The 230,686-nt window shown below is 53.6% G+C and carries 193 protein-coding genes and 1 pseudogene (1 of these 194 cut by a window edge); 72 read left to right on the plus strand and 122 right to left on the minus strand.

Annotated features, from left to right (window positions below; genetic code table 11):
• Positions 1–268 precede the first annotated feature (268 nt).
• Positions 269–1,522 carry an exonuclease SbcCD subunit D C-terminal domain-containing protein gene (locus J2I47_RS19640; RefSeq protein WP_207366316.1) on the plus strand — a complete coding sequence of 418 codons (1,254 nt, stop codon included), beginning with the start codon at positions 269–271 and terminating at the stop codon, positions 1,520–1,522.
• Positions 1,494–4,565, plus strand: a complete 3,072-nt coding sequence (locus J2I47_RS19645) for an AAA family ATPase (RefSeq protein WP_207366317.1) — start codon at positions 1,494–1,496, stop codon at positions 4,563–4,565. The genes J2I47_RS19640 and J2I47_RS19645 overlap by 29 nt, the downstream gene beginning before the upstream one ends.
• A gap of 87 nt (positions 4,566–4,652) precedes the next feature.
• On the opposite strand, the gene J2I47_RS19650 is transcribed toward J2I47_RS19645, so the two are convergent.
• The 3 genes from J2I47_RS19650 to J2I47_RS19660 all read right to left on the minus strand — a co-directional run bounded on the left by J2I47_RS19650 (position 4,653) and on the right by J2I47_RS19660 (position 7,536).
• A complete protein-coding gene (locus J2I47_RS19650; protein WP_207366318.1) occupies positions 4,653–5,459 on the minus strand; it encodes an enoyl-ACP reductase FabI in 807 nt (268 codons plus the stop codon).
• Positions 5,460–5,562: 103 nt separating this feature from the next.
• Positions 5,563–6,471: a hypothetical protein gene (locus tag J2I47_RS19655; RefSeq protein WP_207366319.1), complete on the minus strand. Its 909-nt coding sequence runs from the start codon at positions 6,469–6,471 to the stop codon at positions 5,563–5,565.
• A gap of 39 nt (positions 6,472–6,510) precedes the next feature.
• The gene (locus J2I47_RS19660; protein ID WP_207366320.1) at positions 6,511–7,536 is read right to left on the minus strand and encodes an alpha/beta hydrolase; all 1,026 of its coding nucleotides are present in this window, start codon (positions 7,534–7,536) and stop codon (positions 6,511–6,513) included.
• Between the two features lie 124 nt (positions 7,537–7,660).
• On the opposite strand from J2I47_RS19660, the gene J2I47_RS19665 reads away from it, so the two are divergent.
• On the plus strand, positions 7,661–8,500 hold the full coding sequence (locus tag J2I47_RS19665) for a M23 family metallopeptidase (RefSeq protein WP_207366321.1): 840 nt from the start codon (positions 7,661–7,663) through the stop codon (positions 8,498–8,500).
• 29 nt (positions 8,501–8,529) lie between these two features.
• On the opposite strand, the gene J2I47_RS19670 is transcribed toward J2I47_RS19665, so the two are convergent.
• Complete coding sequence (locus J2I47_RS19670; protein WP_207366322.1) at positions 8,530–9,936, minus strand: methyltransferase RsmF C-terminal domain-like protein; 1,407 nt, start codon at positions 9,934–9,936, stop codon at positions 8,530–8,532.
• A gap of 121 nt (positions 9,937–10,057) precedes the next feature.
• Here J2I47_RS19670 and J2I47_RS19675 point away from each other — a divergent pair, with 121 nt between their 5' ends.
• Together J2I47_RS19675 and J2I47_RS19680 are read left to right on the plus strand one after the other, a co-directional pair.
• Positions 10,058–10,579, plus strand: a complete 522-nt coding sequence (locus tag J2I47_RS19675; protein WP_207366323.1) for a KdsC family phosphatase — start codon at positions 10,058–10,060, stop codon at positions 10,577–10,579.
• 329 nt (positions 10,580–10,908) lie between these two features.
• Positions 10,909–11,358, plus strand: coding sequence for a DUF4143 domain-containing protein (locus tag J2I47_RS19680; RefSeq protein ID WP_229374802.1), 450 nt, complete (start codon positions 10,909–10,911; stop codon positions 11,356–11,358).
• Here J2I47_RS19680 and J2I47_RS19685 read toward each other — a convergent pair.
• Positions 11,345–12,196, minus strand: coding sequence for an aminotransferase class IV (locus tag J2I47_RS19685; RefSeq protein ID WP_207366324.1), 852 nt, complete (start codon positions 12,194–12,196; stop codon positions 11,345–11,347). The two genes, J2I47_RS19680 and J2I47_RS19685, sit on opposite strands and share 14 nt — an antisense overlap.
• 203 nt (positions 12,197–12,399) lie before the next feature.
• On the opposite strand from J2I47_RS19685, the gene J2I47_RS19690 reads away from it, so the two are divergent.
• On the plus strand, positions 12,400–12,858 hold the full coding sequence (locus J2I47_RS19690; protein WP_229374804.1) for a YsnF/AvaK domain-containing protein: 459 nt from the start codon (positions 12,400–12,402) through the stop codon (positions 12,856–12,858).
• 163 nt (positions 12,859–13,021) lie between these two features.
• Here J2I47_RS19690 and J2I47_RS19695 read toward each other — a convergent pair whose 3' ends face one another.
• Together J2I47_RS19695 and J2I47_RS19700 are read right to left on the minus strand one after the other, a co-directional pair.
• Positions 13,022–13,777: a LytR/AlgR family response regulator transcription factor gene (locus J2I47_RS19695; protein WP_207366325.1), complete on the minus strand. Its 756-nt coding sequence runs from the start codon at positions 13,775–13,777 to the stop codon at positions 13,022–13,024.
• A gap of 43 nt (positions 13,778–13,820) precedes the next feature.
• Positions 13,821–14,888, minus strand: a complete 1,068-nt coding sequence (locus J2I47_RS19700; RefSeq protein WP_207366326.1) for a sensor histidine kinase — start codon at positions 14,886–14,888, stop codon at positions 13,821–13,823.
• A gap of 275 nt (positions 14,889–15,163) precedes the next feature.
• Here J2I47_RS19700 and J2I47_RS19705 point away from each other — a divergent pair, with 275 nt between their 5' ends.
• The 3 genes from J2I47_RS19705 (at position 15,164) to J2I47_RS19715 (ending at position 21,558) form a co-directional block, all read left to right on the plus strand.
• Entirely contained in the window at positions 15,164–17,740 is a 2,577-nt protein-coding gene (locus J2I47_RS19705) for a TonB-dependent receptor (RefSeq protein WP_207366327.1), read from the plus strand.
• 264 nt (positions 17,741–18,004) lie between these two features.
• Positions 18,005–19,033: a hypothetical protein gene (locus J2I47_RS19710; RefSeq protein WP_207366328.1), complete on the plus strand. Its 1,029-nt coding sequence runs from the start codon at positions 18,005–18,007 to the stop codon at positions 19,031–19,033.
• 167 nt (positions 19,034–19,200) lie between these two features.
• Complete coding sequence (locus J2I47_RS19715; RefSeq protein WP_207366329.1) at positions 19,201–21,558, plus strand: T9SS type B sorting domain-containing protein; 2,358 nt, start codon at positions 19,201–19,203, stop codon at positions 21,556–21,558.
• Position 21,559: 1 nt separating this feature from the next.
• On the opposite strand, the gene J2I47_RS19720 is transcribed toward J2I47_RS19715, so the two are convergent.
• The 3 genes from J2I47_RS19720 to J2I47_RS19730 form a co-directional block, all read right to left on the minus strand.
• A complete protein-coding gene (locus J2I47_RS19720) occupies positions 21,560–21,922 on the minus strand; it encodes a DoxX family protein (protein WP_207366330.1) in 363 nt (120 codons plus the stop codon).
• A gap of 82 nt (positions 21,923–22,004) precedes the next feature.
• Positions 22,005–22,571, minus strand: coding sequence for a Crp/Fnr family transcriptional regulator (locus J2I47_RS19725; RefSeq protein ID WP_207366331.1), 567 nt, complete (start codon positions 22,569–22,571; stop codon positions 22,005–22,007).
• A 111-nt stretch (positions 22,572–22,682) separates the two neighbouring features.
• Positions 22,683–24,563, minus strand: coding sequence for an ABC transporter ATP-binding protein (locus J2I47_RS19730; RefSeq protein WP_207366332.1), 1,881 nt, complete (start codon positions 24,561–24,563; stop codon positions 22,683–22,685).
• Between the two features lie 176 nt (positions 24,564–24,739).
• Between J2I47_RS19730 and J2I47_RS19735 the strand changes: the two genes are divergently transcribed.
• From J2I47_RS19735 to J2I47_RS19745, 3 genes are all read left to right on the plus strand, one after another.
• Positions 24,740–25,360 carry a hypothetical protein gene (locus tag J2I47_RS19735; RefSeq protein ID WP_207366333.1) on the plus strand — a complete coding sequence of 207 codons (621 nt, stop codon included), beginning with the start codon at positions 24,740–24,742 and terminating at the stop codon, positions 25,358–25,360.
• An 84-nt stretch (positions 25,361–25,444) separates the two neighbouring features.
• On the plus strand, positions 25,445–26,839 hold the full coding sequence (locus J2I47_RS19740; RefSeq protein ID WP_207366334.1) for a thioredoxin family protein: 1,395 nt from the start codon (positions 25,445–25,447) through the stop codon (positions 26,837–26,839).
• Between the two features lie 156 nt (positions 26,840–26,995).
• On the plus strand, positions 26,996–28,228 hold the full coding sequence (locus tag J2I47_RS19745) for a BamA/TamA family outer membrane protein (protein WP_207366335.1): 1,233 nt from the start codon (positions 26,996–26,998) through the stop codon (positions 28,226–28,228).
• A gap of 98 nt (positions 28,229–28,326) precedes the next feature.
• Here the strand turns inward: J2I47_RS19745 and J2I47_RS19750 are convergent, their stop codons facing one another.
• Positions 28,327–33,579, minus strand: coding sequence for a DUF11 domain-containing protein (locus J2I47_RS19750; protein ID WP_207366336.1), 5,253 nt, complete (start codon positions 33,577–33,579; stop codon positions 28,327–28,329).
• Positions 33,580–33,793: 214 nt separating this feature from the next.
• Here J2I47_RS19750 and J2I47_RS19755 point away from each other — a divergent pair, with 214 nt between their 5' ends.
• From J2I47_RS19755 to J2I47_RS19775, 5 genes are read left to right on the plus strand one after another with little or no spacing between them, the layout of a single operon-like run.
• Positions 33,794–34,309: a Rieske 2Fe-2S domain-containing protein gene (locus J2I47_RS19755; RefSeq protein WP_207366337.1), complete on the plus strand. Its 516-nt coding sequence runs from the start codon at positions 33,794–33,796 to the stop codon at positions 34,307–34,309.
• A gap of 3 nt (positions 34,310–34,312) precedes the next feature.
• Positions 34,313–34,756 carry a thioredoxin family protein gene (locus tag J2I47_RS19760; protein ID WP_207366338.1) on the plus strand — a complete coding sequence of 148 codons (444 nt, stop codon included), beginning with the start codon at positions 34,313–34,315 and terminating at the stop codon, positions 34,754–34,756.
• Positions 34,722–35,702: an FAD:protein FMN transferase gene (locus J2I47_RS19765; RefSeq protein ID WP_207366339.1), complete on the plus strand. Its 981-nt coding sequence runs from the start codon at positions 34,722–34,724 to the stop codon at positions 35,700–35,702. The genes J2I47_RS19760 and J2I47_RS19765 overlap by 35 nt, the downstream gene beginning before the upstream one ends.
• Before the next feature lie 21 nt (positions 35,703–35,723).
• On the plus strand, positions 35,724–35,939 hold the full coding sequence (locus J2I47_RS19770) for a DUF4266 domain-containing protein (RefSeq protein WP_207366340.1): 216 nt from the start codon (positions 35,724–35,726) through the stop codon (positions 35,937–35,939).
• Positions 35,940–35,948: 9 nt separating this feature from the next.
• On the plus strand, positions 35,949–37,157 hold the full coding sequence (locus J2I47_RS19775; RefSeq protein WP_207366341.1) for a DUF3570 domain-containing protein: 1,209 nt from the start codon (positions 35,949–35,951) through the stop codon (positions 37,155–37,157).
• Between the two features lie 40 nt (positions 37,158–37,197).
• Here the strand turns inward: J2I47_RS19775 and J2I47_RS19780 are convergent, their stop codons facing one another.
• Together J2I47_RS19780 and htpG are read right to left on the minus strand one after the other, a co-directional pair.
• The gene (locus J2I47_RS19780) at positions 37,198–38,241 is read right to left on the minus strand and encodes an adenylate/guanylate cyclase domain-containing protein (RefSeq protein WP_207366342.1); all 1,044 of its coding nucleotides are present in this window, start codon (positions 38,239–38,241) and stop codon (positions 37,198–37,200) included.
• 158 nt (positions 38,242–38,399) lie between these two features.
• Positions 38,400–40,277 (minus strand): molecular chaperone HtpG, encoded by a 1,878-nt coding sequence (gene htpG / locus J2I47_RS19785; protein WP_207366343.1) that lies wholly within the window; start codon positions 40,275–40,277, stop codon positions 38,400–38,402.
• Positions 40,278–40,506: 229 nt separating this feature from the next.
• Between htpG and J2I47_RS19790 the strand changes: the two genes are divergently transcribed.
• Both J2I47_RS19790 and J2I47_RS19795 read left to right on the plus strand, forming a co-directional pair.
• Positions 40,507–41,334, plus strand: a complete 828-nt coding sequence (locus tag J2I47_RS19790; RefSeq protein WP_207366344.1) for an alpha/beta fold hydrolase — start codon at positions 40,507–40,509, stop codon at positions 41,332–41,334.
• A gap of 32 nt (positions 41,335–41,366) precedes the next feature.
• Complete coding sequence (locus J2I47_RS19795) at positions 41,367–41,693, plus strand: rhodanese-like domain-containing protein (RefSeq protein ID WP_207366345.1); 327 nt, start codon at positions 41,367–41,369, stop codon at positions 41,691–41,693.
• Here the strand turns inward: J2I47_RS19795 and J2I47_RS19800 are convergent.
• The 3 genes from J2I47_RS19800 to rplS all read right to left on the minus strand — a co-directional run bounded on the left by J2I47_RS19800 (position 41,690) and on the right by rplS (position 44,046).
• Positions 41,690–42,652, minus strand: coding sequence for a bestrophin family protein (locus J2I47_RS19800; RefSeq protein ID WP_229374805.1), 963 nt, complete (start codon positions 42,650–42,652; stop codon positions 41,690–41,692). The two genes, J2I47_RS19795 and J2I47_RS19800, sit on opposite strands and share 4 nt — an antisense overlap.
• A gap of 62 nt (positions 42,653–42,714) precedes the next feature.
• Positions 42,715–43,488, minus strand: a complete 774-nt coding sequence (gene dapF / locus J2I47_RS19805; RefSeq protein ID WP_207366346.1) for a diaminopimelate epimerase — start codon at positions 43,486–43,488, stop codon at positions 42,715–42,717.
• A 174-nt stretch (positions 43,489–43,662) separates the two neighbouring features.
• Entirely contained in the window at positions 43,663–44,046 is a 384-nt protein-coding gene (gene rplS, locus J2I47_RS19810; RefSeq protein ID WP_207366347.1) for a 50S ribosomal protein L19, read from the minus strand.
• 119 nt (positions 44,047–44,165) lie between these two features.
• Between rplS and J2I47_RS19815 the strand changes: the two genes are divergently transcribed.
• A complete protein-coding gene (locus J2I47_RS19815) occupies positions 44,166–45,668 on the plus strand; it encodes an NAD(P)H-hydrate dehydratase (RefSeq protein WP_207366348.1) in 1,503 nt (500 codons plus the stop codon).
• A gap of 618 nt (positions 45,669–46,286) precedes the next feature.
• Here the strand turns inward: J2I47_RS19815 and feoB are convergent.
• From feoB to J2I47_RS19830, 3 genes are all read right to left on the minus strand, one after another.
• On the minus strand, positions 46,287–48,437 hold the full coding sequence (gene feoB / locus J2I47_RS19820) for a ferrous iron transport protein B (RefSeq protein WP_207366349.1): 2,151 nt from the start codon (positions 48,435–48,437) through the stop codon (positions 46,287–46,289).
• A 70-nt stretch (positions 48,438–48,507) separates the two neighbouring features.
• A complete protein-coding gene (locus J2I47_RS19825) occupies positions 48,508–48,738 on the minus strand; it encodes a FeoA family protein (RefSeq protein WP_207366350.1) in 231 nt (76 codons plus the stop codon).
• A 175-nt stretch (positions 48,739–48,913) separates the two neighbouring features.
• On the minus strand, positions 48,914–50,389 hold the full coding sequence (locus J2I47_RS19830) for a hypothetical protein (RefSeq protein ID WP_207366351.1): 1,476 nt from the start codon (positions 50,387–50,389) through the stop codon (positions 48,914–48,916).
• Positions 50,390–51,355: 966 nt separating this feature from the next.
• On the opposite strand from J2I47_RS19830, the gene J2I47_RS19835 reads away from it, so the two are divergent.
• From J2I47_RS19835 to J2I47_RS19850, 4 genes are all read left to right on the plus strand, one after another.
• Positions 51,356–52,291: a glycosyltransferase gene (locus tag J2I47_RS19835; RefSeq protein WP_207366352.1), complete on the plus strand. Its 936-nt coding sequence runs from the start codon at positions 51,356–51,358 to the stop codon at positions 52,289–52,291.
• Positions 52,292–52,299: 8 nt separating this feature from the next.
• Positions 52,300–53,199, plus strand: coding sequence for a glycosyltransferase (locus tag J2I47_RS19840; protein WP_207366353.1), 900 nt, complete (start codon positions 52,300–52,302; stop codon positions 53,197–53,199).
• Positions 53,200–53,334: 135 nt separating this feature from the next.
• Entirely contained in the window at positions 53,335–54,825 is a 1,491-nt protein-coding gene (locus J2I47_RS19845) for a capsule assembly Wzi family protein (RefSeq protein ID WP_207366354.1), read from the plus strand.
• Between the two features lie 6 nt (positions 54,826–54,831).
• Positions 54,832–56,016, plus strand: a complete 1,185-nt coding sequence (locus J2I47_RS19850) for a glycosyltransferase family 4 protein (RefSeq protein ID WP_207366355.1) — start codon at positions 54,832–54,834, stop codon at positions 56,014–56,016.
• A gap of 39 nt (positions 56,017–56,055) precedes the next feature.
• Here J2I47_RS19850 and J2I47_RS19855 read toward each other — a convergent pair whose 3' ends face one another.
• The 9 genes from J2I47_RS19855 to J2I47_RS19895 all read right to left on the minus strand — a co-directional run bounded on the left by J2I47_RS19855 (position 56,056) and on the right by J2I47_RS19895 (position 66,847).
• Positions 56,056–56,910 (minus strand): glycosyltransferase family 2 protein, encoded by an 855-nt coding sequence (locus tag J2I47_RS19855; protein ID WP_207366356.1) that lies wholly within the window; start codon positions 56,908–56,910, stop codon positions 56,056–56,058.
• Positions 56,911–56,927: 17 nt separating this feature from the next.
• The gene (locus J2I47_RS19860) at positions 56,928–57,773 is read right to left on the minus strand and encodes an O-fucosyltransferase family protein (protein WP_207366357.1); all 846 of its coding nucleotides are present in this window, start codon (positions 57,771–57,773) and stop codon (positions 56,928–56,930) included.
• Positions 57,770–59,029, minus strand: a complete 1,260-nt coding sequence (locus J2I47_RS19865; protein WP_207366358.1) for an O-antigen ligase family protein — start codon at positions 59,027–59,029, stop codon at positions 57,770–57,772. The genes J2I47_RS19860 and J2I47_RS19865 overlap by 4 nt, the downstream gene beginning before the upstream one ends.
• A complete protein-coding gene (locus J2I47_RS19870) occupies positions 59,013–60,131 on the minus strand; it encodes a glycosyltransferase family 4 protein (protein ID WP_207366359.1) in 1,119 nt (372 codons plus the stop codon). The genes J2I47_RS19865 and J2I47_RS19870 overlap by 17 nt, the downstream gene beginning before the upstream one ends.
• A gap of 68 nt (positions 60,132–60,199) precedes the next feature.
• Positions 60,200–61,363, minus strand: a complete 1,164-nt coding sequence (locus J2I47_RS19875; RefSeq protein WP_207366360.1) for a glycosyltransferase family 4 protein — start codon at positions 61,361–61,363, stop codon at positions 60,200–60,202.
• Positions 61,364–61,378: 15 nt separating this feature from the next.
• Positions 61,379–62,701 carry a flippase gene (locus J2I47_RS19880; RefSeq protein WP_229374806.1) on the minus strand — a complete coding sequence of 441 codons (1,323 nt, stop codon included), beginning with the start codon at positions 62,699–62,701 and terminating at the stop codon, positions 61,379–61,381.
• Positions 62,702–62,714: 13 nt separating this feature from the next.
• Positions 62,715–63,395, minus strand: a complete 681-nt coding sequence (locus J2I47_RS19885; protein ID WP_207366362.1) for a sugar transferase — start codon at positions 63,393–63,395, stop codon at positions 62,715–62,717.
• 278 nt (positions 63,396–63,673) lie between these two features.
• Entirely contained in the window at positions 63,674–65,992 is a 2,319-nt protein-coding gene (locus J2I47_RS19890) for a GumC family protein (RefSeq protein WP_207366363.1), read from the minus strand.
• Positions 65,993–66,016: 24 nt separating this feature from the next.
• Positions 66,017–66,847 (minus strand): polysaccharide biosynthesis/export family protein, encoded by an 831-nt coding sequence (locus tag J2I47_RS19895; protein ID WP_207366364.1) that lies wholly within the window; start codon positions 66,845–66,847, stop codon positions 66,017–66,019.
• 696 nt (positions 66,848–67,543) lie between these two features.
• Here J2I47_RS19895 and J2I47_RS19900 point away from each other — a divergent pair.
• Positions 67,544–69,166 (plus strand): ArnT family glycosyltransferase, encoded by a 1,623-nt coding sequence (locus J2I47_RS19900; RefSeq protein ID WP_229374807.1) that lies wholly within the window; start codon positions 67,544–67,546, stop codon positions 69,164–69,166.
• Positions 69,167–69,363: 197 nt separating this feature from the next.
• On the opposite strand, the gene J2I47_RS19905 is transcribed toward J2I47_RS19900, so the two are convergent.
• The 4 genes from J2I47_RS19905 to J2I47_RS19920 all read right to left on the minus strand — a co-directional run bounded on the left by J2I47_RS19905 (position 69,364) and on the right by J2I47_RS19920 (position 75,864).
• Positions 69,364–70,839, minus strand: coding sequence for a beta strand repeat-containing protein (locus J2I47_RS19905; protein ID WP_207366365.1), 1,476 nt, complete (start codon positions 70,837–70,839; stop codon positions 69,364–69,366).
• 110 nt (positions 70,840–70,949) lie between these two features.
• On the minus strand, positions 70,950–72,542 hold the full coding sequence (locus tag J2I47_RS19910; protein WP_207366366.1) for a hypothetical protein: 1,593 nt from the start codon (positions 72,540–72,542) through the stop codon (positions 70,950–70,952).
• Positions 72,543–73,451: 909 nt separating this feature from the next.
• On the minus strand, positions 73,452–74,876 hold the full coding sequence (locus J2I47_RS19915; protein WP_207366367.1) for a tetratricopeptide repeat protein: 1,425 nt from the start codon (positions 74,874–74,876) through the stop codon (positions 73,452–73,454).
• A 61-nt stretch (positions 74,877–74,937) separates the two neighbouring features.
• Positions 74,938–75,864 carry a hypothetical protein gene (locus J2I47_RS19920; protein ID WP_207366368.1) on the minus strand — a complete coding sequence of 309 codons (927 nt, stop codon included), beginning with the start codon at positions 75,862–75,864 and terminating at the stop codon, positions 74,938–74,940.
• Between the two features lie 330 nt (positions 75,865–76,194).
• Between J2I47_RS19920 and J2I47_RS19925 the strand changes: the two genes are divergently transcribed.
• Together J2I47_RS19925 and J2I47_RS19930 are read left to right on the plus strand one after the other, a co-directional pair.
• Complete coding sequence (locus J2I47_RS19925; protein WP_229374808.1) at positions 76,195–76,938, plus strand: polysaccharide biosynthesis/export family protein; 744 nt, start codon at positions 76,195–76,197, stop codon at positions 76,936–76,938.
• Positions 76,939–76,997: 59 nt separating this feature from the next.
• Positions 76,998–78,128 carry a glycosyltransferase family 61 protein gene (locus tag J2I47_RS19930; RefSeq protein WP_207366370.1) on the plus strand — a complete coding sequence of 377 codons (1,131 nt, stop codon included), beginning with the start codon at positions 76,998–77,000 and terminating at the stop codon, positions 78,126–78,128.
• Here the strand turns inward: J2I47_RS19930 and J2I47_RS19935 are convergent.
• The 17 genes from J2I47_RS19935 to J2I47_RS20015 form a co-directional block, all read right to left on the minus strand.
• The gene (locus J2I47_RS19935) at positions 78,118–78,348 is read right to left on the minus strand and encodes a PIN domain-containing protein (protein ID WP_207366371.1); all 231 of its coding nucleotides are present in this window, start codon (positions 78,346–78,348) and stop codon (positions 78,118–78,120) included. The two genes, J2I47_RS19930 and J2I47_RS19935, sit on opposite strands and share 11 nt — an antisense overlap.
• Before the next feature lie 24 nt (positions 78,349–78,372).
• Complete coding sequence (locus J2I47_RS19940) at positions 78,373–80,010, minus strand: glycosyltransferase family protein (RefSeq protein WP_207366372.1); 1,638 nt, start codon at positions 80,008–80,010, stop codon at positions 78,373–78,375.
• A 34-nt stretch (positions 80,011–80,044) separates the two neighbouring features.
• A complete protein-coding gene (locus tag J2I47_RS19945) occupies positions 80,045–81,511 on the minus strand; it encodes a right-handed parallel beta-helix repeat-containing protein (RefSeq protein WP_207366373.1) in 1,467 nt (488 codons plus the stop codon).
• Positions 81,512–81,669: 158 nt separating this feature from the next.
• The gene (locus J2I47_RS19950) at positions 81,670–82,575 is read right to left on the minus strand and encodes a glycosyltransferase family protein (protein ID WP_207366374.1); all 906 of its coding nucleotides are present in this window, start codon (positions 82,573–82,575) and stop codon (positions 81,670–81,672) included.
• On the minus strand, positions 82,572–83,345 hold the full coding sequence (locus J2I47_RS19955) for a WecB/TagA/CpsF family glycosyltransferase (protein ID WP_207366375.1): 774 nt from the start codon (positions 83,343–83,345) through the stop codon (positions 82,572–82,574). The genes J2I47_RS19950 and J2I47_RS19955 overlap by 4 nt, the downstream gene beginning before the upstream one ends.
• A 23-nt stretch (positions 83,346–83,368) precedes the next feature.
• Positions 83,369–84,619, minus strand: a complete 1,251-nt coding sequence (locus J2I47_RS19960) for a glycosyltransferase family 4 protein (protein WP_207366376.1) — start codon at positions 84,617–84,619, stop codon at positions 83,369–83,371.
• Positions 84,620–84,719: 100 nt separating this feature from the next.
• The gene (locus J2I47_RS19965; RefSeq protein ID WP_207366377.1) at positions 84,720–85,607 is read right to left on the minus strand and encodes a glycosyltransferase family 2 protein; all 888 of its coding nucleotides are present in this window, start codon (positions 85,605–85,607) and stop codon (positions 84,720–84,722) included.
• A gap of 17 nt (positions 85,608–85,624) precedes the next feature.
• Positions 85,625–86,845 carry an O-antigen ligase family protein gene (locus J2I47_RS19970; protein ID WP_207366378.1) on the minus strand — a complete coding sequence of 407 codons (1,221 nt, stop codon included), beginning with the start codon at positions 86,843–86,845 and terminating at the stop codon, positions 85,625–85,627.
• On the minus strand, positions 86,846–88,003 hold the full coding sequence (locus J2I47_RS19975; RefSeq protein WP_207366379.1) for a glycosyltransferase family 4 protein: 1,158 nt from the start codon (positions 88,001–88,003) through the stop codon (positions 86,846–86,848).
• Entirely contained in the window at positions 88,000–89,154 is a 1,155-nt protein-coding gene (locus J2I47_RS19980; RefSeq protein WP_207366380.1) for a glycosyltransferase family 4 protein, read from the minus strand. The genes J2I47_RS19975 and J2I47_RS19980 overlap by 4 nt, the downstream gene beginning before the upstream one ends.
• 33 nt (positions 89,155–89,187) lie before the next feature.
• On the minus strand, positions 89,188–90,096 hold the full coding sequence (locus J2I47_RS19985; protein WP_207366381.1) for a glycosyltransferase family 2 protein: 909 nt from the start codon (positions 90,094–90,096) through the stop codon (positions 89,188–89,190).
• Between the two features lie 91 nt (positions 90,097–90,187).
• Positions 90,188–91,606: a flippase gene (locus tag J2I47_RS19990; protein ID WP_229374809.1), complete on the minus strand. Its 1,419-nt coding sequence runs from the start codon at positions 91,604–91,606 to the stop codon at positions 90,188–90,190.
• Positions 91,600–92,265 (minus strand): sugar transferase, encoded by a 666-nt coding sequence (locus J2I47_RS19995; RefSeq protein ID WP_207366382.1) that lies wholly within the window; start codon positions 92,263–92,265, stop codon positions 91,600–91,602. Before J2I47_RS19995 ends, J2I47_RS19990 begins: the two co-directional genes overlap by 7 nt.
• 50 nt (positions 92,266–92,315) lie before the next feature.
• The gene (locus J2I47_RS20000) at positions 92,316–94,670 is read right to left on the minus strand and encodes a GumC family protein (protein WP_207366383.1); all 2,355 of its coding nucleotides are present in this window, start codon (positions 94,668–94,670) and stop codon (positions 92,316–92,318) included.
• A gap of 563 nt (positions 94,671–95,233) precedes the next feature.
• Positions 95,234–96,007: a sulfite exporter TauE/SafE family protein gene (locus J2I47_RS20005; RefSeq protein WP_229374810.1), complete on the minus strand. Its 774-nt coding sequence runs from the start codon at positions 96,005–96,007 to the stop codon at positions 95,234–95,236.
• 10 nt (positions 96,008–96,017) lie between these two features.
• Positions 96,018–97,331, minus strand: a complete 1,314-nt coding sequence (locus tag J2I47_RS20010) for an MFS transporter (RefSeq protein WP_207366384.1) — start codon at positions 97,329–97,331, stop codon at positions 96,018–96,020.
• Positions 97,332–97,392: 61 nt separating this feature from the next.
• Positions 97,393–98,058 (minus strand): DNA-3-methyladenine glycosylase, encoded by a 666-nt coding sequence (locus J2I47_RS20015; RefSeq protein WP_207366385.1) that lies wholly within the window; start codon positions 98,056–98,058, stop codon positions 97,393–97,395.
• Positions 98,059–98,081: 23 nt separating this feature from the next.
• Here J2I47_RS20015 and J2I47_RS20020 point away from each other — a divergent pair, with 23 nt between their 5' ends.
• Both J2I47_RS20020 and J2I47_RS20025 read left to right on the plus strand, forming a co-directional pair.
• Positions 98,082–98,453 carry a hypothetical protein gene (locus J2I47_RS20020; protein ID WP_207366386.1) on the plus strand — a complete coding sequence of 124 codons (372 nt, stop codon included), beginning with the start codon at positions 98,082–98,084 and terminating at the stop codon, positions 98,451–98,453.
• An 85-nt stretch (positions 98,454–98,538) separates the two neighbouring features.
• Positions 98,539–98,916, plus strand: coding sequence for a hypothetical protein (locus J2I47_RS20025; protein WP_207366387.1), 378 nt, complete (start codon positions 98,539–98,541; stop codon positions 98,914–98,916).
• Positions 98,917–99,015: 99 nt separating this feature from the next.
• Here J2I47_RS20025 and J2I47_RS20030 read toward each other — a convergent pair whose 3' ends face one another.
• Positions 99,016–99,906, minus strand: a complete 891-nt coding sequence (locus tag J2I47_RS20030; RefSeq protein ID WP_207366388.1) for a YicC/YloC family endoribonuclease — start codon at positions 99,904–99,906, stop codon at positions 99,016–99,018.
• Between the two features lie 107 nt (positions 99,907–100,013).
• Complete coding sequence (gene pdxA, locus J2I47_RS20035; protein ID WP_207366389.1) at positions 100,014–101,930, minus strand: 4-hydroxythreonine-4-phosphate dehydrogenase PdxA; 1,917 nt, start codon at positions 101,928–101,930, stop codon at positions 100,014–100,016.
• Between the two features lie 158 nt (positions 101,931–102,088).
• Between pdxA and J2I47_RS20040 the strand changes: the two genes are divergently transcribed.
• Together J2I47_RS20040 and J2I47_RS20045 are read left to right on the plus strand one after the other, a co-directional pair.
• Positions 102,089–103,045 carry a 2-hydroxyacid dehydrogenase gene (locus J2I47_RS20040; RefSeq protein ID WP_207366390.1) on the plus strand — a complete coding sequence of 319 codons (957 nt, stop codon included), beginning with the start codon at positions 102,089–102,091 and terminating at the stop codon, positions 103,043–103,045.
• A 54-nt stretch (positions 103,046–103,099) separates the two neighbouring features.
• A complete protein-coding gene (locus tag J2I47_RS20045) occupies positions 103,100–103,729 on the plus strand; it encodes an outer membrane beta-barrel protein (RefSeq protein ID WP_207366391.1) in 630 nt (209 codons plus the stop codon).
• Between the two features lie 40 nt (positions 103,730–103,769).
• Here J2I47_RS20045 and J2I47_RS20050 read toward each other — a convergent pair whose 3' ends face one another.
• Together J2I47_RS20050 and J2I47_RS20055 are read right to left on the minus strand one after the other, a co-directional pair.
• Positions 103,770–104,153 carry a DUF423 domain-containing protein gene (locus tag J2I47_RS20050; protein ID WP_207366392.1) on the minus strand — a complete coding sequence of 128 codons (384 nt, stop codon included), beginning with the start codon at positions 104,151–104,153 and terminating at the stop codon, positions 103,770–103,772.
• Between the two features lie 107 nt (positions 104,154–104,260).
• Complete coding sequence (locus tag J2I47_RS20055; protein WP_207366393.1) at positions 104,261–104,923, minus strand: YggS family pyridoxal phosphate-dependent enzyme; 663 nt, start codon at positions 104,921–104,923, stop codon at positions 104,261–104,263.
• Between the two features lie 150 nt (positions 104,924–105,073).
• Between J2I47_RS20055 and J2I47_RS20060 the strand changes: the two genes are divergently transcribed.
• The 7 genes from J2I47_RS20060 (at position 105,074) to J2I47_RS20090 (ending at position 109,945) form a co-directional block, all read left to right on the plus strand.
• On the plus strand, positions 105,074–106,036 hold the full coding sequence (locus J2I47_RS20060) for a DUF8428 domain-containing protein (RefSeq protein WP_207366394.1): 963 nt from the start codon (positions 105,074–105,076) through the stop codon (positions 106,034–106,036).
• A 145-nt stretch (positions 106,037–106,181) separates the two neighbouring features.
• On the plus strand, positions 106,182–106,550 hold the full coding sequence (rpsF, locus tag J2I47_RS20065; protein ID WP_207366395.1) for a 30S ribosomal protein S6: 369 nt from the start codon (positions 106,182–106,184) through the stop codon (positions 106,548–106,550).
• 16 nt (positions 106,551–106,566) lie between these two features.
• Entirely contained in the window at positions 106,567–106,818 is a 252-nt protein-coding gene (gene rpsR, locus J2I47_RS20070; protein WP_207333892.1) for a 30S ribosomal protein S18, read from the plus strand.
• Between the two features lie 89 nt (positions 106,819–106,907).
• Positions 106,908–107,351, plus strand: coding sequence for a 50S ribosomal protein L9 (gene rplI / locus J2I47_RS20075; protein WP_207366396.1), 444 nt, complete (start codon positions 106,908–106,910; stop codon positions 107,349–107,351).
• A gap of 69 nt (positions 107,352–107,420) precedes the next feature.
• Positions 107,421–108,410 carry a GSCFA domain-containing protein gene (locus J2I47_RS20080; protein WP_207366397.1) on the plus strand — a complete coding sequence of 330 codons (990 nt, stop codon included), beginning with the start codon at positions 107,421–107,423 and terminating at the stop codon, positions 108,408–108,410.
• Between the two features lie 110 nt (positions 108,411–108,520).
• Positions 108,521–109,630: an Mrp/NBP35 family ATP-binding protein gene (locus J2I47_RS20085; protein WP_207366398.1), complete on the plus strand. Its 1,110-nt coding sequence runs from the start codon at positions 108,521–108,523 to the stop codon at positions 109,628–109,630.
• Positions 109,631–109,684: 54 nt separating this feature from the next.
• Positions 109,685–109,945: a NifU family protein gene (locus J2I47_RS20090; RefSeq protein ID WP_207366399.1), complete on the plus strand. Its 261-nt coding sequence runs from the start codon at positions 109,685–109,687 to the stop codon at positions 109,943–109,945.
• 145 nt (positions 109,946–110,090) lie between these two features.
• Here J2I47_RS20090 and J2I47_RS20095 read toward each other — a convergent pair whose 3' ends face one another.
• Genes J2I47_RS20095 through tsaD form a run of 3 tightly spaced genes read right to left on the minus strand, consistent with a single transcriptional unit; the run spans position 110,091 to position 112,867 of the window.
• Positions 110,091–110,924, minus strand: coding sequence for a hypothetical protein (locus J2I47_RS20095; RefSeq protein ID WP_207366400.1), 834 nt, complete (start codon positions 110,922–110,924; stop codon positions 110,091–110,093).
• Between the two features lie 42 nt (positions 110,925–110,966).
• Entirely contained in the window at positions 110,967–111,845 is an 879-nt protein-coding gene (locus J2I47_RS20100; protein ID WP_207366401.1) for an MOSC domain-containing protein, read from the minus strand.
• A 5-nt stretch (positions 111,846–111,850) separates the two neighbouring features.
• Positions 111,851–112,867 carry a tRNA (adenosine(37)-N6)-threonylcarbamoyltransferase complex transferase subunit TsaD gene (tsaD, locus tag J2I47_RS20105; protein ID WP_207366402.1) on the minus strand — a complete coding sequence of 339 codons (1,017 nt, stop codon included), beginning with the start codon at positions 112,865–112,867 and terminating at the stop codon, positions 111,851–111,853.
• Between the two features lie 26 nt (positions 112,868–112,893).
• On the opposite strand from tsaD, the gene J2I47_RS20110 reads away from it, so the two are divergent.
• A complete protein-coding gene (locus J2I47_RS20110; RefSeq protein ID WP_207366403.1) occupies positions 112,894–113,283 on the plus strand; it encodes a VOC family protein in 390 nt (129 codons plus the stop codon).
• A 179-nt stretch (positions 113,284–113,462) separates the two neighbouring features.
• Positions 113,463–118,148, plus strand: coding sequence for a translocation/assembly module TamB domain-containing protein (locus J2I47_RS20115; RefSeq protein ID WP_207366404.1), 4,686 nt, complete (start codon positions 113,463–113,465; stop codon positions 118,146–118,148).
• 8 nt (positions 118,149–118,156) lie between these two features.
• Here the strand turns inward: J2I47_RS20115 and J2I47_RS20120 are convergent, their stop codons facing one another.
• From J2I47_RS20120 to J2I47_RS20185, 14 genes are all read right to left on the minus strand, one after another.
• Positions 118,157–119,431, minus strand: a complete 1,275-nt coding sequence (locus tag J2I47_RS20120; protein WP_207366405.1) for a hemolysin family protein — start codon at positions 119,429–119,431, stop codon at positions 118,157–118,159.
• 88 nt (positions 119,432–119,519) lie between these two features.
• Positions 119,520–119,783, minus strand: a complete 264-nt coding sequence (locus tag J2I47_RS20125; protein ID WP_207366406.1) for a hypothetical protein — start codon at positions 119,781–119,783, stop codon at positions 119,520–119,522.
• Positions 119,780–122,398: a cytochrome c biogenesis protein CcsA gene (ccsA, locus tag J2I47_RS20130; RefSeq protein ID WP_207366407.1), complete on the minus strand. Its 2,619-nt coding sequence runs from the start codon at positions 122,396–122,398 to the stop codon at positions 119,780–119,782. The genes J2I47_RS20125 and ccsA (J2I47_RS20130) overlap by 4 nt, the downstream gene beginning before the upstream one ends.
• Before the next feature lie 16 nt (positions 122,399–122,414).
• Positions 122,415–122,612 (minus strand): hypothetical protein, encoded by a 198-nt coding sequence (locus tag J2I47_RS20135; RefSeq protein ID WP_207366408.1) that lies wholly within the window; start codon positions 122,610–122,612, stop codon positions 122,415–122,417.
• 117 nt (positions 122,613–122,729) lie between these two features.
• On the minus strand, positions 122,730–123,170 hold the full coding sequence (locus tag J2I47_RS20140) for a cytochrome c maturation protein CcmE domain-containing protein (RefSeq protein ID WP_207366409.1): 441 nt from the start codon (positions 123,168–123,170) through the stop codon (positions 122,730–122,732).
• A 23-nt stretch (positions 123,171–123,193) separates the two neighbouring features.
• Positions 123,194–123,487 carry a CcmD family protein gene (locus tag J2I47_RS20145; protein WP_262899031.1) on the minus strand — a complete coding sequence of 98 codons (294 nt, stop codon included), beginning with the start codon at positions 123,485–123,487 and terminating at the stop codon, positions 123,194–123,196.
• Between the two features lie 90 nt (positions 123,488–123,577).
• Complete coding sequence (gene ccsA, locus J2I47_RS20150; RefSeq protein WP_207366410.1) at positions 123,578–124,237, minus strand: cytochrome c biogenesis protein CcsA; 660 nt, start codon at positions 124,235–124,237, stop codon at positions 123,578–123,580.
• Positions 124,238–124,331: 94 nt separating this feature from the next.
• Complete coding sequence (locus J2I47_RS20155) at positions 124,332–125,006, minus strand: heme exporter protein CcmB (RefSeq protein WP_207366411.1); 675 nt, start codon at positions 125,004–125,006, stop codon at positions 124,332–124,334.
• A gap of 68 nt (positions 125,007–125,074) precedes the next feature.
• On the minus strand, positions 125,075–125,569 hold the full coding sequence (locus J2I47_RS20160; RefSeq protein WP_207366412.1) for a methylated-DNA--[protein]-cysteine S-methyltransferase: 495 nt from the start codon (positions 125,567–125,569) through the stop codon (positions 125,075–125,077).
• Between the two features lie 61 nt (positions 125,570–125,630).
• On the minus strand, positions 125,631–126,038 hold the full coding sequence (locus J2I47_RS20165; protein ID WP_207366413.1) for a response regulator: 408 nt from the start codon (positions 126,036–126,038) through the stop codon (positions 125,631–125,633).
• Positions 126,039–126,080: 42 nt separating this feature from the next.
• The gene (locus J2I47_RS20170) at positions 126,081–128,222 is read right to left on the minus strand and encodes a S9 family peptidase (RefSeq protein WP_207366414.1); all 2,142 of its coding nucleotides are present in this window, start codon (positions 128,220–128,222) and stop codon (positions 126,081–126,083) included.
• A 110-nt stretch (positions 128,223–128,332) separates the two neighbouring features.
• Positions 128,333–128,827 (minus strand): RDD family protein, encoded by a 495-nt coding sequence (locus tag J2I47_RS20175; protein ID WP_207366415.1) that lies wholly within the window; start codon positions 128,825–128,827, stop codon positions 128,333–128,335.
• 92 nt (positions 128,828–128,919) lie between these two features.
• Complete coding sequence (locus J2I47_RS20180; RefSeq protein WP_207366416.1) at positions 128,920–129,420, minus strand: RDD family protein; 501 nt, start codon at positions 129,418–129,420, stop codon at positions 128,920–128,922.
• Between the two features lie 140 nt (positions 129,421–129,560).
• Complete coding sequence (locus J2I47_RS20185) at positions 129,561–130,769, minus strand: PQQ-dependent sugar dehydrogenase (RefSeq protein ID WP_207366417.1); 1,209 nt, start codon at positions 130,767–130,769, stop codon at positions 129,561–129,563.
• Positions 130,770–130,958: 189 nt separating this feature from the next.
• Here J2I47_RS20185 and epsC point away from each other — a divergent pair, with 189 nt between their 5' ends.
• From epsC to pfkA, 7 genes are all read left to right on the plus strand, one after another.
• A complete protein-coding gene (gene epsC, locus J2I47_RS20190; protein ID WP_207366418.1) occupies positions 130,959–131,774 on the plus strand; it encodes a serine O-acetyltransferase EpsC in 816 nt (271 codons plus the stop codon).
• A 197-nt stretch (positions 131,775–131,971) separates the two neighbouring features.
• A complete protein-coding gene (locus J2I47_RS20195) occupies positions 131,972–133,078 on the plus strand; it encodes an acyltransferase family protein (protein WP_207366419.1) in 1,107 nt (368 codons plus the stop codon).
• Positions 133,075–133,194, plus strand: a complete 120-nt coding sequence (locus tag J2I47_RS20200) for a D-aminoacyl-tRNA deacylase (protein WP_207366420.1) — start codon at positions 133,075–133,077, stop codon at positions 133,192–133,194. The genes J2I47_RS20195 and J2I47_RS20200 overlap by 4 nt, the downstream gene beginning before the upstream one ends.
• A gap of 62 nt (positions 133,195–133,256) precedes the next feature.
• On the plus strand, positions 133,257–134,432 hold the full coding sequence (locus J2I47_RS20205) for an ATP-binding protein (RefSeq protein ID WP_229374811.1): 1,176 nt from the start codon (positions 133,257–133,259) through the stop codon (positions 134,430–134,432).
• A gap of 46 nt (positions 134,433–134,478) precedes the next feature.
• Positions 134,479–134,934 (plus strand): D-aminoacyl-tRNA deacylase, encoded by a 456-nt coding sequence (gene dtd, locus J2I47_RS20210; protein WP_207366422.1) that lies wholly within the window; start codon positions 134,479–134,481, stop codon positions 134,932–134,934.
• A 149-nt stretch (positions 134,935–135,083) separates the two neighbouring features.
• Positions 135,084–139,145 (plus strand): S8 family serine peptidase, encoded by a 4,062-nt coding sequence (locus tag J2I47_RS20215; RefSeq protein WP_207366423.1) that lies wholly within the window; start codon positions 135,084–135,086, stop codon positions 139,143–139,145.
• A gap of 327 nt (positions 139,146–139,472) precedes the next feature.
• A complete protein-coding gene (gene pfkA, locus J2I47_RS20220; protein WP_207366424.1) occupies positions 139,473–140,447 on the plus strand; it encodes a 6-phosphofructokinase in 975 nt (324 codons plus the stop codon).
• A 1-nt stretch (position 140,448) separates the two neighbouring features.
• Here pfkA and J2I47_RS20225 read toward each other — a convergent pair whose 3' ends face one another.
• The 21 genes and pseudogenes from J2I47_RS20225 to J2I47_RS20325 all read right to left on the minus strand — a co-directional run bounded on the left by J2I47_RS20225 (position 140,449) and on the right by J2I47_RS20325 (position 166,926).
• Positions 140,449–141,252: an alpha/beta fold hydrolase gene (locus J2I47_RS20225; RefSeq protein WP_207366425.1), complete on the minus strand. Its 804-nt coding sequence runs from the start codon at positions 141,250–141,252 to the stop codon at positions 140,449–140,451.
• Between the two features lie 62 nt (positions 141,253–141,314).
• On the minus strand, positions 141,315–142,148 hold the full coding sequence (locus tag J2I47_RS20230; RefSeq protein ID WP_229374812.1) for a sugar phosphate isomerase/epimerase family protein: 834 nt from the start codon (positions 142,146–142,148) through the stop codon (positions 141,315–141,317).
• Positions 142,149–142,339: 191 nt separating this feature from the next.
• Positions 142,340–143,194 carry a sugar phosphate isomerase/epimerase family protein gene (locus J2I47_RS20235; protein ID WP_207366426.1) on the minus strand — a complete coding sequence of 285 codons (855 nt, stop codon included), beginning with the start codon at positions 143,192–143,194 and terminating at the stop codon, positions 142,340–142,342.
• A 260-nt stretch (positions 143,195–143,454) separates the two neighbouring features.
• A complete protein-coding gene (locus tag J2I47_RS20240) occupies positions 143,455–146,466 on the minus strand; it encodes a PVC-type heme-binding CxxCH protein (protein WP_374759921.1) in 3,012 nt (1,003 codons plus the stop codon).
• A gap of 266 nt (positions 146,467–146,732) precedes the next feature.
• Positions 146,733–147,599 (minus strand): ThuA domain-containing protein, encoded by an 867-nt coding sequence (locus tag J2I47_RS20245; RefSeq protein WP_207366428.1) that lies wholly within the window; start codon positions 147,597–147,599, stop codon positions 146,733–146,735.
• Between the two features lie 101 nt (positions 147,600–147,700).
• Positions 147,701–148,864 carry a Gfo/Idh/MocA family protein gene (locus J2I47_RS20250; RefSeq protein ID WP_207366429.1) on the minus strand — a complete coding sequence of 388 codons (1,164 nt, stop codon included), beginning with the start codon at positions 148,862–148,864 and terminating at the stop codon, positions 147,701–147,703.
• A 12-nt stretch (positions 148,865–148,876) separates the two neighbouring features.
• Positions 148,877–149,908, minus strand: coding sequence for a sugar phosphate isomerase/epimerase family protein (locus tag J2I47_RS20255; RefSeq protein WP_207366430.1), 1,032 nt, complete (start codon positions 149,906–149,908; stop codon positions 148,877–148,879).
• 160 nt (positions 149,909–150,068) lie between these two features.
• Positions 150,069–151,289, minus strand: a complete 1,221-nt coding sequence (locus tag J2I47_RS20260; protein ID WP_207366431.1) for a cupin domain-containing protein — start codon at positions 151,287–151,289, stop codon at positions 150,069–150,071.
• Positions 151,290–151,408: 119 nt separating this feature from the next.
• Positions 151,409–152,446 (minus strand): aldose 1-epimerase family protein, encoded by a 1,038-nt coding sequence (locus J2I47_RS20265; protein ID WP_207366432.1) that lies wholly within the window; start codon positions 152,444–152,446, stop codon positions 151,409–151,411.
• Between the two features lie 136 nt (positions 152,447–152,582).
• Entirely contained in the window at positions 152,583–153,425 is an 843-nt protein-coding gene (locus J2I47_RS20270) for a 3-keto-disaccharide hydrolase (RefSeq protein ID WP_229374813.1), read from the minus strand.
• Positions 153,426–153,584: 159 nt separating this feature from the next.
• On the minus strand, positions 153,585–156,311 hold the full coding sequence (locus J2I47_RS20275; RefSeq protein ID WP_207366433.1) for a c-type cytochrome: 2,727 nt from the start codon (positions 156,309–156,311) through the stop codon (positions 153,585–153,587).
• A gap of 227 nt (positions 156,312–156,538) precedes the next feature.
• Positions 156,539–158,047 (minus strand): RagB/SusD family nutrient uptake outer membrane protein, encoded by a 1,509-nt coding sequence (locus J2I47_RS20280; protein ID WP_207366434.1) that lies wholly within the window; start codon positions 158,045–158,047, stop codon positions 156,539–156,541.
• 43 nt (positions 158,048–158,090) lie between these two features.
• Entirely contained in the window at positions 158,091–161,282 is a 3,192-nt protein-coding gene (locus tag J2I47_RS20285; protein WP_207366435.1) for a SusC/RagA family TonB-linked outer membrane protein, read from the minus strand.
• A 167-nt stretch (positions 161,283–161,449) separates the two neighbouring features.
• Positions 161,450–162,124, minus strand: a complete 675-nt coding sequence (locus J2I47_RS20290) for a response regulator transcription factor (protein WP_207366436.1) — start codon at positions 162,122–162,124, stop codon at positions 161,450–161,452.
• A gap of 55 nt (positions 162,125–162,179) precedes the next feature.
• Positions 162,180–162,362 (minus strand): annotated as a pseudogene (locus J2I47_RS20295) (nitrite reductase (NAD(P)H) small subunit); the annotation flags it as partial.
• A 505-nt stretch (positions 162,363–162,867) separates the two neighbouring features.
• Positions 162,868–163,167 carry a type VI secretion system tube protein TssD gene (gene tssD / locus J2I47_RS27045; protein WP_207366537.1) on the minus strand — a complete coding sequence of 100 codons (300 nt, stop codon included), beginning with the start codon at positions 163,165–163,167 and terminating at the stop codon, positions 162,868–162,870.
• Between the two features lies 1 nt (position 163,168).
• Positions 163,169–163,432, minus strand: coding sequence for a hypothetical protein (locus J2I47_RS20305; RefSeq protein ID WP_207366437.1), 264 nt, complete (start codon positions 163,430–163,432; stop codon positions 163,169–163,171).
• A 2-nt stretch (positions 163,433–163,434) separates the two neighbouring features.
• The gene (locus tag J2I47_RS20310) at positions 163,435–164,115 is read right to left on the minus strand and encodes a zincin-like metallopeptidase toxin domain-containing protein (protein ID WP_207366438.1); all 681 of its coding nucleotides are present in this window, start codon (positions 164,113–164,115) and stop codon (positions 163,435–163,437) included.
• Between the two features lie 181 nt (positions 164,116–164,296).
• Positions 164,297–164,566 (minus strand): hypothetical protein, encoded by a 270-nt coding sequence (locus J2I47_RS20315; RefSeq protein ID WP_207366439.1) that lies wholly within the window; start codon positions 164,564–164,566, stop codon positions 164,297–164,299.
• 7 nt (positions 164,567–164,573) lie between these two features.
• The gene (tssD, locus tag J2I47_RS20320; protein WP_207366440.1) at positions 164,574–165,725 is read right to left on the minus strand and encodes a type VI secretion system tube protein TssD; all 1,152 of its coding nucleotides are present in this window, start codon (positions 165,723–165,725) and stop codon (positions 164,574–164,576) included.
• A gap of 115 nt (positions 165,726–165,840) precedes the next feature.
• Positions 165,841–166,926, minus strand: coding sequence for a complex I subunit 1/NuoH family protein (locus tag J2I47_RS20325; protein WP_207366441.1), 1,086 nt, complete (start codon positions 166,924–166,926; stop codon positions 165,841–165,843).
• Positions 166,927–167,053: 127 nt separating this feature from the next.
• Between J2I47_RS20325 and J2I47_RS26805 the strand changes: the two genes are divergently transcribed.
• Positions 167,054–167,371 carry a DUF1016 N-terminal domain-containing protein gene (locus tag J2I47_RS26805; protein ID WP_262899032.1) on the plus strand — a complete coding sequence of 106 codons (318 nt, stop codon included), beginning with the start codon at positions 167,054–167,056 and terminating at the stop codon, positions 167,369–167,371.
• Positions 167,368–168,114 (plus strand): PDDEXK nuclease domain-containing protein, encoded by a 747-nt coding sequence (locus tag J2I47_RS26650; RefSeq protein ID WP_262899033.1) that lies wholly within the window; start codon positions 167,368–167,370, stop codon positions 168,112–168,114. The genes J2I47_RS26805 and J2I47_RS26650 overlap by 4 nt, the downstream gene beginning before the upstream one ends.
• An 11-nt stretch (positions 168,115–168,125) precedes the next feature.
• Here the strand turns inward: J2I47_RS26650 and J2I47_RS20335 are convergent, their stop codons facing one another.
• Both J2I47_RS20335 and J2I47_RS20340 read right to left on the minus strand, forming a co-directional pair.
• On the minus strand, positions 168,126–168,959 hold the full coding sequence (locus J2I47_RS20335; protein ID WP_207366442.1) for a hypothetical protein: 834 nt from the start codon (positions 168,957–168,959) through the stop codon (positions 168,126–168,128).
• A 30-nt stretch (positions 168,960–168,989) separates the two neighbouring features.
• Positions 168,990–171,500: a TonB-dependent receptor plug domain-containing protein gene (locus J2I47_RS20340; RefSeq protein ID WP_207366443.1), complete on the minus strand. Its 2,511-nt coding sequence runs from the start codon at positions 171,498–171,500 to the stop codon at positions 168,990–168,992.
• An 84-nt stretch (positions 171,501–171,584) separates the two neighbouring features.
• Between J2I47_RS20340 and J2I47_RS20345 the strand changes: the two genes are divergently transcribed.
• Genes J2I47_RS20345 through J2I47_RS20355 form a run of 3 tightly spaced genes read left to right on the plus strand, consistent with a single transcriptional unit; the run spans position 171,585 to position 172,971 of the window.
• Positions 171,585–172,232, plus strand: a complete 648-nt coding sequence (locus J2I47_RS20345) for an oxidoreductase (RefSeq protein ID WP_207366538.1) — start codon at positions 171,585–171,587, stop codon at positions 172,230–172,232.
• 54 nt (positions 172,233–172,286) lie between these two features.
• Entirely contained in the window at positions 172,287–172,487 is a 201-nt protein-coding gene (locus J2I47_RS20350; RefSeq protein ID WP_207366444.1) for a hypothetical protein, read from the plus strand.
• Positions 172,462–172,971, plus strand: a complete 510-nt coding sequence (locus J2I47_RS20355; protein ID WP_207366445.1) for a DUF6169 family protein — start codon at positions 172,462–172,464, stop codon at positions 172,969–172,971. Before J2I47_RS20350 ends, J2I47_RS20355 begins: the two co-directional genes overlap by 26 nt.
• 59 nt (positions 172,972–173,030) lie before the next feature.
• On the opposite strand, the gene J2I47_RS20360 is transcribed toward J2I47_RS20355, so the two are convergent.
• Together J2I47_RS20360 and J2I47_RS20365 are read right to left on the minus strand one after the other, a co-directional pair.
• Complete coding sequence (locus J2I47_RS20360) at positions 173,031–174,329, minus strand: MFS transporter (RefSeq protein WP_207366446.1); 1,299 nt, start codon at positions 174,327–174,329, stop codon at positions 173,031–173,033.
• A gap of 51 nt (positions 174,330–174,380) precedes the next feature.
• The gene (locus J2I47_RS20365; RefSeq protein WP_207366447.1) at positions 174,381–175,013 is read right to left on the minus strand and encodes an HAD family hydrolase; all 633 of its coding nucleotides are present in this window, start codon (positions 175,011–175,013) and stop codon (positions 174,381–174,383) included.
• A 268-nt stretch (positions 175,014–175,281) separates the two neighbouring features.
• On the opposite strand from J2I47_RS20365, the gene thrA reads away from it, so the two are divergent.
• From thrA to J2I47_RS20380, 3 genes are read left to right on the plus strand one after another with little or no spacing between them, the layout of a single operon-like run.
• On the plus strand, positions 175,282–177,750 hold the full coding sequence (thrA, locus tag J2I47_RS20370; protein WP_207366448.1) for a bifunctional aspartate kinase/homoserine dehydrogenase I: 2,469 nt from the start codon (positions 175,282–175,284) through the stop codon (positions 177,748–177,750).
• A 46-nt stretch (positions 177,751–177,796) separates the two neighbouring features.
• Positions 177,797–178,033, plus strand: coding sequence for a DUF433 domain-containing protein (locus tag J2I47_RS20375; RefSeq protein WP_207366449.1), 237 nt, complete (start codon positions 177,797–177,799; stop codon positions 178,031–178,033).
• Complete coding sequence (locus J2I47_RS20380) at positions 178,030–178,383, plus strand: DUF5615 family PIN-like protein (protein WP_207366450.1); 354 nt, start codon at positions 178,030–178,032, stop codon at positions 178,381–178,383. Before J2I47_RS20375 ends, J2I47_RS20380 begins: the two co-directional genes overlap by 4 nt.
• 192 nt (positions 178,384–178,575) lie before the next feature.
• On the opposite strand, the gene J2I47_RS20385 is transcribed toward J2I47_RS20380, so the two are convergent.
• The 5 genes from J2I47_RS20385 to J2I47_RS20405 all read right to left on the minus strand — a co-directional run bounded on the left by J2I47_RS20385 (position 178,576) and on the right by J2I47_RS20405 (position 183,021).
• Complete coding sequence (locus tag J2I47_RS20385) at positions 178,576–178,761, minus strand: hypothetical protein (RefSeq protein ID WP_207366451.1); 186 nt, start codon at positions 178,759–178,761, stop codon at positions 178,576–178,578.
• Positions 178,762–178,891: 130 nt separating this feature from the next.
• Complete coding sequence (locus tag J2I47_RS20390) at positions 178,892–181,306, minus strand: endonuclease MutS2 (RefSeq protein ID WP_207366452.1); 2,415 nt, start codon at positions 181,304–181,306, stop codon at positions 178,892–178,894.
• A gap of 161 nt (positions 181,307–181,467) precedes the next feature.
• Positions 181,468–181,890: a thioredoxin family protein gene (locus tag J2I47_RS20395; RefSeq protein ID WP_207366453.1), complete on the minus strand. Its 423-nt coding sequence runs from the start codon at positions 181,888–181,890 to the stop codon at positions 181,468–181,470.
• Between the two features lie 162 nt (positions 181,891–182,052).
• Positions 182,053–182,382 carry a hypothetical protein gene (locus J2I47_RS20400; protein ID WP_207366454.1) on the minus strand — a complete coding sequence of 110 codons (330 nt, stop codon included), beginning with the start codon at positions 182,380–182,382 and terminating at the stop codon, positions 182,053–182,055.
• 111 nt (positions 182,383–182,493) lie between these two features.
• Entirely contained in the window at positions 182,494–183,021 is a 528-nt protein-coding gene (locus tag J2I47_RS20405; protein ID WP_207366455.1) for a hypothetical protein, read from the minus strand.
• A gap of 541 nt (positions 183,022–183,562) precedes the next feature.
• On the opposite strand from J2I47_RS20405, the gene J2I47_RS20410 reads away from it, so the two are divergent.
• The 3 genes from J2I47_RS20410 to J2I47_RS20420 are packed head-to-tail and all read left to right on the plus strand — an operon-like array spanning position 183,563 to position 189,070.
• A complete protein-coding gene (locus tag J2I47_RS20410; protein WP_207366456.1) occupies positions 183,563–186,715 on the plus strand; it encodes a SusC/RagA family TonB-linked outer membrane protein in 3,153 nt (1,050 codons plus the stop codon).
• Between the two features lie 22 nt (positions 186,716–186,737).
• Complete coding sequence (locus tag J2I47_RS20415) at positions 186,738–188,213, plus strand: SusD/RagB family nutrient-binding outer membrane lipoprotein (RefSeq protein ID WP_207366457.1); 1,476 nt, start codon at positions 186,738–186,740, stop codon at positions 188,211–188,213.
• Positions 188,214–188,239: 26 nt separating this feature from the next.
• Complete coding sequence (locus J2I47_RS20420; protein ID WP_207366458.1) at positions 188,240–189,070, plus strand: BT_3044 domain-containing protein; 831 nt, start codon at positions 188,240–188,242, stop codon at positions 189,068–189,070.
• A 77-nt stretch (positions 189,071–189,147) separates the two neighbouring features.
• Here the strand turns inward: J2I47_RS20420 and J2I47_RS20425 are convergent, their stop codons facing one another.
• The 6 genes from J2I47_RS20425 to J2I47_RS20450 all read right to left on the minus strand — a co-directional run bounded on the left by J2I47_RS20425 (position 189,148) and on the right by J2I47_RS20450 (position 199,454).
• Positions 189,148–189,663, minus strand: a complete 516-nt coding sequence (locus J2I47_RS20425; protein WP_207366459.1) for a DUF1735 domain-containing protein — start codon at positions 189,661–189,663, stop codon at positions 189,148–189,150.
• Between the two features lie 18 nt (positions 189,664–189,681).
• Positions 189,682–191,166, minus strand: a complete 1,485-nt coding sequence (locus J2I47_RS20430; protein ID WP_207366460.1) for a SusD/RagB family nutrient-binding outer membrane lipoprotein — start codon at positions 191,164–191,166, stop codon at positions 189,682–189,684.
• 18 nt (positions 191,167–191,184) lie between these two features.
• Positions 191,185–194,460 (minus strand): SusC/RagA family TonB-linked outer membrane protein, encoded by a 3,276-nt coding sequence (locus J2I47_RS20435; protein ID WP_207366461.1) that lies wholly within the window; start codon positions 194,458–194,460, stop codon positions 191,185–191,187.
• Between the two features lie 241 nt (positions 194,461–194,701).
• Positions 194,702–196,192, minus strand: coding sequence for a glycoside hydrolase family 130 protein (locus tag J2I47_RS20440; protein ID WP_207366462.1), 1,491 nt, complete (start codon positions 196,190–196,192; stop codon positions 194,702–194,704).
• A gap of 153 nt (positions 196,193–196,345) precedes the next feature.
• Positions 196,346–198,676 (minus strand): glycosyltransferase family 4 protein, encoded by a 2,331-nt coding sequence (locus J2I47_RS20445; protein ID WP_207366463.1) that lies wholly within the window; start codon positions 198,674–198,676, stop codon positions 196,346–196,348.
• Between the two features lie 232 nt (positions 198,677–198,908).
• On the minus strand, positions 198,909–199,454 hold the full coding sequence (locus J2I47_RS20450; RefSeq protein WP_207366464.1) for a T9SS type A sorting domain-containing protein: 546 nt from the start codon (positions 199,452–199,454) through the stop codon (positions 198,909–198,911).
• Between the two features lie 172 nt (positions 199,455–199,626).
• Between J2I47_RS20450 and J2I47_RS20455 the strand changes: the two genes are divergently transcribed.
• Complete coding sequence (locus J2I47_RS20455) at positions 199,627–199,797, plus strand: hypothetical protein (protein ID WP_207366465.1); 171 nt, start codon at positions 199,627–199,629, stop codon at positions 199,795–199,797.
• A gap of 50 nt (positions 199,798–199,847) precedes the next feature.
• On the opposite strand, the gene J2I47_RS20460 is transcribed toward J2I47_RS20455, so the two are convergent.
• The 7 genes from J2I47_RS20460 to J2I47_RS20490 form a co-directional block, all read right to left on the minus strand.
• Positions 199,848–200,426: a DUF3109 family protein gene (locus J2I47_RS20460; RefSeq protein ID WP_207366466.1), complete on the minus strand. Its 579-nt coding sequence runs from the start codon at positions 200,424–200,426 to the stop codon at positions 199,848–199,850.
• Between the two features lie 21 nt (positions 200,427–200,447).
• A complete protein-coding gene (locus tag J2I47_RS20465; protein WP_207366467.1) occupies positions 200,448–202,991 on the minus strand; it encodes a LysM peptidoglycan-binding domain-containing protein in 2,544 nt (847 codons plus the stop codon).
• A gap of 9 nt (positions 202,992–203,000) precedes the next feature.
• A complete protein-coding gene (locus J2I47_RS20470) occupies positions 203,001–203,645 on the minus strand; it encodes an O-methyltransferase (RefSeq protein ID WP_207366468.1) in 645 nt (214 codons plus the stop codon).
• A gap of 408 nt (positions 203,646–204,053) precedes the next feature.
• Positions 204,054–207,155, minus strand: a complete 3,102-nt coding sequence (locus J2I47_RS20475) for a lantibiotic dehydratase (RefSeq protein ID WP_207366469.1) — start codon at positions 207,153–207,155, stop codon at positions 204,054–204,056.
• 461 nt (positions 207,156–207,616) lie between these two features.
• Positions 207,617–207,754 carry a hypothetical protein gene (locus J2I47_RS20480; RefSeq protein WP_207366470.1) on the minus strand — a complete coding sequence of 46 codons (138 nt, stop codon included), beginning with the start codon at positions 207,752–207,754 and terminating at the stop codon, positions 207,617–207,619.
• Between the two features lie 230 nt (positions 207,755–207,984).
• Positions 207,985–209,115 (minus strand): sensor histidine kinase, encoded by a 1,131-nt coding sequence (locus tag J2I47_RS20485; RefSeq protein WP_207366471.1) that lies wholly within the window; start codon positions 209,113–209,115, stop codon positions 207,985–207,987.
• Positions 209,116–209,117: 2 nt separating this feature from the next.
• Complete coding sequence (locus tag J2I47_RS20490; RefSeq protein ID WP_207366472.1) at positions 209,118–209,891, minus strand: LytR/AlgR family response regulator transcription factor; 774 nt, start codon at positions 209,889–209,891, stop codon at positions 209,118–209,120.
• Positions 209,892–210,059: 168 nt separating this feature from the next.
• Here J2I47_RS20490 and hemW point away from each other — a divergent pair, with 168 nt between their 5' ends.
• The 8 genes from hemW (at position 210,060) to J2I47_RS20530 (ending at position 218,433) form a co-directional block, all read left to right on the plus strand.
• A complete protein-coding gene (gene hemW / locus J2I47_RS20495) occupies positions 210,060–211,190 on the plus strand; it encodes a radical SAM family heme chaperone HemW (RefSeq protein ID WP_207366473.1) in 1,131 nt (376 codons plus the stop codon).
• A gap of 11 nt (positions 211,191–211,201) precedes the next feature.
• Entirely contained in the window at positions 211,202–212,122 is a 921-nt protein-coding gene (gene mtgA / locus J2I47_RS20500; protein WP_207366474.1) for a monofunctional biosynthetic peptidoglycan transglycosylase, read from the plus strand.
• Positions 212,123–212,196: 74 nt separating this feature from the next.
• Positions 212,197–213,006, plus strand: a complete 810-nt coding sequence (gene rsmA, locus J2I47_RS20505) for a 16S rRNA (adenine(1518)-N(6)/adenine(1519)-N(6))-dimethyltransferase RsmA (protein WP_207366475.1) — start codon at positions 212,197–212,199, stop codon at positions 213,004–213,006.
• Positions 213,007–213,109: 103 nt separating this feature from the next.
• Entirely contained in the window at positions 213,110–214,210 is a 1,101-nt protein-coding gene (locus J2I47_RS20510) for an acyltransferase family protein (protein WP_207366476.1), read from the plus strand.
• Between the two features lie 93 nt (positions 214,211–214,303).
• Positions 214,304–215,656: a magnesium transporter gene (gene mgtE / locus J2I47_RS20515; RefSeq protein ID WP_207366477.1), complete on the plus strand. Its 1,353-nt coding sequence runs from the start codon at positions 214,304–214,306 to the stop codon at positions 215,654–215,656.
• 209 nt (positions 215,657–215,865) lie between these two features.
• Positions 215,866–216,711 (plus strand): MBL fold metallo-hydrolase, encoded by an 846-nt coding sequence (locus tag J2I47_RS20520; RefSeq protein WP_207366478.1) that lies wholly within the window; start codon positions 215,866–215,868, stop codon positions 216,709–216,711.
• A gap of 34 nt (positions 216,712–216,745) precedes the next feature.
• The gene (locus J2I47_RS20525; protein WP_207366479.1) at positions 216,746–217,063 is read left to right on the plus strand and encodes a YbjQ family protein; all 318 of its coding nucleotides are present in this window, start codon (positions 216,746–216,748) and stop codon (positions 217,061–217,063) included.
• 134 nt (positions 217,064–217,197) lie between these two features.
• A complete protein-coding gene (locus J2I47_RS20530; protein ID WP_229374815.1) occupies positions 217,198–218,433 on the plus strand; it encodes a hypothetical protein in 1,236 nt (411 codons plus the stop codon).
• Between the two features lie 91 nt (positions 218,434–218,524).
• Here the strand turns inward: J2I47_RS20530 and J2I47_RS20535 are convergent, their stop codons facing one another.
• A complete protein-coding gene (locus J2I47_RS20535) occupies positions 218,525–219,121 on the minus strand; it encodes a GDSL-type esterase/lipase family protein (RefSeq protein WP_207366480.1) in 597 nt (198 codons plus the stop codon).
• A 205-nt stretch (positions 219,122–219,326) separates the two neighbouring features.
• Here J2I47_RS20535 and J2I47_RS20540 point away from each other — a divergent pair, with 205 nt between their 5' ends.
• A complete protein-coding gene (locus tag J2I47_RS20540; protein ID WP_207366481.1) occupies positions 219,327–220,682 on the plus strand; it encodes a thioredoxin family protein in 1,356 nt (451 codons plus the stop codon).
• 12 nt (positions 220,683–220,694) lie between these two features.
• Here the strand turns inward: J2I47_RS20540 and J2I47_RS20545 are convergent, their stop codons facing one another.
• On the minus strand, positions 220,695–221,129 hold the full coding sequence (locus J2I47_RS20545) for a YybH family protein (RefSeq protein ID WP_207366482.1): 435 nt from the start codon (positions 221,127–221,129) through the stop codon (positions 220,695–220,697).
• Between the two features lie 144 nt (positions 221,130–221,273).
• Here J2I47_RS20545 and J2I47_RS20550 point away from each other — a divergent pair, with 144 nt between their 5' ends.
• The gene (locus tag J2I47_RS20550) at positions 221,274–223,187 is read left to right on the plus strand and encodes a sensor histidine kinase (protein WP_207366483.1); all 1,914 of its coding nucleotides are present in this window, start codon (positions 221,274–221,276) and stop codon (positions 223,185–223,187) included.
• 14 nt (positions 223,188–223,201) lie between these two features.
• On the opposite strand, the gene J2I47_RS20555 is transcribed toward J2I47_RS20550, so the two are convergent.
• From J2I47_RS20555 to J2I47_RS20580, 6 genes are all read right to left on the minus strand, one after another.
• Positions 223,202–223,465 (minus strand): hypothetical protein, encoded by a 264-nt coding sequence (locus J2I47_RS20555; RefSeq protein ID WP_207366484.1) that lies wholly within the window; start codon positions 223,463–223,465, stop codon positions 223,202–223,204.
• A gap of 46 nt (positions 223,466–223,511) precedes the next feature.
• Positions 223,512–223,685 carry a DUF1059 domain-containing protein gene (locus J2I47_RS20560; protein ID WP_207366485.1) on the minus strand — a complete coding sequence of 58 codons (174 nt, stop codon included), beginning with the start codon at positions 223,683–223,685 and terminating at the stop codon, positions 223,512–223,514.
• Between the two features lie 21 nt (positions 223,686–223,706).
• Positions 223,707–224,066, minus strand: a complete 360-nt coding sequence (locus tag J2I47_RS20565; RefSeq protein WP_207366486.1) for a DsrE family protein — start codon at positions 224,064–224,066, stop codon at positions 223,707–223,709.
• A 130-nt stretch (positions 224,067–224,196) separates the two neighbouring features.
• The gene (locus J2I47_RS20570) at positions 224,197–224,631 is read right to left on the minus strand and encodes a hypothetical protein (RefSeq protein ID WP_207366487.1); all 435 of its coding nucleotides are present in this window, start codon (positions 224,629–224,631) and stop codon (positions 224,197–224,199) included.
• 60 nt (positions 224,632–224,691) lie between these two features.
• Positions 224,692–225,147: a YybH family protein gene (locus J2I47_RS20575; RefSeq protein WP_207366488.1), complete on the minus strand. Its 456-nt coding sequence runs from the start codon at positions 225,145–225,147 to the stop codon at positions 224,692–224,694.
• A gap of 29 nt (positions 225,148–225,176) precedes the next feature.
• Entirely contained in the window at positions 225,177–225,575 is a 399-nt protein-coding gene (locus tag J2I47_RS20580) for a hypothetical protein (protein ID WP_207366489.1), read from the minus strand.
• A gap of 135 nt (positions 225,576–225,710) precedes the next feature.
• Here J2I47_RS20580 and J2I47_RS20585 point away from each other — a divergent pair, with 135 nt between their 5' ends.
• Complete coding sequence (locus J2I47_RS20585) at positions 225,711–227,660, plus strand: tetratricopeptide repeat-containing sensor histidine kinase (protein WP_229374817.1); 1,950 nt, start codon at positions 225,711–225,713, stop codon at positions 227,658–227,660.
• Positions 227,623–228,267, plus strand: coding sequence for a response regulator (locus J2I47_RS20590; RefSeq protein ID WP_207366490.1), 645 nt, complete (start codon positions 227,623–227,625; stop codon positions 228,265–228,267). Before J2I47_RS20585 ends, J2I47_RS20590 begins: the two co-directional genes overlap by 38 nt.
• Positions 228,268–228,314: 47 nt before the next feature.
• Here J2I47_RS20590 and J2I47_RS20595 read toward each other — a convergent pair whose 3' ends face one another.
• A complete protein-coding gene (locus J2I47_RS20595; protein ID WP_207366491.1) occupies positions 228,315–229,847 on the minus strand; it encodes a P-loop NTPase family protein in 1,533 nt (510 codons plus the stop codon).
• A 216-nt stretch (positions 229,848–230,063) separates the two neighbouring features.
• Here J2I47_RS20595 and J2I47_RS20600 point away from each other — a divergent pair, with 216 nt between their 5' ends.
• On the plus strand, positions 230,064–230,686 hold the start of the coding sequence (locus tag J2I47_RS20600; RefSeq protein ID WP_207366492.1) for an IPT/TIG domain-containing protein. Its footprint extends 1,429 nt past the window's final position; 623 of the gene's 2,052 nt are visible here — the first part of the coding sequence; it begins with the start codon at positions 230,064–230,066; the stop codon falls past the right edge of the window.

Genomic DNA, 230,686 nt, shown 5'->3' on the forward strand with positions numbered 1-230,686 from the left:
ACCTTTATCTCCCCATGTCAAGTCCTTGTTTGAAAATAGTTTGATAAATTTCAGAAATAGCCTCTAAACGCCTGATTAGCAGTATTACCAGTGTCAAACTTTTTTTTAAGCACCTTCAGTTCGGCATACAAACAGGATTTTTCGGCGTTAAATAGTACTTTAGCTACGAGTAAACAACAAACAGCGTACCTACTTCTCCTGTGTCAGTCTGCTAACTCACTGTGGACGTGCGAAATAGGATAAAACAAAGTTGGTACACTGGCGCATCATGAAGATTTTACACACGGCAGACTGGCATCTGGGTAAACGATTGTACCGTTCTGATCTTCGGGACGATCACGCTTATTTTCTGAACTGGCTAATTGACACCGTCCAGCAACGGCAGGTTGACGTGCTGCTTATTTCGGGCGATGTGTTCGATACAACAAACCCTAATGATGGGTCGATGCAGTTGTATTACCAGTTTCTAACGCAGTTACTGCCGCTATCGGTAACGATCATCATTACGGGCGGCAACCACGATTCGGCTACCAAGCTCAATGCCCCGAAAGAATTGCTGCGACACCTGAATATTCATGTGGTGGGCTGCACCAGTGGCAACTGCCATGATGAGGTGATTCGGTTAGCCAATGGGTCTGTCGACATATTAGTAGCAGCGGTACCTTATCTGCGCGATGCTGATTTGCGGCAGTCGATCTCCGGTCAGCGCTACGAGGATCGGGTTGAAGCCGTGCGGATGGGTATTCGGAATCACTACGAACGTATTGCCGACCACTGCCATACTGACTTTGCCGGTGTGCCTTCTCTGGCAATGGGGCACCTGTATGTTAACGGTGCTTCAGTTTCAGAGAGCGAGCGTGAGATTCATGCGGTAGGCGGTCAGGCGGCGTTTTCGAGCGAACATTTTCCTGATGGGTTCGCCTACGTAGCCCTGGGTCATATACATGTACCGCAACGGGTGGGCGGTAGTGACTCTGTGCGGTATTGCGGATCGCCGATTCCACTGAGCTTCAGCGAACGTACCAATGCGCATCAACTTCTGGAAATCACGGTCGATAATGGGCTGGTAACGGCTATTGAATCGGTAGCGGTGCCTCAATCGCGGCAGCTACTCCACGTTACGGGGTCTCTGGAAGACGTTAGAGAACAGTTGAACGGGCTGGAGCGTACCCACACCCTCCCTGCACTGGTGGAGGTTCTGGTTGATGAACCTACAGAGAGCCTGAGCACGCGCATGCACTTCGATCAGTTGCAGCGCGATTATAAGGAAGCCCCCTTTATACTGGCTAAAACGCGTCTGCTATTTCGCAACAAACGTAAAAGCCTGGAGTCTTTGTTTGGCGCCGAAACTTACCTGGCTGACCTCACTTATCTGGATGTGTTTGAGCAGCGACTGTCGCAGTCAGACGTTGATGAGCAACAGCGTGAGGGACTTATTCATACCTACCAACAGCTCTACAAGCTGGTTACGGAGCAAGCGGCTCCTGTGAACTATGAAAATTCGCCAAATCCGGTTTCGTAACATAAACTCGTTCTACGGCGAACATGAACCTATTCAGTTTGCCGATGGCCTGCTGGGCGAAACGGGCCTGTTTGTCATTTCCGGCCCAACGGGCGCGGGCAAGTCAACGCTGCTCGATGTAATGACACTGGCCCTGTTCAATCGTCTTCCGCGTCTTAGTGGGGCCATTTCAGGAGCCAATATCAGCGACGATGGACTGATTGTAAACCGGCAGGCGGCGGCGGAACCCAACACGGCGGCTTATGCCGAAGTGGAATATGAGGTAGACGGCAACCGCTACCGGTCGCGGTGGTCGATTCGGAAAAACCGCAACAACAACTGGAATAATTATGACATGGAAGTGGCGCACCTGCCCGACGACAAGCCGGAGGGTAACCTGTTTCCGATTAAAAACCTGCTCGATTTTCCGAAGAAGAACGAAGAACTGATTGGCCTCAGTTACGAACAGTTTATCAAGTCTATTGTGCTGGCGCAGGGGGCGTTCGACCAGTTTTTGAAATCGCGGGCGTCGGAGCGGAGCAAGATGCTGGAGAAACTGACCGGCACCGAAATCTACCGGCAGTTGAGTCGCCGGGCGTTTGAGCACAGCAAATGGCTGGATCAGCAGATCAGCGACAAGCGCATCAGCATTTCGTCGATTCGGATGCTGTCGGATGAAAAAGTGGCTGAACTCACCGACCAGTTGACCAAAGCTGACGAGCGCCTCGATGAGCTAAAGACGCAGTCAAAGCTGCTTGAAGCCGAAAAAAAGGCCGTCGATGATGCCGAAAAAGCCGAGACTGCCTTGGCCCGTTGTGCTAAAGATGATGAAAAGCTACAGGCGCGTTTCGCAGAGTTTGCCACCGACCGCCTGCGCCTGGAACAACACGACCTGGTGACGCCGCTGGCGGGTTTGCTCACTGAACTGGCAGGCAGTGAACGCGCCCTGGCCAACATAAAGCAGAGCCGTACCGCCACCCTGGCTGACAGCGCCCAATTGACCAGCCAACTGGATGAACTGCTGGTGGAAGCAGCAGTTTTTGTAGGCAAAAAAAAACTGACCCAGAAAGACGCTGCCGGGGCCATAGAACTGTTCCGCGACCAGCTAAAGGCGCTGCAGGATCGGGTAAGCAGCGCCCAGAATGCTGCCGCCCCCCTGCTCCAGACCATTCGGCAGCAAGCCCCGGTAGCTCTCGACCTGCGGTATCTGACCCTGGCCGACTCAGTGGCCGCGCAGGAGCGAGTTGCTACCGAGCAGGGAAAGACGCAGCAACAAATCGACCTGCTTCAGCTTACCTATTCTGACGTATCACCAACAACGTTACCGGAACGGTTGCAGCAGGCTATCGACCGCGACAAACTGCTGACTACACTGGCTCTGTTGGAAGAGGAGCAACAGGACCGGATTTTAAAAGGCCAGAAAATAGCCGAGCCTATTGGTGCGTTACTGGCTGATATTGAGGCGAATAAACCATTGCTTGCTGATGCTCAAGCACGTGAACAGCTTGCCAATGAAGCCGTTATGCAGGCTGAAGCAGCGCAGCGCCGCATGAGTGACGAGGTGAACCTAACGGCCCTGCGCGAGGGTCTGACCGACGGTGACCCCTGCCCATTATGTGGGTCATTGGAACACCCCTATGCCACGCATTTTGTGAATCAGTTGGGCACGGTGGCGGCACAATTACTGCTGGCGAAAGAAGATCAGCGGCAGGCGGCGGCCGTTACGAAACAACTGTCTGACACACTCATTAGGCAGGAAGCCCAACTTGGCGAGGCCGAACGTACCCGCAAAGCGTTACAGGATCAGTTCAAAGCAAAACGGAACGAAATCAACGACCTGCGCGAGAAAAACGGGGTCGATGCCGATGCGGGGCCTGAAGCATTCAGAAGTGAACAAAGGGCATTGGGCGTAGTACAAGCCGATCTGAATGTCCTCCGCTCACTTTGGGAGCAGTTACGAACCCTGCAACAGATTACCTATCAACTTGCTGATTTACAAGAGTATGCCAAAACAATTCAGGTTGTAACAGCAGAAAAACAACGACTGTATCCAGGTGACGACTGGGCTGTTCGGGCGGGGACATTGCTGAAATCACTCGCCGATGTGCAGGGCCGCATGGCTACGCAGACGGAGGTACAACGCCGTCTGGACGAAGACGAACGTCGGGTGCTGGCCGATGAACGCCGGGTGGTGACGGCCCTGAAACCGCTGCTGAAAAAGCTGAACATTGAAACGGCCGAAACAGCCCGCGAACGGCTGCTGGACACGGGCACAACGCAAAAGCTGCGCAAACTGCGCGACGAGCTGGACCGTGACCGGATTGAGTTGGATCAACGTATGGCCGACGAACAACGCCGTCTGGAAAACGCCCACAAAGCCCGCAAGACAGATCTCTCTCCTGCCGATGTAAAGGCCTCATTCGATGCTGCGAGGCGGGAACACGACCGAATTTTGTCTGAATCGGGCTATGCCCGGTCGGCGCTGGATGGGAACAAAAAAGTGGTTGGTATTCACCAGAAAAGCATTGCCGAGCTGGGTCAGATGGAAGCCGACGCGATGCCCTGGAAAGAACTGAGTAAGCTGATTGGCAGCGCTAAAGGGGATAACTTCAGCAAGTTTGCGCAGAGCCTGACGCTGGCACAGCTGATTGGTCTGGCCAACCGCCGTTTGAAAGATCTGACCGATCGGTACCTGCTTCTCTCGCCGCGCGATGAACAGGAAGAGCTGTTTGTGGTAGACCTCTATCAGGGGCAGGCCGAACGAACAATCACGAGTTTGTCGGGTGGCGAAACGTTTACGCTGAGCCTGGCCCTGGCCCTGGGGCTGTCTGATCTAGCTTCGCAAAATGTGCAGATCGACAGCCTGTTTATCGACGAAGGATTTGGTACGCTCGACCCCGAATCGCTGGATACCGCCATTGTGATGCTGGAAAAACTGCAACAGGATAGCCAGAAAACCATTGGCATCATCTCACACCGGCATGAGATTAAAGAGCGCATCACCGTGCAAATTCAGGTAGAGCGCGGCATCGATGGCAATAGTCGGTGCTATCTAGTCAGTTGAAGAAGTTTACCGTTTTCAGTTGGCTGACGCGAACGCACGCTGGCGTCAGCCAACTGAAAACGGTAAACAATAAGCTGAAAACTCTTGCTACAGTCCTTCCATTACTTCCTGCGATACGCCCGTTGAGACGAAGCCACCGTCGTGGAAAAGGTTTTGCATGGTTACCATGCGGGTGAAGTCAGAGAAGAGGGTGAGGCAGTAGTCGGCGCACTGGTCGGCGGAGGCGTTGCCGAGGGGGGCAATCTTGTCGGCGAAGTTGTAGAACTTGTCGAAGCCGCCGATGCCCGAACCCGCCGTAGTAACCGTGGGTGATTGCGACACCGTGTTCACGCGCACTTTGCGGAACTTGCCGTAGTGGTAACCAAAGCTGCGGGCTACCGATTCGAGCATGGCTTTGGCTTCAGCCATATCGGTATAGAAAGGGAAGGTACGCTGGGCCGCCATGTAGGTTAGTGCCACCACAGAACCCCATTCGGCCATAGCATCCTGTTTGTAAGCTACCTGCAACATCTTGTGCAGCGACATGGCCGACACGTCGAGGCTTTGTTTGAACCACTCATAGTTCAGGTCGGTGTAGGCGCGACCCTTGCGGATGTTGGGGCTCATGCCGATGCTGTGCAACACAAAGTCGATCTTGCCGCCAAGCACCTCCTGCGATTGGGTGAACAGCTTGTCCATATCCTCGGTTGAGGTAGCGTCGGCGGGAATAATTTGGGCGTCACACTGCTCAGCAAGCTTATTGATTTCGCCCATGCGCATGGCAATGGGGGCGTTAGTCAGCGTAAAAATAGCGCCCTCCTCTTTGGCCTTGAGGGCCACTTTCCAGGCAATTGATTGCTCGTTGAGGGCACCTGAAATGATGCCGCGCTTTCCGTTCAGTAGTCCGTAAGCCATTGGTTGAATGAATAATGTACAATGAATAATGTACAATGAATAATGCAGTTGGTTGCAGCACTTACTCATTGAGGAAAGGCAAAAGTAAGCCTAATAAGCCTGTTCAGGCCAGTTGAGCGGCGGTAAGCCCAAATTCTGTTTGCAAATACTGACGGGCAATAGCCTCCTCGGCCTCGTAGATCGACCGGTCAGACAGAGCACGATGGCCGTTATTGATGGCGTTGACCCAACTGTGGGAGGCGTAAGGGTCGTAGTCGAAGTTGGTGACGGTATAGCCCATGTGGTTAATGTCCTTAAACCACTCACTGGCGGTATCGATGTTGCCGAAAAAGCCAAATGGACGGGCGGCCCCTTCAGGCTGCGTAATAGACCGGGCTTTGGTCATGTCAATCAGACAGGCATACTCGTTCAGGCGACATTCGGGGAGCGGCCAGGCGCCTTGCGCGGCTAGCTGCCGCTTGTAGCCACCTCCACGCGGGTCGCCGTGCTTTGCATAGAGGGATTCTACCTCAGCCACGTCTGGCCGATAGTGCGTATAGCGATCACCGTTGCAAAGCCCTTCCTTGTAGGCCGGGCAGTTCCAGCACTGTCCCACTTTGCCAATGCCGAGGCCGTCGCCGATATGGTCGAGGTAAGCTTTCACCAGATCGTCGGTGTACAGGACATCGTTGTGCGTGATAAACAGGTGGGCTTTATCGGTCTTCTCCCAGGCATATTGATAGCGTACCGACCGCCGGAACAGGGGAATGGGCAACAAATAACGCCGTTTGTCGGTGAGCATGTTCCGGTAGCCATAGTTCATCCAGGGCCGGTAGTAAACCACATTATAGGGCTTCAGGAGGCGTTTCAGGAAAGCCAGACTGGTGCCCTCGGGCTGTTGACGCTCTTCAATAAAATAGATGGTGTCGATCCATTGTCCCGACTGCTTCAGCAGCGAAAGCAGCGTGACCGCCGTTATGTAAGGTTTGCCATAAACACTAACGGCAACGTCGACAGAGTTAGGGGTGGGCATTAACAGCGGAATTGATTGAAGCGCAAAACTACGTCTGCCCTAATGAACCGCCAAGGATGTCTCCTGCGATACGGGCACCAGACCTACGGTTCGGTTCAGGAAAAACTCAGTGGCCCGGTAAACGCCTTCCAGCTCACCCGATGTGAAGTGCGACGCAATGACGTGATCACCCGCCCTGGGGAAAGCCGTCTTCACTTTTTTGTCGGCCGGGGTACCCAACTGGTCAAACATAGTGAGCATAGCCGGCACCGATACGACTTTGTCCTGATGGTCCTCATCTTTATAATAGTAGCCCATAAACAGGGGCTGCTTCACCTGGGCAAACTGGCCAGGCGTCATATACGTGTCTATCATGGTCTGGAGCGTAATGAGGCCATTGGTATGGTATCGCGTGAGCCAGTAGCGGGCACGGTCAGGCTTGTAATGAGTGATATTGACGTGTTCATCGCCCAGGGCGAGGTTCGTGATTTCACGTCCCCAGGGCATCGTGGCTAGTGCCAACGCCGGGTTAGCTACCGCCACGCAGGGAGAATACAGTACTACGGCAGCCAGATCGGGATGATGGGTCGCCAGATACAGCGACAGCATTCCCCCCGCCGACGTGCCCACAACAACTACCCGGTTACCCAGCAACCGCCCAACAGCCAGTGCCTGCTCAGCAGAGGCAGCGTAGGCGGCGGGGGTTAGTTTTTTAAAAGCGTCAGGCGATTTCAGGCCATGTTCATAGGGCCGGGCCAGGTAGAGATTACAGCCGAAATGCTTCGCCAGCCGTTTATGCACCGGGTCACCCTCGGCCCAGGAGGCGCCAAAACCAGGGATATAGACCATGCTGACGGCTGTTTTTTGCTTATGCAGGCTGTCGGCCCAAACAATACGGGCATCGTTGTCGGGTTTCAGGCCTGCCTGTTGCTCGGTAGCTATGATGGATTTCTCCAGGGCAGACAAAGCCGTTTTCAGCACGGGTGCCTCGGCCCGAACCGGCTCGAACTGCGGTCGTGGACCCAGCATATACACGATGACAAGTAGCAGCAGCAAGCCACCGGCGATTTGAAGAGGTCGTTTCATGGTTAATGTAAATGACAGGTAAGGGTTGGGCTCACGAACGGTCCATTGCCTATGAAAAGTTTACTGAGCCTAACCACTACTGCCCAGTCCTGGTTGACTACAGGATTCATTAACGCATCTGACCATGAACCGATTTACACTAGCCGGCTTACTGCTCATTACCGGAACAACCGTTCGGGCACAAACCGCCACACCTTCTCGATCTGTTTCGGCTGCACAGGGAACCGTAGTACGCTGGACGGGCAACTGCCAGCGGTGCAGTTTTGACGACCGCGCCTGGAACCCCGTCAACGGCACCTGCTACTACCCTATTGACATGGAGAAGAAAGCAGGCACCTACACGATTTCACGCCGGACTACGGGAGGTAAACTCGAAAGCGCCCAACTGATCGTAGCCGAGAAACCCTGCAAGCAGGAAGACCTCAAGAACTTCAAAAAAATGGAGTACATCAAGGTCTCAGCAGCCAATCTGGCCCGGCACCGCAAAGAGATGGACGAGCTGAACCCCATTCTGATGTATAAAAATGAAGAGAAACCTGCCGTGTTCGACCTACCCGTAGCCAAACCCGCGGCTAAGCTCGGCAAGGGTGAAGGCTTTGGCAACTGCCGCTCATTTGCCGGACAAAAAGCCGACCGCCATACCGGCACCGACTATCCGGTTGGGGCCGGAGCGCCCGTGCTGAGCGTGGCCAATGGTCGGGTGGTGCTGGCAGCTAACCACTTTTTCAGCGGTAATTCGGTGTACATAGATCATGGTAACGGCCTGCTAACCGAATATTTTCACCTCAAGTCCATCGCGGTAAAGCCAAATCAGACGGTAACGAAGGGGGAAAAAATAGGCGTTGCCGGCGACACTGGGCGCACAACGGGGCCACACCTTCACTTTGGCGTTCGCTGGCATAGCGAAAAGGTCAATCCAGGGTATCTGCTGATGGATCCGTCTGATATGCCTCAGGTACAGTAAGTTACGGGGTACTCTTGTTGTGTTGCCGGCTACGTGTATTCTGGTATGTCCATGCGGATACGCCAGTCTTTGGGCAGGTAGTTGTTGACGCGATTGCCGAGGTTTTTCATCCAGCCCAGCGGCAGTCCCTCATAGCGAGCCAGTAACCAACCACGGGGGGCACCGGGCAACAGAAGGTTTTCCTTTTTGAAATAATGCAGGGATTCCTCGCGGGTAAGGTCAACACCGGGGAGGTCAGGGGCAAGTTCGGTACTGAGCGCTAGGGCATGGTTGGGCAGAAAATCCTGTCCTTTAAACAGGCCCATCTCAATACCAAACCCTTTGCTGCGTAGTGCCCCGTCGAGCATAACGAGTTCTTTTTCGAGCGCAATGGGCACGGCCAGGATCTCGTCGTTGGGCTTTTGCCAGAACGAAAACTGATCGGCATGGCGCAGGAAAGGTTTCAACGCACCCACCTGCTTATGATGCACTAGCCGGGCCGACTTAAACCCGCGCGTTTTGGCCACCGGCGACGCCGCCGAACCCGTTTTGCGGAATAGACTGATGAAGAAGCCTTCGCCCCTGACCCGATGCGGGTAGCACTGGTAACCTACACTATTCCCAAAAACGCGTTCGGTGATCCCCCATGCACTGGCTGAATCGGGGGGGAGGTTGAGGGGATGGTTCTGAAAACCATGGTCGGAGAGCCACTGCACGGCCAGGCCATTCTCGGCGTCGTTGTAGGTACAGGTACTGTAGATAAGCCAGCCATCTTCGGCTACGAGCGGTGCCGAAGCAGCCAGAATGCGTCCCTGCCGGGCCGAACACAACTGCACATGCTCCGGCGACCATTCGCCCACGGCCTTCGGGTCTTTCCGGAATAATCCTTCACCCGAACAGGGCGCGTCGATCATGACGAGGTCGAAAAATCCGGCCAGCGGCGCAAAATCTTCGGGGTCGTGATGACTAACCACTACGTTGGCGTACCCCCACTTGTCGATGTTTTCGCGAAGCACCGGCACCCGCGACCGGATTACTTCATTACACACCAACACACTGTTGGGCGGCAGCGTAGAGGCCATCAATGTACTTTTGCCACCCGGCGCCGCACAAAGGTCCAGCGCTCGAACAGGTGGCCGACCAACATACGCCCTGGTCTGTCCAACCGTTTGCCGAATGGCCTCGGCCAGCAGCATCGACGAGGCTTCCTGCACATAGTAGGCCCCCGCCTGAAAAAGCGGATCGAGGGTAAAAACGGGCCTTTCGGACAGATAGACTCCTGTTTCGCACCAGGGCACAGGTGTCAGGCCAGCCGTATTGAACCCCGGCTTGCGGGGATTGAGGCGAATGCTAACGGGCGGCGGGGTAGCCAGCGCGGCAACAAAAGCAGGATAGTCTGGACCGAGTTGTTGCTGCATCTGCGCCTCGAAAGCCGCAGGCAGGTTGAATACTTGCATAGAGAACAAAGGTAGGAGATGTTGGACGTTGGCTACTGGACATTGGTTACGCACGAGTCTGCTTTCATAAGTAGTATCTAACGTCCAACGTCCAATATCCGCCATCCTCTACCTTTGCTTTATGACAACTACATTGACTGACCGCTTCAAGCAGATTACCACCTTCATTTTTGACGTTGATGGCGTGCTCACTGACGGCACCGTAAACGCGTTGGCTTCCGGCGAAATGTACCGCACCTTTTATATCCGCGACGGTTATGGCATTGAACAGGCTATCAAGGCGGGCTATCGCGTGGCGGTGGTATCGGCGGGCAATCAGGACGGTGTTCGGAAACGGCTGGCCTTTTTGGGCATCAAAGACGTGTTTATGGGTGGCCCCACCGACCAGAAAGTAAACGCCTACCTTGGCTATCTCAACCGCGACAGTATCCCCGAAAACCAGGTGCTCTACATGGGCGACGATCTACCCGATCACGCTATTCTAAGTCGTCAGGCCCTGTTGAGCACTTGTCCCGCCGATGCCGCCGACGAGATTCAGGCCGTTTGCGACTATATCTCGCCTGTGGTGGGTGGACGCGGAGCCGTGCGCGACGTGATCGAGCAGGTCATGAAAGCACAGGGCAACTGGGCAACGTGGCTTTAGCAAGCGTTGTTACCCATCTTCATACAAGGGAGCGTGACTGCTCCTGGCTGTTCACTACCGCAAGCACATCCGCACCAACGACAGTAGCAAGGTGTTATCCTTTTGAGATTCCAGACAGTTTAGGGGGCTATTTTATGTAGATTTAAAGTTCAACTTTAAATCTACATAAAATAGCCCCCCGTGCTGGGTCACTCACAATAGCCGAGAAGGTACTAGATCTAGTCAATAAATTCCCGATTGCGTTTCTGACTAGCCCCGGCAGTTGGGCAAAACAACGCTGCTACAGAACCTGCTGCCCAACTACCAGTACGTCTTTCTCAATCATTTTTTTGCTCCAGCCCTACTACCAAAATTTTAACAAGCGAGTTATTAAAAGTCCAAAACTGTACTTCTACGATACGGGTCTGGCCTGCAGTCTGCTTACAATGACAGAAGCTCAACAGGTAGAGAGCTATTATCAGCGGGGCAGCTTGTTTGAAAACGCGATGGTTGCAGAATTAATGAAAAACAGACTAAATGCCGGGCAGTCTCCCCACTTCTATTTCTGGCAGGACAGCAATCATGTAGAGGTAGACCTGCTGGAAGAGCAGCCGAATGGTTTTACCAGCTATGAAATGAAGTACAGCCAGACTGTCAGCTCGGATCATCTTGAAAACCTGATCCACTTCAGAAAATTAACTGAAACAACCGGCGATGATTATCTGCTTTATGCGGGCAGCGAAGACCAGAAACGCACTGGTGCTACCGTGGTCGGCTGGCAGGGTGTCACGAGTTTGTAAAGCTCCTGAACCGATCCAGCAACTCCCGTGCCACTGGGCCTACATGACCATTTCCGACAGGAAGATCGCCGATCCTAACAATTGGAAGCACTTTTTTGTTGCTGCTGGTGGTGAAGGCCTCGTCGGCGTCGTAGAGGTCTGAAAGTAAAACCGGGCGTTCGTCGATCTGGAAATCGGGGCGGGCCAGGTCCATTACGGTGCGACGAGTAATGCCCCGCAAAATATGTCGGCTGGGGGTGATAAGGCGGTTGCCCTTCACCAGAAACAGGTTACTCCGGCTTAGTTCGCTGAGTTCGCCGTGCAGGTGATACAGTACGTCCTGCGCCCCAGCTTCCCTGATCTTTCCCGACAATAACATCACGTGCCGATAGTCGGTAGTTTTTACTTCGGGCATCGGGCGAACGTATTCATCCAGTATCACGCGGATACCGTGCTCATACTGTTCGGCGGGAACGGGGTGGATAGGCTCACTCAGGATCAGCAGGTTAGGCTTTACAATACTGATACTATCGGGCGAATAACCACCGGTCATCACCAGCCGGAAGGCTACGTCGGCGGTCCCGCCGCTCCGGCGTACCGGTCCGGGCTGGCCGGACCGCCGCAACAAATCCAGCAGAATGGCGTAGGTCTCTTCCCGCGAGAGGGGCAGCGTCAACGTCATTTTCTCCGCCGAATGGCGGAACCGCTCCCAATACCAATCCCACTGAAAGGGCTTCCCGTTGTAGGTCAGGAAATAATCGAACAGGCCAAACCCACGCAACAAACCCAGGTCGGTTACGCCCACGCCGATTTGATCTGTAGGTTGTATAATGCCGTTAAAGTAGCCGTAGTAAGTCATGTAAACTGGTAGTGAGCAACGCGGTTGTGATGCCTAAACAAAAAGCCGGGGATGAAACGCAAAAATTTAACGATAAAACAATGTGTTGACAGTCAATATATTATATAGCAGATAATGACTGTTCGTTCATTAACACACGGTTTTTAATAACCATGTCCATCACTTTTCGCTTATGCCTATAATTCTATAGACCTTGTAGTTATATGAACAATTCTGTGGCTGAACAGCCCGCTTCTGCATCTCCAACTGAGTTGGCCAGTACCTCATCACAGGCAATGCCGGCTGAGTCAACGGTCGTTATTCCCGTGATCGAAGAGCAGGTTCATGTACACAAAGAAACGGATGAAACCGGACGAATTCGTATTAGCAAACAGGTTTTCGACGATGTGCAGCAGGTGAATACCCTGCTCAATCATGAGGAGATCGACGTGCAGCGCATACCGTTTAACGAAGTCGTTCCTGAAGCACCCGCGGCCCGTTACGAAGGTGATACCTACATTATTCCGGTGGTTCGGGAAGAGGTTGTTACCTCTATCCGCTACGTGCTGGTGGAAGAAATCAGGGTCACAAAACGGCAGTTCCAGACGGTAGACAATCAAACGGTTACGCTCCGGCGCGAGGCAGTCACTGTAGAGCGACTCTCGCCTACCGACGACGTATAGAAACTCACTAACAATAGATTAACCGATCTTACATGATCAGCTTACCGTAAAAATGTAGTCGACATTTTCGACACTGCTGCCTGTATCGCATCCAGTTGTATTCCGTGCCCAATACCCAACCGTAGCTCCGGCCAGTCTGCTTTTGCAGGCTGGCTTTTTGCCTTTAGCTCACGCCATAACACCGCTCAAACTCGTCGACGTAACTACTGCCCACAGGAATGACCTGTTTGCCAATGGTGAGGTTGGTTCGCTGAAACGCCGTGATCTTATCCAGGGCCACGATATACGATTTGTGAACCCGGCAAAAGCGCGATTCGGGCAGTTTGGCGTGGATGGATTTTAAGGTCAGGCGGCTGAGAATAGGCCTTTGCTGGCCCGAAACGAAAATTTTGACGTAATCCTTTAACCCTTCCACGTACAGCACTTCGTCGTGGTAAATGCGTATTTCCTGGTATTCGGCGAAGACGAAAAAGAACGTTCGTTCGGCGGGCAGCGTCACTACCGGCGCGGGCGCAACGGGCAGCTCCGTCAGCGTCACCGGCGGGTTCACCGGCTGATTATGTCGAAGCAGAAACAGGTCGTAGGCTTTGGAAACAGCCTTTAGAAAACGCTCGAATGGGATGGGCTTAAGCAGATAGTCGACCACATCGAAGGTATAACCGTCCAGCGCGTATTGATCATAGGCGGTAGTCAGGATGACCATAGGCGGCTGGCTGAGGGTACGCAGAAACTGCAGTCCGGTCAGCGTGGGCATCTGAATGTCCAGAAACAGCAGATCGACCTGCCCGCGCCGAATGGGTTCATAGGCTTCCAGCGGATTGCTGTATTTTCCCACCAGGTCAAGAAACGGTATTTTTTGAATATCGTCGGCCAGCAAATCCAGCGCAAAAGGTTCGTCGTCAATAGCGATGCAGCGCATGTTACAATAGGCAGTAAAAAGCAAGGGGCAGTGGATGATACGCTTACGTTGTCATGGCATACTGCACACTGCTAAGTTGTTCCAGGATTAAGTTAACCCGAAACACACCGTTTTCGGTGCCGTAGTGCAGATTATGCCGACCGGGGTAGTGGAGCAATAACCGCTGAGCTACATTGGCAATGCCAATACCTGAATCTTCGGACGATGCACCTGAGGTGGCGAAATCAGGGTTTTGAACCGAAAAGTGCAGTTCGTCGCCATGCACAGCCAGCCGAATCTGAATATGGCCTGCTTCCTGGCCGTGTAGTCCATATTTGAACGCGTTTTCCACAAACGGAATAAACAGCAACGGCTCGATCTGGAGCCGTTCCACCGGTCCTTCTACGGCGAAATCGACGGTTTGGCGGTCATTCAGCCGCATCTGCTGCAGGTCGATATAATGGTGCAGGTGTTCAATCTCCTGGGTTAGCGGCACATGATCGCGCTGCGCCTGGTAGAGCATGTAGCGTAGTAGCTGCGAAAGCTTCACCACGGCATCTTCTGTTTTTTGCGATTTCTGCCGTGCCAGCCAGCGGATATTGTTGAGCGTGTTGAATAAAAAATGGGGGCTAACCTGCAGCTTCAGCATGGCCAGTTCAGCCGACACTTTGCCCAGCGCCATCTGCTGCTGTTGATCGCGCAGACGGGCATGGTGACGGATGAGGGCAATCAACGAGCTAAGAATCATGGCAAACCCAAACGACAGCGACGCGCTCAATGTGCCGGGCCAGGGCGTGAACTGCCGCCGACGGCCACGGGGCGAGTAATGCACACCCGGCGGGAAGCCGTAAAAGCAGGCAATGCGCACCAACACAACCACCAGCAGCATGCCCAGCAGGGTAAGCACAAAACGATTGAGGTGCTGCGTAGCCAGGAATTCGGGCGTGAGCCGGCGCAGGTTATAATAAAAACAGGTAGCAATGGTGCCTCCCACCAGTAGCTGCGCCATGCCGATGCTTAGCAAATCCTGCTGATTCCAGAGAAACGGCGGTAACGTTAAAAACGGTAGCCCGGCAAAGAGCGCCCAGCCCAGGGCATGTAGCCAACCCTGATAGCGTTCGAGGATTTTCATAACGGAAGTTACAGGTTTCCAGACAGTTCATCATGAACTGTAGACCAAGCAGGCAGGTGTGCCGATGAAGGAGAGGAAAGGGAGGAGGGAAGAAAAGAGGAAGGACATTGCTAACGTTGGTGAAGTGTTTTAGCGTTAGTAACGTCTTTCCTCCATTCTTCCCTCCTCCCTTTCCTCCCCTTCATCGACACATACCTACTACGTCTCTACACTTGTTTTTATTATAATTCATACGGGTCAACCTTTGCCAACGTCAATTATATAACTCGCTGGCTATGAACCGCTTCTTACACACACTTCTTTTCGCCGGACTGCTACTGATCCCGGTTTTGTCACAGGCACAATTTGGTCCCCCCGGCGGGGGCGGTGGTGGTTTTGGTGGACCGGGCGGTCCCGGTGGCTTCGGCGACCGGCGCGGGCAGGAAGAAAAGAAAAAGAAGGAGTTTGTACCGGGTGTCGATACGCCCGAGGGTCCCAAAGGCAATGCCAAACTGGCCGGTGTCCTGACCGATTCACTGACGGGCCAGCCTGTTGAATACGCTACCGTTGCCCTGCTCAGCGTGGCTACGGGCAAGCCCGTAGATGGCAGTGTCAGCGACGGGCGCGGACGGTTTTCGCTTAAAAACCTGCCCGCCGGCGACTACAACATTCAGTACTCGTTTATTGGTTACCAGACGCGCACGTCGGCGCCCATCAAACTGGAAAACAAAACCGACCTCAACCTAGGCTCGGTCATATTGGCCCCCGACGTGCGGCAGCTTGGCGAAGTGACCGTGACGGGCCAGCGGGCCATGATTGAAGAAAAAGTGGACCGGCTGGTGTACAACGCCGAAAAAGACCTGACGGCGCGGGGTGGCGATGCGTCGGATATTCTTAAAAAAGTGCCGCTACTCTCTATTGACCTCGACGGCAACGTGAGTCTGCGGGGTAGCAGCAACATCCGGGTGCTCATCAACAACAAGCCCAGCACCATTGTGGCTGCCAGCGTAGCCGACGCCCTGAAACAGCTACCCGCCGACATGATCAAGAGCGTGGAAGTGATCACCAGCCCTTCGGCCAAATACGACGCCGAAGGTTCGGCGGGGATTATCAACATCATTACCAAGAAGAACACCCTTCATGGCATTACTATTAACGGCGACATTGGCGCTGGCACACGAGGATCGAACCTGGGCCTGAACGGCTCCTACCGGCAGGGTAAACTGGGCCTCACGCTGGGCGCATTCGGGCGGGCCATGTACAACCGGGCAGCCTCGACGCTCAACCAGACCACTCAGACCAGCGCCGGTACGCAACAGAGTTTGCAACAGGCCAGCGCGAGCGACCATCCCTTGTTTGGCACCTACACCCTGGGCGGCGATTACGACCTGAAATCCAACGAATCGATCAGCGCCAACATCCGTTTCGGTAACCGGAATTTTGTGCAGCAACAGCGGCAACTTACTGATTTCTACCTCAATAGTCTCTACACCAGCAGCACCAACCGCGACGTAGCGATCAAAAACCTGTCGAACAGTATCGACGCCAGCATTGACTACCTGCACACCTACAAACCCCAGCAGGAATTAAGCGTATCGGCGCAAATGAGCCGGGCCAACGTCACCAACGATTTCACCGCCAACCTGCTGAATGGCAGCAGTGAGATTCTGCGCAAGCAGCAGAACCTGAACAACAACACCAACCAGGAACTGATCTTCCAGGCCGACTACCAGACGCCGCTGGGTGCCCGGCAATTGATCGAGACCGGCGCCAAGCTGACTATGCGGCAGGTAAACAGCCAGTTCAACTACCTCTATGCCACCGGCAACAGCAGCACGTTTATACTGGACCCCAGCAGCCCATCGGGTTCGCTCGATTACCAGCAGGGTATTCAGGCGGCTTACCTCTCCTATACCTACGCCAGTCGGAGCAAATACACGCTGAAGGTAGGTGCCCGCTATGAACACACAAACATCACCGCCTACGGGACCAACGGCCAGTTGCTACCCATTCCCGACTACGGCAACCTGGTGCCCAGTATCAACCTGTCGAAGCCGATCAGCAAAAACACGACACTGAAAGCGGGGTATAATCGCCGGATTCAGCGGCCCGGTTTGCAGCAACTCAACCCAAACGTGAACGCCTCGAATCCGTTGAACATCAGCCGGGGCAACCCCTCGCTCAGCCCCGAATTAACCGATAACATTGAACTCGGCCTTAGCACGACCATCAAGAAGACATACCTGAATTTCAGCGTCTTCGGGCGGCAAACCAACAACGAAATCACGCAGATACGCACCACCAACGACACTATTTCGGGCGGTATCATCACCACCTTCAGCAACATTGGTTACGAGCGTACGCTGGGGGGCAACGTGTTCGGCAATGTGCAGCTTAGCCAGAAATGGAGCGTCAACGGGGGCATTGATCTGTATTACCGCACCTTGCAGGGGCAGGTAACGGGTCTCGACGGGCGGTCGGTAACGCAGACCAACGCGGGCCTCATCATTGGCGGGCGGTTGATGACGCAACTCACGCTGGGCAAGGGCTGGGGCGCGCAGGCCAACGCCTTCGTGAGTGGGCCACGGGTGCAGTTGCAGGGGCAGCAGGGGGGTATGTATATGTACTCGCTGGGTGTGCGCCGCGACTTTGCCAATAAGGCAGGCAGCATCGGCCTTGCCGCTGAAAACTTTGTTGGGGGTGTAATGATGACGTCGACGTTTGCTTCTCCCACGCTGCAACAAACGGGCGTCAATCATTTATACAATCAGAACATCAAAGTGACGCTCAACTACCGCATTGGCAAGATGACGTTTGAAACCCGCAAGCGGAAGAAAAACAATACTGGCGGCCAGCAGGAAGACGAGCAATAACGCGTTATGCGTCAGTCAGTTGCTTACGATTAAATACAACCTGGATAATATGAAAAGCCGGGTACGCCGTTGGCGTATCCGGCTTTTTGTTGCCTTCCCTCAACTGGCAGACTACTGTATCTGTATTTACAGGATAGGTGAGTAAGAACAAATAAATAAAATCAGTGCATAGTACATACTTGTACCGCCTAATTAATAAATTTTATTCCGCCACTTAACTTCTTGATATATGTTCATTACTTGCACAAAATAGACCTTTTCTCGATGAAGAAGATTTTCCTTTCGGGTACTGCCCTCCTGGCCTTTGCCACTGCTTCGGTGGCGCAGAATACAGTTACACTTACCCAGAGCGGCTCTCACCAGATGGCGATACAGAGCCAGACGGGGGCCAACCAAGCCTCAACGATTACCCAAAACCAGGGCAGTGGCACGAACCAGGGCAACTGGGCCGGCACCTACCAAACCAGCACGGTACTTAACACGGCTACCATCAACCAGAATACCAACAGTATTGGCAATCAGGCCGGTATTAATCAGCGCGACATTAACCAGGTCGCCACTATTGATCAGAGCGGTGGGGCAATGGGCTTCAGCAAAAACAACGAGGCCTATGTGAAACAAACAGACACCAGACAGACGGCCACGGTTAGTCAAACCGACAAAAGCGAAGGCAACTACGCCAATATCATTCAGTCGAATACGCAAAACACGGTGCTTGTGAGGCAGGTTGCCGACGCAACCAACAACGACGCGACTGTAACGCAAACTGGCACAACCGACCTGGCCATTATCATTCAGACAGCCGGTGCTACAGCCGGGCTGGCCGATATCAAGCAGAGTGGCACAGCTAATTTCGGCCAGATTACCCAGGCGGCGGGCAGCGACCTTAATGCCAGTAGCGTGGGCAACGAAGCACACATTGACCAGATGACCGTAGGCAGCAACAACATGGCCACTATCATTCAGGGTAATGTGCAGAATGCATATCCAGCGGGTCCGGCCACATCAAGCGACAACTACGCCATGATCAGGCAGAACGGAAACGCCAACGCGGTGGTGTTGCTACAGCTTGGCGATCTAAACACATTCAACCTCACGCAGACCGGCGATGGCAACGTGGTGCAGGGCCTGCCGGGTAGCGCTTATGGTCAGCCTGGCGTGACCAAACAGGTAGGCAACGGCAACACGCTGACTATCACGCAAACCAGTGCGGCGGGTAGTCTGGGCCAGGTGATCAACATTGAGCAGATTGGCAACGGCAATGCAAACGTAATTACGCAAACCAACAACTAGTTGGGCGTAGTAGAGGCGGTATTATCGCTGTCATCTATACGGTACTGGCGGCTACCTGTATGCGCATAAAAAGGGTTGTCTTGCAGCTTAATAGCCTGTAATACAATCCTTTTCTATCTTTAATCGGGCATTAAAGTAAATCAATCTATAGGCTGACTTACAGGCATATGGCCAAAATGGTATACCGCCTGTTTTTTGTTGTCAGTCTGCTCTTACCCCTCACTGGGTGGGCTACCCACCAGGCAGGTGGGCAGCTGGAGATGCGGGCGGTGGGCGACGTATCGGGGCATTTTAAGGTGACAGTCACGAATTATTTTGAAGATAATGCCCGGGCGGGTACCATCAATTCGGGTCAGCTTGGCATTTACCGCAAGCGCGACAATAGGCTGATGACCACCTTTACGGCCTATGAATCGGGGCAACGGTCGTCTATTATCTATGCCAACTCTTTTTGCTCCACGCAGCGGAATCTGAAGTTCATATCGGTCACGTTTACCGCCGATCTTCAGCTGTCGCCCGCGCAATACACCGACACTCAGGGTTATTATCTGTCTTACCAAACCCGTAATCGCAACGGGGGCATTAACAACCTGACTAATCCGCTGCAAACTGGCTTTACATTCTATCTCGAATTTCCGCCGCTAAACATTACCGGTAAGTTTATCAATAATTCGTCGCCTACGTTCACGCCTGTCAACGGCGAATATGTCTGTCTCGGCGAACCGTTTACCTATTCGTTTGGTGGCACCGACCCCGACGGTGATGAGCTTCGCTACAGCATGGCTACGCCGCTCAACGTGGCCACTACAGGCACCACGGCGCCCGGCCCCTATCCTACTGTAAGCTACGCACCAGGCTATTCGGCTGCAAACTCAGTACCAGGCAGTCCTGCGCTCAACATTGACGCCCGAACGGGCCACCTGTCGGTGACGGCCTCGCAGTTGGGGCTGTTTGTCTTTGCCATACTGATTGAAGAATACCGCAACGGCCAAAAAATAGGCGAAGTACGGCGCGACTTTCAGTTCCTGGTGGTCGATTGCCCACCGGCGCAAACGCCCAACCCAGCCGCACAGATTTTGAATTCAACGGCTACGGCCACCAAAACTACGCTCTGCCCCGGCGAGTCGGCCATTCTCTCGGCCACCCCCGACCCTAACTGGAATTATCAATGGCAGCGCAACGGCATTAACCTAACCAATGCTACCAGCAATAGCCTTACGGTTCGTGATCAGGGCGAATACACGGTGCAGGTTTCGCTCAAAAACGCCTGTGCCAAGGTGGGTAACGCCCAAAGTCTTACGGTTAATTCACTGAATACCAAGCCATCATTAACAGCTACCGGTCAGTTATGCGCCACCGACGGCTCGGCTAGTTTGCACGTATCGGAGACACCCGACGTAACGTACCAGTGGCTTCGTAACGGGCAGGCTGTGACAGGGCAGACAGCTGATTCACTGCAGACCACGCAGCCGGGTCTGTACCGGGTTGTGCTGACGCACCAAACGCTGGGTTGTCAGGTACGAAGCGATTCTATCCTGCTTACCCGCGCCCCCGCCGTGGTGGCCCAGCTGCGCACGGCCAGTGGGTACGCCCGTTTATGCCCGGATACGCCCCTGCTGCTTACCGGCGACGGGGGTATTTTGTACCGCTGGGCACAAAATGCGCAGCCTGTTCCGGCCGAAACCGGCGCACAGTATACGGCCAAAGACGTAGGCATATACAGCCTCACCGTCACCGACGCCAACGGTTGCCGGGCTGTGGCACCCCCCATTACCCTCAGTGCGGTGGCCCCCGTCTCTCCCAGCCTCGATAGTCTGCCGCCCTTTTGTGGCACCAAAGCAGCCCCCTTTACCCTGCTCGGTCACCCCGACAGTGGTACCTATGCCGGGCCGGGTATGTCGGCCAATGTGTTTTCGCCTGCCAGTGCGGGAGTTGGGTCGCATACGCTCACCTACAGCCTTCGGCCCGCCCCCGAATGCGCCGCCGTGGTGGTTCAACAAACAGCCATTGTCTACCCCATTCCCACCATCGGTCTGCCCGACGAACTGCTTACGTTCAGGGGTAATTCGCTCACGCTGGAACCTGTGTTGACGGGTGATCCCATCCGGTTTCAGTGGTCGCCCGGAACGTCGCTGGTAGATAGTCAAACTACTGTGGCTCAGATTGATAATATTCAAAGTTCGATTGTCTACACACTTCGGGTAGAGAATATCGGGCGCTGTACGGCTACCGATTCCATCCATATCGATGTAGTGAGCCGCCTTTTTGCCCCGGATGCGTTTACACCCAATGGCGACGGACAAAACGACCAGTGGGAGGTCACCAATATTGCCGCCTTTCCGGCTGTCGACGTGACAGTGTTTAACCGCTGGGGCACGGCCGTTTTTCATGCCACCGGCCCCGACCAGACTCCATTCGACGGGCGCCATAACGGCACCGAACTACCCGGCGGTGTGTATACGTACCTTATCCGACCCGATCCCAAAATACCGCCCATGCAGGGCCGGTTGTTGTTGATCCGGTAGCTCAGGTCCAGCGCCCGTAGGCCACCAGCAGGCACAGCGCCAGCGTGATCACGTTGATCCAGATGGTTTTGTACTCGCCGCGCTGATAGTGAATTATACCGGCGGGAACCATAATCAGTCCCAGACAAAGCGCAGCCAGTGGCGTGAGTGTGGGGGACTGATGCAACAAGCCCGGCAGCAGCAGACCTGCTACCCCGGCCAGTTCCGACAGACCAATAAACCGGATTAGGGGCAGGGGCAGGTGCTCGACGCCAGTCTGTCCCATCGCTACCAGTTTCGGGGCCGACTGGGTAGCTTTCATAACGCCCGAATAGCCAAATAGGAGGCTCAGCAACACCTGAACCAACCAGAGGATCGTGTTCATAGCAGGTCATTTTCACGGTTTGTTTTATGCCGTGAAAGTCCTGCCCGCCAGGTTATGATCCTTTGACAATTATCAAAAAAAGTCAGACCTGGGCCCGAATCCGGCTCAGCGTTTCGGGAGTCATGCCCAGGTACGACGCCAGCATGCCCAGTGGCACCCGTTGCAGCAACGAAGGCTTATTGGCCAATAAGCCCTGGTATCGTTCCAGGGCAGTAGCCATGTGCAGGGCGTCGAACCGGTGCTGCAACTGCAACAGGCCATGACTCACCAGCAACCGCCCCAGTCGTTCCATGTCGTGGTGCCGGGCATAGAGCATTTCCAGCGACTGATACGATACCGCCCACACCACCGACGGTTCCAGCAGATGAATGATTCGCCCATCGGGTTGGCGACTCAGGAAACTGACGATAGATCCAGCTATTTCGCCGTCAGCGCTGAGCCAGTCGGTCACTTCCCGGCCTTCTTTCAGGTAGTACGTACGTGACAACCCCTGTTCAATAAAGTAGATATAATCGCTGACCTTACCCGCCTGTACCAGCACGTGGCCTTTTTCTAAAACCAACCGCCGCGACACAGCCGCCAAATCCTGCTGACTTACCTCAGACAGCAGAGAGAATTGGGTAAGGGCGGTAACGAAGGGGTTTTGCATGGGTAAGGATTAATGAACAATGCATAATGTACAATGTACAATGGCTTCGCGCTCAGGTATTTTAGCACAAAGCCATTGTACATTGTACATTATGCATTGTTCATTAAAAACCTACTGATACCCGCGCGCCTGGAGGGCAAACAGCTCGGCATAGCGACCGTTTTGGGCCAAAAGCTCTTCGTGCGAACCAATTTCGACCAGGCGTCCGCCTTCCAACACCAGGATGCGGTTGGCCATGCGGACAGTACTGAACCGGTGCGAAATAATCACCGACGATTTACCTTCGGTGAGGGCGTTGAAGCGTTGAAAAACCTCGTATTCGGCGCGGGCGTCGAGCGCGGCGGTGGGTTCATCGAGAATAATCAATTGAGCATCACGCATATACGCCCGACCCAACGCCACTTTCTGCCATTCGCCTCCCGACAGTTCAACGCCTTTGTTGAAGCTCTTGCCCAACTGCTGCTGATAACCGTCGGGCAGCTTGGCAATGACCGTGTCGGCCAGGCTGCGCTGCGCCGAATTCTCAATACGCGGTTGGTTGGTTCGCTCGTCGATGTCGCCCACGGCAATGTTGGTCCCCGCCGACATTTTGAAACGGATATAGTCCTGGAAGATCACGCCGATGTTGCGCCGCAGGTCGTCGAGGCTATAGTCGCGGATGTCGTGCCCGTCGAGGAGGATGCGGCCTTCGGCGGGGTCGTAGAGGCGGGCCAAGAGCTTCACCAGCGTAGTTTTGCCGGCCCCGTTTTCACCCACCAGCGCTAGTTTCTCGCCGGGTTTCAGCGTAAACGACAGCCCGCGTAAGGCCCACCGTTCAGAGTTAGTGTATTTGAAACCGACGTTCTCGAACGTAAACCCCTCCCGCACAGGGCGCGGAAACGGCAGCGGCGTTCTGGGTGAATGAATCAGCGGCTTAATGGCGAAGTAATCAAACAAATCCTGCAAATAGATGGCTTCCTGCGTGAGGCTGCTGAACTGCAACAGAATCCCCTCCAGCGACCCGCGCACCTGCCGGAACGACCCTGCCAGAAATGTCAGATCGCCCAGCGAAATACCGCCCGTCACGGCACGCCGTACAATCCAGACGTAGGCTCCGTAATAGCCCGCCGTACCCAGCACCGTCAGCAGCGTACCCCACCCCGCCCGGCTTACGGCAATAGCCTGATTTTTACCTAAATACTCGTTCGACAACGTCCGAAACCGGTCGACCAGAAAGCCCGACAGGCCAAAGATTTTGACTTCTTTGGCCGTCTCATCGCTCGCACCCACGTAGCGGAGGTAATCCAGTTCGCGGCGTTCGGGGGTCCAGCTTCTCGATAGTGAGTAACTTTTTTTGTTGAAGTAATTGTCGCCGATGAATGAGGGCGTTACGGCCACGGCAATGAGCAGCAACAGCCACGGATTATACACCGCCAGCCCCGCCGCCAAAAAGCCTACCGAGATCAATTGCTGCACCTGCCCGAAAACGCCCGTTAGTAGCACCGTCCGACCTGTGGTTTGGCGGCGGGCACGTTCTAGCTTATCGTAGAAGGTGGCATCTTCGAATTGTTCTAAATCCAGTTCGGCGGCGTGCTCCATCAACCGGATGGAGGTAGCATTGGCGAACTTGTCACCCAGCAAACCGTCCATGAGCGAGATAGCCCGTCCAATGGCTGTGGAGAGGATAGCCAGGGCAAACTCAGCCGCCACCAGTTGCCAGAGCAACGTCGTGTCGGTTAGGCCCCCTGCTTTTGTCAGGCTAACGACCTGATCGATAATGAGTTTACCTATGTAGAGCGAGGCCGCCGGGATGGCCGCCTGTACCAGTCGCAGGAGGGCGTCGCCCAGAAACAGCCCTGGTGAGGTTTCCCAGACAAGCCGGAAAAAAGCGGGTAGGTTGCCCAGCGCGGCAAAGCGGTCGCGCCAGCTGACCTGATCGGTTTGTTCTTCTTTTTGCGCCGCGGCCCTCCCCCCTTTGGGCGGCCCCTGCGTACGTATTGTTGTTGGAGTCATCTATAAAAAAGACAAGTCCTATAGGCGTTTGGTTCTCAACCCGCTGTTTGGGTATACTGGGTTTTAAAGCAGCCATTCCTTTCGCTGACATTCTCGTCTATTTTAATGGTCAATACTTGGATAATTGTTGCGTATAAAAGACCTTTTGACCACACGACTTCTTGACGATCAACGCTATGAACCTGTTCCATTACCAACGGCTGCTGCTAGTGCCAATTTTTATTCTTATTGCTTATGGGACTTATGCTCAACCGATTACGGATCAATATGCATTCGATATCAGTCCGGCAGAGCGGGCTATTGGGCAGCGCATGAGTTATTACGGGCGCACTAAAAACACGGTCAACTACCGCAAGTTGGCCCTGCAGATGGGCGCCAAAGCCATGACCTCGACCGAGGGGCTACGCCAGGCGATTGATGCCGATTTTCAGCAGCCCATTAATTATAAAGACCAGTCTGAAGCAGGCAAGGCTATGGCTGCCCGTCTGGTTGCCGAGCGCACCAAACACATGCGCGATTCGCAGAAGTATGCTCAATGGCTGCACAAATTAGCGGCCGCTTACCTGCTCCTGCACATGACGAATCCTGCTGATCTGAAACAGGCTCTGACCTGGTCGGCACGGTCCGTTGAATTGGTAGCTTCACCCGAGAACCTCGATACCCACGCGCAGTTACTCTACCGGCTGGGCCGCAAAGCGGAGGCTATTGAAACGGAGCGGGAAGCTGTTGCGCAGGCCCTGGGTGCGGGTGTCGACGCCCGCGCCTATGAGCTGACACTGGACAGGCTACAAAAATAAAATAAGAACAACTATATTATTAGTTTTATGCAATCGTTACATAGTCAGCATCTTATCAGTTTATAAACCTTTTACCGAATCAGCATGAAAACCTCTCTCTTTCGCCCCCTGCGGCTTGCTTTGTTGCTGGCCCTTTGGACCACCACGCTCATGACCTATGCCAAGGCGCCAGGCCATGTAGATGACCCCGTTGGCATCCAGTTTTTCAAAGGCTCGTGGTCAGCGGTATTGGCTGAAGCCAAAAAGCAGAACAAGCCCGTGTTTGTCGATATCTACACGACCTGGTGCGGCCCTTGCAAGCTGATGGCCAAGCAGGCCTTTCCCGATCCCAAGGTGGGCGAGAAATTCAACGCCAACTTCATCAGCTACCAGATCGACGCTGAAAAAGGCGAAGGCATCGACGTGGCCAAAAAATATGCCGTAACGGCCTATCCCACCTCACTTTACATATCGGGTGATGGCGAACTACTACACCGTGCGGTTGGCTACGGTGGCATTCCGGGCATGCTCACCGAAGCCGATAAGGCCATTGCGGCGGCCAAAGATCCTAACCCTGTCTCGGTGATGGACAGGCAGTATGAAAGCGGCAAACGCGACGCCGATTTTCTACGGACATACCTGGCTAAACGGGCGCAACTTGGTATGCCTAACCCGGCGGCACTGGAAGCTTTTCTAACTGCGGTACCACAGGTTGAATGGACCAGTCAAGCCAACATCGACGCCGTGGCAGGTAACCTGACTACGGCCAATTCGCGGGCATTTGAACCGTTGCTAAATGAGGTGAAGAGCATCCGTATGGATAGGACACGGATGAAGACAGTGCAAACGGTGATGCAGGCGGTAAGTCAGGCCGTGGGGCGCGACGAGCGGCAGGCTAAAACGGAGGCTGAACTGGAGAGCGCTATTGCTAACACCCTGAAGCTACGCACCGCTTTGTCGCCGAAACCCGTTTCTGCCGCCGACCAACAAACGATGGCTAACGATAGCCGGATGAATTTTTATCTGCGGACTAAGAACATGCCCAAATACCGTGAGTTAGCCACCGTATCGGCGACCAAATTGATGGCGATTTCGACCGACTCGTTGCGGGCCAGAGATGCCGCCACTTACCAGCGGTTTATGAATGAGGCCAAAAACGTACCCGATTCAGTGAAGGCCAGCCCAAACTTCACCCGCTATGCTACCATGATGAAGGCTATCGAAACGCAGCAGGTATCTGGCAAATTAAATAGTCTGGCCTGGGCCTATTTTCAAAACATGACCGACCCTGCCGACCTAAAGCAAGCACTAACCTGGTCGACACGGATGGTTGAACTGGATCCAAAACCGGCCCTGCTGGATACCCACGCGCAACTGCTGGCCAAGCTGGGCCGCAAAGCCGAAGCTGCCGTGGTAGAGCAGGACGCATTGACCAAAGCCAAAGCCGCCGGTGAAGACACCGCCGATTACGAAAAGGCACTGGCCGACATGAAGAAATAGCGGCCCCATGCGCGAAGCCGTACACAGTAGACCACAATGCTACTAAAGGGGACCGAATCAGTTCGGTCCCCTTTGTCCGTTCACATGATTCCTGCAACAGAGCTGAATCATTCAGCGTAGCATATAGTTAACCGAGTTGACTATCTTTTCTATCGAATGATTCATTTTCTACGTCTGACCTTTTTCTGGTTTTTGCTGGCAGGTAGTGGAGCACAGGCGCAAACGCTCCCCGATACCACCCGCCCGGCTCAACTCGACCTGTCGGATTTGGGTCAGCGGTGGTTTCACGTCAAATTAGTGCCGGGTGCCGACTCGCTGCATCCCGACAAACCTCAATGGGCTGTTTTGCCTTCGCTCAATTATAGTCCCGCTACCGGCGTTGCGGTGGGTGGCATTCTCACCACTGCCTTTTACCCGAAACATACACCCCATACCCGCCTGTCGACGGGGCAGCTCTATGTGGGCTATTCTCAATATAATCAGACGTTTGTGTCGGCGTTGAGCAACATCTGGACGCGGGAACACCGGTTCAATATCCAGGGCGACTACCGGTTTCATAATTTTCCGACCACCACTTTCGGCCTCGGCAGCAACACCCAACTAGCCAACGTCAGCGCAATTGATTATAACCACATCCGATTTTATCAAACCATCTACGCTGCTGTTGGCCGCGACTATATGCTTGGGGCAGGCTACCTGCTGGACCACCATTTTTCCATCACCAATGTAGCACCCGACGGCCAGCCGACCGACTTTGACCGTTACGGGCGCACAGCCCAATCTACGTCGTCGGGGGTGGCGGTGGGGCTGCTGCGCGACCGGCGGGGCAATCCCAACAACCCTACGGGCGGATCGTACCTGCTGGTTCAGTACCGCTATTTTGCCAAAGCACTGGGTGGTAGCAGCAACTGGCAGGCCATTTGGTTTGATTACCGCCGGTATGTGTCGCTGGGTGGTCGGCTGGAGAAACAAATGGCCTTCTGGAGCTTCAATTGGGCCACATTTGGGGGCAGAGTCCCTTATCTCGACCTGCCCGCCACGGGCTGGGACAGTTTCGGCAACACCGGTCGCGGCTACACGCTGGGGCGGTTTCGCGGCCCTACCTTCTTCTATGCCGAGGCCGAATACCGCACCCAGCTTACGGCTAATGGTCTGTTTGGCGCGGTACTCTTTGCCAACGCCCAAACTGTGCATAATTGGCTGGGCAGCAACACCCTACTGCCCATCGACTCGTCGGTTCAGGGCTGTCTGGTCAAGGTCTGGCCGGGCTTTGGTGGAGGCATCCGCGTGAAGGTCAATAAAAACGCCCGCACCAATCTGGCCATCGACTATGGCCTTGGTGCGGGCGGCTCAAGCGGACTGTATTTTAACCTGAACGAGGTGTTTTAAAAGAGTTCAACGTTTAATGTCCAAGGTCCAACGTTGCTTCGCGCCCAAAACAGCTATGCGCAAAGCAACGTTGGACCTTGGACATTAGACGTTGAATACTACCTAACCCTGATGCGCGTCTGCACATCGTCTTTTTCGCCCAGTGCGTACCCGTTGCCAGGAATAAAGCCGGTGGTCGGTTCGGTAACCTCAAACACCTGTGCTTTCAAATCACCGGCTGCTGATGGTCGCCAGAACAACTGCAAGGTAGCTGACCCACCCGCCGGAATCGAGTTGAAGTACCCAGCAAGCGTCTGCGTATCGATCACCTGCCAGCCCGACGTGGGCGTTGCCGCACCATTGGGCAGCAGCACCCGAACCACCACACCCGTGGCCGGCACACCACCGCGGTTGCGCACCGTGAGCGTGGCGGTAATCACTTCCTGCTGCGCCACGTTGGCCACCAGTTTGTCGAGGTCCAGTTGCAGACTAAGCTCCACCGCCGATGGGTTCACGGGTGGCTGACTACCCCGTAGCCGAGGCAGCGGTACCTGATTAGGATTCGGCGAGATGACATAGGGTCCGTTTCGATCTGTGGTACGGACATCAACCTGCGCGGCATCGTCCTGCCCATCGCCGGTGCCGGAGTTGGGCTGGCTGTCGGGGTCGGGGGTTTGTGAGGCGGTGATCTGGGCTGCCGTAGCAAACGTACCCGGCTCAGTGATGGTGGCCCGGAACACAAATGAGCTGGTCATGCCCGCCAGCACCGACCCTGCCGCCACGTTCACCACGCCATTACTGTGCGTGATGCCCGGCGATACCCCATCCAGAAACGATACGCCAGTAGGCAACAGGCTTTGAAGCTGCAGTCCGGCCGCGTCTGTCGGCCCGGCGTTGGCCACGTTCAGCGAATAGCTCACCACATCGCCTACCCTGGGCGTGCGGGTGTTGACGGCCATGCCCAATGACACGTCGGCGCTACCAGTACCTACCGTCACCACGGCGTTTCCGCTGGTTGTACCCGTTCCGCAGGCATTGACCACCGACGAAACGGAGTAGGTAGTGGTGGCTGTTGGCGACACGGGCATCATGTACGGGTTCTGCGTAATAGCCGTAGCCGACTGCCCGTTGCTGAGCGTCAATGACCAGGGGGCAGGCCCTGAGAACGAGATGGGCAGGTACGCCGTTTGCCCCGCATTCACTAGTGCATTACCGACAATGGTTGCCGCCGTAGGCTCCCCAATCTTCACATCAACCGGGTCTGACTCAACGGATGTACATCCAGGGTTGGAAAATGAAAAGGTGTAACGCCCCGACTTATTGGGATAATAGTCACCATAGTAATAAGCTGGGTTAGCTATAATTTCCCCATTCCGTTTCCATTGGTATGTTCCATAGATGGTGCTGATGACTGACAGCTTGGCAACACCGTTGACACATTTGTCTGTGGCTACGTAGCTCAACACCGGTTTGGGTGGCGATGGATAGTTGTAATAGATGCCTTTAGAGACACCACTACAGGCTCCCTTTGTCAGGCGAACTGTGTACACCCCTGTACTAGTGGCATGGTTATAATACTGCGTCGCGCCAGCTAAATCGACACCATCTTTTTGCCACTGGTATGTAAAACCAGACGGTGGGTCGTAGTAGTCACTACTTGTCTCATAAGTAGACATGTATAGGCTACTACATGCCTCAGGCGACCTGCTAACTATTTTCGGGACAATAGCATTGGTGTACAAAAATGATCGCGTATCTGATGAGGTAGTACAACTGTTGCCTATAGCAACCCGAACAGAATAGGTACCCGCAGCGGTCACGGAGTAGGTCGATGAGATAGCACCAACAATGTCATCACCATCTTTTTGCCACTGATATCCGGCATTAGATAGTGTCTGAGCCGAAAGATAACGGCTCTCGCCGGGGCACAGGGTTTTTGTTCCATTGTAGGTTATTTTGACTGGCATCTGTGTGGTAACAGACCGTATCAGCGCATTGGAGATAGTCTGGCAAGCTCCTTTTTGCACTTTTGTGTGGTAGACGCCCGGCCCTGACGCATAATAGTTGGAACCAGTCGCCCCATTTATCGGAATACCATCTTTGTACCACTGCAAAGCGGTATAATTACCGCCACCCTCAACGTACATATTGGCTGATGCATAGTTGGTAAGATAGTTGCCACAAATGAGTGAGTCGGCTGGATTTCCGTAGCGGATAGTGGCATTAATGGAAGAGCCAAACTCATAAGTGAGCGGATTTGATAGCGATGAGCAGGTGCCATCTTGTACTGACAGTGTATATCTACCGGTCTGTGTAACCGGGTAAACTACTCCGGTGGCTCCGTTTATAGGTGTACCATCTTTATTCCATTGATAAAATGCATTATCGCTAGAACACTGGGCTTTCAGCACAATAGTTTGTCCAGTACATTGTGGTACTTCCACAGTAGGATAGACTATCGAAGCATAAAATGAACTACCTAAAGTCAATGTGTAGTCGTAAGCCTTTTTAACGCATCCAGCTTGAATAATACTGGCAGAATAAGTGCCTGATTGAGTGGCAACATAGCTTTGAGCTACTGCACCACTGATAACGACCCCGTTTCGAGTCCATTGGTAACTATCAGAAGATAGGCTATTTCCGTAATAATCTTTTCCCTGAAGTTGAAGTGTTGCCTGTGAACCGACGCATATCTGGCTACTGCCCGAATTACCATTTCGGTCAAGGACAGTGGCATTATCCAGGTTCCCGATGCTCAGCGCCGCACTCGCACCACTCGCTACCTCCGGGTCTGAAGCGATCACCTTTAGCAGATAATTTGTACCATAAGGCAGTGCATTGTAGCCACCTGGCAGTGCAGCCGATACTGGGCTGCTACTACCAGAACCGATTCGTTTCTGATTGACAAAACTGCCGGTAGCGTCAGAAAGCCATACCTCAAACTGATTGCCGGCGCCAAACGCCCCACTAGTATTGAACGAAACCGTTAGGGTGCTGCCCGCGCAAAGTGACGTGGTCGAAACACCCGTGAGGGTAACCGTAGGCAGGGTATAAGGAATAGCAAAAGCGTCGGTGGTCCAGATGCCCCGCCCAACAGTGGCGGCGGCGATGCGTCCGTCAGAGGCGCGGTAGCGCAGTTGGTTTACCCGATTCAAGGGCAGCGAGCCACTCATTACGCCCCAGCCAGGGTTACCGGCCAGAATATTGGTAGTTGACCAAATACCCAGGTCTGTACCCAGCAACACCTGTTGTCGGTTTTGGGGGTTGAACAGCGCCGTACGAACGGGTACGTCGGGTAGGCCGTAGTTGGTTTGATCTTTGCCCGCCCAGGAGTCGCCGCCATCAGCCGTGTACCAAACCGACTGAACGCCGTAGTTCGACAGCGTCACCAGCAGTTCATTGTCAGTAGCCCCCACATCGATGCACGATACGGTTGCCTGACCAAGCACGCCGTTATCAATCCGGACAATGGTGGGTGTAGTTTGAGCCAGATTGGTTAATTTATACAGAACACCAGCAGCATTACCAGCAAACAGGGCCGTGCGATCCGTGCCCAGCTTGAGGTAGGTCAGTTGGTCGGTAACACCCGTCAATACCATCGTGGTATTCACCGGTGAGGTGCCAATGCCCGTTGTGCGACGAATGATGTGCTGGCTGTTTACATAATCGTAGGTATACAGCGTATTAGCCTGACTGTCGTAATCAGCCGTAAATGGGCTGTTGTTGATGGTAAAAATTTGCTGATAGGAAGAGCCATTATACACATTGACCGAATTGTAGCCAGAGAAGATCTGGATGTTTGGTTCGTTGGTGTCAATGTAAGGTGTGTTTGTGCTGCCTGTGCCCCAAAGGGTTCCGCTACTGACGCCAACTCCGCCATTTGGTGCAGTCATGGTGATGATGCCCTGTGGCTGCACGTTGGCCATGAAATAGTTGCTGCCCGGACTTCCTTTCATCGCCACCGTGTAGGCCTCACCTGCCTTGATGCCTGTTGTTCTCGACAAAATGGTAGGCACTGCTGCGATTGTGCCGGCACCATCTGGTGACCAGTAAATACCCTGATCAACCGTGGTAATGAAACCAGTGCCACCGGGAGTACATTGTAACCCTGTCTGGTTGTAGAGAGTGCTGTTACTGCCTGTCTCGGTTAGCTTTGTCCAGCCTGCGCCTCCATCAACGCTTCGAAATAAATTATAGCCACCAGCGTAAACTGTGTTAGGGTCAGTTGGGTGTGCTGTAATATCCATGTATGTGTAACCGTTCCCTGCCGTGAAATGGGCATCAGAATAGGGAACCGGTATGGTTACGTCGGTCCAGGAAGCACCTGCATTTACGCTCTTCTTAAACCACTTGATGTCCTGGTTGTAGTTTACATTATTATAGGCCCTTGATACAGCATACAGCACCTGCCCGCCTCCGCTTGTGGCAGGCGACACCGCCAGTTCGGTCCGTTCGCCGCCCGTGGCCGGGGTTATCTCGGTCCAGGTAGTGCCCGCCGCACTAGTTGATTTGAACACCCGGCTAGGGCTAAAGCTGGCGTAGAGTATACCGTCACTAGCCAGTTCGATGTCGTTGACCAAGTCATTATAATACTGCCCCGTGGACGTGCCGAAGCCGATACCCATGTTGGGTTCCAGCACAAACTGCCAGGTACTACCACCATCTACCGACCGCACTACGCCATACTGCGTAGCCGCGAATACCTGCCCGCTGCTGTTCACTACCATGCGTTGTATGAAGGTAAACGCTCGGCCCAGCGATGGATAACTGCCCGTAGAAACAGGAATAGTACTGCTCAGCCGTGTCCAGCTAGCTCCACCAGTGGTTGTTTTCCAGATCCCTCCGCCCGCTTTGCTAGTATAATAGTCTCCCGTAGCCACATAAACGATTTGCGGATTAGATGGGTCAGCGGCGATAGCTGTAACCACCGTGTTTTCCCAGTTATCACTCTGGGGCGTCCAGACAGCATTGGCATCGGTGATGTCGTTGGTTTGCCAGAGACCGCTTGTCAGTGTCCCCACCCACACGCGCTTGCGGGCACCATCACTTAGGTCGAAAAGAGCCGTTCTACTACGTCCGGCAAAGTTATTCGGTCCGCGCTCCTGCCAGGTGACGTTGGGAATACCGCTCTGAGAGGTGATGCCCTGTCTGCGGTCTTTGAGAATTTTTTCACGAGCAGCGGCCAGCCGTTCGTAAGGTACGGTACCCAGTAGCGGGTCCATGGTGCGACGTTTTTCATCGTCCAATTGCCGACGGAGGGTGTCGCGGGGATCAATGAAAGTGCTGGAGGTGGGTTCAGTCTGAGCAGAGGCAGACGCAGATAAACAGGCAAACAGGCTGACAAACAGCCATGAGGAAGTAGAAAAGCGCATAGGCAACAGCTACGGTCTTAGGAATAAAATTCGGGTTACAAGCTACCGTCTTATTAGGAGATAAACAACCAAGTATATACAACCAACACTATTAAAAATACGGATATAAAATACTGTTTCACTAGGCTAAGCAGTGTTTTCATCAGTCGTAGCAACGCCAGGCAGCTTTTGTGCGTAGTATTGATAGAGTTAATCACGCTAATCCGCGATACTAATGAATCGCTATACGTTTCTGAAAGCAATGGGTTTCCGGGGGGCAGCACTGATGGCCGTTATGGCCTCGTGCGTGAAGCCGGAAGATACTTACGTAGACGCACTTACACTGGCCAAAGACGGCACTACCAGCGGCGGCCCCACATCGACCACCACCGTTGTAACTACCCCACCCGCCAGCAGCACCGGTACCACTGCCGATATACTGGGCATCAAAAATCCGCTGCTCACTATTGACCTCACCGCCACGGCATCGGCGGCGTTGCGGTCTGTGGGCGGGTACCTGGTTAAAAACAGCATTGTGGTAGCGCAGGTGTCGGCGGGAGTGTATGCCGCCGTAACGCAGACCTGCAGTCATGAGCCCAAAAAACAGGTGACGTTCAACGTCAACGAGTTCTACTGCACCGCCCATGGCGCACGGTTTAACCTTAACGGGACGGGAAAAAACAGTCTCGGTAGCCGGGGTATCGCTGCCTATAAAACCATTTCCGACGGTAAAACCCTTGTCGTGTACTAACCTATGAAAGCGCTCCTTCTTGCCGTGTGTCTGTATTTGTCAACAGGTTCACCCGCCTGGCTAACTAATTTCGAGCAGGCCAAAACCGAGGCTACCACGGCCCATAAGCTTATTATGCTCAATTTTTCCGGCTCAGACTGGTGCGGGCCGTGCATTAAGCTGAAGAAAGAAATTCTGGACTCCGAGGCTTTCCTGCAATATGCTACCGATAAGCTGGTACTGGTACGGGCTGACTTTCCACGAGCCGCCAAAAACCAGCTCGACGCCCGCCAAACGGCGCATAATGAGAGCCTGGCCGAACGCTATAATCCCGAAGGCAAATTTCCTTTTACGGTACTGCTCACCGCCCAGGGAAAGGTACTGAAAACCTGGACCGGATACCCGGCTTCGCTCACCCTGCAAACCCTGCGCGATGACCTCGACATTGCCCGTTCCGCCGCTCACTGACGCACCCACGCTGCACCGACGCGTACTTCGACTGATGGGTAACCGCTTTGAAATCAGCGTAGTAACAACCAGTGACAGCGCCTGGGCCGAAGCCCGTATCGACGCTGCCGTAGCCGAAATAAGCCGGATTGAGCGCCTGCTAACCACGTTTGATGAGGGCAGCGAAACGGCCCGTATCAACGCGCGGGCCGGCATAGGCCCGGTGGTAGTCAGCGCCGAAGTGTATGCACTCATCGAGCGGTCGCTACGGCTGTCGGCCCTCACACAGGGGGCGTTCGACATTACTTACGGCGGCATCGACAAGCGGCTCTGGAACTTCGACAGCCAGTTGACCGCCCTGCCCGATGCCCAGACGGCCCGGCAACTGGTGCGGCTTATCAACTACCGAAACGTGCGCCTCAACCCCACCGACAGCAGCGTGTTTCTGACCGAAACGGGTATGCGCCTTGGTTTTGGTGGAATCGGTAAAGGATATGCCGCCGAACGGGCCAAAGCCATTATGCAACAGCAAGGTGTAGACAATGGCGTAGTTAACGCGGCGGGCGACCTCACAGCCTGGGGACAGCAGCCCAACGGCCAACCCTGGACCATCGGCATTGCCGACCCCACGCCCGCTACCAGTCATACGGCTACGCGTGCCTTTTCGCACTTGCGTATCAGCAATCTCGCCGTTGCCACATCAGGTAACTATGAAAAGTTTGTGGTCATTGGCGGCAAACGCTACGCCCACACCATCGACCCGCGCACGGGCTACCCTATTTCGGGTCTGAAGAGTGTAACGATCCTGGCTCCCAACGCCGAACTCGCCGATGCCCTGGCCACGCCCGTGATGGTTATGGGTGCCCGCGTGGGCCTGCACCTGATTGACCAACTGCCCCATATTGGCTGCGTGATCGTAGATGAACACGACCGGCTGTTCACATCGAAAAATCTAAATTTGATTTAACGTATTGATTACTAACCATCTATGACTATTAAGCATATCGTTTCAGCCGCTCTCCTCTGCCTGAGCCTTGCTTCCTGCGTAACGGTAAAAGAGTACCAGAAAAGCCGGATCAACGATTCGGAGATGGAGCTGTCGGCGCGAAAAGCCGAGAAATTCGAGACGGGTTTCTATCTCTACCGCGAAGGTCCGTCGGGGGCTAATGGCGGCAAAAGCAGTGGTGGCTGCGGGTGTAACTAGGCCGGCGCGATGAAGAAATTTACCCTCACCGTGGCCCTGCTGCTGGCTGGCTTAGTCAGCCGGGCACAGACCCAACCCGCCACCGAAACCGGCTACGAAGCCCGGCAGCTAAAGGTCGAAGAGATCAATTTTGTGTCGAACTATTACCACCAGGAAGGCAACAACTCAGCGGTGACGGGTGGTATCGGTACCGAGAAACTAACCAACTACGCCAACTCGTTTGATCTGGTGCTGAGCAAAACCGACCGGTTCAACCGGCTGCACACCTTCAGTATCGACGCCAATATTGATTACTACACGTCGGCATCATCCGACAAGATTGACCCGCTGACCATCTCGTCGGCCTCGAAGAGCGACATTCACTTTTATCCGTCTCTCACCTGGCGCGTAACCGACCCTAGCACCCGAATCTCGAAGAGTATTGGCTATTCCTATTCGCGGGAATATGACTACCGGTCGCACGGGTTCACGGCGCAGATTGCGAAAACATCGGCCGACAATAACCGGGAGATAAGCGTTCGTGGAAGTGCCTTTTTCGATACCTGGAAGGCCATATTACCGTCTGAACTGCGCCCGGCGAACTACGGGTCCGGGGCCGAAAATGACCGTGTGGGTGTCGATTACAAACCGCGGAACTCGTTTAATCTGGCCCTGTCACTGTCGCAGGTAGTGAACAAACGACTGCAGTTGCTGGTGATCCTGGAGCCGTCGTTGCAGCAGGGGTTACTTAGCACGCCTTTCCACCGCATCTACTTCACCGACGGCTCGGAACGGGTTGAACGCCTGCCGGGTACGCGCCTGAAACTGCCTGTTGGCCTGCGAGCCAACTACTTCTACGGCGACCGCATTATTGTTCGCTCATTCTACCGGTTCTACGTCGACGACTGGGGCATGAAAGCACATACCGCCAACCTGGAAGTGCCGGTGAAATTGACGCCATTTTTGTCGGTGAGTCCGTTCTACCGGTTTCATACCCAAACGGCCGTGTCGTTTTTCCGGCCCTATGGTCAGCACGACCCAACGCTGGTATACCACACCAGCGACTACGACATTGGCAACATCACCACGCATTTTGTGGGGTCGGGCATTCGCATGGCCCCGCCCGGTGGTGTGTTTGGCATCCGCGCCTGGAACGCCCTTGAGCTACGCTACGGCCACTATGTACGTAGCACCGGCATGGTGGCCAACAGCCTCACGCTACTGGTAAAAGTGAAATAAGGTTTGGCCCCGGCGTTACCCAGCGCGAAGGGGCCAAACCTTATGCCATCACGTTCCAGAGCTTGGCAGGGGCTTTTTTGTTTTTTAGCTTATGTTCGCCTACGCTCTCGCACTGGAAGGATTCTTTCACAATGTCATAGCAGGCTTCGGTGATCAGAATCTGCCCGCCCTGAGCCGTTGATTGCAGCCGCGAGGCCGTGTTTACCACGTCGCCGATAACCGTGTAGTCGAGGCGGCGCAGGGTGACCGAGCCAATATTTCCCGACACCACTTCGCCGCTGTGCAGGCCAATAGACACTTCGGGCTGGTAGGGTTTGCCCGATAATTCTTCTTTGATGCTTTGAATCTGGGTCCGGATGGCGAGGCTCGTTTCAATGGCCTTGTCGAGGTGGTATTCACCCTGGAAAACGGCCATCACGGCATCGCCCATGAACTTGTCGACGTAGCCACCCTGCCCAATGATCTCTTTCACCATCACGTCGAAGTATTTGTTAATCAGGCCTACGACCGTAGCGGGGGTTTCACGTTCGGCAATAGCCGTAAACCCGCAGATATCAACGAAAAGGATGGTGGCTGTGGTGGTTTCGGAGGCCGTCAGCGACTGCTCAAAGCCCGACTTGGTCATGAACTTCAGTACGCTCTCGTCTACATACATGCGCAGGATGTTGTTTTCCTTCACCGCCTGCACCGTTTGCCGCAGGTCATGCACATGCTGAATAGTCTTGAGCATGGTCAACTCCAGATCCTCGAAATTGACCGGCTTACAGACAAAATCATAAGCGCCCCTGTTCATGGCCATACGGATGTTTTCCATATCGCCATAAGCCGACACCATCACGGCTTTCAGCAGCGGGTTTAGGTCGGCCATTTTCACCAGCAGGGTCAGCCCGTCCATTTCTGGCATGTTGATGTCGGCCAAAACCACGTCGATATCGGGTTCCTGCTGGAGCACGGCGAGGGCTTCGACACCGTTGTGAGCAAACGAGAACTCGTATTTCTGTTCGCGAATCTGTTTCCGAAACTTCTGCTTGATCAGCAGCTCAAGGTCCGGCTCGTCATCTACGACAAGGATTTTTGCTTTCATGCAAGAGGTGTGCTTTTCGTAGATAAAGGTAATGAGAAAAGGAAGAACGGAGGAAGGGGAGAAAGGAGGAAAGGAATTGCTGGCAGGTCCAGCGGTTGAACACCGGTATCCACCTGCGTCGGCAATTCCTTTCTCCCCTTCCTCCGTTCTTCCTTTTCTTACAACCCCTCTACCGTACGCTTTACAAAGGCCGTGAGGCTGGGGCCGGTGAGGCGGTTTTGCGCCAGCAGGGCCAGATCATAAAGCTGTTTGGCCAGCTTCTGTTGTGCCTCGCCGTCCAGCGAAAGCACCTTCTGCGCCAGCGGGTGGTTGGCGTTGACAGCCACGTTGTAGCCGCCGGGCATATTGCCAAACATATTGGCCTCGCCACTCAGCGCCGACATGTCTTTCATACGCCGCATAAACTCCGGCATCGTGATCGACACGGGCAGTTCGTCGGCAGGCAACGATTCTACACTGACACTCAGTGATTTGTCATTCAGCGTTTGCTCGAACACTTCTTTCAGCCTGGCTTTATCATCGTCCGAGAGTACACTTTCGCTGCTGATGCCCGCGTCGATGAGTTTGTCGAGGGTATCGGCGTCCACACGTTTGAAAGTGGTCTTTTCGAGCTTGTATTCCAGCGCGTTGATGAAGTGCGGGTCAATGACAGTGTCCATCAACAGCACATCGTAACCCCGGCGTTTGGCCGAGTCGATGTAGGCATCCTGCTGGTTGCGGTCGGTAGTGTAAAGAAGCACTACCTGCTCGTTTTTGTCGGTCTGATTGGCCTGAACATGCTCGCGGTATTCATTGATCGTGAAATATTTACCGTCGGTATTCTTCACCAACGCAAAGTCTTTGGCTTTCTCGTAAAACTTCTCGTCGCTGATGGCTCCGTACTTGATAAACAGCCCGATGTCGTCGAATTTCTGCTCGAAACCAGCGCGGTCGCTCTGGAATAGCTCGTTCAGCTTGTCGGCCACCTTGCGGGTAATGTAGCCGTTGATTTTCTTCACGTTGCTATCAGCCTGCAAAAATGACCGCGACACGTTAAGCGGAATATCGGGCGAGTCGATCACGCCGTGAAGCATCATCAGAAAATCGGGCACCACGTCTTTCACCTCGTCGGTGATGAATACCTGCCGACTGTAGAGCTGAATTTTCTCCCGCTTCATCTGGAACTTGTCGTTGGCCAGTTTCGGGAAATACAGCACACCCGTGAGGTTGAAGGGGTAATCGACGTTGAGGTGAATCCAGAACAGCGGTTCCTCACTCATCGGGTACAACTCCCGGTAGAACGTCCGGTAGTCCTCGTCCGTCAGATCGGCGGGCGCTTTGGTCCAGATCGGCGTGGCATCATTAATGACTGACCCATCAAATTCAACGGGTACAGGCAGAAACCGGCCATATTTTTCCAGGATGCCCCGAATGCGTCCTTTGTCCAGAAACTCTTCTGAATCGGGCGCAATGTGCAGGATGATGTCGGTGCCACGCTCAGCTTTGTCAACGTCGCTCAGTTCATATTCCGTTGACCCGTCACACACCCACCGTACCGCCTGCGAACCCTCGCGGTATGATTTGGTAATAATCTCGACATTCTCAGCCACCATAAACGCCGAATAGAACCCCAAGCCAAAATGGCCGATAATGTTGGTTTCTTCTCCGGTGGCTTTGTCTTTATACTTTTCAATAAACTCGGTCGCTCCCGAAAAGGCAATTTGGTTGATATACTTCTTCACCTCGTCGGCGGTCATGCCAATGCCCCGGTCACTGATGGTGATCGTTTTAGCCTCTTCGTCGAGGGCCACGGTGATCTTAAGCTCACCAATTTCTTCGCCGTATTCACCGTATGAAGCCAGTTTCTGCAGTTTCTGGCTGGCATCAACAGCATTACTAACCAACTCACGCAGAAAAATTTCGTGGTCGGAATACAGAAATTTCTTAATGATCGGGAAGATATTCTCGGTATGAATCGAAATCTGTCCCCGCGTGGACTCGCCCCGCGTAGATTCGCTTAGCGTTGACTCTCCTTTTTCGTTTTGTACGGATTCCATATCTAATCAGTGAATTAGCAATTGAGTGAATGAGCAATTGGACTTTGCTCCTTAATGTCTGTTCATGGGCCTCCAAAAGGTGTTCCACACCAGAACGACTCTGTCAGATTGACAGAAAAAAATGGTTTATCGGTTCATGCGTACTACCAATCGCTGATCTACGGAAAATCGTATATAAGTCGTTTCGCGAAAATTTTACACTTTTAACAAGCCCCAACATAGCCTTGAAATGTCTTTATTTACTTCACCAACCGGCGTTGATCTTTACTACGAGATTCATGAACCCGGTTCATCGGTAGCCAATCCAGAAACCATTGTCTTCTCGCATGGGCTGCTATGGAGCGGCCGTATGTTTGCCCATCAGGTAGCTGCCTTCAAAAATCGGTACCGTGTGGTCACGTATGACCACCGCGGTCAGGGGCAAAGCAGTTCGCCAGACAGTGGCTACGATATGGACACCGTCTTTGCCGACGGCGTGGCACTGCTCGAAGGGCTACAGCTGGGTCCCTGCCATTTTGCCGGGCTGTCGATGGGTGGGTTTGTGGGTATGCGGCTGGCCAGTCGCCGCCCCGATTTGCTGCGGTCGCTGATCCTGCTCGAAACATCGGCAGACCCGGAACCGGAAGAGAATCGGACCAAGTACATGCTGCTGAATACCGTAGTGCGCTGGTTTGGGATTTGGGCGGTGGTCAACCCCGTGATGAAGATCATGTTTAGCCGAACCTTCCTGCGAGACCCCGCCCGCATTGACGAACGTAAACAATGGAAAGACGAGTTGCGGACAAATCGGCCTACCATCACCAAAGCCGTCGACGGTGTCATTAGCCGGAAGGGTGTATACGGTGAATTAGCAGCCATCAGCTGTCCTACGCTGATTATTGTTGGCGATGAAGACGTGGCTACCCCGCCCGCCAAAGCCTATCGAATTCACAGGCAAATAACAGGTTCGCTGCTGATGCGCATCCCGAAGGCCGGCCATTCGTCAAGTATAGAAGAGCCGGCGGCCATTAATGCGGCTATCAGGCAATTTCTGGTGGGCATTGGTGCGGCCGCCTGAAACCGGCACGGGCTACCCTCTGTTACATCGGTATGGCATCTACCCACGCATCCAGTGCCTTCACCGACGTGTCGATGGCCGAGTTTGACTCCCTGCGTCAGCAACCCGGTGCTGTGGTTGTCGATGTGCGTGATGAGTGGGAATTTGACGAATTTAATCTCGGTGGCATCAACATACCCCTCCCCGACATTCGCGCTCGACGGCATGAACTGTTGCCAGCTAATCCACTGCTGGTCATTTGCACCAACGGCGTACGTAGCCGCGTGGCGGCCAAAGATTTACTTCGCCACGCTGAATTTGCCGATAAGACAATCTACCATCTGGTAGGGGGCATCATTGAGAGCGAGGAAAACAGCTAGTCTATGATCAGGAAGCCGGGCTTAGCCGCATCTTTCTCCATGGGCGGCAAGTACAACTGCATGATTTCGTGCACGTTAAGCCGAATCATGCGCGAAAGCTGGTTTAACGGCAGGTTGTTACGCTCGGTACCAAATGGTTCCTGAATCTCTTCGCCGATGATCTCCAGCCCCACCAGTACATACGATACCGCCATAACCGCCGGAATGGTCAGGTAGCCAAATTCGTCGATCACCGTAAACGGCATGATGCCCACGTAAAGCAGGATAAATAGCTTGATAAAAAAGCTGTAGGAAAACGGGATAGGCGTGCTTTTGATGCGTTCGCAAATGCCCGACACGTCGAGGTAGGCCATTAACAGGTTATCGATGCCGATCAACTGCGAATCGGTGATTAGCCCTTCTTGATAAAGACTTTGTTTGCGCACCTGAACCTGCGCCATGATACCGTTGGGCAGGTGGTCATAGTGTTGTAGGGTGCTTAGTTGATGACCATCGGCGTCTTCCAGCTCGGCCAGATCCCGCGACCCACGCAGGTGGTTTTTAAGTGCAAACGAGAAGTTCGACAGCATTTTGGCGAAAAACAGCCGGTCGTCATGGCGGGTGGCGGGCAACAGCGCATTGAGGTAGGTAGCCAGAGTCCGGTTGGTATTCACCAGCGTTCCCCAGGCTCGGCGCCCTTCGTAAAACCGGTCATAGGCTGTGTTGGTCCGAAACACCAGCATCAGGCTCAGCAGAATACCCATACCCGACAAGAACTCGGTGGGGGTATTCTTCAGACGTAGATCCGCAAAGCGCAACTCTACTATAGTGACAACGACCAGGTAGGCAAATACCCAGCCCAGGCGCTTAAGGATAGACAAGGCCGTTTGGCCCGTATGGAAATGCCAGATGGCTTTAAACCAATCGTTTTTTTGGTAAATGATCACGTTGAGCGTAGAAAAGCAAGAGACAGGAAACAAGACGCAAGATTGATCAATCTGACCGCTTACAGCTTGTTTCTTTCATTTAACTCGCCTAGTTGCTAAACGGTTATGTCTCCTTCAAAAACGCGCTGAGCGGGGCCAATGAGGTAAATTGACCCAAATGTACCGTTGAGCTGTGCCTCAAAAGCCACACGAAGGGCGCCTCCCAACGTGCGGATGGCAACAGGGCTAGCCAGTCCCAGTTGCTGATGTGCTACCAGCGCCGCGGCCGTTACACCCGTGCCGCAGGAATAGGTTTCGTCTTCCACCCCCCGCTCGTAGGTGCGCACAAACAAGGTCTGGTCTGGCCCACTTTCCACAAAGTTTACATTGGTGCCGCCGGGGCTAAACTGGGCTGCATACCGCAACGGACGTCCCACAGCCACCACGTCGAGGCTCGTTACATCGTCTTCAAACTGCACCACGTGGGGCGAACCTGTGTTCAGAAAACTAAACGCGGCCTGGTGTTCTATATCAGCTACATCGCCCATGCGCAGATGAACGTCCGTCTCCTGCACCTGCGCTTCGTGTTCCCCGTCAACGGCCATAAACCGAACCTGGTTGGTGATTAAGCCGAGGTCATGAGCAAAGCGCACAAAGCACCGGCCGCCATTGCCACACATGCTGCCCTCAGCCCCATCGGCATTGAAATAGACCATCCGTAACGTACCGTCGGGGTCGGTCTGTAGCAGAATCAATCCGTCGGCACCGATACCGAAATGACGATGGCACAACCGCGCCACCAACGCCTGATCAGCTGCCGGGAATGTTCTTGCCCGGTCGTCGATCATGACAAAATCATTGCCGGTACCCTGGTATTTGAAGAAGTGCATAAAGTGGTTTTAGGGGGAAACTAGTTCAAAGTCTAAAGTCTAATGTCCAACGTTGCTTCGCATGCGTATTGCTGACGCGAAGCAACGTTGGACATTAGACTTTAGACCTTGGACTACTTACTAACAGAAAAGGCTGCCCATGGGCAGCCTTTTCTGTTCTCTGTGAAAGAAGAATTACGCTGCTACGGCAACTTGGGTTGGTTTCGCGATCCGCTCTTTCACGCGGGCAGCTTTACCCTGACGACCACGGAGGTAAAACAACCGGGCACGGCGCACTTTACCCAAACGCACTACATCAATTTTGTCAACGTTTGGCGACAGCAATGGGAAGATACGCTCAACACCAATGCCGTTTGAAATTTTACGTACCGTGAACGTCTCACCACCCGTGTTTGGGTTACGGCGCTGGATGACTGTTCCGGTGAAAATCTGGATACGCTCTTTGGCGCCCTCGCGGATCTTCACGTGTACATTGACCGTATCACCGGCCCGGAATACGGGCAGGGCGGTGCGCCGCTGGGCGTTATCGGCTTCTACTAATTTAATGAGCTCACTCATGACCGTAATCGTATATCGCAGATGCTGCGGGAGGTAAGATTTTCTAAATCGAGGCGCAAAGATAGTAGTTTATTCAGTCACAGAAAATAGTTTTGTCGAATACAGTTGACACAGCCCGCATGAAAATCCTTGACGTTGACCAGATTCGGCAACTTGACCAGTACACTATACTCAACGAACCCATTGCCCCAATCCAGCTTATGGAGCGGGCGTCACAAGCTTTCACCAACTGGTTTACGGCCCGTTTCGACAGCAAAACCGCCGTTAAAGTCTTCTGCGGACTGGGCAATAACGGCGGCGACGGTCTGGCCATTGCCCGCCTGCTCATTCAGGCCGAATATAACGTTGACGTGTTTGTGGTGCGCTATGCTCCCCGCGAGTCCGACGACTTTGCGCACAATCACCGCCGCCTGAAGCTACTTACCGCGCCCGTTTACATCGAAAACCCCGGCGATATTCCTACCCTGCGCCATAGCGACGTAGTGATCGACGCCATACTTGGTTCGGGTATTTCACGGCCCGCCGAGGGCATTGTGCGGTCGGTGATTGAGGCGATCAACCGCGCGCCTGCCACCGTTGTCTCGGTTGACATTGCCAGCGGACTACACGCCAATTCAGCCACCGAGCCGGGTGAGATTACGATTTGTCCCGATTACACGATTACGTTTGAAATGCCCAAACTGGCCATGCTGCTACCCGGCAATGCCAAATCCGTTGGCGAGTGGCACGTGGTCGACATTGGGCTGCATCAGCGCTTCATTGATCAGTCGCCAACTCCCTATTATTACACCACTCGTGATGAAGCCCGACTGCTGTTGCGGCGGCGCGAGCGGTTTTCTAACAAAGGCACCTTCGGCCATGCACTGCTGCTGGTGGGTAGCTACGGCAAAGTGGGGGCAGGGGTACTGGCGGCGCGGGCCTGCCTGCGGTCGGGGGTAGGGCTGCTTACGGTGCAGGTGCCCCGTTGCGGCTACGGCATTCTGCAGACGGCCGTGCCCGAAGTGATTTGCCGCCCCGACGTGCATGAGCGTCTGCTCACCGGTCCCAGTGAAGTGGAGGGCCCTGCCCTGGCCGATTACGCCGCCGTAGGTATTGGACCTGGTATTGGTAAAGCACCCGAAACAGCCCGGTTCCTCCGCGAAGTGCTCACCAACTGTCGTAAGCCCGCCGTAGTCGATGCCGACGCACTCAACCTGCTGGCCGCTCAGCGCGACCTGATGGGTTTATTGCCCGAAAACAGTATCCTGACCCCCCACCCCAAAGAATTTGAACGGCTCACTCAACGCTGGCAAAACGACTATGACAAGCTCGAGATCCTGCGCGACTTTGCTCAGCGTAAGCAGGTAATTGTAGTGCTGAAGGGTGCCCACACCGCCATAGCCCTCCCCAACGGCGACGTACATTTCAATTCAACGGGCAACCCCGGTATGAGCACCGGCGGCACTGGCGACGTGCTCACGGGCGTACTGACCGCTCTACTGGCGCAGGGATATGACCCCGTAGAGGCAGCCGTATTGGGTGTATTTGCTCATGGACATGCGGGTGATCTGGCGGCTGAACAGCGTGGTGAGACTGGTTTAATAGCCTCCGACGTAACCGATAGCCTGCGTTGGTCGTGGTAATGGGGTGGAAATTTTCCACAAGAGTGGGAAAGAAATTCCCCATTTGTTAACGCAATAAGCCTAAGATAGATACTAATACATGTGTTTATAATGCTATTTTTTGGCCCTGTTTTTACCCTAACTACCGTTTAATCAAGTAGGTTAGCCCCTATTGATAGAATCGCGTAGTTCTACGCTAACGCTACTGGTAAACAGGCACCAAATTTGACTTGTGATTGAACAGCCTCACTTAACAACAATCACGAGCAATAGCATGGGAAATTACACACAGCGTGAGTGGCGGCTAAGTCAAGCCCCTTCTAAATCGCGGGCCGACTTAGGCCAGACTGCCGCCCTAGGCGGAACAACGGTAGCTTTGTTTGCGTATATCGTGTACCACTTTGTGTACCCCCTTATTGCTAAAGGCCTACTCTTCTAAGCATTCTATAGTTTGTTATTGCAACTTTCCATTCCTGCGAAAAGCCCGTTCTTCTGAGCGGGCTTTTTTGTTAGTAAAAGAGAGAAGGAGCTATAACACGGAGCTACACCAAGAACCACAGAGTTGCACGGAAGAAATCAAAAACTCTGTGCAACTCTGTGGTTCTTGGTGTAGCTCCGTGTTATAGCTCCTTCTCTCTTTTACCTTAATAGCTGATACGTCACTAGCGCCGACACGTAGGCCAGAACCATCATGTAGCCGAGTTGTACCATTGGCCATTTCCAGCCTTTGGTTTCGCGGTAAGTAGTGGCAATGGTGCTCATGCACATCATAGCGAAGACGTAAAACACCAGCAGCGACCAGGCTACGGCAGGGGTATACCGTGGCCCGCCCGTTTCGGGGTTGCGCTCGTTTTGCAGCCGCTGACGAATCGTCGTATTGTCTTCGGTATTACCCGCGCCGAGGCTGTAGATGGTCGACATGGTGCCGACAAACACCTCACGGGCAGCAAAGGAGGCTAGCAGGGCCACGCCAATTTTCCAGTCGTAGCCCAGGGGCCGAATAGCGGGTTCGATAAAATGGCCGAAATGACCTGCATACGATGCTTCGAGGCGTTGGGCGGCAATACTATTGGCAGTCTCGTCTGTCATGGGTTTGCCCTGTTGCTGCTGCCGAACGCGGGCTTCTGCCTGCTCCATCTGGTTGCCGGGGCCGTAGCTGGCCAGCACCCACAGGATAATGGAGATGGCGAGAATGACCCGCCCGGCTTCCCAGACAAACGACCGCACGCTTTCCCAGACCGTAAGGCCTACGTGGTTCCAGCGGGGCATTTTAAAGGTGGGCAACTCCATCACAAACAAGCTTCGCTCCTTTGTTTTCAGCACTTTCTTAAACACCCATGCTGCCACCAGAGCCGACACCAGCCCCAGCAGGTAGAGGCTCATCAGGGCCAGCCCCTGCAAATTGAATAGCCCACCCACACGCCGGTCGGGCACAACCAGCGCAATGAGAATGGTGTAGATGGGCAGGCGGGCCGAGCAGCTCATCAGCGGCGTAACCAGAATGGTAATAAGCCGGTCGCGTTGCGAAGCAATGGACCGGGTAGCCATAATGGCGGGCACAGCACAGGCAACCCCCGAAATAAGCGGTACCACGCTCCGGCCATTCAACCCAAACTTGCGCATAATACGGTCCATCAGGACCATCACCCGCGACATGTAGCCCGATTCTTCGAGCAGGGAAACAAGCAGGAAGAGCAGCGCGATTTGCGGAATGAACACCAGAATACCCCCAACGCCCGCAATGACACCGTCGGTGAGCAAGTCAGACAAGGGGCCGGGCGGCAGGCTGTCTTTCAGCGACCCGTTGATCCAGGCAATGCCCTCGTCAATTGCGTCCTGGAAGGGGGTAGCCCAGGCAAAAATGGCTTGAAAAATCAGCAGCAGAATAAGCCCGAAAATGACGTAGCCCCAGATAGGATGCAGCAAAAACCGGTCGAGCTTCTGGCTCCAGGTGGGCTGCCCCACGGGCCGGTTGTTGGTAACAGCGTCGGTGATGATGCCCGCAATAAGCTCGTAGCGGCGGATGGTCTCGCGCACCTGAAAGGCCGGTTCGCTAAACTGATAGTTAGCAATCAGCACGTCGAGGCCTTCGCGCTGCTGCCGGTTGAGGAACGTAAATCCGTCGTGCTGAATAACGTATTGCAGGGCCAGGTAACTGTTGTCGAGGCCATACTGCGCTTTAGTTTCGGCCAGTAGACCAGGCTTTCCAGCGGCGATGTCATCGGCCAGAACAGGGTCAGTATCAGGATCAAAGAAGAGCGTTTCGGCCACAATAGGCGTCTCCAGTTGCTGAAAAACGGCTTTTTTCACCAGATCGACCCCTTCGCCGGTGCGGGCGTTGATGCGCACTACGGGTACGCCCAGCCGCATCGACAGCCGCACGGCGTTGACTTCCTGCTGCTGCTGTTTGGCCACGTCGAGCATGTTCAGCGCCAGCACCACCGGCACGTGCAGATCCATGATCTGCGTAAACAGCAGCATGTTGCGGCGCAGGTTTGAGGCGTCGAGCACGACCACGGCCACGTCGGGGTAATCGGGGTGGCTGGGGTTGGCCAGGATATCGGTAACGAGTTGTTCGTCGGGCGATTTGGGGTAGATCGAATAAACGCCCGGCAGGTCGACAACGGTGATAGCGGTGGTGGGCGTAAGCTGGCAGGTACCCGACTTTTTGTCCATCGTCACACCGGGGAAGTTTCCCGTTTTCTGACGAAGGCCCGTAAGCTGATTAAACAGGGATGATTTACCGGCGTTGGGATTCCCAATCAGAGCCAGTGTGGAAGACGATGCCAAGGTTTATGTACACAGTTACCGCGTTTGGCGCAGATTGCCCCAGTTGAGCACGGTGGGTGCACCAAAACGCTTATTCCCCTTCGAGTAAAATGGTGGCGGCTTCTGCCCGGCGCATCGACAGGCAATAGCCGGCCACGTTCAGGCAAATAGGATCGCCCATAGGTGCTTTACCGTGTAGGCAAATCTCTTCGCCGGGTAGGCAACCCATTTCGAGCAACTTAATTGAAGCCCATTGATCACTAAACGACTTGATCCGGGCTTTTTCGCCAGGTTTCAGGTCTGCTACAGTGCGGTTGCTCATGGTATCCTTATTTAGACTTCATTTAAACAAACGCAAGTTTACGGGCTAAAGTTTGTGTTTGCAAAAAAACAAAGCAGGAGGTGGGGGTGGTGAGTAGTAAGTGATGAATGATAAGTGATGAATTGGCTGACGCCCGTCTGACTTCTCGTGCGTCAGCCAATTCATCATTCATCATTCAATTATTGCTTTGCACTACGTTGCCTACGTTGCTGGTGCCTTGCTGGAAGACGGCGCCGGTGTTACCACCGAGGCCCGATTGGGTCACGCTGAGTGTATTGCTCTGACCCAGTTGCGTGGCAAACGACACATCACGAAACGACGTGGTGCCCATGATCAGGTTGTTGCTGCCCGTTTGGGCCATGTCTGACTGGTTGTTGGTGCCCACCTGGTACTGCTTCATGGTGTTATTACTGCCTTTCTGGTCAACCACGGCCCGGTTTTTACCAGAAACGCCGCCGTTGATGGCTATTTCGGCTGGTTGGGCGTAGCCGGGAACGTAGCCCTGGAAAATGGTGGCGCTGTTATTACTGCCTGCTCCACCCGTCACGTTCTGATTGATGGTGGCCGACGAAGCGTCGCCAGCCTGATTCTGCATACCAATAAGCGCCAGGTTGCTACCTGAATTACCCATGCCCTGATGAATACTGGCCGTGCCATTGCCCGAATTACCACTCTGATGAATCGTGGCGTTGTCGGTGCCGGTGCCTTCCTGCGTCACGGTGGCTCTGTTGTTCTGACTGTCGTTGTTCTGGTCAATCCAGGCCGTATGGAAGCCTGCCGTCTGGGTAACCAGGGCGGTGTTACCCAAGGTGGTGCCCGACCCGTTGTTCTGTTGAATACCCACGTCGCCGGTGCCGCCCGTCTGGTTTACCGTAGCGGTATTACCCTCACTACCGCCGCTCAACGACGTGGTGGTGCCGGCACCCGAATTTTGCTGTATGGCCGCCGTCACTCCCGCCGATGCCTGGTTGATGGTAGCAGTGTTGCCCGCACTCACGCCCGACGCGCCCTCCCCTTTCTGCTCGATGATGGCCCTGACCGCACCGGCCTGCGTTTCCTGAATACTGGCTACATTGCCCCGCGACAAACCGTTCTGATGAATATAGACGTCGTATATAGAGGCACCGTTAGATGCTTTTAGCTGATCAATCCGGCCATAGTTGGCATAGTTTGTACCTGTTCCGCTACCGATTTGCTGAACGGTGGCGTGGTTGCCTTCCTGCTCCTGCGTGATACGCGCCACGTTGCCCCAGGCCCCCGGACTGGTAGAGGCCGTTGGAACCACGTTGGGGTCGCCAGTGGGCAAACCCGCCGACCCGCTGTTGATTTGAAGAATGATAGCCTCGTTGGTAGCGCTCGCGGCTCCTTTCAGGCTGTTTGTGTTCTGAAGAATAGTTGCCTGATTGTGTTGCGCCGTTAGTTGCAGCACGGTGGCCGTGTTCGTTTGCTGCCGCTGATCGGTGAATGATCGGTTGCCCGTATTAGCAGAAATCATACCATTACCCTGCGTCACCTCAGAGGTGAGCAGGTTACCCTGTTGATTTTGTAGGCTTATCTGGCTTTGGCCAATCTGATTGAGTGTAGCCGTATTTTGGGCGAAACCAACGGCAGCAAAGGCCATCAGCAGGGTAGTTAGTAGTGCGTTTTTCATGTGAATTGTAGTTTATCAATTAATCTGTAAGAGTCAGATAATCAACTGCCTGACTCATACCGACCAATACAGTAAACCGCAATACCGGCGCAGTTGTTGGCACGCCTACTGACAGGGTCAGTATCGTTCTGGAAAGCAGCCGTTACGTCCCATCAATACCCCCTTTGCCGGGCGTTGGTACAACTAATTTTACGACCGACAAACCCCCAAAGCTATATAGGCCTGATTCTTGCTGTGTAGAGTTACTATTTAGCAAAGCCTGCATCTGTTGCACACAGCAACTAATGAATTTATTTATGAAATAATGAAGACTACTGTTTGTAGTAGGTTATAGCGAACCGGAATAATAATGTCGCTGAAAGCAATAAATTGACTTTGCAGGAATAAATAAAAAAGAACACGCGGTTGTGCGTAATATATTGCGCCTGTTTGTATGAAACAGACCGAATAAACTAACTGTACCAGTGGTTTGCTGCCTGCAGACGCTATCCTGGCCAAAACGCTCACAGCCAAATCCCTAACATATAAAACTAGTTAAAATTACTTACTTTTTTACTCATAGTAATTAATTGACTGGTGCCCAGCCACATTTTCTTTATCGCTAATTAAGTAAGTCCTCAATATTGCCTCTTAGTAATAGTATAACTAACTCAACTGATAGTTGTCAACAGGTAAACGGTAAAATGCCCGTTATACACTGCATTATTTTGTCTAAAAAGAAGATTATGTCGCCCTTTATTTACCAGGTTAAACTACGCGGCTAAGGCACTACATTAAAAAAAACATACCATTATATGACAGCAATTTAATTTTATATATTTGATTCGTTAATCGACGCGAACAATATTGCTGCTGTAGGGTCCAGTATGGCACTATACATGCTATAGGTACCATATGAACCGTTTTGCCTGAAGCTGTTGATACCCGTCATTGGCGGTCCCACCTCCTATGCATCCTAGTGTAACCATGAACAACTCTACTGAACTAGCACCTATTGTACTTTTTGCCTATAAACGACCCGCCGAACTGGCGCAAACCGTAAGTGCTCTGCGCGCTAACTATCTGGCGCCAGAAAGTGAATTGTATGTTTTTGTCGATGGCCCGAAGCACCCGTTTGATTTGCCGAAAGTAGAGGCCGTGCACCGGGTAGCCGACAGCATCGGTGGGTTTCGGGCGGTGCACCGCTTCTATGCCGGTCGTAATATGGGCCTGGCAAAATCCATTATCGCGGGTGTATCGCAGGTGATGGCCGAACATGGACGAGCCATTGTGCTGGAAGATGACCTGCTCACCACCCGCAATTTTCTCGACTACATGAACCAGGCACTCCGGCAGTACAGGGAAAATCAGCAGGTTTTTTCGATTTCAGGCTATACATTCCCGTTTGATCAACCGGCCAACTACGACGCCGATGGGTATGTGTACCCCCGCACGGGTTCGTGGGGGTGGGCATCATGGGCCGACAGATGGACCTCCATTGACTGGGAGTTAACCGATTATGATAATTTCATGGCCGACAGAAATCGTTGCGAACTGTTTGATTTCTACGGCAGTGACCGGCTCAGGATGCTCAGGCGCTGGCAGGCGGGTCTTATCGACTCATGGGCCATTCGCTGGTGCTACGCGCAGGCCAAAGTAAACGGTGTAACCCTCTACCCTACCGTTTCAAAAGTAGACAATATTGGTTTCTCTCAAGAATCAACGAACACCCACGGCTATAACCGCTACAGAACCATCCTCGACGCGGGGGTAAGCCGTACATTTAACCTACCCCAGAACAGCGTTGTACCCGATTATTACCTGAACCAGATGCGATGGAAATTCAGCCTGACCGTACGTGCGGTGAACCGGCTGTTTACCCATGCGCAGAAGGCACAACGGTGGTTTACCCAGAAAAATTGATACAGCCCATGCCTGCACCCATTATCCTTTTCGCCTACAAGCGTCCCAGCGAACTGCGCCGGACATTGCTTGCCCTTCAGGCCAATTTCCTGGCCACCGAAAGCGAACTCTATGTGTTCGTTGACGGCCCGAAACACCCCTCAGACTCCCTCAAGGTTGAGCAGGTGCGGGCTATAGCGGAACAAATAACGGGTTTTCGCAATGTCTACCTGCACATCAGCACAACCAACATGGGCTGCGCCAACTCCATCATCAACGGGGTGTCGCAGGTGCTCCGCGAACATCCCAACGCGGTGGTGCTTGAAGAAGACATCGTGACGACGCCCAATTTTCTGGATTTCATCAACCAGAGCCTGATGCAATACGCCAGCCACCCCAAAGTGTTTTCGGTGGGCGGCTACACGTTTCCGTTCGAACATCCAACCAATTATGTCGACGACGTTTATTTCTACGGTCGTACCTGCGCCTGGGGTTGGGGTATCTGGGCCGACAGGTGGTTTGCCACCGACTGGTCAATTGCTGATTTTGAGGCTTTTATGGCAGATTCGGCGAGACGAAAAGCCTTCAACTACTACGGCAGTGACCGCGTCAGGATGTTGCGCCGCTCTGTTGAGAAAGAAATTGACACCTGGGACATCCGCCTGTGCTATGAGCAGTTCAAGCAGAAAAAGTTAACGGCCTACCCCACCATTTCCAAGGTCGAGAACATTGGTTTCTACAGCAATGATGGTGCCAATACTAACGTCTATAACCGCTACCAAACCCAACTCGATGATGGGCTGCGACGGCGGTTTATTCTGCCCGAACGCGTTGATGAACACAGTACGTATACCCGGCAGTTTCAGCATCAGTTCAGCCTGGGTGTACGCCTTTTCAATCGCTTAAAAACTGTGGCTGGACTGCGATAGTGTGGTGCTGGATATTGGATGCTAGATAATAGACTACGCATTGTAGTTAACCGTCTGTTTTTGTTCAACATCCGATATCCAGCATCCAGTCTTTGCGCTAAAAAAGTACCAAACGCTTATCCAATATCTCCTTTCATGAAAGTAATTGTACTCTTCGGCTGGCTGCTGATGGCTGGTGGTGGTGCGTTTGCGCAGGCCATTCCGGATACCAGCAGCCGCCCCAAAAGCCTGTTTGTCGAGGTTGGCGGCATGGCAGCTTCGTCTGGTCGAACGCCGTTCTGGCTGCGGTCGCGCCAATACGGCATCGTTCCTCTCAACAGTCCCGCCGGGCAGTTTCGCGTGGGGGGTGTTTCTTACCTTGGCGACCCGGCCAACCCGCGCCGGGTGCACCTGAAGCTGGGAGCCGAGGTAGTAGCCAACGCCACATCAGCAGCCACGCAACTCTTACTGCCCGAAGCCTACGCCAGCCTGCGGTTGGGCGGTTTCGAGCTGTACGGAGGTCGTCGGCGCGAAGTAGTTGGCCTGGCCGACACCCTGCTCAGCACAGGCTCCTACGCCTGGTCGGGCAACGCGCTGCCCATCACGAAGGTGCAACTGAGCACACGGGGATTTGTGCCGGTGGGTTTCACCAGGGGCGTTTTGGCGATCAATGCCCTGTTTGCCCACGGCTGGTTCGGTAACGCCGACTCGGTGCAGGGATCCTTTCTGCACCAGAAGGCCTTGTTCGGCCGGCTAAATTTGCTGCGCGGGCGGGTGCGTATATACGCGGGCGTTACACATCTTGCCCAGTGGGGTGGTCGCCGGAAAGCAGGTACCCTGGCCATCGACGGGCAACTGCCCAATTCCCTGAAAGATTACTGGCGCGTTATCACGGCGGCACAAACACCCGGGTCTGACTCAGCATCCTATACCGAGATTGACCGGCTCAACCGGGTGGGTAATCACCTGGGGTCAATGGATGTGGCTCTTGAACTATCGGGCGACCGGTCGGACTGGTATTTGTACTACCAGCATCCTTACGAAGACAAGTCGGGGGTGGCGTTTCAGAATATGCCCGACGGGCTGTATGGCATCCGCTGGCGCAACAAAGCAGCGTTGACCAAATCGGGCTTCCGGCTGCATCAGCTCACTGCCGAGTTGCTGACTACGCTGAATCAAAGCGGGTTCGATATCAAAATCGGCAGCCGCCTCTACGACGGTGCCGACGATTATTTCAACAATTACCAGTATAGCGAGGGCTGGTCGAACCAGCAGCGGGTTATTGGTACACCCTTCATCACCCGCACCGCCGACGCCCAGCCCGACCTGGCCAACGTAAGAGGAGGATTTGGCACTATGTACCTGAGCAACAACCGCGTAGAGGTGCTTCACCTGGGGCTGCTGGGTGGCTGGCCTTCGGGGGTGCAGGTACGTATGCTGCTTTCCGGCAGCAGGAATTACGGCCGTCCCATCACGAGCGACCCCCGCCTGCCACGTTCCCAGTTTTCGGGTATGGTAGAAGGCGTTGTACCAGTTAACCTGCTGGGTCAATCACAAATCCGCCTGACAATAGCTGCCGATCAGGGGCAGTGGCTGACAAATTCCATTGGTGGCTGGCTCAGCTTCCGCACACTCCTATCCAACTAACCGTTTATGCGTATCTTATTTGTCCATAACTATTACCAGCAACGCGGCGGCGAAGACGCTGTGTTTGAGCAGGAAGTAAGTCTGTTGCGCGAGAACGGCCATACGGTCGAAACAGTCGAGTTCACCAACGCCGGTTTCGATGGGTCATTGGTGGGCAACCTGGTAGGAGCCGCCAAATCGATGTACAGCAACGCATCGGCGCGGCGTATGGAGCAGGCCATCGACGCCTTCCAGCCCGACGTGGTGCATATCCATAACCTGTTCTACTCGGCATCTCCCTCGGTGATCCGGGCGGCCAAAGGGCGGGGTATTCCGGTGGTTATGACCCTGCACAACTACCGGCTCGTATGCAACAGCGGCATGTTGTCGCGGGCCGATCAGGTGCCCTGCGAACGCTGCCTGACCAAAACGATTCCGTTGGCGGGCATTCGGCATAGCTGTTTCCGCGACTCGCGGGTGCAGTCTATTCAGCTAACGGCCATCACCAGTCTGCATAAGCTGTCGGGCATCTGGAAAAGCGTAGACCGGTTTATTGTGCTGACGGATTTTGCCCGTGAGAAATTTCTGCAATCATCGCTTCAGTTGCGACCCGATCAGGTGGTGGTGAAACCAAATTCAATCGACGAGTTGAGCTATGCGCACCCGGAAGAACGGGAAGACTTTTTTCTTTTCGTTGGCCGGCTGTCTTTCGAGAAAGGCATTCGGGTGCTGATTGAAGCCGCCCGCATAGGCAAGTTTCCTATCGAGATTGTGGGAGATGGTCCTTTTCGTCCCCTGGTCGAACAGGCCGCTGCTGAGCTACCCAACATCAGGTATGTGGGTAAACTACCGCATAATGAAGGCATTGAACGCCTGAAAAAATGCAGGGCCATGATTCTCCCCTCGATCTGGTATGAGGGTTTGCCCACCACTATTCTGGAGGCTTTTGCAACGGGAACCCCCGTGATTTGTTCAGATCAGGGTAACCTGAACAGCATTGTGACTAAGGGCAAAACGGGTCATTTGTTCGAGACGGGTAGCGCTACGTCGCTGGTTTCCCTGATCAACAGGTTATGTCCCGATCAGCTTAACCAACACGCCCTGGCTGGTTTCGACGTATATCGCAACAAGTACGAGAAGCAAACCGTATTGGAGCGGCTGATTAGCGTATATGCTGACCTGATACCGAACGCACAGCCCGTGGTTGTTTGATGTCCTGACGCCTTTTGCCGAACCAACCCAACGAAAACCTTACCGATTTAACAGGAACCCGGTTGTCATGCGACCTAAATCCAGCAGGAAATAGAGCTGCTTCAGGGGAGCATGCCTGACCGCAAACGCGTATCGCGACCGAAGGTAATTGGGTGATTTAAACGAGAAGAAACCCTTTAAGAACGATTGCCACGACTGTTTTTTGTTGCGGGTGGCATCTGTGTAGTTATGGATCACGCTGCCCACCGACACAAACAGCCGGTACCCTTTTCGGCGGGCACGCACCGACAACTCAACGTCGGCCATGTAGTGGGGAAAGTTTTGCTCATCATAGAGTCCAACGGCCTCGAAGACATTCAGCGGAATGATGGTACCCCGTCCCGGCAGATCGTCGGTAGGCACAATGGCGTGCTTGGCAGCAAGCTGCTGATAGCTGCTTTTAAATATAGTTGATGTACGTATCCACTTGGCCGTGAAGTAATTGCACGATACTCCTGCGTATTCGAGATAATCAGGATTGGTGATATCAACTACTGCCGAGCCAATCAGACACGGTTTGTTGGCTTCATAGCTGGCCATGATAGAGGCCAGATAATTGGGGCCAAAGGCCAGGTCGTCATTCAGTGTCAGAACTACATCGGCAGCGCTGTTTGCTGTGCAGTCAAGTGCATACTGCACACCCATGTTGATGGCTTTTGTCCACCATAAGTTACCGTCACCGCGTAACACAATGACGTCGGGGAAGTACGTATCGATCATAGCGACGGTACCGTCTGTCGACCCATCATCAACAACGATGGTTGTGAAATCACGATACGTTTGCTGCTCCAGACAATCGAGGCAGCCCTGCGTATAGTACTTGCGGTTATGAACCGGAATAATGATGTAGATCATGAGGTGTGGTAGCAATGTTAACCGGCCGCTACGGCAAAATCCGATAGTTTAGGTCTGTCAGTAGCTGCGGCCAGGTGATATAGTGGTGCTTGCCCTGTAAATGAAGCCCAACTAGAAAATGTACTGGGCGGACCAACCAGATAATCACAATACGACAACACGGTAAGATCAGTCATAAAATGATTGTCTGTTGACTGCGTAACTGGCAAGCCAAAGTAGGCACGTTCGTTAATGGGTTCATTCGAGCTAAGAAAGAAAGTCGCGTTCTTTAATTCTGGGACTGTCAGTAAATGTTCGATAAGGCCGCGATAAACAACATCATCAAAATAAAACCGACCATTTTCCCACTCTTTGTAATCTCCGCGTCTAATATGTACACCAACTAAAGGCTTGTCATTTTGCTTAATCTGAGAGACTATTGTTTTTGCTACACTTGTATATTCTGAAGCTGGCTCAAATAAATGACGAATTGAATCAGCATTTAACTTAAAGCTGGCGTAGTCACGAAATAACCATGTAGTCACTAATACAGGTTGCTTTTTAACCATTTGCAAAAAGCTTAGATCTGCATCATTGAAAACATAAGGGTTGGATACTACGCCCACACCTACTAGTTTCATTAATGATTTTGCTGCCTCAGCGCTTGATCCTTTAGCAATTATCTTAGCCAGTTTCTGCTGCCACTTTTCTTTACGTTCGCTGACGCTGAGCTGTGGATGTACGTTCAAATTCGGGAAATAATCACTGTACGGAAATATTGGGCAATTCAATTGGTAGTCGTACTGCAGACTGTTTGCTACATGATGAGCAAGACTAAACAATTGATTACACAATTGCCCTTTTATGCCTAACAGGTACATCATGCAATTTCAGCTTCTAACTCAGGTTGCTGTACATTTTCCATGTTCAGGGGATGCTGACGCCAGCGAGCCATCAGATTAGCCTGGTAGATAAGGTAAATAGCAATTCCTGCAAATCCCCAGAAAAAATCTGGCAACTGATAAGACCAGGCATACACAAAAGAGCTACAGATAAAAATTAATAAAGCCCATTGCCCCGCATCCTGTCGGTCAAAAATGCGATGCAATTGAATTAATGTGATCAGAATAAATCCGTACTGAAGTAATAAGCCAACCAGGCCAAAGTTGTAAAGGAAATAAATATAGCCAGAGTGAATAAACGTACCTTTTGCTGCACGCCACTCTTCGTTTTCGGCAGTGGCCATAACTTCGCCTTTATCATACCCTTCGTATGTCCACCCTAAGAATGGATGCTCTGGAACCATTGACATATAGATGTCTCGCTGTTCGCTGCGCCAGCCGCCTGTACCTTGATTATTCGCATTCTGAATATCAGAAAAACTGCTTATCAAGTTATCTGTCAATTCTGGCTTAACATAAAACAAACAACAGATAAACAAGATTGCGCACATCAGAACGGGGGCTAATTGTGTCAATATATTCGACGCCTTAATCTGTATGTATGTCCGGATAAAGAACCAGTTCATGACTACTGCAGCTAATGAAGTTACCCAGACTGTTCGGTGAAAGGAAGCCAGAATCCCTATGCCTAATGCCAGTGCGTAGTATAGAAATCGTACTCTTCCCTGTAGCAGATATACATTTAACGAGTAGATAAGCGGCAGCACCAAGTAATAGGCTTCAGCGGCTGTCATTGATCGTTCTTCCGAATTAAAATGGTGTTCCGTAATACGGCCAAGAACAAGCTGATTGAAGCAAAAAAGCGCGATGATAATCCCGATAATAACGTTCATCCGAACATTACCCATCCATACGCAGGCGACAAAGGCACCACCCGCTATCACCGGATATAGTATCTGCGAGGTAAAATTGACAGACTCGAACCACACACCATACCGATCCAACGACTCACCAACCAGGTACAGCAGCAGTACGGCCGTGCTTGCCAGCATGACACGCATATAGAAGGGCATTCTTCCAAAGTAAAAGGCACTATAGACTATGCCCAAAACCAGCACTACCTTACGGACCTGAGGCATGATAGTCTGCTGTGTCATACCGCCGTAGGCGATCTCACAGAGTGCAAACAGAAACAGGTACAAATGGACCTGCTTCAATAAATTACGAAACGAATACATGGGATGCAGGAGCAGTTTGACCCCTTGTTATGGTTGAATAAATAGCGCAGGTGTTGTCTACAATCGTATCTGGATCGTGACGCTTCAGCGCAATCTGTCGGGCAGCTATTCGTATAGCCTTGCGAGCCTCCGGTCGCCGGAAGAGGTACATAACAGCATCAGCCAAAGCGGTTGGGTTGAGCGGGCTAAGGATCCCTGTTTTGGTGTGTTCAATCAACGATGATACACCCCCTACATTCGTAGCTACTACGGGCAATCCGGCCAGTTGCGCCTCACAAATACTGTTAGGACTGTTGTCGACATGAGACGGGTGAACCAAACACATGGCTTCATGGTAAGCTTGCCACAACTGCGATGCGTCCAGAAATCCTCTGTGTTCAATCTGCTCGGCCCGGATGTTTACCAATTTCAACTGGTCAATTAAAGATACCAGGCCTTGTTTGTTGCCCGTTCCTGTTACCACCAGACGTAGAAACGGTTCTTCCTGAGCTAGCTGGTCATACATCATCAGCAATTCCCGAATGCCCTTCAGCGTGTTTAAACCGCCCATGTAAAGCAAGCTCGTGGCATGTTCGGCGTGTTCCACAGGGCTGTAGAAGGGTTCACGCATCATCTCCCAGTTTTGATGGATGACCGCGTTAGCGCTCTTTCTTCGCATGATGGCCGTATCCCAGTGCGTACGGCAGATAAAATGATCGATTTTAGGGAGGTACTGACGCTCATAATATTCAGCCATTCGCCACGATAAGTGCCTGTAATCAGGCCAGGTTGGCAGCACTTTAATGCACTCCGACATGATGCCTTGAACAGACAATAGTTTGGGGGCCGACAGGTTGGCTGCCATCACCTGATATTGCAGTTCAGAGCCATGGATGTGCACTACATCGGCCGGAATGGCCGCCTCCTCCAATACCTGCTGTACTCGCCGAATACGCTGCTGATAACCCGTCAGCAAATCGTATTTGTCGACAGGCACTTTCACATAGATATAGTCGATGCCTTCATGGGTAAACCGCTCTGTATACGGTATAGAAGGTGATACGCTGACTATCGTCAACTTAATGTCATCCCGTTGGGCCAGTCGGCGAGCTAGCGCAGTCATCCAGGGCACTGGATGAGTCTTAATCTCTCTCCGGACCGGATGCGGATAGGCAGCAAGCCAGAGTACGTTCATGAGTAAGCCAGTTCTGTGTTGATGTAGGGCACGGCCTGCTGGGCTGAGCGTGTTTTGCAGCGGGCATACACTGCCAGTAGTTTAGTCAGGGCAGCGTCGGGGTTTAGTTGCTCCAGGAAAAACGCCCGCTGCTCTTTCAGCAGTTGTGCGCGTTTCTTTCCTTCCAGTACCGCCAGAATAGACACCGCATCGGCTTTGGGCGACTGACTCAGGTGACTCTTCGGGTTGGGTAACAGTTCAATAGCTCCCCCCACCGGAATGGCCATTACGGGTACGCTGGCCGCCATGGCTTCGATGATGGCGTGGGGACAGTTTTCGTTATGCGCCAGGTGTACATACAGGTCCGACTCCGTCAATAGCTGCCAGGGTTTGCGTTGCCGACCCAAAAACTGCACCATGCTGCCTACGCCCAGCGTTTGCGCCAGTCGTTGCCATTCGGCCCGTTTTGGTCCGTCGCCGATGAGCCATATTTCAATGGGCTGATTGGTTAGCTGTTTCAGTTCATGCGCTATGCGAATCAGGTGAATCTGGTTCCGGCGTTCTTCAATAAACCCAACGTTGGTAATCCGCAGGGGCCGTGGCGCAGCGGCAGGTGCAGCCGGAGCCGGCGACACCGTGTCGTGAATGATGGTGTAGTGATGCGCTGCTGGCAACAGGTGAACCGATTTCTGGTAGGCATACTGCGACACAAACACAAACTGGTCGACCTTGCTGAACAGCCACCGGTTCCAGCGTACCAGCCGGGCTTCAACAACCGGGCTAAGCGGCCTGATGGCCTGCATTTCGGCTACCGGGTTTTCCTGAAAATGGCAAGTCAGTATGATAGGCACGTTTTTGCCGTAAGCCAGCCGGGCCATCGCCCCGGCAATGGGATCTTGTGCGTGAACCAGTTCTACCTGACTGGCTGGAATCTGCCGCAACGCGAAATAAAGTTTCGCGGCATGATCGAGCTGGTTGTGCAGGATCTCACCGGCCCAGCCGGCTGACCAGAACACCTTCGACAGCCCGCCCAGAAAGCGGCGCGCCAGGTTGGGGGTATTATCGTGCGTAACCAGCCGCACCGCGTACCCGGCCCGCTGCAGGTCGTCCTGCAGCCTCTTATAGTACGTAACCACTCCTGAGGAGTAGCTAGGATTTAGCGTAGATGTTAAAACGATCATACTTTTTCAGTTTGTTTATCTCACGGTTTTGTCGGATAAATACACGGCGAGAGGCCTGGTAAATAACCGGCGGAACTCAATCATCCGAATCACGCAGACACCGCGTGATTTCAGGTACGCGTAAAAAGCCATTACGGCCAGCAGTTCAGTAGCTACCCAGGCCGACGAGGCCCCAATGGCCCCATAGCGCGACGTAGCCAGATAAGCCAGCCCACACCCAACCACCGACACACCCGCCGTAAGGCTGAAATAGGCCCGGTCCATGCGCAGGTTCAGCAGCGTATGCATACCCATCAAGCTGTTGAGGCTCAGCAGAATAGGTAAAATTGAAATAATACGCAGCACCACCACCGAGTCGGTAAACTTGTTACCATACATGATCTTTATCAGCAATGGGGCAGTCACCAGTATACACAGGCTGATGAGCACTGTACCCACCAGCAGGATGGGTCCAATGCGCCGTACCATAGTCAGCCCCCGTTCGGTATCTTCGCCAAAGGCTTTGGCAATCACCGGAAAAAGAGCCTGGTTCAGCGCCAGCGAAATAAACGTGCGGATGAGTGCTTCCAGCTTACTCGCTGCCGAGAACACCCCCGCCGCATAGGCCGTGCTCACAAAACTGAGCAGCAGAATATGCGACGAACTGTAGAGCGTGACAACCACGGTTGAAAAAAACAGCGTGATGCCTTCTTTGTACCGTTTGTAGAGCGCCCCCCAGTTGGGCAGGCGGTACACAAGCTGGTAGCGGTGCATGGCCATGGTGAGGGAAATAAGCCCCACAATGACGTGGCCGCTACTCATAGCCAGGTTCTGATACGCGTAGTCGTCGGCGGTGCGGATCAGAAAAAGCACCCCAACGGTAAAAATCGTTTTGCCAATCAGGTTGAAGAGAGCCATACGGCTGAGGTCTTCCATGCCCTGGTAAAGCCACTGCGGAAACAGCACCGTACCCAGGCAGTAGAGACACGTGACCATGTTGAGCCACAGGTGCTCCCGAAACGCAGGCAACCAGACAGCCAGGCCCGCAAACAGGCCGATGCTGACAAAAAACAGGATAAACTTGGCCGTGATGACTTCGCTGAACAGCCGGCTGATGTAGACGGTGTCCTGCCGGTGAATAGCCACCAGCCGCACCACCGACAGGTCGAATCCGAAACTGATCAGCAGCACGAAGTAATGGTTGTAGCCAAGGGAAATATTGAGCAAACCCAGCCGCTCAGGACCAATTAACCGCGATACATACGGCACCGTCAGCAGCGGCAACAGGTAGTTGGCTACCTGCACGCTAACCAGCGAGGCAATATTGACCGACAGCTTTCGCCATTGGCCCTCAGGCATCGCCGCGGTTAATCTACCAAGCATTGACGTTGCCTTTTACCATGCCCGTTACCGTGCCCAGGCATAGCTTAATATCCAGATCCAGCGACTGGCGTTTGGCGTAGAGCAGGTCATATTGCACCCGGTGCTTCATCTTGATCATACCGCTGGTTTCGCCCCGTGCGCCCCGCACCTGCGCCAACCCCGTAATGCCGGGTTTCACCAGATAGCGCAGGTGATAGTTAGGCAACACAAACCAGTAGCGGTCGTCATGCTCAACGGCATGAGGGCGCGGCCCCACCACGCTCATTTCGCCCATGAGCACGTTGATAAACTGGGGCATCTCGTCGAGGTTCGACCGGCGCAAAAATTTGCCGATGGTCGTCACGCGGGGGTCGTGTTTGGCGCACTGTTTGAAACCCGCTCTGGGTTTGTGACGCATGGTTCTGAATTTCAGGCACCGAAAATCACGGCCGTTGCGGCCCGTACGCTGCTGTTGAAACAACACCGGCCCCGGCGACGAGAGCTTGATAAGAATGGCCAGGATGGGGTACAGCCACGACAGGATAAATACACAAACAAGTGCAGATACCACGATGTCGAAGCAGCGTTTGCCATACCGAACGTAGGCCGAGGGTTGAACTACGTCAAGTTGGTTGGCATTGGCAACAACAAAAGTAGTGTTGTGCTTGATAGCAAGGTCAAATGTCAACATGACTAAGAATGGTCTGGGACGTAAGTAAATCAGTGTATCAAATTCACGGAGAGCCGCAACGGGCAATCAAGCCGGCTGTTGATGGGCGCTAAAATGAAGTTACGGTGGTGGTTAAGAACAGTTACGGTGCACGTTAAAGGCAGTTACGGTGGGCATTAAACGTTACGGTGGGCATTGAACGAACAAACAGTAATGAGGAAGTTACGGTGGGGACCGGATGGGGCTGTTGACCTCAGGACAACAGCCACCATCCAGTCAGGAACGGTCACGTATAAACGTCAGGCTTTTTTCAGCTTCTTGGCGGGCTTGTCCTCGTCATAATAGCCACCGTAAGCGTAGCTATTGTAGTAGGCTTCACCTTCGCCAATGGCGTTCAGAATTACGTTAAGCTTGTTGAACCGGTTTTCGCGGTACCACACATCCAGCTGTTTCAGATACACCTTGGGCGTGAGGTCATGCCGGACAATGTACATGGTGGCGTCGGCGAGGGGAGCAATCACCTGCGCATCGGTAACCAGGCCAATTGGGGGCGAGTCGATGATGACGTAGTCAAACTGCTTCTTGAGCGCGTTAATCATCTCAGGCAGTTTTTCGGTGCTCAGCAGTTCCGACGGGTTGGGCGGAATGGGTCCGCTGGTGATCATGTAATAGTTTTCGTAGCCCGGAATGGCCTGCACCACTTCGTCAATCGACGCGTCGCCGATGAGGTAGTTGCTGATACCCACGCCCGACAATAAGCCCAGGTTTTTATGGAGCTTGGGTTTGCGAAGGTCCATTTCCAGGATCACCGTCCGGCGGCCTGTCAGGGCCAGACTAGCCCCCAGGTTGAGCGAAATAAAGGATTTACCCTCGCCGCTGATGCTCGACGTGAACAACAGCACCTGGCTTTCGCCGGTATTGGTTTTGATGAACTGCAGGTTGGTACGCAGCGTTCTGATCTGCTCGGACAGCACCGAATGGCTGCGGGCTTTAATCACGATCGCGTCGGGGCGCTTGCTCTTCATCAACTCGCCCATAATTGGCGTTTTGGTTTGCTCTTCCACGTCGACACGGCGCAGAATCCGGTTGTTGAGGGCGTCGCGGCTGGCCATGGCACCAATGGGAATCAGGAAGCCCACCAGGCCAAACAGCAGGAAGAAAAACCGCCGCACGGGCTTCACCGGCACGTTGTCGTAGCGCGCCCCGTCGATGGTGCGGCTATCGGAAATAGCCGAGGCAAACGAGACCGCGGTTTCTTCACGCTTCTGGAGCAGGTACGTGTAGAGGCCGTTTTTGATGGCCTGCTGCCGCGAAATGTCCATCAGGGCGCGCTCCTTGTTCGGAATAGACCGGATCATGTTTTCCATCCGGTTGTTGATCGCCACCATCTGCTGCTGCGAAATCTGCAGCTGCCGTTTCATGGTCTCCACGTTCTCCGAGATGTTGTTGCGCGTTTCGCCGATCTGACTGTCAACGGTTTGCACCAGCGGGTTCTCCTCAGAAGTTGTCCGCACAAGCTGTTCGCGCTTCAGTTCCAGATCCGACAGCCGGTTGACCATGCCCAGCAAAACAGGATCGGCCAGACCCAGCGTGGCCGGAGCCATGCCCTGCGATTTAGACTGGCTGCGGATGTAGCGTTCTACATCACTAAGGGCACCCAGCTGAATTTTCACCTGGTTCAGTTGACCGTCGTTCTGCTGCACCGTCGACAGGAAGTTCTGCGCCTGAGCACTCAAATCGGTGATTCCCTGGGCTGACTTATAGTGTTCCACGTCTTTTTCAACCGTGGCCAGTTCGCTGGAAATAAGCCCAAGACGCTCTTCGATGAAGTGCAGCGTGTTGGCAGCCATCTTGTTTTTGTCGGCAATGGCAGCCTGGTTATACTCGCTAATGAGCTGGTTCACAATAACTTCACCCCGCTGTGGCACGGCATCTTCGAGCGTAAGCATGATCACACTCGACGCCTTGGAGGTAGGCTCGGCCTTCAGGTTTTTCAAGAAACCCCGCACAGCGTCGCTTTGAGGCATCACGTCTACGTAGATCGGATCGGTACCAGCCTTCACCGGCTGTCTGCTAAATACCCGCAACCGGCCATAGGGCGTGCGAATGCTCTGGTTCATGGGGTAGGCAACGTCGTTGATCTTTACGCGGCCTCCACCCGGAAACGTGATCGTGAGCAATTCCTGATACAATTCAGACCGGGGCTGCTCAATAACGAGCCGAACGGGGGGTGTAAACGTTTCGCGCTGCCCGAAGTTTGTTCTGGCGTAGTAGCGGGTAGCCAATTGCATCTGCGACACAATCTTGTCCATCAGCGTGTACGACTTCAGGATCTCAATCTCATTCTCGACCACCTTTTTAGGCGTAAAAATCTCCAGCTCCTTCAGCATATTGTCGCCGTCGATGCCTTTCTTTTCATCTTTCACCAGCAGGCTGGCCTGCACCTTGTAAATGGGTGTTTGAAAGAGCAAATACACATAAGCGCCCCCCAGGGCTACCATCACGCTGACCAGAAACCAGGGCCAGTTGCGGGCATAGCGCAACAGCACTGTTCGCAGGTTTTTTGTTTCTCCCTCAACTACTTGGTAGGGAACGTAAGAATAATTCTTCTCAGACATAACAGAGGTGAATAATAGGTTGATTCATCGACGGAAAAGCGCATTCGAAAAAATAATGGCAACAAGCGACAGAGCACTCAGAATAACCGGTACAGTTTGGTAAAACCGGTCGGCTGAGGCTACGCGCGACTTGCCAGGTTCAACATATATCACATCATTTGGGTGTAAGTAATAGTAAGGCGACTGAAACACGTCGCGGCTGGTCAGGTCGAGGCGGGCGTAGTTACGCTGCCCGTTTTCTTCGCGGATGACCAAAATATTTTCACGCCGACCGTAGATGGTGAGGTCACCGGCCAGGCCAATTGCTTCGGGAAGGGTAATGCGTTCGTTGGCCACGTTGAACAACGACGGCCGGGCTACTTCGCCCAGCACCGTAACGCGGAAGTTAAGGTTCCGTACGCTCACGGTAGGCTCTTTCAAATATGGCTTCAGCTTTACCCGGATACGTTCGGCCACTACCGCGTTGGTTTGCCCGGCCACCACGACCCGTCCAATGAGCGGCAATGAAATACTGCTGTCTGAGCCCACCGAGTAGCCCGGTGTGGCGGGCAATGGCGTAGTGGGTGAACTAACGTTGGCATTGGCCTGGCTGTTGGCCTGCGTGGCATAGGGATTGAAAAAGACCGATGCCTCTGGGTTCAGACTACTAACCTGGACAGACAACAAATCGCCCAGTTGAATGGTAGGAACAAACGGTTTTGGTAAGGAGGTGTCAGGCCGACCGTTTATGTCCTGGAAATAAACTAACTGTTTTGGACTGACGCATCCCGTTAAACTATATAGCCCAGTTAGTAGACCGACTACATACTTGAACACGATGGTACCAGCACGTTCTGAATGGTAGAAGTGATTCATTAAAATAGTAAAGTTGGATAAAGCGTAGTGAACAATAATTGGGCCACAAAGGCGATCACTTATGTTCAAAACCGATCGAAATATAGAACTGCTTAGTTGGAATAATAACAAGCCTAATAAAAAATTTTTTTTCAGTTTTTTTTTCTTTACGACTTTCGTCTAAAAACAATAAATCCATTTCAAACTTATTAGTAAGTATCAAACTACACCACACCTATAGTTTAGGTAAATGAGCAGATTTTACGTTAAGCAGGAGTTAAAATACTGTAGCAAATTACTTAAGTATGATGATTGAGTCATATAGCATATTGACCTTCTTTCATGTGTTTAAAGCACTCATAATCAGCGCTTTAGCTGTATAACTATTTGTTTGGATAACGTTACAACCTATGTAACGAAAAAATGAATAGTCTATCTAACTACTATTTTGGTATTTTGTTCCTGTTTCCAGGCTAAAAAAAAACGGACAGCCCAGTTTTTTAAAAAAACAGTATTTCCATTCGTCGAAAATATCAATTCATTCGTCGAAAAAATTTTTTTATATAAAATGGCAATAAAAATTCCATGTTGCTACATCATTAACACAAATAGTAAGCAAGTGACTACTTTGGTGGTGAAATAAAGGCTCCCGTGCCAGGTAAATAACACCCACTTGTTAAGGGCACGCTGTACTCTCAACGTTAACGACGGTGACCTATGAACGTACGTGTTTTTGTTAACCGCCAACCGCTGGTTGGCGAGGTGGCGTGGCCGCTTGTTCTGACGGCAGGCTTGCTGGTCGTTCTGCTGTCGCACCTGGGTTTCATGCCACTCGACACCGGCGACGAAGCCCGTCGGGCACTGGTGTCGCTGGAAATGATTATCTCCGGCGATTACCTCACCCCCACCCTTCACGGCGAACGGTATTTCAACAAGCCACCGCTCTACAACTGGCTCATCATTGGCTCCTACCGGCTCTTCGGCAACTACTCCACGTTTGCGTTGCGGTTTCCCATGATTCTGTCGCTGCTGGGGCTGGGGGCGGCGGTGTTTGCGTTTGTGCGGCGGTATATAAACGCGCCTGTGGCAACAGCGGCAGCACTGATGATGCTCACCAATGGCCGGGTCCTCTTCTACGACGCCACGCTGGGCCTGATCGAGATCACCTTTGCGCTAACCACTTACCTGACCATGATGCTGATCTATCATTATGACCAGCGGCGCAACTATTGGTTGCTCTACACCACCGCTTATGCACTTACCGCTACGGGCTTTTTGCTGAAAGGACTACCGCCCCTGGTGTTCCTGGCCTTCACGCTGCTGGGCTGGTTTGCCTACACCCGGCAGCTACGACGGCTGCTGCACCCTGCCCATGTGCTGGGCTTAGGCCTGTTTTTGCTCATAACGGGTAGCTATTACGTAGCTTATTTCAGCCGCAATGCCATTCCGCTTCAGGACGTGGCGAGTGTGCTGCTGACAGAAAGTACCAAACGAACAGGGCTGCACCTGGGGCTGGGGGCCACGCTGCTACACCTGGTCACGTTTCCGTTTGAATTCATTTACCACTTCGTGCCATACACCCTGCTGCTGGGCCTGCTGATACGGCGGGGGCTTCGCCAGCAGCTGACCACCAACCCGTTTGTAGCCTTTAATGCGCTTACGTTTTGTCTTACCGTGCTGGTCTACTGGCTGTCGCCGGAAGTCTATGGCCGCTACCTCATCGGTCTGGTGCCACTGTTGTTTACGGTACTGGCCCATCTGTATCTCGATTGCACCCCCGTTTCAGACGGTCCACGGCACTGGATTGAGCGTAGCTGGCTAGTGGTGACTGTGGTAGTAGCCCTGGGCTGCTGGGTATCTCTGTTGTATCCCACCACGCGCGTTATTCCGGGCGTGTTTTGGAAAACAGCCCTTGTCTCGGCTTTGTTGGGCGGACTGGCCTGGCTCATGTGTCAGCAGCCTGCTCACCGGCTGCTGCTGCTGGTGGGTACGCTGGTAGTGATTCGGCTGGGGTTCAACTGGCTGGTGCTGCCGGGCCGGGCGGCCAAACGACAATTTTATCAGGACAGTGCCGTGGCTGCCGCTCGCCTCACGCTGGGCCACCCGCTCTATGGCTACAAAACCACCGTGGGGGCCACCAACGCCACTGATGTGAGCACGTTTCACATCACCGCCACCCGGGGCGACATTCTACGCCGTACCGACAAACAGCTGCCCGGTGCATTCTACATTGCCGATTCAATCAGTCTGGGGGGGGCACAAGTCGAATCGGTCGGGTCGGTGATGCTGTTCGACCGCCATCCGGCCCTAATTGTCCGGTTCGATGGGGTGAAAAAGTAAATGGGCCGGTGCCGGAGTGTTACCCCCGCATCGGCCCATTCATTACTCTCCATCTGCCATCAGTACATTCACACTCAATTACTTACCTCTATATGGGCACTGACCTTATTCATTTTCTGGCAGTACCTATACTTTAAGGAGACAAAAGGTCGGTATGCATTGTTCCACCAGCTAAAAAAATAGTTGCCTTAATCTGGCTAATTGCGCTGCATAATGGTGCCACTGTTGCTCATACCCTGCTGATAAAGCGCAGCTGTATTACCACCCATGCCCAGTTGCATCACGCTCATGCTATTGCCCTGACCTATTTGCGTTGAATAGTTCGGGTCGCGAAACAAAGCCGTACCCTTCACTACGTTGTTGCTGCCTGTTTGCATAATATCGGCCTGGTTGTTTGTACCAAGCTGGTATTGCTGAGCCGTATTAGACGCACCGTGCTGGTCTATCTGCGCCTGGTTGCCATACGAAGCCGTTATGGCTATTTCGGCAGCTGAATTTCCGGCAAGGCCCTGATGGATCCGGGCCGTATTGTTACCACCAGTACCCGTACCCACGTTCTGATTGATCGTAGCCGACGAGTTGGCTCCAGCCTGGTTTTTCATATTGATAAAAGCAATGCTGGTACCTGTGTTGCCCGTGCCCTGGTGAATACTGGCCGTACCATTGCCCGAAAAGCCAGACTGATGAACCTGCGCGTCGTCAGCACCAAAGCCTTCCTGTACCACGGTGGCCGTATTCCCTTGGCTATCATCGTTCTGATCAACAGCGGCCGTATGATTACCAGCCGTTTGCGTTACAGTGATCGTATTTACCAGATAATCGCCCGATCCATTGTTTTGTTGACTAGTCACGTTGCCCATACCACCCGTCTGATTTATTGTCGCCGTGTTACCTACGCTACCTCCGGTATAAGATGTGGCGGTTCCGGCACCCGAGTTCTGCTGAATCGAGGCCCTTACGCCCGCTACCGGCGACGATTGGTTGATGGTGCCGGTGTTACCCGCGCTTACCCCCGACGCCCCCAGTCCATTTTGCTCAATAGTGGCTTTGCCTGCCCCGCTGGTTCTCTCCTGAATACTGGCCACGTTGCCGTGCGATTTACCATTCTGGTGAATGTAGACGTCGCTGGTTGTGGCCCCGTTGTTGCCGTGAAACTGATCTATGCGGCCATAGTTGCTGTAATTGGTCCCGTTGCCGACCCCGTTCTGCTCAATGGCGGCATGGTTACCGGCATCTTCCTGACCAATTCGGGCTACGTTGCCCGTTGCCGCCGGATTTATGTTCGCTGCAGGCGTGTTATTCGGATCGCCCGGGTACAGACCGGATGTGCTTCCGCTGCCGATTTGTTGGATGGTGGCTTCATTGGTAGCACCACCAGCGGTTTTATTGCTGAAGGTATTCTGGTAAACAAACCCCTGGTTGTATTGAGACGCGGTTTGGGTGATGGTAGTGGTGTTGTGATTTTGCCGCTGATCGGTGAAGGCAGCATTGCCCTTGCTGATTGGCGAATCGGAACTGGTGCCTTGCGTCACCACCGATGTTAGCGTGTTGCCAACCTGGTTTTGGTTGCTGGTTTGGCCCGTACCGTTCTGGTTCAGCGTAGCCGTATTCTGAGCAAAACTTGTGGCGGCGAAAGCCATGAGGGCTGTGCCGGTAAGGAATAACTTTTTCATATGGGTATGGACAGAAAGCACATGACAACTAATCAATATAGAGAAGTGACCAATCTGCACGAGGCATTCTTTACCAAGCCTTGCACCGATTGGTCACGTCACTAACTCGTTTAGTTATTGGTCAACGTCTGATTGATGGTGATACCTCCACCTCCAATATTGTTTGAGTTGACAAACGCCGAGTTACTCGCGCCTGATATAGCACCTGGAGCCGACTGCGTGACTGATAGTGTGTAGTTGCTACCCAGTTGTAATGCATTGCTCGCTGGGCTTGACGGCTCTTTAGCCAGCAGGTTATAGTTGCCGTCCTGACTAACCTTAGCCGTTAATGATTGTCCTGTTTGTTGCAGGTACGCGCTGTTATGGCTGTTGGCCTGGTCGATAGTCACCTTGCTGCCTGCAGTAATGTTACCGCTGCCGCCACCTACCGATACGTCGCCGCCTTGCAGCACCTTCACGATGTTGTTGTCGCCAGTGCTGGTTTGATTTTGGTTTACCAAAACCGTGTTGCCACCTGAAGCAGCACCACGAGCTGTGCCTCCCGCCATATTGTAGGCATAAGTCTGAGTGACAGTAGCTCGATTATCGGTACCGGCTTGGTTGATGGTTGCTTCGGTGTTGGCCACCTCCGTCACCTGATTAATTTCCGCATAGGCGTTAAATAAGGTAGCATAGGTGCCCGTCTGATTAATCGTCGCTGTGTTGTCGTGACTGTTATCCCGTTGGTAAATGGCGGCAGCTTCATATAATCCCGTCTGACTTATGGTGGCGATGTTTCCATATGCATTGTTAAACTGCTCGATTTCAGCTGTCGACGAAGAACCCGGTACGTTACTCTCATTTTGACTAATTGTAGCCTGGTTATCAAAGCTGTTTTTGCTCTGTACAATGTTAGCCTCGCCGAAATTACCGCTCTGCGTGACCTTCGCCGTATTAAGCGCACTATTACCCCCAGTTCCATCTTGTGACACTGCTGCCTTGTTACCATCACCGCCTGCCTGCTGGTCAACGGTAGCTTCGTTTTGCGAACTACCATTCGACTGGTTCACTACTGCTCCACCATTGTTACCAGCTTGTTTAATCAGGGCTGCATTACCAACTGAGTTATTATCCTGAACGATAGCCGTTTTCAATGCTGGGCTGGGGGCAGCAGTAGTAATAGGTAATCCACCAGAGAAACCGCTTGCTGCACCTTGTCCGTTGTTACTACCGGTCTGGTAGATCTCGCCGAAATTGCTCGAACTGCCATTACTCTGGGAGATGGTCGACTTGTTGCTCTGCTGACCCTGAAGTATACCTGCCCAGTTACCCTCGCCTGCCGTAGCATCTTTACCGAAAACGCCCGTACGTGTGGCTGTACCGCCACTACTCGTTTCCTGAGTAATGGTTGCAGTATTGCCGTTACCGCCGCCAACAGTAGCGCTTCCACCGGTTTGCGTTACGCCAGCCCGGTTGTTTTTTGAGCCTAGATCCTGGCTCACTTTCGCAGAGTTGTCTTTGCCCTTCTGGTCAGTAAGTGACGAGTTACCCTGATCTGAGCTATAGCTGCTACCTTGTTTTACAGTTGATTGCAGACCGTTACCTAGCTGGTTCTGGGTGCTGGTCTGGCCGGCACCAGTACCGGTGTATGATGTGGTGTTTTGGGCGAAGCTTGCGGCGGCGAAGGCCATCAGTGCTACGCCAGTAAGAAGTACTTTTTTCATGGTATTAGATAGAAATAAGCATTTGTAAATGGATGTGGTATAAATGCGTGCGGTATCCCGGCTGGGAAGTCCGGCAGAAGTGCCGTTCTGCAAGGGCATAAACATAAGTAACGTGCTGTTGATCAGGCAGCTACGTCGTTCGGAAGAGCATACGGCAGTTCATTCACATGTGTACATACGCTGGTGCGTTTACACACGTGTTGAACTATCGACAAAGTCGTTTAAAACGATGTCGCTTCGTTTGAGCAAGCATGGCAGTAGCCAGCCTCGCTCTATACGATTCCAGAAAAAGCAGTATGTGAGGGGGAAGAGCCCAGCCCAGTGAGCTGGTTAACTACGGGAATAAAACCAGGCGAATTTGCCGGTTTGCACGAGCGTAGCTGTTAATGCGGATTGAGAGGAGGAAACGTCCAATTGAGCGAAAACTGACATAATGGATGTGGATAGTGTGGTTGACTTAAAAATTACCTGCCAGTTATTACCTTCTATAAGATGTAATACAGCCGGTTCTGATTAGTAAGTCAAAAGTAACATACACTTGGATAAGTGAAATTGCCGCCCAATAAATTAATATTATTTCAATAAAAATTAGATATGTTCATTTAAATGTACAGTATTTTCTAAGTAAAATTATAAATATAAATAAACTATCATTTATACTATACGCAGAGCAGGTAGACTTAAATCAACTAGCTGACTTACAGGCAACTACCTACAAATTCTACAGTAAATACTCTACTGGATAGCTAAGTATTTATTCTGTATATCAATCCTGTTTGGTTGAAAACAGCCGTAACGTTTAATCAATTCAGTGACATAAAAAGCGAAGCAGAAAGGGCAGCGTGGCCTGGATGGCGGCTGCCTTTTCTGCTTCGCTTTTCCATAAACAGCGCGTTATACACCCACTCTTCAGCGGGTGTACAATGCTCCTTTGGCAATAGCAGCTTCGTACTCGCCGCTGATGGTTTCCAGGAATTTACCCGTTACCCAACCAATCTCCGAATCGCGGACGAAAACAAACCGCTTGGCACCCAGCTTTCCCGAATAGGTTCGCGAGAGGGCGTCGAGCAGCAGGGCTCCGGCCACCAGTTGCTTTTCGTTCAGTCGGCTTTTTACCGTGGTCAGGTTTTGCTCGGCGCGGGCGCGGAGGGCCGGGTCGGTAATGGCGCTCAGGTTGGGCGTAACAAGGTCTTTGTAATGATTCAGCGCCCTGTCTTTAAACCGGTCGATGTCATCCATCGACAGCGGAATGGCGTCGATATCGGCGCGCTCCGGATAGAGGTACGACACCATTGCCAGCGCCACATCACCCCCCACACCCACCGTTCGGCGCTGTTGCAATCCCCGGTCGTTCGTGCTGATTCGGGTAGCCAGGGCCGAGTCGGCGAGCGCATCGACAACGCGTTGCGCCTCGCGCCGAAAGGCTTCCATATTCAGCGATTTCTTACGTTCCGCCTGCGCAATCACCGTAGCCGGTCCCACGGGGATCACCAGCGGCGTAAATGTTTTATTAGCCTCGAAGTAACCGCCGATGATGCGGTTGTCGTCGATGCTCAGGGCCGAGGTGCTCGGCCATACTTTACGCGGAATGGTGCCTACCGTGAAGAGTTCGGCTTCACGGCTGGCGGTGAGTGTCGTGTCTATCTTCATGCTGGCCACGGGCAATACCTGCGCCAGCTGATTGTAAAAATTGCGGCGATACGCTGGCTGGGTGGCCAGCCGTTCGCGCACGTCGTTGCTCAACACCACAAACACCCGTTCGTTAGGTACGTTGTAGCGCCGAATGGAGTCAATACAGGCCCGGAGGGCACTCTGCTCAGCTTTGATAGCCCCCGGCGAGGCATCGGCCAGCTGCGCCTTCGTCGGAATTTCGATGCGCGAGCGAATGTCTTTTTCGTAGAAATCGCTTTCGTAGTCGGTCTTGAAAATGGCTACTTTAATCGACGAGGTGCCAATCTGGACTCCGGCGTAGACGTTTTTGCCGCTGATCTCGCGCACCAGTTCGTTTACGCCCCAGGCACTGGCCACATACTTAAGTGCACCATACTGAGCACGGGCCTTTTCGAGGTAGACGATAGCACTGGCGTTGTTGTTTTGTTCGTGATACGTCAGCCCCAGCAGTTCGTTGGCAACGGCTTCCAGGTAGGCATCTTTGCCCCGAACGGCAGGCATTGCCCGCAGCAGCAGGGCCGTGGCCTCGCGGGGTTTGTCGAGGGCGCGCAGGGTGTTCGCCAGCTTGATAAATTGCAACGCCTGCACGGCACTTCGTGCTTTCTGAGCGTAGGTACTGATCGAAATAAAGGCCATTAAGGCCAGCAGGACGGGTTTTCTCATAACGTAGGGTTGTCAAAGCACTAAAGCCCTGCTTAGCGAAGTATCCCGTCGCTAAACAGGGTTATTGGTTGCCGTTCAGTTCGCGTTCCAGATCCGACTCAGAGGATGGCACCTGAGTGGGTTTGGCTTTAGCGGGAACGGGGCGTTTTTTGGTTGCATCAATGGCGGCACGGTCGGCAGTGGGGCGCGGGGTAGCCGGACGCGGTGGTTCAGCCGTCACAACGGCCGGTTCATTTACCGCGGACCGGGTACGAGTTTCGCGTACAGGAGTTGCGCGTACGGGGGTCTCACGCACCGGGGGGGTCTCCATTTTTTCCGGTTCGCTTTCCCGCTGTACCATGGCCGTACGGGGTGCTTCGTCGCGCTTGTTTCTCAATTTTCTTTCCTTGGCAGACAAGACAACGGGCAAGTCAACTGGTCGCGATGCTGACCGGGTCGATCTCCGCTGAGCCGATGCCGGTCTGGCTGATTCGGTAACCGGAGATTCCATTACCGGACGCATTGTTGACGACTGACTGCCGGGGCGAAAAGCCGTCCAGTAAACCGCAGTGGCACCGCCAAGTAATGCCAGTGTGAGGGCAATTTTCAGACCCAGGCGAGACTGCCCCGGGCTTGAAGGGGCCAGTGACCGCACCAGCAAACCTGCCGTATGGCCCGACAAAGCCACCGATTGAGTTGTCTGTTCTGTTTCAATGACCAGTTCGCTTTTGTGCCGTCCGCCATGTTTGGGTGCATAACGAACGTGAACGAACGTGCCGCCGGGTTCGGGTATAAACGTGACCTCAGTACTAAACCGGAGGGGCGTACCTTGTACCGCTACCTGAAAATAAGGCGACGCTTCGCAGGAAACCCGCACGGGGGCGTTGGTACCGTCCTGCCCAATTTTTACCAGCAGAAATTGCTCATCGCCCACATCGGTCGACGGAAACTGTAGCGATGACTGACTGACTAACAGGTTCGGTATGGTGGTGTTGAGTTGTAACGACATAAGACAGAGATATACGATTAACAACAGAAAACAGATGGTCTATTTTCCGGTTTCATTTATAATCTTAGCCTGTGGCCCGGCCGTTGGGAACCCTGTTTTGCTACCCGCCAACGGGCCTTTTCCTACCGGCCACTTCCTCGGATTAGTACAAAGTCAGCATCTAAAAGCAGGTTAATAGCGTAATTTAGTCTAGGGGAAAACGCGGTTATTATGGTTTATAACTCGTTTTTACACTCAGCTAATGAAAAATTGTATCCTATAATGAACGCACGCCAGTATCACTACATCTCCCATCTTTTTTTAGTGTCTTTTGCTCTGTTACCCTTGCTCATGGGTAGTTGTGTAAACTCCCGGCAATTGGCTTATTTCCAGACAACCACTTCTGCCGAAGACACCCTGGCCCTGGGCGACCGCTTTGTGCCACCCATTAAACGGGGCGACGTGCTGTCTATTCAGGTCAGCAGCCTTAATGCTGAGGCATCAGCTATTTTCAATCCGTATTCGAGTATTTCAGTGAGCGATGGTAACACGGTACGGGGTGCCAACACCTCGCTGCCACAAACGTCGGGCTATCTGGTGAGCGACAGTGGCACGGTGGCCCTGCCACTGATAGGACAGGTGAAACTGGAAGGACTCACCAACAGCCGCGCCGCCGAGCTGATCCGGATAAAGTTGCGCAACTACCTGAAGGAGCCTACCGTGAGCGTACGAAACCAAAACTTCCGCGTATCGGTGCTGGGCGAAGTAGCCCGCCCGTCGCTGTTTACGATCCCGAATGAGCAGCTGACCCTGCCCGAAGCACTGGGCCTGGCTGGTGATTTGACCATCTACGGCCGACGTGACAACGTGCTGATTATCAGGGAGCAAGGCAGCAAACGCACGTTTGCCCGGCTCGATCTGACCAGCCGCAATGCGTTCCGGTCGCCCTATTATTTTCTGCATCCCAATGACGTAGTATACGTAGAGCCGAACAAATCGCGCATCGCCAGTACTGACCGGCTCTACCAGATTTCGCCCATTGTGCTGGGTGTTTTGTCTATTGTTGCCATTATTCTTACTCGACCAATCCGCTAGGGAGACTTCGCTTTATAGCTTATCTTTACACCCGTATGGCTTCGGTTCCGCTTCATCGTATGGCACGACTACCTCAGGTAGCCAATTACCTTCGGGAGGCCCTGAAAAGTCAGTCCGGGCGATTATTACGCCTGTTGGGTCGTCGGTTGCTGACGAAAGAGGAGACCGAGGCCCGGATGATGCCCTACCAGATCTACGCCATACCCAAGGTCGTTACCAACCTCGATGCCGTAGTTGACCTGGTGCTGCCCGACAAAGTCATGTTCGACCACAAGCGAGAGGTGACGGCTCCCGACTTTGTGTGGCGTTACCCCAACACCGACCGGCAGGCGGGTCAGCTGCGCTGTGGTGCCCTGCGCATTGGACAGGCCATTCTGAACACCGACTTCGGCAACAGCGTGGTGCTGCAGGACCGCCTGCGTCCGGGTCGGCGGCAGGTGGTGCAGGTCCAGGTGCTTATTGCCCCCTGGAGCCACTATTGGGGTGGCTACTTCGATTATCTGCTCTTTATTGCCGCCAAACTTTGCCGCATCAAGCAGGCGCTTCCACCCGACGTGTTTGCGCGGGCTGTGGTGGCGTATCCCCTCTTCCGCACGTCGTTTGAGCGGGAATTACTGCACATGATTGGTTTCAGCGACGACCGTATTTTCGATACGCGCAAGGTCGACGTGCAGTTTGACGAGTGCGTGGTGGCTAATAACAGCAGTTGGTTTTACCCCAGCTTTGCCGATGTGCAATGCCTCAAACGCAACGCCGACGCATACATGCCCGCTATGCCAACCGCCGACCGGCGACTGTATATCCGGCGGGCGGGACGACGGCACGTGATTGACGAGGAGGCGCTGCTGACCCGGCTGCGGGCCTACGACTTCGAGATCATCGATGACACCCCGCGTACGGTGGCTGAGCAGTATGCCCTGTATAACAGCGCGTCGGTCATTGTGGGACCGCATGGTGCCTCGTTTGCCAATATTCTCTGGTGCCGACCCGGTACCCGTCTGTTTGAGTTGTTCCCAACGGGATACATGCCCGAATATTTCCGGTATCTGGCTCCCAAACTCAGCATGCCCTATGCCGCCTATTGCTACGGCCCGGTGCTGGAAAGCCACCATAGCAACGTCGATCAGAACGTGGCCGTTGACCCCGACGAGCTAACGCAGCACCTCGACGTTCTGCTGGCTACGGTGTAACGTTGTGCTTAATCAGCCTTATTCCACTGTGAATCAGGTTATCGAAGTCATGGTCAGCCGTATGCAATTCCATGTCGAGATACAAGGCGATGGCTGCAACCCAGAGGTCATATTTGCCCATATTGCGGGCAATGGTACCCGCTCCGCTGATACCATTGCCTGTTTCCAGACCTTTTATTCGCACCTTTATAGAATTAGCGTTGGGTCCGGTAAAGCGCATTACGAGGGTATCAGGCCTCTGCTCTTACCCTTTTGTCAGGGTGCATTCCAGGATCTGATGCCCGGCAATGTTGACTGGTAGCCGACGAATGACGCGCACGTAGTTGGCCCGGATGAGCCGCTCGAACTGATACCGGCTTGCCTCGTCGACTACATAAAAGTGCCCATCAGCGGCCGAATCAACACCGTTACGACCAGCAACACCCATCAGTTCCTGCGTAGGCATTATGGAATGAACGCCATAGTAGGTCCGCAGGCCGTTGATGATGTTATAGTCGACGGTGGCGTTGGGTAAGTTGCCCGTTGCATTGGCCGATGGCCAGTCGAGGAGGTAACGGGCGGGGGCGAGGTGGTAATGCCAGACGGGCAGGAAATAATCTGCCGACTCGAAAAAGACGGGATAACGGGGGTTCAGCTGCGATAGGTACGGCACAATACCGCTGGGAAATTGCCGCACCTTCCGGCTTTGATAAAACACAAACCCAATCAGCAATAGCCCATACACGGTCAGGAAGGCCATCGACGCCGACCCTGTCTGGAAGACTGTACCCAACCGGGGCCAACTGCGCAGCCAATGCTGAACCTGGGGTGCCAGCGTATATATGGCATAGAGCAGCCCATAGGCCAGCAGCAGGTGACTCGGCCAGAAATATCGGCTCAGGAACACAGACGTATGCACCAGCGACACCACCAGCGCAATTGCCAAGGTGCCCAGCGTGACCACACACGACAGCAGGAAAAACGAAAACGCCGGATCAGCCACCACCCCCCGCCAGCCGCCACGAAGTTTGGGAATGGCCACATAAACCAACAACGCCAGTACAAAGCCTACCCGCGCCACCGGAAGCCAGCTAAAAAGCGGGCTATGCTCCAGCTGCGACGAAGGGCTCGGCAGCAGTTCGCCGACGGTGTTGAAAGAAGACAGAAACGTGGGCACCGGAATCCAGGAGTGGGGCTTGCCCGCCTCAGCCTGAATGGCAAACTGCGGGTACCAGCTAACGTACCATAACCCAAAACAAACCAGGTGGGCGGCCGTAATCAATCCATACCTACGCTGCCCCGACACCAGCCACAACAGCCCGAAAAAACCCATCGACGAGGCCATGTAGAACAGGCCCACGTTGTGGCTCATGAGCATCAAAAAGCCAATGCCCACGTGCGCCAGCAGCCATTTGCCACTGTTGGGTGCGTGAATGAGCCGGTGCGCCGAAAGCACAAAACCCACCGTCAGCAGCAAATACAGGGCATAGGTTCTGATCTGCGTGGCCAGCACATAATTCAGAAACGTCAGGCTCATTATGGCAGTCAGCAGCACAAAATTGAGCACCGGCGTACCAATCAGCCGGGTAGTGTACCGGAAGAAAAGCACTCCCGTAAGGGCAAACAGCCCAATGGAAATGCTTTTCAAAAAAAACAGGTTGACCGATATACCGTGCCCCAGCAGCCAGTACATATTGACGAACAGGGGCGGGTTGGCATCCATACCACTCACTACGGCCTTGTTCACATGCCCCAGCGACGGGTCGGTAAGTAGGGTGTAGCTGATCACTTCATCCATCCAGAGCCACGGTTCCCGAAAAAACAGCGATGCCGCCACCGGCACAGCCAGCAGTAAAAACAGGCAAACGCTCAGAACAGTTGGTTGGGTTGGCTTACGTGTCATTGGTGATGAAAAGTGCTCCGATACATGAACGCGGTTACGGAATCAGCGTGCCGACTTCGTTGATGTTGTCAGTAGCCGTCAGCACAGCCCCATTCACGGCGTCGAAAGCCACGCCACCAGTGCCTTTGATGATGCGGTTGCCCGACAGCGTAACATTTTGGGCACCAGCACCATAGGCGCGGAAGGTGGCAATATTGGCTCCGTTTGTGCGGTTCGAGAAGGTGTTATTCACAAATTTATTGTTGGGGGCGTTGTCACAGATCACTGCATTGTCGCCGGTGGTTTCGATTACGTTTTGGCTATACGTACCCCCGTTGCTCGACGGTGAAATAATCTCCAGCCGCCCCGTCAGCGACAGGCTGTTACGGTTTACGTTGGCCGTACCGGCGTTGAATAGTTGTACACCGCCCACGCAGGTGCCCAGCGTACGGTTGCCCGACACTTCCATGCCGCCCTGCAAGGTGCCGTTACCCTGCCCGTCATTCGACCCGATGATGAGCTTGTCAAACTTACCAGCAAATCGGTTGTTTGTGATGACTACGTTACGCAGGGCACCGGCAATCTCGATACCGTACAAACTACAGTTGCGCAACTCGTTATCAACCACCGTGTTACCATCCAGAGGACCCGATAGTGAGATGCCAAAACGGCAGTCGTGAATCACGTTGCCCGCTACCCGGATGTTGGTACCGGCGTAAACGTTAAAGTTGTCGTGGTTGAAAATCTCGAAGGCCATGCGCTTCGCGCCAATCGTGTTGTTCTGAATTACCACGTTGTTAGCCTTTTTGCCCGTCTGAATTTTCAGCGTCAGGAAGTTGGTGCTGTCTTTGGCGGCGGCGTCTGTGCTCGTGCAGTTCTGAATGGTCAGGTTATTCACCGACGGACCGTCGATGGTAATTACCCCATAGGTGCCCTTTTCCTGCGAGGATACCGCCCAGCCCAGCCCGTCGAGGGTAACGTTGTCAAAGGCAAGGCTACTGCTGACCGGACTGGCCAGCGACACGTACGTAGCGGGCAACTTGATGGTTACCTTCCCCGGATTAGCCCGCAGAATACGGTTGCCGGGCAGGCGTACCGTGGTGCGTTGGGTATAAACACCGTCGGGAATAACCAGCTCAACGGCGGCATCGACGGCGGCCTGTAGTTCGGGACCAATGTCATCGTCGGCGGGGGTGATGCCAAACCAGAATGCGTTGGCTGCGCCCATGTACTGCCGCACGTAGCGACGTCCGTTGGCCGTTACCAGCACCGTGCCCATGTTGTCGGCCGATGTTTTGTCAGACGGCATGAGCCGAAACGTACCCTGTCGTCCGGCGTCGGTAATCTGAATCGTACCCGGAACGTCGAGCTTGGTCATGCCGCGCACGCCCGCAATGGTGAGCGTGTCGGTAGCCGTAGTCCGAATCAGCGTGTCGGGGTCTACCTCCGCCGGCTTGCAGTAGCTTAGCAGCAACGGCATCGTCAGCAGCAGAATGAGATGCATTAAGTGATTGATTTTCATAGTATTATGTTGAGTAGTATTTTTTTTGACAGGATTATCAGGATGGCGGGATGAACGGGATTTTTTCAATCCATTCTCAGAAACGAACAAGAAAATCCTGTTCATCCTGCCATCCTGATAATCCTGTCAAAAGAACTCTTGTCCAAAAAACATGCTGTCTACCGCATGCCTGCGTAGGTCTTGAGCCGGTTGTAGAGCCGGGTGGCGAAGCTGTAGCGTTGCAGCGTTTTTTTGTGGTAATACGGTGTGGTTTCCACCACGGGGGGTAGTATGAACTGGCGTTGGGTGCCCGCATCCAGTTCCGTTTTGTACCGGTTAAAAATGTCGGTATGCGTGGCGTCGGCGCCAAAACCAATGTTCTGCACCTTCGACTGCGTGGGGTAGATCGTGAGGCCGTTGGCTTTGAACCGGCTGTAGCAATAGCGGATATCCCAGGCGTCGATTTCGCCTTCCATCTGCCGCCGCAGCATCCGGCCCAGATCAGCGCCACCCTGTTCAAAAGCTTTCACCAACTCCCGGTCCTGCTTGAACTCGTTGTAATCTGCTACGTCCCAGTCAATGGAATGCCAGCGGTCGGCCCAGGTAGCCCAACCCCAGGGGCTGTGGCGCGGCACGAAATACGCATCAAACTTATAGTCGGCAGGGCGTTGGAAGGGAAATGTGTAGCCCGCAATAGAATAAACCCGCTTGTTTGTTTTGTACTGCTTCAGGCACTGGTTCATGTAGTCCAGAAAATTGGGCGACGTGATCAGGTCATCTTCCACAATAATGGCCGTTTCGTGCCTGTTCAGCACGTGGGTGATACCCCGGATAATGGAATCGGCACAGCCAATGTTGGCTTCGGCGTAGTCGCGGTGAATTTTCTTGAAACCCGTAATGCTGTCCAGCAGGGCGCGTACCTCAGCCACCTTGGGACCGTCGATCTCCATTTTATCGGGCTTGGGTGCATCCTGAAAAATGTACAGTTCACTTTCGGCGGCCAGGTAATTGGCTTTCAGGGCAGTTACCGTAGCGGCCAGATCGTCGACCCGCTTGAAGGCGAATAGGATGATTGGTGCGTTCATGGTTGTTTCTGTTTTAGTAATTGTTTCGTCAACGCCCAGATGAACAGGGAGTTGGTGGTGAAATAGCGTTTGAACAAGCGGCGTGGCTCCTGCATCAGGCGGTAACCCCACTCCAGGCCGGCGTTGCGCACCCAGGCGGGCGCACGGTTCACCGACCCTGTCAGCACCGGCAAGGCCCCGCCAATACCCAACAGCACCGCCGGTATCTGACCGCGCATCCGGGCTATCCAGCGCTCCTGCTTGGGACAGCCCAGCGCCACAAACACCAGTTTGGCACCCGATGCGCTGATACGAGCCGTTATGTCCCGCTCTTCCTGGTCAGCCAGCGGGCGAAACGGCGGCGAATAGGTACCAGCCACCTGCAAACGGGGGTACCGTTCGGCGCAGACGGCCACGGCCCGCGCCAGTTCGTCGTCGGTGGAGCCGTAGAAATAAACGGGCAACTGTTGTGCGGCGGCCCCTTCCAGCAGGCTGGGCATCAGGTCCATGCCGGCTAATCGATCCTGCTCAATACCATACAGTTTCTTCAGTGACCACACCAGCGGCATGCCATCGGCAGCTACCCAATCGGCTCCATTCACGTCGCGGGCCAGCGTTGGGTTCTGGCTCGCTTCGATCACCATGTGCACGTTGGCAAAGCAAACCGTCCGCGATTCGCCCCGTGCCGCCGCCGCCAGAATGTCGTCCCGAAAATCGGCATACGGCATCAGCGTGAGGTCAAGGCTAACCACCCGTCGGCGTGTTTGAGGCTGTGTGTCAACGTGTTTCATATTGTGTTAATGTATAACGTACACTATACATTGTTCATAACCTTCTCCCCCACCAGGCTTGGATAGATCTCGTCGGTGAAGCGTTTTATTTTGTTCGACCACACCTGCTGCTGCGCCGTTTCGTAGGCCGTCTGGCCCATTTGCTGCCGTTCGGCGGGGTGGTGATATAGCCACTCAATACCCCGCGCCAGGTCGTTCACCACCTGTTCCGGGGTCTGTACGGGCACTTTTATACCCGTCTGTTCGCTGACAAGCTCGTTTTGCCCGTGCAGGGCCAGCGTTACCACCGGCATAGAGTAGGCCATGGCTTCCATCACCTGCATGGGGCACGAATCGCGGAGGCTCGTAAAGAAGAACACGTCCGACTCACGAAAATATTCCTTCACGCGGTCATAGGGTACGTGCCCCACCCAGTCTACGCGGTCGGCCACGTCGTATGTTTCCAGATAGCCAGGTACAAACTCAGCCATCTCGCCCTGTCCGCCCACAATGGTGAGCCTGATGGGCAGCGTTTTGTCGACTTTGCTAAACGCCTCGATGGTCAGTTCAATGCCCTTCCGCGGTAGCATCCGACCTACCCACAGCAGATTCATGGTTGGTCCCGGCTGTCGCCTGATGGCCTCCGTGGGCATGAACGAGGTGGTTAGCCCCGCGTCGAGCATGCGGCCCAGGGGTTTGTCTTTCCGCAGCACGCGGGCCATCTCCATAGTGTCTTCGTTGGAAATCAGCACCTGATCGGCCACGTTGACGGTATGGAAAAAGCCCGGATTGATAAACGACAACACCTGACTGACCACGTCGCGGATTTTCTCGCGCGACCAATACGGCCCGAAATACCGCCTGAAGGCCACCGGCGCCTGCTGCCCACCGCCCACCGGACCAAACAAAAACGGCTTGCCCACACGGTACATGAAACTACCCAGCTGAATGCTGCTGTAGGTAACGTGATGTACCAAGGCAAAATCATGTTCGGCGTCCAGTTTACGGGCTTTGGCGGCGGCTTTCCACTGCCAGTACAGATAGTGCATATACAGCCCCACCATGTTGCCATAGGCCTTGTTGAGCCAGTTGGGCAGGGCCACGTAATGCATCGTCAGGTTGGGGTAATGCCCCGCCGCCAGGGCCGGTTCAATCCGGTCCCGGAAGTTTTCCTGCGTAATGCAGTGCACGCGCAATCCGGCCTCGCTCAGCAGCGTGGCGTAGTTCCAGCCGTTGCCCTCCTCCGATCCGTGGTTGGGCAAACAGGCATAAGCTGAGAGCAGGATTGTTTTCATCTTCGTTATGTGCTGATGGACCGCTGATGGTTATGATCTTTATGATGGCTTATGATCTTAAATAATCGTAAGCATCATAAAAATCTGCGGCCCATAGTATTCACTTCGCCATCAGGTATTTACGCTTCAGAAAGCCCATCGAAATGCGCAGCACGTCGACGAGGAAGTAGAGGTGTTTGGTCTTGCCGTGAGCCAGGGCAAAGTTGTAGCGCACGGTCAGGTTTGTTGGCGAGCGGATAGACGTGAAGCTGGTAACGAAATCTTTCCAGGTCTCCTTCTCTTTTGCGCTCAGAAACAGCCCCGTGGCATCGGTATATTCCAGCACCATGCTTTTTGTGCTGATAATCAGCGGAAAACCAGCTTTCTTGGCCCGTACCGAAAACTCGATGTCGGACATGTAGTGCGAAAACCGCTTGGAATCATACAGGCCGATCTTGTCGAAAACGCTCATCGGAATCAGCGTACCCCGCCCCGGCAACGAATCGGACTGGACAAAGTCAGTGCGCCGCAGCAGTTCGTTGTAGTCGTAGTTGTAGTCGGCGGCGGCATCACGGCCCGAAGCAAACCACAGTTCCATATGGGTGCCGGCAAAGCGCAGTTTTTCGGGCGAATTCACGTCGGCGCTGGGCGAGCCTACCAGACAGGGTTTGTGCTGTTCGTAGGTGTCCAGCAGCGTTTGCAGGTAGTCGGGACGCACCACCGTGTCGTCGTTGAGGGTCAGGATAAAGTGCTCCTCATAGCCCGGCGCGGGGTGTTCCTGTGCGAAACGGATACCCCAGTTGGTGGCCTCGGTCCACCACAAATTGCCCGTGCCGCGAATAATCAGCGTGTCGGGAAATTCGTCCTGAATCATCTGACTTGTTCCATCCGTCGACCCGTCATCGACGACGATCACGCGGAAGTTGCGGTACGTCTGCGCGGCCAAATAGCCCAGGCACTGCTGTGTCAGGGTTTTTCGGTTGTGAACAGGAATAACGATTGTGATCATAACGTAAACTGAAAAACTTAAGTCGATGCGTATGCCTTCACCGCTGGCTTCTGTTGCGGCACCGTGGTTACCCGGCGCTGGTAGATGCCGTAGAACATGCCCAGCCCGGTAAAGGACCAAAAAAAGAGCGGCAACTGATACGACACGCCAAACAGCAATCCGCTGATAATGAATGCGAAGAGCAACGTCTGTTCAGACGACATCTTCCGGTTGCGCTGGTACATGATCCAGAGCGTAGTGACGACAATGAACAGGTTCAGCAGCAAGCCCGCAATGCCGTAATTGTAGAGCATATCGATGTATTGCGAGTGGATAACGGTGCCTTTCGAGGCAAAATCTTCGTTTTCCATGATCTCGCCTTTGTCGTAACCTTCGTAACGCCAGCCCAGCATGGGCCGTTGCACAATGCCTTTCCAATAGTAGGTCGACTGTTCGAGCCGCCAGCTACCGGTTTCGTCTTCCGACGGTTTGGCAATGCCGCCGATGTTCTCGAAAAACGCTGCCGTTTTCTTCGGCGACAAAATTCCCGCAAATGGCAACCCGATCAGGGCCAGCACCAGCAGTGTAGAAAGCATATTGCCCAGGCGCAGGTTGGCGGTGGCCACCTTACCAATGGCACTTAAACCGAAAACAACCAGCATGGCAAACAGGGCCGTGGAAATGACCGAGCGGTGCAACAGAATAAAGATGACCCCAAACACGGCCAGCGTTTTCAGCAGGTCAACCCGGCGACCATGCTGCATGTATTCGAGCAGGAAATACAGGAACGGAATCACCAGGTACAGCGCCTCGAAGGCCGCCGTGGTGCGCGATTCAGACGTAAAACCGTACTCCAGAATGCGGCCTGTGAAAACCTGACCTACCACATACATGACCAAAATGGCGTTGACCACCCACTTCATCTTGACCTCACCCGCACGGGGGGCCACATAAAACGTGACCAGAGCCAGACCACAGTAGGCCAAGCGTTTAATGACAAAAAACGAGTACACATACTGGTTGTAGAGGTGCAGCGACTCGATCACCAGCGCAATGACGCTCAGCGTGATCACCCAGGCCACCAGCTTATAGGGGCCGGGGTAGGTGAAGTAGAAAAACATAAGCCCGGCGGCACCCACCACCCCACCCAGGTTCACCATAGCGGTGAGGACGGGGCTAAGCTGGTTAAAGCCATACGTCATCGAACTGACTCCGAAGAGCAGGATGAACAGGGCAATACGGTGAATCCAGATCTTCATTTACGGGTTGCTCAACACGCGTTCATAAATGGCCTTCGTCTCATCGGTGATGTGCTTGGCGTCGAAACGCTCCAGCGCAATGTGCCGGGCCTGCCGGGCGATGCGCTGCCGCAGGTCTTTGCTTTCCCAGAGCTGCTCTACACCCCGGGCAATGTCGACCGGCTCAAGCGAAGTCAGGATGCCCGTTTCGCCCGAATCGATCATCGACGATACGCCGCCTACGTCACTGGCTACTACCGGCAAACCCGCCAGCTGGGCCTCCGACACGCTGTTGGGGCTATTGTCGATGTAGGACGGGTGTAGCAGGCAAAACGCTTCGTGATACGCTGACCACAGTTGCGGGGCCGACAGCATCCCCCGGTGTTCCAGCGCCGACGCCGGTACATTGGGCAGATCGAGCGACTGGGCCAGGTCGACCAGCATAGCGGTATCGCCATAGCCGGTCACTATCAGGCGGATGGGCAACTTCTGCCGCAGGATATTCAGGGCTTTCAGGGCTTCCCGAATGCCTTTGATGTCGTTGAGGCCACCCACAAACAGCATGGCATCGGCGTTGGCATTGGCCGTCGCGTCGATGGGCTCGTAGAATTCCGGACGCATCAGTTCCCAGTTGTGGTGAATGATGGCGTCGGGTTGTAGTTGCTTAATAATGGCCTTATCCCAGTGCGTGCGGCCAATGTAGTGGCGAACGCTGGGCGCGTACTTCTTCTCGTAATAGCTGGCCACCGCCCACGACGCATGCCGGTATTCGGGCTTTTTGGGCAGGTACTTGTAGTATTCCGTTACAAAACCCTGTGCGCTCAGCACCTTCGGTACCGTGAGGCCAGACCCCATGGCGGCGTACTGCTGTTCGGTGCCGTGAATATGCACCAGATCATACTGCGACCCGATTTCGTTGACGTATTCACGTACCCGCCGCACGCGCCGCGCATAGCCTGTGAGCAGATCGATCTTGTCGTCGGGGACTTTCAAAAAAATGTACCGGACCCCGTCGCGTACGGTCTCTTCGTCCTGCTCAATGGCGTGGTTATAGCTCACCACCGTAATCCGCACCTGTCCCGTAGCGACCAGCCGGGCAGCCAGAGCAGTCATCCAGGGCATGGGGTGGCCAGGTTTGGCCGGGTGCGGAGCCGGGGCCAGCCAGAGTGCGTTGATCATGCGTTGAGAACAGATAATGGTTCGTTGAGCGCCTGGTCGTAAAACGTAATCAGGCGCGTTAATGCCGTTTCGTGGTCGAAATGGACTGCCGCAAAATCGGCCTGCCGAATGGCCAGCGTCTTGCGTTCGGCCGGATCGAAGTAATGGAGTATCTCATCCGTAACCCCTTCGGCATCAGTACTTTTCAAGAGCCCGTCGTGGCCCGGTACCATTTCGGGAATACCCCCTACAGGCAGGGCTAGTACTGGTGTCTGTACGGCCATGGCCTCAATGATGCTGTAGGGGCAGTTGTCGTTAAGGGCCGTGTGTACGTACAGATCCGTTTGGGCCACCAGCCGCCACGGGGCCGCCTGCCGACCATAGAACGTGACGTGGTCTGTTAACTTCAACTCAGCCACCAGTTGCTCATATTCCGTTCGTTTTGGGCCATCGCCGATAAGCCAGATGTTGAACTTTTCGACACCCCGCCGTCTCAATTCGTCACCAACTTCGATCAGAAGTTTCTGATTTTTTCGCTCATCGACATAACCCACGTTGCTGATGGTGAGTCCCTCTTCGCTCGCTTCGTGCGTGATGGTAGCCGTAGCGATTTCCGCCGAAACCGTGTTGTACAGAATCACCTTGTTGACATCGGCGGGCAACAGATGCTTCGATTTCTGATAAGCGTAATCCGAAACGAACACGTAGTTTCTCACCTGCGAAAACAGGTAGCCATACCAGCGCGTAAGCTGTTTCTGAAGCCAGCCGGGCAGCTTGTTGGCGGTAGTAAGCTCAGTAACAGGGTCATCGTTGAAATGGCAGGTCAGCACCACCGGCACTTTCTTACCCAGCGCCAGCCACGCCGCCACCCCCGACCGCACATCCTGCGCGTGGATCACGTCGAACGCTTCGGTCCGCCGCGCCCGTGCACCCAGATACAACCGCACGAAGTAGGACAGCTCAAACCAGATCACCCGGCTCACGGTACCTAACCGGTTGAAAACATGGCCGATAATATTGAGCAGTTTATTCCAGAACGGCGGCGTATCGGTTGTTTCCACCACCGTTACCTGATGGCCACGGCGCACCAGATCCTGCGACAGGGTGCGGTAATACGTAACCACGCCCGACGGAGAATAAGTCGCTAAGAAAGTGACGATCAGAACGTTCATTTTTGAAGGGAGTTCAAGGGTCAGACCTTAAACTCATTTATGCATGTACTTATACAGCCTCAGCGTGAGAATGTTATCGGGACGTTTGCGGAAATTGTTGATCAGGCTATCAATGGCCGCTTCGCCGAAAATGAGGAAGTTGTAGAGGCGGTTGGTGCGTTTGGTGCGCGCCTGTTCCATGGTCTGACCCAGTGCCCATTTGGCAAAAACCGCCATACCGTAGGCGTCGCCGTGCACGTTCTGGAACACCCGCCGCTGGTTGCGCACGGCATAGTACTGCTTCCAGGCACCGGGCCAGGGAATACCATTGCGGTCGAACGAGGGTGGGTGATAAAAGATCGAAGCCGGCACAGTGACCACGGGGAAACCGTTTTTGATCGTCCGCGTCATGTACTCAACTTCGTCACCCCAGATAAACAGTTTCACATCGGGAGTGCCCACCGTTTTCACCACCTCCGAGTGGATCAGCGTGCCGTTGAAGAACGATGCCACACCGTAGATCAGGTCAAACTGCGTCATGTCGCTCACGGTGCGGTAGGTCCGGTTTGGCCGGTCTACGTAAAACGCCAGCTCACTATGATCTTTGGCGCTTACCGACATTGAATTCTTGATGCATGGCCCCAGGTTGGGCGATTCGAGCAATTTTTGCAGCGCATCGGGTGCCGCCACACAATCGTCGTCCATGCACCAGAGCCAGGTAGACCCGCCGTTGTAGGCCGTCTGAATACCCGTGGCAAAGCCACCGGCGCCACCCAGGTTGGCCTGCGTCGTCACGGTTAGATCAGGTTGGGTGGCCAGCCACTCGTCGGTGCCGTCGGTGCTACCGTTGTTGATGACGTAAATCACGTCGAGCTTCCGGGTCTGCGCCCGCAAGGTGTCGATGCAAATTTTCAGGTCATTCAGGCGGTTGAACGTCACCACCACTGCTGCTACTGTTTCCATAACTTTATTGAGTATCAAGGTTTAATGGTTAAGGTCTAACGTTGCTTCGCGTGCGACGCCCCCCCCGCGAAGCAACGTTAGACCTTAACCATTAAACCTTGAACTTCTTTCTCCCCAGCCGCGCTTTGCCAAAGGCAATGGCTTCCTGGATGGTTTCACGTTGAATAATTCTTACGCCTTTGTAATACAGGTAGCCAAACATGGCCAGCATAATGTACAGTTCGGCCAGCACCCAAGCGTAGGCCGCGCCGGTGTAGCCGTAGCTTTTGATGAGCCATACGTTGAGTACCAGCCCCACCACCGACCCAATGGCCGTGATCCCGAAAAACGCCTTGTCCATGCGTAGGTTCAGCATCGTGTGCATGCCCAGCAGGTTGCTGGCTCCGATGATGATGGGCAGAAACGCCACAATCCGCAACACCGGAATGGCATCGGCAAAGGCCGCGCCGTAGAACAGATTCACGAAATAAGGTGCAATGATCCAGAGGCCAATCGTGATCAGCACCATCAACCCCACCAGGGGCAGAAACGCCGTTTGCACCAACCGGAGGCCGTTTTCGCGTCCTTTCCCAAAAGCATTAGCCACAATGGGGAAAAACGCCTGGTTCAGGGCCAGGGCAACAAATGACCGGGCGATGCCCTCCAGCCGCGTGCCCGCCGAGAATATCCCGACCTGATACGATGTGCTGAGCAGCCCCAGAAAAAACACCGTCGAGCTGGCGTAGATCGTGATCATAACCGACGAGAAAAACAGCGTGCTGTCTTCCTTGAACCGATTGATGAGCCGCGCCACCGATGGCCACGCAAACGTGATCTTGAACCGCTTCACCGCAATACCGAGCGCCACTACATTGATGGCCACCTGCGATACGCTCAGTGACAGGTTCTGATAGATGTAGTCGTTGGCTTCGCGGATGAATAAAAACACCGACGCGGTCACCAGCACTTTCACCACCAGGTTAAACACCGCCACCCGGCTCAGATCTTCCATGGCCTGGTACACCCAAAACGGCGACAGCACCATGGCAATGGTTGTGATGTAGGTGCAGATGTGCAGCCAAGCGTGTTCCCTGAATTGCGGGTTCAGGTAGGTAACAAACCCGAAAATCACCGACGACAACACCCACAGCACTACTTTACCAGCAATGACTTCACTAAAAATTTTGTCGACAACAGCCTTGTTGTAGCGGTTGGAGGCAATGGCCCTGACCGCCGCCATCTCAAAGCCGTAGTTGATCAGCAGCGTGAAGTAGGCAATGTAGGCCAGCGAGAAGTTGAGCAGCCCCAGCTTATCCGGCCCGATGATGCGCACTACGTAGGGTACCGTCAGAATGGGCAGCAGAAAGTTGGCTACCTGCACGCTGAACAGCGACGCTACGTTGACTGCAAACCGGCGCAGCGTGGGCTTCGACAGCATGGGCTGCCCCTCCGGCGTTTCCTGCGGGGGTACTTCGGCAGCCGTACCTGTTACCAGAGGCCGGGTTTCTACATCGGGACTGGCTCCTACCATGCGTTTTTATTGCCCATGAATACGGCCTTCACCGTCCACCAGCAGATGCGGGCGTCGAGCGACAGCGACTGCCGATGGATATACATGCGGTCGTAACGAATACGGAGCTTCATCTGGTGGTCTTCGCGGGTTTCACCACGTGCCCCCCGCGACTGTGCCAACCCCGTGATACCGGGTTTCACTTTATAACGGTCCTTATAGCCGGGCATCACGTGCCAGAACTTGGCGTCGAGTGGTAGCGGGTGTGGGCGCGGACCTACCACGCTCATGTGACCAGCCAGTACGTTCAGAAACTGGGGCATCTCGTCGAGGTTCGTTTTCCGCAGAATACGACCAATGGGCGTTACCCGCGAGTCACCCTGCTCAGCTTGTTTGAATTCAGCCCCTGGGTTGTAGGTCATGGTACGAAATTTGAGACATGGAAATTGCCGTCCATTCCGTCCCGACCGAACCTGCACAAACAAAGCAGGTCCCCGCGACGATAGTCGAATCAGCAGAGCCAATAGGGGTAACAGCCAGGAAAGGACCGTTAACGTAACCACACCGGCTACTGCCAGGTCAAACCCGCGCTTGGCGATGTCCCGGTAAAGCGGTTGATTAGACGTAACGCCACGTTCGAATCTGGCTCGAACCGGCTCAAGGCTGGTTGCGCTTAGCATAACGTGTGTGGATAATTTTTATGGGTTAGTAAACAAAAGAGGCACGCTCATTAAGACAGCCAATACTTTCTGGCTTTCCCTGACTTACCGTAATAGGCACTCTTACTTGTGTTGTTGGTGTAGTACGACTCATTGCCACCTACTGCATTCAACACAATATTCAACTTGTTGAACCGCTGTTCACGATTCAACGCGTTTACCATTTTCAGGTAATTTTTGGGGGTCACGTCGTGCCGTACGACAAACAGCGTGGTATCGGCGTAGGGCGCAACAACCTGAGCATCAGACACAAAACCAATTGGCGGCGTGTCGATGATGATGTATTCGAAGCGTTTCCGCAGATCGGCAATCAGTTCGCCCAGGCGGGGGCTGCTAAGCAACTCGGCGGGGTTGTAGTCGTCGCTGATGGTGCCGCTGCTGATGATCGAGTAGTTAGCCTGACCCGGCATAGGCATCAGCACCTCATCCAGCGTAGCCTCGCCAGCCAGGTAGTTGCTCATGCCTACCGTGTTGTCTACCTGGAAGGCCGTGTGCAGCTTCGACAACCGCAGGTCCATTTCCAGGATCACCGTTGGCCGGTCAACCAGCGCCAGTGAGGCACCCAGGTTAAGCGACACAAACGTTTTGCCCTCGCCGCTGATGCTCGACGTAACCAGCACTACCTGGCTTTCGGTTGAATTAGTGCCACGCAAAAACTGGAGGTTAGCCCGCAACGACCGGATCTGTTCAGCAATCATGGTGCGGCTTTTGGCAGTGATCACCAGCGGCTTGCGCTCCTGATTGCGGCTGATTTCGCCCAGAATGGGAATCTGCGTCGTTTCTTCAATTTCGTTGCGGTTTTTCACCCGGGTATTCATCAGGTCACGCCCGGCGATGGCACCCATTGGCAGCAGAAAACCAATCAGGCCAAAGAGCATATACATCATTGGTTTCACGGGCTTCACCGGTGTGCCACTGCTTTTGGCTTCGTCTACGGTGCGGCTGTCGGAAATGGCGGCGGCAAAAGCCACAGCTGTTTCTTCGCGCTTCTGCAGGAGATACGTGTACAGATTGCTTTGAATAGCCTGCTGACGCGAGATGTCCATCAGGGCACGCTCCTGCTCAGGAATAGACCGGATTTTACCTTCTATCTCGCTGTTCTTGGCTGCATACCCCTGCTTTGATGATGTCAGCATCGACTTCATAGTCGACACCGTTTCGCTGATGTTATTTTTCGTTTTCCTGATCTGTGCATCCAGTGCCTGCAAAGCCGGACTGCCATCGTTCATGGTACGAGCCGTTTCCTCACGCTTGTTCTCCAGGTCCGACATCTTTGAGATCTGGTTCAACAGCGTAGGATCGTTCAAACCGACCGTAGCGGGTGTGCCTCCCCGGTTTTCGGGTTGGCTGTTGATGTAGCGCTGCACGTCGTTGAGGGCAGCCAACTGAATGTTTACCTCGTTCAGTTTGGCGTCATTCTCTTTCGATGATAGCAGGAAAGTCTGCGCCTGTGAGCTCAGATCGGTGATACCCCGGCTGGTTTTGTACGATTCTACTTTCCGTTCAACCCCCGACAGCTCACTGCCAACCGCACTCAAACGCTCCTGAATAAACTTGATCGTGTTGCGGGCTACTTTATTTTTATCAATGATAGCTGCCTCGTTGTATTCGCGAATCACTTCGTTCAGGATAGCCTCTCCTTTAGCCGGAACGGCATCTTCGAGCGTCAACACCACCACCGACGACGTCTTGCTGGTAGGTTCGGCTTTCAGGCGTTCGGCATAGCCCTGCGCCATGTCATCCACTTTTGCTACCTGTACGGTTACTACCGGCGTTCTGGCCGACACTGTGTCTTTAGCGTTGACGCGCAACGAGCCAAATGGCGTTTCTACCAGTTGATTGGTTGGGTACGACTGCCCGTTGATGCTAACCGTTTTGGCGTTGGCAAACGTCAGCGTAAGGGGTTTTTCGTATAAGGCTGGGGTGGCTTTTTCTACCACCAGCTGAGCAGGCGATTCAGGACCAAACACTTCGCGCTTTCCGTATTTCACCTGGACGAAATACTGTTTGTCGAGGTGAAGTTTATTGACCACCCGCGTCATGAGCGTAGATGACTTGAGAATCTCGATCTCGTTTTCAACCACCTTCTTGGGCGATGTCACCTGCAATTCGCGGAGCATGCTGCCCTGATCACTACCTTTCTTCTCATCCATGATGAGCAGGCTGGCCTGAGAGCGGTAGGTAGGTTGCTTATAAAGTAGATACACATAAGCACCAGCCAGGCCTAATGCCACCGATAGCACGAACCAGGGCCATTGGCGCAAATAGCGCATCAGTACAGGCCGCACACTGGGTGATTCGGCTTCAACAATCTGATACGACTGATTGGGCTGATGAGGTGTGGGAAACGAAACGTCGTTAGTCATAACGGCACGTGAGTATGGAAAAAAGTCAATAGTCGAGTTGCAATCCTGCAACGCTCTATCTACTCTGTCAATTGAGTAGACGTAGCATTGTATACGCGAATGTAACAATTTTAGATTGGCTCAAGTCCGGCTTTTATGTAAAACCTATGGTATGGCCAACCGTGAAAAGTACAAACTTCATCTTTCGTATAGAGTAAACTGTAACAGGCCGAAAAACGCTCGATCTTTTCCAAAAAATAGCTTAAAACTGTTTAAATGGCCTTTTTAACGTTGTAACGTTTAATTTACAAAATACGGAAAACGGGTATTATATCATTCCAGAGTACTATTTTATCTAATATGGGCCAAATAGGTGATAGGTGTAGTTATAAAATATGATAAATAAGTACAATCGGGACGGATTGTGATTTTAAATGATAATTAATGACATATGTACAGTTTATCCATAGTCGATAATCTCGGTATAATCCAAATTTGCGACGTAGACTTCCTATTCAGTCTACAGATTACGTGATATTGATTGGGTAATACCTCCATCACCTTTTTATTAAGCGGTAGGTGAGCTAGTTACGCCAAACATCGTAGGAAAAGCGCAGGATAGTGGCGGCAATCACGCAAAGGAAAAATACACGGATAAACCCATTGCCCCGCAATAGCGCCAACCGAACACCTAGTGTAGCCCCAGACAGGTTGGCCACAGCCATAGGCAAGGCAACGGCGTAGAGAATATGCCCATTTGACGCAAAAAAGAGCAGGCTCGCCAGGTTTGTAGCTACGTTTACCCACTTGGCGTGGGCAGAGGCCCGCAGAAAATCGAAACCCAGCCAACCCACAAAACCCAGTACCAGAAAGCTGCCCGTACCCGGTCCAAAAAAGCCATCGTAGAACCCCAGGACCCCACCCAGCGCCAGCATACGCGTGCGCAACTGTCTGTCTGTTAATTGAATAACTACCTGCTGACCAAAATTGCGGTTCAACAGTGTATAGATAAACACACCGATCAGAATCAACAGCGCCAGCGGCTTCATGAATACATTGGGCACGCGGGTGAGCGTGAATGACCCCGCGGCGGAGGCTAAAAATGCAACGGCTGCCATGGGCCACAGCTGCTTCCATTGTACCACCACCCGGCGGGTATATTGCACGGCACCTACCAGTGTTCCCGCCAAGCTGGGAAATTTGGAGGTGCCCAGTAGCGTAGGCAGCGGGTAGGTGGGCAGGTTAATGAGCAAAGCCGGGGTTTGTATCAGTCCCCCCCCACCCACAATGGAGTCGATGAAACCGGCCAGGAAAGAACACGCGCAAATGGTAAGCAGAGTAGACAGGTCAGGCATCATCTGGGCGAAATTAGGCAGCCTGAGCCGTTTTTCGCGTTGTGATCAGGATCCACACCAGTCCAAGGCCTGCGGCGGCAGCTGTGCAAAGGCCAATGGTGGGGGCCGTGATGTACTGCTGTGCGTGGCCCGATACAAAGGCGCCAATGATGTCTGACAGATTGACGAAAGCCATGTAGGTTGTGAACTGCGACCCTTCCACATCGCGTCGGCAGAGGGCCATCAGGATCGGGATAGCCATCATGCTCAGGCTGGGGTCGAGCATGTTCCAGACCACCGCCACCGCCGATGCTACCCGGTGGTCGGTCCAGTAGGGAGCAGCCAGACTGAAGGTGAGCAGGATCAGAAAATTCATTCCCATGATCCACGGCAACAGCCGCTTAGCCCCGTACCGGTCGGCTGCCCAGCCCCCCAGTAGCAGAATAGCCACCACGATCAGGATACCATAGCTGCCCGTTAGCTGCGAGAGTTCGGTGGGGTCCCAGTTCAGTTGCTGCACCAGGTGAATATTGTAGGCCCGGATAAAGGCGTTCTGGCAGGAATACAACAGCAGGATGGGCAGGAACCAGCGCAGGCTTTCGCGCGCAAAAAGCCCCCGAAACAGTTCGCTGAAAAGCCAGCGGAGGCTGTGCTCATGCTGCTCCTGTCTGGTGGTGACCAACTGCCTGCCAACGGGCAACAGTGTATGCTGGGGTTGCTCACGAATGAAAAAGGTAATGACGGTAAGCGTCAGCAAAAAAGCTGACTGAACCAGCACGGCCACGTGAAATCCGTGGAGCTTCAGCACCACAGCCAGCCCCGCCGCACCAAGCGCCGTGCCGGCCAGAAAGCCGCCCCGCATAAACGCGTTGATTCGCCCGCGCTCCTGATCGGGGATGGTGGAAATGGCCATGGCGTCTACGCTCGCATCCTGCACCGAAGCCACCGTGCTGTGGATCAAAAACGTCAGACCCAATAAATACACGTTGCTGAGCGGATCGCTGATGGTGAGCATACCAAGTGAAGCCACCACGGCCAGCAGTTGCGCGCCAAGTACCCAGGGCCGTCGACGCCCCATTGGGCTACTCTGGTACTTGTCGATAAACGGCCCCCAGATAAACTGGAACGACCACGGCAGGCCCTGCATGGCCACAAATGTACCTACCCGGTCAGACGAAATACCCGCGTCGGCAATGTAGTTGGCCAGCGCCGTTGTGGCGAAGCCTGCCGGAACGCCCTGCATGACATAGAGGTAGAAAAACGTAACAAACCGTAAAGGTCGGTTTTGGCTCAGCACCAGCGGAAAGCGCGGTGACCGAACCGGAACGGCAGAAAGTGACGGGTCCATGAACAGATAAACTACCCCGGTCAGCCAATGGCCCGTCCGTCAGATAAAAAATGCGCCAAAGCTATTTTTTGCTGACAAAGCGGTTGCCCTTTATATAATACCGATACGGTAACTCAACGCCCTGCGTAATACCAATGCGGGTGGTTGTCACCAGCTCAAAATCGACCAGCACGGGCGGACTTATGTGCGTCGGCCCCGTTACCAGCGACGAGAAATTATCGGCCTGCCGGCTGATTCCCAGCGAGATAACCAGCTTACCCGGTCCGTTGCAGAGGTTACGAAAGCCATCGGCAGTGGTGGGATCAATGGTGTTTTGGCGGTAGCGTTCAAAACCTGTTTTGAAGGCTTCGTTGCGGCGCAGGGCCATTAATTCGGTGCCGTCGGTAGGCTCCAGGGCGCGAATAAGCACCGCCTCGCCCACGCCTTCGGGGCCGGTGACGACGTTGATGCAATTGTAATGGTTGTAGATTTGGTAAACGTAGAGTGTCCCCGCCGGACCAAACATGGCCGCGTTGCGGGTGGTGGCGCGGCGGTAGGCATGGCAGGCCGGGTCGCCGGTAATGTAGCCTTCGGTTTCGACAATGATGCCCGCCGCGCGACCTTCCGGGGTTTCGTGCACCAGTTCACAGCCCAGCAGCAGTTGCGCCAGCGTCAGGGTATCATGTTTTTCGTAGAAGTCGAGGGGCAGGCGGTCATTGGTCAACCGTACAGTTTGTTTAGGCGTCATAGAGACTATTAACCTTAAAAAGCATGAAAATGATACTGACATTGTTGCTTGCCGCTACCATTGGCCCGCTCGCGGCCACGCCGAAACCCAAACCCGATTTTGTGAATAAACCCGCCCTGCTGGTGGTGGAAGTGTGTGGCCGGGGGTGCTACCAGTATGTGCTGAAACTGCCCAAACCAGCTCCAAACGCCGTTTTGTACCCCACCAACCTGTCCGACGATATGCAGCAGCAGGCCCTGAATTTTGGCATGAACAACCCGGCCGGTTTGCCCGTCCTGTTCAGCGGGAAGTTGATGAAGCAGAAGACCCAGGTTAAAAAACCCGGCGCTGCCGACGTGCCTGAAGCCCATTATCAGGCCCAGAACGTGCAGATCACGGCCATTAAAAGGCAATGAAAGAAACGGCAGGTTGGGGAAATAACCGTATTTTCCAACCACTCGACTTATCCGAGAGTCTTTGTTGTACCAACCAGCTAGCCGTATGAAAACGATAATCAGTCTCCTTGCCGCCGTAGCCCTCCTTGCCCGTTGCGCTACTCCCGACGTGACGCCCAGTTTAACCAGCCAATCGGCAAAACTAAGGGTTGAGGTGTGTTCACGGGGTTGCTATCAGTATGTGCTCGCTCTGCCCACCACCGCCGCCGATTCAGTCTTATACCCCATCAACCTGACAGAGGCAATGCAGAAGCAGGCGTTTGACTATGGGGCTACCAATCGCGATGGCCTGCCGGTTCTGTTCAGCGGCGAACTGCTGGCCGACAAAACACAGATCAGCCATCCCGGCCCGACCGACGTACCGATGGACGCTTACAAGGCCCGGAATGTGCGGTTAACGAGCATTATGGTGCAGTTGAAATAGGTAAGGCCGCCAGCTACAGAAAACAAACGTGTCAGCTCAGCAATGGTGCACCATTGCTGAGCTGACACGTTTGTTTTATCCTACTGTTTCTCAAAAAGCCTAGATCACGTTCATGGTCTGCTCTTTAATCTTCTCCAGTTCGTCTTTCATCTGCACCACAAACCGCTGCACGGTGGCGTCATTGGCTTTGGAGCCGATGGTGTTGATCTCGCGGCCAATTTCCTGGGCAATGAAGTTCAGTTTCTTTCCGTTTGCCTCCGCCGATTCCAGCACTTCCATGAAGTAGCCCAGGTGGTTCTTCAGCCGCACTTTTTCTTCCGAGATGTCCAGTTTTTCCACGTAATAGACTAGCTCCTGCTCAAACCGGTTACGGTCGAAATCTTCGTTGCCAAGCAGTTCCGTCACGCCAGCGCGCATCCGTTCACGCACGGCGGGAATACGTTCGGCATCCTGCGTCTCCACGTCGGCGAGGCGGGCGGTGATGTTTTGAATGTATTCAGTAAGCTTGCTTTCCAGCGAAGCACCCTCCTGCCGCCGAAACTCCTGGCAACCAGCAATGGCCTGGTTGATAGCCTCCTGTACAGCGGCCCAGTCTTCCTGCGCGGTGTCTGTTTGGCTGTTGCTTTCGCTCAGATACGCATTGGGCATGCCAAGGGCCATTTTAAAAATCGTTTCTGCCGACACAACCATCCCTGACTCAGTTGCACTCTGGTCAAGATCCCGAATGTAGGCCTGAATCAACGGCCGGTTCACGGTCACGGTGGGGCGCACGTCGGCGGTGCGGGTTACGCTCAGGTTGAACTCAACTTTGCCGCGCTCCAGGCGTTGCGTCAGCAGGTTACGCACCTCGATTTCACGGTCGGAAAACCCGCGTGGCAGGCGACAGAAAATGTCTAAAAACTTGGAATTCAGTGTTTTTACTTCAGCGGTGGCCGACAGGCCGTTCGCCTCAACTGTTGCCGTGCCGAAGCCGGTCATTGATGTTAGCATAAAAGAGAGTCGATAGTCGATAGTCGTCAGTCGATAGTCAAGAGTCGGCTTCTGCAAGCCTATTTGTGCGGAAGCCGACTCTTGGCTATCGACTGACGACTATCGACTTATTTTTTAAGTGCGTTTGCGGCTAGTTCCTGGTATTCTTTGCGGCGACGGGCCACGTCGACGGCGGTATAGATGGCCTGAATCATGGATGTTTCGTCGGCAAGGCCTTTACCGGCAATATCGTAGGCGGTGCCGTGGTCGGGCGAGGTACGCACAATGGGTAACCCCGCCGTGAAGTTGACGCCCTCTTCAAAGGCAATGGCTTTGAACGGAATCAGGCCCTGATCGTGGTACATGGCCAGTACGGCGTCGTATTTCCGGTAAGAGCGCGTGCCAAAGAAACCGTCGGCGGGGAAAGGGCCGTAGAGCAGTTCGCCTTTCTTGCGCATCTCATTGATCAGGGGAGTGATGATGTCTTTTTCTTCGTGACCTATCAGCCCGTTTTCGCCCGCGTGGGGGTTTAGTCCCAGTACCGCAATCTTCGGCCGGCCAATGCCAAAATCCTGCTTCAGCGACTGAAACATGAAATCGAGTTTGGTTTGAATAGCCGGTTTGGTGATGTACTGCCGCACTTTACCCAACGGCACATGGCCTGTAACCACCCCGATTTTAAGGTTTTCGCTGACCATAAACATCAGGTCGTCGGGTACACCAAAGGCGTTGGCCAGGTATTCGGTATGCCCCGGAAACGTAAACGCTGCCGACTGAATATTATGCTTGTTGATGGGTGCTGTTACAATGGCGTGCAGGTGTCCGGCTTTCAGATCCTCTACAGCCCGGTTCAGGCAGGCCAACGCAGCGGCACCGGCTTCGGGGGTTACCTTACCCGGCTGAATATCAATTGGCTGTGGTGTTGCGGCTGGTGTTGGCGTGGGTGCAGCCGTTGAAACAGGTTCGTTTTCGGCAACAGCGTCTGCTGGCTTATCTGGCTCAGCTGCCTCCACAGCCTCCGTTTCTGGTGCGGTTGTTTCGGTAGCCGCAACAGGTTCAGCCACAGCCGCGGGGGCTGTCTTAGCAGCCACAACGGGTACCGGAACGGGAATTGTTTCGCTGAAGCAAGTGATCACATTGGTGTGCTTATGGCTCGCCTGCGACGCCTGCTGAATGCCGTTGAGCGTCCAGTCTTTCATGTTCAGCAGGTTCCGGTACCGGTTCAGCACGCGCATAGACCCGTAGATGATGGGCGTACAGATACGCAGCAACTGGTTGTTTTGCAGGGCTTTAAGAATCACCTCAGGCCCTACGCCATTGTAGTCGCCAAGGGTAATGCCGATCACCAGCCGCTCCTGCTCCGACAAGGCAGGCAGGGGCGCAGGGGTCATGCGGGCAGGCTCGTCGTCATACTGCTCAAACACCGAACCGCCCTGCACCCGGCCAAGCGGCCGACCGTCAGCGGGGTCGATGTCATCGTCTTTGTCGATATAGAAATCAGGCGAGGCCACGCGCACGGGACGTTCCGGAGCCGAACGTTCGTTCCGGTTGTCGCGCTGACGATCAGCGAATTGCCGGTCACGGTCGCGGTTACGTTCTTGTCCGCCACGTTCGTTACGGCCATCGCGCTGCCGGTCAGCCGGTGGCCGATCCTGACCACCACGCTCACCTTGCGGCTGGCGGGGTTCGCGGGGCGGGCGTTCCTGCCGTTCAGCGTTGTCGCGGGGCGGGCGGTCACCACGCTCAGTATTGTCACGAGGTGGACGATCTGGCCGGGCGGCGTTATCACGGGGCGGGCGGGGAGCCGGAGCGATGAGGGCATCGGCTAAACCGTCTACGTTGTCAGTGGCTTCGGCGCTTCCACCATCGGCCCGTTCGGCCTGTGGCTGCCGGTCGCGGTTACGGTCGCGGCCCCGGTTTCGGTTACGATTGCGGTTTCGCCCACTGCCCGTCCGCTCGCCTCCGGGCCGTTCTTCCCTATTCTCAGCACGCTTGTCGGGGCCATCACCGCCCGGACGGCTTGTTGGGTTTGTTTGTTCTTCCATTACCTGTATTGCGCAACAACCACGCGGGTGGGGCTGGCTGCGGGTGCAAAACCAGTGGATAGAATAGCGCTTGTGGCCATTCCTGAATTCTGGCAATGCGGCTTGGTTATTACGTATCGATTCTTCTACTTGTCGTTGCAAGTTACAAACTTCCACCCATGCACACGCCGCCAGCCGCTATTCTGATTGCTGATGAAATGCACCCCTCGCTCTTCGCCATGCTCGACAAAGCGGGGTTTACATACACCTACCAGCCCACTATTGACCGGGCGGGCTTGCTGAGCACTCTCGCCCCCTACGAAGGCCTGATTATTCGCAGCAAAACCACCGTAGATGCGCAAATGCTGGCCGCCGCCCCCAACCTACACTACATTGGCCGGGCCGGGGCCGGGCTCGACCTGATCGACATGGAGGCCGCCGACAGCCGGGGCATTCGGGTGTTTCACGCGGGCACCGGCAACCGCGACGCCGTAGCTGAACATGTGCTGGGTATGTTGCTGGCCCTGTTTAACAACATTGTGAAAGCCGACCGTGAAGTGCGGCAGGGCGTTTGGGACCGTGAAGGCAACCGGGGCATCGAGCTGATGGGCAAAACCGTGGGTCTGTTTGGCTACGGCAACAACGGGCAGGCCACCGCCCGCCGCCTAAGTGGTTTTGGTTGCCGGGTGCTGGCCTACGACAAGTTTCGCACCAACTATTCCGATTCATACGCTCAGGAATCCACCGTAGCCCAGATCATGGCCGAAGCCGATGTGCTCAGCCTCCATATACCCCTTACCGACGATACGCGGCAGTGGATCAACCCCGATTTTGTGGCACAGATGGGCAACCCATTTTTTCTGGTCAATGCTTCCCGGGGTGAGGTGGTTTCGCTGTCGGCGGTGGTGGCAGGACTGCAATCGGGTAAGGTACGCGGGGCCTGTCTGGATGTGCAGGAGAATGAGAAGCTCAAGACGCTTACCCCCACTCAGCAGGCCAACTTCGACTACCTCCGCCAGTCGGATCGGGTTATCATGACCCCCCACATCGCCGGCTGGACCCACGAAAGCTATGTTCGCATTAATGAAGTGCTGGTAGAGCAATTAGTAGCTGCTCTACGCTCAATAGATAGTTGATGAGATACATGTCAACTTTGTCGTTACTTGTCAATTCATCTAAACTATCATTTTATGAAGAATGGCATAGTAACCATGGCCTTTTGCGCCTTAAGTCTGGCAGGGTACAGTCAAGCTATGAAAGGCGACCGGCTGGTAGGGGCGCAAGTGGCAAATATCAATTTTCGCTCGGCCAGCGGAGGCGATTTAGTATCCGGGCAGCTATCGCCTACGGTAGGCTGGTTGGTGAGCGACAGGACTGTAGTGGGCATTGGCGTACCTATCTACCTACTAAGCTACACCAGTGGCCCTCAACTCGGCGGTACTAACAGCACGAAGACATCTATTTTTCAGCTTGGCCTGGCACCATTCATCCGGCAATACCTCAACAGTGGCATGACGCGCCCTTACCTCGGCGGTGGACTGACGTATGCTACTACCAGCGTCAGCAGCAAATCAGGCACACAGACATTTAGCGACAGCAACAACAGCGGTATTGGCTATAACCTCAGTCTGGGGGTAGCTTTTTTTCTAAATCGCCATATCAGCCTGGACGTGGCTGGCATGTATAGTGGTGACTTCGATAAGAGTAATCCCGCCATGCTCCTTGGTTCGAGCAATGCCAATATCCTCGGCAGCTTGGGCGGTAACTCGTTCACCCTCGGCGTTGGGTTTAACATTTTCCTGCCGGGGAGAGGGCAGTGAAGGATGGGTAATAGGGCTGACGTAAGGGCAATCACATTCCCTATCCCTTCACCGCCCAAAACAGCAACGCCCAGCCGGCAATCATAAACAGGCCACCAAGGGGTGTGATGGCTCCCAGCCACGTAACGCCAGTTAGGCACAGTACATATAAGGAACCTGAAAAAATGAGCACACCTATAAGGAAGCCGTACCCCGACCAGCCGAGGTATTTTACCGCATCGGGATTATTGGCCAGTTGCTGCATGAGGATACCCACCAGCACCAGTGCCAGCGCGTGGTAGAACTGGTATTTGACTGCCGTTTCGAACGTATCCATCCGGCCCGCTGCCGTGAGTTTGGCCCGCAGCCCATGAGCGCCAAATGCACCAATGGCCACCCCGATAAGGCCCAGCAACGCCCCGGCCTGAAGAAAGAATTTGTACATAAAACGTAGCAATGAGTGGTTAGTGGTAAGTAATGAGTTTGCTTGCGCGAGGGCACTAAACAGGCAGAAGCAAACTCATCACTTACCGCTAACCACTCATCACTAATTTAGTTTCTACTGCCGAAGATAGCACTGCCCACGCGCACCATGGTGCTGCCTTCTTCTAGGGCGATGAGGTAATCGCTGCTCATACCCATCGACAGTTCGCGGAAGGCCACATTAGGTCGCTGAACAGGCTTGAGCGCATCGTAGAGTTGCTTTAGCCCACTGAATTCATACCTGATCTGCGCCTGATCATCGGTGTTGGTGGCGATGCCCATCAGGCCCACAATACGAATATGCTGCAGCGCGTCGAGGGCGGGCGACTGGAGCAGGTCAATGGCCTCTTCGGGCGAAAAACCAAACTTGGTCTCTTCCTGGGCTATGAAGATCTGGAGCAGGCACTCAATGACCCGGGCCTGTTTGCGGGCCTGTTTGTCAATCTCTTCCAGCAATTTCAGGCTGTCGACCGACTCGATCAGGGCCACAAACGGGGCAATGTATTTGACTTTGTTGGTTTGCAGGTGACCAATCTGGTGCCATTGCACATCGGCGGGAAGCAGCGGCTGTTTCTCGGCCATTTCCTGCACCCTGTTTTCACCGAAATGGCGGCATCCGGCAGCATAGGCCTCCTGCAGCAGCGGTATGGGTTTGGTTTTAGTGACGGCAGTCAACGTAGCGCGACCAGCCAGTTGCGCCTCAATGTGGGCAATGGATTCAGAAATGGACATTTGCCGTTTGGGAAGAATGTGGGCAGTAGGGTTTGAGTTATAGGCAGAATGGCGTAGTTTTTCAGCACCAACGGGCCAAACCAGCACGGTTTTATACCAATTTGAGCGGGTTACCGTTTCCAGTCTAACCGCATCTCCACGTATCCTGTTATGGAACAAAGACCCGTAAAACAAAATAGTAGCCGTAATTTTCTCATCATCGCCTTACTGGCCCTGGCCGCTCTCAACGTGATGTTGTTGTATTTCTGGTACCAGGAAAAAGAAAACAATAAAACCAAAGACGCCACCATTGCCGCCAAGACCGAAGAGGTGCTGGTGACAAAAATGAAACTCGATTCCATTGCCGGTCAGCTCGATGCCAAAATTGCCGAAATTCAGCAGCTTGGCGGTAGTATCGACTCACTATTGAAAGTAAAGGAACAGATTGAAAGTGATCGCATCAAGCTCCGCGATGTATCGAATTTCGACGGACGGGCTTATCAGCAAAAGATTAACCGGTATCAAAACCTGCTGGCCGAAAAAGACGCCGAAATAGCCCGATTACGCGAGGAAAACGGTATTCTGAACGAAGACAACGCCATTCTTAAAAACGAGAATACCACGTTGCGAACCGAGCGAAAAACCCTTGTCGACACGGTAGAGAGCTATGCCAGCCAAACCCGGCAGGTGAAAGCCCAGAACCGTGAACTCGCCGACAAAGTTACCGTAGCCGCCGCTCTCCATGCCGACGATATTATGGTAACGGCCCTTAACGCCAGAGGCAAGGAAAAAGATGGTGGCAGCTACAAAGCCAAGCGGCTCGACAAAATAAAAGTAACGTTCCGCCTGCCGCAGAACCCCCTCACCGAGCAAAACGCCAAAGACATCTACCTCCGCATTCTAGACCCCTCCGGTGCCGTTATCTCCGACATGGCTACGGGGTCGGGTGAGTTTACGTATGCCAACAAAGACATGGTTTACACGGCCATGCAGCGCATTGACTACGACAATACGGGCCAGCAGGTGTCGTTTATTTATGGCCGGGGCGGGCAGCGTTTCAACGAAGGCCGCCACACCATCGAGATCTATTCCGAAGGCTTCCGCATCGGGCAAGGCGAGTTTACAGTGAAATAGGAAAAAAGGTTTAAAGTTAAAAGTCCAAGGTTTAACGTTGCTCCGCGATGAGTACCGCACGCGGAGCAACGTTAAACCTTGGACTTTTAACTTTAAACCTTTTTTCCTACCTTTGCGCCCTCATTTTAAAACAAATTAGTTTATCATGTTCCAAAAGAACTACGAGACGGTGTTCATCCTGACACCCGTTTTATCTGAACAACAGATAAAGGACGCCGTCGACAAGTATCGCACCCTGCTTACTGATAACGGGGCCGAGCTTGTTCACGAATACAGCATGGGTTTGCGCAAACTGGCTTACCCGATCAAAAACAAGAATACGGGCTACTATCAGGTATTCGAGTTTAAATGTGATCCTACGCTGATCGCGAAACTCAACATCGAGTATCTCCGTGACGAGCGTATCCTGCGCGATTTGACGACGGTGTTAGACAAACACGCCATCGATTACAACGACCGCAAGAAGAACGGTTTGGTCGGTAAGAAAAAAACAGAAACAGCAGACGCCCGGTAACCGGCGCAAAACAACCATGAGCCTCCAGAACGAATCAATGAATAGCGGCGAAGTCCGCAAGAAGTACTGCCGTTTTAAGAAAGCGGGGATTAAGTACATCGACTACAAAGACCCTAACTTCCTGCTGAAGTTGCTCAACGACCAGGGCCGCATTCTGCCCCGGCGTTTGACGGGCACCAGCCTGAAGTATCAGCGCAAAGTGGCCGTGGCCGTAAAACGCGCCCGTCACCTGGCTTTGCTCCCATTCGTAGCCGATTCACTTAAATAATTGTTCGTTCGTTTGTCTGTTCGTTTGTTCAACTAAGGTTGTAGCAGACAAGCAAGCAAACCATTGAACAAACAAACCTTGTTTTCCCAATGGAAATCATTCTCAAAACCGATATTACCGGGTTGGGCTATAAGAACGATACGGTCGAGGTGAAACCCGGCTATGGTCGTAACTACCTGATCCCGCAGGGCTTTGCCATGATGGCAACGCCGTCAAATAAGAAGATTGTTGCCGAAAACATTCGTCAGGCCGCTCACAAAGTGGAAAAACTGAAGAACGACGCCGTTGCGTTGGCCGAACAGTTGGGCGATACCAAAATCACCATCATGGCGAAAGCCGGTGAGAGTGGCAAAATCTTCGGCCGCGTAACCAACACGCAGATTGCCGATGCGCTTCGCGAGAAAGGCTTCGACATCGACCGGAAGAAAATCACCATCGACGACGTGAAAACCCTCGGCGAATACCAGGCTACCATCGACCTTCACAAAGAAGTGAAGCACCAGGTAACGGTAGACGTGGTGGCGGCTGAATAGTCTGCGACCCTTATTTTTAGCAAAAAGCCAGCTTAGGTAACTCTGAGTTGGCTTTTTGTTTGATCGCCCATGCTCTTTCATACCGAACTAACGCCCGACGAACTGCCCGTTGCCCTGCAACTGACCGACCGGATTGTGACCATCGGGTCGTGTTTTGCGGAGGTAATGGGGCAACGTCTGGCCGACAGCAAACTGGCTACGGCGGTTAACCCGCTGGGCACGTTGTTCAACCCGCTCTCGATCAGTAAGTTGCTGACACTGGCGCTGACGGATGGCGCACCCGACGAGTTGCTGTATGTGGAGCGTGATGGGCTGTGGTTTCATTACGATTTTCATTCATCGTTCTGGGCGAAGTCCCGTAACGAATTGACAGACAGGCTGTCGGGCATACTGGTTGAGGTAGCCCGGGCATTGCGTAAGGCCAACTGGCTATTGCTCACGCTGGGGTCGGCGGTGGTGTATCGGCATAAGGAATCGGGACAGGTAGTAGCCAACTGCCATAAAATGCCACAGGTTAATTTCGACAAGTTTCTTTGCCCGATTAACGAGGTACGGGATAGCCTGACCCAATTGCTGACTCTGCTACGGACCCATAATCCCAATCTGCGGGTGGTGCTGACGGTAAGCCCGGTTCGGCACGTGCGCGACGGGCTTACGCTCAACGGTGCCAGCAAGGCCCTGCTGCGTACAATCTGCGCTGAAGTCTCCCTGCCAGCTTCCCAGACGTATTATTTCCCGGCTTACGAACTCGTGCTCGACGATCTGCGCGACTACCGTTTCTACGAAGCCGACCTGATTCATCCCAACGTGCAGGCGCATGACTACGTGTTCGGGAAGTTTGCCGAGTCAGCTTTCTCCCAGGAGCTCCGTGCTTTTGTTAAGGAGTGGAGTCAGATACGGCAAGGGCTGGCGCACCGGCCTTTGCACGGAAACACGGCAGCATATCGTCAGTTTTTAACTAATCTCCTGGCTAAAATTCAGGCTTTACCCGCCGCTATTGACACCACCACCGAACGGGCTGAAGTGCAATCGCGTTTGGAAAATAAGTCCAATGTTTAATAGTCAAAGTTTAAGGCTGCTTCGCTGATCGGTGTACGGCGGGCGAGGGACTTCCCGACCACCCAACGAAGCAACCTTAAACCTTGACCATTAAACATTAATCTCTCCTTATGTCAAGCTATAAACTCACCGAACAAACGGTTCTGGCAGCCCTGGGGCATGTGGAAGAACCCGACCTCAAACGCGACATCGTGTCGCTGGGGATGGTAAACAATATTGTGCTGGGCGTCGATTCAGTGCGGTTTACGGTGGTACTCACTACGCCCGCCTGCCCATTGAAAGAGCTGATCCGGCAACGTTGCGAGGCGGCCATCCATGAGCATATTGGCCCCGAAGTGACCGTGCAGATCGACATGACGGCCAACGTGACCTCGACCCGTGACAGCGCACCGTTGCTGCCGGGGGTGAAAAACATCATTGCTGTGGCGTCTGGTAAAGGCGGCGTGGGTAAGTCGACGGTAACGGCTAACCTGGCTATTGCGCTCCACAAATCGGGCGCGAAAGTGGGCATCATCGACGCCGACATCTACGGGCCATCCATCCCGGTCATGTTCGGGGCCGAAGACATGCAGCCGCAGATTGTTCAGATTGACGGGCAAAACCGGCTGCAACCCATCCAGCAGTTTGGCATTAAGCTGATGTCAATTGGTTTTCTGGTGCCACCCGATCAGGCCATGCTCTGGCGCGGACCGGTGGCTAGCCGGGCGTTGCAACAGTTTTTCTCCGACACCGAATGGGGCGAACTAGACTACCTGCTCATTGACCTCCCCCCCGGCACCGGCGACATCCATTTGTCATTGGTGCAGACCGTGCCGGTAACAGGGGCAATCATTGTGACGACGCCGCAGAAAGTGGCCATTGCCGACGCCATTAAAGGACTGACCATGTTCCGGCAGCCGCAGATCAACGTGCCGGTGCTGGGCATTGTGGAGAACATGGCTTATTTCACACCCGCCGAACTGCCTGATCATCAATATTTTATTTTCGGCAGTGGCGGTGCGCAGCAGCTATCTGAACGGTTCGACGTGCCGCTGCTGGGTCAGATTCCGCTGGTGCAAAGCATCCGCGAGGCGGGCGACGAAGGTAAACCGGCCATTGTATCGGGCGAGCCCATTGCGGCAGAAGCCTTCCGGGGGGCGGCAGAATCGCTGGCCCGTCGCGTGGCCATTCGTAATGCTACGCAGGACCAGACCAAACGCGTTGAGTTCACACGGGTGTAGGGCTGGTCACGATTTTTTGTATCTTTACTAGAGCTAGCTCTCCCAACTCTATTTATGCTTGTTGCCAACTCACTCCCGCTGATTGACCGCGTCGACAAGGCCCTCGACAGCATGAGGCCCTATTTGGCTACCGACGGCGGCAATGTGAAAGTTCTTGATGTGTCTGATGAGGGCGTGGTACGGCTCGAACTGCTCGGCTCGTGCGGCAGTTGCCCCATGTCGGCCATGACGTTCAAAGGTGGTCTGGAAGAAGCCATCCTCCGCGCCGTCCCCGAAGTGACCCGCGTAGAGGCGGTAAACCTTACGCTAAAATAGTTTAATGTTTGAGGTTTAAGGTCTAACGTTGCTTCGCGCTTTATGGCTTCGCGTTACGTGCCCTGAGCCTGTTGGGGACGCCTAGTCGAAGGGATGCAAGCGCGAAGCAACGTTAGACCTTAAACCTCAAACATTAAACTACCCCTTAAAGCACCAAGACCGGTAGCCAGAAAACGGCATCGGCGAAGAAGCGGTACCGGCCCTGGCGACCGAAGTAGCCGGGGTAGCGCTGAATAGCGTAGAGCACCAGGCCCATGATGGCCAGCATCAGCGATGACCGTTGCGTAAACCGCGCCCCACCGCCCGAATCGTCGGCAGTGAAACAGACCATAAGCGCACCAGCCACGATCACAAATGCCAGCCAGCGCAGGATGGCTTCGCAACGGGCTGCTCCCCAGTAAGTAGCCAGCGATGGGCCGACATTTACTGCGCTTTCGCGCTGTTCGTAAACCGAAAAAAGCAGGATATTCTGAAACGCGATGCCCAGAAACAGGGCCGCTTCAGCTTTGAAAGGCCAGCCCAGTTCAGCCCGCTGTACCCACACACTGCCCCAGATACCCGCCGTAAACAGCACAGCTACGAGTGGCTCTTTCAGCACCAAAACATTGCTCCGGTTCGGCACTTGCGATACGCCCAACACGTAGACAACGCAGATTGCACCCAGCACGGCCCCGAACCTGACGACGGTGCCGGGCAGAAAAAACACCAGAATAGCCCCTACTGCCAGCGCCCCACCTACCACACCCCAAAGCAGTTCGGCGTTGGCGGCGTGAAACCGATGGCGACCCGTTGTAGGCGCCTGTGGCTTACGCACGTCGAGCAGGCGGTCGGCGGTGTAGATGGCCCAGACTACAATGGCCAGCAGCGGCGTAGTGGCCCAATGAACCGGGTCAACGTCGGACAGGCGAGCGGCAAAGCGGTTGGAAAAAACAGCGCCCAGCACGACGGGCAAACTCAGGTAGATAAATGGACGAAGCATAGAAGGCAGTTTTCAATTCAGCCGCACCGGTGGAACTGAAAACTATAAACTAGTTGGAAGCCAGGGTTCTTTTCGCTCAATGATGTGGATGACGTCGCCCACGCGGATGGTTTGGCCTGCGGAGGCCGGGTGGACCATTACGTTTTCGCCAAAGAGAATTTTGTTGCGGGCCGACCGGTACCGGGCCAGCGTCTGCAGGGGTTCTTTGCCGGTTTCGCCCGTGGCCGGATCAATGGTGGTAAGCACGCACCGGCTGCACGGTTTCACACCGTATAACGTGGCTTCGCCGATCTGAAACGTACCCCAGGTGTCTTCGTCATGTGGCCAGCAAAGGCCCTCCACAACCATATTGGGCCGAAAACGAGCCATCGCCATCTGCCTTTCAGCTTTTTCGTCCAGACGCCGATTCAATTCATTCAATGATGATTCGGTGGCAATGAGCATCGGGAAACCATCGGCAAAACTCACTACTTCTTCCGTGACGGTTTCGGGCCGGAGGTGGCTGCTCGTGATTGTGCGCTGGGTGCTCTCGGGCATATACACCAGCCGGCACGCCTTGCCGAGAGCGTTTGTAAACCAGTCATCAGCCTCTCGGTCAACGGGTTGCGCCGACACGCCTTCGCTATCCCAGATGTTGACCGAATGGGTAGGTCCATCGGATGGGTTGGGCACCAGCGGCAGGGTCAGCACATTGGCGGGGTCATGGCGGTGCCAGACGCGGAGTTCGTTGGCGGCTTCGTTCATAGCCACGTCGATGAGGGCCATCTGGTGGCAGGTGCGCTGGGTAATAAAATCGCCCGATGGCGTCACGAGCATATACCGCCGGTCGTAGCGCAGGCCGCGCTCATCAAGAACCGCTGCTGGCACCGAGATGCCGCCAAGCGATTTGATGGGGTAAATGTGGATGGATTTTAGAAGCATAGTAGTTACATCGCCATCCTGGGCAGAGGGCTAACGTCCTGACCAACGAAGTCGCCCTGCTGGTATTTGAAATAGCCCGCCATGGCAATCATGGCGGCGTTGTCGGTACAGTACTCAAATTTCGGAATAAACACGTCCCAGCCCTGCTCCTGCCCCAACTGATCGAGGGCATTGCGCAGGCCACTGTTGGCCGAAACACCCCCAGCAATGGCCACCTGTTTAATGCCCGTTTCCTGCATAGCCCGCTTTAGCTTGGTCAGCAGCATCTGCACCAGTGTGTGCTGAATGCTGGCACAAACGTCGGCCAGATTGTCGGCTACAAAAGTGGGGTTGTGCTTTGTCCTGTCGCGCAGGAAGTACATAATGGCCGTTTTGATGCCGCTGAAGGAGAAATCCAGGCCGGGCATCTCGGTGGTAGGAAATTTAAACGCCAGTGGATTACCCGTCTTGGCATACCGGTCGATAAGCGGCCCGCCGGGGTAGGGCAACCCCAGCAGTTTGGCCGATTTGTCGAAGGCTTCGCCCACGGCGTCGTCCTGCGTTTGGCCAATCACGTGCATAGCCAGCGGCGCATCCACCCGCACCAGCTGCGTGTGTCCACCACTGACGGTGAGGCATATAAACGGAAAGCCGGGACCTTTCGCGTTGGGATTTTCGGCGTCGGCAATGAAATGGGCCAGTACGTGGGCCTGCATGTGGTTTACTTCAATAAGCGGGATATTCAACCCAAGGGCCAGCGCTTTGGCAAACGAAGCACCCACCAGCAAGGCCCCCAATAGCCCCGGCCCCCGCGTGAACGCCACGGCCGACAAGTCTGTTTTGGCTATTTTTGCGGCGGCAAGAGCCTGATCCACCACCCGCACAATATGCTGCTGATGCGCCCGTGAGGCAAGTTCCGGCACTACACCGCCATATTGTTCGTGGATAAGTTGGGTGGCAATAATATTCGAGCGGATTTGTCCGTCGGTCAGCACCGCCGCCGATGTTTCGTCGCAGGACGACTCAATAGCTAGTACATTCATTTCTGCAAAATTACGACCTTTCCCTTATGCCTCGCCACCTTGCCCATCTCGCGCTCGTTGTTGCCGACTACGATGAAGCTATTGCGTTCTACACCCACAAGCTGAATTTTGTGTTAGTCGAAGACACAGTCCTCTCTCCTACCAAACGCTGGGTACGCGTGGCCCCGTCGGCTGGAGACGGATGCTGCCTCTTGCTGGCTAAGGCCGACGGCGACGAGCAGCAAACCCGCATAGGCAACCAAACTGGCGGGCGGGTATTTCTTTTCCTGAACACCGACGATTTCTGGCGTGACTATACCCTCTACCAGCAAAACGGCGTCCGCTTTGTGCGCGAACCCGTTGAAGAGCCCTATGGCACCGTAGCCGTCTTCGCAGATCTCTACGGAAATCTGTGGGACCTGATCCAGCCGAAATAGTGGACCAGCTCAGGCGGCGGTCTCAGGACGACCGCTTGCTATACAAAAGTTGCCCCTGTGTAACGAAATAGCGATTTTTACCGTTTAGAGGGTGCAACGCTAAACGTTTACTCACTGGCTTGCTCTAAGGAGTGAATCAGCCCTGGTTCAGCTCCACTACGCTCCCACCCTGCTCCTGAATGCGGCAATTTGTCAACATACTACTCAAAACCATCCTGCTTTTACTGCTGGTATTGGTTTCGGTGTTGGTGTTGCTACAGTTGCCACCTATTCAAACCTACATGGTGCAGCGGGCCGCCAAATGGGCCACTGAACGTCTCGGCATGCAGGTTACCATTGGCGGGGCATCCATCAAATGGTTCGACACGCTCACACTGGAAGAAGTCGGCGTCCGCGATTTTCAGGGGCGGCCTATGATTCAGGTGGGGCGGCTGGAAGTAAACTACGACCTCGGCAACCTCGCCGACTTGTCGGGCCTGCCGATCTGGCTGGGCAACCTAATCACCAAACGCCGCGAGACAGACCCCCGTCGTACCGACACCCACCTGGACGAAGTGGTGCTTTACCAGCCCAACGTGCAGTTCATTTACAATGAAAAATCGGGCGACCTCAACTTCGACGATTTCATTGCCGCCATTGAACGGCTTACTTCCGACCCGAAAGCTCCCGCCAGCGACGTACACACGCCGTTTACAATCGGGCGGGTGTCGGTGGTAGATGGGGCCTTTTCGATAGACGATCCACGGGAAAAGTACATGACAAATCCCAAGGATTTCGACTATAACCATATCCGGCTGTCGGCTATCCAGGGCAATGTAAAAAACTTTCTGGTGCTGGGCGACACCATTGCACTGGACGTAAACAAGCTCCGCACCACCGACATCAAAACCGGGCTGACGGTGAAGCGCATGGATACAAAGTTTCTGTATTCAGCCAAAAAGATGGAATTCGACCAGCTTTACATGGCCGTCAACAATTCCATCATTCGCGACTACGTAGCTTTCTCGTTCAACCGCCCCGGCGATATGGGCGACTTCAACACGAAGGTGGCCATCCGCGCCAATTTTGCCAACAGCATAATCCATTCGGCTGATTTGGGGGCGTTTTCAGACTACGTCCGCGGTTTGAAAGAGACCTGGACGCTGTCGGGCAATTTGCGCGGGCGGGTGGTTGATCTGTCGCTGGTGAACACCGATCTGCGGTTTGGTCAGCAAAGCCGCAGCCGACTGACGGGCGATCTGGCCTTTGTGGGGCTGCCCGACATGGACCATCTACGGGTAGACTGGCGGTTCAGGCCGTCGACGGTGGTCATGGCCGACGTGCACCAGTATTACCCCGACCTGGCCTTTACCAAACTGGCCAACAAGATTAATGTGCTGGCGTTCAATGCCAACTTCGCCGGAACGTTCGACAATTTTGACACTAAAGGACAGTTTAACACCGCGCTGGGCCGGGTGGCGGGCAGCCTGAAACTGAAGCTGGCCGATAACCCCGATCAGACGACTTACGACGCAGACCTGACCGCCGAAAATTTCCGCGTGGGAGAACTGATCGACCAACCCGGCACTATCGAGACCATTGACGGGCACGGGCGGCTACAGGGGCGGGGCACTGACCTGGGCAAAGCCTCGGCCGATGTAGACGGGCAATTTGCACGGCTTGGTTTCGACGGCTATTCGTACAAAAATCTAAGCTTACAGGGCAATCTCCAGAAAGCCTATTTCGATGGGCACGTGGCCCTGCGCGACCCCAACGCCAAGCTGAACCTCGACGGTCAGTTTGACCTGCGTGGCCCCCGCAACCGCTTCGACGTGCGGGGCACCATACAGCAGGCAGACCTCCGGGCGTTGGGTTACGTCACCGACTCTCTAACGGTTAGCACCTACTTAAATGCCGAACTGGAAGGCAACTCGCTGGATCAGCTAACGGGCACGGCCAACTTACGGGATGCGTTTCTGACGTTGAACGGACGGAACCTGGCTATCGACACGCTGGCGCTGGTTTCGACAATTGAGGGCAACCAAAGCCGGTATCTAAACATCGATTCTGACTTCTTCGCGGCCCGTCTGCAAGGCAATTACCAACCAAAACGCACCCTGGCCGACCTGAAGCAACTGGTAAACGAATACAAATTATATTTTGGGGGTGATGCCACGGGCCGGGCAGACTACTATGCCCGGAAAACAGCCACTGCGCTCAAAACAAACCCGCTGCCCTACCATGTCGATTACCTGCTTACGGTACGGAATGCCCGTCCGTTGCTGGCTTTCCTGGGGCCACAGGCCTATGTGGCAACGGGAACGCGTGTGGCAGGCCGGTTTAATGCTGACCACACGCAGTTTCTGACCACCAACGTGGCTACCGATTCTATCAGCTATCTCGGTTATCATTTCGGTCATACCGAACTGGACCTGAACACGTCAAAATTCACCAACGGTGAAGCCGTGCTGGCATCAGCTATTTTGTCATCGACGCGGCAGAAGCTGGGTAAGCTGGCCCCCACGGAAGGGCTGGAAGTGGAGGCATCGTGGGATCAGGACCATATCGAATTTACGAGCAGCGTGCAGCAGGCAGGTACCACCAATCAGGCCGACCTGAATGGGGCCTTGCAGTTCAAAGGTGATGCAGTAGACCTTTCTTTCCGTAAGTCACGGCTACGGTTGCTGGACACTGACTGGACGCTGAACCCGGAAAGTCTGGTACGCATTGTGGGCAATGAGTTTACGTTACGGAACCTGACCTTATCTCACGAAAATCAGTTTATTACCGCCAACGGAAAAATATCGACAGACAGCACCCAACGGCTGGACCTGGCCGCGCGCGACTTCCAGCTTAGCTCGCTCAATCCGGTGTTGAACACCAACATCGGTGGGGTGCTCAACGGCACTGTTTTGCTGCGAAGCCTCTACAGCGCGGCCATTCTGGAAAGCCAGTTCAACGTATCGAAGCTGGCATATGACGGTGCTGAAATTGGCGACGTAGTTGGGCAGGGTACCTACGATCCGGCAGCGCAACGCGTAAACGTAGACACCCGGCTGATCCGCGACCGGGTCGACGTGCTGACGTTGACAGGCAGTTACACGCCTGGCCTGACAGCCAACTCCCTAGCACTCAAGGCTGTATTCAATAATGCTGAACTACGACTAGTGGCTCCCTTCACCAAAGACATCTTCTCAAACTTCGGGGGAACCCTGCTGGGGCAGGTCGATATTAAGGGTACGCCGAAAGCACCACTGCTGAGTGGCGCCATTGATGTGGTGAAAGGTCGTACTACGTTTGACTACCTGAAAGCGGATCTGTTTTTCGACAACAAAATCTATTTCGGCGAAAACGAGATCATCACTCGCCGCATGGTGCTCCGCGATGCTGACGGCAACACCGCTGTTATTCGGGGGGGCGTTTATCACGACAACTTCAAGTACTTCCAGCTCAATTTTGATGCAGAACTGGATCGGTTTAAGATTTTGAACACCACGCCCAAGGATAAAAACAGCGATATGTTCTATGGGCAGGCTGTTGTGACCGGGAAAGCGCAGCTATATGGCCCCCTCAACAACCTCACCGTGCAGGCCGACATGCGCAGCAATAAGGGCACGCGGATCTATATTCCGATGGACGGTGCCGCCAGCGTGGCCGAGCAGAACTCGGTTCAGTTTGTGAGCCGCCGGCAGGGAGCAATCAAAGACACGGTGAAGACCACCCCCACAGTTGACCTGTCGGGTCTGACCCTCGATTTCAAATTCGACATCACGCCCGACGCCTATTGCGAAGTGCAGCTCGACCGGCAAACCGGCGATATTATCCGTACCAATGGCGAAGGCCGGATTGCCATGAAAATTGACACGAAAGGCGATTTCAGCATGACCGGGTCCTATGGTATCACCCAGGGCGACTACACATTTACGTTCCAGAACCTGATTAACAAAAAGTTTCAGATCCGGCCCGGCAGCCGCCTCACCTGGACCGGAGACCCTTATGGTGCTGTAATGGACGTAACCGCCGCCTATACTCAGTCTACGGCCCTGGGTGCGTTGCTGGCTAACACCTCGTCAAACAGTAACTCACCCGACCGCAACCGCCGTTACCCCGTCGACGTGCTGATTCGGCTGACAGGCCTGCTCACTACCCCCGACGTATCGTTTGACCTGAAAGTGAAGGAATATCCCGCTTCCGGCGAGTTCCGGCAGGCAGTAACTGCGTTTGAAAACCGGATTCAGAGCAATGACCAGGAGCTAACCCGGCAGGTATCCAGTCTGTTGTTGTTTAACCAGCTGATTCCTGAGGGGTCGAACCTGTTCAGTCAGGATGGTATTGGCAGTGCGGCGGGAGAGATCGCTTCCAACCTGGTAAACCGGGTATTTTCCAACGTGAACGACAAGCTCGACATTGGGGTGTCGCTGGGTAATCTGTTAGCGACTAATTCAACCAACACCCTGTCGGCCAATGACAACCTGCTGAACAACCTACAGCTGCGGTTTTCGTATCGGTTGCTTAACGACCGTCTGCGCGTAAGCCGCGACGGAGGATTCACGTATGGCCAAAGTCAGGCCAGCGCGGCCAGTTTGCTGGGTGAGTGGACGCTGGAGTACTGGCTTACGCCCAACGGTCAACTACGGCTTAAAATGTATAACCGCAACCAGCAAAGCGCCCTGGGCCAGTCGATTTATAACTCGGCTACCCTGACTACCAGCGGCGGACTTAGTGTGCTATATACCAAGTCGTTCAACCGTTTTTTCAACAGTAAAGCGGCAAAACCCGGTATTACGCTGCCTAACGAAACGGCACCTGCCCCACCCACCACGGGCACTCAGCCACTGGCCATTCCGCCACCCTCAACAGCGGCGGGGTTAACCGACACCAAGTAGGCGGCAACTTACCCCTTCCCTACCGACACCCGGACGGACTCGATGCGGGTGCCCTTTACGGCCTCAACCACAATAGTGTAGGGCGGCACCTGAAACACATCACCTACATTGGGCAGGTCTTCATTAATGGAAAGGATGAGACCACTAAGCGTGTCGTAGTCTCCTTCGGGAAGGCTCCAGCCGTACTTTTCGTTTAAGTCGTCGATCTCGTGGCGAGCCGACAGCCGGTAGGTATTCTCGTCAATCTGCTGTTCAATCCAGTCTTCGTTGTTGTCGTATTCATCCTGGATTTCGCCAAATATCTGCTCCACAATATCCTCAACGGTGATGATACCCGCTGTGCCGCCAAACTCGTCGACCACCAGAGCCAGGCTTTTCCGTTCCGACAGAAACCGCAATAGCAGATCATTGGCGGGCATGGTTTCAGGCACGGTGATCAAGGGCGACAGGATGGCATCGATGCGCTGTGGTTTTTTGAACAGGGCCGTGGCGTGGCAATAGCCAATGATGTCGTCGATACTTTCGCGGTAAACCAGAATCTTCGAATGGCCACTCTGCTGAAACGTCTCGCGCAGTTCGTCAATCGAATCATCTACGTCAACGGCGGCAATTTCAGTGCGCGGCACGAGGCAGTCGCGCACCCGCACGTCGCGAAACTCGATGGCATTGTTAAAAATACGCGTGTCTACTTCTACATCCTGCTCGCTTTCGGTAGGGTTCTGGTTAAGTTGCTGGAGGTAGTTATTGAGGTCGGTAAGGCCAAAAACAGGGCGGATTTCATCAACACGCTGGCGCAGAATGTATTTGTTAACCATCCGGGCAAGGCTTACCAACACCCGAACCAGCGGCGCAATAGCCTGGTAGATAACCCAAAGCGGTACGGCCAGCCGTTCTATAAACGCATCGGGGTGAATGAGCGCCAGGCTCTTGGGCAGGTAATCGGCGAACGGCAGGAAAATCAGCGTCAGGATAACGGTTTCAATGGCCAGCAGTGCCATTGGGCTGTCGAACGCAGCAGGCAGCAGCCGTTCCAGCAGGGGGTTCAGCGCCGTAACACCCAGCACAGCATAGAGTACCAGAAACAGCGTGTTGCCGGTGAGTGTAGTGCCAATAAACAGGATGGGGTTCTTCAGGAACTTGGTCACCAGCTTCTCGCCCAGTGGCCCCTGCTTGCTGTGCAGGTCGAAATAGAGCCGGTTTACCGAACTGTAGGCTGTCTCGACCGCCGCAAAAAAACCGGTGGCAATCAACGCAAGAAGGGCACCCAGCAAGATATAAGTCATAGATGTTGAGAGGCGAGAAAGGAGAAGAGACAAGAAATAAGAAGTGAGAAACAGGAGGTCTCGCCTCTTATTTCTTGCTTCCTGGCTCTCACTTCTTATTTCTTGTCTCTTCTTTATTACTCTTCTTAGCCGCTGTTTTTTTGCGGGTTTCGATCATCTGCTTGATCGTGGGCGACACGTCTTTCTGAACCTGACGGTCGCGGTAACGAAAAAACTGGTAAGCAAACAGAAAGACCAGCGCCATCATCAGGGCCGGGTAGCTTTCCAGAAAACCGGCCCGACGTACCTCCAGCGCCCAGATAAACAGGCTACCGATAAACAGCGAAAGCAGGGCCGTATCGCGCAGTTTCATACCGTTTTTGCGGGATTTTTGTACGTAGGCACTTTGCGCTTAGGAGCCGCAACGACCCGGTCTTTCGCCAGGTCTACTTCGTCTTTTTCGGTCATCCTGCCACTTTCGCGATAACGCCGCACCGACGACATGGTAAAGCCAACAACCAGCACCAGCGTACCGATCCAGAGCAGGTTGATCAGCGGCTTTTCCGAGGCTTTCATGACGATGTAGTCGCGCTGCGTGCGGTTCACGTTGAAGGTGAACAGGCCCGTTTTTGGGTCGATCATGGCGAGTTGAATACGTACGCCAATCTCGTCGCTGATGTCGGGTGGGCTGGCGAAGGCTTTGTCACGCACCACAAAAGCTGGGCGTAAGGTAACTACGTGGTCTTTGTAGAGTACCCGCACGCTGGCCTGCACCGCAATGTCATTGGGTTTCATGGTCATGCCCGGCACCTCATCCACTTTCTTCACATCATCCAGAATAGCCACGTAGTCATTCAGGAAAAACGTGTCGCGGATGGCTACGCTATATTTTTCTGTCTTCTCCCAGCGGCTTTCGGCGTTGGGGTCCGGCACCGACGAGACGAACGTATAGAGGTCGCGACCAGCCTTGCGCTTAATGTCGGGCGAAGCCAGCAGGCCCATCCGGTCGTTGACCTGTGCGCGTGGGTATAGCGAAAAGACTTTGCCTTTCTGATCGCGGTATTCCACTTCGTAGTAAGTGTTCTCAGGATACAGGGCCACGGTGTCGCCTTTCTGGTGATACACTTTGCCGTTATAAGCCAGATCCTGCTCTGCAATGCCGTGGTAATCGCCCTCGATCACCGTCACGGCTTTGCGAGGCTGGTAGCCGGGCATATCGCGCACTTCAATGCGCTGCCCCCGGTAGGTCATCTGGTAATCGCCCATACGCTCGGCCTGATTCAGCCACAGCAGTACGTTCTCCTTATTGCCTTTGTTGTCGTCTTTGGTAAACTCGGCATTTTTCGAAATCATCAGGCCACTGTTATTGATCGACACCACTTTTGAGTAGCCCGACGAAAACAGAATACCCAGCAGCATCAGGGCCACTCCCATGTGCGTCACCGCGCCACCCGACACCCGGTAATTCCCCTGCGCAATACCCAGCAGAATGGCACCATTGGCCATCAGCGCAAACATCGACGTGGTCAGCAGCACCATAAAAATAGGGTTCTTCACGTCGCCGAAGTAAATGAACGCCGCCGAGGCCAGCAGCGTCAGCACGGCGGGTGCGGTAAGACCGTCCATGTTGCCCTTACCGATTTTGCGCCACCACATGTACTGACCTACCCCCGTAAGTAGGGCAATGAGGCTGAAAAACCAGATCTGGAATTTGTTGTAGTGGGCCACCTGATCACCGGGAGGGGCAATGTTGGCGGTTTTGCCAAACACCTCGGCAATCTTGTTGAACACCGGAAACGAGGTGGTGAAGATGATCTGAAAACCAGCCAGACACAGCACCAGCGCCCCAATCAGCAGCCAGGTTTCTTTGTTATAGGTCGACAGTTCTTTTTCATCGCTGACAATCAGGTGCCATTTGGCCGCCATCAGCCCGACGGCCAACACGAGAAACGCCAGCAGGTATACCAGCAGTTGCCCGGATAAACCCAGGTCGGTGAATGAGTGAACCGAAGCGTTGCCCAGGATACCACTCCGCGCCAGGAAGGTTGAATAGAGAATAAGCAGAAACTGCGCTACGGTGAGGATAATGGCCGCTTTCACCCCCGCCGACGACCGTTTGGCAATCAGCATCATGTGGATGGCGGCAATCATAATAAGCCAGGGTACAAACACGGCATTCTCTACGGGGTCCCAGTTCCAGTAACCGCCGAAGTTCAGCGTCTCATAGGCCCAGTAGCCACCCATCATAATACCTACGCCCAACACCACGGCACCTACCAGCATCCAGGGTTGCGCGGCACGCACCCAGTCGATGGGTTTGTTTTGCCAGAGACCGGCAATACAGTAGGCAAACGGCACCAGCGTAAGCGCAAAGCCCAAAAACAGCGTGGGCGGGTGGATCACCATCCAGTAGTTCTGTAGCAGCGGGTTCAGGCCTTTGCCATCGGCAGGAATAAAGTTGGGGTCCATGGTAAACACCGGGGCGTCGGGCATGGCTTCCTTGAGCAGCATGAACGGCGACGAACCAATTTTCAGATCACCCACGGCCACACCCAGAATCATCGACGCCAGAAACACCTGCACTGAAGCAAACACGGTCATCAGTGGACCTTCCCAGCGCGACCCGGCGGTACGCGTCAGGATGGCGCCAAGTACAGCGTTCCAGAACAGCCACAGCAGGAAGCTACCCTCCTGCCCTTCCCAGAAACAGGAGATCATGAAGTGCACCGGCAACGCCCGCGACGAGTGGCTCCAAGCATACTGGTACTCGAACCGGTGGTTATAGATGATAAAAAACAGCGACGCCACCACCCCCACGATGGTGGCCCCGTGGACATAAAACGCCGACCGGGCCAGTCCTTTCCAGTGCGCCTCATCGGCGGGTTGGGTGGCGAGGGTTGTTTTCAGGTAAGCAAACGTGGCCACCATCGCCGTCACAAACGACAGGATGACGAACAGGTGCCCAAGGTTTCCAACGGTAAAATCCATGTTGTTGATACTGCTGTTATAAAGGTCTGGTTCGCCCTTGTTTTACGGCGATGTCTACCTCTCTGAGGAGATTATCCAAGCGGCCAGCCTCAAAGTCTTTCGCTATCTGCTTGTCCCAAAGTGCATGATCATAGTCGGCTAACCAGCTTGCTAAGTGCGTAATTTCTTGAGGACGAAGCTGTCTGATAGCTGACTTGATTTCTGAGACGGTCATTGGGTAGAGTCGAGAGGTGAGTTGGTGAGTTGGCCCAATCAAGCTTTTTTGTCATCCCGACCGCACCGGTCCGCCGTGGTCCGGCATCCCGGTGCGGTCGGGATGACAAAAAAGCCTCTACAATTTCGCCGTTTTAGCTTCGTGTTCGGTTACGTCCAGCTTGCCGTCCTGGTATTTGGATGGGCATTTGAGCAGGATTTTCTGCGCCTGGAAATGGTCGCCCTGCATGGCTCCAATCACCACAATTTGTTCTGACCGGTCAAAATCCTGGGGCTTGGGGCTGTTGTAGACGCATCTCTGCACCTTATTTTCGTTGTCGACAAGGGTAAACTCAAAGTGGTTGGGGTCTATCTGGGGCTGATACAAAATGCCTTCCGCTTTGCCGTCGGCCCCTTTTTTTACCTTACCTACTACATGAACCAGGTCTGCGTCGCCATCTTTAGCCAGGGACATGGCCTTGCCGAAGGTGACATACGTGCTGGCATCGCCGGTGGCGGTGGCAACAATACCGATGGCTATCGCGATAACGATAATGCCGATGATGTGCGAGAGTTTCATAACTAATAGGCAGACAATGGATGTTAGACCTTGGATGTTGGACGTTGGCTGGGCTGTAACTTCTGCTCGTCTATGTCGCGTTCCAGTTTACCGATCTTCCGGTCGAGGGTGACCAGGTAGATGATGATGCCGAAGAAGACCGTGGCAATCACCGCGACAACTACCCATATCTTACCATCGGCCCGAAGCTGATCAGCCATTTCAACGGGCTGTTGTGCCATCAGGCTCTGACTAATCAGAAGCAGGGCAAATACCGAAAAAAAACGAATCCGGGCCGTCGCTCCGGCGCACCGGCTTGGCAAAAATGATCGGTTCATACGTGGTGTCTGGGGCAAAAAGAAACGGGCTATCCCTTTATTTTTCAACAAAGATACGGCCCGTTTCATTCGCCTAAACGTATGTTGTGTTTACTCTTCCATCACCATCTGTAGCCGCCGCAGACGTACCCGCAGTTGCGTTATCCAAACGCCAAGCAGCGTGAAGCCAATAATGGCGGGGTAGAACACCATCCGCATCTGATTGTCCATGTCATACTTGCCAAAAGCGGGGTTGCCACCGTTGCCAGGATGCAGTGAATCGGTCATGCGGGGAATGATAAAAATTAATGGAATGAAGACTGCAAACGCCAGAATATTATAAACTGCCGAAATGCGGGCGCGGCGCTGTTCATCATCAAAAGCTCCCCGCAATACCAAATAGGCCAAGTACAGTAGCATACTCACAGCGACACTATTCAGCTTAGGATCATTTGGCCAGGGTTCGCCCCAGGTATAATTGGCCCAAACGGCCCCGGTGGCACAACCCAGCAAGCCAAATACAATGGCCGTGTTGGCAAACTGCACCGAAACAGCATCATGCGCCAGTTTACCACTACGCAGGTATCGGATCGCGAAGATCATAGACGTGAGCATGAGCGTGATCATGGCAAACCAAAGCGGCACGTGGAAATACACGTTGCGGATGCTCTCGTTCAGAATGGGTTGGCGGGGCGTGGGTCCCAGCAATCCCCAGAAAACAGTATACGTCAGAATCAGGACCGCCAGGGCCTTCCACCAGTGTTTTTTCATTGTTTGTCTGTTTGAGTATTTGTCTGTTTTTAGGAAGTTCTATTGTGGTTGCAACAACCAAACCGACGAACGCACAAACAGACAAACAACATCTTTAGCTCTTCCAAATGAACGGAAATAGCAGTACGGAAAGTGCCAGAACGATGGCGTCGATGGCTAAAATAGACAACAATTCGTCGCGGCTGGCCGAGCGTTCCAACCCGTCCATTGCGTTCTTCGAAACACGCAGTAGCAGCAGCAGCAGGGGCAAAATGACCGGAAAACTCAGGATAGCCATGAGTGTGGCCGAGTTTTCGGCTTTGGCCGCGATGCCCGCCACCAGCGTGAGTGAAGCCGCGAACCCTACCGCCCCCAGCAACAGGCCACCCAGATACAGTTGCCAGTCCTGCGCCAGGTTACCCAGCACAAACGCATACACGGCAAACCCCAGCAGCGATAGCACCAGCATCAGCCCGATGTTATATATGATTTTGGCAATGATAATCTGCTGCGGACTGGCCAGCGTATAGTAGTAGAGTTGTCGCCCGGCCCGTTCCTGCACGAAGGTTTTGGCAATGGCATTAATGGCCGAAAATAGCTGGATGATCCAGAACAGGGTATTCCAGACAATGGGCAGCAGTTGACCGCGACGGGCGTTGAAGCTCAGGTAACAGACAAAAACGGCCCCCACTATATACAGAAGCATGCCATTGAGCGCATACCGCTGCCGCCATTCCAGCCGAAACTCCTTCGCTACTAACGTCCCGATCTGGCTGAGTGATTGTTGCATATGGGGCAAAAATACTGTTTAGAGTGGCGTCGGCGTCACCCCCGCGAAGCCACTCCGACATTCAAACACTAAAACAGCGCCAATTGCCCCTCCGGCGACCTCCTCCGTGATCCTTCGTGTTCCAGCAGCCACTGCTTGCGCCACAGCCCCCCGGCGTAGCCTGTCAGGCTGCCGTTCGAGCCAATGATGCGGTGGCAGGGAATCACGATAGCCAGTGGGTTGCGGCCATTGGCGGCGGCCACAGCACGAATAGCCTTTTCATCGCCAAGCTGGCGCGAGAGTTCGAGGTAGGAGAATGTTTTGCCAAAGGGCACCGTCAGCAGGGCGGTCCATACCCGCCGCTGAAACTCGGTGCCGATGGGGTTAATGGCAAAATCGAAGGTATGGCGTTCGCCGTTGAAATAGGCGGTGAGCTGTTCGTGGGCAGCCTGCAACGGAGCAGGCAAACCAACCGGCAAAGGCAGGTCGGGCATGGGATCATCCAGGCAACTGATCGCCAGCACACCCGACTTGTCGCCCGTAATGCGGATAGTACCGAGGGGTGAGGTAAGATACGAAACCATAGAACAAGTGGTTGGGCCGGGCCAAAACGGGTCGCTTCAGCCCAGCAACGTATTCCACAAGTTAGGTAAAATATTGCCGCAATACATCATCGAGCATGGCTTTGGTAAGTGGTTTGTTGCGGTAGCCGGTTACCTCATTAAACTGCCCGGCGCGTTGGGCATCAGCGGGGTTGAGCGAGGTTGTCAGCATCATCACCACTACATGGCTCTTCAGATTATCGGCCAGTTTATGGTACTCTTCGAGAAACTCAAATCCATTCATACCGGGCATATTGATGTCCAGCAGAATCACTTCGGGGCGAATATAATCGGGTGACTGGGTATCGGACAGGTATGCCAAGGCGTCTACTCCGTTTTCGGCCACACGCACGGCATCGCAATGGCCCCATTCGTCAATTACTAATTGGTGGATATAATTGTCATCCGGGTCGTCATCGACCAACATAATACACTTAATCTGCTTTTTCATGATCTCATACGTTGACTGAAACTAGCCCCACTCACTGCCAGATTACCTCATTCTCGGGGGATTTTCATCTAATAAACCAGACACAGGCAAATAGTCCCGCAAAAATCTATCCATTGCGCCATAAACCAGTAACCAGTTCTTATGTAACAGAAAGCCATGTACCTCGTCGGGCAGTATCAGTACGTCGGTCGGCACGTGCTGGCTGCGTAGCTTTTGCACCAAATCGACGGTTTCGGCGAAGGCAACATTCCGGTCATCGTCGCCGTGAATAAACAGGCAGGGCGACCGCCACGCGCTCAGGTCGGCGTTGGGCGACGAAGCCAGTGCTTCTTTACTTTCAGCCTCGCCAATACCCCAGTCGCCCCCCGGCGAAAACATATTGCCCCGCCACGACCAGTCGTGCACCCCGTGCAGGTCAATGCCACAGGCAAACAGATCGGAGTTCCGGGCCAGGCCCAGCGCCGTCAGGTAACCACCATACGACCCACCCCAAAGGCCCAGACGTTTGGGATCTACAGCCGCGTGGTTTTGCAGAAAGCTGGCTCCGGCCAGCACGTCCTGGTATTCCGATGCCCCGCGTGGACCCTGTTTTTCGGCCCGCCGAAACGCCCTGCCGTAGCCAATGCCCGCCCGGTAGTTGACCGCCAGCACCACATAGCCCCGTTGCGCCAGGTATTGATTCAAGGCGTAGGCATTGGCATAATAGGCACCCCGATAATGCCAGCCCAGGAGCATTTGCCGCATGGGACCACCATGAAAAAACAACAGCGCAGGATGTCGTTTGGGCGTTACAGCCGTAACCGGCGGCAAAAACAACTGCCCATGCACCACCAGCCCATCGGCGGCAGCAAAGGTAACGGCCTGCGGTTCGGTGAGGGCAGCTTTTGGAAATGAAGCGGGCCATTTTGCCGGGAACAGCGCCGTAACCTTGTCACTGGTCAAAGTCCGGTAAGCAAGGCCCGTGGGCTCATTCCAGGAGGCGGTACGGTACACCAGTGTTTGCCCCGCCAACACCGGATCGGTATCAATGCCTTTACCCGACGTAAGTTGCTCACGCCGAGCCGTTTCAATATCCACCCGCCATAGGTGCCGCCGGTCTGAGTCGGACTCGTTGCTGGCATAATAGAGGTATTGACCGTCGGCAGGCACAAACGTTTCTTCTACCTCGAAGGCGCCGGGCATGAGGTCGACGGGTTCATTTGGGCGGGCAGGATCGGCGCTGAAAACATGCATCCACCCAGTATGTTCCGAGAAAAATAGCAGCCGATTTTTGCGAGTCCAGCGTAGCGGCGCGGCGGGGTAATACTGGGCAAAGCCACCATCGTCGGTGGGCGAGTGCCAGATCTCGCGCCCTACTCCAGTTTGAACGTCGGCCACCCAGATTGCGAAGGGCTGTCCGCCCTGAATATTCTCCAGTTCACCATGCCGTCCACCCGGTACCCGCTCAAACGCCACCTGCTTTCCATCTGGCGACCATACCGGAAACTGATCCCGATCTACACCCGCCGCCATCCAGCTTATCTGTTGATTGCCAAGTGAATAGATGCCGATCAAATTGTGGTAACCCCGATACGATGTAAACAGAATACGCTGCCCGTCGGGCGAAAAGGAATAATCGGACTGACTGCCCCCCGCCGCAAATAGCCTCGTCGGCTCCCGGCGGGCTTTGGCATTTGCAAGGCCGCCAAGCGTAGCCAGATACAGTTGCCCACCATGGCCAAATAGTAACCGCCCGCCCTCCGGCGACCATACAGGGCGACTTCCCACCCCTACCCGAATGGGTTGAGTCAGCCCATCGGTCGACAATACATAGATGGCCTGCTCGGCGGGGGCGGCACTACTGGTTGGGTTGGGACTAAGGCCCTCTTTGTTTTTACCCCCACCCCGTACGTAGGCCAGCCAACGTCCGTCGGGCGAAAGCGTCAGGTCACCTATGTCCTGCCCATCGTCGGTGCGTTGCCTGGTTAGCTGACGAGGCTTGGGGTTGGGGAACGTGGCCGTCCAGACGTTACGTACGCCTTTTTCCGTTACCAGCCACGCCACCCAGCTACCCGCCCCTGTCAGATTCGACGAGTACGGTGCCGACAGTACATTATCAATGGTGAATGGCTGTGGCTGCTTACGTTGCGTTTGTGCCAGGCCGGGTAAGCACAGCACCCAGAGGCAGAAAACTCGGATGTGCATTGGTGCAATAGGTTTAGTGTACGGCAATAGATTACAGCCACAAGGTGCATAAAAAAGCCAGAAACAACTGTTTCCGGCTCTGTTGACCATTGTGTTTTCCGTACACCCTGTTAAGTGGACTCTTGCTGAGCAGCCACCTGTAACGGATTATAAGGCAAATCGTTGACCACCCACGTGTCCGCAATGCTATCGTGCAGACCCCGTCCCGATGAGCTGAACAAGACCACCCACGAGTCGAAGGGAATGAACCGGCATAGAAACCGGCCAATGGCCTGCCCCAGCGAAATCGGGCCACCGTCGTCATTGATGACCCGCGTTTTGGTAATCATTTTGCCAACGGTCTTTCCCAGTTTCCATTCCAGGATGATGTAATAGGCCGGAAACACCAGTACACCCGCCAGTACGGTGAGACCGCTTATCTGCTCACTGCCGGAAAACAGCCGCCCAACATAGGAGAACATGCCGCCAAGAGTAAGGGTCACGAAAATGGCAACGATGCGGTCAATAAAATTATTGACAAACCGGCTGGCTTTAGAGGCCGGTTCGTACTGATACTCAACCAGCTCATCGGCTCGGAGCAGGTTGTCTTGCGACTGTTGAAGCATAAAAAATGGTTTAGGTAAGTGAGGCAATATACGTAAGTATTTTACTCACAAGCACCCTAAACCAATTTTCGCAATACGTATAAATAAACAGCTTAATCAGCAGTATGGCTAGTACTGTCGATCAGACTGTCCTTACCCTGAAATACTGATGGGGTGATTTTGTTGACCACCCACGTACCCGACACTTTATCGTGCAAACCACGGGGTCTTTCACGACTGATGTACGTAAGGGCATCGAATGGGATGAGGCGGGCAAACGACCGGCCTAGCGCCTGCCAGAACGAGATGGGTTGCCCTTGCTCGTTGATAACTAACGTGCCCGTAATCATTTTACCGGGCGTTTGGCCCAGCAGCCATTCAAATAAGGTGGTGTAGAACACGAAACTACCATAGACAATGACGTTGAGAAGGGTGTCGTTCTCGGTCACCTCAATAAACATAGCCCAGATAAACACCAGTACGAACAGGCTAAAAAGCCAAATAACAAAGTCGAGCAGGTAAGTAGCCAGCCTTTTGCCACGTGAGGCAGGGATGTGTTCAATTTCAATTAACTCACTAGGATCAAGCAGATTGCGCGTAGATGATATTTCCATAGACCAGCATATAAATGGTTTGCCCAAACATACACAAAAGGGAGTCTACCCTATAATGGCTAAGGGCCACAGTTGGCTGACGCAAGCGTGTTGTTGCGTCAGCCAACTGTGGCCCTTAGCCATTATAGGGTAGACTCCCTCTATTTCACCAGTTTCAAAATCTTGCCCTCGGCATGGTCGCAGAGGTAAACTTCGCCAGCGCGATCTTCACCAAATGACGAAATCGTGCCCGCCCGGTCGATGAGTACCTGATTAGTGGCCTTGTTTTGACCTGTCGGCGTAAGCGCCCATACTTTGCCGCTCACATAATCAGCAAAAATATATTTATTGGTCAGCTCCGGCAAGGCTTTTCCTTCGTAGACAACACCGCCTGTAACTGACAGATCACCATTGGCATGGCTGTACTCGTGAATAGGGTTGATAAGGGGATCGCCTGATTTTTCATCGCCCTTGTAGGGATCCATCGCCTCCCGAATGCGCCAGCCGTAATTGCCGCCTTTGGTAACCACATCGACCTCTTCAATTTTGTTCTGGCCCACGTCACCTACCCAAAGCTGCCCTTTCTTGTCGAAACTAAACCGCCAGGGGTTGCGCAGGCCATAGGCATATATCTCCTCGCGGAAGCCGTCTTTATTACCTACGTAGGGGTTATCCTTGGGAATACCATAATTGCCCTTGTCGGTGCCATTTACGTCGATCCGCAGCATTTTACCCAGCAGTGAAGCACGGTTCTGCGCGTTGTTTTGCGGGTCACCGCCGCTGCCGCCGTCGCCGGTGCTGATATAAAGGAATCCATCTGGCCCAAACATGGTGCCTCCCCCATTGTGGTTGGCGTAAGGCTGCCGGAACGTAAACAAAATTGTCTCCGTAGCGGGGTCAACCTGCGTAGCGCTGGCCGATGATGCCTTAAACCGGCTGATCACCGTTTCGCGTGGGTGCCCATTGCCTTCGCGGGTGTAGTTAACGTAGAAAAAGCCGTTTTGCTTGAAGTTCGGGTGAAAGGCCAGTCCCAGCAAACCCATCTCGCCACCATACGCCACCTGCTTTTTGATGTCAAGATACGTGGTTGCGGTAGCTGCGTTGGTCGTCTGGTTAACCAGTTTGATACGGCCCGGTTGTTCTAACACAAACATGCGGTTGGTACCATCGGGCGCGTACGTGTAAAGTACAGGCGCATCGAATTTGAGGCTTGGATGGGCATCGACCACCCGAACGGGGGCCGGTGCCACAACAGCCGATGTGACCTTGTGGGGCGCCTCCTCTTTTGCACAGGCCCACGACAACAACAGCGAAAAGCCGGAGGTTGCCGCCAGGGAATAGAGCAGGGTAAAAACAGTCTTATATAACATGGTTGTATGAAGTAGTTGGACACTTAAGATTGGCAAAAGCCGCGCCAACCCCATTCGCCGAACTATTTGGTACTCCTTTTGTTCGGAAATTACCCGGCATAAGGTACTTTGCTTACCTACACCCAATTACGTACGCTTTAGACGCTGTTGGCAGAACACCCCAGTTTGGGGAACGCATCACTCACACACATGGCCACCCCGCTCATTCAGTTCCTCGACCAGCTAGCCGCCCAACGGGGTCAGTACCAATATCGCCTTCCTTCGCGTCCCGACGCCGGGCAGTTTATCGACCAGCTGATGCGGTTGCTGTTCCCTGTTACGCAGGACTGTCAGTCGGCCGCGGCCAATGTGGGAGAAACCTACCAGCGGCTCAATAGCCAGCTTCTGTGCTTGCTGCGTCCGCTGCAACCTAACCTCGACACGCTGCCCGAAGCCGTTGCGCTCCGCTTTTTCGACGCCCTGCCCGGTATCCACGCCGACCTCCTGCTCGATGCCCGCGCCATTGCTGAAAATGACCCCGCCGCCATCAGTCTGGAAGAAGTGATTGCCGTATATCCAGGTTTCTACGCCATTGCCGTTTATCGCATTGCCCATGTGCTCCTGCAGGCCGACGTACCCCTGCTGCCCCGGATGCTGACCGAATATGCCCACGGCCAAACGGGGATTGACATTCATCCCGGCGCACAGATTGGCCCCTCTTTTTTCATCGACCACGGCACAGGCGTCGTCATCGGCGAGACCACCATCATTGGCGAAAATGTGCGTGTTTATCAGGGGGTTACACTGGGGGCTACCCACGTGGCGAAGACCCTGGCCCAGAAAAAACGACACCCAACCATCGAAGACAATGTGATCATCTACGCCAACGCTACCATTCTGGGCGGGCACACGGTGGTAGGTCACGACTCGGTCATTGGCGGCAACGTGTGGCTTACCGAAAGTGTAGAACCGTATTCGCTGGTGTATCACCAGAGCAAAATTGAGGTACGGTCTATCCTGCAATGATCAGGGCCTTTCTACGGCATATGTGATTGATTGGCTTAAATTCGCCGGGCGTTCTGCTTACTCAGCATAACTAGCTGAGTATTTATGTCGATGTGCTGGGCGCTAATTAGCTTGATGGTCGCTAACTTGGAGGTAGCGAAGATGATGGATTAATAAGGTAGCATTCAGTTATCAGCGGTCCGTCACTCGCATCTCCCATGGATGCTCGATACCCACAGCCCACTGCCCGCTACTTCACTATTGATTTGCTGCGGTTTAAAGCCGCTCTTGCTGTCCTCCTTTTCCACTACACATTTCGGGGATTTGCCGCCGACAATCTCAGCCCTGTACCGTATCCGGGCCTGTCTGGCTATACTCAATATGGGTATCTGGGCGTTGAGCTATTTTTCATCATCAGCGGCTATGTTGTCCTGCTATCGGCTTACAAAAAAACGGTCAGGGAGTTCATTCTCTCACGGGCCATCAGGCTCTATCCTGCGTTTTGGGTGGCCTGCACAGCCGCCTTTATCGCAACGTATTGTCTTGGCCCTGGTAGAGGCAGCAAACATTGGTCAGCGTTGATGGATGTGTCGCTGTGGCAATACCTGTGTAACATGACGATGGTGCACAAGTTGATGGGTGTACGTGATCTGGACGGTGTCTACTGGACACTCACCTACGAAATTCAGTTTTATTTCCTGATTGCTACACTGCTGCTGGTCAACTGGTTACGCCACCTGCCCCTGCTGATGGCCGGCTGGTTGATCTACACGGCGGTAGCACCGTTTTTCGCTTATCGTAACCCACTCACCATACTGCTGTTTCCGGCCTACAGCCCCCTGTTTATAGCGGGCATGTGTTTTTTCCTGTTGCATGATCACCTCGCCGTTCGGTGGCAGCTTTACCTGCTGCTGCTGGCGTCTTGGGGGCTATCTCTGCGCAACGGACTCAGCTACGCTCAACTTCAGGCCGACTATTACAAAACGCCTTTTTCAGCGGTCGTGGTTGTGGGGCTGATCAGTTCGTTCTACGTTGTGTTCTGGTGCATCAGCACTGCGCGCATCAGGATGAAAGAACGGCAGTGGCTATATTGGGCGGGCGCTCTGACGTACCCCCTCTACCTGATTCACCACAACATCGGCTATGTTATTTATCAGCGTCTTGGCCCTTTTCTAAATAACTATGTACTCCTGGTGGGCATCACACTGCTAATGCTGGCGGCGGCTTACGGGCTGCATGTATATATAGAACAGCCTTTAAGCCAGGCGCTGAAACGAAGATTCAGCCCGCACAAGCGCAGGTATTCATCTGTTGAACAATTATGATTGCCGTTATTCAACGCGTTAGGGAAGCCACAGTCCGCATCGACGGACAGGTGAAGAGGCAGATTCAGACTGGGTTTCTGGTGCTGCTGGGTGTTCGTATCGATATTGGTGTGTGATGTTACATAACAATAGTAATACTATTTTTACAGCACAATTGTAGAATAGTATAACTATGTATATGGAAAGAGTCGTTTATACCGACTTAAAGCATCATCTTGACCGACCACAAATCACTGTGCTGACAGGAATGCGCCGCACCGGTAAGACCACACTGGTCAAACAGTTGATGGCCGACTCGCCCATCAGTCAGAAAATGTACATCGACCTTGAACGGATCGACAATCGCGTTCTTTGGACAGAAACCAACTACGAAACTATTGTTCTGGCCCTCACGCAGCGTGGACTGCGGTTTGACCAGCCCGTATTATTGGCCTTGGATGAGATTCAGTTGGTACCTAACCTGCCCAGCGTGTTAAAATATCTGTATGATACCTATACCATCAAATTCATCGTCACAGGGTCAAGCGCTTATTACCTCAAGAACCGGTTTACGGAGTCACTCGCGGGTCGCAAAAAAATCTTCGAGATTTATCCCCTCACGTTCGGCGAACTACTCACGTTCCGGGGCGTAACCGCCAGGGCATTGAATTGGGAGGAAGCCCCCCGGTTTGTACAGGCCGAATACGAACGGCTCAAGAGCTACTACGAAGACTACATCCAGTTCGGTGGCTTTCCCGAAGTAGTACTGGCCGATGCGATCTCCGATAAGCAGGATCTGCTCAGCGATATTTTAAGTTCATACATCAATTTTGATATCCTGACCCTGTCTGATATTCGTGATCCCACCAATCTCTACAAACTCATCAAACTCCTGGCCGTGCGGGTAGGCACTAAACTTGACATCGCCAAACTGACAAGTTTCGCCGGTATGGCCCGGCAAACGGTGGAGAACTATATGGACTTGCTGGAGCAAAGCTACCTGATCCGTACAATCCCCGTGCTGGCTAAAAGCCCTGATCGGGAGATCGTTAAAGCCCGTAAACTCTATTTCCTAGATAACGGCCTAGCGGCTTTGGCTGGGGATCTAGGCAGCGGGGCACGGTTTGAGAATGCAGTGTTCAACCAATTGCTTCATCGAGGGGCAGTTGCCTATTATCAGTTGAAAAGCGGTCGCGAAATCGACTTTGTTGTCAATCAGCACATTGGCTTAGAGGTGAAAGAGACAGCCGCTGAGGGTGATCTACGCCAAGTGGAAAGCTTGGGCAAAAACCTGGCTCTGACTCAGCATTATGTGGTTGGTCGGCATCCGCTTCGTATTTTCGAGGGTTTTATCTGGGGAGGTTTTTTGCGGTAAAGGAACGCGCAATGAGCTACACATTTGACCCCTTGTCCACCTACTCATGATTGCCGTTATCCAACGCGTTAGGGAAGCCACGGTCCGCATCGACGGACAGGTGAAGGGGCAGATTCAGACCGGGTTTCTGGTGCTGCTGGGCATCACCCACACCGACACCACCGCCGATGGAGCGTGGCTGGCAAAGAAAATTGCCGGCATGCGCATTTTCAATGATGCCAACGGTAAAATGAACCTCGACCTGGCCGCGGTAGACGGCAACGTATTGCTGGTGAGTCAGTTTACCCTTCATGCCGCTACCAAAAAGGGCAACCGTCCCAGCTTCATTGATGCCGCCCGCCCCGAACAGGCTATTCCCCTCTACGAACAATTCATTGCCCAACTCACCACCGAACTGGGTCACCCCATTGAGACAGGTACGTTTGGCGCCGACATGCAGGTTTCGCTCATCAACGACGGCCCGGTTACGATTGTCATCGACACGAAGAATAATGGTGAATGAGCAAATGAGTGAACGTCTCGACTATTCACTCAATCACTCATTCGCTCAATCACCATTATTCTTCGTGCAACGATTTCGACCTGGTTCGCGAAGGCATATTTGACTGTAGATTTGTATGTATACGAACGCTTTGCATCAACCCCTGTTACATGACTGTTCTTTACCGGCTTCTGGCCCTTTCGGCTGTCCTTTTTTTGCTACAACCAGTAGCCGCCCAACCCCTAACTCAATACAGTGCTGATCAGCGCGCGCGCCTGAGTACGCTTCAACAACTTATTTCGCAGCAACAGGCCGCCAACTATACGCTGGCCGTTGATGTGGCCAATCGGCAGGGTCGCCCGCTGGAAGAGGCCGCCGGAAAAGGGCTTACACGTCGCCTGCGGGGTATCGACGTGGCTACCGGCAACCTGCTCTACGACGTGGTGGACTATAACGCCCGTGCCGCCGCTACCACCCGTACAACCAGTCTCTATGCTGGTGGCAGCATTGGGGTGAGCCTCAACGGTAGCAGCGACGTTGTGAAAAACCGGCTCGGCGTCTGGGATGGAGGGCAGGTCTACGCCGGACATCCGGAGTTTAGCGGGCGCGTAACCCAAAAAGACGTAGCCACCCGCACCGACCGCGAAAACGAAGATGTGTACCATGCCACCCACGTGTCGGGCACGATGATGGCGGCCGGCCTTAACCCACTGGTACGCGGCATGTCGTATGGGGCGAACCTACAGGCCTACGATTTCAGCAACGACGTGGCCGAAATGACCGGCGCAGCGGCGGGTCTGCTGGTGTCGAACCACTCCTATGGCTCCATTGCGGGCTGGCGTTTCAACAGCAGCCGCACCACCACCAACAAATGGGAATGGTGGGGCGACACAACCCTCAGTGCCACGCAGGACTACAAGTTTGGTTTGTATAACGAAGACGCGCAAAGCTGGGACCGGGTGGCCAACAACGCCCCCTACTACCTGATCGTGAAATCGGCAGGAAATGACCATAACGCCGGCGGCCCCTCCGCCGGCACACCCTATTACCTGGTGCAGCACGGCAACCGCCTCAGCACTACCCCCCGCGATCCACAGAACGGCTACGACCAGATTACCACCTATGGTACAGCCAAGAACATCCTGTCGGTAGGGGCTATGTCGGCAATCTCGAATGGTTATAACCGGCCACAGGACGTCAACCTGGCCGATTTTAGTAGCTGGGGACCAACCGATGACGGCCGCATAAAGCCCGATATTGTGGGGGTAGGTGTCAATGTTATTTCAACGAATTCGTCGGCAACATCGGCCTACGGGGCGTTGAGTGGCACGTCGATGTCGTCTCCCAACGTATCGGGGTCGCTGTTACTGTTGCAGGAATACTACAGCCAGTTAAACGGGGGTAAGCTCATGCGGGCCAGTACGCTGAAAGGGCTGGCCCTCCACACCGCCGACGAAGCGGGCACCACCCCCGGCCCCGACTATCAGGCGGGCTGGGGCTTACTGAACATTGAACGGGCGGCCCGGGCCATTCAGAACAGCGACAAGAATTACCTCATCGACGAGCGGACGCTAAACCAAGGGCAGACCTACACGCTGCAAGTGGTGGCGTCGGGTCGGGGGCCACTGGTAGCTACCATCTGCTGGAGTGATCCCGAAGGTGCTCCGGCGCCCGGCAACAGTCGATTCAATAACCGCACACCCAAACTGGTCAATGATCTCGACGCCCGCCTAAACGACGGCACCACCACCACCCAGCCCTGGACGCTTGACCCCGACCAGCCCAACCAACCCGCCACCCCCGGCGACAATATCCGCGACAATGTGGAGCAGGTTTACATTGCCAACCCCATACCCGGCCGCACCTACACGCTGACCATTAACCACAAAGGCACACTGACCGGTACCAAGCAGGACTACGCCCTGCTGCTGAGCGGCGTTGGCGGCACGGCCTACTGTGCCTCGGCTCCTACGTCGTCTGCCGACACCAAAATCAGCCGGGTGCAGTTTGCCGGTGTAAACCAGGCAGGCGCGGCGGGCTGCACTACCTACTCCGATTTTATGAGTAGCGCACCCGTAACAGACGTACAACCCGGTCAGCCCATACCACTCACCGTAACCACGGGTACCTGTGGGGCCAGCCGCAACGCCATTGTCAAGGTGTTTGCCGACTGGAACGGCAACGGCAATTTTACCGACGCCAGTGAGTTGCTGGCTACGTCGGGCGTGCTGAACGGGCCGGGCCAGTTTGTCACCACTATCACCCCGCCCTCGTCCATAACGGCGGGAAGTCTGGTTCGGCTGCGGCTGGTAGTTGTTGAAACCACCGACCCTAACGCCGTGCAGGGTTGCGGCACCTACGGCAACGGCGAAACCCAGGACTACCTGCTCCGTACAATCCGCCCCACCACAGACGTTGCCCTGGCCGTGTTGGGTACCCTGGCTGGCCCCCTCTGCGCCAACAGCCAGACCCAAACCGTGCGGGTGCGCAACACCGCCGGTTCCGACCAGAGCAACGTGCCGGTATCGCTGCAAATCAGCACCGCCACGGGTACAGTAGTGGCCTCACTTACCAGCACCGTTCCACTTCTGCGCGCTTACCGCGATGCCTTGGTGACGTTCACACTGCCCACGTCGGTCGTGCTGACAACCGGTCAGGCTTATGTATTCCGTAGCCGGGTGACATTGTCTGGCGATCAGGATACGACCAACAATACCCTGACCGAAACGCGGGTGGTAGGCAACGGTACGGAGACGGGCATTTTTTCGGCAGCAGCCTGTGGCAGCGACCCCAGTGTGACTCTGCGCAATGCAGGTACGGGCACAGCTTTCTGGTATGATTTACCCACCAAAGGCACCTTATTAGCCGCCGGCAATCAGACCACCAGTGCCAGCAGATCGGTGTATTACGTAGCCACAAATGATTTCAGCGGGCGGCTGGGACCAGCCAGTAAGAGCGATTTTGGGGGCGGTACGTATTACGGCAACTTCGGGCCGCAACCGCTCATCAGCACCAAAGTGCCCCTGCGCATCGAGCGGGCACGAATCTACACCGGCGCACCGGGGCGGCTGACATTCTCGGTACGCCGTTTCGATGAAACCGTGATCTCGTCGGCCACCATCGACGTAATCGCTACCCGGACAACGCCCGCCTCACTGACAAACGCAGGCGGTCAGCAACTCGACGACCCCGCCGACCAGGGAGCCGTTTATCCCCTCAACCTGGCTATTCCTGATGCAGGCGACTACAAAATCGCTATTGACTACGAAGACGGCGTGACCATTTTCCGCAGCAACTCGCTTGTATCCGGTTTCCCGTTCGAACTGAAAAGCCAGTCGGGTGATGTGCTGGTGAGCAGTAAAGGGTCATTGTTTAATAATGCTACTACGGGTGTTCCCGACACGCTGAAAACGGCCTGGTATTACCTCTACGACATGCAGATTCGGCCATTAGCCTGCGCCGCTGGCCAGCGTACGGCGGTGTCGGTGCAGACTCGGCCTTCGCCAACAGCATCCATCAGTGCCGACGGATCAACATCTTTCTGTCAGGGGGGTACGGTGTCGTTGCGGGGATCAGCCACCACAGCCGTATCGGGCGAGGTACTTAGCTACCAATGGTTGCTCAACGGGCAGGCCATAGCGGGTGCTACCAACCTGATTTACAACGCCACTCAGTCAGGCAGTTACTCAGTTCAGGTACTTGGCAGTTGTTCGCCGGTATCATCATCAGCGATTGTGGTCACGGCGCGACCGGCAACGGCGCCTACTATTGCGCAAAGCGGTATTATGCTGATGTCTAGTGCGGCAACGGGTAACCAATGGTTTACGGCGGGGGTACCCATACCGGGGGCTACTGGGCCAACATTCACGGCTCCCCAGACGGGCCGGTATTCCGTGCGGGCCAACGTAAACGGCTGCGGTGATGCTCTTTCCGACGAAGTATATATCGTGATTTTGGCCACCGAACCCGCCAACGCTACATTCCGGGTGTATCCGAACCCAGTACAACAACGCCTGACGGTTGATCTGGATGGGTCATCCAGCACGATGCAGCCCACCGTTTCGCTCTACGACGCGCGGGGCAGACAGCTTGGGCAGCAGCGTATGGACCGCTGGCTAACGGGTTGGCGCGCCACGCTCGACGTGAGTGCCCTGCCCGCCGGTACGTTTCTTGTGCAGGTAGTAGATGACCCCACGCAACCGCCGAAAGTCAGTACGATACTGAAATACTAACGAACCTGTTTACCCAAAAGGCCGACACGCCCGCCTTTTGGGTTTGCTCGTCTCTATGCCAACCCAACGGACAGCTACGGCTGAGAGGGCGGCAAACACACCTATGGCGGGTGGGTTTAACGTGCCGATCCGCCCAATCTCCTCCATCCACGGCCCCCTATTCCATTTTTACCTTTTCGCGAAAAACCCCTTTAAATCGGGATAGCATGGCTTAAAATCTGAAAATGCGGGTAATTTTGCGTGTTCAGTTCAGCCCGATTCTGGCCACCCGGTCACACACCCAGTCGGGCAGGTTGTTGTATTTTACGGAAAATTTAAGTTGACTCAATGAAACGTATTGCTGTGTTTACTTCCGGTGGCGATGCTCCGGGTATGAACGCCTGTATCCGGGCCGTTGTGCGCGGGGCGGTCTACCACGGAATCGAGGTTTTTGGCATCCGAAGGGGGTATAACGGGATGATCAACGGCGATATTTTTCAGATGACGTCGCACTCAGTGAGCAACATTGTTCAGCGGGGAGGCACCATATTGAAGTCAGCCCGCAGCAAAGAATTCATGACCCCTGAAGGTCGCGCCAAAGCACACGAACAGCTCCAGAAATTTGGCATTGAAGGCCTTGTAGCCATTGGTGGCAACGGTACCTTCACGGGTGCTACCCTCTTCTATGATGAGTACGGTATTCCCACCGTAGGCGCTCCCGGCACCATTGATAACGACCTCTACGGCACCGACTACACCATTGGTTTCGACACGGCGGTAAACACGGCCCTTGAAGCCATCGACAAGATCCGCGACACCGCCGATTCGCACGACCGCATTTTCATCATCGAAGTAATGGGCCGCGACTCAGGATACATCGCCATCCAGTCGGGTATTGCGGGTGGGGCCGAAATGGTGATGGTGCCCGAAGTGCTCACGCCCATATCGGAGGTAGTGAATACCTTGAAACAGGGCTTTGTGCGGAGCAAATCATCGTCAATCGTGGTCGTGGCTGAGGGCGAAGAAGAAGGCAGCGCCGTTGAAGTTGCCGAGAAGATCAGCAAGCTCATCGACGAAGAACTCGACATGCGCGTGACCACATTAGGCCACATTCAGCGCGGCGGCATCCCCACAGCCTACGACCGGATTCTGGCCAGCCGCCTCGGTTTGGGTGCCCTGGAGGGCCTCATGAACGGCGAGAAAAACGTGATGGCGGGCGTAATCAACAACGAACTGGTCTACACCCCCTTCCGCGATACCATCCGCCTGCCCAAGCCCATCAGCGAGGACCTGCTGCGCATGGTGAAAATCCTGAGCGTGTAGTTCAATTCGTTAATAACCAGTCCATTACTCTCGAATTAAAATCGTCGATACATTCCCAATGGAAGGCGTGACCGGCGTTATCGTAGAGATGTAACTGAGCATTGGGGATAGCCCCGGCCACTTCTTCGGCCATCCAGACAGGCGTGAACATATCCTGCCGACCACCAATAACCAGGCAGGGCTGCGTGATTTGGGGCAGATCAGCAAGGGTATTGTGGGTGATACAGGCTTCGGCTTGTGCCTCCAGTCCGTGTAGCGGTTGAGGACTTTCGTCCGTCGCCGCCGCTGTTCGTCCAGCCAGCAAATCGGCGTAGGTGGCCTCATCATCCCAGCTTCGCTTGGCGTAGATGAGCAGTTGAATGTAATTGGCAAACTCTTCCGGACGAAGCCGGGCTTTGATCGTAGCCATGTGCCGGAAAATGGCTTCGGCAGTACGGTCACACCGCGCCCACGGGCACATCAGCACCAGTGAATGTACCTTGTCAGCATGCCGCAGAGCCAGCTGTTGGGCAATGGTGCTTCCCATCGACACCCCAACAACGCGGACTTTTCCTAACCCCAGCTGATCAATCAGTCCGGCATAATCGTCTGCCATCTGGGCGGTGGTATACGGCCCGGCGGGTTTGTCGGATCGGCCCACGCCCCGGTTGTCGGGCATAATGCAGCGGAAATTTTGTTGCCAATAATCGGCGTGTTTTTGCCAGACCGAGCCGGGGGCCGTGATGCCCATAATCAGCAGCAGCGGTTCGCCCGCGCCACGCTCGTCATAATACAGGCTGATTCCGTTGGTGGTGACGTGGGGCATGAGTGAAAGAGTGAATGTGCAAAAGAGTAATTATGCCAGGACCTGCCTCGATAGTAACTATTTCACTCTTTCGCCAGTCGTTCTTTCACCCGCGGCAGCAGCGTTTCGTAAACCCAGCGGCCATCGTGGAGGGTCACGCCGTCGGGGTTGTCCATGGCTTCGGGACCTTCATCTTCGCAGATGATCCAGCCGCTGTATTGCTGGTCGATAAGCCAGTTGGTGATGCCCACGAAATCGACCTTGCCGGTGCCCAGCAGGGCAAATTCAGGGTCACCGTTCCAGTCTTTGTAATGCACCAGGTTGATAAGCGAAGCGTATTTTTTCATCATCGTCAGCGGGTCCATGCCACCGTTGATCAGGTGTCCCACGTCGGGCGTCCAGCCCGTCACGGATGCATCGAGGCTTTCCAGAATGACCCGATAATCGTCCTCAGTGCGCGTAATAGATGAGTGCGGCGAGTTGGGATGGAATGTACAGGGCACCCCTTGCTCCACCGCCCGCCGCGACACCCGGTTCACAATATTGACCAGATTGCGCCGCCGCGTTTCCAGTTCATGCCGCCCCGTGGGTTTCTGCACCGTACAAAGTAATGCCCCCGGAAATGCTTTCAGCAACGCGATAGCCTCATCGGCAATGCGCCGTTCGTCATCGGTTTCGTCGGAACCGTTCCAGTCCAGCGCGAGGGCAATGGCAGCCAGTTCAACCTTTTTTTCGGCCAGCTTCGGAGCCAGGCGTTCGGCGTCGGGCAGGTCGCCCATCCAGTTGAAAATGGGTTCGATACCGGCAAAACCCGCCTGCGCCGTTACGTCGATCATGTGGCCCAGGCGGTTGGCGTGGGTCTGACCGTTGTTATTCATAAACCAGGTATAAGCCTCGGCACCAAAGCGGAAATTCATAGTGTTGGTTTTTTTGGAAGTGCCATGGCTTCGCGCTGTAGTGGCTGACGCCTGGCCCTTCGACAGGCTCAGGGTGACAACGAACTCTGAAAGCTTCTTGAGTGAATTCAAGTTCGTTGTCACCCTGAGCCTGTCGAAGGGCCAGGCGTCAGCCACTACAGCGCGAAGCTACAGTGCCAACCATTTAAAAATTAGCCAGCGTACTTCTCCTGCATTGCCTTAATGAACGCAAAGCCCTTTTCAGCGATAGCCCAGGGGTCGTCGTATTCGCGCCAGACGTTGATGGAGTTGGCAAAGTCGACGTCATTTCTCGTAAAGGCTTCGATGGTCATCCAGCCGGAGTAGTTCAGTTCGGCCAGGGTGCGGAACGTGTCATCCCAGCGTACGTTACCGTCGCCGGGGGTGCCACGGTCGTTTTCGCTGATGTGCACGTGGGCCAGCACCGGCGCAATGGTACGGATGGCGTCGGGGAAACGTTTTTCTTCGATGTTGGCGTGGTGCGTGTCGAACATAGCCCGGATGTTGGGATGATCGGCTTTTTGAACCAGACCCGCCAGTTGGTCCATCGTGTTGCAGAGGTAACACTCAAATCGGTTCAGGGCTTCTACGGCCAACACGATGCCCGCTTGTTTGGCGTAGTCACCCACGGCATGAAGCACCTCGGCACTATGCGCGTACTCGTCGGGTTGGGGTTCACGCTTGCTGAACGTGGCAAAGGCCGAATGGGTGGGTCCGCAGATAACGGTGGCCCCCATCGCGTGTGCACGGTCGATGGTTCCTTTTAAAAAATCAACTGCCGCTGCCCGCACCGCTGCCGATTCACTTGCCGGATTGGCATCGGGACCAACTACTGTAACGCAGGTACTGCGCAGGTTAAGTTGCTGTAATTCAGCGCCAAATCGCGTATAAGCGGCTACGCTCTGATCATCAATAAAGCACTCGATTCCATCATAGCCGATGGTTTTTAGTCGTTCGGCAATCGGCACCATTTTCTCCGAAATCGGTGCCGACCAGGCGAGTAAGTTGAATCCAATGGGGGAAGGCATGGGGGTTGAGGTGTTATGTAGTTGGCAGCGGGCAGCCTTTGTAGAGGTTGTTGTCGCTTGGCTCTAGCCGGGGGCGCCTAGCCGAGTGACCCATATCTGAGGGCCTCCGGCCTGCAGCTTGACGTTGAAAGGGCTTGCCTAGTTGTCTTAAGTTCAAGATACGGGCCGGAGGCCCTCAGATATACGTCACTCGGCTGGAGCCAAGCGACAACGACTTCCACTGAGGAGTTGGGAAATTGGTTAAAAGCCTCCAAAGGGGGCTACTTCTCCATTGGATGTTCTTTCAGGAGTTGTGTAGGCGAGTAAAAATCTTTCTTGTGCTCTGTAGCGGCGCGGATGAGTTTCACTTTAGCGGGCGAAATGGGCGAGGCTTCGTTGCCAAATGAGTTGCGGACATAGGTCAGCACGGCGGCTACCTCGGTATCATTCAGCAACCCACCAAAAGGAGTCATTGGCACCTGACCAGGGTAGGTTCGGCCCACCACGTCAATGGGGCCCATCAGGCCTTTCAAAGCGAGTTTGATTAGCCGGTCTTCGCTGCCCGTCACCCAGTTGGTGCCGGCCAACGGCGGAAACTGCGAGGCCGAAAGCCCTTTACCGTCGGTCTGATGACAAGTGGTGCAGTAACCTTCTTTGGCATAAATCTGGCTACCCTGATTAAACAAAGCCAGCGCCTCACCTTTCAGTTTCGTCTTCACCAGGTCGTCTTTTACCTTATTCACACCCACCCCGTTCAGGTGCGCCACGGCCGTTTCGTGGGTATGCACCATCCAGTCGTCCAGCGGCTTTTTGGCCGCTTCGGCGAGGATGGGCAATCCCTTTTCTTTGCCAATCCATGATGCCGCCACAATGGCCATCAGCCGCACCCGGCTATTATCGTCGCGGGCAGCCTGCATGAGCAAATCGGCCTGATCACGCAGTTGATGGCCCGTGTAGCGTACTACCTCCACAGCGGCAGCTCGGGCGTGGTAATCATTGGCTTTCAACAGTTTACGCAATAAATTCTGATCCACTTTATTCAATCCCCAGCTTACCCACAAGCCTTCCAGCAGATGATGTTCGTAGCGCGGATCGGCTTTGTTCAGTCCCGCCGTCCAGGTGGCTAGCTTGGCCAACACCTCATTGGCCGGGCGGCCCCGGAGTTCGCGGCGGGTGCGGTAGCGAGTGCGGTATTCGGGCAGTTTCAGGTTCTCGAAAAGCTCGTCAATACTGGCACCGGCTACGTTAGCTGGCTTTACCAGCGGGCGCGACGGATAGGTAATCCGGTACACACGCCCGTGCGAATGGTCGCGCAGAGGGTCGCGGGCGTTGTGCTGCATGTGCCCAATCAGGATGTTGTGCCAGTCGATCAAATACAGCGAGCCGTCCGGGGCGAACTCCATATCGACGGGCCGGAAGTTGCGGTCTTCGCTCACAACCAGATCAGCGCGGTGTTTGCTCTTGTATCCCGTGCCATCATCCACCAGTGTATGTTCTTTCGTACCTAAAAAGCCGATGGTGTTGTTGATCAGAAAATCGCCCTGTATCTCGTCGGGGAAGTGGCGGCTCGACACAAATTCGAGGCCCGACGTGGGGCGCACCATGTGGTCTTTCTCGATCAACTGCACCGACTTATGCGTGAACTCGCCGTAGCGCGGCAGCACCGTGCCGGGCAGCATCCAGCGCACGTCGGGGCTGGATGTTTCGGCGAAAAACGGCTGTCCCCAATCGTCAAACGCAATGCCCCAGGGGTTTGGGATAGATAGCTGGGCGGTGCGTTCCAGTTTGTGTAGTTGGGGGCTGTAGCGATAGAAACCGCCGTTTGTAGCCCGTACAGGCCCATATGGCGTTTCCACGTTGGTGTGCAAAAATACCCCCTCGCCGGTGTAGATGGCCCCGGATGGGTCGGCACAGAAGGCATGGCTATTGTGGTGGGTGTCGTGGTCGTCGAAGCCGCTGAGCAGAATCACGCTCTTGTCGGCCCGGTCGTCGCCGTCCGTATCGGTAAACAATTTCAGGTTCGTTCCCTGCGAAATATACACGCCTTCGGGGGCCATTTCGAAACCCAGCGGCAGGTGCAAGCCCTGCGCAAAAATGGTTTGCTTGTCGGCCTTGCCATCATTATTGGTGTCTTCCAGAATCAGGATTTTATCGTTCGGCTTAGGGTCGCCGGGGCGGTAGTGCGGGTAGCTGGGCATCACCGCCACCCACAACCGACCTTTGTTGTCGAACGACATCTGCATGGGTTTGGCCAGATCAGGAAACGTTTCCTCCGAAGCAAACAGCTCAATTTTGTAGCCGGGAGCCATTTTCAGCTTGCCCAACGCATCCTGCCCGGACAGGTAGGTAAGGCTGCCATTTTTCTCCGGGTTAAAATTGGTCTGCACAGGCGGCAGCGTCCGGGTGTGTTTATCAGCGGCGACCACATCCATGGTTTTCCCCTGGTTGGCCATCCAGATTGCCGTATCACGCACAGCCGTCATCTCGCGCACTTTCTCAATTTCGGCGGGGTAATTGTCTGGCCCAAACGGATTGTAGCGCCGTCCGTAGACGTGTACACCGTTGGGTACTTTGATGTCGTTATGCCACATCCAGTTTTTCTCGATAACGGCATCGTACACCAGTTTCCGGTTGGCTTCAGCAGGGGCTGTTTTCCGGCCAAAAATCTGGTCGGTTAAGAGTTTGCCGAATAGTTTATAGCCCGATTCATTCAACTGGCAACCGTCAATTGTAAGCGGTTCAACATTATCGGCATACCATTTTTGTGATGGCGTGAATGCATCAACAAAGAGCAGATTATTGGCTAATGCCACATCACGCATGGCTTGGGTATAAAGAGCGATATTTTTGTTTTCGTTAATTCCATTTGGTAAGTCATATAGTTTTGACAAATCTTCAAACGCGATAGGCGACACCAGTACTAGTTTGGGCGCAGCGACTCCATTATATTTTTGTGCCAGCGTCCATTTAACAAAAGCGTCTAGTTCAGCTTTATAGTTTGCCAGTCCAGCCTGACCTTGAAATGATTCATTATATCCAAAAAACGCAATAATTAAATCTGCTTTTAAATGAGTCAGCCATTGGTCGGGTGTATCGAAATGACCTTCGCTGTTGGAGTTGGTGGCGTATTCCGTCTGAAATTTTTCGGCTCCGGGAAACGCCCAGGGTAGGTTTCGGTTGGCATTGGGACGAAAGCCGGGGGTGTCGCCGCCGTCGCACATGTTGCGAATGAAGAGCAAACTGTCTGGGTAACGCACCTGCATCTCGGTCTCGAAATGATCATAGTTCATCATTCGTGACCCCAGGTTGTTGCCCAGTAATACGATATGTTCACCCTTTTTTATTGGTATAGTCGCCGTATCAGCTAATTGAAAAGCCGTAGCTGATATAAACAGGATTAGTGCTACAAAAAGGTAGCCGATTGGATTACTTAATTTATAGCTGATCATGGCAAATAGTGCGTTTTATAATTTGCTGATGGACCGCTGATTTTTATGATTCTTATGATCTTTATTTTTGAATCATAAAAATCAGCGGTCCATCAGCCTAAGCAAATCACTCACTTCGGATGTCCATACGGCACATTGATGTCAATTTTCCCTTTCCAGGTTTTCGGAACAGGCATACCCAATTCGGTATGGATCGCGTTGATGACCAGCCGCTGAAATGATTCCTGCCGGAAATCTTCGGGGTGACCCAGCGTGGTCAGAAACGTCTTGCCGCCCCACTCGTTTTTCCAGGTCCAGGCTACGGGATTGTCAATGGCCGCTTTGTCGGGGTTCACCGATTTGCCCATCAGCAGCGGCACGGCCCCTTTGGCGGGGTAGTCGGGTAGCACACGGTAGAGCCACGAGGCCGCATGAAACGGCGCCACGCCCGTAAGGATGGGGTTTTTGGCTGCTTCTGGAATGACCGTCACGTCGGTGGTACTCATGTGGCCGTAGTGCGTGTGCTGCGCCTTACCCCCCCAACCCGGCGGGGCACCAAATGCAAACTCACCAAACGAATTCCAGCGAACGCGCGGGTCGCCAGCGGGGTAATTGAAGGCGTGGGTAGTGGTACGAAATCCCATCACCGGCTTCCCCGATTTCAGGTAAGCGTCGATGTAGTCCAATTGATCCTGAGGCAGTTGCCGCCAACGCAGAAAGAACACAGCCAGATCGGCGTCGCGTAGCGCTTCCAGACCGGGCAGGTCTTTTTCGCCATTATAATCGGGCACCGTTTTAAGCACCTTCGTGCGAATACCGTAGTTTTTCTCCAACTCGGCAGCAATCAGGGGCAGGGTTAGCTCACCACTGTATTCATGGTCGCCGGTGACGAACACCACCAGTGGTTTTTTGGCCTGCGCTATCAGTGGTGTTGATAATTGGCTGGCTACCAATAAACCGGCTGCTACTTTAAGGAACGTTTGGCGGGATGTTTTCATAGAGATTGGTTTTTGGTTGGGGTGGCTCCTCGTCTGGAAACAAACTCCCCACCGCGGCGGCGGACCGTCCCACTAGCTACAAACGTAGCATATCCCCACTTTTACCCACCCATCGCTTCGGCACCGGTGTCCTGCCAGCTACGGGACCGGGCCGATTTCAGCACGGCTTCGCATACTTTTTGGGTTTCCAGCGCGTCGCGGAAGGTAGGGGCGCAGGGGGTACCGTCGTCCAGACTCTTCATAAAATCGGCCACCTGGTGCGTGAACGTGTGTTCGTAGCCAATGCTGGTGCCGGGAATCCACCAGCGGTTCATGTAGGGTTGGTCACCGTCGGTCACCAGAATGGACCGCCACCCGCGCACCGTCGATTCGTCGGTATGGTCGAAATACTCCATTCGGTTCATGTCGTGCAAATCCCAGCGGATAGACGCGTGTTCACCGTTGATTTCAAAGGTGTATAGTGCCTTGTGCCCGCGGGCGTAACGCGTGGCTTCGAACAGGCCTAGGGAGCCATTTTCAAAATGGCAGTGAAACAGACAGGCATCGTCGATACCCACGGGCTGCACTTTACCGGTAAGCTGATGCATCCGCTCTTTCACAAACGTTTCCGTCATGGCCGACACGTCGATGATGCTGCCATTGAGCCACATGGCCGTGTCGATGCAGTGAGCCAGCAGATCGCCCGTCACGCCCGAACCGGCCGCGTCGGCGTCGAGGCGCCAGAGGGCGGTGCCACCCTGGGGCAGGTCGGCGTTGATGGTCCAGTCCTGCAGGAAGTTGGCCCGGTAGTGAAAAATCTTGCCCAGCTTGCCCGAATCGACGATTTGCTTCGCCAGCGTTACCGCGGGCACACGGCGATAGTTATACCAGACGGTATTGGCCACGCCTGCTTTTTCCACCGCCTCGACCATGCGCATTCCCTCGGCTACAGTACGGGCCAGGGGCTTTTCGCACAAGATCATCTTGCCCGCTTCCGCCGCCGCGATGGCGATTTCGGCGTGGGTGTCGTTGGGCGTACAGATGTCGATGGCATCAACATCGTCGCGGGCAATGACCGCCCGCCAGTCGGTCTCGTAGGCGGCATAGCCCCATTGTTCGGCAAAGGCTTTTACGCTTGCCTCGTTGCGCGAACAGACCACCTGCAACACGGGTGTGTGCTGTTGTTCAGGGAAAAAGTGTGGCACCTGGTTATAGCCGTTGGAATGAATCCGGCCCATCAGGCCCGTGCCAATCATTCCGATGCGGATTGGTTTTTTTGTAGACATAATAGTTAAGGGTCATTCTTTCCACCCATGCAACTCCCTGACCTTGAGCATCGTGGCCAGAATATCGTTCCAGGTTTGAGGGTTGGTCATCACGGCGTTGGGAAACATGCAGCCATCCCAGCAGATGTGTCGGAACGCCTTGGTCAGTACACCGTTTTCGTCGCGGAGCCAGTAGCCTGCGTCGTGCGCCACGTCGAGTTTGCCGTTGGGGTCCAGCGCCTGACAGTGCCGCCCCGTTTTGTCGTGCGAACCCGAGCCGAAGACGGTCCCGTCGTTTTGGGCGACGTGAAAATCAATTGTCCAGGGGCGTAGGGCGGCGGTGAGGGTTTTGAGCGCGTCGGTCAGCACGGCGCGGTCCTGCCAGTCGTAGTTTTCGGGCAGAATCCGGTCCTGTTCGCGGTTGTAGCCCATCGTGTAGAGCAATGTGTGCGACATATCGGCCTGGAAACCCATGTTCGGGCGGTCAACGGCTTCGAGGGTGTCGATCATGGTGCGCCAGCTTTGCATGCCACCCCAGCAGATTTCACCCTCGGCGGCTAGCTTTTCGCCGTACCCCGCCGCCACGTCGCAGGCTTCGCGGAAGGTCTGGGCAATGAGTTTAGTGTTACCTGCCGGATCGGCATCCCAGTCTTGCGGCGAGCTGGACGAATCGATCCTGACTACGCCGCTGGGACGTACCCCCAACTCGCGCAGCCGTTGCCCGAAGTGACAGGCTTTGCGTACCATCTCGACAAACTGCGCCCGCTCTTCCTTAGTCCCCATTGCGGGGTTACCCCAGATCGGAGCCACCAGCGAACCAATTTCGAGGCCATACCCCGATACTTTGTCGGCCAACCGTTTAATGTCATCGTCCGACCCGTTGATACTGATATGCGGGTCCATCAACCCAATGTCGACACCGTCGAATTTGGCACCGTCCACCTCAGCGGCAGCGGTCATTTTCAGCATGTCGTCAAACGAGATAGGCGGCTCTGAATCAGGCCCTTTACCTACCAGACCGGGCCAAGTGGCGTTGTGGAGTTTAGGATAATTGTTATCGTTCATGAGGTTTAGACAGGATTTTTAGACAGGATTATTTTTTAGGACAGGATTATCAGGATTTCAGGATGAACAGGATTTTCTTCTTTGCTGTATAGCAAACAGTTGGAGTAAAAAATCCTGTCAATCCTGAAATCCTGATAATCCTGTCCTAAAAAAATCTTGTCTACATAATTAAATCTGGGTTATTGGGTCCGAAATGTTTGAGCATCACGATGGGGTCGGTGGTGGAGGGGTTGGTGATGACCACACCGTCCATGGCCGCTTTCTCGCTCACGAAAAACTCGTCGTTGGTGAGTTGACCGTAGCGGATCAGGGCGGGGGTTTCAATATCCCAAACGCCCATTTTGCCGTGGCCCTGCATCACGATCAGGCCGTAGGCGGCACTGTCTTTGATCGTTACGGTCTGCCCCGGCATCACTGTCAACTCTTTGGCGCTGAAGTCGTTGGAGAGATAGCACACCCAGTTTTCAATGTACCCGGCGGCTTCCATCCCGGCTTGGTCGCGCACCGGTTTGGGCACCATGTAGCGGTTAGCCATCATGTTGGGGTCTACGTTCAAGTCCCAGTCGATGGCCTCCATGAGCAGGTCAAAATCGCCGATACGGTCTTTGGGCGTACCGTTCCAGAGCAGTTCTTCGGGCACAATGGCCTCGTTCACCAGCGACTGGTACATGGCAAACACGTCCGACGCTTTTTGTGGCTCGTAGGTACACAGGCTGCCCGGCGCGTGGAGCAGGCCGGGGGGCACATCCCAGCCGGTGCCGGGTTCGAGGCGGTACGCCATCGAGTAGTTCGTGATCTTGTTGTCGCCCTTGGTGAAGTTCATCAGGCACTCGCGGATCTGCTCTTTGGTAGTACCGGGCGCGATGCCGATGAACGTGTAGGGGAAATCGCCGCCGTGGTTATTTAGTTGTGGCGGGAAATAATAGGCCTCTGGCTTGCCCAGTTGCCCGATGAGCGCGGCCTGCTCGTCGTTGTGGTGCAGGTGGTGCGGCAGCGGCCCCATATTGTCGAAAAACTTCGAGTACATGGGCCAGCTTTTGTGCTCATTCCAGAGCCGGTCGCCAATCAGGTCACCTTGTAGTTCGTCAACGGCATCCTTGAGCAAAAAAGGCGTTTCCTGTCCGTTTTCACCAAAAACGACCATGCTCAGACCTTCGTTCTCACCCGTCAGCGGCCCGTTTTTCGCGGGCGTCGTCGACGATAGCCAGCGTTCGTCGATACCGCCCCGGACACCGCCGAGCACATAATAATCATCCGGGTGGAGTTTAATGCGCCGACCGGGTACGCAAAACGAACGCGGCACCCAGGTAGGGGCCAATCGGAGAATGCCGCGACCCTGTTCAAGGGCCTGCCGGGCAAGGGTTTGTGTTGTTGTTTCCATAGTTGAAGGGTTTACCCCACCCCCAGCCCCTACCCCTCAAATAGAGGGGAGGGGAGCCGCTCTAGAGCAGCTTCGCCGATATGCGTAGCTACGCTGAAGCGGCTCCCCTCCCCTGTTTTTCAGGGGTAGGGGCTGGGGGTGGGGTGCATTACATCAATCACCAAATCATATGTTTTACTGGTACCCGGTTGAATAAAAATCAATGTATTATCAGCACGTGCCTGAGCCTGACCGACCAGCGGGTGGGTGCTGGGTTCAAGGCCCGTCACGTACTCGCCTTTGCCCCAGTGCTGCCAGTTGATGAGCCACGGCAACTGCGCCTTCCTGAACGAAATTGACACTGTCAGTCCCAGCGTTGCGTTGTGCAAACCCGCCCGGCAATGGCCCGTATCAGTAGCGACAGGGTCGATGATGGTAACGGCCTCACCGGTGCCTGAATGGGTTTCCAGCGGCGCAGGACAGGTTTTGAAGTCGTTCTCATCGTTGAATGTGTCAGCGTTGATGCCGCCTTCGCGGGCCTGCCAGCTACCTTCCCAAAGCAGTCTGGTTCCCTCGTTTACCAGCGGCCAGCCGAAGTTGAGGTGGTAGAGCAACATGTGCGGCGCGGGGGTGTTGGCCCGGTTCGTTACTTCGTCGTGGATGCGGATTTGAGCCTGCCCCAGCGTACCCGAAATGGTGCGGCGTAGCTCCAGGCTGGGGCCGAAAACAGTGGTTTCGCGCATGAGGCCGGTGATGCTGAAATCGAGCTTCCCCGCCACTGGGTCAGGCTGGATGATCGACTCAATTTCGGCGGGGATGTTGCTGATCAGGCCGTGCAAACCCCGTTGCCCATAGGCATCTTCTTCGGGCCCACCCACGTGCGAGAGGCCACACGTCACCAGCAGTCCGCCGTTGAAGGTGCGAAGCCATTGCAATCCCCGATCCGTAAATGGTTGCGGCGGCGTAATGCCCGAATGGCTCAGCCACGCCAGACTGTGCCCGTTGAAAAACGCCTCGGCAATGTCCATCGCCCGGTCCAGCACCACTTTGTAGCGCAACCCTGTACCGGTATTGATCCAGGCCACGCGCACACCCCGCCCCGCGCCGTTGTCCAGCACCGATGTTTCAATACCGCCAATTTGTGCACGGTGGCCTATTTTATCTGTCCAGGGATTCATATTTTGTGTAGGGGCGGGCCATCGTGCCCGCCCGGCTTGCGTCAGCAATAGTGTAGTTACAGTATCTCCGCGTGTTGCTTTCGCGAGATAGGCGGCCACTGCGTGTCCGAGTGCGGGCGGGCACGATGGCCCGCCCCTACAAGGTTTTCAACATCAGATTCCGATACTGCACTTTCATGGGTGGGCCAACGTGGACCTGCACACCGAGCAGGCCTTTGGTGCGGCCATTGACGGTGTCGTTGTCGGTGACGTCGCTCATGAGCACGTCGTTGATGTAATGCTGGAGGTGATTGCCCTTGATCACCAGTCGGAAGGTGTTCCAGTTTTCGGGTTTGATCAGCGTCTTCAGCGAATCAGAACTGCCGAGCGAACCAGTAACGTTGAGGCCGGTCCAGGCGTTGTTTTTCACGCCCGCCCGCACGGCCTCCGGGGTGTCGGCTCCCCGCGTGGATTCGCCAGTGAAGGGGGCAATGGTGGTTTTCTGCCCGCGATAGGCCAGCGTAGTTCGGCGGCGCTCTTCGTAGTTCTGACCCGTGTAGCGATTCTGCCCGTCGATGTCGGCCTGATAGCCGCGCAGGGCAAAGGGTGGGTCGGTGAGCTGGTCGCTGCGGTAGTTGATACCTGAGTTGCCGTTGGCGGTGATGTTGAATTCGCCTTTGAACTCAAAATCAGCCGGTTCGCCACCGCGCCAGATAATAAACGAGTTAGTCTTCAGCAACGTCGTCGGCGTGATCTCGCCCACCAGTGCGCCGTTTTCTACCCGCCAATACGTCGGATCACCGTCCCAGCCCTTGAGCGTTTTTCCGTCGAAAATGGAGACGAAGCCATCGTTTTTGGCGGCTTTTTTCTGCGCAAAGCCGGGAATAGCGATGCCGACCAAAAGTAGCAACAGTACCCAGTGAGGGCGGGAGTTTATTGTTTTTACGTGCATCGGAATGATGTTTTTAAGTGTGCAATGCCACTGACGCAGGTTTGTCATGGGGGTGTTTTGTCATCCCGACCGGTCCGCCGGTGCGGCAGGAGGGATCTACTTTCATAGCACTCAATTATGCATTAGGAAAGTAGATCCCTCCTGCCGCACCGGCGGACCGGTCGGGATGATAAAAACACATGCGTCAGCAACACCACATACTACCCGCTATTTTCCTTTCCCCCCATCGGCTGCTTTGTATACCTCGGCGTTGGGGTTACCGCCCGATTTCAGGTAAGCAATTAAGTCCTTCAATTCGCTGTTGCCCAGGCTGTTGATCAGGCCCGGCAGCATAATTGACTCCGTAGATACCTTTTTCGATACTACCGTTTTCTTCGAAATCTTCCGAATATCTTCCGGCGCAAAGGGGTTCTGCGAAATGTAATAGCTGCCCTTGTCTTCGTTTGTGAGCCGGCCCAACACTGATTGACCGTTTTTCAGAATAAACACCGTCGAGGCGTATTGATCCGAGATGGTTTTGTTGGGCATCATAATCGCTTCCAGCATGTCGCGGTTCGAGAAACGGGTGCCCAACTGCGTCAGGTCGGGGCCAATGTCGCCGCCTTCACCGCGCATCGAGTGGCACCGGCTGCACAGCACGGCCGAATAGATTTTCCGTCCCCGGTCGAAGTTGCTGGCTACCAAACCGCTGTCGATAACGGCCAGGGCAGTATCCAGTTTCCAGGCTTTGTAAGGGCCTTTGGGTACGTAGTCGGTAGCCAGGTCATTACCCGATTTTGCCAGCAGATCGGCCCCCGACAATTTATTGTACTTGTCGAATTGCTCTTTCGGCACGTTGGCCAGCGCCAGCTTACGGGCTTTGTCGATGAAGCCCACGTAGCTGCGGCCACCTTTGTAGCCAAACGCGTTGGCGAACCAGGCAAAATACTGGTCGCGCAGGGCGGGGGTCCAGCCTGTTTTCTGTTTGCTCAGCATCACGGCATAGTATGTCTGCTGGGCCGGGGGCATCTTTTTCAGCATGTCGGCAATGTCGAGACCGTACTGCGGATTGCGCAGGATTAAGTCGCTCGATGCCGTCACAGTTTCGCCGCCGATGGGGCCGGGGCCGTCTTCGTTTTTCAGGGCCAGCAGCGGTAGCGTTTTCTCAATCACACCCGGTGCTTCCAGCGAAATCAGCAGCTTGCTGTAGAACCGGTTCAGCGTGGCTGTTTTGGCCGGATAACGCGGATTCAGCAAGGCGATGGCCTTGTCGCGCTCAGCACCGGTGGGTACTCCCATTCGGGCAAAAACCACTTCCATGGCCCGTAAAACGCCCAGTTGCTGCTCTTCAGACAGCGGGTCGAGTTTCACGTTAAGCAGGGGTGTGAGCATAGCGGTTCGCTGGGCGGGCGCCTCCACGGCCGTGGCCGACGTGACCTTACTCTGATGGGCCAGCGCAAACATGGCCTGCGTCAGGCGCACGGGGTCGGTTTCGGCCAGCGCTTTCGCCTGCCATTGCGCCACCGGCTGATGCTCAACGGCCAACCGGGCGGCGTAGCGCACGAACCGGTCGGGGTGGTTCAGATACGGCCATGCTGCTTCCACGGCACCAGCCATTGGTTCGCCATGATACTGTTCCAGTTTGGTTCTGAGCTGGTGTTCGGCGGTGAGCTTAGGAGCCTGCGTGGCGGGGGTGGTCGATTCGTTACCGACGTAGGTAATCCGGTACAGATCAGACCCCAGCCGGCGGCCACCCGTAAGGAAATACATGGCGCCATCGGGGCCAATCAGCCCGTCGGTGAGGGGTAGCGGCGAGCCGGAAATGAACTCCTCGGCGGTGGCGCTGTAGGTTGAGCCTTTAGGTTGCAGGTGCACGGCGTAGACAATACCGAAGCTCCAGTCGAAGGCAAAAATGGCTTTCTGGTATTTGGCCGGAAACCGCGACCCGCGACCCGCAAAAACGCCCGTGGGTGACCCCTGACCCATGTTCAGCACCGCGGGCAGACAGTCGGCAAAGGAGGGCGACCAGTTGGAGGCCGACGTGCGCCAGCCAAATTCGGCCCCGCTCGTGATATGGCAGATGCGCGTAGGCTTGTACCAGGGCAGACCGAAATCCCACTCCATATCTGAGTCATACCCGAAAATATCACCCGCGTCGTTGAAAGCGAAATCGAAGGTGTTGCGGAAGCCACCGCCCATAAACTCCCAGTTTTTGCCTTCGGGGTCTATTTTGGCAAGCCAGCCACCGGGGGCCATCCGGTCTACGGCGTGGCCGCGCGGGTCGCGGATGGCCGGAAACAGGTTGTCTTCCTGCCAAACGGGCGGCAACCGGTAGGCGTCCATCTTCGGAACGTCGGTGAAGTTGCCGCACATGAGGTAGATCGACTGCTTGTCGGGCGAGAGCACCATGCTGTGGGGGCCGTGTTCTCCCTCCCCTTTCAGGCTCTTGAGGAGCGTGATCTTATCCAGTTCATCGTCGCCGTTGGTGTCCTGCAACCGGTAAAGGCCACTGCCTTTTGAAAAGGTGGTGTCTTTGTTGTGGTTCACCATTACATACAGGCTATTAAACGCCCAGAGCAGCCCCTGCGCGTAGCCCATGCCCACCTTCGTTTTGGTGGTGTCGGATGGGGATTTCAGGCTGATGGCCAGTTTCTCAACGGTGGGCGTTTGCTGCCCCGACCCCGCCGGGGGGATCGTGAGCCGGTATAAGAAGCCGTACTGATCGGAGGTGATCATCCGGCCCTTATCGTCGAATGTCATAGCCACCCAAGACCCTTGTTTGTTATCCGACGGGCTGTAAATATGCTCGGCCTTATAGCCTGGCAGCACTTTCAGTTTGTCGAGTTTGGGGTTATCCGGGCCTGCCTGGTTTTGTAGCGTAACCCAGGAGGTGCCGATGATCAGGAGTGCCGAAAGGGCTATTCCTATTTTAACTTGTTTACGTGTTGAGCGCATAATTCGTTGGGCAGTTTAAAAAGGAGACGTCTATAGTATTTGGTCGGTTTAGGGTTTTCCGTTTACTGTTGTCTGTGGCTACGCGCTCTCTGCCCTTCGACAAGCTCAGGGTGACACGCTACCTAAAGCTGTTCAGTAAACCTGATTCAACTTGCCTGTCACCCTGAGCTTGTCGAAGGGCAGAGAGCGCGTAGCCACTGACAACAGTAAACGGAAAACGGAAAACGTTAAAAGAACGGACTTAACGCTGATTCTACGGCGGGGAGGGCATAAAACGGATCCAAGTTGGTGAAGGCGTTAGGTGGTGGCACAGCTCCTTTCGGAAAATAATAGGCCTCCGGATTTGCCTTTACCCGGTTGCCATAGGCCGTAATCACCGACTGCACCCGCCCGGTTCTGACCAGATCAAACCAGCGTTTATTCTCAAAGGCAAGTTCAACGCGTCTCTCCTGATAAATAGCGTCACGCATGTCAGTTTGTGAGGTGGCTTTCGTAGGCGCTAGCCCGGCGCGAGCACGCACCTGGTTCAGATAAGGAGCTGCATCAGCGGGTTTACCCTGCTCGTTGAGCACTTCGGCCAGGAACAGCAGCGTCTCGGCATGGCGATATACCGGCCAGTTGTTACCCGTATTGTTGTGCTGTGCGTGGGGTTTGGCAAACTTCTTAATGTAGGGGTATACCTTATTTTCCCGCGCACTCTGGCTCAACGTCACGTAGCCGATAGAAATGTCTTTTCGCTTGTCGCCGGGTTCATAGGCGGCAATGATGTCGGGTGTGGGAATGTTGTTGTTTTCGCCCGAAATCGACTGCGGATTGGCCGTTCCTGTAATAGGCTGCAACTCGGCGGCTGTGATGGGCGTTGGAATAACCCGGTAAATAAAATTGCCGTTGTACCCCGCTGAGCCTTCCAAATACTGTATCTCGAAGACCGATTCCTGGTTGTTTTTGTTACCCGTCGACGTTGAAAATGCGTCGTTGTAATCAGGCATGAGTATGTAGCCATCATTGGCCACTACATCTTTAAGTAGCGCTTCGGCTTCGGCCCATTTTTTCTGCACGATGTACGCGTTGGCCAGCATCACCTTGGCCGTACCCGACGTAACCCGCCCGGCTTCCTGCTTGGCTTTATTGGGTAGCAGTTTGGCCGCTTCGGCTGCATCCTTGATGATCTGTGCATACACTTCATCGACCGACGACAGCGGCAGAGCTGCGTCTTCCCGGCTGGTGACGGGCACCAGATGCAGGGGTACTTTACCGAAATAACGCCCCAATTCAAAGTAGGCAAACGCCCGTAGGAATAAGGCTTGTCCTTTCAGATTTGCCTTTGAGGCTGCGTTGAAATCGACCTTGTCAATCAGCGCGAGAATCTGATTGGCACGGGCAATTATTTGGTAATCAAGCCTGAATTGCTGCAGTACATAATCATTGGCCGTAACGCCGTTGGCCACCGGAATAGCAAAGTCGGCGATATTTTCGGTAGGGTCAACCGCGCCGAAGAGGATATTGCGGGCGTAGTAGGTATTGTCGGAGTGCATCTCGCCCAGTGCCCAGGCCCGGTCGTTGAAAATTGTGCGCAGCGGTACATAAGCCCCGTTGACTGCCTGCTGGAAGTCGGCTTCTTTGGTGAAAAAAGTGGCCGAACTCAGGTTTGTTTCGGGGGCCACAGTGAGGAAATCTTTGGTACACCCGGTGAGCGCAACACCCAGCAGCCAGGTGAAAATCAATTTCTTTTTCATGATGATGTCTTGTGTCTAAAGTTCAGAATCCAATGGCCAGTGATCAGAAATTGAGGTTCACACCCAGTGTATAGGTGCGGGGCACAGGGTAGTTCGACAGGTCGACGCCCTGACTCAGGTTGCCACCGTCGCCGTTACCGTCGCCTTGTGCGCTGGTTTCAGGATTTGGGCCACCCCAATACTTTGTGAAGACATACAGTTGCTGAATGGACGTATAGACCCGGGCCGACTTGAACAATCGGTTCAGCGCACCAAACGTGTAGCCGAGGGTCACGTTTTTGATGGTAAAGTAGGAGGCATCGGCCAGGAACTGCGTACTGTTCCAGTCGCGTTCGATGCCCGTAAAATTGCCGCCGCCGTTGGTAACCCCAAACTGGCCGGCACCGGGTGTAATTACCTTACCGTCGGGACCAACCCGGAAACGGTCTTTCACGCCCGCCACCATGTTAAATACGCCATCGAGGTTAGCGGTGCTGTATAGGTGCCTCACCCAGAGCTGATTACCATACGAGCCTGAACCCGTTACCGAAAAATCGAAGTTGCCGTAGGTCAGCGTGTTGGTGATGCCGTAGGTAAACTTGGGAAACGGGTTGCCAATGATGGTGCGGTCGTCGTTATCACCACCGTTGGTAATTACCCCATCGCCGTTTACGTCTTTCAGCTTGATGGTACCCACCGCAGAGCGGCCCGGAATGATCGGCGAGTTTTTGAGGTCTTCCGCGCTCTGATAATACCCCAGCTTCACCAGCCCGTAGAACTGCCCAAAGGGCTGGCCTACCTGCGTGATGTGGAAACTGCCGTAGACCCGGTCGATGCCCGGCGCCAGGGCAACAACGAGGTTGCGGTTAAAGGATATGTTGGCGTTAGTTGTCCATTTCAACCGACCCACGGTGTTGCGGGTAGTAAGCGAAAACTCGTGGCCCCAAAACTTGATCTCACCGATGTTATCGCTGAAATTGGTGAAGCCGGCCTCCTGCGGAATCTGCACATTATAGAGCAGGTTGGTGGTGCGTTTCGTGTAGAAATCATAAATGAACTGCACCCGGTCATTGAACAGGCCCAGGTCCAGTCCTACGTCGAACTGCTTGGTTGTTTCCCACCCTAAGTTGCTGTTGGGCAACGTAGTGACTGCTGCGCCCGTTGCTACGTTGTTGCCAAAAACAGCGTTAACGGTATTATTCACCAGGGCATACTGGGTGTAGTTACCAATGTTGTTGTTGCCGATAACTCCGTAGCTGGCCCGGATTTTGGCGAACGAAATGCTGCGAAATCTATCCAGAAATTTTTCGTCCGACACCACCCAGCCCACTGAAGCCGAAGGAAACGTACCGTACCGATTGTCTGACCCAAACCGCGATGACCCGTCGCGCCGGATAGCCGCCGTGAACAGGTATTTGCCTTTGTAGTTGTAGGTCAGCCGCGACAGCAGCGAGGTCAGCGCCCACTGGTTGATGCCGTTGAACGTGCCGCCCCGGTTAATGTTCAGCGCCCCCTGAATGGTAGGCAGCCGGTCGTCGGCGTAGGTGTCGGCCTGAATACGGCTGAACTCCTGCCGGAAGCTCTGATTCGTAAAGCCCGCCAGCAACTCGAAGTTATGGTCGCCAACGCTCCGGGTATACGTAGCCAGGTTTTCGTTCAGCCATGATACGTTTTCCGTACTCTGCCGGATCGACACAGCAGTGGTTGGAATAGGTACGTTGATGAAGTTAGTAGCCGTAGAGGGGTTAAAGAAAAAGAACTTCGAGTTCAGGTATTCTACGTTGATTGTTGAGCGCAGCGTCAGACCGCTGATGGGTTTGTACTGGATGTAGGCGTTCGAGAGCAGGTTGGTATTTTTGGTCTCGTTGATCAGTTCATTGGCCGCCCGCACCCAGTTGGGATAAGCAAAAATGTTGCCCGTGCTGCCCGGAAACTGGTTGAACTTGGTCAGTTCACCATTGACGTCGTAGATGGGCATCACCGGCCAGGTATGCAGGGCGTTGAACAGAATGCCCGTGCCCCGGTCGCCGTCGGTGCGGGGGGTGTTGTCGAAGACGTAGGACGGTGCCACATTGAACCCGATGTTGATCTTGTCGGAGATCATATAGTTCGAGTTCATTCGGAGCGAATACCGCTTGTAGGTGTTGTTGAGCACCACACCATCCTGATTGAACACGCCCGCTACAAGCGAGGTATTCGACCGCTCTTTGTTCGATGAAATGCTTAGGTTGTAGCTCTGGATGGGGGCGGTCCGCAGCAGTGCGCCATACCAATCATTGTTCTTGCCTTCATACTGAGCCGGATTCTGAAATTCGGCTGGCACAGGGTCACCTTTATCTTGGTAATATTCTTTTTTAAACTGGGCAAACTCCACCGCATTCAGCATTTTCACCAGGCCCCGTTGCGGCACCTGCTGCAGGCCTGCATAAGCGCTGAGGCTGATGTTGGTCTGGCCAGTTTTACCCTTCTTGGTGGTAATGAGCACCACGCCGTTGGCCGCCCGTGACCCGTAGAGCGAGGTAGACGCTGCATCTTTGAGAATTGAGAGGTCATCAATTTCGTCGGGGTTCAACTGGGCAATGTTGCCCGTGATGGGGAACCCGTCGATGACGTAGAGCGGATCACTACCTGCCGATACCGACACCTGCCCCCGGATGCGGATAGAGATGCCCTGACCGGGCTTGCCGGTAGTCTGGTTGATCTGTACCCCTGCCAGCCGACCCTGCAACTTCTGGCCAATCTGCGATACGGGCACGTCCTTAATCTCTTGCGCACTAACCGTTTGCACGGCTCCCGTTACTTCTTTTTTGAGTTGGCTACCGTAGCCTACTACCACAATTTCGTTCAGCGACTGGTCATCAGGTTCCAGCGTAATAGCCAGGGTAGTTTGAGTGCCGACCACCACTTCCTGCCGGCGGTATCCTACAAAACTGAATACCAGCGTGGCGTTAGCATTAGGGGCTGTGATGCGAAAATTGCCGTCGCCGTCGGTGGTAGTGCCCTGAGTAGAGCCTTTCACGATCACGCTCACACCGGGCAGTCCGCTACCTTTTTCATCGGTTACTCTCCCCGTAACGGGTACGTCGGCGGGGGGCGTAGCCTGTCGGGGGGTGTTTAGTTTTGGGGTCACCAGCGCGAGTGGCCGATCAGGAAGGGGTAAATTTCGGGTTGCTAAATTCGGATCAGAATGCTGCGTGAAATTTGTAAAGCAACTGGCTACTAAACAGAGTAATACGAACTGGCAGAGCTTTTCCATGGCGTTGCTGTTCTGGTTTTGGGTTGAGTAAACATGATAGGAGTCCCTATCACCAGCCCTCAAATATTATCCGCCACTACTCTATCACTTTCCCATACTTACCCAAATTTTTGTAGTAATTAAATTATTGATGTAACTATTTGAATACGTAATAACCAGCTTTTTTTCTATAGCCGTTGCCGGAGGGCCATACTGATAAGCTCTGCTGTGTTGTTCACGCCCACTTTCCGAATCAGGCTGGCACGTTGGTTAGCCACAGTGTTGGGGCTGCTGCCAAAGCGTTCGGCAATGTCACGGCTGCTGAGGCCGTCAATGAGGCAGGTCAGAATCTGCGTTTCGCGGCTCGTAAGTTTTCCCCAAACGGATTGGGCTGGTGCCTCCTCAACAACCGCCTCTACAGAAACGGGACGCATGGGTTTTGCATCCATCAAATGCCTGATAATCACCGACGAAGCCGACGGTGGATAATATAAATCACCCAGGGCTACGGTGCGCAGTGCCTTCAGGATTTCGTCGTGGTCGCTGTCTTTAAGCAGGTAGCCCGACGCGCCGTTTTTCACCGAATTGAGAATATAGGCGGGGTTGTTGTGCATACTGAACATCAGAATCCGCACCGATGGATATGCTGCCGCTACCTGCCTGGCTACGTCGAGCCCCGACATCTTCGGCATGGTCACGTCGAGCAACAGCACATCGGGCAGCATAGACGAGGTCATGGTCATGGCCTGATCGCCATCGGTGGCCTCGCCCACGAGTTCCAGGTCGTCGGCATCTTCCAGCAGGGTCGACACGCCTTTGCGCACCACCGCATGATCGTCAGCAACAAGTATTCGAATTGGCATAGCGTTGACAAGTAAGTTTAACGTCTGTTGTTTTATGCCTGAAGTGGCTCCAGGGTCATGGCAAGCCAATATACACCAGCCCGTTTTCGATCCTTACCGCGAAGGTATATATCTGGTAATCATCTCCACTGAGGCAGGCACCGGTTTTAAGCGAAAACGTTTTTTTGTGAAACGGACAGGCCACTTTCGGCTCGTGGCCGTGGCTGCCGGTCACGCCCAGCGACAAGATCAGCTGCTGCCCCCTGCAATCTGATCAAGATTATGCAACGCATTCTGTAAGTCGAGTCACCTTTGGGCCTCCTCTTTCGCATCTTCTTTTCCCTCCCCTTCTTGAGTCTGCTTGCTTATCCCCGAGTGCTTTCTCACGAGCTTGTTTTTGAGCAAGAGTTCCTTTCGGAGCCCTGCTTTCTTCAAGATTTCGCTTAAAGGGCGGATCAACTACATGTTCAGGTATACGTTCGGCCAATGGTTCTGCCTTTTGTTTAGTAGCAGACAAGACATTCTCTACTCGGTTCAGTTTGATCTTCTTAAGTTGACTGGCCTTGCTGACGTATTTATATCCTTTCGAGCCAATTTGCCGCCAGTAGCCGCCATGCCAACTACGGGGATCATAGCAACTGCGCTCAGGGCTGCATCAGTTTTGTTGCCTTCAGCTAGATAGAATAATGCATTAGCGCCATCAACCAGTTCACCACCGACAGGTACCGATCCGGCCACATCCAATACGGTATGCGCCATAGCACTCAACAAACCCGGCTCCTTTTCGGCTGGCGGTGGGGGCCGCTGCCAGACGCTGAGAAGTGCACCCCCATGTTGACAGCATGTGCCTTGAAGAAGGAGACGGTCTTGAGCTTGGCTTGGGTGTCTTCCCGATACAGATGCACAAAGCCGTCGTGTTGGCGGGTGGACGAGAGTATCCACTGGGTAAGGACTGTATCGGTCTGGGGCGGAGCATGCAACTCGCAGGTGATGGTGCCCCCCTGTGTGAGCGAGGCGGGGCGACCCCAACTGATCGGTTTGCTGGTGGATGTGGAGGTCGTGATACTATCCTACGTAGCCACTTTGTGTTATTATATATAAAATTTCACCTCTAGAGTCGCTGATGTACATAAAATGGTCATGCTGGTCGAAGGAACTTGGTGGGGTGACATACGATACAATCCATACAGAATCGATTTGACCATCTCTGAGCGATTTGTTTTCTACGTATCTGGCTTGAAACCCTTCCAACGGATCGAACCCCATTTTATGGGTTTGAAGAGCCTGTGCTGCCATTTTGATGACCTCCTGTTCTGTTAATTGTGGCATGGCTATAGTTTAGCAACTTGTTCGAGACCTAGTTTGCTGCGAATATCATTTATGTAATCCGTGGCATGTTCAAGCTCACGTTTTGTTAATTTGTCTTTCTGCTTCATTAATTGTTCAAAGACATGAGTTTCCTTCTCTAACCTACTCAATTTTCCATAAGCATCTTTGCCAAGCTCGGCACAATGTTTAGCATGAGTAAGTTCATAAGTGACTTCGTATACCGTAGCTCCTTTACGCACAAATAATCTGTTTATGTGCGCCTGAAAGCCAGCCTGAGCACTAGCTGCATCCATCATTCGCAGCATTGCCTTGTCTTTCACTACCTCTAACTCTGCACCTAACGCTTTAGCCTGTTTTTTAAACGCCAGAAGCTGACGACGGCTTAAGCGTGGGCTACCCAAAAAACCAGTACTACCCCGTTGCAATTTACCTGCCCATTTATGGCCTACTTCCATCAAGTCCAACTTCCCAAACTTTTTGAGTTGTTGCACTCGCTTGAAAGAAAGCACCTTCAAGGCCCGCTTACCTAACTTGGCCGCTCCCACTACGTTGCCCGCCAAGGGAATCATAGAGGCCGCGCTCATGGCCGCACTGGCATAGTCGCCCTCGGCAGCGTACATCAGGGCGTTGGCTCCGTCGGCCAGTTTACCCACCACGGGAATCATGCCTACCACGTCGAGCATTGTGTGCAGGCCTTCGCTGAGAGCGCTGGGTGCCTTCGGTGGAGTAGGTGGGGTATGGGTGAGGCCGGAACCGTGGCTCTCTACCGGCCAGTTGTTGTCATGGACGATGGCCCCACGGCCACTCGCTGGGGGAGATGATTTAGCTAATAATTACCTTTTCGAAGCAAAAACAGTGTGTTTGCTACATTATATAAGTAGTCGGCGTAATTATGTAAAGAAATTGATTCGTACTGTCATCAATATGAGCAAAGTGTAAGTCTTGGTCAAACACAGGATTGACAGGTGTTAAATAGGAAACTATCCAAGTAGCTTTCTCTATATCACTATTTGGTAACTTCATCAAACCTCCAAATTTTATTTTTAAGCCTACTGAGCGATCATATTCAATAGATCGTTCGCTGAAGGCTTGCTCAGCGGTTTGGCGTATTATCTCTTCTGAATGTTGTGGCATCTTATTATTACTTTATTGGTCCCAAACCAAAACTATCTCTCACACGATCAATGTACCTAGTTGCATGTTCAATTTCTTGGGTTGTTAATTTATCTCGTTTTTTCATTAACTGTTCATAAACATGTGCCTCTTTTTCTAGCTTATTCATCTTGTTGTAAGCTTCATGGCCTACGTCAGCCCAGTGTTTAGCGTGAGTCATCTCGTGAGATACTTCATATGCCGTAGCTCCTTTACGCACATACAATTTTCGGTTAGCAGCAGAAAAGGCAGCCTGTCCCTGTTTCATATCCATCATTCGCAGCATTGCCTTGTCTTTTACTACTTCCAGCTCAGCACCCAACGCTTTAGCCTGCTTCTTAAATGCCTGAAGCTGACGACGGTTTAAGCGTGGGCTACCCAAGAAGCCTGTACTGCCCCGCTGCAATTTACCCGCCCATTTGTTGCCTACTTCCATCAAGTCCAACTTCCCAAACTTTTTGAGTTGTTGCACTCGTTTGAAGGAGAGTACTTTCAAGGCTCGTTTACCCAACTTGGCCACTCCCGCTGCATCACCTATTAAGGGAATAGCGGCAAAACCACTCAAGGCGGCACTAGCCAAATCACCTTCCGCAGCATAGATCGCTGCATTAATCAAATCAGGCAATAGGCCAAGACCAGGAATTACACCGGCTGCGTCGAGCACCGTGTGCAGCCCCTCACTGAGCGCACTGGGTTCTTTGGGCAGGGTGGGTGGAGTGTGGGTGATGCCTGCCCCGTGGCTCTCCACCGGCCAGTTGTTGTCATGCACCACCGCCCCGACCGCCACCCGCTGGGGAGAGATGACCAGGCTCGTTAGCATAGGCCCTCTACCGGTGGCCGAGAAATGACCGCCCATGTTTAGGCAGTAGGCATTGAAAAAGGAAATGGTTTTGAGCTTGGCTTTGGTATCCTCCCGATACAGATGCACAAAGCCGTCGTACTGCCGGGTGGGCGACACCATCCAGTCGGTGAGTACAGGGTCGTTCTGGCCTGGTGTGTGGAGTTCGCAGGTGAGCGTGCCGCCTTGAGTGTGCGACGATGGGCGACCTAGCTCATCGGTTTGCTGGTGTAGGTAGAGGTCGTAATAGGTCAGCGGATACCTGCTGCCTCCCACTTCCAGAAAAGCCGAAAAGGATGCCATACGTCTTCGCTCGTTGTCGCTATTACCAAAGATAACGTAAAGCTAGCGGTAACACATGCATACCCCATCGACCAAAAAGGCTATCCGTTAGCCAACGGTCAGATGCCCGGAATGACTACACCATCAGCAACCGCCAGACGGCCGAAATCAGAAGCAGCACGAGCCCGGCGGGGGTGAGCACCTTCCAGCAGAGGTACATCATCTGGTCGATGCGGATGCGGGGCAGGGTCCAGCGTACCCACATCTGCACCAGCACGGCTAAAAACGCCTTGCCAAATAGCCAGAACGCACCCGTTACGTTGCCCCAGACGGTGCCGGGTTCGCCGCTAGTCCAGTCGGCCAGGCGCACGGGGCCGATGTTGGGGAGGGGCGTATTCCAGCTTCCCAGAAAAAGAATGGCCCCCAGAAACGACACCAGCAGCATCATGGCGTACTCCGACAAGAACAGCAGTGCCCATCGCATCCCCGAATATTCGGTCTGGAAACCCGACACGATCTCCGACTCGCCTTCGGGCAGATCAAACGGGGCGCGGTTGCTCTCAGCGAGGGTGCAGATAAAGAAAATGACGTAAACGAACAGCAGGAACGGGTTGCGCAGAATGTTCCAGGTGAAGATGCCCCCCCAGTCCGACACATCGATGCCGGTGGCTTTAAGGCCAAACAGGTAGTTAGTCTGCGACGAGTAAATACCCTGCTGAAAGCTCAGTTCCTGGAGGTTCAGCGTTTGGCCCACCAGCACGGCGCAGAGAATGGTAAGCCCCAACGGAATTTCGTACGACACCATCTGCGCCACCGACCGGATCGCCCCAAACAGCGAGTATTTGTTGTTCGACGCCCAGCCCGCCATCAGGATGCCCACCACGTCGAAGGAGAGGATGGCCATGAGGTAAAAAATGCCCACGGCGGCCCCGGAAGCCTGGAAATCGGGTGTGAGGGGCAGCACGGCATAGCCCGCAAAGACGGAGGCAAAGATCACCGCCGGGGCCAGCAGAAACAGCTTACGGTCGGCGGCGCGGGGCACAATGTCTTCTTTCTGAAGCAGCTTCAGCAGGTCGGCGAAGAGTTGGAGCAGGCCCCACTTGCCCACTTCCATAGGCCCCAGCCGGTCCTGCATAAACGCTGACACTTTCCGTTCGGTATACACGCCCACTACCACAAAACCAGTGGCAAGAAGCAGGCAGATGGGCAGGGCGATGAGCAAGGGGGAGTGCGTTAGTAAAGAGGCAAAGGTAGGGGTTTGGCGGGGTTGGCTGCACGTTTGCCGAAGACGCATCCATATGTATATTGCTACACTATTTTGCAATAAAAGATACTTAAACCCACCGACTATGCCGATTAACAATACTACTGAACCCCATTCCGATGACCAGTACAGCCTGCTCCTGACGGACATCATCAGCCAGATCAAGCAAAGCCGTTACCGGGCAGCCAGACTAGCCAATCGTGAAATGTTACTGCTTTATTTTTCCGTTGGCAGAGGGTTATCTAAAAAAGTAGCTGCTCAAGAATGGGGAATGAAAGTGCTTGAGCAATTGGCTGCTGATATACAAAAGCATTTACCCGGACTTAGGGGTTTTTCGCTTCGTAATCTAAAAAATATGCGTCAGTTCGCAGAGGCTTACAGCGCTCTCAAATTGGGCAGTTGATAACTGCCCAATTTGGCGATACTAATTTTGCTGCCTTTTCGGGGATCAGTTTCACCCACCATATCTTACTCTTAAATCGCTGTTCGGGTTGGGATGAACGCTGGTACTATATCCAGCAAGCGTTTAACAGCCAGTGGACTGTCGAGATGCTCGACTGGCAGATTCGGGCCAAAGCTTATCAGAAACGGGATCAAACGCTGCCTAATAACTTTGCCAACACGTTACCCGATACGATCCGCGATACGGCACTGCAAGCCTTCAAAGACGAATACCTGCTTGACTTTATCAATGCCGAAACTGACGACGAGCGCGTGGTAGAAAAGGGTATTGTGCAGAATGTGAAAGATTTCATCCTGAAGGCAGGTAAAGGATTTGCCTTCATCGGCAACCAGCACCGGCTGCTAGTGGATGACCAAGAGTTCTTTGTAGACCTGCTATTCTATAATCGGCAACTCCGCTGCCTGGTTGCCATTGAGTTGAAAAAAGGCAGTTTCAAGCCCGCTTATGCCGGTCAGCTCAACTTCTATCTCAACGTGCTGAACGACCAGGAACGGATGCCTGACGAAAACTCCGCTGTGGGCATTGTGCTTTGCAAAGAGAAGAGCGATAAAGTGGTTGAGTATGCCTTTCAGGCCATGCAAAACCCAATGGGCGTTGCCACGTATCAACTCAGCCCTGACCTGCCCGACCACCTCAAAAATGTATTGCCTGACCCTGAGACGCTTAAAAAACTGCTGGGTTGACTAACCCTTGCTCAGGGCTGTAGCGACCAGTTACCAAGGCGTACTTGCTCGATAGACCACCACTGATCCCAGCGGCTAAACTGTATTATCCCCTCCAGCGTAGTCTGATCAGTGTGCTCATCAGTGCCAAGTTGCAGGTGCAGGACTGCCTGTGCAGTCTCTGTGTCGTCGGCCACGACAAGATCAGAAATAGAACCACCCTGTAGGAGTCTTGGCCACCAACTCTCTACCAAGTCCGTTAGGCGGTCAAGTACTACCTGCTTAACTCGCCTACTTAGTACGTCCGGTTGTTTATCTAGCAAGCTGTCAGACAGATAATAATCAAGCCGGTCAAAATGAGATTCGGTCAGTACGTTAATGAAGTCATCGCTCTGCCGTTTGAGGTCGTACAAATGATTTTGATGAAATTCCTCGTAAATAAAATTCGTGTTCCACCCCCCGCCCATGTGCGTGGTTTCATGTTGAAACAACTCCTCGGTTAGAAAGCGATAAATGGTCCGGTCATCATAGTCATCAGGGGCAAGAATGTCTAGAAACAAGTTGTGGCTGGTCATTTGCTTCATCAGACTATCCAACGCTGTCGACAACTCTTCATTAGTCAGCAAGGTAGCGGGTTGAAAAGAAGGCTGGCCAATGATATCGTATACGGTTTGCTGCTGCGGATTTTTGTGCATCTCTTCCAACGCCAGGATGCTATCAAAAAACTGCCCAACCATTTCAGGTGGAGCGTCGCTATCGAAGGCACTAAACTGCACATTGTGCTCCAGACCGAGCTTTAGTAGCTTAATTTCATTGTCAGCTCGAAGCGATTCGTCGGGGGTGAGTTGGTCGAGAGGGTCAGACATTGAACGTTAGACATTAAACTTTAAACTCCCTTACTCCACCTTCATCGTCGTCTCTGCGTAGCCGGGGTAGCCGCTGGCGGTGGCACCGTTGGCGACGATGCGGAGTGTGGTTTTGGCGTCGGAGGTGTAGAACGAGGTGGTGGCTTTGCCGGTGGCGTCGGTGCGGATGGTGGGTGCCCAGTGCAGCGTGGCCCGGTAGTCGGGGCGGTAGCGTTCTTCGGGGGTGGGGGCGTCGTAGCGGGGGGCATAGAACTCCCGTTTGGGAGCGTAACCCACCACTTTTTCCACAATCACACCGGGGCTTTTAATGGCCGACAAATTCTGGTTGTTATTGACTCCACCACCGCGCTTGGTAATCACGTTGATGACACTGCTGGCCCCCATAATAGACGCACCCGCCCCCTTTACCACGTCTATGTTAGCCACCGTCTGAGGCGATATACTGGCCACGGCCTGCGCATCAGACCGCATTCCATCGATCATGAACAAAGGCGTCCCTCCCCGGATTTGAACGGTAGGCGTGGCCCCACCGCCCGACACGATCACGCCTGGTAACCGCCGAATCAGGTCAAACACCGACGATTGCCCCGACGCCATTACATCATCCACCACGAGCGTATTGTCGGGGGTGCCATACATACTGCGCTGGCTGGAATAGGGGTCGGCGCGTTTCGCTTTTACCACCACAGCCTGTAGCTGAAATTCGCGGTTGGCCCTAATCTGCCGTTCAATGTCGAGGTATTCTTTTTGCCGCTTCAGCAGTTCGGCCAGTTCAGCAAAGTCAATATCGAGCGGCACCGCCGGGGGGCGTACCAGCCGTACCCGTGGCGAATAGAGCTTGTCGAGCACCACGTTGAAATTGCGGCTCTGCCCCCGCATGGCCTGCACAAAAACGGTATTGGTATCGACCAGGTCAACACCGTTTAGGAAAAAGCGTCCCTGCTCGTCGCTCACCAGCGAAAGCATGTCGCGGGTGGAATCTTTGCGCGTCAGCATTACCGTCAGCGACACGCCATTGACCGGCATCCGCGACGTACCCATAAATACGGTTCCGCTTAGGGTGAGGCCGGGGTCGACAAAATAGGTGGTGGGCTGGAAGGTTTTGGCCATCACTTTTTCCCAGGTAAACCGCCGCCAGCCCTGCGTCATCATCAGGATGTCGAGCTTGGTGAGCCGGTCTTTATTCTTTTCGTCGAAATAATAACCCGGTTGCTCTACGTAGCCCGTCAGGTCGGAGGTGAGCAGCAGGTACGACATCAGCGAGGGGCCGTAGGGGCGTTCGACGGGTTGCTGTTTGGTGTCGGTCACCGCCAGCGAGAGATTAGCCGCTACGGGCTTACCCTCGGCGTCGGTGGTGGTCACGCCCAGGTCGACCCGCTGCCGGATACCAGTTTTGGGTTTGGCGGGCGCCACGGCCACGTTGATGATTTCGTTTTTGGCTGAATACGCCAGCCGCTCAGCCACGGGACGGCCCTTTTCGTCGAAGAGCGTAATATGTACAATGCCTTCCGTGCATTTGCTTCGTGGAATGGGCACCATAAACCGGTTGCGGCTGAGGGGGGCCTGCACGGCATGTACCGGTACCCCGTTCATCTGCGCCAGCAACGACAGTTTAGGTTGCGAAGCTGCCGCCGCAGTGGCCGAGCCAGGGCTGGCAAGGGTAGACGCATCGGGTGGAGTGGGCATGTTGTGCGAGACAAACACCCGGATATTGTCTTTGTTGCTCAGGTTATCGACCTGGATGGTGTAGCCGGTGGTTTGCACGGCGGGTAACGTATACGACGTGTAGGGGGTGGTGCCGGGTGCCCGTGCGTAAGCCGTGTAGGTTTGTCCGACTTCGGGCGTGAGCGAAAAATAGCCCATACCCAAATGCTGACTGCTGAAGCCCATAACGGTGTCTTTCTTGCTGTCAAGCACAAACCCCTGTACGTCCATACCCACACCCGATTTGTTGAGTGATTTAAACGCGATGCGACTGGGCAAACCTGCCACCCAGTGTCCTCCTTCGGGCATAAACTGCACGTCGGGCGGCAGCGACGCGTTGCCGGTCCGTTCGGCGGGCGGGGCGTCGGGTTTAAAGACGTCGATGGGCTGATTGTGGTAAAACTCTTCCGAGAAATTGCGCATCCAGCTTGTGTAGGCCCGCAGGGTGTAGCGACCTGTAGACAGGGTGTCGGGCAGCGTGAGGTAACCTTCGGCGTAGCCGGCCGTGCTGCGCAGGCGGGTGTCGAGCAGTATTTTGCGCCCGTTGGCACTCACCAGGTCCACAAAAATGGCCCCGCTGGCCGAGTCGACGGTGCGGGTGTTGCCGTAGAAGAGATAGCCTTTCATCCACATCGTTTCGCCGGGCAGGTAAGCGCGCCGGTCGGTGTGGAGATACACTTTTTCGTGGGGGTACTGCTGCCCATAAGCGGCTAGTTGCGCCAGCACCCGGCCCAGGGCGTTATCGTCGTCGGTGGGGCGGCGCAGGGCCAGTAGGGTCATGGTAACGGCCAGGAGCAAGGCCGTATATCGACCAAAAACAAGCATCTGTTTACGCATGGAACGGGGGTAAGTTTTCAACTAAAGGGCCTTCTGTGTACGCCACGGCCCGGTAAATTAGCAAAAAAATGACGTTCCCTGATGATGACATCACCCCTAAAAACGGCGTTGGTAGCCGGTGCTACCGGCCTCATCGGCGACTTACTCACCCACCAGCTGGTCGAGTCGGCGGCCTTTGACCGGGTCAAGGTACTGACCAGAAAGGCGTTGACCTGGCAACACCCTCGTTTGCAGGAAATTCTCTTCGATTTCGATCATCCCAATAGCCTCCTCCTCCAGGCCGACACGATCTTTTGCTGCCTGGGCACGACCATCAAAAAAGCGGGCTCAAGAGACGCGTTTCGTAAAGTAGACTATCAATACCCGCTCGACATCGCCCGGCTCGGCCTATCCAATGGGGCTACCCAATTTGCTATCGTGACGGCTATGGGTGCCGACCCCACATCGTCGATCTTTTACAACCAGGTTAAAGGCGAGATCGAGCGCGACCTGACGGCCCTGAACTACCCTACGCTGCTTATTTTTCGTCCTTCCCTCCTGCTGGGCAACCGCACCGAAACCCGCCTCGGCGAACGCATCGGCAGTGTCTTTATGAGCCTGTTTGCCCCGCTGATACCCGCCAAATACAAGGCCATTGACGCCAGTCAGGTGGCCAACGCCATGCTGCAAACCAGCGGGCAGGGCCTTACCGGCAAGCATATTTTCGAGTCAGACGTGTTGCAGGGGTATTGACAAACTACTTTTTGCCTAAAATTGTAGTGGAAGTAACTGTTAAATTGTACGGCTATGAACGATAAAAAAAAGACTGGCCCCACTCCTGAAGAGCAACAAGCCAATATCGACCATATGATTATGGCCTGGAAAAACCGAAAAAAGGAGCTTGAGCAGCACAGCCAGACACAGTTCTCTTCTCCTGAATATCAAGCCGCCCTGGCTGAACTTGACAAACGACGTATAGCCCGTGGCTCACGAACGGTTAAGGTATGATTTTACTTTTGTGGGTGGCGAATACAACGCTTATTTATTCACAACGGACGTGGGTATTGTTTACAATGTAACGTTTACGCCGACCCCCTATCTCTTTGGTGCCCAAGCACCGTTTTCGCAACATACGTTTGAACTATCTCTACTGATTGGCCTTAACCCAACAGAACAACAGCCACCGTTCAACAGATTAACAGCCCGTACATTAGCTGCCATTTTTAAAGACTTTTACGTGCGCAGTGATGAAACCGTCACCCTTTATATCTGTGCTTCATCTGACGGGCGACAGTTGCTCCGTCAACGGCTTTTTCATCGCTGGTTTGACTATTTTGACCGTGATGATTACACAAAGATTGACGGTGGTGTGCGCGACTCAGCAGGCCTAGTTTACCCCATGAGCCTAATCTTTAAGCGAACAAACCCGTATGCATCTCAAATAGCGGCTGAATTCGTCAAAATTATAAACGGGTATGGCTCCGATAAATAATCGGGTTTAGTCTAAAATAGTCCACCAGCACTGTCAGATGTATTGCAGGAATAATATCGCTACCGTGCTGACCAATATGCGCTGCGCTGGCGGTTCCATCCGATGGCCAGGCCAACAACTGCCGTAGCCAGCGCCATACTCAACCCGCAGGCAACGGCCAAGACAGGGGCGGAAAACAACGGAAACAGTTGCCCCGACAGCCAGATGCCCAGCACGTCGGCCTGGTTGCTGAGGGCCATGTATACGGCAAATTGTGCCCCGGCCACACCCGGTCGGCAAAGGGCCATCAGCACGGGCAAGGCGGCAATACTCAGCACGGGGTCCATCGTTTGGCGGACTATTAGTCCCGCCGTGGCCACGCCTGTATCAGCCCAATAGGTACCCAGAGTGGATGTTCCCAGCAGGCCAAACCCAACGTGCAGCAGGGCCATGCCCGCTCCCACACACAGCAACATCCGGCGGGCGCCAAAATAATCGGAAAGCCACCCACCCACAAGGGCCAGACTCACCGCCACCAACGTACCATAGGTGCCGCTGAGGACAGACACCGCCGTGTCGGTCCAGCCTTCTTTCTGAATCAGGTGCAGCGAATAGACCCGCTGAAACAACCGTTCGCCCACAAACAGGATAGCCACGCCCAAAAACAGCAGCATACTCCGGGGCGACAGCAAAGCCCGCCCCAGTTCGCGCAGCAGCGGCCCGAACGCAGTGGTCACGGCGGGAATAGTGTTACTGGATATATACCGAAACGAAAACACTGCGTCGCCCGGCGATTCGCGGATGAACAGCGTGACGAAGGTAAACCCCAGCAGCACCGCCGATTGCACCAGCGCGGCCAGCTGAAAGCCGCCGTGGCGCAGCAGGTACGCCAGCCCCGCCCCGCCGATAGCTTGTCCCGTAGCCATGCCAATTTTCATCAGCGCATTAACGCGGCCCCGTTCAGCTTCGGGCGTAACGGTGATGGCCATTGCATCAACGCTGACATCCTGTAGCGAGGCAAACACGCCGTGCAGCGCAAAAGCCCACATAAGTTGGTTGAAACCAGCCATAGGGTCGGTGGTGAGCAACACCCCCAGCGAGGCCCCAAACGCCAGCACCTGCGCCAGCAGTACCCACGGTCGGCGGCGACCCATCGCCAGCCCCTGAAACCGGTCGACCAGCGGCCCCCACATAAACTTCACCCCCCAGGGCAGCCCCACCACCGCTCCAAACGTAGCGATTACCGGCGGGGTGACGCCTTCAGAGGCGAGGTAGTTGGTAACGGCAATAAGCGCGAAACCCGACGGCAGCCCCTGCATAATGTAGAGGTAGCCAAAGGTTGCGTATCGAAGCGGGCGGCTATGAGAAAGAAAAGGCATAGAGCGAAAGGCTACTGGCTTTAACATATTTTTCCGTAAACCGGCCCTACTTTACACCCGCAACCCCAGGGCAGCCAGTTCGGCGCGGGTGGTTTCGTAATCGACGTGGCGAATGCCCCGCACACCCAGCCCTTCGGCTACGGACACAAACAACGCCCGGTCGTCGATGTAAACGATTTGTTCAATGGGCGCCTGGGCAATGTCAAGGGCCACTTTGAAAATGTCGGCGTCGGGTTTACGGAAATGAACAAACGACGACGACACGAAAAAGTCGATAAATTCACTGAGCCGAAACGTGTCGATGCGGTACTGATTCAGTTCGCGCCCTTCGTTGCTAATCACCGCTACTTTCAATCCGTAGGCGGCTTTTAGCTGCCGAATCAGGTCGATCATATCCGGGAACGCCGCAGACTGGCTGTATATAAACTGGCGAAACGTGTCTTCCGTAAAGGAACGGGGCTGATAAAACACAATCCGGTCGAGGTATTCCGTCAGCGTTAATTTTCCCACTTCGTAGGTATCAAACGTGAGGTGATGACGCTCTTCCAGTTCAGCCAGGTTTAGGCCGAATGCGGTGGAAGCCAGCGCACGTGATTTCCGGCTCCAGCCGTTGGTCAGCAGAACGCCGCCAATATCGACAAACAGGGTGGTGATAGGCAGCGTCTGCGTGGGTTGTATGGTCATAATGAGCAGCCTATTGTGTGGTAGTAACAATCGGTCAGGTTGTTAACCTGCTTTCTGACCATCACCGTCCGGTAACTTAGCAGGTGGCCGGTGCATGCTTGGAGATTGTCACCGTGATATAAACCACATCCACGACATACCCGGTCTGTCCCACCTAGAAAGGTCGCGGCCCTATATTTGCCAGTAGCTAATGAGCAATCAGGTAGATGACTTGATCTGTCAGGGACATTCGCTAATTCACTCAATCGCCCGTTCGCTAATTCCCAAAATGCATATCCTCAAATTCGGCGGCACGTCGGTTGGCTCGGTGGAGAGCATCCGGCAGGTAATCCGCATCGTTACGACCCACCGTCAACAAGAAACGCCCCTTGCGGTGGTCCTCTCGGCCATGAGCGGCGTCACCAACCAACTTATCGAAATTGGGCGGATGGCTACCGACGGCCAGACCGATTATATGGAACTGGTGCGGCGCATTGAAGACCGCCATTTCAACGTGGTGAAGGCGCTGGTGCCCGTAAAAGAACAGGGAAAAATCGTGGCGGCCATTCGCGGAACGGTGAATGAACTCGAAGACTTACTCCGGGGCGTGTCCCTGATTCGGGAGTTGACCCCCCGTACCATGGACCTGATCATGAGCTTCGGCGAACGGCTGTCGAACCTCGTGGTGGCTGAATGCGTAAAGGCCAGTGGTCTGCCCGCCGTTTTCTGCGATGCCCGTGAGCTGATCAAAACCGACGCGCAGTTTGGTCATGCCGAAGTAAACTACACCCAGACCAACCCGCTTGTTCAGGCCTATTTCGCCCAAAACAACGGCTTTTCGGCACCCATACCGTTTGTGACGGGCTTTATCGGTTCGACCGAAAAGGGGGAAACAACTACCCTCGGCCGGGGTGGTTCCGACTACACGGCCAGCATTCTGGGGGCGGCCCTCAACGCTGATATCATTGACATCTGGACCGACGTGGACGGGATGATGACTGCCGACCCGCGCAAGGTGCCCAATGCCTTCAACATCCCCACCATCACCTACGCCGAGGCGATGGAGCTGAGCCATTTTGGGGCCAAGGTCATCTACCCGCCCAGCCTGCAGCCCGCCTTTGCCCGCAACATCCCGATCCGGGTGCTCAACACCTTCAACGCTGACCACGCGGGCACCCTCGTGAGCCGCACCGCCGACCGTCGGCAGTATACGATCACGGGTATTTCGAGCATCGACGACGTGGCGCTGGTCAACGTGCAGGGGTCGGGCATGATCGGCGTAGCGGGGGTATCGGCCAAGCTGTTCGGCATTCTGGCCCAGCACAAAATCAGCGTCATTCTCATCTCGCAGGCTTCGTCGGAACACTCGATTTGCTTTGCCATCGACCCCAAAGGTGCCGACCGGGTGAAGACTATTCTGGATGAGGAATTTGCCGCTGACGTAGCCAGTGGTCATATCGACAATATCAGCATCGAGCGCGACCTCAGTATCATCGCTACCGTAGGTGAAGGGATGCGGAAATCGTCGGGCATAGCGGGGAAATTATTTTCGGTGCTGGGCAAAAACGGGGTCAATATTGTGGCTGTGGCGCAGGGGTCGTCGGAGATCAACATCTCGGTGGTGATTACCAAAAATAACCTCTCAAAAGCCCTTAACGCGCTGCATAACGTGTTTTTCCAGTCGGAAGCGCGGGTGCTGAACGTATTTCTGGTGGGTACCGGCCTGATTGGTCAGGCCCTGCTGCGGCAGATCCACGCGCAGTCGGAATTTCTCCGGCAGGAGAAGCTCCTGAAGATTTGCGTGGTGGGTTTGGCCAATACCAAAAAGATGGTACTCGATACCAAAGGGCTCGATTTGACCGACTGGGAAACCCGTCGCAAAACGGAGGGTGTTACGACCTCGCTGCCCGCTTTTGTCGAGAAAATAAAGTCCTACAACCTGCCCAACTCGGTCTTCATCGACTGCACGTCTGACAAAGACATTGTGCAGCACTATGAGTCGCTGCTCGACGCGAACATTTCGGTGGTGACGCCCAACAAGGTAGCCAACTCCGGCTCCTACGCCGAATACCGCCGCCTACAACGCACGGCGCTGAACCGGGGCGTGAAGTTCCTCTACGAAACCAACGTGGGCGCGGGTCTGCCCATCATTAACACCTTGCAGGGGCTGCTCACTTCCGGCGACCGGTTTCTGAAGATTGAGGCGATCTTGTCGGGCACGTTGTCATTTATTTTCAACACCTTCAAACCGGGTACTCAGTTTGTCGATGTGGTGCGCGAAGCAAAGGAAAAGGGCTATACCGAGCCTGACCCCCGCGATGACCTCAGCGGACAGGACGTAGCCAGGAAAATACTGATTCTGGCCCGTGAGGCCGGGTTCGCGCTGGAGCCGGATGATGTTTCGGTTGAAAAAATCCTGCCTCCCTCCTGCCTCGATGCCCCCACGATTCCCACCTTCTTCGACGCACTAAAAGCGGAGAATGGCTATTTCGACAACCTGCTTGCCACCGCCGACGCGCGGGGCGAGAAGCTGCGGATGATTGCCACGTTCGAGAATGGCAAAGCCGTAATTGGCCTGCGCGGCGTGGGTCCGGAGCACCCCTTCTACCAGCTTACCGGTGCCGATAATATCATATCGTTCACCACCGAACGCTACAAAGAGCGCCCCCTGGTGATCAAGGGACCCGGTGCCGGTGCCGAAGTAACAGCCTCCGGTGTCTTTGCCGACATGGTCAGCATCGGCAGCTATCTAGGCTGAAAATCAGTTATCTTTGTCAGGAAGAGTATGATATAACGTATTGATTATGAGCGAGAACCTGCTGAGCCGCATAACGTTAAATCCTGATATCTGCCACGGTAAACCAACCGTCCGTAACATGCGATACCCCGTGACGATGGTACTCGATCTACTGGCAGCAGGTATGACCAGCGAGGACATCTTAGGCGATTACCCCGACTTAGAAGAGGCTGATATTCGGGCATGCTTGGCCTACGCTGCCCGGTTAGCTGATGTGAAAAGCATTCACCGGGTTATAGCGTGACCTATATTATTGACGCGCAACTGCCGTATCTGCTGGCCGACATATTGCGGCAACGTCACCTTGATGCCATTCACACACGCGATCTACCAGACCAAAACAGAACTGGCGATAATCAAATTCGTAACATTGCGTTGATAGAAGATCGCATTCTTATTACAAAAGATGCTGATTTTCAGAATAGCTATTTATTACAGAAAAGCCCACCCAAGCTGTTATTAATCTCGACAGGTAATATCAAAAATCGGCAGTTGCTCGATTTGATTAAAAGCAACATTGACGCAATAGACGCCCTGTTCGAAAAACATACGTTTATTGAGCTTGATAACGAAACGTTTATCGTTCATGACTAACAGCCTCCCGTGTCTTCGCCGACATGGTCAGCATTTTGCACCAGTACTATCAGCAAACATCCTGTCTGCATCGTGCATCAGACAGATGCATCTACACAACTGACCAGCGGCGCAGCGAATGATGTAGAGGTGCTCGGCCCTGGGGTTACACGGGTTTAGAGGCACACAGTAGTTCATCCGTTCGCTTGCGGGCTACACCAACGCATGATAAGCCATTGCCAACACGCTGGCGTTGATAGACGAGAACAAAACGGAAGCAATCGTGTCGGTTGCTTCGGCGATGGAGGTGTCATGTCTGTGCCGATATAGGCGAATCAAATGCCCAAAGACGAGCAATACATTAACACCGGCGATACTGATACACAGAAAGGCAATCATAATGGGCTGTATTACTGTTTATTTATTAAACCTACACACATCCCTATCAGTCTAGTTAGCTAATTTATTGAGCGTTTTTGCAATAGCGTGATTTTTACCGAATGACCCACTTATCCCGCATTGGCTTGTGTTACTTCATGCGCACCAGTGTCACTCCCGCTCCGCCACGGTCAGCGTGCTCGTCGGCCATGCTGCCTACCTGCTTATAAGAACGCAGATGGTTACGAACTAGCTGCCGCAGAATACCGTCGCCTTTGCCGTGTACGATGCGCAGTTCGGGGTAGCCCAGCATAAGCGCACTGTCCATAAACTTGTCTACTTCGCCCAGCGCTTCTTCTCCCCGCCTGCCCCGGATGTCGAGGTTGAACGAGAAGTTGAGCATCTTTTCGTTGATGTCCACCCCCTGGCTACGAGGCGTTTCGCGAATGCCCACGGCCTCGCGGTAGGTCTTGCGACTTACCTTTTCGAGCCGATTCAACTTAATGTTCGACTTCAGGTCGCCAATGCGGACTTCGGCGTCTTTACCCCGCAGGGCCAGCACCTCACCAATGGCCGTCTGTCCCTGAATGCGCACGTAGCTACCCACCGAAATAGGGCTGCCGTCGGCTTCGAATTCTTCTTCGGGGGCTTTCGGCGCAGCGGGTTCCACAATTACCTCCGGCTTCAATTCTTTTTGCTCGAACTGCTGGAGATCAGCCCGCAATTGCTTTGTGGTATCTTTTTCAGCTTTCGACTCTTTGATCTCACGTATGGTCTGCTCGATCTTCTGGTTGGCTTCCTGTACCAGCGTTTTGGCCTTCGCTTTGGCAGTATTGATCAGTTGCTTCTGCTCATTGTCGAGCCGGGTTTTCAGGGCGGTGTATTCAGCCAGTTGCTGGGCCACCTTGCGCTGATTGATGCTGATATCGAGGTTTTTTTCGGCGAAAACGCGCTTCTCGATGTCTAGTTCCTTCAGCAGCTTTTCAAAATTAACCTGCTGACTACCGAGTTTTTCTTTTGCCCGGTTGATCACGATGTTGGGCAGGTTGATCTTACCCGCAATCTCAAACGCAAACGACGAGCCAGGCCGGCCCATTTCCAGTTCGTATAGCGGTTCCAGCTTTTCGCCATCGAACCGCATGGCGCCGTTGATAAGGCCCGGCGTTTTGTCGGCGAATACCTTCAGGTTAGTGTAGTGGGTGTTGATCACGCCAAACGCTCCCGACTTGTTTAGTTCTTCCAGAATAGCCTCGGCAATAGCCCCGCCCTGGCCCGGTTCGGTACCGGTACCGAACTCGTCGATGAGGAAGAGCGTGCGCTTGTTGGCTCCCACCAGAAACTGCCGCATGTTAGTCAGGTGCGACGAATAGGTGCTGAGGTCGTTTTCCAGCGACTGCTCATCGCCGATGTCGATAAACAGGTTCTGAAACACACCCATATCCGAGAATTCGGCCATGGGTACCAGCAGGCCGCACTGCATCATATACTGTAGTAAGCCAATGGTTTTCAGTGCAATAGACTTGCCCCCTGCATTGGGTCCGGAGATAATCAGGATGCGCTGCTGCTCGTCGAGCTGAATAGCCAGCGGTACTACAGGCTTGCCCTGTTTCTGGTGCGAAAGGTATAGCAGCGGGTGGCGGGCGGCCGTCCAGTTCAGCACCGGACGGTTCATTACCTGGGGCATACCGGCCTGCAACTGCCCTGCCAGTTTGGCCTTCGCCCGGATGAAATCTATCTGCGCCAGAAAGTTGATGGCCTTGTTGAGGTCGGGCAGAAAAGGCCGTATCTGGTCGGTGAGGGCCAGCAGAATACGGTACACTTCACGGCGTTCTTCATATTCCAGTTCCCGCACTTCGTTGTTGCCATCGAAGACCTCGGCGGGTTCTACATACACTGTTTTGCCGGTATCTGATTCGTCATGGATGAAGCCGCGAATCTTGCGTTTATGTTCGGCCGCCAGCGGAATCACCAGCCGCCCCCCGCGAATAGTCAGGCCCAGATCATCAGGAATCCAGCCCTGTTGGCGGGCGGTGCGCAACATGCTGTCGAGGCGCTTGCGCAGGTTAGCCTGCTCCGAAATAATGCGCCGCCGGATACTGGCCAGTTCAGGCGAGGCGTTGTCGCGCACATGACCCCGGTCGTCGATAACGCGTTCCAGCGCCGCCAGCAAGGCTTTGTCGACGGTCACGGGCGCTGCCAGTTCGGCCAGGAAGGGGTACTGATCTTCTTCCTGATTAGCCAGAAAACGCAGGCAATCCTGAATCGTTTTCAGGGCTAGTTTCAGATCGAAAAACTCGTCTTCCATCAACGTTATTCCTTCTACGCGGGCCTTCTGGAGTTGAGGCCGCACGTCGAGGTAATTGCTTTGCGGGAAGTCTGGCTCGTACTGAACTATCTGCGTAAACTCGTAGGTCTGCCGCAGCAGTTTATCAATCAGTTGGTGATTGTCGGAAAAGCGAATTTTGTCTACGTAATCCTGGCCCAGCGGCGAGATACAGGCCTGCCGCAACAGTTCACGGATTTTATCGAAACCAAGTTTTTGTTCGAGGGTATTGGGGTAAAGCATTCGGGGGTGCGGGCCTCTCGTTAGCGGGCCTACCTCATAACATTGGTCTGAGGGTGGGGGTTCTATTTTACCGATAAGTGGTAAACGATGAGGGGTGAGTTTGCTGACGCGTCTTTAGCTGCGTCAGCAAACTCACCCCTCATCGTTTACCACTTATTACCTTATTTAACGCTTTTCGCTACGTCAAGCAGGTCGTCGGCGCCCATGTAGCCCATCACGCGCTTTACCACGCGGCCATTGCCGTCAATAAACAGCAAAGTAGGATATCCTTCCAGCGGATAGACCTGCGAAAGAGCCGGTCCTTCGCCCTTTTCCATGTCCATCTTTACATTGATGAATTTCTTATTGAACAGGTCACCCACAGCTTTCTGAGTGAACGTATTTTTTTGTAACAACTTACATGGACCGCACCAACTGGCATAGGCATCGAGAAAAATAACTTTCTTCTGGGCCTTAGCCTGTTTCAATATATCGGCCCAACGGGCTTCGGTAAACTGAATGCCCGCTTTTGTGTCGTCGGTAGCGGGAGCAAATGAAGTGGCGGTGAAAAGAACAAGGAGGCAAAGACTGGCTAGGCGGATCATACGGTTGCTGTTCGGTCAGATAATTGATTCTATCTACGAAAGTAACGCAGAATAAAGTACGAATAGTCTGAAAAGTGGTGGAGCGGAGTGCTGATAGTCGGGAAAGTCGCTTTGGTTATTGACTTTCCTGACTATCAGCACTCCGCTCCACCACTTTTCAGACTATTTCTCCTCGGTGCTCGTATTCCAGTCGGCATCCTGAACATGGGTGCCTTCAACGGGGGCCTGCCCCCACGAGGCACGCGTGTTTTCGTCGATTTCAGCCTGTGAAGGTCCATTGGCGTCGGTTTCGGCTACCATCTCATCGGCACTCTCCACATCGTCGGCCACGCTGTCGGCTACGCCTTCGCTGTTTAGCTTTGAGGGCAGTTCGTTGGTCAAATCTTTATCATTGAGTTGCGCCAGATCAGGGTGGGTACCCATGGTGCTGTGCATCATTTGAGCCGCGTTCGACTCGGTGCTTTCTTTACGGATGTTGCTTGATACGCTCATGACGTTGGTTGGTTTGGTTATTGGAAAATGAATGGTAGACGTTGGATGCCGGATAGTGGACGTTGGCTTGTATTCAGTATCCAATGTCCGATAGCCAGCATCCAACGTCCGCTAGTAAGTTGGCTGATTATCCAGTGATGTGCCGGTTTCGGCAATGTCTCTATCTTCTTTGTCCTGCGTCGAATCACCCTCTTTGTTCTCATCGACTGAGGTCGATTCGGCACTTTTTTTAGCTTCTTCCTGTGCATTGGGCGTTTTTACTTCTGCATCAGAGGCGTAATCATCGGGGCCGGCAGTGGTCACGCTTACAGTGCTGGTATTGGTTTTACCTTCACTGGCGGCGGCGTTGCTGATAGCGGCATCGGTTACTTCCATCGTGCTGTTATCCTGGTCGCCCATGCGCAGCACACCGTTCTTACTATCCATATCCTGGCTACCCATGCCCCGGTTGTTACGGCCATCCTGTCCGCCGCGCACCGCTTCACTATCTAGTCCATTGGCCGAGTTTTCCTGGACGTCGGTATTCAGGTTATCTTTGGCACGTGCATCTGGCTCTGAATTATCACTACCACGTGGGGCTTCAGTTCGGCCGTTTATCTGTGCACCATCGCGCAGAACGGTTTTTTCGTCGGGTTCCATAACGTTACTAAGTTGTGTTGGTACTATACCTGAAACCAGCTAAACGACAAAAAGTTGGCTCATCTGAGGCAGTGAACCGGCAGGCCTTTTAATAAATAAGGATTTTTCCCTTTGCTGATTCCCAAACTAAACTCCCATATTTGACATCGTAACCGCCTGAAACGCCTGCGTAGCCAAACTTAGTGTATGGTTTCTACTGTGTGGCAGCGGGGTTAGGTTACCCTCTAAGATTGATTCTACCGTCTTAATAGTTGGATAAAGCGTAATTGAAAAGCGAACCGGCACTGCCAGTTCGCTTTTTTGTTTTCGGTCTATCTATAGTATGCCTTGTATATGATAAAGATTGCAGAATATACTATTTGTACTTAGTTGTCAGCGAACCTTTCTACCATTACTCATAAGTATAGCCGGGCATGGCAAGTAAAAATATGAGCCTTACAAAGTCTATTACCTAGAAATACATTAAAAAATTGTGAAATTTGCCTAGCCGGTAAAGTACCGGTGCGTCTAACCAATCACAAACTTCTTCTCAATTAACATGATGAGAAATTTACTCAAACTATGGCTGTTGCTGTTGTTTTCTGTGCCTGTACTAGCTCAGAATCAAACGGTTACAGGCAAGGTCACTTCATCAGATGATGGCTCGGCCATCCCCGGCGTAAGCGTAGTTATCAAGGGTACTACGCGCGGAACAACCACCGACGCCAACGGTGCATTCCAGGTAACGGCGGCAAACAACGCCCAATTGACCTTTTCCTACGTGGGCTTCAAAACCGTCACCGTAACGGTAGGCAATCGTAATACGGTCGATGTGAAACTAGAACCCGACGCCTCTTCGCTCAACGAAGTAGTTGTAACGGCTCTGGGTGTAGTACGTCAGCAAAAAGAGTTGGGTTCTGCCACAGAAGTCGTGAAGGCCGACAAGCTAGTTCAGGCACGCGCTACCAACATTGCCCAAGCGCTGTCGGGTAAAGTGGCAGGCCTGCAGATCAACACGATCAACAACGGGGTTGACCCTCAGACAAGGATTGTGTTGCGTGGCAACCGGTCGTTATTAGGTAACAACCAAGCGCTGGTTGTTATCGATGGAACGCAGGTTCCTCAAGACGCCATTAATTACCTAAACCCCAACGACATCGAGAATGTGTCTGTGTTAAAAGGGGCTAATGCAGCCGCTCTGTATGGTTCCGATGCGTCGAACGGAGCCTTACTCATTACAACCAAAAAGGGCTCGGTTACCGCTCCGCGCATCAACTATAGCAATACCACCTCCATTGAGCAAATTAGTTTCCTGCCCAAGTTCAATGACCGGTTTGGTGCTGGTACTGAAAGCTATAGCCGGGAGTATATTCCGTTCGAGAACCAAAGCTATGGTCCAGAATACGACGGTTCTACCAAAGACCTCGGCCAGACGTTGGAAGATGGCACCATTGCCAAAGCCGCCTATTCGTACAATCCCAACGGAAAGCTTAGCGCTTTTGATCAGGGGCTGGTGCAGCAGAATGACCTCTCGCTGACTTCCGGTGATCAAAACGGTAGTTTCTTGATTTCATTGCAGGATGTAAACTCACGGGGTGTGGTGCCGGGCGATCTGTCGCGTCGGACGGGTGGTCACCTAAGCGCTACGCGTAATTACGGCCGGTTTAGTGGTACGTTCAACGTTGATTACCGTATCAAAGATGTAGACCGGTCAACCTCTGGTTTTTACAATAACATTCTGAATACGGCGGGCAATATCGATCTGAATCAATATCGGAACTGGCAGCCCCTGCGCCTAGATAATGGCCAACTGAACCCCGCCAACCCGAACAACTATTTCAACGATTACTTCGACAACCCATTCTTCAGCAAGGACATCAACCGGCAGAACCGCGTGGACCGCTATCTGACGGGCAATGTGGAATTACGTTACAAAGCGGCTGAGTGGCTACAGTTTTTGTATCGGGTAGGCGTAACTAACCAGAACTTTGAATCAAAGAGCACATCAGCAAAATATGCTTATAGTGCTTACGCCAAGCAACATATATACCGGGCTAAAGATCTTCCTGGCGGTGTGACTGACTTTTCAGGTTATGAGCAGCGGATTAATCAGGACTTCTTTTTTACCGCCAACAAAAGTGCAGGGCCGTTTAAAGCCACGCTCATCGGGGGTTTTAACCTTCAGGAACGTAAATACAAGCAGGTTGTGACCAGCGCCAGCGCTCTGGTTATTCCTGATTTGTACAACGTCAGTAATCGAGTGGGTGAACCGGGAGCCTCAGAATTCAACGCCAAAGCACGCTTATTAGGGGCATATGGCGACCTAACAGTAGGGTTTAAAGACTTTCTCTTCCTGCATATGTCAGGTCGAAACGACTGGAGCTCTATTCTGGGGGCTAACAACCGCTCGTTCTTCTACCCTGGGGCCGATCTGTCGTTTGTAATAACCGACGCTGTTCCCTCACTAAAAAATGGCAATATTCTGAGTTCAGCCAAATTGCGGGCAGCAGCTACGCGGGTGGGTCAGATCAACCTGCCAGGCACGTTTGGGGCTTATCAACTCGAAACAGTCTATACGCCGGGTGGTGGTTTCCCTTATGGTGGATTGGCTGGCTTCACGCTGGGCAACACAGCCAACAACCCCAATATCCAGCCTGAATTCCTCGACTCGTATGAGGTGGGTGCTGAGCTTGCTTTCCTGGGCGACCGCATCACGCTGGATATGTCGTATTACACACAGCAGAATACGAACCAAACCGTGCGCATTGACGTGTCGCCGGCTACGGGCTATTCCGGTGCACTCATTAACACAGGTCGCCTGGACAACAATGGTTTTGAAGTTGATCTAAAAACGACGCCTGTTCGGCTAGACAACGGCTTCCGTTGGGATTTGGGTATCAACTATTCGCAGGTGAATACCAACGTGGTCTCTATTGTCGATGGACTGAAAGAGATTAACCTCAGTTCTTACTACGGTGTGGTCAACTCTGGTTTGTACCAAATCTTCGCCGTAGAAGGGCAGCAGTTCCCGGTGGTGAAAGTGGTGGGTTATGAACGCGAACGCGACGCTCAGGGCAACATTATTCCTGGTGGCCGGGTGGTGGTCGATCCCGCATCGGGCTATCCGCTCAAATCGAATGAACTCATCAACCTTGGCCGCACCAACCCCCGCGACCGGCTGGGTATCAACACGACGTTGCGCTATAAAGGGTTTTCACTGTCGGGCACAGCTGAGTACCGGGGTGGTAACGTAATTGCCCACGGCCTGGCCGAAACCATGTGGTTTACCGGTGCAGCCTATGCCACCACCACCTACGGTCGTGAGCGGTTTGTGTTCCCTAACTCGGTTACCAAAAACGCTGACGGTACCTATACCGCCAATACCAGCATTGCCGTAAAAGATGGTGGCTTGGGGGCGTTCGACAGCAACCTGCGTAACTTCGGCGAGAACTTCGTAACAAACGGTGCCTTCTGGAAACTCCGCGAACTGGCCATCAATTACACCGTTTCACCGGCGTTGTTGCAAAAAACGCGCTTTATTAAGAACGCGTCAGTAGGCTTGGTAGGCCGAAACCTGGTCACGCTTCTGCCCAAAGAGAATATCTATACCGATCCCGAATTCAACAACACTACGACCAACGCCGTAGGGGTAAACACCAACGCCATTACGCCACCTACGCGGACATACGGTTTCACGGTGCAGCTCGGTTTCTAATCATTTTCCTGACATCACAATCATGAAGCATACAGTAAAAATAGTAGCTCTGTTCGTTGCCCTGCTGACGGTCAGTAGCTGCAAAGAGGGTTACCTCGACATTAACAAGAACCCTAATGATGCCACCAGCTCAACGCCCGATCTGATCCTCTCGGCGGCGTTGAACGCCACGGCGGCGGGTATGATTAACCCAAACGAAATCGGCCACTTCTGGGCCGGTCAGTGGTCACCGTCGGGCAGCGTATCGGGTTTTAACCCCGAGAAAACATATGACTTGCCATCGAACTTCCGTACCGGTGTTTGGACCCAGGCCTATGATAATCTGTCTGACTATGACGTGATTGAGCAGGCTGCCACCACCAGCAAGCAGCCTGCCTTTGTAGGCATTGCTAAGGTGATGAAGGCGTTTGTGTTTCAGCGCCTTGTCGATACTTATGGCAACGTACCCTACACAGAAGCGCTGAAAGGCACGGCTATTCTTCGTCCAAAGTATGACGACGCCCAGGCTATTTACGACGACTTGTCGAAGCAACTTGATGCAGCTGTAACCAACCTGAAGACACCGTTGACCGCTGAAAACCCATCACCAGGGGCCAGCGACATCGTGTTTGCTGGCGACATGGGTAAGTGGGTGCGTTTTGCCAATACGCTGAAGCTGCGCCTGATGCTCCGTCAAACCAACATTGCAGCAAAAGAGGCCACTATTAAAGCTGAAATTACCAAAGCAGCAGGTAACGGTGGTTTTCTGGCAGCAGGTGAAAACGCGCTGGCATCGCCGGGTTACCTGAAGACTGCAGGAAAACAGAACCCCTTCTACGAGAACTACGGTTTCACGGCTGCCGGTACGCTATCGGGCAACCACGATTTTTACACCAACGCTGATTTCTTCATCACGTTCCTGTCGAATAACGTTGACCCCCGGTTACCCCGCTTTGCTACACTCAACAACGCCGGGAAATATGTAGGCGTACCGTTTGGTGATGGCAACGACGCGTATCTGTACGCTAAAACGTCGGGCTTTGGCCCAGCTATCCTGAAAGGGTTTGACCAAAAGCAGGTGCTGATGCAGTCGGCAGAGAGCTTTTTCCTGCAAGCAGAGGCCGCCCAGCGTGGCTACCTGACCGGATCGGCCAAGACACTGTTTGAGAGCGGTGTTACCGAATCGTTCAAATTTCTGGAAGTACCCGACGCCGTCAAAGCCGCAGCTGCCTACGCGGCCGACGCTGTACCAATCCGCAACTTCGATGCGTCGCCCAATAAGCTGGAGGCCATTATTACCCAAAAATGGGTGGCGTTGGGTGCCTTTGAAGGCTTCGAGGCCTGGACCGAATACCGCCGCACGGGTTTCCCTAAAGTGCCGATCTCGACCCGCGCCGTGGGCACCAAACAGCCCGCCCGGTTCCTGTATCCTAACCAGGAGCTAGGCACCAATGAGGCCAACGTGAAAGCACAAGGTACCATCAGCCAGTTCGACACCAAGATTTTCTGGATGAAGTAATTCATGCCTAAACTGAATCATCAATCATGAAAAAATACATTCTAACGGGCCTTTCGGCATTGAGTCTGCTGGTAACGACCAGCGGTTGCCTACAGGACAAAGGCTATACCGACATTATTAACGCCGTGGGTGCACAGCCCATCGTGAGCATCTTTGGCAGCGGCAGCGGCAACAAAGTGCTGGGCGTCGATTTCAAGACGACACCCGTAGCCACTGAGTTGTTTTCGGTCAACCTGGGGTCGCCAGCGGTGCTCACGTCTGATGTGACGGCCACCGTAAGCGTAGACCCAACCCTGCTAACGGGCACTGGTCTTGAGTTGCTACCCGCCGACACCTATTCGATTCCGAGCACGCAGGTAACCATTAAGGCCGGTCAGCGCGACGTACCGTTTGTGGTGAACATTAACTCGTCGAAGATTGACCTGAAAAAATCGTTTGCACTACCCCTAACTATTACGGCGGCTAGTGGTGCCATCATTGCCTCAAACCTGAAGAGCGTGGTGTATGCCATTAAAGTAAATAACGTCTACGCAGGAAATTACCAATCAACGGGTCGATTTGAACACCCTGTAGCGACTAGTTCCCGCGACATCAATCGTTCAAAAACATTGAGCACCATTGATGCTACTACCAGCGAAACGGAATTTGCTGATTTAGGCGGTAGCGGCTGGACGATGCAGCTAAGAATAAATGCCGACAACACGGTTACGCTGATTCCAACGGGAAATGCTAATGCAAGTGCTAAGCAGGCAGGCGTAAATAAATACGATCCAGCCACCAAAACATTCACCCTGAACTACTCATACCCAGGTGCGGGCGGCGACAGGGTAATTACCGAAACGATCAAGAAGAAATAACCCAGACTGGTTTTTAGTAACGCAAAAGGCCCCTGCCAGTACTGGCAGGGGCCTTTTGCGTTACTAAAAACCAAACCCTATTTTACCGTTATAGCCAAAATTTGGGTACGGTAATTGGCGCTGATGGTAACATTGCTGGGCACTGTCTGTATGCTCAGAGCCAGCGCGTAAGGGCCACCCGTGGTAGGCACCTGACTACCAATAAACGACACATTGACCGTGCCAATTCGATTACCCGATGCTACAGTGACTGTCGCTGGAGACAGTTGATAAGCCGTTGCCGGCAACAGCTTATAAGCTCTGTTGTTAGCCTTGTTATACGCATCTAATGCTGCCTGATCCGGACCAACGCCTATCTGAACATCCGTGGTTGGCGGATTAGGCGACGCAATATTGATGTCAACGGGAGCTACGGTTGGCGTAGTGCCGGCAGCTACCGTTACAGCTTTTAAGATGCTCCGGTTAGCCACGTAAGGGATCTCGGCGACGTAGCCTGAGGCGGCAAAATCAACGAAATGCTCATCGTCTTTCAGGCACGAGGTCATGCTGAGGGCAACACTCGCAGCCAAAACGACTTTAAATAACTTATTCATGGTGATGGTGTTAGCTGGTTATTTGATCCAGAAGATCTTGCTCGTAAACTGGTTGATTGTGCCCTGTGCATTCACCACGGTGGCATTGGTGCTATACTCCGTTTGCGGATAGAACAGCCGAACCGGAATCTGTCTTACCGACGTACTAGGCTCCTGCGAAATCGGAAGGTCAGCAGGCAACCCCAGGCGGCGGTAATCAGACCAGGCTTCGAAGGGAGCCAGACCATTTTCTGAAATCCATTTCTGGGTGATGATCGTCGCAATTTTGTTGGTCGACGCATCAAAATCAACGTTGGCAACCCCCGCCTGAGCCAGGTACGTAGTAGCTTCGGCAGCGCTACGGCCCGAATTGACAAACGACTCCGTTACCGCGGCCTGATAGAGTGCCTTAGGTGTGCCCGTAATGTAACCACGCTGCGCCGCTTCGGCTTGCATAAACAGACTCTCGTGCGACGACAAAATAACTGCAGGTTTGTCTACCCCCGTCAGCACACCCGGGCCAATGTCAGATACCAGGCTGTTCACCTGTACGTCGACAGTACCGAAATTAGTGCCGTTGAAATTGGTACCCGTACCTCCCACAGGCCGGTAGTAAGCAGCAATGCGGGGGTCTTTGGTCTGCTTCAATACCGACAAAGCATAGGCGTTGGCCTTGTACTGGTTGTTGGTCGTTGTGGGCGAACCATTCACGGCATAGAAAGCACCGTAGAGCGGATTCTGCTGATTTTGTGAATTAGTATAGCCCGGATTTACCTGTGCATTTTCGCCCGCGCCCAGGAAGCCATAACCCGATGCTTTGATCGCAGCGAACTGCGTTTGAAGGTAAGCAGCACGATCTGCCTTCTCTGTCTGGCGAAGCAGGATTCTCAATTTCAGCGTGTTGGCAAACCGCTGCCATTTAGCAATGTCGCCACCAAACATAATGTCGTTGGTGCCGGGGTTGCGCGTACCACTTCCCTTTGCCAGCAGGGCTAAACCAGCGTCGATCTGTTTGATCAAATCGTCATAAATATCCTGCGCCTTATCGTAGGAAGGCGTAATGGCACCCGTACCCTGCAACGCCTGCGTGTAAGGAATATCGCCGTAGGTATCGACCAGTATCTGAAAGTGATAGGCCTTCATGATCTTGCCCATACCCTGCAACAACGGCTGATTCAGCGCGGCACCCTGCTGATCGATGTAGTTGTAGTTCTTCAGGTTGATGTATCCGTTTGTCCAGATACCCTGATTGAAACTGTTCGTAAACTGGTAGTTCTTATCCGACAGGTTGATCGAATAGTTACCACTCCAGTTCCAGTAGCCCATCCAGAGATTCAGAAAATAGAAGCTCGTGGTCATGTAAGCCCCGGTGTTGGCCAGGGCGTCGGGCAGTACCAGTTCGGGCGTGGCCGCCGTTACCTGGTTGGGGTTATTGTTGATGTCGAGAAACTCCTGCTTACACCCGGCCTGCGCCATGAGTAAGACAGCCAGCAGCCCGGCAGTGACATTCTTTATAGACTTCATTGTTTGTCGAGTTAAAAATTAAAAACCAACCGTTACCCGGAATCCATAGAAACGCGTTGGCGGTGCCTGGTACTCGGTTGTTACCCCTACGGCGTTGCTGGTATCGTTGGCATTGTTACCACCTGAGAACTCAGGATCAGTGAAGACGTTGGTCTTAGGGCGCAGCATCAGCAGGTTACGACCCGTGAAGGCAATGTTAACCGAACGGATGAACTTGGTATAGCCTAGGATATTGGCCGGAATATCATAGCCAATGGCGGCTTCACGCAGTTTCCAGAAGTCGGCGCTCGTTACGTAGCTGTAGCCCGCATTGTGGTAGGCCGAGTTAGTCCAGAACGTCAGGTTACCGTCTTTGGTCGTGATGTTCGTGTTTGGCGTGATAGTCCCCGTAGTACCGTCAGCATTGTTAGGACCCACTGTTACTGAGTTCGGGAACACGAAGTTCTGCCGACCAGCATAGGTAGACCGAATACCCGCACCCGTAAACTCAAGCGCATTGCCCAGGGCGTTGTAGATGACAGCACCACCACGATATTCGACCACGGCGTTTAGCGACAGGCCCTTGTAGCGGAAGGTGTTTGTCCAACCAAAACGAGTAGTTGGCTGCGTAGTACCTGCGTATTTGAGGTTCGGGTCCAGAATGGGGTAACCCGTTGTGGCACTCACCACCGGCCGACCAACATACTGCCCCGTTGGGTCGTAGTTAGCGGCTTTGGGGTCGGCATTCTGTATCCGCTGAATGTCATTAACAAACAGGGCGGGATAAGGATACCCCTTGGCAAAATAAATATCTGAACCTACTCCATTAGCATATGGCACATTACCCCGGGGCAAGTCTTTATAAATGTCATCGACGTTGCTCTTCAGGAAAGTGAAGTTCACGCTAGCATCCCAGTTGAAATTACCAACTGACACCAGTGGCTTTTGGGTACGCAGATCCAGTTCAATACCGCTGTTTGTCATCGAACCCGTATTAATGAGCGCCCGTGTGTAACCCGTGGCCCGCGACACGTCGATAGGTACTGTCTGGTTTGTTGTAATCGTGTTGTAATACACAGCTTCCAGCAAGAACCGGTCAAACAGACTCATTTCAATGCCTACCTCCTTGTTAGTCGTGAACTCTGGCTTCAGCAGCGGGTCATTCTGGGTGTTGCCCAACTCAAAACCAGCCTGCCCGCCAAAGGGAAATCCAACGCCAGGGTTAAACACGTTCTGCAACTGGTAAGGCCCCACGTTTACTTGGCCTACTTTGGATATACCACCCCGTACTTTTAGATAAGAAATAGCTCGGCTATCTTTTAACGACGGTACCAGATCGCTAACAATAAGAGAAGCGTCTATGCTGGGGTAGAAGAACGTCCGGTTCGACGGAGCCAGTAACGAGGTGTAATCCTGCCGACCGGTGGCGTGAATAAACGCAAAGTCTTTGTAGCCCACCGTAAAATCACCGAAGAAGCCAATAAGACGGTTGTTACCGTTGTATTCAGACAACACAGGATTACCTAGACGGTTAGCCACATTATATACACCAGGCACCACTAAAGCAGAGGCGAAGTCTGACATGTTACGCCGAAACTCCTGCCGGGTTTGTTGACCCAAAATCAGTGTCGTGGTAAAATCGCCAAACTTGGGATTCATTGTCAACAGTAGGTCACCGGTAAAACGCGTGAAGAAAAAGGAATTATCACGCACCTGCGCATTGACATGACCCGTTGACGAGGCAATATTACCAGCTTCCCAGGGGTCGCCTAGCGCGTATTCAGAAAACGTTACGTCAGCGATGTGCGACTTGTACTGCGAAGCATTAACCTGACCACCAATACGATATAGTGCTCTCAGCCAGGGCGTAAACTGGTAGGCTACGTCGGTAGAACCTTGTATGGTATATATATCGTTTACCTGCCGCGAATTGTCGCCGGTAATCTGCCAGTACGGGTTAGGGTAATAAGCGTTGTAATAGCCATTTACGTCACCATACGGCGAGTTGATGTCGTTGAGCGGGTAGCTGTTGATGGGGGCATGTGCCTGCTGATTCAGCACGTTCCAGTAAACAGGCCGGTTCTGATTAAAATCGCCGTTTTCCGTGTTCGTGTTCTGGTAGGCGAATTTTACAGCACCTGTCACCGTCAACCTATCGACTGACCGGCCACCGTTGATGCTGATTGCGGTTCGCTGGTACTTATCGTTAGGAACGATACCTTTTTGATCAACACGTTGCAGGCTCAGACCAAAGAAATTCTGCGCATCGCCTATGCGGTATGACAGGTCATGCTGTGAAGTAACCCCCGTCTTGAAGAAAGCTCGCCGTGGATCAGTAGTCGGTGATGAATAAGGCACTTTCAACGTGTCGAGGCGTACATTACCATTGGCATCGCGGATTTCAACGCCATAGCCCAGTGGACGGAGCGAGCCATCATAAGGATCACCGAAACTCTGGTTTTCGTAGGGAACGTAGAGCCGGCGGTAGTTACGGTCGTAGAAGGGTTGACCCTCACCACCGTTACCCCCAAACTGCGTTTGCAGACCCGGCATGTATGAGATGCTCTCAAACTGCGTGTTGTTGCTGTAGGAGATCTGTGGCTTGGCGTTTTTCGTGCCTTTTTTGGTCGTAATAATCAGTACGCCGTTAGAAGCGTCTGATCCGTAAAGGGCCGCCGCACTAGGTCCTTTCAGTACGTTGGTCTGGTCAACGTCGTTCGGGTTAATCGAATTCAGAAAGCTGATATCCGATACCACCCCGTCAACTACCAACAGAGGCTGGTTATTACCCAAAAATGATCGGTTACCACGTAACGTAATCCGGGCACCCGCACCCACACCGTTGTTGGTGGTGCTGATCTGTAAACCCGATACCTTGCCTGTGAGCCCGTTGGCAATGTTAACCGGAGCAGCCTGGTTGATTTGGGCACTGTTAACCTTAGCGATAGACGTACCTAACTCACGCTCCGTACGCTGAATACCAAACGCCGTAACTACTACTTCGTTAAGGCTGGTGGCATCTGGCTTCAGCGTAACGTCAATTTTGGTTTGGTTTCCCGTCACCACTTCCTGTGAAGTGAAACCGATAAACGAGTAAACCACCGTAACAGTGCCTGATGGTACCGAAAGCGAATACTGCCCGTTGGCGTCGGTGGTAGTACCCCGGCTGGTTCCCTTCAACGTTACACTCACACCGGGCAGTACTGAGTTGTCTTCGCCGGAGGTGACGCGCCCGGTAATCGTCCGGTTTTGCGCCAAAGCGGGCAGACTTAGCAGGCACAGCACTAGCTGCGCCAACATTAAAAGTTTTCTCATTGGAGATGAGTAGTTTGGTGAAAAAGCTAACAAAACGTATTACTAGTAACTCAAAATTAACGGTTAGTTAGCATGCCAACAAAATATTATTTGTACAATCATCAGCATATCATTCGGCCAAATGTTCTTTTTACCTACATAATATTTTGCCATACCCCAACTAAAAAGTAAATACTCAAAATAAAAAATGCCCAACGCTTTCTGCATTGGGCATCCACTTAAGTACCAATACTCAGTACTGCTAATTAACTTCATTTAACACCGTCTGGGGAACTACCTGTCCGGCTTTTAATTCAGCCAACAGTTCGTCGAGGTTAACCGTGGCAAAACTGCTGGCGTAGTCAGACATCGCGTAGGGAATGATCAGCTTGTTCTGGTACACCTGTCCCCCACAGCTGTAGACCACATTGGGCACGTATCCTTCACGCTCATTGGCGTCTGGACTGAGCAGTGGTTCGCTCATACGACCAATCACTTTCGAGGGGTCATTGAGATCCAGCAGAAATGCACCGATGGCATATTTCCGCATCGGCCCTACGCCGTGGGTCAGCACCAGCCAGCCCGCCTCGGTCTCGATCGGCGACCCGCAGTTGCCCAGTTGTACGTATTCCCAGGGGTAGGTTGGTTTGGCAATCAGTTCTTTGGTCTGCCAGAAATACAGGTCGTCGGAGTACATCAGGTACACATTTTCGCCATCCTGCCGCGACAGCGTAGCGTAACGACCGTTGATTTTACGCGGAAACAAGGCCATGCCCTTATTCTGCACTTCTGCCCCATTGAGCGTACTGGCCGAGAAATGGGTAAAATCGGTAGTTTCCAGCAACTGCGGAAACGTAACCCGGCCGTTATAGGCTGTATAGGTAGCGTAATAGGTTATTTTGCCATCGTCGTCGCAAAACTCCACAAACCGGGCATCTTCAATACCATTTGTTTCGTTGGGCGAATACGGAAAAATGCACCGCTCGTCGAGGCTCTGATCATCGTCGAAGTGCATTTCGTAGTTCGACCGGGCCAGGGCCAGCAATCCGCTCGTGATGGTGTCGTACTCGGCGTTGTGGCGGAATTGGCTCATCACACGTTTTACCTGCGCCTCCAGATCGGGTAGGGTGAATTCGTCGCTGAGGCCCGCCAAAATACCTTCCGAAATACTGTTGATCAACCGCAGTTCGTACAGCTTCTTAACAAAGATATCCTTCTTAAACTGCTGACTGACAATCAGTTCCGGCGACGTTACGTGCCGTGAGGGTTTCTGCAAGACAATGTCGCCCTCCTTGTCTACGTAGCCCGTACGGAACGAGATCGACGAGATGTGGCCTTCGCCGGTGGCCCGCAGACTGAGAATAAACCGCTTGTATCCCGCTGGCAGGTTGGTCTGATCGGGATGCCAGATCATCGACGGGTTGAACAAGGCCGCCGACTCCAGCGAGTATTCCATGGTAAAGTAAGCCCCCAGCAATAGCTTGCGCTCCATCAACAGCGGCTCGTCGGTGAGCAGATGCTCCTTCACCTGTTCAAATCGGTTCAGAAAAAAGCGTTCGAGCCGATAATGCCGTCCGCCAAATTCGCGGATTACCTCTTCTAGTTTCACCTCTACCTCGTCATCGGTAAGAGAACTAACGCGGGCAATGATTTTCAAAATGCGGTTACTGTTGCCCAGATCAAACGGGCGATAGAGAACGCGGGCAGGATCTGGGCGCAAAACTATGCCCGTGCGGGTGGCTTTGATCGGCATAAGGAGGAGGTTCGTTAGTGAAGGTCTAAAGTCTACTGTCTAAAGTCCAAAGTTGGCTGACGCAAGCGTACACGGGCGTCAGCCAACTTTGGACTTTAGACAGTAGACTTTAGACCTTCACTAATGAACTGTTGACTCTATAGGTTTACCCTGCTAAGATAAGCTACTGGTTACCGCCCGCACAAACGATTTTTCGAGTAGTGGCTTCACCGCTACCTGCAACTCAGTAAGAGCCAGCAGATAAGACAATGTTGATTCAGCACCCTGATTCTGGTTGACACGGTCAATGTGTAATCCATCGCGGCAACCGCCCGTCATGGAGTCATAAAGGGGCAATCCTAAGTCATTATGACCTGTAAACCAACGGAATACGCGTAATGCGCGGCGGTGCCACTCAGGGTCGCTGCTGTACTGCCAGGCCGTAAGACACGCGCTGATGGTGCTCTGCGCTTCCAGTGGCTGCTGATCGAAATACGCACGCAGAAGGCCTTTACTATAAAATCCGTCCGACCCGATCGGTTGAAAATGTCCCTTACCGGTTTTGCCATTATCAGGTAGTGGCGTGGCGGTCTGCTGTTCGATCAGCCATTCCAAAGCGGTAAAGCCAATATTGATTCCCTCCCGGTTATCGGAGACCAGTAGCGCGTGGGCCATCACGGCGTTATCGTAAGCGAGCGTATTCTCAAACCAGCGCCAGTCATCAGAGGCGGTTTCGTGATACCGGAAAATAAGCTTGTTAACCAATTTCTGCTGAATCGACTTGGCCAGCCGGTCATCACTGAACCGCTTGAGGTATTCGTGAATGCCCAGCAACGCAAAGGCCCAGGACCGCGGCGACTCCATATCGACGGTGCCGGGTAGTACGTTCTCGATCAGGGTCATGGCCCAGGTTAATGTGTTCTGTTCGTCAGACCGGCCAATGCAGGTACCCAATGCCCAGATAGCCCGCCCGGTGCTGTCTTCCGAACCTACTTCTTCCAGCCATTGGCGGTCGTAGCTCATGAAATTCCTAAACCGCCGCTTTTCGGGCGAAAAGGCATAATTCAGGAAAGCCATGTACGTGTCGGCGAGCTGGTCAATCCGGCGGTCATGCTGTCCCGTCTCCTTCAACCACATGGTTAAAATCAGGGCACGGGCATTATCATCGGTACAATAGCCTTCTTCGTAAAAAGGCAAATGGTAACGGGCGTGCTGAATAATTCCGGTTGAATCGCTGAGACGATACAGGTGATCCAGCTTCAGGGTAGGCAGTTGCAGATTACCGTTGTTGCTACCCGGAAACAAGCTTTGCGATGCCCGCATCCGTTCCAGCCGGGCCTGACCAAATGACTCAGCATACTGTTTGATCACGTTTTCCCAGATCATCTCGCGGCCCATCAGATAGCCCCGTTTGCGCATAGCGTGGCGCATGGGTTCATCCGTAAGCAGATTGATGACCTGATCGGCAATGGCTTCGCTGTCGCCAAAGGGCACAAGAATACCACGGCCGTCGGCCAGCAGTTCTTCGGCGTGCCAGTAGGGCGTTGAGATAACGGCCTTACCCACGCCTACCGAGTAGGCCAGCGTACCCGACGTGATCTGTGCGGGGTTAAGGTAGGGCGTGATGTAAATATCGGCAGCACCTAAAAACTCCAGCAGATCATCAAGCTCAACAAACTGATCGTAAAATTTTATGTGGTCGGCTACCCCATTATCCTGCGCCAGCTTTTTCAGGCTGTCGCGGTAAGCCTCGCCCTCGTGCCGGATCAGATGCGGGTGTGTAGCGCCAAGCACCATATACACCACATTCGGAAACTGCTCTACAATGCGGGGCAGGGCGTTGATCACGTTCTCGATTCCTTTATTCGGCGACAATAGCCCAAAGGTGAGCAGTACCTGCTTGCCCTCCATCTCAAACCGGTCTTTGTAGAAATGAGGATCTACAAAGGGCATATCGGGAATACCGTGAGCGATAACGTCGATTTTCTCATCGGGAATTTCGTAGATCGACGTCAGAAACTGCCGCCCCTTTTCGCTCATGCATACCACCCGCGCCGACAGGTCAGCAATTGCTTTCAATGTTAGCAGTTGATCCTGATCGGGGGTTTTCAGAATGGTATGAAACGTGCTCACAATCGGCATCTTCAGATTACGCAGCAACGTCAGAATATAGTTGCCCGCCGTGCCTCCGTAAATACCATATTCATGTTGAAGACACACCACATCAACGTTTCGGGAGTTTAAAAATTCGGCGGCTTTCTTGTACGATTCCAAGTCGTGCTGAAAAAACTCGTAACGCACTTCGTCGGGATAATCATAACCCTCTGTGGTGTCGTTAACAGACACTACCCAGGGGCGGGCATTGGGAATAAATGTGGAGTATGACTTGTACAAATCGGCCGTAAATGTGGCAATACCGCACTGACGAGGCAAATAGTCGCCAACGAAGGCTACATTTTTGGGTTGAACAAAAAGGCTCGGCGGGGTTTGGGTTGAGGTGTTCATGGCGTTGAGTTGCCTACCCTGTAAAGCAAAAGCACTGTATATCAGCACGTAAGCAGGCACTCACATAACACATTTACGCCTGTATAGTTTGCACTATTTACAGAACGGCACATAGACAAAAAGCCCACTCCTGCGAATGGGCTTTGGCAATGCCTGTATGCTACAGCGCTATTGCGTACTTAAGAATCTGTATATCAATAAACTGTGCGGGGGTATAAGGCAGTGAACACCGCTATTGCTTCAGCAACCGAATTACTTTGGTCTGATTATCCGTTTTTACCTGATAGAGGTATACGCCAGTCGGCAAATTGCCGCCTTCTACACCCAGCTTATACGTACCCGCTGCCTGCACACCGTCTGATTCCGAGTGCCGGATAATGCCGCCGCGGGCGTCGGTCAATGTATGTTTCACTGTAGTGGCTGTGGGTAGCGTATACTCAACCGTGGTCAAATCCTGGAACGGATTGGGCGATGCTGACACCAGCAGCCCCGAACCAGGCTCAGCCGACCGGGCCGACACAGGCGCAATAGTAGCCTTAAACACAGAACCGGCGCGGGCCTCGAAACCCGGGTTCAGCATAATGGACTTACCGGCAGTATAGGTGGCGGTGGCCTGTTGCTCAACTACGTTCGTTGCCGAAATGTGTTGCACGGCTTTCAGATCATACCGGATATTGGCCCGCACCGACTGGCTAACGACGGCCTGTTGGTCAACATCCTGCGCGGTGGCTGCCATAACAACCAAACAAAATGATAGGGAGAGTAGCGTCTGTTTCATAAGCAAAACCGGTTTAGCCGGTCGATACGACAAGTTTACCCATTTTTAGTACAAAATGTTTACTAAACACCAAAAAATCAGTGTAATTCAGTAACCGTTTTACTAGTCGGCACGTTATGCCAGTCTAACTTGATCAGCCTCTTTCGGGCAACCCGCCAACCGGCCACAAATCATGAACATTGAACAAGTACGCGAGCAACTGCACCTGCTCATCGACGAAGTAGACGATCTCTACGTCCTGAATGGCCTCTACCGCAACCTTTCTTCAGACAAACGCCAACGCGAACAGTACGAGAAAGAGAAGGCAAAGAAAGCGGAAAAGGCCAGTGGCAATAGGCAGTAGCGGTAAGCATTGGCTGAGGCCGAGAATACATCAGCCACTGCTTACTGCCACTAGCCTTTTTCTTCAATTTCCCGAACTAGCTGGTCGTACCAGGCTTGGCCGTAGGCACGGACGAGGGCGTTGCTGACGAATTTGTAGACCGGCACGCCAAGCTGTTTGCCAAAACCACAGGCAGGGCTGCAAATTGGCCAACGGTCGTAGTTCAGGGCGTGGTATTGCTCGTATTTGGTAACGCGGATGGGGTACAAATGGCATGAAATAGGCTTTTTCCAATCGATTTTGCCATCGTTGTAGGCCGCTTCGATGCCACATTTCAGAATATTCTTTTCGTCGTAGATAGCGTAGACGCACTCGCGGCCACCTACCGTAGTCGTCACGTAATCGCCGTCGCCTTCGGCGTCAATATCCTGTTCATACAGGCCTTGTGCTTCGATGGCCGCAATACCTGCCGCCGACAGATAAGGCTTCACAGCCGGGTATATTTCTTCCAGTTTTGCCAGTTCGTCACGCTCCAGTGGAGCACCGGCGTCACCCTCTACGCAGCAGGCCCCTTTGCACTTATCGAGGTTGCAGACAAAAAATTGTTCGGCGATGTCATCGCTGATGACGGTATTGTCGATGAGAATCATAGTCTTTCTACCAAAACCAGTTTACTGACTTACGCGCAGTTTCTGGCCTTCTTTTACGCCCATGTCGTGCAATTTGTTCCATTCCATCAGTTGCTCAACGGTTACCTCATACTGCTTCGATACCCGATACAACGTTTCACCCTTGACAACTGTGTGGTAAGTAGGTCCGCTACCGTTAGCAGGGGTCGATACTGCCTGTGGTGCCGGGGTCGGCTCGTCGGGTTGCCCGGCCGCTACCACCGGTTTCGACGTAGTGGGCTGGCCTGTGGGATACCCGATTGGCACGTTTGGCACCGTCAGCTTTTGCCCAACAGCCAGCTTGTCGTCCAGCGTTAACGCATTCGCTTCCAGCAGGTCCTCTACCCGAACACCATAGTACCGCGACAAGCTGTAGAACGTCTGCCCTGCTTCAACGGTATGGCTCACAGACCGGCTATTGCCGGGACTGGCAACTGTGCGGCTGCCGGGCGTGGTTGACCGGGGGGCCTCTGTCCGGGGAGCAGTGGCCGTACGGCTGTTGGGCACATTGTCGGCGGGGGTGGCCGGGCGGGTCATGGGCGGCAACGGATTAGGGTCGGTATAGGGCTGGTTGCGCATGGGCGTCTCCTGCCCTTTTTTCGTTACCGGGGGCTGTTCTTCGCCCATGTCTACCGTCCTGCGTCCCGACGCCGACCGCTTGCCAGGCTGACTGGCCGTAGGATCAGGCGTAGTAGGATAGGTAGTGGTGGCAGTGGCTACCGGGCGGGTCATGGGCGGCAGCGGATCGGGGTCATTACGTTGCTGATTGCGTGCTACTACCTCACGGCCACCGGTTCCTGAACGGGCGGGGGTGGTATGCTGACGTTCCGGTTCGCCCTCGGCCCGAACTATTATAGTACGTTGTGGCGAGCCGGCATCGCGTGGGATAGGCGTAGTAGCGGTCATGTCGGGAGCAGGCACCGTAACGGACGGTGTTGGGCTTGGCGCAGGTACGTTTACGGGCGGGGTATTGGCGGCCGCAGGATTGCCGGCTGGGCGGGTCATTGGCGGCAATGGGCTGGGGTCGTTACGTTGCTGGTTTTGCTTAGCTGGCGTCAGCTCAGCGTCGGGCGTGGCGCTGCCCACCAGTTTGGGCTGGTACCGTTTCCGTTCCGACGCATTGCGCGGAATGTTGTTAATGGCCGTGCGGGCGTCGCCGGCGCTTTTATCTACCACGGGGCGGTTGCTGGGTGTGGCGGGCGACGGATCATACACCGGCGGCGTTGGCGCGTTGATCACCTCAACGGGTGTTTTGCTAGGACGTTTTTCGCGTAACCAGAGCACCCGGCCTACCTGCAGTTTCTGCACCCGGTCCATCCGGTTGTAGCGCACCAGCTTTTTCAGCCGTATGCCATACCGTTGCGAAATACTCCGCATACTCTCGTCGGGGCGGGCCGTGTGGAAAGGAACCAAGGCTTTTTTGCGCTTTTTGGCCAGGTAATACACCTCGCCCGGCACCAGCAGATCGCGCTCGCTCAACTCATTGAACCGTAAAAAGCTGGACAGGCTGATCTTCGATTTCCGGGCCAACGATGCCGAATTATCATTGGCCTGTGCCTGCACGCCCGGCAAGCCGTTTATCTCATACAAGATAGGCTCATTGTCTGATTTGGTCGCCATTGTCACCTGTTTCAGCACAGGAAAACCAATGTCATCGGTGGGGATATTCTTGAGTTTGGTGTCGGTAGTAGCTACTATCCGCTGCCGAACGTCGTTGATCTGGCCATTTGGAATAGGTACAGTCAGAATATAGGCTTTGTCGACGGGGACCTGATCAGTAAGTAGCCAGCGGTTATAGCTGCGAATGTCGGCAACGGGGATGTTCAATTCAGTGGCAATGTCATTCACGTTCTTACCACCGCCACCGGGGTACTCTACCAGCGCAAAAGGCAGGCTGGGCTGGTAGGTTTTCACGGCATGTTCAATGGCCAGTTTGTGGGCAAAAAAGCGCAGCACATAGCGGTCAGTACTACCGCTGAGGGTGATGTCTTTGGCACTGGCCCAGTCGGGTGAAATAATCTTGCTAATACCACCCGTACCTAAATAAAACGAAAACAGGGCCGACACCCAGTTGCTATACATCCCGTTGCTGCGGCGCAGGTAACGGGCAGCGGCGTGGGTCGAGGACAGAATGTGCTTCCGCTCATCGACCTGATCGTTTACCGTCAGCCCATAGTCATTAGCCGTTTCGCGCTTAAACTGCCAAAAGCCCACCGCCTGCGACGACGAAACGGCATCGGGCGTGAGCGAGCTTTCCTGCATGGCCAGGTATTTGAAATCGGTGGGCATCTGGTCGGTGAGCAGCGCGTTTTCCATCAACGGAAAATACAACAGTGCCCGATCCAGTTTGGCGTACCAGTAACCGCGGTTGGCCATCAGCGAGTTAACATCCTGTTGAATCAGGCGGCGGGCATCGTCGTCGAAACGAACGGTTAAATCGGCAAAAGTAACCTGATCGGGCACCGTAGGGCGGTCGACAACGGGCGCAGGCTGGGCCATGGCCAGCAAACTTACCAGACTAAACAGCAGGGTGAACAGACGTTTCATAGAGTAGGGTTAGCGTTTTCGGGCAATCATAATCCCGTCTCGAACGGGTAATAATATATTTTCGACGCGTGGATCGTCGTGAATTTTCTGGTTAAAGGCCATTACCGCCTGCGTAACGGGATCGCCTGCCTGTGTAGGGTCAATTACTTTACCGCTCCAAAGCACGTTGTCGGCCATGATAAAGCCACCAGAACGAACGTGGTCAAAAATCATGTCGTAGTAAAGCGCGTAGTTTTCTTTGTCGGCATCAATAAACACCAGATCAAACACCTCATCAGTTAGGGTTTTGATTACGTCTGGCGCATTTCCTACCCGAAGATCAATCTGGTGTGCATAAGGCGACTCAGCCCAGTACTGTCGGGCCATTGTTTCCAGTTCCTCGTTCTTATCGATGGTGATCAGCCGCCCATCGGGGGTCAGTCCTTCGGCCAGACAAAGCGCCGAATAGCCGGTATAGGTGCCAATTTCAAGAATGCGCCGGGGCCGTACCATCTGCGAAATGAAAGCCAGCAGTCGCCCCTGCACATGGCCCGACAGCATTCGGGGCCACAGCACGTGCGCATGTGTATCGCGGTTAAGACGACGAAGCGTATCCGATTCTGACGTCGTGTGGACGTCGGCATAGGCAGCTAAGTCGGCAGGAAGAAAATCCATGAAAGGTGCCTGGCGGTGGTGATAGAAGTAAAAGTACGTCTTTATAAGAAAACGATGGGCTTCTGTTTAGCGTATGAACCGCCAAACCACAGGGCCTGGTAATGCGATGCAAGCCTGCATTATTTTGAAGCAATCTAAATAATGCGTACCTTCGAACTGCTTTACCAACGAACAGTATGGATCTTTTCACCGACGTTGACACTACCCAATCGGGACCTGCCTTGTTTATGGCACTGCCGGTCATTAATCGCACTGCGCTGACAAACGCGCCAGGTTGCCTGCTCAAGACCTGCTGTAAGAAGTACAAAAAGGGTAAGCGATGCAAAAGCTGCCCAAAAAAATAAGCAGCGGGTGAGTTACCTGCCCAGCGCAAAATGCTGACCCATGCAACTACCCACTGCCCGCTATTTATTTCCCTGACGCTACCGCCAACTGTTTAACCGGCATCATCTGCTTGGCTGCTGCCGAATCGTAGTGCTTGGCCAGGCAATGATAAAGCACCAGTTCATACACCCGCTGTTTCGACGGAAACAGCCGGTTTACAATCATGTGAATCAGGCTGCTAGCAATACCAAACAGCTTGTCTGTCCCAGCCAGTGCTGTAGCCACCTGCTGAAGCACGTCGGCCTGTTGCTTCTCCCACTGCCAGATGCCCTCAGCAGGCTCAAAGTCGGGCATGAGGGCCTCATTAATCAAAGGGCGGTAGAACCGATATTTGTCATTGAGCTGATGACGTAACGATGATTCGCCGCCGAACTCCTCGAAAAATTGCTCTTTTAATTGGCTCAGCAACTGCCGGCATTCACCGATGGGTAGTTTTAAACCAGCCAGCAGCCGGTCAATCTTGGCAATGGCAACGGCAAACCGCATGTCTTCGTCGAATACACCGTCTGCCTGGGCCAGAAACGTCATAGTCGACAGGCTGTCGTAATGGAATAACGTCTCACAACGGTCAATCTGGTCCATGCCATACCGTTCCAGTTCTCGTTGATACGTATCAACCTGCACCCGGTTAACCACCCCCGACGTAACGGCCTTGTGAAATGCCTGTTCAACAGCCCGCACCACATACTGGTAAAATTCAACGTGGGGATTGCCCCGGAAGCGCAGGCGCAGGTGTGGATCAGTATCTTGATAGCGTATAAAGAAAAACGCCTGAATAATTTGTGTCTGTAGCAGTTGTTGCACTGTTGGATAAATAGATTGTGTCAGCAATTCGTCAGAGGCTTTCTCGCCAGTATAAATTTTCAGGTAGAACCATTCGCTACCTACCGAAAACCGGCGTTGAGGCAACTCTACATCGGGCTGCGTGATGCCAGGCAGCACCTGCGCTTTGTCATTATAGAACGGAATAACTACTTCATGAGCGTATGCCTCGCGCTGGTGCATGAGGGGGCAGTTCTCAGGCTGATTGAGTAACTCAACCAGTCGGATACGGTCATTTTTCTTAATTTCTTGAATCAACAGGTCAAGCGACGCAGGTACATGCATCGAAATCAATAATTCATTATCGGCCTGAGCCACCGCAAACTGATCGGGTACACCGGCAGCCGTCAGCTCGGCCACCAGTTTCAGCGGATTATCGGGCGTAAGGGTATTGCACTGAAGCTGCCAGGTGGCACGGCTGATGATCACCCGACGATACCGTACGCGGGGCAGGTAAGTTTGACGATGTAGTACACCCCAGTTCCAGGCTACGTTCAATTGGGCATCCTGCCGCTGCAGGTCACACAGAAACCGATAAATAGGTAGCCCCTGCGTAAAGTTGTGGGCCGTAGTAAGCCGGGGAATGACACGTTTATTGAGCCGCTTCGAACGGAGAATCACTTTGTTGTCATGCACCGACACCATCAGGTCGGAGAGTGGTATCTGAAATTCCGGATCTACCGACGCCTGGCCCAGATACGGAATCTCGTACTGATGAATCATGGGTCGGGTGAGAATGTTGCCAACTCTGTTCTCGGGTAGATGAACAATTTCAGCAATGATTACATCCGGGTGGTGAAGTTCTTCAGCCATAGCGCAAGCCCGAATGCGCTCGGCTAACTGGGCATTACCTTCGCCAAAACGACTGAGCAAATTCACCGCCGACGGCCCGCTACAGGCCATTAGGTTGAATTGAAAATCACCTTCATCAAGCGTTTTTTCTGATCGGGTCAGCACTGACCCAAACGCGTAGAAACTGTCGGGCAATGGCACGTCGTGGCTTTTCTGCTGCCGACGAATAAATGCCAAATCCTCGTCTGTCAGCACAATCTCCTGTTGCCGTGTCCGAAGCGCATCCGCATATTTATCCATTACCAGCGTCTGCCACCAATCCCAGGAGGTGGTCGTGGGCGCAGACGTAGTGCCAAACGTAAGATCATCGATAAGCGGTGCATAGCCAACTCCCTGCATGGAAGTATTGCCATAGCCTACGCCAAATTCACTATCGAGAGCCAGCGACAGGGGTATTTCTTCCTCTTCATAACGATTATCGAACCGCCGCTTAAACACATCGAGATCAGGATTAACGGCTGGCTGGTTGAGCACAAGCAGTTTTTCCAGATCGTGTTGCAACAGTCGCATGGCCGAATGGCCAATGGCCAGGTTAGGCATCTCGAAAAACGAGTCGACCTGTACCACGTCAGCCGTGGCTGCTTCAAGGTTTCGCGCTGAAAACCACTCCCGTGTTTGTGCGTATGCAACCAGACGATCAGGCTGTTGAAGGTAGCCAGCCAGATCGCGTAGGGCCTGAGTGGCTTCAGTGGCACCCGGCAGCGAAGAAATACGGTTGGTTAGCCGCTCCAGGTAGTTTATTCCCGTCACCGTGGGCTCGATGTCGAAACAAAGAATTTGACTATCGATGAGTTGCTCGACAAACGCTGTGGCTTCATCAAGCGGTACGTCTGTGATGAGTCCGGCTAATTCACCAATGGTAGCCCCGTGCTGAGCGGCTTCCAGCACCAGGTTCAGGTAATCATCGGTTTCTACGGCACTGATAAAATAATCCCGCTTGCCATTCCCGCGCTGTTGTTCTACATAGCGCAGTGCCGAACCAACAGGATAAAGTGACGAGTTTGGATGCAGGCTTAGCTGCGCCCGGATCGCGGGCTGATCGGTCAGCCATGTACAAATGGCTTGTAGGCAGTCTGTGTCAACACGTGTATGCGGTTGCAGCGCGGCGGTTGTTCCTGCCCGCAGTTGCGATTGATCGGCGAAGGTGCCCATTGCACATCCAGCGAAAAGGCCGTAGGGCGTTGGGCGACTACACATGCGTATCAGGTACTTGTGTAGAGTCGTCAGCAGCTTTTTCTGCTCCGGCAGCTGTTCCCCAGCTAGCCAGCACTTAAACCGTTCGTAGAGCGCAGGAGAGGCCGCGAAGAGCGCCTCCTGCGCCAGCGGGTCCTGATAATGTAGTCGGAGGGCGTCGTCGAGCGAACGGGTGGCTAAGTGGCTGTAGAACTGAGCCAGTTTTTGTAGCGAATACGTAGGGCGACGAAGAACGAAGAAGCTGCTTGATTGAATCATAACTGATAGTATTTATTTCTGGAAAATCAAATTTCCGAAATAACAAATACTATCTACCATTAAATCAATAAACTACCTCTACGGCCGGAAAATTTAATAACAAAAAAAATTTTCGTACGCGTCATCAACCGTAGATAGACACGTATCGTTCTAAACAAACTGCGAACTGTTCAAAAGAAAATGGCTCTGTCAAAAACGCGAAGGGCGGTAATGGCAAATGTTTGAACTGGTTCTGCGGGTACGGCGACGTTATGATAACGGCCGGATACTGACCGAGCACCTCCCAAAAGGGTTCCGGGATATATTCCGAAGGGTGAGTGAGGTGCATGAAGACTAAAGGATCTTCACCCTCCGAATACGCAACAGCCTGACTTTCAGTAAGCCAGCCTGTGCGTCGGAGGTAAGCAGCGAGTTGTTTTTGCGAAGCTGCCGTATAGTTGAGTAGATGGCAAGTTTGCAAGCTACTTGGTGCGTGTGATACCGAAAATAGTGTAAGTACGTCCGTTTCCTTTAGACGCATCCTGATTAACATTCAGACAAACAATACGTGATTTTTTCACGGTCAAACGGGTGTTGGCAGATGCTGATTGGTTTTTCATGGTCTTGATTGGTTAACTGTATAGTTGAAAGAAAACGAAATGGTTAGGGGATTAGGAATGTGCCTAATGACAGACAGTTCAAACTTAGCCCTTACCATAAACCTACTCAATTACTTTCGACCATCGGCTGGTACAATTTCGACCAATACCCCTATTTCATCGATGAATGAAAAACCTATATTGCTGATTTAGATCAGTAACCTTGCCAGTAAGACACCAGAGGCCCCCTATTAGAGCTGGATCATGATCTTTACACTGTAAAGAACTTCATTGGCAGAAACAGTCAGTTCATACCGGTCTGGATAGATAGAATCCAGCCTGCGCCGCACATTGGCCAGTCCTATGCCGCCGGCTCGCTTGATGGGGTCATTGGGTATCTGCCGTTTGGGGAAAACGCTATTTTCCACTACAAACACAAGTTGCTCGTTAACAATAGCCGCCTGTACACGTACAAAGGCCTTTTTTGATGCCCCCCTGACACCGTGCTTAAAAGCATTTTCAACAAATGCAATCAGTAAAAGCGGAGCGATCTGAAACGAATCTGCTCCCCCCGATTGGTTATAGTCGATGCTTACGCTCTGCCCAGACAGGCGGTTTCGTTCTAAATCCAGGTAGTTGCCAATGTAGGCGAGCTCTTTTGAAAGACAAATGAGAGGTTGGTTGGTCTCGTAAAGGTTGTAGCGCATTAATTCAGATAAGCGTAACAGCAAATCGGCTGCCTGCTCGTCGATATCGAATACACGTGCATAGATGCTATTGAGCGTATTAAACAGAAAATGCGGATTGACCTGTGATTTCAGAAAATCAAGCTCGAGCGCAAGCTTGTCTTTTTCGAGTTGAATAGTTCGGGTACGCAACGTGATCGAGTCGGTAATGGCTTTCACGGTGAGCAGTACGCTGGCAATGACGAAACTCCAGAAGAAATTCCAGAATACGGTGGCACCACTGGTAACGAATCCCCATGGGCCACCCCAGGATTCCAGCAGCTTCATGTAATCAGCTACGGTACTTGACCCGTCGCTACGGTGTAGCCAATATAGAAGCCAGTAATTACTTTGATAGATGACAACGTGCCAAAGCAATAGCCATAACAGAAACAGGCCAATACGCCGCTTATAGAGTGTTTCAGGAAAGATGTAGTAGGCAAATGCGTAGTATAATAGTATAGTTTGCGAGAGCAACACAATCGAAAGTGCCCACAAGATACCAGTATCGGCCCTGAAGAAATTACCGTAGTAAACATAGCGGATCACATAACCGCAGAGGCTCCATAGCATTAAACGACCAACCCAATACACGGTGGATGGACTGCTGCGCGGAAAAACGGAGCGAAGGCGTTCAAAAAGCCAATGGCGTTTCATCCTCAGATCATGTTCTTCTTCAACTCCTTCATGACGGCGTCGCGGTAGGTGACGCCAATCCCCAACTTACGACCGTCGAGCGTTGTGATCTGATTGCCATCAATTTCTTTTATGGCCTGACGCCGAACTATATACGACCGACTTACGCGCAGAAACTGCGTGGGTGGTAGCATATCTTCCAGCTTGGTCATGGTCATGTGTGTTACCAGCGTCCGAGTGGTCAGGTGAAGTTTCAGGTAATCTTTCATACCCTCGGCAAAGACAATATCTTCAGGTGCTACACGAATTAACTTTTTATCTTCCTTCACCAGAAAATACGGCACTTTCTCGCGGGGATCTACTGCCGCTTGAGGCTGAACGGGATTATTAGAAGTTGGGGGCTCGGCTCCAGCTCCGTCGGGCGCATAGCCGAGTCGCTTGGTGATGCGGTTAACAGCCTCAGTGAATTTATCAAAACCTACGGGCTTGAGCAAATAGTGTGTCACTGACTCAAAATTGTAGGTCTCTGCGGCAAATTGGGGCGATGCCGTTACCATAACCACCACGGGATGCGGCAGGGGCATAGTTTTCAAAAATGCCACCCCACTAAGGTCAGGCATTTCTACGTCGAGAAATAACACGTCGGGTTTGAGCGTCTGCACCTGCTCAAGCCCCTCAAACGGGTCGAGACTCTGACCCAGAAGTTTCAGATAAGGTACCCGGCCAATAAATTTAGATAAAATATGGTGGGCGGGTGGTTCATCGTCTACCAAATAGCAGGTAAGCGGCTCGTGCATGGCCAGTAGTAAAAACGGTTAATTATGGTGGCAACAGGGGTATTACAGGTCGTACAAAGATTCGTAAACTCCACGGAATTCATAGCTATTCAACCAGATACTTTGTCCTTTGGCTCTTGGACTACAATATAGGAACTTCAAGACCCTGGCCTGCGTCATCTCTTTATTATGCATTTGTATCTGCACATTCCGTTTTGTAAACAGGCCTGTCACTACTGCGATTTCCATTTCAGCACCAATCTAAGTCAGAAGCGCCCCTTGGTAGAGGCAATGGTCCGGGAGATCGAGCAACGACACGCCTACTTACCTACCAACAAATTACAGACCATTTATTTCGGTGGTGGTACGCCATCGCTACTTACTGAGGCAGAATTGGATTTATTGGTTAACAGCATTCACCAACACTTCACGCTTGTGGATGGCTTCAATGGACAACCGCCCGAAATAACACTGGAAGCCAACCCAGACGATCTTGCGGACCCAGTCCGCCTGGCCATGCTACGCCGTTACGCAAACAGACTGAGCATTGGTATTCAGACGTTTGACGAGTCAACGCTGCGCTGGATGAACCGCGCTCACAATGCCAACGAAGCAAAATTGGCCGTTTACCGCGCCCGCGAGGCTGGTTTTGATAACCTTAGTATTGACCTGATCTACGGTGTATCAGACAGCATATGGTCGCGCGATCTGGAGCAAGCTCTCACGCTGAATGTCCCGCATATTTCGGCCTACAACCTGACTATCGAACCCGATACGGCCTTCGGTCGGTGGTTGGCTAAAGGTAAACTTACAGCTGTAGATGAAAGCCTGTCGGCCAGACAGTTTACCCAACTGTCTTCTACATTGGTCGACGCAGGCTACGTTCATTACGAAATTTCGAATTTTGCGAAGCCAGACCAGTATGCCCAACACAACTCTGCCTACTGGCAACGGCGCCCTTACCTCGGCATAGGGCCTTCGGCTCACTCCTATGACGGTGTCAGCAGGCAACACAACGTAGCTAACAATAGCCTATATAGTAAAGGTATCAATACTGGAACCACTATTGCGGAACGCGAAATCCTCACCGCTGCCGATCAGGTAAATGAATACCTGCTCACAGGTTTGCGTACAATCTGGGGCTGTCGGCTAAGTGAGCTGGACGCCATGCTTGGCGAATCGTTTCTGAGCAAACAAGCGCCAACGATTAGTAAACTACAACAGACTGGCTGGCTGATCTGCGCCGAAAACGACCTTAAACTCACAGAATCGGGTAAACTCTTCGCCGACCGCGTGGCGAGTGAGTTATTCGTGGAGTAAGTTTGTGTACTATGCAGCCCGAAAAGCGCGTTAACCGGCTACGCACCCCGCCCCCACCCGACCCCCGGCCCAGCTCACCGATGCCGCCAACCAATCGCCCCAATTCTGGACGAACTACGTCGCCATCGTCGTCGCCACGCACGACTTCGTCGGGGCGGCCATCGGCAAAAAAATCGGCGATGAATATGCTCCTGCGAAAGCAATGGCAACAGGGACGGGCCTATGTTCGGCAGCACCCGTGGCTGAAAATGGTTTCGTTGCTGATTGCCCGCACAATTCTCGTATTGTTTCTAGGTTCTATTGCGTGGGTAGTGGCGCTCAAATACCTACCCGTCTGGTTCACGCCCCTCACCATCAGCCGCAAATGGGATACCATTGGTACTGACAATTCGAGCACGATTTATAAAACCTGGCGGCCCTTTGAGGAGATTAACAAAGAAGCCGCGCTGGCGGTGGTAGCTTCTGAAGATCAGCAATTTCCTTATCACTGGGGCTTTGATTTCGACGAAATTCAGGATGCCATTAAGGAAAACCAGACGCGCAAACGCCCGCGCGGTGCCAGCACCATTTCACAACAGGTGGCCAAAAACGTATTTCTCTGGACTGGCCGAAGCTACATCCGTAAAGGGCTCGAAGTGTATTTTACGGTATTGATTGAACTGATCTGGGGCAAAAAACGCATTCTGGAAGTGTACCTGAATGTGGCCGAAACCGGACCAATGACCTTTGGTATAGAGGCCGCCTCCGAGCGATTCTACGGCCACAGTGCCTACACGCTCAGCCGCGATGAAGCCGCTCGTATCGCCGCTGTTTTGCCCAACCCCAACCAATTCTCGATCCGACGTCCGTCTAGCTACATTCAGCGCCGTACCCGGCAGATTGCCCGGCAGATGCGGGCCTTAGGTGGACAAAAATATATTCGGAACTTGTGATTCAGTCGTAAGTCAACAGTGCTAGGCACACATTCAGCAGCAGGCTGGCTCGCCCTTCTGCGTACCTTTGCGCCATGAAGTCCCACCGTCCTGGCGATGCCAACTACGTTAAGCCCAAGAAACACCTGGGCCAGCATTTTTTGACTGACATGAGTGTGTCGGCCCGCATTGCCGGGCTGCTTAGTGGACATGGCGGCTACCGCAAAGTCCTGGAAATTGGCCCCGGAACGGGCGTTCTGACGCAATTTTTGCTTCAGAATGACCAGATAGACCTCGACGTGGTGGAGATTGATGCCGAATCGGTAGCATACCTGAAAAAAAATGTTCCTGCCCTCAGCGGGCATATCATTGAGGGTGATTTCCTGCAAATGGAATCAGCCCAGCTATATGGTGGTACCCAGGAGAAGTTTGCGGTAATTGGCAATTTCCCGTATAATATATCCAGTCAGATTTTCTTTAAAGTGCTCGAAATGCGTGATCGCGTGCCCGAAGTGGTGGGCATGTTACAGCGCGAAGTGGCCGAGCGCCTCGCCTCTGGTCCCGGCAGCCGTGACTATGGTATCCTGAGCGTTTTTCTACAAGCCTGGTATGATGTTACGTATGAATTTACGGTTGGCCCGGAGGTATTCAACCCGCCGCCGAAAGTGCATTCGGGGGTGATCCGGTGCCGCCGAAACGCGAAAACCGATTTAGGCTGTAACGAACGGGGATTCACGATGGTAGTGAAAGCCGGTTTCAATCAGCGCCGTAAAACACTGCGTAATGCGCTCAAACCCCTTGGTATAACCGAAGCTGCCGCCAACAGCCCATTTATGGACAAACGTGCCGAGCAACTATCCGTAACAGAATTTGTGACATTGACGCTCTTAATGGATCGCGGCTAGTCTAGTTTGTTGTTGCACCACTTCACCAGGTTAACCATCTTTGTCTGCTGAAAGTAGACACCAACTATTGGGAAAACACTACTACTACTAATTAATGGGCTTATTGAGATTTTTACTGGCCATCGCTGTATTAGCTGGACACAGTAGCAACAATTCTGCTTTTCAATTCATGACAGGCCAAACAGCAGTGCAAACGTTTTATATTATATCTGGCTTTTACATGTCATTAATTTTAAATGAAAAATATGTAAATCAACCTAATGCTTACTCGCTATTTTTAACAAATAGACTATTGCGATTATTTCCAATTTATTGGGTTGTCCTGTTGGGAGTAGCTTCATTCTCTGTTGCCTTTTCTTATATTTCGCATAGTCATTCTCGATTAGCTTTTGATGTATACTCGACGGTTAATTTTACACCATTCACATTTTGCTATCTGGTCATTACCAATCTTTTTTTGCTGGGTCAGGACGCTGTAATGTTCATGGGGATAAACCCGGAAACAGGCACATTTTTTTTTACCTCTGACTTTTGGCAGACAAAGCCTGAGCTTCATCATTTTTTGCTCATACCTCAAGCCTGGACGCTGGCTCTTGAGTTGCTTTTCTATTTCGTCGCGCCTCTCCTTGTACGCCGAAGCACTCGAATAATAATTTTATTCATTGTTTTATCTTTAGTTATTAGAATATTTTTATACAATCAATTGTCGCTTACCAAAGACCCTTGGACATACCGTTTTTTTCCAAGTGAAATTATGTTCTTTTTACTGGGTACACTAGCTTACAAATCCTACAGGCAAATTCGCCATAAATTGCTGCCTGTGTATATTCAAATAGCTATTTTTTGTATCGTTATTTTAACTACAGTTTTTTACGGCCTGTTACCTTCAGGCAAATTGACTGTCATGCCTTTTTCCTATAGAGAGATTGTATATTTCTCCTTGATTTTTGTTTCTCTTCCTTATTTATTTAAGATCTCCAATCAATACAGTTTTGATAATCAGATCGGCGAGTTATCCTATCCAATTTACATTTCGCATATGTTTGTTATCTTATTCGTTCAAAAGGCTATGACGCCTTTTTTTAATCAGGAATGGTTTGTTGCCTTGGTTACCATTATATTTTCTTACTTTTTAAACCGGTTTGTTGCGGCGCCCATCGAAAAGTTTCGGCAACGCCGTGTTAGGCAACCGGTGGCAGCGTAACGGAACAGGGACCGCTAAACAGGCGTTACAACTCCAGGCTTCTGTATACCAGCTCCAGCCCAACCACCGTACGGCATCTACCTGTTCCTCGCTATGACTTTTGAGCTAACTAAAGATTATCTCGACCGGATTCAGACGGCTATTGACATAGGCGACGAACAGACGCTTCGCGCCGAGATGGATGAATTATATCCGGCTGACATATCGGGGATTCTTTACGAGCTTGAAACAGACTCAGCGCGGTATCTGCTTAGCCTGCTCGACCGGGGCGTGGGTGCCGAAATTCTGGCTAATCTGGATGAGTCGGACCGGGGCAAATTCATTGCGTCTTTTACCTCTAAAGATCTCGCTCCGTTTGTCGATCAGATGGATTCTGATGATGCCGTGGATTTGCTCAATGAACAGTCCATTCAGGTGCGCGAAGAAGTGATTGGCCTGCTGGAAGACCGTGAACAAGCCCGTTTTATTCTCGACCTGTTGCATTACGACGAAGACGTGGCGGGTGGCCTGATGCAGAAGGAGTTGGTGAAGATTAATGTCAACACCAACGTTAACCAATGCATTGAAGAAATTCGGCAGCAAGCCGAAAACGTGGAGAAAGTTTACGCCGTGTACGTGGTTGACGAGGCGGGGAAGTTGCTGGGGTTTGTATCGCTGAAGAAGATCGTGCTGGCCCGGAAATATGCCAAGATCGCCGACATCTATGAAGACGACGTGGTGTCGGTAGAGACGTACCGCCCCGTAACGGAAGTGGCCGAAATTATGCGCAAATACGACCTCGACGCTGTACCGGTAGTTAATGTGCAAGGCCGGTTGTTGGGCCGTATTACCATTGACGACGTGGTGGACGTGATCACCGAGCAGGCCGAAGACGATTTGCAGGCCATTTCGGGTCTGTCTGGCGAGGTTGAGGAAGATGACACGATCTGGGTGCGCGCCAAAGCACAGCTTCCCTGGCTTATTGCCGGGGCTATGGGCAGCCTGATGGCGGCCACGGTAATCAACGGTTTTCAGCATGAGCTGAGCAAGGTGGCCGCCCTTGCCGCGTTCATTCCCATTATTGGCTCAACAGGCGGTAACGTAGGTATCCAAACGGCCTCACTCATTGTGCAGAGCCTGGCCGATACCTCCGGCCTGACCGCCACGCTGGGACAACGGCTGCTTCGCACGCTGGTGCTGGCCCTGCTCAACGGGGCAGTGGTAGGTCTCATAGCGGGTTGCTACACCCTGCTCATCGGCGAACCTCGCCTGTTTCCGGTTGTGGGCCTCTCGCTGTTGGCAGTGGTTATGCTGGCCTCATTTATGGGCACGGTCACGCCCTTGTTGCTCAGCAAAATAGGTATTAACCCGGCGGTAGCATCGGGGCCATTTATTACCACTGCCAATGACCTCATTGGCATTGGCGTTTATTTTCTCATTGCCGATTTTTTGCTGGCTGAGTTATAGAGGGAGTCAGCTAGGCAGTGCGACGATGGTGTGCTTCTTCGCCAAGTGGCGCTAAACCTATGATCGCGCAACGTCTCAACCACCCTTTCAAAAGCCAGGATGTCCACCCTGCGCTGTACGGATGAGGTAATGATCAGTGAGAATAAACCTTATCAGTTCGACGCACGGTTATTCAGGCAGTAGCTTTGCTGCCTATCTAACTCACTCACGTGCCCATTTCCATCCGCGTTACCAATTCGTTGCAACACGGCCCCGTCGAAGGGTTTCAGGTTGGGTATTCGCGATTGCCGTGGCCGAAGCCCATTCCAGTCTGGACGTACTATGTGGATGGCCTGCTGATCGACACAGGGTCGCGACACATGCAGCGCGAGATGTTAACCCACTATGCCCAACACCCGATTGAGCAAATTGCGCTGACGCACTTCCACGAAGATCATGCTGCCAATGCTGCCGCTCTGGCCCGGCAACATAAATGCCCGGTATGGTGCGGGCCGCTGACGGCTCAACTCATTACAAAGTCGTATCATCTGCTGCCCTACGAACACTACTGGTTTGGCCCCATTGAGGCTTGTTCTGCTGCCGTGGGCATCGACGTGCGGCCCACGTTTCCAGTCCCGCTTGAGACGGAACGCTATCGCTTTATACCTATCTCTACGCTGGGGCACTCAGACGATCATCATGTGTTGCTCGAACCTAATGAAGGTTGGCTATTCTCGGGCGATTTCTATGTGGGCAACCTGCGCGTATTCCGGCGGGGCGAAAACATTTATCAGCAGATCGAAGCCGCCCGGCAGGTGTTAACCCTCGATTTCGACACGCTCTTTTGCGGCCATAGACCCACGCTTACCAACGGCAAAGCAGCCGTTCGGCGTAAGATGGACTACCTGCAAGGCATCGCGGATGAATCGCTCGACGGGCAACGAAAGGGATTGTCTGAAAGAGCCATTGTGCGTCGTCTGAGGATGCGTGAAGACTGGTTTATGCGGGCATTCACCAGCAACGACGTAGCCGTAACCTACCTCATACGGTCGGCGTTGCATGATACGTTGACGTAACTGATATATTTGGCCCTGCATCAACCGCAATTCCATGCTCGTTACTACTACGTCAAATCTCGAAGGCAAACGTATTGTCAACTACATCGGCCTGGTTAATGGCGAGGCCATTATTGGCGCCAACCTGGTCAAGGATTTCTTCGCCGGTATCACCGACATCGTAGGCGGACGGGCCGGGGCTTATGAACAGGGGCTACGCGAGGCCAAAAGCATTGCTATTAAAGAAATGATTGATCAGGCCACGCGGCTGGGTGCCAATGCCATCATTGGCGTAGACCTTGATTATGAATCACTTAACGGTACTATGCTGATGGTTTCGGCCAACGGCACAGCAGTGGTCGTTGAGGGTTAGCGGACTTTCATAAAAGTCTTTCAGGCCGATGAATTTTGTAGCCTTATTACCTGTTTTCTTTGTAGGAACTTCCCGCCCACACACCCTGCACCGGAAACCAAATTCATCACCTTAAGCCACCGTTTTACCCAACTATGCACGTACCCATTCCGATCAGTTCCGAAGGGGAGGAACCGATGGAGAGTAAACCCATTTGCTACACTACAGATACAAAACAACGCGCCGAAGTGGCTAATGACTACTTCGACGAACTGGTGAAACAATACCTCCGCGATTGGATCGGTCACGGTACGGTAACGAGCTTACCCGATGAATTGTCCAGCGGTGACGCTGCGCATGATCTGGACGAATTTGTTGAAACAGGTGCCCTGCGCAGCTTTTTCAAACACCACGACGATGCCCTGGCCCTCTTGCTGGCCCACGAAGGCATTGCCAAACACCTGCTCCGGTCGGGCACTGACGTCTATTTTGAGCCGGATGCCTACGAGCCCTTGCTGGCCAAATTCGAGCGGCGCATCTACAACCTCGCTGCCCACCGCGAACACCTTGAAGTTCCGTTTCGCTATAGTCCCACCAGCCGGCAGGGTGCTCACGGCGACTCGATTGGCTGGACTGACCTGCCCCTCGATCATACTGTTCGGGAAGACATCGGCTATTATTTTGGCACCCGGCGTTCCGACGAAACGGCGCTGAATATCCTAGCCCGGCAACTGCATCGTGAAGCCGAACTGGCAGACGGTATGCCTGTATACGCTGTTACAGAAGGCTACATGCACGAATCGCTGCAAGCCATAAAAACGGCTACGGAGACGCTGCAAACTGCTGGTAACGAACAATTCCACTGCTTTGTGGTGCAACGCCGTCACGCCGCCAACGACCGCCACCTGGGGGCTGCCCTGCTCGTGATGCATCCCAGCCAGCCTAATAATCCCCTCCGCATTATTTTTTGCGATACCCTTACCCCAAATGGTCAGCCGCCCTGGTGGAACACGTTCCGAAATACGGTCGACGCGGTTTTTCCCCAGGAAGAGGGCGCTAGACCAGTATCTGACAAGCTCGAAGACGGCGGGCTGAACCTGCAACGGTTACATGATGGTGTGCCTGTTCGGCATCAGGACATCGATTGTGCATTTTACAGTGCGTCTATTGCCCGCGCGCTTATTCAATTGGCGGTGCAGTTTCCAGATCTGATTACAAGTGGTTCTATCGATGCCATTGTGCATGAAATGACCTCCCGTATGCCCGACTATTTTGTGGAAGCCAACATAGCCAAATCACCTACCACAGTGCGGGAGATCAACATAATCCGTCGCTGGAACACCGGCCGCGAAGCGTTGCTGGCTATCAGAGAGCAAAAAGCAGAGCGGTGAAAGATAAATCCTAAGCGTTGCTGGATAACGAGTTGTGCCACGCCTGCACACTGCGTCAGTAACGCTTAGGCTCATCTATCTGCGCTGGTTACTAGACTCGTTGCTCTGCGCTCAGCCTGCCGGCTAACTGCTGATACCATCGGGTGTAGCCAGCGGGGCTGAGGTGCAATCCGTCGGCTTCATAAAGGGTCATGTCGGGTTTACCATCGGGGGTAAGCATGGCGGCGGTGGCATCGACAAACTGAAACTGAGGCCGTCGGCTGATAGCATCGGCAATGAATGCGTTTGCCAACCGGATAGGCTCAACAATATGCCACCGGGCCGGGCTGGGCTTGATGGATAAAAACGTGACCGGAACGTGGGGCAGGTGCTCCTGAATTTTTTCGGCCAGGGCACAAAAAAACAGACATACTTCTTCGGGCTGACGGTCTTCGCCAAGGTCATTGTCACCAGCATAGAGCACCAGCGCAGCCGGACGGGCGGGCAACACCAGCCGCTCAAAATGCCAGGCACAGGCAGCCAGCGTGGCCCCGCCAAAACCCAGATTGAGAGGATGCAACGGGCCAAAATCGGCCTGTAGGGTAGTCCATAGCCGGATCGACGAGCTTCCGTAGAAAACGGTCCCCCCCGGCATACTTTGCCGCGCCTTGGTTTCCAGGGCACGTACTTCTTCATCAAACAAATTCATATTGGTAATGTAACCCGCCCCATTGGGTAACGGGTTCAACCATTGGTTTACTAAGCTAACTGTTTCGGCGGCGGCGCAAGGGTGTGAACTGATTGTATGGGCAAAAAAAGCACACGAACACCTCACCTTGACCGGTAGCTTGAACTACGAACAGAAGTAATTAAAAATAGCTAGCTTGGCATCACTAAACCATACTATGCAACGTATGAAATGTTGTCTTTCCTTTTCGTTGATACTTGCACTACTGCTGACGACCACGGTTAGCCTCGCGCAAGGCATTGTGTTTGAAACCGGTACATGGGCCGACGCCGTTAAGAAGGCTCGTAAACAGAAAAAACTGCTCTTTCTGCACTTCGACACCAGGGCTTGTGATGGCTGCGCCGACGTAGCCTCTATGGCGTTTAACAGCCCCCTCACCCGCGAAAAATTTGGTCAGAATTTTATCAGCTACCGTATAGACGGCACCACGGGCATTGGCAAAGAACTCGTCGACCTGTATGAGGTAGAATGCCTGCCATCGTCCATTTATCTCGACACGGACGAAAACCCACTGGCGCGGTTTTGTGGCAGCACCAGCTTCGACCGGGCCTACCTGGAAAAAGCCGAAGAGGCCCTGACCAACCAGCGTGAGCGGCCCATGAAATCAATCATAGACGCTTACGGCAAAGGAGATCGGTCGTCGGCGCTAATGCGCCAATATATTGTCCGACGCCGACAGATGGGACTCACAACCAACGACTTATTAAACGAATACGTCAGGGCGCTCCCCGCCGATTCGCTACAGTCGGCGGCCTTGTTGCGTTTCATCTTTGAGCAGGGGCCAGTGGTAGGCAGTACAGCCGATTCGGTGTTTCAGAGCAATCGGTTCCGCTACGACAGCCTTTACCGTGCTGTCGGTCTGCAAAACGCCATCAACAATAACAATCTGATTGTCAACAACTCGCTTAAGAAGGCAATCAAGGAAAAGAACACGAGGCTGGCCCTCCGAACCGCATCTTTCCGGCGGGCTACGTACGGTTCAGACATAAAAAATGGGCGGCAAAATGCCGACTGGGTGTATCTGCGCTATCTCCGGGGCGTTAAAGACACGTTGGCCTACCTGCAAAGGGCTTCGTCATATTACGACGAGTATCTGATGAATGCCAAAGTCGACTCAATCCAGAATCTGGATAACCTCGACAACCAGCGCCGGATGCGTGGGGTTATGCCACCGCCAACATCCCAGAATAGCATTCCGGGCGGGGGTGTGGCGTTTACACCTTTCCCAAACACGCAACGTTTTGTGAGTGCGTTAAACACCGGTGCCTGGGATTTTTACCAGATGACCCGCGATACTACCTATTTGAAAAAGGCGCTCACCTGGTCGAAACGATCACTGGAATTTCGCGAAGAGCCTAGTTTGATGGACACCTACGCCCATCTACTCTACCGCCTGGGCCGCAAAGAAGAAGCTCTGGACTGGCAGGAGAAAGCTGTGAAAGCAGAACAGGCGCGAACTGGTTCGCCGTTGGCTGCCTCGCTGGAAACGTCGTTGCGGAAAATGAAGGAGGGTACGCTGTAGTCAGGGTTGACCTCACTTCGCTGCCTGGCTTGTGTTCCAGATGTCGCGATAGAGCTTCCAGTTGCTGCCTTCTTTTTTCCAGACCACGATATACTTACCCGTATCCATCGTGTTGCCATCGGCACCGGCCAGAGTATATTGCCCCGTTTCGATGATGCGGTCACCAGCTTTTTCCGTCGAGGTGGTTTCCAGCGTGGATTTCTTTATGCCTGACTCAAACGCCCCTTTAAAGAACGATTCGATGGCGGTATTACCGGTGATGACGGCTCCATTGGGTGGAAATAGTTGGGCGTCGGTGGCGTAGAAGGTGCCCATGGTGGTGGCCCCCTGCCCGAAGGCCTGCATAAACGTTTTGTTGGCCGCCACAATGGCGGGGTCTACCGTCTGAGCAATTGTCTGAGCCGAGATAAATACCAAAAGCAGGAAAGTAATAGAGCGCGTTTTCATGGCAAAAAGAGTAACAAGGTGTGAATAGAACAACACAAAGTTGCCCACCAACCAACTCCCCCACCATACCGCCTTCGGGGTATTTTTCAAAACCGGTTTATCGCCGTACTTTGTTCATACCCACGTACATACGGTTTGTTGCTCATGAAATCAGGCTGGCATATTGGTTGGTTTCTACTACTGTCGCTGGTCAGTCGTGCCCAGACAATCTTGCCGTTGCCGGCTGATTTTGAAAGCGTTAGCGTTGAAAAGCCGTTTCTCTACCAACTTGTTCGGCCCGCCGACCGGCTCACGTCGGCAGATGCGCTTCCCGCCGACCTGGCTTACTGGCAATCGGCAGAGAGCATCAACTACGGGCGGGGGTCAGCTACGGGCTGGGCGCGGTTTTCGGTCCGGTCCGAACAAGCCCGGACGCTGTGGCTCGAACTGACCACCCACTTTATGGATTCGGTGGGGGTATGGGTACGGGCCGACAATGGCCCACTGCAACGGCTGCGGGGGCCTGCTTCTCACCGCGATCAGGCCACGCTGCTGGCGCCCGTCAACCACCACTATTTTCTGTATGCCCTACCCCTGCCTGCCCGTCAAACCACTACCGTCTGGGTGCGGGGCTGGGTTATTCCCGGCGACGCGCTGAAGTTTGGGGTACGGCTCTACACACCTAACCGTTTCCTGGCTGTGCAACAGCGCGATCTATGGGGCTGGGCCATGTTTGCGGGCGTAGTCCTGGCCATTCTGGGGGGCGTTACTATCGCCTTTGTTTTCTCCCAACGGACGATCTACATCCTCTACGCAGGCTACGTTGTCTGCCTGTCGGCCTACGCCCTGCTCAACGACGGCTGGGGGGCTTTCCTGCCCGATTCACTGGCCTGGTTCGATCGGATCACCACCATCGTGCATTGGCTCAACCTGGGTTTCGGGGCCTTCGTCATGTTCAGCAGGCGGTTTTTGACGGTATCGGCCAGCGCCAAAAAAGCACTCATAGTCCGCTGGCCCGAAGGCATTCCCATGATCGTTATTTGCGGCCTTATTTTTTGGGTCGAGTGGGCACACATTACGGATAATGACCTGCTTGCGCGGCTGCTGTATGCAGTGGGCTTTGTTTGTTTTGGGGGTTATGCCGTTATATGGGCAACGTACCTGGCCGATGCGTTTCGCCGAAAATACGCGCTGGCGTGGCTGCTGGTCGGGGCGGTGTCGGCGGTGCTGGGCTTTTTTGCCATCAACGCGGTGCTTATCAACTTCGGCCTTATTCAGAATCCCCTGCCCGATATGGTGGCCCTGCGCATTGCGCTGCTGGTTGAATTCACGATTCTTTCCGTAGGCTGGCTCTACCGCCGAAAGTTGCTGCAAAACGCCCGGCAACAGCTCGAAATCCAGAATCATCAGTTGCAGTCGGACGTGATACAGACGCAGGAAGCCGAACGCCAGCGCATTGCCGCCGACCTTCACGACGACTTGGGTGGTACCCTGGCTACCCTCCGCCGACGCCTGGCCGACATCAGTCAACACACCACCGATGCCGACACGCAACGCGCCTTTGCTGAGGCAGAGCCCCTCATTCAGAAAAGCAGCGATGACCTCCGCCGCATTTCGCACAACCTCATGCCCCCCGAATTTGCCCGTCTGGGCCTGGCCCCCGCCCTGGAGCAACTGGCACGTAACCAGCCGCCGCAGCCTACGCAGTTTAGCTTTGTTAAGTCAGGGAAGGAAATAAAGCTTCCGTTAGACGTGGAGCTTAATGCCTATCGCATTGTGTCGGAACTGGTGCAGAACATCCATAAACACGCCCAGGCCCAGCGGGCCGCGGTGCAATTGCTTTACCATACCGATAAACTGACCATTACGGTGGAAGACGACGGGCTGGGCAACCATTCTGTTACAAAACCTACCCAGTCTACGGGTATTGGGCTGAAAAACAGCAAACTGCGCGCCGATTATATTGGCGCAACCCTATGGCGCGACGTAAGTGAAGCCGGTACACTCGTCGTGCTGGACATCCCATACCCTTCACCCATGTATGCCGCCCGAACCAGCCTTCCAAATTCGCCTAACTGAGGAGCGGCCCGGTGTCAATCTTGCCGCACGACCAGATTAGCGGGCGGTTGCCAGGCATTATTTTGCCACGAAAAAGCAATAGGCATAGGTTTAACCGCCCACATGGTCCATTTACCTGCGTTGATTGTCTGACTCACGTTCTGCCGATATTCGTAGGTCATCACCGACACCGAGTGGGTGAGTTGACCATCCGTACCGGTGGCAGGCAAGCTATTCAGCGCGACCTGATAATTGGCCTGCGTAACGATGTATTCAACGTGTTGATCGAAGCGGTTCATAAGGCCGCGAAGGTACAGTATTACAGCATAGGCCGCCAATCAGTGCTTACACCGCTTCTCGAATTAGGGGCCTAAGGCTGCCGGCCAGTTCGGGGGTGACGGTTACGCCATGTACCGTGCTGGCGTGTTGGGCGGCCTGGGCGAGGACTTCCTCGTCGGTTTCGGCGTGAATCTGGGCGTCACAGTCAAAACCGGCGTCGCGGCATTTCAGAGTTTTCATAGCAATTGGTTTTTTTTAAGATTAATAGGTGAACATCCGGTCGCTGGCGGCGGCCAATTGCACTAGTTTCGTGGGCATAGCAAATTCGGCGGGTTTGCCCAGCAGATCAGCTTCGGTAATGCCCCGCGCTTTCGACGACATACCCGACAGGTAGAACCGCCCGCCTCCTTTCGCGATGGCTTCGTAGTGTTCGCGGAGCTTTCCCGTACCAAGGCCTTCCACCTTGTCTAAATCAGCATTGCGGAGCAGCACGACGGCATCGCCCGCCAAAAAGAGCGTAACGGTATGCCCTTCGGCCAGGGCGGTTCTGGCAACCAGAAAACCCAGCGCGGCGCGGGTAGCATCGGTAGGGCCGCAGGTGATGTGTATGAGCATTGTCATCTTTTTGGACGGGTTAGCCTGCCCCACAACGGCTGTTACCGATAAAGTAAAAAGCAGGAATAGAGCGACCAGAGCTGTTTTCAGGGTAAGGGTTGAAAGAATAGTATGCTCATGAGGAGATTAAAATGGGTTAATCTTTCGATTGAGTTACTTCGTAAAACACTTGTGGGCGGGCATGAGCCGTTGTGTAGAGTTTGAAGTACTGAGTGGCTTTATCCTTTCCATACATCTTGGTGGGCATGCTCTCGATGTCGTAATTAGCGCCTTTGATAACCGGGTCCATCACAAAAAAATAGGAATAGGTGCCGTCGGCTTCGGCCTTAGTGGGATGCAGAATGCGGGTCTGACGAAACACCCGTTGGTCGGCGGGGCTGAGTTTAGACGCGCCGGCCCAGAAAATATCGTGCAGAAAGCGTTCATACTGGGCACGCTTGTCTTTTTTTATGGGGTCGAGACACACCCACACACCTTCGCCGGAGCGGGCCATCGGGCGGGCAGGGGATTTTGATTGACCAAAGGCTTGTATAGATACAACAAGCAACACCAGCAGCGCAGAGCGTTTCATGAGTGGACAGGATTTGAAAGTGCAATTGATTAAGGTTGACTACTTGGTAGACCTTATTTGTCAGAGGGCTTGTTCAGGTATCCAGAAATTACCAATCAGCTTCCACCGGCCATTTTCTTTCTCCAAATAGCCTGCTTTGTGCGACGTTCGGCTGGTTCCATCTGGTTTCGTGTAGGTTTCGATGTACGTAACGAACGCCGCCTTCCCCACAATTCGGTAGCGATACGCCTTTGTTGTGAGTTTATCCGGGCTTTTTTGGCCGTTGGCAAACTCTTTCCGGTAGGCAGCCGCTACGGCATCATAGCCTCGGTGGTAACCCGGCTCGCTGAACGCAGTAGCCACGTAGGGAGAGTGCGCGTAGTAGCTCACCGCTTTGTCAGCGTCCGCATCCAAACAGGCTACTGAATGGCCTTCCAAAACGGCCCGAATAGCCAGTTCATCTGTTTTTCGCTGAGCAAACCCAATCGTGCTACTCACGAGCAACATGAGCAATAAAAAGTAGCGCTGGCATTTCATGGCTATCCCTCTTTTGATCTAAAAGCCCTTTAAGCCAGATTAGCCACCGGCTTGAGGCGCATCAGGTAATAGACCATGCCTAAACCCAACACCACCCGCCAACCGGTGTCAACCACGAAAAAAGTGGAACTGGGTATTCCATGAACAATTACGTGATAGATACTCAGCAGGCTAAAGCCAATCAGGTTGACGGCCTGGCCGGTCATATAGGCCCGCACCCCCTGACCCGTTTCGGCGTTGCGAATCAGCAGGCCAATAACGTTCAGGCCGAGAATAGGCATGCCCATCAATTGAAACAGGGCGATGTGAAACTTGTCCAGTGCCGGAATGCCATAGACCTGAAGCATGGCCTGAGGTGCAATCAGCATTCCCAAGACGATCAGAATGCCGTAGAGGCTGACGAGCGTAATAAACATAGTACGATTCATGACAGTGGTGTTTATAGGACCTGACAAAGGTTGCTTCCTCATTTGTCTCCCACCATACCGCCTTTGGGGTATTTTTATTGACTACACTATCGGCTTCTTTTGTACTGATCACTAGTACATTAGCTCGTCTATTTCATGAACCGCCTGTGCTATTTCGGGTGCCTGTTGAGCCTTGGGCTTACTGCGGCGCAGGCCCAGTATATGTTCATACCCAATGCCCGTCGGCTAGTCCTGATTGATTCGCTGCGTGCCACAGCTCAACACCTGCAGGCACAGCCAGCCAGTTTCCAACGCGACACGGCCCTGTTCTTTGCCCTCGACCGGTATCGGTACCACTACTTTTCGTTGAACAGACCATTTACCGAGCTAACCCAAACGATGCTCATCCTGCCCGATTCGATGTACCGGGTGGCCGCACGGCATAACTGGGCAGCCGGGCTGATTATAGCCGCCGTTCGGCGGGCCGATGCTATATCCTACCTCGGTGATAAAGTGGCGGCTATCAGACTTTACAAAGAAGCCATTGGGCGGTGCCAGCTTCATCCCCTGCCCCATGAACAGGGGATAGCCCTGATTAATCTGGCGGCCTGTTTTGCTTACCGAAAGAACGTGACCCGGACCGACTGGCAACAGACCACAACCTATATGAAGGAGGCACTTGGCCTTGCCCGCAGGTATAACGACATTGAAAACATCCATCAGTATTACAACCTGATGGGCGACTACTACGTCATCCGCAAACAGTACGCCGAAGCCCTGCCTTTTTATGAGGCCGAACAGCCGCTGATGGCCAAGCACCAACACCTCAGTGGTTACCGGACCAATCTGGCCTATCTCGGCATTTGCTATCTGCAAACCAATCAGGCACACAAAGCGTGGCCCTACCTGAACCAGTTTTTCAGCATCAGCAACACAGATCAGGGCACATACGCCACCTACCTGCATTACGTGGTGATCTACGAGCTTGGCGTGTTTTATCTGCGAAAAAGGAACTACCGGCAGGCACTGGTGTATCAACGTCAGTACGAAACCAACCTGCGCGAACGAACGCTCTTCGACCACATTGGCCATTATGAGGCTATGAGTCAGATTTACGCCGGGCTGGGAAACTACGCCAAAGCCTACGCCTATCAGCAACGGTATCTGGCCGTTCGCGACTCGCTGAAGATAGATGACACCAGCCGTCGGCTTAGTGACATTGAGGCGCAGTTGGCCAGCCAACGACAGCAAAACCAGATTCGGGCGTTGCAGAACCGTGCCCTCCAGGAACAGAACCAGACGCAACGGGCCTGGCTGCTGTTTTTAGGCAGTGGGTTCGCGTTTTTCATCTGCCTGGTTGGCCTGCTACTCTACTCAGGTCGGCTCCGTAAACAGGCTATTGCCACCCAACTGGCGCTGATGCAGCAAAAACGCGATACCAACACGCGCATCATTGATACGCAGGATGCTGAACGTCAGCGCATTGCCGCCGACCTTCACGACGATCTAGGTGGTACACTCGCCACCATCCGCCGACGCCTGGCCGACATCCGGCAGCATCTCCATGACCCCAAAGTTGCCCAAGACCTCGACGACCTCGAACCCCTCATCCAAAAAAGCGGTCACGATCTGCGGCGTATTTCCCACAACCTCATGCCCCCCGAATTTGCCCGTCTGGGCCTGGCCCCCGCTCTGGAGCAACTCGTACGCAACCAGCCGCCGCAACCCACCCAGTTCAGTTTTGTACTCTCGGGGCAGGAAACGAGGCTACCGCTGGAGATCGAGTTAAACGCCTATCGCATTGTGTCGGAGTTGGTGCAGAACATCCATAAACACGCCCAGGCCCAGCGGGCCGCGGTGCAATTGCTTTACCATACCGATAAACTGACCATTACGGTGGAAGACGACGGGCTGGGCAACCGCTCAGTTACAAAATCTACTCAGTCTACAGGTATTGGACTGAAAAATAGTAGTTTACGGGCCGAGTATATCGGCGCAACGTTATGGCGTGAAGTGAGCGAAGCCGGTACACTCGTCGTTCTGGATATTCCCTATCCGTCGCCGATGTATGCCGCCCGAACCAGTCTCCCGCATTCTCCTAATTGATGACCATCGCGTTTTCAACGATGCGTTGAAAAGTTTGCTCAATGAGCAGCCCGACCTGACGGTCTGTGGGCAGGTGTCTAAGGCGAGTGAGGCAATCCATGCCGTTCAGCGTACCAGTCCACATCTGATTTTACTGGACATCAACCTGCAGGGTGTTAACGGCATTGACCTCGGCAGGGCCATTCTGAGTGACTTTCCGCTGGTGCGGATTCTGATGCTGACAATGTATAATCAGCCTAAACTACTTGACGAGGCTCGCCGGGTGGGGCTACAGGGGTATTTGCTGAAGGATGCCAGCACCAACGATTTGCTGCGGGCCATCAGAAACGTACTGAACGGCGGCACGTCATTCGATGCAAACGTACCTAACCTCACGTCGCCGCCGGAAGACCCTTTTGGTGATCAGTTTGCCAGCCGACTGCATTTAACTTTCCGGGAAGTTGAAATTATAGCCCTGATCCGGGAGGGCCTCAGCAACGAACAGATCGCCGACAAGATTCACCTCAGCCCCGAAACGGTGAAAACGCACCGGAAGAATATTCACTTCAAACTGGGTATCAGCAAAGTGACCGAGCTGGTTCAATTTGCGATCAAAAATGGGATATAAACGAATAGACCCCAGATTAAGCAGCTTAATCTGGGGTCTATTATCTCTTAATACCGGTCGTCGTCATCCTCATCTTCTTCCTCGCCAAAATGCTTGGTGGGGTCGAACATGGAGCCGACTAAGTCTTTGAATTGCAGACCGGTGTCTAAAGCTTTCTTGCCTACGAGTGAGTATTCGGCAATGCCATGGAGGGCAAATTCCATCATAAACAACCGTTCCTGCTTGCTCAAACGCGGATGAAACTGATCCACCAGATCGTCCAGCCCGTCGATGGTGCGGAGGCGGCTTTCGTAGTCGCGGTTGGGCAGGTCGTTCAGGATGTCCATCGTGTTGCCGTCGCCAAACCAGTCGGTGATCTTTTTGTACGGGTTACCGCGCTTGTCTTTCTTGGCCTTTTCCGGGTTGGGGAAGAAGTTCAGAAACTGGGTACGGATGGCCTTACCGATCAGGTTTTGGGCCACAATGACGGGGCCTTCTACCTCGCCTTCATAGACCAGTTCCACTTTACCGCAAATGGCCGGAACCACGCCGTACAGGTCGGCAATGCGCACGTAGGTCTCTTTTTCGCTGTTGAGCAACGTGCGGCGTTCGGCCGAAGACAGCAGATTTTCGTAGGCCGAAATGGTCATCCGCGCCGACACGCCACTCTTGGCATCGACGTATTCACTCTCACGGGCTTCCACGGCAATTTGCTCGATCAGGTCAGCTACCAGGTCGTTGGTTTTCACCAGGCCTTTCTGCTCGGTCTTCACTACGGCCTCTTGCTGGGTAATCTTCCGCCCCGTCTCGATGCTCTTAGGGTAGTGCGTCACAATCTGGCTGTCAATCCGGTCTTTCAGCGGCGTTACAATGCTGCCCCGGTTCGTATAGTCCTCAGGGTTAGCCGTAAACACAAACTGAATATCGAGCGGCAGGCGCAGCTTAAAGCCTCGAATCTGAATATCGCCTTCCTGCAAAATATTGAACAAAGACACCTGAATACGGGCCTGTAAATCGGGCAATTCGTTGATCACGAAAATACACCGGTGCGAACGGGGAATAAGGCCGAAGTGAATGGTGCGCTCATCAGAATAAGGCAGTTTCAACGTGGCCGCTTTGATGGGGTCAACGTCGCCCACAAGGTCAGCGACTGATACATCGGGCGTAGCCAGTTTTTCGGTGTAGCGGTCAGCGCGGTGCATCCACGAAACAGGCGTAGCGTCGCCATGTTCGGCAATGAGATCAATGGCAAACCGCGAAAGGGGCTGCATGGGATCATCATTCAGCTCAGAGCCTGACACCACCGGAATGTATTCATCCAGCAGGTTGACCATCAGACGGGCAATTCGGGTTTTGGCTTGTCCGCGCAGCCCCAGCAGGTTGATGTGGTGCATGGACAAAATAGCCCGTTCCACATCGGGGATAACCGTTTCCTCGTAGCCCCAGATACCGGGAAACACCGTTTCTTTTGCCCTGATCTTTTGAATCAGATTCTCGCGAAGTTCCTGTTTGATTGCCCTGGGCTGATACCCGGCCGCTTTCAGCTCGCCAAGGGTTTTTATGGCCAATAATTCCTTTGCTTTCAGGTTGTGGTAACTCATTCGTTGGGGGAGTTTCTTAATGAACAATGTATAATGAACAATGTACAATGGTTGCTCACGTGAGAGTAGGCTGACGCGAAGCCATTGTACATTGTTCATTATACATTGTTCATTAAACGAAACAGCCTTTTCCGGCAAATGGTTTGGGGGCGGGGGCATTTGGCACCCCCACGTAAATGGGCTAAATTTGGTTACGCTTAGCTAGTCCTGATCTTAATGAAAAACGAGTTACCTGGTTTCTTTTGGTGTCTTCTTTTAGTGTATGTAGCCTGGGGCTGCAAGGTAGAACAGTACCCACCCGAACTCTGGGCCGTATCACCAAACCGGTACGAAATTGGCCGACCCGTTGAACTTAAAGGCGCTCAGTTTGGCGATTCCCCCCGCGTTACGTTTGGTCAGGCCGAAGCCGCCGTAGAAGCCGCTATTCAGTCGAAGACAGACCAGTCACTCATTGTTATCGTGCCCCGCGTGGCCACCGGTGCTACTCAGATTCAGGTAGCCAACAGCCAGGGGATGACGCCGCCGCTGTCGTTTACGGTATTGCAGCCACAGCCCGCATTGGGCAACGTATCACCGGCCAATGCCCCTCCCGGTGCCACAATTCGTGTGTTGGGCGAAAACCTGGACCGTATTCAAAGCGTTAAATTCGATACCACCAGCGCCACCTCGTTTACGGTGGTGTCGCCCTCTGAAGTGCAGGTCATCATCCCGACCAGGCTAAACAGAGGGCAGTCTACCCTGGTGATCACGACCGAAGGTGGCCAGTTTCGGTTTCCCTACCTGGTGGCAGGCACACCCGAGATCACGGGCTTTACCCCCAAACGGGGCCGCGCCGGGCA

This window comes from Fibrella rubiginis, from assembly GCF_017353185.1.
GTDB classification, from domain to species: domain Bacteria; phylum Bacteroidota; class Bacteroidia; order Cytophagales; family Spirosomataceae; genus Fibrella; species Fibrella rubiginis.

Bases quoted from the DNA above. Each gene is read 5' to 3' on its own strand.
- J2I47_RS19715 (WP_207366329.1), top strand. From the start codon at position 19,201: ATGGCCAAAATGGTATACCGCCTGTTTTTTGTTGTCAGTCTGCTCTTA.
- J2I47_RS19745 (WP_207366335.1), top strand. From the start codon at position 26,996: ATGATTCATTTTCTACGTCTGACCTTTTTCTGGTTTTTGCTGGCAGGT.
- J2I47_RS20025 (WP_207366387.1), top strand. From the start codon at position 98,539: ATGAAAACGATAATCAGTCTCCTTGCCGCCGTAGCCCTCCTTGCCCGT.
- J2I47_RS20040 (WP_207366390.1), top strand. From the start codon at position 102,089: ATGCACACGCCGCCAGCCGCTATTCTGATTGCTGATGAAATGCACCCC.
- J2I47_RS19640 (WP_207366316.1), top strand. From the start codon at position 269: ATGAAGATTTTACACACGGCAGACTGGCATCTGGGTAAACGATTGTAC.
- J2I47_RS20305 (WP_207366437.1), bottom strand. From the start codon at position 163,432: ATGCCACAATTAACAGAACAGGAGGTCATCAAAATGGCAGCACAGGCT.
- J2I47_RS19825 (WP_207366350.1), bottom strand. From the start codon at position 48,738: ATGAGCAACCGCACTGTAGCAGACCTGAAACCTGGCGAAAAAGCCCGG.
- J2I47_RS19915 (WP_207366367.1), bottom strand. From the start codon at position 74,876: ATGAGAAAACCCGTCCTGCTGGCCTTAATGGCCTTTATTTCGATCAGT.
- J2I47_RS20530 (WP_229374815.1), top strand. From the start codon at position 217,198: ATGCACGTACCCATTCCGATCAGTTCCGAAGGGGAGGAACCGATGGAG.
- J2I47_RS19890 (WP_207366363.1), bottom strand. From the start codon at position 65,992: ATGTCTGAGAAGAATTATTCTTACGTTCCCTACCAAGTAGTTGAGGGA.
- J2I47_RS19900 (WP_229374807.1), top strand. From the start codon at position 67,544: ATGAACGTACGTGTTTTTGTTAACCGCCAACCGCTGGTTGGCGAGGTG.
- rpsR (WP_207333892.1), top strand. From the start codon at position 106,567: ATGAGCCTCCAGAACGAATCAATGAATAGCGGCGAAGTCCGCAAGAAG.
- J2I47_RS20390 (WP_207366452.1), bottom strand. From the start codon at position 181,306: ATGCTTTACCCCAATACCCTCGAACAAAAACTTGGTTTCGATAAAATC.
- J2I47_RS20085 (WP_207366398.1), top strand. From the start codon at position 108,521: ATGTCAAGCTATAAACTCACCGAACAAACGGTTCTGGCAGCCCTGGGG.
- J2I47_RS20185 (WP_207366417.1), bottom strand. From the start codon at position 130,769: ATGTTATATAAGACTGTTTTTACCCTGCTCTATTCCCTGGCGGCAACC.
- J2I47_RS19700 (WP_207366326.1), bottom strand. From the start codon at position 14,888: ATGAAAATCCTCGAACGCTATCAGGGTTGGCTACATGCCCTGGGCTGG.
- J2I47_RS19895 (WP_207366364.1), bottom strand. From the start codon at position 66,847: ATGAATCACTTCTACCATTCAGAACGTGCTGGTACCATCGTGTTCAAG.
- J2I47_RS19710 (WP_207366328.1), top strand. From the start codon at position 18,005: ATGAAGAAGATTTTCCTTTCGGGTACTGCCCTCCTGGCCTTTGCCACT.
- pdxA (WP_207366389.1), bottom strand. From the start codon at position 101,930: ATGGAAGAACAAACAAACCCAACAAGCCGTCCGGGCGGTGATGGCCCC.
- J2I47_RS20010 (WP_207366384.1), bottom strand. From the start codon at position 97,331: ATGGACCCGTCACTTTCTGCCGTTCCGGTTCGGTCACCGCGCTTTCCG.
- J2I47_RS19660 (WP_207366320.1), bottom strand. From the start codon at position 7,536: ATGAAACGACCTCTTCAAATCGCCGGTGGCTTGCTGCTGCTACTTGTC.
- J2I47_RS20055 (WP_207366393.1), bottom strand. From the start codon at position 104,923: ATGTCCATTTCTGAATCCATTGCCCACATTGAGGCGCAACTGGCTGGT.
- J2I47_RS20090 (WP_207366399.1), top strand. From the start codon at position 109,685: ATGCTTGTTGCCAACTCACTCCCGCTGATTGACCGCGTCGACAAGGCC.
- J2I47_RS20420 (WP_207366458.1), top strand. From the start codon at position 188,240: ATGAAAAAATACATTCTAACGGGCCTTTCGGCATTGAGTCTGCTGGTA.
- J2I47_RS26805 (WP_262899032.1), top strand. From the start codon at position 167,054: ATGCCGATTAACAATACTACTGAACCCCATTCCGATGACCAGTACAGC.
- J2I47_RS19655 (WP_207366319.1), bottom strand. From the start codon at position 6,471: ATGCCCACCCCTAACTCTGTCGACGTTGCCGTTAGTGTTTATGGCAAA.
- J2I47_RS20000 (WP_207366383.1), bottom strand. From the start codon at position 94,670: ATGACTAACGACGTTTCGTTTCCCACACCTCATCAGCCCAATCAGTCG.
- J2I47_RS19935 (WP_207366371.1), bottom strand. From the start codon at position 78,348: ATGCGCTTTACCGGACCCAACGCTAATTCTATAAAGGTGCGAATAAAA.
- J2I47_RS20200 (WP_207366420.1), top strand. From the start codon at position 133,075: ATGATTGCCGTTATTCAACGCGTTAGGGAAGCCACAGTCCGCATCGAC.
- mtgA (WP_207366474.1), top strand. From the start codon at position 211,202: ATGCAGCCCGAAAAGCGCGTTAACCGGCTACGCACCCCGCCCCCACCC.
- J2I47_RS19960 (WP_207366376.1), bottom strand. From the start codon at position 84,619: ATGAAAACAATCCTGCTCTCAGCTTATGCCTGTTTGCCCAACCACGGA.
- J2I47_RS19860 (WP_207366357.1), bottom strand. From the start codon at position 57,773: ATGATGTACCTGTTAGGCATAAAAGGGCAATTGTGTAATCAATTGTTT.
- J2I47_RS19740 (WP_207366334.1), top strand. From the start codon at position 25,445: ATGAAAACCTCTCTCTTTCGCCCCCTGCGGCTTGCTTTGTTGCTGGCC.
- J2I47_RS20080 (WP_207366397.1), top strand. From the start codon at position 107,421: ATGCTCTTTCATACCGAACTAACGCCCGACGAACTGCCCGTTGCCCTG.
- J2I47_RS19830 (WP_207366351.1), bottom strand. From the start codon at position 50,389: ATGAAAAACGCACTACTAACTACCCTGCTGATGGCCTTTGCTGCCGTT.
- J2I47_RS20470 (WP_207366468.1), bottom strand. From the start codon at position 203,645: ATGGATTTTCTTCCTGCCGACTTAGCTGCCTATGCCGACGTCCACACG.
- J2I47_RS19695 (WP_207366325.1), bottom strand. From the start codon at position 13,777: ATGCGCTGCATCGCTATTGACGACGAACCTTTTGCGCTGGATTTGCTG.
- J2I47_RS20590 (WP_207366490.1), top strand. From the start codon at position 227,623: ATGCCGCCCGAACCAGTCTCCCGCATTCTCCTAATTGATGACCATCGC.
- dapF (WP_207366346.1), bottom strand. From the start codon at position 43,488: ATGCACTTCTTCAAATACCAGGGTACCGGCAATGATTTTGTCATGATC.
- rpsF (WP_207366395.1), top strand. From the start codon at position 106,182: ATGTTCCAAAAGAACTACGAGACGGTGTTCATCCTGACACCCGTTTTA.
- J2I47_RS19945 (WP_207366373.1), bottom strand. From the start codon at position 81,511: ATGAAAATCAATCACTTAATGCATCTCATTCTGCTGCTGACGATGCCG.
- J2I47_RS19850 (WP_207366355.1), top strand. From the start codon at position 54,832: ATGCGTATCTTATTTGTCCATAACTATTACCAGCAACGCGGCGGCGAA.
- tsaD (WP_207366402.1), bottom strand. From the start codon at position 112,867: ATGAATGTACTAGCTATTGAGTCGTCCTGCGACGAAACATCGGCGGCG.
- J2I47_RS20415 (WP_207366457.1), top strand. From the start codon at position 186,738: ATGAAGCATACAGTAAAAATAGTAGCTCTGTTCGTTGCCCTGCTGACG.
- J2I47_RS20165 (WP_207366413.1), bottom strand. From the start codon at position 126,038: ATGAAAAAGCAGATTAAGTGTATTATGTTGGTCGATGACGACCCGGAT.
- J2I47_RS20120 (WP_207366405.1), bottom strand. From the start codon at position 119,431: ATGACTTATATCTTGCTGGGTGCCCTTCTTGCGTTGATTGCCACCGGT.
- J2I47_RS19970 (WP_207366378.1), bottom strand. From the start codon at position 86,845: ATGAAGATCTGGATTCACCGTATTGCCCTGTTCATCCTGCTCTTCGGA.
- J2I47_RS20215 (WP_207366423.1), top strand. From the start codon at position 135,084: ATGACTGTTCTTTACCGGCTTCTGGCCCTTTCGGCTGTCCTTTTTTTG.
- J2I47_RS19790 (WP_207366344.1), top strand. From the start codon at position 40,507: ATGTCTTTATTTACTTCACCAACCGGCGTTGATCTTTACTACGAGATT.
- J2I47_RS20310 (WP_207366438.1), bottom strand. From the start codon at position 164,115: ATGCTCGACGTGGTAGGCATGATTCCCGTGGTGGGTAAACTGGCCGAC.
- rplS (WP_207366347.1), bottom strand. From the start codon at position 44,046: ATGAGTGAGCTCATTAAATTAGTAGAAGCCGATAACGCCCAGCGGCGC.
- J2I47_RS20195 (WP_207366419.1), top strand. From the start codon at position 131,972: ATGGATGCTCGATACCCACAGCCCACTGCCCGCTACTTCACTATTGAT.
- J2I47_RS19980 (WP_207366380.1), bottom strand. From the start codon at position 89,154: ATGAACGTTCTGATCGTCACTTTCTTAGCGACTTATTCTCCGTCGGGC.
- J2I47_RS20020 (WP_207366386.1), top strand. From the start codon at position 98,082: ATGAAAATGATACTGACATTGTTGCTTGCCGCTACCATTGGCCCGCTC.
- J2I47_RS20435 (WP_207366461.1), bottom strand. From the start codon at position 194,460: ATGAGAAAACTTTTAATGTTGGCGCAGCTAGTGCTGTGCCTGCTAAGT.
- J2I47_RS20205 (WP_229374811.1), top strand. From the start codon at position 133,257: ATGGAAAGAGTCGTTTATACCGACTTAAAGCATCATCTTGACCGACCA.
- J2I47_RS20050 (WP_207366392.1), bottom strand. From the start codon at position 104,153: ATGTACAAATTCTTTCTTCAGGCCGGGGCGTTGCTGGGCCTTATCGGG.
- J2I47_RS20455 (WP_207366465.1), top strand. From the start codon at position 199,627: ATGAACATTGAACAAGTACGCGAGCAACTGCACCTGCTCATCGACGAA.
- J2I47_RS20030 (WP_207366388.1), bottom strand. From the start codon at position 99,906: ATGCTAACATCAATGACCGGCTTCGGCACGGCAACAGTTGAGGCGAAC.
- tssD (WP_207366440.1), bottom strand. From the start codon at position 165,725: ATGGCATCCTTTTCGGCTTTTCTGGAAGTGGGAGGCAGCAGGTATCCG.
- J2I47_RS19865 (WP_207366358.1), bottom strand. From the start codon at position 59,029: ATGTATTCGTTTCGTAATTTATTGAAGCAGGTCCATTTGTACCTGTTT.
- J2I47_RS19985 (WP_207366381.1), bottom strand. From the start codon at position 90,096: ATGGAAACAGTAGCAGCAGTGGTGGTGACGTTCAACCGCCTGAATGAC.
- J2I47_RS19705 (WP_207366327.1), top strand. From the start codon at position 15,164: ATGAACCGCTTCTTACACACACTTCTTTTCGCCGGACTGCTACTGATC.
- J2I47_RS19920 (WP_207366368.1), bottom strand. From the start codon at position 75,864: ATGTCGTTACAACTCAACACCACCATACCGAACCTGTTAGTCAGTCAG.
- J2I47_RS20595 (WP_207366491.1), bottom strand. From the start codon at position 229,847: ATGAGTTACCACAACCTGAAAGCAAAGGAATTATTGGCCATAAAAACC.
- J2I47_RS20245 (WP_207366428.1), bottom strand. From the start codon at position 147,599: ATGAAAACATCCCGCCAAACGTTCCTTAAAGTAGCAGCCGGTTTATTG.
- mgtE (WP_207366477.1), top strand. From the start codon at position 214,304: ATGACTTTTGAGCTAACTAAAGATTATCTCGACCGGATTCAGACGGCT.
- J2I47_RS20125 (WP_207366406.1), bottom strand. From the start codon at position 119,783: ATGAAACTGCGCGATACGGCCCTGCTTTCGCTGTTTATCGGTAGCCTG.
- J2I47_RS20555 (WP_207366484.1), bottom strand. From the start codon at position 223,465: ATGAACCGCTTCGATCAACACGTTGAATACATCGTTACGCAGGCCAAT.
- J2I47_RS20115 (WP_207366404.1), top strand. From the start codon at position 113,463: ATGCGGCAATTTGTCAACATACTACTCAAAACCATCCTGCTTTTACTG.
- J2I47_RS20400 (WP_207366454.1), bottom strand. From the start codon at position 182,382: ATGAGCGTATCAAGCAACATCCGTAAAGAAAGCACCGAGTCGAACGCG.
- J2I47_RS19855 (WP_207366356.1), bottom strand. From the start codon at position 56,910: ATGATCTACATCATTATTCCGGTTCATAACCGCAAGTACTATACGCAG.
- J2I47_RS20550 (WP_207366483.1), top strand. From the start codon at position 221,274: ATGAAATCAGGCTGGCATATTGGTTGGTTTCTACTACTGTCGCTGGTC.
- J2I47_RS20270 (WP_229374813.1), bottom strand. From the start codon at position 153,425: ATGACAAACCTGCGTCAGTGGCATTGCACACTTAAAAACATCATTCCG.
- J2I47_RS20260 (WP_207366431.1), bottom strand. From the start codon at position 151,289: ATGGAAACAACAACACAAACCCTTGCCCGGCAGGCCCTTGAACAGGGT.
- J2I47_RS20140 (WP_207366409.1), bottom strand. From the start codon at position 123,170: ATGAAACTCTCGCACATCATCGGCATTATCGTTATCGCGATAGCCATC.
- J2I47_RS20315 (WP_207366439.1), bottom strand. From the start codon at position 164,566: ATGCCACAACATTCAGAAGAGATAATACGCCAAACCGCTGAGCAAGCC.
- J2I47_RS20365 (WP_207366447.1), bottom strand. From the start codon at position 175,013: ATGACCATACAACCCACGCAGACGCTGCCTATCACCACCCTGTTTGTC.
- J2I47_RS19955 (WP_207366375.1), bottom strand. From the start codon at position 83,345: ATGAAACACGTTGACACACAGCCTCAAACACGCCGACGGGTGGTTAGC.
- J2I47_RS20335 (WP_207366442.1), bottom strand. From the start codon at position 168,959: ATGTCTGACCCTCTCGACCAACTCACCCCCGACGAATCGCTTCGAGCT.
- J2I47_RS19795 (WP_207366345.1), top strand. From the start codon at position 41,367: ATGGCATCTACCCACGCATCCAGTGCCTTCACCGACGTGTCGATGGCC.
- pfkA (WP_207366424.1), top strand. From the start codon at position 139,473: ATGAAACGTATTGCTGTGTTTACTTCCGGTGGCGATGCTCCGGGTATG.
- J2I47_RS19735 (WP_207366333.1), top strand. From the start codon at position 24,740: ATGAACCTGTTCCATTACCAACGGCTGCTGCTAGTGCCAATTTTTATT.
- J2I47_RS19690 (WP_229374804.1), top strand. From the start codon at position 12,400: ATGAACAATTCTGTGGCTGAACAGCCCGCTTCTGCATCTCCAACTGAG.
- J2I47_RS20425 (WP_207366459.1), bottom strand. From the start codon at position 189,663: ATGAATAAGTTATTTAAAGTCGTTTTGGCTGCGAGTGTTGCCCTCAGC.
- J2I47_RS19685 (WP_207366324.1), bottom strand. From the start codon at position 12,196: ATGACTTACTACGGCTACTTTAACGGCATTATACAACCTACAGATCAA.
- J2I47_RS19775 (WP_207366341.1), top strand. From the start codon at position 35,949: ATGAAGAAATTTACCCTCACCGTGGCCCTGCTGCTGGCTGGCTTAGTC.
- J2I47_RS20540 (WP_207366481.1), top strand. From the start codon at position 219,327: ATGAAATGTTGTCTTTCCTTTTCGTTGATACTTGCACTACTGCTGACG.
- J2I47_RS19880 (WP_229374806.1), bottom strand. From the start codon at position 62,701: ATGCCTGAGGGCCAATGGCGAAAGCTGTCGGTCAATATTGCCTCGCTG.
- J2I47_RS20375 (WP_207366449.1), top strand. From the start codon at position 177,797: ATGAGCGAGAACCTGCTGAGCCGCATAACGTTAAATCCTGATATCTGC.
- J2I47_RS20275 (WP_207366433.1), bottom strand. From the start codon at position 156,311: ATGCGCTCAACACGTAAACAAGTTAAAATAGGAATAGCCCTTTCGGCA.
- J2I47_RS19875 (WP_207366360.1), bottom strand. From the start codon at position 61,363: ATGATCGTTTTAACATCTACGCTAAATCCTAGCTACTCCTCAGGAGTG.
- J2I47_RS20340 (WP_207366443.1), bottom strand. From the start codon at position 171,500: ATGCGTAAACAGATGCTTGTTTTTGGTCGATATACGGCCTTGCTCCTG.
- J2I47_RS20285 (WP_207366435.1), bottom strand. From the start codon at position 161,282: ATGGAAAAGCTCTGCCAGTTCGTATTACTCTGTTTAGTAGCCAGTTGC.
- J2I47_RS20240 (WP_374759921.1), bottom strand. From the start codon at position 146,466: ATGATGAACTATGATCATTTCGAGACCGAGATGCAGGTGCGTTACCCA.
- J2I47_RS20345 (WP_207366538.1), top strand. From the start codon at position 171,585: ATGACATCACCCCTAAAAACGGCGTTGGTAGCCGGTGCTACCGGCCTC.
- J2I47_RS20395 (WP_207366453.1), bottom strand. From the start codon at position 181,890: ATGATCCGCCTAGCCAGTCTTTGCCTCCTTGTTCTTTTCACCGCCACT.
- J2I47_RS19720 (WP_207366330.1), bottom strand. From the start codon at position 21,922: ATGAACACGATCCTCTGGTTGGTTCAGGTGTTGCTGAGCCTCCTATTT.
- J2I47_RS19765 (WP_207366339.1), top strand. From the start codon at position 34,722: ATGACCTCGACATTGCCCGTTCCGCCGCTCACTGACGCACCCACGCTG.
- J2I47_RS20385 (WP_207366451.1), bottom strand. From the start codon at position 178,761: ATGATTGCCTTTCTGTGTATCAGTATCGCCGGTGTTAATGTATTGCTC.
- ccsA (WP_207366410.1), bottom strand. From the start codon at position 124,237: ATGAAAAAACACTGGTGGAAGGCCCTGGCGGTCCTGATTCTGACGTAT.
- ccsA (WP_207366407.1), bottom strand. From the start codon at position 122,398: ATGGATTTTACCGTTGGAAACCTTGGGCACCTGTTCGTCATCCTGTCG.
- J2I47_RS19910 (WP_207366366.1), bottom strand. From the start codon at position 72,542: ATGAAAAAAGTACTTCTTACTGGCGTAGCACTGATGGCCTTCGCCGCC.
- J2I47_RS19885 (WP_207366362.1), bottom strand. From the start codon at position 63,395: ATGTTGACATTTGACCTTGCTATCAAGCACAACACTACTTTTGTTGTT.
- J2I47_RS19675 (WP_207366323.1), top strand. From the start codon at position 10,058: ATGACAACTACATTGACTGACCGCTTCAAGCAGATTACCACCTTCATT.
- J2I47_RS19750 (WP_207366336.1), bottom strand. From the start codon at position 33,579: ATGCGCTTTTCTACTTCCTCATGGCTGTTTGTCAGCCTGTTTGCCTGT.
- J2I47_RS19950 (WP_207366374.1), bottom strand. From the start codon at position 82,575: ATGAACGCACCAATCATCCTATTCGCCTTCAAGCGGGTCGACGATCTG.
- J2I47_RS19815 (WP_207366348.1), top strand. From the start codon at position 44,166: ATGAAAATCCTTGACGTTGACCAGATTCGGCAACTTGACCAGTACACT.
- J2I47_RS20440 (WP_207366462.1), bottom strand. From the start codon at position 196,192: ATGCCGATCAAAGCCACCCGCACGGGCATAGTTTTGCGCCCAGATCCT.
- J2I47_RS20525 (WP_207366479.1), top strand. From the start codon at position 216,746: ATGCTCGTTACTACTACGTCAAATCTCGAAGGCAAACGTATTGTCAAC.
- J2I47_RS19870 (WP_207366359.1), bottom strand. From the start codon at position 60,131: ATGACTGCGCTAGCTCGCCGACTGGCCCAACGGGATGACATTAAGTTG.
- J2I47_RS19645 (WP_207366317.1), top strand. From the start codon at position 1,494: ATGAAAATTCGCCAAATCCGGTTTCGTAACATAAACTCGTTCTACGGC.
- J2I47_RS19965 (WP_207366377.1), bottom strand. From the start codon at position 85,607: ATGATCACAATCGTTATTCCTGTTCACAACCGAAAAACCCTGACACAG.
- J2I47_RS19940 (WP_207366372.1), bottom strand. From the start codon at position 80,010: ATGACACGTAAGCCAACCCAACCAACTGTTCTGAGCGTTTGCCTGTTT.
- J2I47_RS20155 (WP_207366411.1), bottom strand. From the start codon at position 125,006: ATGCAACAATCACTCAGCCAGATCGGGACGTTAGTAGCGAAGGAGTTT.
- J2I47_RS19975 (WP_207366379.1), bottom strand. From the start codon at position 88,003: ATGATCAACGCACTCTGGCTGGCCCCGGCTCCGCACCCGGCCAAACCT.
- J2I47_RS19665 (WP_207366321.1), top strand. From the start codon at position 7,661: ATGAACCGATTTACACTAGCCGGCTTACTGCTCATTACCGGAACAACC.
- hemW (WP_207366473.1), top strand. From the start codon at position 210,060: ATGCATTTGTATCTGCACATTCCGTTTTGTAAACAGGCCTGTCACTAC.
- J2I47_RS20265 (WP_207366432.1), bottom strand. From the start codon at position 152,446: ATGAATCCCTGGACAGATAAAATAGGCCACCGTGCACAAATTGGCGGT.
- epsC (WP_207366418.1), top strand. From the start codon at position 130,959: ATGGCCACCCCGCTCATTCAGTTCCTCGACCAGCTAGCCGCCCAACGG.
- thrA (WP_207366448.1), top strand. From the start codon at position 175,282: ATGCATATCCTCAAATTCGGCGGCACGTCGGTTGGCTCGGTGGAGAGC.
- J2I47_RS19905 (WP_207366365.1), bottom strand. From the start codon at position 70,839: ATGAAAAAGTTATTCCTTACCGGCACAGCCCTCATGGCTTTCGCCGCC.
- J2I47_RS19730 (WP_207366332.1), bottom strand. From the start codon at position 24,563: ATGACTCCAACAACAATACGTACGCAGGGGCCGCCCAAAGGGGGGAGG.
- J2I47_RS20485 (WP_207366471.1), bottom strand. From the start codon at position 209,115: ATGAAACGCCATTGGCTTTTTGAACGCCTTCGCTCCGTTTTTCCGCGC.
- J2I47_RS20145 (WP_262899031.1), bottom strand. From the start codon at position 123,487: ATGAACCGATCATTTTTGCCAAGCCGGTGCGCCGGAGCGACGGCCCGG.
- J2I47_RS19670 (WP_207366322.1), bottom strand. From the start codon at position 9,936: ATGCAAGTATTCAACCTGCCTGCGGCTTTCGAGGCGCAGATGCAGCAA.
- J2I47_RS20490 (WP_207366472.1), bottom strand. From the start codon at position 209,891: ATGCACGAGCCGCTTACCTGCTATTTGGTAGACGATGAACCACCCGCC.
- J2I47_RS20170 (WP_207366414.1), bottom strand. From the start codon at position 128,222: ATGCACATCCGAGTTTTCTGCCTCTGGGTGCTGTGCTTACCCGGCCTG.
- J2I47_RS20575 (WP_207366488.1), bottom strand. From the start codon at position 225,147: ATGAAATGCCAGCGCTACTTTTTATTGCTCATGTTGCTCGTGAGTAGC.
- htpG (WP_207366343.1), bottom strand. From the start codon at position 40,277: ATGGAATCCGTACAAAACGAAAAAGGAGAGTCAACGCTAAGCGAATCT.
- J2I47_RS20015 (WP_207366385.1), bottom strand. From the start codon at position 98,058: ATGACGCCTAAACAAACTGTACGGTTGACCAATGACCGCCTGCCCCTC.
- J2I47_RS19930 (WP_207366370.1), top strand. From the start codon at position 76,998: ATGGCACGACTACCTCAGGTAGCCAATTACCTTCGGGAGGCCCTGAAA.
- J2I47_RS20535 (WP_207366480.1), bottom strand. From the start codon at position 219,121: ATGAATTTGTTTGATGAAGAAGTACGTGCCCTGGAAACCAAGGCGCGG.
- J2I47_RS19650 (WP_207366318.1), bottom strand. From the start codon at position 5,459: ATGGCTTACGGACTACTGAACGGAAAGCGCGGCATCATTTCAGGTGCC.
- J2I47_RS20350 (WP_207366444.1), top strand. From the start codon at position 172,287: ATGAACGATAAAAAAAAGACTGGCCCCACTCCTGAAGAGCAACAAGCC.
- J2I47_RS20450 (WP_207366464.1), bottom strand. From the start codon at position 199,454: ATGAAACAGACGCTACTCTCCCTATCATTTTGTTTGGTTGTTATGGCA.
- J2I47_RS20545 (WP_207366482.1), bottom strand. From the start codon at position 221,129: ATGAAAACGCGCTCTATTACTTTCCTGCTTTTGGTATTTATCTCGGCT.
- J2I47_RS19925 (WP_229374808.1), top strand. From the start codon at position 76,195: ATGGGTAGTTGTGTAAACTCCCGGCAATTGGCTTATTTCCAGACAACC.
- J2I47_RS20230 (WP_229374812.1), bottom strand. From the start codon at position 142,148: ATGAATTTCCGCTTTGGTGCCGAGGCTTATACCTGGTTTATGAATAAC.
- J2I47_RS20585 (WP_229374817.1), top strand. From the start codon at position 225,711: ATGAACCGCCTGTGCTATTTCGGGTGCCTGTTGAGCCTTGGGCTTACT.
- J2I47_RS20445 (WP_207366463.1), bottom strand. From the start codon at position 198,676: ATGAACACCTCAACCCAAACCCCGCCGAGCCTTTTTGTTCAACCCAAA.
- J2I47_RS19755 (WP_207366337.1), top strand. From the start codon at position 33,794: ATGAATCGCTATACGTTTCTGAAAGCAATGGGTTTCCGGGGGGCAGCA.
- J2I47_RS20225 (WP_207366425.1), bottom strand. From the start codon at position 141,252: ATGCCCCACGTCACCACCAACGGAATCAGCCTGTATTATGACGAGCGT.
- J2I47_RS19760 (WP_207366338.1), top strand. From the start codon at position 34,313: ATGAAAGCGCTCCTTCTTGCCGTGTGTCTGTATTTGTCAACAGGTTCA.
- J2I47_RS19835 (WP_207366352.1), top strand. From the start codon at position 51,356: ATGAACAACTCTACTGAACTAGCACCTATTGTACTTTTTGCCTATAAA.
- J2I47_RS20560 (WP_207366485.1), bottom strand. From the start codon at position 223,685: ATGAAAACTCTGAAATGCCGCGACGCCGGTTTTGACTGTGACGCCCAG.
- J2I47_RS20570 (WP_207366487.1), bottom strand. From the start codon at position 224,631: ATGAAACGCTCTGCGCTGCTGGTGTTGCTTGTTGTATCTATACAAGCC.
- J2I47_RS20565 (WP_207366486.1), bottom strand. From the start codon at position 224,066: ATGACAATGCTCATACACATCACCTGCGGCCCTACCGATGCTACCCGC.
- J2I47_RS20430 (WP_207366460.1), bottom strand. From the start codon at position 191,166: ATGAAGTCTATAAAGAATGTCACTGCCGGGCTGCTGGCTGTCTTACTC.
- J2I47_RS19840 (WP_207366353.1), top strand. From the start codon at position 52,300: ATGCCTGCACCCATTATCCTTTTCGCCTACAAGCGTCCCAGCGAACTG.
- J2I47_RS20465 (WP_207366467.1), bottom strand. From the start codon at position 202,991: ATGAAACGTCTGTTCACCCTGCTGTTTAGTCTGGTAAGTTTGCTGGCC.
- J2I47_RS20175 (WP_207366415.1), bottom strand. From the start codon at position 128,827: ATGCTTCAACAGTCGCAAGACAACCTGCTCCGAGCCGATGAGCTGGTT.
- J2I47_RS19845 (WP_207366354.1), top strand. From the start codon at position 53,335: ATGAAAGTAATTGTACTCTTCGGCTGGCTGCTGATGGCTGGTGGTGGT.
- J2I47_RS20580 (WP_207366489.1), bottom strand. From the start codon at position 225,575: ATGAATCGTACTATGTTTATTACGCTCGTCAGCCTCTACGGCATTCTG.
- J2I47_RS20060 (WP_207366394.1), top strand. From the start codon at position 105,074: ATGGAACAAAGACCCGTAAAACAAAATAGTAGCCGTAATTTTCTCATC.
- J2I47_RS19770 (WP_207366340.1), top strand. From the start codon at position 35,724: ATGACTATTAAGCATATCGTTTCAGCCGCTCTCCTCTGCCTGAGCCTT.
- J2I47_RS20460 (WP_207366466.1), bottom strand. From the start codon at position 200,426: ATGATTCTCATCGACAATACCGTCATCAGCGATGACATCGCCGAACAA.
- J2I47_RS20290 (WP_207366436.1), bottom strand. From the start codon at position 162,124: ATGCCAATTCGAATACTTGTTGCTGACGATCATGCGGTGGTGCGCAAA.
- J2I47_RS20405 (WP_207366455.1), bottom strand. From the start codon at position 183,021: ATGGAACCCGACGAAAAAACCGTTCTGCGCGATGGTGCACAGATAAAC.
- J2I47_RS20235 (WP_207366426.1), bottom strand. From the start codon at position 143,194: ATGCCTTCCCCCATTGGATTCAACTTACTCGCCTGGTCGGCACCGATT.
- J2I47_RS20475 (WP_207366469.1), bottom strand. From the start codon at position 207,155: ATGATTCAATCAAGCAGCTTCTTCGTTCTTCGTCGCCCTACGTATTCG.
- J2I47_RS20045 (WP_207366391.1), top strand. From the start codon at position 103,100: ATGAAGAATGGCATAGTAACCATGGCCTTTTGCGCCTTAAGTCTGGCA.
- J2I47_RS20480 (WP_207366470.1), bottom strand. From the start codon at position 207,754: ATGAAAAACCAATCAGCATCTGCCAACACCCGTTTGACCGTGAAAAAA.
- J2I47_RS20180 (WP_207366416.1), bottom strand. From the start codon at position 129,420: ATGGAAATATCATCTACGCGCAATCTGCTTGATCCTAGTGAGTTAATT.
- J2I47_RS20110 (WP_207366403.1), top strand. From the start codon at position 112,894: ATGCCTCGCCACCTTGCCCATCTCGCGCTCGTTGTTGCCGACTACGAT.
- J2I47_RS20410 (WP_207366456.1), top strand. From the start codon at position 183,563: ATGAGAAATTTACTCAAACTATGGCTGTTGCTGTTGTTTTCTGTGCCT.
- J2I47_RS19995 (WP_207366382.1), bottom strand. From the start codon at position 92,265: ATGCTAAGCGCAACCAGCCTTGAGCCGGTTCGAGCCAGATTCGAACGT.
- J2I47_RS19725 (WP_207366331.1), bottom strand. From the start codon at position 22,571: ATGCAAAACCCCTTCGTTACCGCCCTTACCCAATTCTCTCTGCTGTCT.
- J2I47_RS20280 (WP_207366434.1), bottom strand. From the start codon at position 158,047: ATGAAAAAGAAATTGATTTTCACCTGGCTGCTGGGTGTTGCGCTCACC.
- rplI (WP_207366396.1), top strand. From the start codon at position 106,908: ATGGAAATCATTCTCAAAACCGATATTACCGGGTTGGGCTATAAGAAC.
- J2I47_RS19780 (WP_207366342.1), bottom strand. From the start codon at position 38,241: ATGAAAGCAAAAATCCTTGTCGTAGATGACGAGCCGGACCTTGAGCTG.
- rsmA (WP_207366475.1), top strand. From the start codon at position 212,197: ATGAAGTCCCACCGTCCTGGCGATGCCAACTACGTTAAGCCCAAGAAA.
- dtd (WP_207366422.1), top strand. From the start codon at position 134,479: ATGATTGCCGTTATCCAACGCGTTAGGGAAGCCACGGTCCGCATCGAC.
- J2I47_RS19990 (WP_229374809.1), bottom strand. From the start codon at position 91,606: ATGGTAGGAGCCAGTCCCGATGTAGAAACCCGGCCTCTGGTAACAGGT.
- J2I47_RS20250 (WP_207366429.1), bottom strand. From the start codon at position 148,864: ATGTCTACAAAAAAACCAATCCGCATCGGAATGATTGGCACGGGCCTG.
- J2I47_RS20360 (WP_207366446.1), bottom strand. From the start codon at position 174,329: ATGCCTTTTCTTTCTCATAGCCGCCCGCTTCGATACGCAACCTTTGGC.
- J2I47_RS20095 (WP_207366400.1), bottom strand. From the start codon at position 110,924: ATGCTTCGTCCATTTATCTACCTGAGTTTGCCCGTCGTGCTGGGCGCT.
- J2I47_RS20160 (WP_207366412.1), bottom strand. From the start codon at position 125,569: ATGGTTTCGTATCTTACCTCACCCCTCGGTACTATCCGCATTACGGGC.
- J2I47_RS20005 (WP_229374810.1), bottom strand. From the start codon at position 96,007: ATGATGCCTGACCTGTCTACTCTGCTTACCATTTGCGCGTGTTCTTTC.
- J2I47_RS20135 (WP_207366408.1), bottom strand. From the start codon at position 122,612: ATGACCGTCTCAGAAATCAAGTCAGCTATCAGACAGCTTCGTCCTCAA.
- J2I47_RS20100 (WP_207366401.1), bottom strand. From the start codon at position 111,845: ATGCTTCTAAAATCCATCCACATTTACCCCATCAAATCGCTTGGCGGC.
- J2I47_RS20255 (WP_207366430.1), bottom strand. From the start codon at position 149,908: ATGAACGATAACAATTATCCTAAACTCCACAACGCCACTTGGCCCGGT.